The organism is Streptomyces sp. NPDC039480 (genome assembly GCF_055597165.1).
The window spans coordinates 1-226,910 of sequence record NZ_JBVITX010000001.1 but is presented as its reverse complement, the minus strand read 5'-3'; the positions used below and the strand labels follow the sequence as shown (position 1 = coordinate 226,910).

At 71.6% G+C, this 226,910-nt stretch carries 195 protein-coding genes, 3 tRNA genes and 2 pseudogenes (1 of these 200 running past the window's edge); 96 read left to right on the top strand and 104 right to left on the bottom strand.

What is annotated here, in order from left to right:
* The 4 genes from ACZ56E_RS01000 to ACZ56E_RS00985 form a co-directional block, all read right to left on the bottom strand.
* Positions 1-1,213, bottom strand: the 5' portion of a protein-coding gene (locus ACZ56E_RS01000; protein WP_471209429.1) for an acetyl-CoA C-acetyltransferase. The gene continues 2 nt to the left of window position 1, outside the view; only the first 1,213 of its 1,215 coding nucleotides appear in the window; its start codon is at positions 1,211-1,213; the stop codon is cut by the window's left edge — 1 of its three bases falls inside, at position 1.
* 66 nt (positions 1,214-1,279) lie between these two features.
* Complete coding sequence (locus tag ACZ56E_RS00995) at positions 1,280-2,422, bottom strand: acyl-CoA dehydrogenase family protein (RefSeq protein WP_471209426.1); 1,143 nt, start codon at positions 2,420-2,422, stop codon at positions 1,280-1,282.
* Positions 2,423-2,432: 10 nt separating this feature from the next.
* On the bottom strand, positions 2,433-3,458 hold the full coding sequence (locus ACZ56E_RS00990) for an LLM class F420-dependent oxidoreductase (RefSeq protein ID WP_471209424.1): 1,026 nt from the start codon (positions 3,456-3,458) through the stop codon (positions 2,433-2,435).
* Positions 3,458-4,627: a CaiB/BaiF CoA transferase family protein gene (locus ACZ56E_RS00985; protein ID WP_471209421.1), complete on the bottom strand. Its 1,170-nt coding sequence runs from the start codon at positions 4,625-4,627 to the stop codon at positions 3,458-3,460. Before ACZ56E_RS00985 ends, ACZ56E_RS00990 begins: the two co-directional genes overlap by 1 nt.
* Before the next feature lie 156 nt (positions 4,628-4,783).
* Between ACZ56E_RS00985 and ACZ56E_RS00980 the strand changes: the two genes are divergently transcribed.
* Complete coding sequence (locus tag ACZ56E_RS00980) at positions 4,784-5,233, top strand: 2-thiouracil desulfurase family protein (RefSeq protein WP_468603714.1); 450 nt, start codon at positions 4,784-4,786, stop codon at positions 5,231-5,233.
* 73 nt (positions 5,234-5,306) lie between these two features.
* The gene (locus tag ACZ56E_RS00975) at positions 5,307-6,530 is read left to right on the top strand and encodes a saccharopine dehydrogenase family protein (protein WP_471209418.1); all 1,224 of its coding nucleotides are present in this window, start codon (positions 5,307-5,309) and stop codon (positions 6,528-6,530) included.
* A 53-nt stretch (positions 6,531-6,583) separates the two neighbouring features.
* Here the strand turns inward: ACZ56E_RS00975 and ACZ56E_RS00970 are convergent, their stop codons facing one another.
* Together ACZ56E_RS00970 and nfi are read right to left on the bottom strand one after the other, a co-directional pair.
* Positions 6,584-8,029, bottom strand: a complete 1,446-nt coding sequence (locus ACZ56E_RS00970; protein ID WP_468603710.1) for a glyceraldehyde-3-phosphate dehydrogenase — start codon at positions 8,027-8,029, stop codon at positions 6,584-6,586.
* A 71-nt stretch (positions 8,030-8,100) separates the two neighbouring features.
* Positions 8,101-8,793, bottom strand: coding sequence for a deoxyribonuclease V (gene nfi / locus ACZ56E_RS00965; protein ID WP_471209415.1), 693 nt, complete (start codon positions 8,791-8,793; stop codon positions 8,101-8,103).
* Between the two features lie 143 nt (positions 8,794-8,936).
* On the opposite strand from nfi, the gene ACZ56E_RS00960 reads away from it, so the two are divergent.
* On the top strand, positions 8,937-9,452 hold the full coding sequence (locus tag ACZ56E_RS00960; protein WP_471209412.1) for a hypothetical protein: 516 nt from the start codon (positions 8,937-8,939) through the stop codon (positions 9,450-9,452).
* Positions 9,453-9,523: 71 nt separating this feature from the next.
* Positions 9,524-10,951 (top strand): flotillin family protein, encoded by a 1,428-nt coding sequence (locus ACZ56E_RS00955; RefSeq protein ID WP_471209409.1) that lies wholly within the window; start codon positions 9,524-9,526, stop codon positions 10,949-10,951.
* 7 nt (positions 10,952-10,958) lie between these two features.
* On the opposite strand, the gene ACZ56E_RS00950 is transcribed toward ACZ56E_RS00955, so the two are convergent.
* From ACZ56E_RS00950 to ACZ56E_RS00925, 6 genes are all read right to left on the bottom strand, one after another.
* Positions 10,959-12,245, bottom strand: a complete 1,287-nt coding sequence (locus ACZ56E_RS00950; RefSeq protein ID WP_471209406.1) for a PP2C family protein-serine/threonine phosphatase — start codon at positions 12,243-12,245, stop codon at positions 10,959-10,961.
* Entirely contained in the window at positions 12,242-13,246 is a 1,005-nt protein-coding gene (locus tag ACZ56E_RS00945) for a SpoIIE family protein phosphatase (RefSeq protein ID WP_471209403.1), read from the bottom strand. Before ACZ56E_RS00945 ends, ACZ56E_RS00950 begins: the two co-directional genes overlap by 4 nt.
* Positions 13,243-13,626 (bottom strand): anti-sigma regulatory factor, encoded by a 384-nt coding sequence (locus ACZ56E_RS00940; RefSeq protein WP_471211461.1) that lies wholly within the window; start codon positions 13,624-13,626, stop codon positions 13,243-13,245. Before ACZ56E_RS00940 ends, ACZ56E_RS00945 begins: the two co-directional genes overlap by 4 nt.
* A gap of 70 nt (positions 13,627-13,696) precedes the next feature.
* Positions 13,697-14,101, bottom strand: a complete 405-nt coding sequence (locus ACZ56E_RS00935; protein ID WP_471209400.1) for an STAS domain-containing protein — start codon at positions 14,099-14,101, stop codon at positions 13,697-13,699.
* Positions 14,098-14,979 carry an STAS domain-containing protein gene (locus tag ACZ56E_RS00930; protein WP_468603698.1) on the bottom strand — a complete coding sequence of 294 codons (882 nt, stop codon included), beginning with the start codon at positions 14,977-14,979 and terminating at the stop codon, positions 14,098-14,100. The genes ACZ56E_RS00935 and ACZ56E_RS00930 overlap by 4 nt, the downstream gene beginning before the upstream one ends.
* A 219-nt stretch (positions 14,980-15,198) precedes the next feature.
* Positions 15,199-15,699, bottom strand: a complete 501-nt coding sequence (locus tag ACZ56E_RS00925; RefSeq protein WP_471209397.1) for a MarR family winged helix-turn-helix transcriptional regulator — start codon at positions 15,697-15,699, stop codon at positions 15,199-15,201.
* A 122-nt stretch (positions 15,700-15,821) separates the two neighbouring features.
* Between ACZ56E_RS00925 and ACZ56E_RS00920 the strand changes: the two genes are divergently transcribed.
* The 4 genes from ACZ56E_RS00920 (at position 15,822) to ACZ56E_RS00905 (ending at position 18,351) form a co-directional block, all read left to right on the top strand.
* Positions 15,822-16,988 (top strand): PP2C family protein-serine/threonine phosphatase, encoded by a 1,167-nt coding sequence (locus ACZ56E_RS00920; RefSeq protein WP_471209394.1) that lies wholly within the window; start codon positions 15,822-15,824, stop codon positions 16,986-16,988.
* Positions 16,989-17,097: 109 nt separating this feature from the next.
* Positions 17,098-17,511 carry an ATP-binding protein gene (locus ACZ56E_RS00915; protein ID WP_468603692.1) on the top strand — a complete coding sequence of 138 codons (414 nt, stop codon included), beginning with the start codon at positions 17,098-17,100 and terminating at the stop codon, positions 17,509-17,511.
* A gap of 47 nt (positions 17,512-17,558) precedes the next feature.
* The gene (locus ACZ56E_RS00910) at positions 17,559-18,020 is read left to right on the top strand and encodes a GNAT family N-acetyltransferase (protein ID WP_471209391.1); all 462 of its coding nucleotides are present in this window, start codon (positions 17,559-17,561) and stop codon (positions 18,018-18,020) included.
* Positions 18,021-18,042: 22 nt separating this feature from the next.
* Positions 18,043-18,351, top strand: a complete 309-nt coding sequence (locus ACZ56E_RS00905; RefSeq protein ID WP_471209388.1) for a YciI family protein — start codon at positions 18,043-18,045, stop codon at positions 18,349-18,351.
* 29 nt (positions 18,352-18,380) lie between these two features.
* Here ACZ56E_RS00905 and ACZ56E_RS00900 read toward each other — a convergent pair whose 3' ends face one another.
* Positions 18,381-19,481 (bottom strand): WD40/YVTN/BNR-like repeat-containing protein, encoded by a 1,101-nt coding sequence (locus tag ACZ56E_RS00900; protein ID WP_471209386.1) that lies wholly within the window; start codon positions 19,479-19,481, stop codon positions 18,381-18,383.
* Positions 19,482-19,703: 222 nt separating this feature from the next.
* On the opposite strand from ACZ56E_RS00900, the gene ssgD reads away from it, so the two are divergent.
* From ssgD to ACZ56E_RS00875, 5 genes are all read left to right on the top strand, one after another.
* The gene (gene ssgD, locus ACZ56E_RS00895) at positions 19,704-20,120 is read left to right on the top strand and encodes a spore wall synthesis regulator SsgD (RefSeq protein WP_468603684.1); all 417 of its coding nucleotides are present in this window, start codon (positions 19,704-19,706) and stop codon (positions 20,118-20,120) included.
* Between the two features lie 307 nt (positions 20,121-20,427).
* Positions 20,428-22,071 carry an ABC-F family ATP-binding cassette domain-containing protein gene (locus ACZ56E_RS00890; protein WP_471209382.1) on the top strand — a complete coding sequence of 548 codons (1,644 nt, stop codon included), beginning with the start codon at positions 20,428-20,430 and terminating at the stop codon, positions 22,069-22,071.
* A 10-nt stretch (positions 22,072-22,081) separates the two neighbouring features.
* A complete protein-coding gene (locus ACZ56E_RS00885; RefSeq protein ID WP_471209379.1) occupies positions 22,082-24,379 on the top strand; it encodes an ATP-binding cassette domain-containing protein in 2,298 nt (765 codons plus the stop codon).
* Between the two features lie 38 nt (positions 24,380-24,417).
* Positions 24,418-25,194 (top strand): dimethylargininase, encoded by a 777-nt coding sequence (gene ddaH / locus ACZ56E_RS00880; protein WP_471209376.1) that lies wholly within the window; start codon positions 24,418-24,420, stop codon positions 25,192-25,194.
* Positions 25,195-25,364: 170 nt separating this feature from the next.
* A complete protein-coding gene (locus tag ACZ56E_RS00875) occupies positions 25,365-26,336 on the top strand; it encodes an acyl-ACP desaturase (RefSeq protein WP_468603676.1) in 972 nt (323 codons plus the stop codon).
* A 25-nt stretch (positions 26,337-26,361) separates the two neighbouring features.
* On the opposite strand, the gene ACZ56E_RS00870 is transcribed toward ACZ56E_RS00875, so the two are convergent.
* The 6 genes from ACZ56E_RS00870 to ACZ56E_RS00845 form a co-directional block, all read right to left on the bottom strand.
* Positions 26,362-26,437: transfer RNA gene (locus ACZ56E_RS00870), tRNA-Trp, on the bottom strand.
* Between the two features lie 72 nt (positions 26,438-26,509).
* Positions 26,510-27,673, bottom strand: coding sequence for a leucine-rich repeat domain-containing protein (locus tag ACZ56E_RS00865; RefSeq protein WP_471209373.1), 1,164 nt, complete (start codon positions 27,671-27,673; stop codon positions 26,510-26,512).
* Between the two features lie 13 nt (positions 27,674-27,686).
* On the bottom strand, positions 27,687-29,027 hold the full coding sequence (locus ACZ56E_RS00860; protein ID WP_471209370.1) for an SDR family oxidoreductase: 1,341 nt from the start codon (positions 29,025-29,027) through the stop codon (positions 27,687-27,689).
* A gap of 29 nt (positions 29,028-29,056) precedes the next feature.
* Positions 29,057-29,128, bottom strand: a tRNA-Ala gene (locus ACZ56E_RS00855).
* A 90-nt stretch (positions 29,129-29,218) separates the two neighbouring features.
* The gene (locus tag ACZ56E_RS00850) at positions 29,219-29,548 is read right to left on the bottom strand and encodes a branched-chain amino acid transporter permease (RefSeq protein WP_471209367.1); all 330 of its coding nucleotides are present in this window, start codon (positions 29,546-29,548) and stop codon (positions 29,219-29,221) included.
* Positions 29,541-30,224 (bottom strand): AzlC family ABC transporter permease, encoded by a 684-nt coding sequence (locus ACZ56E_RS00845; RefSeq protein WP_471211458.1) that lies wholly within the window; start codon positions 30,222-30,224, stop codon positions 29,541-29,543. Before ACZ56E_RS00845 ends, ACZ56E_RS00850 begins: the two co-directional genes overlap by 8 nt.
* 128 nt (positions 30,225-30,352) lie before the next feature.
* On the opposite strand from ACZ56E_RS00845, the gene ACZ56E_RS00840 reads away from it, so the two are divergent.
* Positions 30,353-30,811: an Lrp/AsnC family transcriptional regulator gene (locus ACZ56E_RS00840; RefSeq protein ID WP_468603666.1), complete on the top strand. Its 459-nt coding sequence runs from the start codon at positions 30,353-30,355 to the stop codon at positions 30,809-30,811.
* 101 nt (positions 30,812-30,912) lie between these two features.
* Positions 30,913-33,384 carry a prenyltransferase/squalene oxidase repeat-containing protein gene (locus ACZ56E_RS00835; RefSeq protein WP_471209363.1) on the top strand — a complete coding sequence of 824 codons (2,472 nt, stop codon included), beginning with the start codon at positions 30,913-30,915 and terminating at the stop codon, positions 33,382-33,384.
* A 16-nt stretch (positions 33,385-33,400) separates the two neighbouring features.
* On the opposite strand, the gene ACZ56E_RS00830 is transcribed toward ACZ56E_RS00835, so the two are convergent.
* The gene (locus ACZ56E_RS00830; RefSeq protein ID WP_468603662.1) at positions 33,401-33,649 is read right to left on the bottom strand and encodes a WhiB family transcriptional regulator; all 249 of its coding nucleotides are present in this window, start codon (positions 33,647-33,649) and stop codon (positions 33,401-33,403) included.
* Between the two features lie 264 nt (positions 33,650-33,913).
* The gene (locus tag ACZ56E_RS00825; RefSeq protein ID WP_471209360.1) at positions 33,914-34,660 is read right to left on the bottom strand and encodes a VOC family protein; all 747 of its coding nucleotides are present in this window, start codon (positions 34,658-34,660) and stop codon (positions 33,914-33,916) included.
* 326 nt (positions 34,661-34,986) lie between these two features.
* Between ACZ56E_RS00825 and ACZ56E_RS00820 the strand changes: the two genes are divergently transcribed.
* On the top strand, positions 34,987-36,228 hold the full coding sequence (locus ACZ56E_RS00820; RefSeq protein WP_471209358.1) for a glycoside hydrolase family 64 protein: 1,242 nt from the start codon (positions 34,987-34,989) through the stop codon (positions 36,226-36,228).
* A gap of 48 nt (positions 36,229-36,276) precedes the next feature.
* On the opposite strand, the gene ACZ56E_RS00815 is transcribed toward ACZ56E_RS00820, so the two are convergent.
* Positions 36,277-37,311, bottom strand: coding sequence for a LacI family DNA-binding transcriptional regulator (locus ACZ56E_RS00815; RefSeq protein WP_471209355.1), 1,035 nt, complete (start codon positions 37,309-37,311; stop codon positions 36,277-36,279).
* Positions 37,312-37,432: 121 nt separating this feature from the next.
* A complete protein-coding gene (locus ACZ56E_RS00810; RefSeq protein ID WP_471209352.1) occupies positions 37,433-38,890 on the bottom strand; it encodes a serine hydrolase domain-containing protein in 1,458 nt (485 codons plus the stop codon).
* A 137-nt stretch (positions 38,891-39,027) separates the two neighbouring features.
* On the opposite strand from ACZ56E_RS00810, the gene ACZ56E_RS00805 reads away from it, so the two are divergent.
* Together ACZ56E_RS00805 and ACZ56E_RS00800 are read left to right on the top strand one after the other, a co-directional pair.
* Complete coding sequence (locus tag ACZ56E_RS00805) at positions 39,028-39,750, top strand: TetR/AcrR family transcriptional regulator (RefSeq protein WP_471209349.1); 723 nt, start codon at positions 39,028-39,030, stop codon at positions 39,748-39,750.
* A 19-nt stretch (positions 39,751-39,769) separates the two neighbouring features.
* On the top strand, positions 39,770-41,248 hold the full coding sequence (locus ACZ56E_RS00800; RefSeq protein WP_471209346.1) for a hypothetical protein: 1,479 nt from the start codon (positions 39,770-39,772) through the stop codon (positions 41,246-41,248).
* 34 nt (positions 41,249-41,282) lie between these two features.
* On the opposite strand, the gene ACZ56E_RS00795 is transcribed toward ACZ56E_RS00800, so the two are convergent.
* Complete coding sequence (locus ACZ56E_RS00795; protein ID WP_471209344.1) at positions 41,283-42,386, bottom strand: multicopper oxidase domain-containing protein; 1,104 nt, start codon at positions 42,384-42,386, stop codon at positions 41,283-41,285.
* Between the two features lie 310 nt (positions 42,387-42,696).
* Between ACZ56E_RS00795 and ACZ56E_RS00790 the strand changes: the two genes are divergently transcribed.
* Together ACZ56E_RS00790 and ACZ56E_RS00785 are read left to right on the top strand one after the other, a co-directional pair.
* Positions 42,697-45,111 (top strand): ThuA domain-containing protein, encoded by a 2,415-nt coding sequence (locus ACZ56E_RS00790; protein ID WP_471211457.1) that lies wholly within the window; start codon positions 42,697-42,699, stop codon positions 45,109-45,111.
* Positions 45,111-47,339, top strand: coding sequence for an OmpL47-type beta-barrel domain-containing protein (locus ACZ56E_RS00785; RefSeq protein ID WP_471211456.1), 2,229 nt, complete (start codon positions 45,111-45,113; stop codon positions 47,337-47,339). The genes ACZ56E_RS00790 and ACZ56E_RS00785 overlap by 1 nt, the downstream gene beginning before the upstream one ends.
* Positions 47,340-47,428: 89 nt before the next feature.
* On the opposite strand, the gene ACZ56E_RS00780 is transcribed toward ACZ56E_RS00785, so the two are convergent.
* Positions 47,429-48,337: a DUF6183 family protein gene (locus ACZ56E_RS00780; RefSeq protein WP_471209341.1), complete on the bottom strand. Its 909-nt coding sequence runs from the start codon at positions 48,335-48,337 to the stop codon at positions 47,429-47,431.
* Between the two features lie 40 nt (positions 48,338-48,377).
* The gene (gene ligD, locus ACZ56E_RS00775; protein ID WP_468557809.1) at positions 48,378-49,409 is read right to left on the bottom strand and encodes a non-homologous end-joining DNA ligase; all 1,032 of its coding nucleotides are present in this window, start codon (positions 49,407-49,409) and stop codon (positions 48,378-48,380) included.
* Positions 49,410-49,483: 74 nt separating this feature from the next.
* Between ligD and ACZ56E_RS00770 the strand changes: the two genes are divergently transcribed.
* The 3 genes from ACZ56E_RS00770 (at position 49,484) to ACZ56E_RS00760 (ending at position 53,558) form a co-directional block, all read left to right on the top strand.
* Positions 49,484-50,557, top strand: a complete 1,074-nt coding sequence (locus tag ACZ56E_RS00770; protein ID WP_471209338.1) for an ATP-dependent DNA ligase — start codon at positions 49,484-49,486, stop codon at positions 50,555-50,557.
* A gap of 188 nt (positions 50,558-50,745) precedes the next feature.
* Positions 50,746-52,563, top strand: coding sequence for a hydroxysqualene dehydroxylase (locus tag ACZ56E_RS00765; protein WP_471209335.1), 1,818 nt, complete (start codon positions 50,746-50,748; stop codon positions 52,561-52,563).
* Between the two features lie 38 nt (positions 52,564-52,601).
* Positions 52,602-53,558 (top strand): DUF3048 domain-containing protein, encoded by a 957-nt coding sequence (locus ACZ56E_RS00760; protein ID WP_471209332.1) that lies wholly within the window; start codon positions 52,602-52,604, stop codon positions 53,556-53,558.
* Here ACZ56E_RS00760 and ACZ56E_RS00755 read toward each other — a convergent pair.
* Entirely contained in the window at positions 53,488-54,003 is a 516-nt protein-coding gene (locus ACZ56E_RS00755) for a MarR family winged helix-turn-helix transcriptional regulator (protein WP_471209329.1), read from the bottom strand. The genes ACZ56E_RS00760 and ACZ56E_RS00755 overlap by 71 nt on opposite strands.
* Before the next feature lie 170 nt (positions 54,004-54,173).
* On the opposite strand from ACZ56E_RS00755, the gene ACZ56E_RS00750 reads away from it, so the two are divergent.
* From ACZ56E_RS00750 to ACZ56E_RS00720, 7 genes are all read left to right on the top strand, one after another.
* The gene (locus ACZ56E_RS00750; protein WP_468603638.1) at positions 54,174-54,929 is read left to right on the top strand and encodes a CoA transferase subunit A; all 756 of its coding nucleotides are present in this window, start codon (positions 54,174-54,176) and stop codon (positions 54,927-54,929) included.
* Positions 54,929-55,591 (top strand): CoA transferase subunit B, encoded by a 663-nt coding sequence (locus tag ACZ56E_RS00745; protein ID WP_471209326.1) that lies wholly within the window; start codon positions 54,929-54,931, stop codon positions 55,589-55,591. The genes ACZ56E_RS00750 and ACZ56E_RS00745 overlap by 1 nt, the downstream gene beginning before the upstream one ends.
* Positions 55,588-56,364, top strand: a complete 777-nt coding sequence (gene pcaH / locus ACZ56E_RS00740) for a protocatechuate 3,4-dioxygenase subunit beta (protein WP_471209323.1) — start codon at positions 55,588-55,590, stop codon at positions 56,362-56,364. The genes ACZ56E_RS00745 and pcaH overlap by 4 nt, the downstream gene beginning before the upstream one ends.
* Positions 56,364-56,981 (top strand): protocatechuate 3,4-dioxygenase subunit alpha, encoded by a 618-nt coding sequence (gene pcaG, locus ACZ56E_RS00735; protein ID WP_471209320.1) that lies wholly within the window; start codon positions 56,364-56,366, stop codon positions 56,979-56,981. The genes pcaH and pcaG overlap by 1 nt, the downstream gene beginning before the upstream one ends.
* Positions 56,978-58,327, top strand: coding sequence for a 3-carboxy-cis,cis-muconate cycloisomerase (gene pcaB, locus ACZ56E_RS00730; RefSeq protein ID WP_471209318.1), 1,350 nt, complete (start codon positions 56,978-56,980; stop codon positions 58,325-58,327). Before pcaG ends, pcaB begins: the two co-directional genes overlap by 4 nt.
* Positions 58,324-59,490, top strand: a complete 1,167-nt coding sequence (pcaDC, locus tag ACZ56E_RS00725; RefSeq protein WP_471209315.1) for a bifunctional 3-oxoadipate enol-lactonase/4-carboxymuconolactone decarboxylase PcaDC — start codon at positions 58,324-58,326, stop codon at positions 59,488-59,490. Before pcaB ends, pcaDC begins: the two co-directional genes overlap by 4 nt.
* Positions 59,491-59,741: 251 nt before the next feature.
* Entirely contained in the window at positions 59,742-59,936 is a 195-nt protein-coding gene (locus tag ACZ56E_RS00720; RefSeq protein ID WP_471209312.1) for a hypothetical protein, read from the top strand.
* A gap of 287 nt (positions 59,937-60,223) precedes the next feature.
* On the opposite strand, the gene ACZ56E_RS00715 is transcribed toward ACZ56E_RS00720, so the two are convergent.
* Together ACZ56E_RS00715 and ACZ56E_RS00710 are read right to left on the bottom strand one after the other, a co-directional pair.
* Positions 60,224-61,153, bottom strand: a complete 930-nt coding sequence (locus ACZ56E_RS00715; RefSeq protein WP_471209309.1) for an SDR family oxidoreductase — start codon at positions 61,151-61,153, stop codon at positions 60,224-60,226.
* A 41-nt stretch (positions 61,154-61,194) separates the two neighbouring features.
* Positions 61,195-61,959 (bottom strand): SDR family oxidoreductase, encoded by a 765-nt coding sequence (locus ACZ56E_RS00710; protein WP_471209306.1) that lies wholly within the window; start codon positions 61,957-61,959, stop codon positions 61,195-61,197.
* Positions 61,960-62,028: 69 nt separating this feature from the next.
* On the opposite strand from ACZ56E_RS00710, the gene ACZ56E_RS00705 reads away from it, so the two are divergent.
* Genes ACZ56E_RS00705 through ACZ56E_RS00690 form a run of 4 tightly spaced genes read left to right on the top strand, consistent with a single transcriptional unit; the run spans position 62,029 to position 65,577 of the window.
* Entirely contained in the window at positions 62,029-62,784 is a 756-nt protein-coding gene (locus tag ACZ56E_RS00705) for an enoyl-CoA hydratase family protein (RefSeq protein WP_471209304.1), read from the top strand.
* Positions 62,781-63,680, top strand: coding sequence for a CoA transferase subunit A (locus ACZ56E_RS00700; RefSeq protein WP_471209302.1), 900 nt, complete (start codon positions 62,781-62,783; stop codon positions 63,678-63,680). Before ACZ56E_RS00705 ends, ACZ56E_RS00700 begins: the two co-directional genes overlap by 4 nt.
* On the top strand, positions 63,677-64,471 hold the full coding sequence (locus ACZ56E_RS00695) for a CoA-transferase subunit beta (protein ID WP_471209300.1): 795 nt from the start codon (positions 63,677-63,679) through the stop codon (positions 64,469-64,471). The genes ACZ56E_RS00700 and ACZ56E_RS00695 overlap by 4 nt, the downstream gene beginning before the upstream one ends.
* Positions 64,472-64,500: 29 nt before the next feature.
* A complete protein-coding gene (locus tag ACZ56E_RS00690; protein WP_471211454.1) occupies positions 64,501-65,577 on the top strand; it encodes an NAD(P)H-dependent flavin oxidoreductase in 1,077 nt (358 codons plus the stop codon).
* Here the strand turns inward: ACZ56E_RS00690 and ACZ56E_RS00685 are convergent.
* The 4 genes from ACZ56E_RS00685 to ACZ56E_RS00670 all read right to left on the bottom strand — a co-directional run bounded on the left by ACZ56E_RS00685 (position 65,557) and on the right by ACZ56E_RS00670 (position 71,018).
* Positions 65,557-68,220, bottom strand: coding sequence for an ATP-binding protein (locus ACZ56E_RS00685; RefSeq protein ID WP_471209298.1), 2,664 nt, complete (start codon positions 68,218-68,220; stop codon positions 65,557-65,559). The two genes, ACZ56E_RS00690 and ACZ56E_RS00685, sit on opposite strands and share 21 nt — an antisense overlap.
* A 148-nt stretch (positions 68,221-68,368) precedes the next feature.
* Positions 68,369-69,526: an acetyl-CoA C-acetyltransferase gene (locus ACZ56E_RS00680; protein WP_471209295.1), complete on the bottom strand. Its 1,158-nt coding sequence runs from the start codon at positions 69,524-69,526 to the stop codon at positions 68,369-68,371.
* A 46-nt stretch (positions 69,527-69,572) separates the two neighbouring features.
* Positions 69,573-70,220 carry a TetR/AcrR family transcriptional regulator gene (locus ACZ56E_RS00675; RefSeq protein WP_471209293.1) on the bottom strand — a complete coding sequence of 216 codons (648 nt, stop codon included), beginning with the start codon at positions 70,218-70,220 and terminating at the stop codon, positions 69,573-69,575.
* Between the two features lie 15 nt (positions 70,221-70,235).
* The gene (locus tag ACZ56E_RS00670; protein WP_471209291.1) at positions 70,236-71,018 is read right to left on the bottom strand and encodes an SDR family oxidoreductase; all 783 of its coding nucleotides are present in this window, start codon (positions 71,016-71,018) and stop codon (positions 70,236-70,238) included.
* A 109-nt stretch (positions 71,019-71,127) separates the two neighbouring features.
* Here ACZ56E_RS00670 and ACZ56E_RS00665 point away from each other — a divergent pair, with 109 nt between their 5' ends.
* The 4 genes from ACZ56E_RS00665 (at position 71,128) to ACZ56E_RS00650 (ending at position 75,647) form a co-directional block, all read left to right on the top strand.
* On the top strand, positions 71,128-72,327 hold the full coding sequence (locus tag ACZ56E_RS00665; RefSeq protein WP_471209288.1) for an acyl-CoA dehydrogenase family protein: 1,200 nt from the start codon (positions 71,128-71,130) through the stop codon (positions 72,325-72,327).
* Entirely contained in the window at positions 72,327-73,313 is a 987-nt protein-coding gene (locus tag ACZ56E_RS00660; RefSeq protein WP_471209285.1) for an acyl-CoA dehydrogenase family protein, read from the top strand. Before ACZ56E_RS00665 ends, ACZ56E_RS00660 begins: the two co-directional genes overlap by 1 nt.
* 111 nt (positions 73,314-73,424) lie before the next feature.
* A complete protein-coding gene (locus ACZ56E_RS00655; protein ID WP_471209282.1) occupies positions 73,425-74,609 on the top strand; it encodes an anhydro-N-acetylmuramic acid kinase in 1,185 nt (394 codons plus the stop codon).
* A gap of 84 nt (positions 74,610-74,693) precedes the next feature.
* Positions 74,694-75,647, top strand: a complete 954-nt coding sequence (locus tag ACZ56E_RS00650) for a DUF2510 domain-containing protein (protein WP_471209279.1) — start codon at positions 74,694-74,696, stop codon at positions 75,645-75,647.
* A 151-nt stretch (positions 75,648-75,798) separates the two neighbouring features.
* On the opposite strand, the gene ACZ56E_RS00645 is transcribed toward ACZ56E_RS00650, so the two are convergent.
* The gene (locus ACZ56E_RS00645) at positions 75,799-76,383 is read right to left on the bottom strand and encodes a TetR/AcrR family transcriptional regulator (protein WP_362994993.1); all 585 of its coding nucleotides are present in this window, start codon (positions 76,381-76,383) and stop codon (positions 75,799-75,801) included.
* 159 nt (positions 76,384-76,542) lie between these two features.
* Between ACZ56E_RS00645 and ACZ56E_RS00640 the strand changes: the two genes are divergently transcribed.
* Positions 76,543-77,379 carry a phosphatase PAP2 family protein gene (locus tag ACZ56E_RS00640; protein ID WP_471209275.1) on the top strand — a complete coding sequence of 279 codons (837 nt, stop codon included), beginning with the start codon at positions 76,543-76,545 and terminating at the stop codon, positions 77,377-77,379.
* Positions 77,376-78,287 carry a DMT family transporter gene (locus ACZ56E_RS00635; protein ID WP_471209272.1) on the top strand — a complete coding sequence of 304 codons (912 nt, stop codon included), beginning with the start codon at positions 77,376-77,378 and terminating at the stop codon, positions 78,285-78,287. The genes ACZ56E_RS00640 and ACZ56E_RS00635 overlap by 4 nt, the downstream gene beginning before the upstream one ends.
* Before the next feature lie 327 nt (positions 78,288-78,614).
* On the opposite strand, the gene ACZ56E_RS00630 is transcribed toward ACZ56E_RS00635, so the two are convergent.
* From ACZ56E_RS00630 to ACZ56E_RS00620, 3 genes are all read right to left on the bottom strand, one after another.
* Positions 78,615-79,553 (bottom strand): LURP-one-related family protein, encoded by a 939-nt coding sequence (locus tag ACZ56E_RS00630; protein ID WP_471209269.1) that lies wholly within the window; start codon positions 79,551-79,553, stop codon positions 78,615-78,617.
* 94 nt (positions 79,554-79,647) lie between these two features.
* On the bottom strand, positions 79,648-82,230 hold the full coding sequence (gene valS / locus ACZ56E_RS00625) for a valine--tRNA ligase (RefSeq protein WP_471209266.1): 2,583 nt from the start codon (positions 82,228-82,230) through the stop codon (positions 79,648-79,650).
* Between the two features lie 63 nt (positions 82,231-82,293).
* Positions 82,294-84,351 carry a phosphocholine-specific phospholipase C gene (locus ACZ56E_RS00620; protein ID WP_471209263.1) on the bottom strand — a complete coding sequence of 686 codons (2,058 nt, stop codon included), beginning with the start codon at positions 84,349-84,351 and terminating at the stop codon, positions 82,294-82,296.
* Between the two features lie 238 nt (positions 84,352-84,589).
* Between ACZ56E_RS00620 and ACZ56E_RS00615 the strand changes: the two genes are divergently transcribed.
* The gene (locus tag ACZ56E_RS00615) at positions 84,590-85,870 is read left to right on the top strand and encodes a serine hydrolase domain-containing protein (RefSeq protein ID WP_471209260.1); all 1,281 of its coding nucleotides are present in this window, start codon (positions 84,590-84,592) and stop codon (positions 85,868-85,870) included.
* Between the two features lie 65 nt (positions 85,871-85,935).
* Here the strand turns inward: ACZ56E_RS00615 and ppk2 are convergent, their stop codons facing one another.
* On the bottom strand, positions 85,936-86,895 hold the full coding sequence (gene ppk2 / locus ACZ56E_RS00610; protein ID WP_471209257.1) for a polyphosphate kinase 2: 960 nt from the start codon (positions 86,893-86,895) through the stop codon (positions 85,936-85,938).
* Positions 86,896-87,029: 134 nt separating this feature from the next.
* Here ppk2 and ACZ56E_RS00605 point away from each other — a divergent pair, with 134 nt between their 5' ends.
* Positions 87,030-87,533 carry an FBP domain-containing protein gene (locus ACZ56E_RS00605; RefSeq protein WP_471209254.1) on the top strand — a complete coding sequence of 168 codons (504 nt, stop codon included), beginning with the start codon at positions 87,030-87,032 and terminating at the stop codon, positions 87,531-87,533.
* A gap of 24 nt (positions 87,534-87,557) precedes the next feature.
* Here ACZ56E_RS00605 and ACZ56E_RS00600 read toward each other — a convergent pair whose 3' ends face one another.
* The 5 genes from ACZ56E_RS00600 to ACZ56E_RS00580 are packed head-to-tail and all read right to left on the bottom strand — an operon-like array spanning position 87,558 to position 93,519.
* On the bottom strand, positions 87,558-88,994 hold the full coding sequence (locus ACZ56E_RS00600) for a polysaccharide lyase 6 family protein (protein WP_471209251.1): 1,437 nt from the start codon (positions 88,992-88,994) through the stop codon (positions 87,558-87,560).
* Positions 88,995-89,025: 31 nt separating this feature from the next.
* Positions 89,026-90,315 carry an alpha-L-fucosidase gene (locus ACZ56E_RS00595; RefSeq protein ID WP_471209248.1) on the bottom strand — a complete coding sequence of 430 codons (1,290 nt, stop codon included), beginning with the start codon at positions 90,313-90,315 and terminating at the stop codon, positions 89,026-89,028.
* Positions 90,316-90,359: 44 nt separating this feature from the next.
* Positions 90,360-91,226: a carbohydrate ABC transporter permease gene (locus tag ACZ56E_RS00590; protein ID WP_471209245.1), complete on the bottom strand. Its 867-nt coding sequence runs from the start codon at positions 91,224-91,226 to the stop codon at positions 90,360-90,362.
* The gene (locus ACZ56E_RS00585) at positions 91,223-92,194 is read right to left on the bottom strand and encodes a carbohydrate ABC transporter permease (RefSeq protein ID WP_471209242.1); all 972 of its coding nucleotides are present in this window, start codon (positions 92,192-92,194) and stop codon (positions 91,223-91,225) included. The genes ACZ56E_RS00590 and ACZ56E_RS00585 overlap by 4 nt, the downstream gene beginning before the upstream one ends.
* On the bottom strand, positions 92,191-93,519 hold the full coding sequence (locus tag ACZ56E_RS00580) for an ABC transporter substrate-binding protein (protein ID WP_471209239.1): 1,329 nt from the start codon (positions 93,517-93,519) through the stop codon (positions 92,191-92,193). The genes ACZ56E_RS00585 and ACZ56E_RS00580 overlap by 4 nt, the downstream gene beginning before the upstream one ends.
* 237 nt (positions 93,520-93,756) lie before the next feature.
* On the opposite strand from ACZ56E_RS00580, the gene ACZ56E_RS00575 reads away from it, so the two are divergent.
* Positions 93,757-94,770, top strand: coding sequence for a hydroxyacid dehydrogenase (locus ACZ56E_RS00575; RefSeq protein WP_471209236.1), 1,014 nt, complete (start codon positions 93,757-93,759; stop codon positions 94,768-94,770).
* A gap of 5 nt (positions 94,771-94,775) precedes the next feature.
* On the opposite strand, the gene ACZ56E_RS00570 is transcribed toward ACZ56E_RS00575, so the two are convergent.
* From ACZ56E_RS00570 to ACZ56E_RS00550, 5 genes are all read right to left on the bottom strand, one after another.
* Positions 94,776-95,885 carry a 3-oxoacyl-[acyl-carrier-protein] synthase III C-terminal domain-containing protein gene (locus tag ACZ56E_RS00570; protein ID WP_471209233.1) on the bottom strand — a complete coding sequence of 370 codons (1,110 nt, stop codon included), beginning with the start codon at positions 95,883-95,885 and terminating at the stop codon, positions 94,776-94,778.
* Between the two features lie 18 nt (positions 95,886-95,903).
* Entirely contained in the window at positions 95,904-96,410 is a 507-nt protein-coding gene (locus tag ACZ56E_RS00565) for a PaaI family thioesterase (RefSeq protein ID WP_471209230.1), read from the bottom strand.
* 39 nt (positions 96,411-96,449) lie between these two features.
* A complete protein-coding gene (locus tag ACZ56E_RS00560) occupies positions 96,450-97,307 on the bottom strand; it encodes a 3-hydroxyacyl-CoA dehydrogenase family protein (protein WP_471209227.1) in 858 nt (285 codons plus the stop codon).
* A gap of 189 nt (positions 97,308-97,496) precedes the next feature.
* Positions 97,497-97,886 (bottom strand): (2Fe-2S) ferredoxin domain-containing protein, encoded by a 390-nt coding sequence (locus ACZ56E_RS00555; protein WP_471209224.1) that lies wholly within the window; start codon positions 97,884-97,886, stop codon positions 97,497-97,499.
* Positions 97,887-97,893: 7 nt separating this feature from the next.
* Positions 97,894-99,234 carry a 6-phospho-beta-glucosidase gene (locus tag ACZ56E_RS00550; protein WP_471209221.1) on the bottom strand — a complete coding sequence of 447 codons (1,341 nt, stop codon included), beginning with the start codon at positions 99,232-99,234 and terminating at the stop codon, positions 97,894-97,896.
* 95 nt (positions 99,235-99,329) lie between these two features.
* Between ACZ56E_RS00550 and ACZ56E_RS00545 the strand changes: the two genes are divergently transcribed.
* Complete coding sequence (locus ACZ56E_RS00545; RefSeq protein WP_471209219.1) at positions 99,330-100,190, top strand: hypothetical protein; 861 nt, start codon at positions 99,330-99,332, stop codon at positions 100,188-100,190.
* 56 nt (positions 100,191-100,246) lie between these two features.
* Positions 100,247-101,545: an MFS transporter gene (locus ACZ56E_RS00540; protein WP_471209216.1), complete on the top strand. Its 1,299-nt coding sequence runs from the start codon at positions 100,247-100,249 to the stop codon at positions 101,543-101,545.
* Positions 101,546-101,566: 21 nt separating this feature from the next.
* Here ACZ56E_RS00540 and ACZ56E_RS00535 read toward each other — a convergent pair whose 3' ends face one another.
* From ACZ56E_RS00535 to ACZ56E_RS00520, 4 genes are read right to left on the bottom strand one after another with little or no spacing between them, the layout of a single operon-like run.
* Positions 101,567-102,058 carry a thioesterase family protein gene (locus tag ACZ56E_RS00535; RefSeq protein ID WP_471209213.1) on the bottom strand — a complete coding sequence of 164 codons (492 nt, stop codon included), beginning with the start codon at positions 102,056-102,058 and terminating at the stop codon, positions 101,567-101,569.
* The gene (locus ACZ56E_RS00530) at positions 102,055-103,011 is read right to left on the bottom strand and encodes a 3-hydroxyacyl-CoA dehydrogenase NAD-binding domain-containing protein (RefSeq protein WP_471209210.1); all 957 of its coding nucleotides are present in this window, start codon (positions 103,009-103,011) and stop codon (positions 102,055-102,057) included. The genes ACZ56E_RS00535 and ACZ56E_RS00530 overlap by 4 nt, the downstream gene beginning before the upstream one ends.
* A gap of 38 nt (positions 103,012-103,049) precedes the next feature.
* Positions 103,050-103,943, bottom strand: a complete 894-nt coding sequence (locus tag ACZ56E_RS00525; protein WP_471209207.1) for a beta-keto acid cleavage family enzyme — start codon at positions 103,941-103,943, stop codon at positions 103,050-103,052.
* A gap of 49 nt (positions 103,944-103,992) precedes the next feature.
* Entirely contained in the window at positions 103,993-104,832 is an 840-nt protein-coding gene (locus ACZ56E_RS00520; protein ID WP_471209204.1) for a TetR/AcrR family transcriptional regulator, read from the bottom strand.
* Positions 104,833-105,018: 186 nt separating this feature from the next.
* Between ACZ56E_RS00520 and ACZ56E_RS00515 the strand changes: the two genes are divergently transcribed.
* Together ACZ56E_RS00515 and ACZ56E_RS00510 are read left to right on the top strand one after the other, a co-directional pair.
* Positions 105,019-105,978 carry an ADP-ribosylglycohydrolase family protein gene (locus ACZ56E_RS00515; RefSeq protein ID WP_471209201.1) on the top strand — a complete coding sequence of 320 codons (960 nt, stop codon included), beginning with the start codon at positions 105,019-105,021 and terminating at the stop codon, positions 105,976-105,978.
* A gap of 72 nt (positions 105,979-106,050) precedes the next feature.
* Positions 106,051-107,964 (top strand): potassium channel family protein, encoded by a 1,914-nt coding sequence (locus tag ACZ56E_RS00510; RefSeq protein ID WP_471211452.1) that lies wholly within the window; start codon positions 106,051-106,053, stop codon positions 107,962-107,964.
* Between the two features lie 12 nt (positions 107,965-107,976).
* On the opposite strand, the gene ACZ56E_RS00505 is transcribed toward ACZ56E_RS00510, so the two are convergent.
* A complete protein-coding gene (locus ACZ56E_RS00505) occupies positions 107,977-108,831 on the bottom strand; it encodes a metallophosphoesterase family protein (RefSeq protein ID WP_471209198.1) in 855 nt (284 codons plus the stop codon).
* 519 nt (positions 108,832-109,350) lie between these two features.
* On the opposite strand from ACZ56E_RS00505, the gene ACZ56E_RS00500 reads away from it, so the two are divergent.
* Complete coding sequence (locus ACZ56E_RS00500) at positions 109,351-109,620, top strand: ANTAR domain-containing protein (protein WP_471209195.1); 270 nt, start codon at positions 109,351-109,353, stop codon at positions 109,618-109,620.
* 410 nt (positions 109,621-110,030) lie between these two features.
* On the opposite strand, the gene qcrB is transcribed toward ACZ56E_RS00500, so the two are convergent.
* Positions 110,031-111,677 carry a cytochrome bc1 complex cytochrome b subunit gene (gene qcrB / locus ACZ56E_RS00495; protein WP_471209192.1) on the bottom strand — a complete coding sequence of 549 codons (1,647 nt, stop codon included), beginning with the start codon at positions 111,675-111,677 and terminating at the stop codon, positions 110,031-110,033.
* A gap of 94 nt (positions 111,678-111,771) precedes the next feature.
* Positions 111,772-113,676, bottom strand: coding sequence for a helix-turn-helix domain-containing protein (locus ACZ56E_RS00490; RefSeq protein WP_471209189.1), 1,905 nt, complete (start codon positions 113,674-113,676; stop codon positions 111,772-111,774).
* Positions 113,677-113,923: 247 nt separating this feature from the next.
* On the opposite strand from ACZ56E_RS00490, the gene ACZ56E_RS00485 reads away from it, so the two are divergent.
* Positions 113,924-115,540 (top strand): GMC oxidoreductase, encoded by a 1,617-nt coding sequence (locus tag ACZ56E_RS00485; protein WP_471209186.1) that lies wholly within the window; start codon positions 113,924-113,926, stop codon positions 115,538-115,540.
* A 19-nt stretch (positions 115,541-115,559) separates the two neighbouring features.
* Here ACZ56E_RS00485 and ACZ56E_RS00480 read toward each other — a convergent pair whose 3' ends face one another.
* Entirely contained in the window at positions 115,560-115,985 is a 426-nt protein-coding gene (locus tag ACZ56E_RS00480) for a carboxymuconolactone decarboxylase family protein (protein WP_471211450.1), read from the bottom strand.
* A 69-nt stretch (positions 115,986-116,054) separates the two neighbouring features.
* Complete coding sequence (locus tag ACZ56E_RS00475) at positions 116,055-117,131, bottom strand: NAD(P)H-dependent amine dehydrogenase family protein (RefSeq protein WP_471209183.1); 1,077 nt, start codon at positions 117,129-117,131, stop codon at positions 116,055-116,057.
* Positions 117,132-117,243: 112 nt separating this feature from the next.
* Between ACZ56E_RS00475 and ACZ56E_RS00470 the strand changes: the two genes are divergently transcribed.
* The gene (locus ACZ56E_RS00470) at positions 117,244-120,030 is read left to right on the top strand and encodes a helix-turn-helix transcriptional regulator (RefSeq protein WP_471209180.1); all 2,787 of its coding nucleotides are present in this window, start codon (positions 117,244-117,246) and stop codon (positions 120,028-120,030) included.
* On the opposite strand, the gene ACZ56E_RS00465 is transcribed toward ACZ56E_RS00470, so the two are convergent.
* Together ACZ56E_RS00465 and ACZ56E_RS00460 are read right to left on the bottom strand one after the other, a co-directional pair.
* Positions 120,003-121,034, bottom strand: coding sequence for a diiron oxygenase (locus ACZ56E_RS00465; protein WP_471209177.1), 1,032 nt, complete (start codon positions 121,032-121,034; stop codon positions 120,003-120,005). The two genes, ACZ56E_RS00470 and ACZ56E_RS00465, sit on opposite strands and share 28 nt — an antisense overlap.
* 44 nt (positions 121,035-121,078) lie before the next feature.
* On the bottom strand, positions 121,079-122,437 hold the full coding sequence (locus tag ACZ56E_RS00460; RefSeq protein ID WP_471209174.1) for an ATP-grasp domain-containing protein: 1,359 nt from the start codon (positions 122,435-122,437) through the stop codon (positions 121,079-121,081).
* 682 nt (positions 122,438-123,119) lie between these two features.
* Between ACZ56E_RS00460 and ACZ56E_RS00455 the strand changes: the two genes are divergently transcribed.
* The 6 genes from ACZ56E_RS00455 (at position 123,120) to ACZ56E_RS00430 (ending at position 130,559) form a co-directional block, all read left to right on the top strand.
* Entirely contained in the window at positions 123,120-123,845 is a 726-nt protein-coding gene (locus ACZ56E_RS00455; protein ID WP_471209171.1) for a Clp protease N-terminal domain-containing protein, read from the top strand.
* Positions 123,846-123,976: 131 nt separating this feature from the next.
* Positions 123,977-125,182: a radical SAM protein gene (locus tag ACZ56E_RS00450; RefSeq protein WP_471209168.1), complete on the top strand. Its 1,206-nt coding sequence runs from the start codon at positions 123,977-123,979 to the stop codon at positions 125,180-125,182.
* A 9-nt stretch (positions 125,183-125,191) separates the two neighbouring features.
* Positions 125,192-127,345 (top strand): DegT/DnrJ/EryC1/StrS family aminotransferase, encoded by a 2,154-nt coding sequence (locus tag ACZ56E_RS00445; protein ID WP_471209165.1) that lies wholly within the window; start codon positions 125,192-125,194, stop codon positions 127,343-127,345.
* Positions 127,342-128,526 carry a hypothetical protein gene (locus ACZ56E_RS00440; protein WP_471209162.1) on the top strand — a complete coding sequence of 395 codons (1,185 nt, stop codon included), beginning with the start codon at positions 127,342-127,344 and terminating at the stop codon, positions 128,524-128,526. Before ACZ56E_RS00445 ends, ACZ56E_RS00440 begins: the two co-directional genes overlap by 4 nt.
* On the top strand, positions 128,523-129,650 hold the full coding sequence (locus tag ACZ56E_RS00435; RefSeq protein WP_471209159.1) for a phenylacetate--CoA ligase family protein: 1,128 nt from the start codon (positions 128,523-128,525) through the stop codon (positions 129,648-129,650). The genes ACZ56E_RS00440 and ACZ56E_RS00435 overlap by 4 nt, the downstream gene beginning before the upstream one ends.
* Before the next feature lie 48 nt (positions 129,651-129,698).
* Positions 129,699-130,559 carry a phytanoyl-CoA dioxygenase family protein gene (locus tag ACZ56E_RS00430; protein ID WP_471209156.1) on the top strand — a complete coding sequence of 287 codons (861 nt, stop codon included), beginning with the start codon at positions 129,699-129,701 and terminating at the stop codon, positions 130,557-130,559.
* Between the two features lie 6 nt (positions 130,560-130,565).
* On the opposite strand, the gene ACZ56E_RS00425 is transcribed toward ACZ56E_RS00430, so the two are convergent.
* Positions 130,566-131,510, bottom strand: a complete 945-nt coding sequence (locus tag ACZ56E_RS00425; RefSeq protein WP_471209153.1) for a Gfo/Idh/MocA family protein — start codon at positions 131,508-131,510, stop codon at positions 130,566-130,568.
* Between the two features lie 19 nt (positions 131,511-131,529).
* Complete coding sequence (locus ACZ56E_RS00420; protein WP_471209150.1) at positions 131,530-132,531, bottom strand: zinc-dependent alcohol dehydrogenase; 1,002 nt, start codon at positions 132,529-132,531, stop codon at positions 131,530-131,532.
* Positions 132,532-132,788: 257 nt separating this feature from the next.
* Here ACZ56E_RS00420 and ACZ56E_RS00415 point away from each other — a divergent pair, with 257 nt between their 5' ends.
* Positions 132,789-134,318 (top strand): glycoside hydrolase family 3 protein, encoded by a 1,530-nt coding sequence (locus ACZ56E_RS00415; RefSeq protein WP_471209148.1) that lies wholly within the window; start codon positions 132,789-132,791, stop codon positions 134,316-134,318.
* Positions 134,319-134,350: 32 nt separating this feature from the next.
* Here ACZ56E_RS00415 and ACZ56E_RS00410 read toward each other — a convergent pair whose 3' ends face one another.
* Both ACZ56E_RS00410 and ACZ56E_RS00405 read right to left on the bottom strand, forming a co-directional pair.
* A complete protein-coding gene (locus tag ACZ56E_RS00410) occupies positions 134,351-136,696 on the bottom strand; it encodes a collagenase (protein WP_471209145.1) in 2,346 nt (781 codons plus the stop codon).
* Between the two features lie 167 nt (positions 136,697-136,863).
* Positions 136,864-138,024 carry an MFS transporter gene (locus tag ACZ56E_RS00405; RefSeq protein ID WP_471211448.1) on the bottom strand — a complete coding sequence of 387 codons (1,161 nt, stop codon included), beginning with the start codon at positions 138,022-138,024 and terminating at the stop codon, positions 136,864-136,866.
* Between the two features lie 156 nt (positions 138,025-138,180).
* On the opposite strand from ACZ56E_RS00405, the gene ACZ56E_RS00400 reads away from it, so the two are divergent.
* The 7 genes from ACZ56E_RS00400 (at position 138,181) to ACZ56E_RS00370 (ending at position 144,937) form a co-directional block, all read left to right on the top strand.
* Entirely contained in the window at positions 138,181-138,969 is a 789-nt protein-coding gene (locus ACZ56E_RS00400) for an AraC family transcriptional regulator (protein ID WP_471209142.1), read from the top strand.
* Between the two features lie 86 nt (positions 138,970-139,055).
* Positions 139,056-140,279 carry an NAD(P)/FAD-dependent oxidoreductase gene (locus tag ACZ56E_RS00395; RefSeq protein WP_471209139.1) on the top strand — a complete coding sequence of 408 codons (1,224 nt, stop codon included), beginning with the start codon at positions 139,056-139,058 and terminating at the stop codon, positions 140,277-140,279.
* Positions 140,269-140,592 (top strand): (2Fe-2S)-binding protein, encoded by a 324-nt coding sequence (locus tag ACZ56E_RS00390; RefSeq protein WP_471209137.1) that lies wholly within the window; start codon positions 140,269-140,271, stop codon positions 140,590-140,592. The genes ACZ56E_RS00395 and ACZ56E_RS00390 overlap by 11 nt, the downstream gene beginning before the upstream one ends.
* Complete coding sequence (locus ACZ56E_RS00385) at positions 140,573-142,174, top strand: FAD/NAD(P)-dependent oxidoreductase (protein WP_471209134.1); 1,602 nt, start codon at positions 140,573-140,575, stop codon at positions 142,172-142,174. Before ACZ56E_RS00390 ends, ACZ56E_RS00385 begins: the two co-directional genes overlap by 20 nt.
* A complete protein-coding gene (locus ACZ56E_RS00380) occupies positions 142,171-143,079 on the top strand; it encodes a dihydrodipicolinate synthase family protein (protein ID WP_471209131.1) in 909 nt (302 codons plus the stop codon). The genes ACZ56E_RS00385 and ACZ56E_RS00380 overlap by 4 nt, the downstream gene beginning before the upstream one ends.
* 55 nt (positions 143,080-143,134) lie before the next feature.
* Positions 143,135-144,139 carry a proline racemase family protein gene (locus ACZ56E_RS00375; protein WP_471209128.1) on the top strand — a complete coding sequence of 335 codons (1,005 nt, stop codon included), beginning with the start codon at positions 143,135-143,137 and terminating at the stop codon, positions 144,137-144,139.
* 123 nt (positions 144,140-144,262) lie between these two features.
* Positions 144,263-144,937 carry a GntR family transcriptional regulator gene (locus ACZ56E_RS00370; RefSeq protein WP_471209125.1) on the top strand — a complete coding sequence of 225 codons (675 nt, stop codon included), beginning with the start codon at positions 144,263-144,265 and terminating at the stop codon, positions 144,935-144,937.
* A gap of 41 nt (positions 144,938-144,978) precedes the next feature.
* On the opposite strand, the gene ACZ56E_RS00365 is transcribed toward ACZ56E_RS00370, so the two are convergent.
* Both ACZ56E_RS00365 and ACZ56E_RS00360 read right to left on the bottom strand, forming a co-directional pair.
* Positions 144,979-146,568: a PQQ-dependent sugar dehydrogenase gene (locus tag ACZ56E_RS00365; protein WP_471209122.1), complete on the bottom strand. Its 1,590-nt coding sequence runs from the start codon at positions 146,566-146,568 to the stop codon at positions 144,979-144,981.
* Positions 146,569-146,735: 167 nt separating this feature from the next.
* Positions 146,736-147,407, bottom strand: coding sequence for a lytic polysaccharide monooxygenase auxiliary activity family 9 protein (locus ACZ56E_RS00360; RefSeq protein ID WP_471209119.1), 672 nt, complete (start codon positions 147,405-147,407; stop codon positions 146,736-146,738).
* A gap of 771 nt (positions 147,408-148,178) precedes the next feature.
* Between ACZ56E_RS00360 and ACZ56E_RS00355 the strand changes: the two are divergent.
* The 3 genes and pseudogenes from ACZ56E_RS00355 to ACZ56E_RS00345 all read left to right on the top strand — a co-directional run.
* Positions 148,179-148,981: pseudogene (locus ACZ56E_RS00355) on the top strand (GH12 family glycosyl hydrolase domain-containing protein); the annotation flags it as partial.
* A gap of 133 nt (positions 148,982-149,114) precedes the next feature.
* Positions 149,115-150,584 carry a glycoside hydrolase family 6 protein gene (locus tag ACZ56E_RS00350; RefSeq protein WP_471209116.1) on the top strand — a complete coding sequence of 490 codons (1,470 nt, stop codon included), beginning with the start codon at positions 149,115-149,117 and terminating at the stop codon, positions 150,582-150,584.
* 10 nt (positions 150,585-150,594) lie between these two features.
* Positions 150,595-151,689, top strand: coding sequence for a lytic polysaccharide monooxygenase auxiliary activity family 9 protein (locus tag ACZ56E_RS00345; protein WP_471209113.1), 1,095 nt, complete (start codon positions 150,595-150,597; stop codon positions 151,687-151,689).
* Positions 151,690-151,771: 82 nt separating this feature from the next.
* Here ACZ56E_RS00345 and ACZ56E_RS00340 read toward each other — a convergent pair.
* Positions 151,772-151,859: transfer RNA gene (locus tag ACZ56E_RS00340), tRNA-Leu, on the bottom strand.
* A gap of 141 nt (positions 151,860-152,000) precedes the next feature.
* Between ACZ56E_RS00340 and ACZ56E_RS00335 the strand changes: the two genes are divergently transcribed.
* On the top strand, positions 152,001-153,350 hold the full coding sequence (locus ACZ56E_RS00335; RefSeq protein ID WP_471209109.1) for a DUF2254 domain-containing protein: 1,350 nt from the start codon (positions 152,001-152,003) through the stop codon (positions 153,348-153,350).
* Between the two features lie 114 nt (positions 153,351-153,464).
* Here ACZ56E_RS00335 and ACZ56E_RS00330 read toward each other — a convergent pair whose 3' ends face one another.
* From ACZ56E_RS00330 to ACZ56E_RS00250, 17 genes are all read right to left on the bottom strand, one after another.
* Positions 153,465-154,553: a sugar phosphate isomerase/epimerase family protein gene (locus ACZ56E_RS00330; RefSeq protein WP_471209098.1), complete on the bottom strand. Its 1,089-nt coding sequence runs from the start codon at positions 154,551-154,553 to the stop codon at positions 153,465-153,467.
* A gap of 148 nt (positions 154,554-154,701) precedes the next feature.
* On the bottom strand, positions 154,702-156,078 hold the full coding sequence (locus ACZ56E_RS00325; protein WP_471209096.1) for a nucleotide pyrophosphatase/phosphodiesterase family protein: 1,377 nt from the start codon (positions 156,076-156,078) through the stop codon (positions 154,702-154,704).
* Complete coding sequence (eboE, locus tag ACZ56E_RS00320; RefSeq protein WP_471209093.1) at positions 156,075-157,244, bottom strand: metabolite traffic protein EboE; 1,170 nt, start codon at positions 157,242-157,244, stop codon at positions 156,075-156,077. Before eboE ends, ACZ56E_RS00325 begins: the two co-directional genes overlap by 4 nt.
* A 3-nt stretch (positions 157,245-157,247) precedes the next feature.
* Positions 157,248-158,099 (bottom strand): TatD family hydrolase, encoded by an 852-nt coding sequence (locus tag ACZ56E_RS00315; RefSeq protein WP_468603483.1) that lies wholly within the window; start codon positions 158,097-158,099, stop codon positions 157,248-157,250.
* Positions 158,100-158,107: 8 nt separating this feature from the next.
* A complete protein-coding gene (locus ACZ56E_RS00310) occupies positions 158,108-158,791 on the bottom strand; it encodes an EboA domain-containing protein (protein ID WP_471209090.1) in 684 nt (227 codons plus the stop codon).
* A complete protein-coding gene (locus ACZ56E_RS00305; RefSeq protein WP_471209087.1) occupies positions 158,788-159,768 on the bottom strand; it encodes a sugar phosphate isomerase/epimerase family protein in 981 nt (326 codons plus the stop codon). Before ACZ56E_RS00305 ends, ACZ56E_RS00310 begins: the two co-directional genes overlap by 4 nt.
* On the bottom strand, positions 159,765-160,901 hold the full coding sequence (locus ACZ56E_RS00300) for an SCO3242 family prenyltransferase (RefSeq protein ID WP_471209084.1): 1,137 nt from the start codon (positions 160,899-160,901) through the stop codon (positions 159,765-159,767). The genes ACZ56E_RS00305 and ACZ56E_RS00300 overlap by 4 nt, the downstream gene beginning before the upstream one ends.
* 373 nt (positions 160,902-161,274) lie before the next feature.
* A complete protein-coding gene (locus ACZ56E_RS00295; RefSeq protein ID WP_471211445.1) occupies positions 161,275-162,402 on the bottom strand; it encodes an inositol-3-phosphate synthase in 1,128 nt (375 codons plus the stop codon).
* 211 nt (positions 162,403-162,613) lie between these two features.
* Positions 162,614-164,002, bottom strand: coding sequence for a ThuA domain-containing protein (locus tag ACZ56E_RS00290; RefSeq protein WP_471209081.1), 1,389 nt, complete (start codon positions 164,000-164,002; stop codon positions 162,614-162,616).
* Between the two features lie 15 nt (positions 164,003-164,017).
* Positions 164,018-166,480 carry a PQQ-dependent sugar dehydrogenase gene (locus ACZ56E_RS00285; RefSeq protein WP_471209078.1) on the bottom strand — a complete coding sequence of 821 codons (2,463 nt, stop codon included), beginning with the start codon at positions 166,478-166,480 and terminating at the stop codon, positions 164,018-164,020.
* A 190-nt stretch (positions 166,481-166,670) separates the two neighbouring features.
* Positions 166,671-167,675 carry a sugar phosphate isomerase/epimerase family protein gene (locus ACZ56E_RS00280; RefSeq protein WP_471209075.1) on the bottom strand — a complete coding sequence of 335 codons (1,005 nt, stop codon included), beginning with the start codon at positions 167,673-167,675 and terminating at the stop codon, positions 166,671-166,673.
* Between the two features lie 70 nt (positions 167,676-167,745).
* On the bottom strand, positions 167,746-168,975 hold the full coding sequence (locus ACZ56E_RS00275) for a Gfo/Idh/MocA family protein (RefSeq protein ID WP_471209073.1): 1,230 nt from the start codon (positions 168,973-168,975) through the stop codon (positions 167,746-167,748).
* Between the two features lie 48 nt (positions 168,976-169,023).
* Complete coding sequence (locus ACZ56E_RS00270; RefSeq protein ID WP_468603467.1) at positions 169,024-170,064, bottom strand: substrate-binding domain-containing protein; 1,041 nt, start codon at positions 170,062-170,064, stop codon at positions 169,024-169,026.
* A 65-nt stretch (positions 170,065-170,129) separates the two neighbouring features.
* Positions 170,130-171,149, bottom strand: coding sequence for an ABC transporter permease (locus ACZ56E_RS00265; protein WP_468603465.1), 1,020 nt, complete (start codon positions 171,147-171,149; stop codon positions 170,130-170,132).
* Entirely contained in the window at positions 171,146-172,663 is a 1,518-nt protein-coding gene (locus tag ACZ56E_RS00260; protein ID WP_471209070.1) for a sugar ABC transporter ATP-binding protein, read from the bottom strand. Before ACZ56E_RS00260 ends, ACZ56E_RS00265 begins: the two co-directional genes overlap by 4 nt.
* 141 nt (positions 172,664-172,804) lie before the next feature.
* Entirely contained in the window at positions 172,805-173,986 is a 1,182-nt protein-coding gene (locus ACZ56E_RS00255) for an ROK family transcriptional regulator (RefSeq protein WP_468603461.1), read from the bottom strand.
* A 231-nt stretch (positions 173,987-174,217) separates the two neighbouring features.
* Complete coding sequence (locus ACZ56E_RS00250) at positions 174,218-174,811, bottom strand: GNAT family N-acetyltransferase (protein ID WP_471209067.1); 594 nt, start codon at positions 174,809-174,811, stop codon at positions 174,218-174,220.
* A gap of 111 nt (positions 174,812-174,922) precedes the next feature.
* On the opposite strand from ACZ56E_RS00250, the gene ACZ56E_RS00245 reads away from it, so the two are divergent.
* On the top strand, positions 174,923-175,387 hold the full coding sequence (locus ACZ56E_RS00245) for a PaaI family thioesterase (RefSeq protein WP_471209064.1): 465 nt from the start codon (positions 174,923-174,925) through the stop codon (positions 175,385-175,387).
* Between the two features lie 27 nt (positions 175,388-175,414).
* On the opposite strand, the gene ACZ56E_RS00240 is transcribed toward ACZ56E_RS00245, so the two are convergent.
* Positions 175,415-176,362 carry a beta-ketoacyl-ACP synthase III gene (locus ACZ56E_RS00240; protein ID WP_471209062.1) on the bottom strand — a complete coding sequence of 316 codons (948 nt, stop codon included), beginning with the start codon at positions 176,360-176,362 and terminating at the stop codon, positions 175,415-175,417.
* 187 nt (positions 176,363-176,549) lie between these two features.
* Here ACZ56E_RS00240 and ACZ56E_RS00235 point away from each other — a divergent pair.
* From ACZ56E_RS00235 to ACZ56E_RS00220, 4 genes and pseudogenes are all read left to right on the top strand, one after another.
* Positions 176,550-176,714: pseudogene (locus ACZ56E_RS00235) on the top strand (2Fe-2S iron-sulfur cluster-binding protein); the annotation flags it as partial.
* Positions 176,715-176,721: 7 nt separating this feature from the next.
* Positions 176,722-177,570: a formate dehydrogenase accessory sulfurtransferase FdhD gene (gene fdhD / locus ACZ56E_RS00230; RefSeq protein WP_471209059.1), complete on the top strand. Its 849-nt coding sequence runs from the start codon at positions 176,722-176,724 to the stop codon at positions 177,568-177,570.
* Between the two features lie 216 nt (positions 177,571-177,786).
* Complete coding sequence (locus tag ACZ56E_RS00225) at positions 177,787-179,697, top strand: exo-alpha-sialidase (RefSeq protein ID WP_471209056.1); 1,911 nt, start codon at positions 177,787-177,789, stop codon at positions 179,695-179,697.
* Positions 179,698-179,707: 10 nt separating this feature from the next.
* Complete coding sequence (locus tag ACZ56E_RS00220) at positions 179,708-180,961, top strand: DUF4185 domain-containing protein (RefSeq protein ID WP_471209053.1); 1,254 nt, start codon at positions 179,708-179,710, stop codon at positions 180,959-180,961.
* On the opposite strand, the gene ACZ56E_RS00215 is transcribed toward ACZ56E_RS00220, so the two are convergent.
* The gene (locus tag ACZ56E_RS00215) at positions 180,897-181,910 is read right to left on the bottom strand and encodes a bile acid:sodium symporter family protein (protein ID WP_471211444.1); all 1,014 of its coding nucleotides are present in this window, start codon (positions 181,908-181,910) and stop codon (positions 180,897-180,899) included. The genes ACZ56E_RS00220 and ACZ56E_RS00215 overlap by 65 nt on opposite strands.
* Before the next feature lie 173 nt (positions 181,911-182,083).
* Between ACZ56E_RS00215 and ACZ56E_RS00210 the strand changes: the two genes are divergently transcribed.
* Entirely contained in the window at positions 182,084-182,953 is an 870-nt protein-coding gene (locus ACZ56E_RS00210) for a LysR substrate-binding domain-containing protein (protein ID WP_471209050.1), read from the top strand.
* Here ACZ56E_RS00210 and ACZ56E_RS00205 read toward each other — a convergent pair.
* The gene (locus tag ACZ56E_RS00205; RefSeq protein ID WP_471209047.1) at positions 182,950-183,927 is read right to left on the bottom strand and encodes an Lrp/AsnC family transcriptional regulator; all 978 of its coding nucleotides are present in this window, start codon (positions 183,925-183,927) and stop codon (positions 182,950-182,952) included. The two genes, ACZ56E_RS00210 and ACZ56E_RS00205, sit on opposite strands and share 4 nt — an antisense overlap.
* 126 nt (positions 183,928-184,053) lie before the next feature.
* On the opposite strand from ACZ56E_RS00205, the gene ACZ56E_RS00200 reads away from it, so the two are divergent.
* The 5 genes from ACZ56E_RS00200 to ACZ56E_RS00180 all read left to right on the top strand — a co-directional run bounded on the left by ACZ56E_RS00200 (position 184,054) and on the right by ACZ56E_RS00180 (position 192,765).
* On the top strand, positions 184,054-185,541 hold the full coding sequence (locus tag ACZ56E_RS00200) for an MFS transporter (protein WP_471209044.1): 1,488 nt from the start codon (positions 184,054-184,056) through the stop codon (positions 185,539-185,541).
* Between the two features lie 281 nt (positions 185,542-185,822).
* Positions 185,823-187,622, top strand: coding sequence for an AMP-dependent synthetase/ligase (locus tag ACZ56E_RS00195; protein WP_471211442.1), 1,800 nt, complete (start codon positions 185,823-185,825; stop codon positions 187,620-187,622).
* 123 nt (positions 187,623-187,745) lie between these two features.
* A complete protein-coding gene (locus ACZ56E_RS00190; protein WP_471209041.1) occupies positions 187,746-189,002 on the top strand; it encodes an ABC transporter substrate-binding protein in 1,257 nt (418 codons plus the stop codon).
* A 12-nt stretch (positions 189,003-189,014) separates the two neighbouring features.
* Positions 189,015-191,912, top strand: a complete 2,898-nt coding sequence (locus tag ACZ56E_RS00185; RefSeq protein ID WP_471209038.1) for an ABC transporter permease subunit — start codon at positions 189,015-189,017, stop codon at positions 191,910-191,912.
* A 37-nt stretch (positions 191,913-191,949) separates the two neighbouring features.
* A complete protein-coding gene (locus ACZ56E_RS00180) occupies positions 191,950-192,765 on the top strand; it encodes an ABC transporter ATP-binding protein (protein ID WP_471209035.1) in 816 nt (271 codons plus the stop codon).
* Here ACZ56E_RS00180 and ACZ56E_RS00175 read toward each other — a convergent pair.
* Complete coding sequence (locus tag ACZ56E_RS00175) at positions 192,752-193,879, bottom strand: alpha/beta hydrolase family protein (protein WP_471209033.1); 1,128 nt, start codon at positions 193,877-193,879, stop codon at positions 192,752-192,754. The two genes, ACZ56E_RS00180 and ACZ56E_RS00175, sit on opposite strands and share 14 nt — an antisense overlap.
* 114 nt (positions 193,880-193,993) lie before the next feature.
* Here ACZ56E_RS00175 and ACZ56E_RS00170 point away from each other — a divergent pair, with 114 nt between their 5' ends.
* Both ACZ56E_RS00170 and ACZ56E_RS00165 read left to right on the top strand, forming a co-directional pair.
* Positions 193,994-194,623: a GNAT family N-acetyltransferase gene (locus tag ACZ56E_RS00170; protein WP_471209030.1), complete on the top strand. Its 630-nt coding sequence runs from the start codon at positions 193,994-193,996 to the stop codon at positions 194,621-194,623.
* Positions 194,620-195,555 carry a PaaX family transcriptional regulator C-terminal domain-containing protein gene (locus tag ACZ56E_RS00165; protein WP_471209027.1) on the top strand — a complete coding sequence of 312 codons (936 nt, stop codon included), beginning with the start codon at positions 194,620-194,622 and terminating at the stop codon, positions 195,553-195,555. Before ACZ56E_RS00170 ends, ACZ56E_RS00165 begins: the two co-directional genes overlap by 4 nt.
* A 25-nt stretch (positions 195,556-195,580) precedes the next feature.
* On the opposite strand, the gene ACZ56E_RS00160 is transcribed toward ACZ56E_RS00165, so the two are convergent.
* The 6 genes from ACZ56E_RS00160 to pqqA form a co-directional block, all read right to left on the bottom strand.
* Complete coding sequence (locus ACZ56E_RS00160) at positions 195,581-196,693, bottom strand: PQQ-dependent sugar dehydrogenase (RefSeq protein WP_471209024.1); 1,113 nt, start codon at positions 196,691-196,693, stop codon at positions 195,581-195,583.
* Positions 196,694-196,756: 63 nt separating this feature from the next.
* A complete protein-coding gene (gene pqqE, locus ACZ56E_RS00155) occupies positions 196,757-197,926 on the bottom strand; it encodes a pyrroloquinoline quinone biosynthesis protein PqqE (RefSeq protein WP_471209021.1) in 1,170 nt (389 codons plus the stop codon).
* A gap of 20 nt (positions 197,927-197,946) precedes the next feature.
* Entirely contained in the window at positions 197,947-198,225 is a 279-nt protein-coding gene (pqqD, locus tag ACZ56E_RS00150; protein ID WP_471209018.1) for a pyrroloquinoline quinone biosynthesis peptide chaperone PqqD, read from the bottom strand.
* Positions 198,222-198,956, bottom strand: coding sequence for a pyrroloquinoline-quinone synthase PqqC (gene pqqC / locus ACZ56E_RS00145; protein WP_471209015.1), 735 nt, complete (start codon positions 198,954-198,956; stop codon positions 198,222-198,224). Before pqqC ends, pqqD begins: the two co-directional genes overlap by 4 nt.
* Entirely contained in the window at positions 198,953-199,897 is a 945-nt protein-coding gene (gene pqqB, locus ACZ56E_RS00140) for a pyrroloquinoline quinone biosynthesis protein PqqB (RefSeq protein WP_471209012.1), read from the bottom strand. Before pqqB ends, pqqC begins: the two co-directional genes overlap by 4 nt.
* 10 nt (positions 199,898-199,907) lie before the next feature.
* On the bottom strand, positions 199,908-200,048 hold the full coding sequence (gene pqqA / locus ACZ56E_RS00135) for a pyrroloquinoline quinone precursor peptide PqqA (RefSeq protein WP_471209009.1): 141 nt from the start codon (positions 200,046-200,048) through the stop codon (positions 199,908-199,910).
* Between the two features lie 299 nt (positions 200,049-200,347).
* On the opposite strand from pqqA, the gene ACZ56E_RS00130 reads away from it, so the two are divergent.
* A complete protein-coding gene (locus tag ACZ56E_RS00130; protein ID WP_468604115.1) occupies positions 200,348-201,139 on the top strand; it encodes an aldo/keto reductase in 792 nt (263 codons plus the stop codon).
* Positions 201,140-201,196: 57 nt separating this feature from the next.
* Here the strand turns inward: ACZ56E_RS00130 and ACZ56E_RS00125 are convergent, their stop codons facing one another.
* The 4 genes from ACZ56E_RS00125 to ACZ56E_RS00110 form a co-directional block, all read right to left on the bottom strand.
* Positions 201,197-201,586: a CU044_2847 family protein gene (locus ACZ56E_RS00125; protein ID WP_471209006.1), complete on the bottom strand. Its 390-nt coding sequence runs from the start codon at positions 201,584-201,586 to the stop codon at positions 201,197-201,199.
* A 106-nt stretch (positions 201,587-201,692) separates the two neighbouring features.
* Complete coding sequence (locus tag ACZ56E_RS00120; RefSeq protein WP_471209004.1) at positions 201,693-202,595, bottom strand: class I SAM-dependent methyltransferase; 903 nt, start codon at positions 202,593-202,595, stop codon at positions 201,693-201,695.
* Positions 202,596-202,741: 146 nt separating this feature from the next.
* Positions 202,742-203,482, bottom strand: a complete 741-nt coding sequence (locus tag ACZ56E_RS00115) for a class I SAM-dependent methyltransferase (RefSeq protein WP_471209001.1) — start codon at positions 203,480-203,482, stop codon at positions 202,742-202,744.
* Between the two features lie 6 nt (positions 203,483-203,488).
* The gene (locus ACZ56E_RS00110) at positions 203,489-203,794 is read right to left on the bottom strand and encodes a 4a-hydroxytetrahydrobiopterin dehydratase (RefSeq protein WP_471208998.1); all 306 of its coding nucleotides are present in this window, start codon (positions 203,792-203,794) and stop codon (positions 203,489-203,491) included.
* Positions 203,795-203,865: 71 nt separating this feature from the next.
* Between ACZ56E_RS00110 and ACZ56E_RS00105 the strand changes: the two genes are divergently transcribed.
* A complete protein-coding gene (locus ACZ56E_RS00105) occupies positions 203,866-204,744 on the top strand; it encodes a helix-turn-helix domain-containing protein (RefSeq protein WP_471208995.1) in 879 nt (292 codons plus the stop codon).
* A 23-nt stretch (positions 204,745-204,767) separates the two neighbouring features.
* On the opposite strand, the gene ACZ56E_RS00100 is transcribed toward ACZ56E_RS00105, so the two are convergent.
* Positions 204,768-205,190 (bottom strand): hypothetical protein, encoded by a 423-nt coding sequence (locus ACZ56E_RS00100; protein WP_471208992.1) that lies wholly within the window; start codon positions 205,188-205,190, stop codon positions 204,768-204,770.
* Positions 205,191-205,448: 258 nt separating this feature from the next.
* Between ACZ56E_RS00100 and ACZ56E_RS00095 the strand changes: the two genes are divergently transcribed.
* The 4 genes from ACZ56E_RS00095 to narI are packed head-to-tail and all read left to right on the top strand — an operon-like array spanning position 205,449 to position 212,109.
* Complete coding sequence (locus ACZ56E_RS00095; protein WP_471208989.1) at positions 205,449-209,150, top strand: nitrate reductase subunit alpha; 3,702 nt, start codon at positions 205,449-205,451, stop codon at positions 209,148-209,150.
* Between the two features lie 33 nt (positions 209,151-209,183).
* Positions 209,184-210,815 carry a nitrate reductase subunit beta gene (gene narH, locus ACZ56E_RS00090; RefSeq protein ID WP_471208987.1) on the top strand — a complete coding sequence of 544 codons (1,632 nt, stop codon included), beginning with the start codon at positions 209,184-209,186 and terminating at the stop codon, positions 210,813-210,815.
* Positions 210,812-211,390, top strand: a complete 579-nt coding sequence (gene narJ / locus ACZ56E_RS00085; RefSeq protein ID WP_471208984.1) for a nitrate reductase molybdenum cofactor assembly chaperone — start codon at positions 210,812-210,814, stop codon at positions 211,388-211,390. The genes narH and narJ overlap by 4 nt, the downstream gene beginning before the upstream one ends.
* Positions 211,387-212,109: a respiratory nitrate reductase subunit gamma gene (gene narI / locus ACZ56E_RS00080; protein WP_471208981.1), complete on the top strand. Its 723-nt coding sequence runs from the start codon at positions 211,387-211,389 to the stop codon at positions 212,107-212,109. Before narJ ends, narI begins: the two co-directional genes overlap by 4 nt.
* A 45-nt stretch (positions 212,110-212,154) precedes the next feature.
* On the opposite strand, the gene dnaK is transcribed toward narI, so the two are convergent.
* From dnaK to ACZ56E_RS00065, 3 genes are all read right to left on the bottom strand, one after another.
* The gene (gene dnaK, locus ACZ56E_RS00075; RefSeq protein WP_471208978.1) at positions 212,155-214,026 is read right to left on the bottom strand and encodes a molecular chaperone DnaK; all 1,872 of its coding nucleotides are present in this window, start codon (positions 214,024-214,026) and stop codon (positions 212,155-212,157) included.
* A 149-nt stretch (positions 214,027-214,175) separates the two neighbouring features.
* The gene (locus ACZ56E_RS00070) at positions 214,176-214,601 is read right to left on the bottom strand and encodes an OsmC family protein (RefSeq protein ID WP_468603396.1); all 426 of its coding nucleotides are present in this window, start codon (positions 214,599-214,601) and stop codon (positions 214,176-214,178) included.
* Positions 214,602-214,724: 123 nt separating this feature from the next.
* Positions 214,725-215,525, bottom strand: coding sequence for an SAM-dependent methyltransferase (locus ACZ56E_RS00065; protein WP_471208974.1), 801 nt, complete (start codon positions 215,523-215,525; stop codon positions 214,725-214,727).
* A 216-nt stretch (positions 215,526-215,741) separates the two neighbouring features.
* On the opposite strand from ACZ56E_RS00065, the gene ACZ56E_RS00060 reads away from it, so the two are divergent.
* Both ACZ56E_RS00060 and ACZ56E_RS00055 read left to right on the top strand, forming a co-directional pair.
* On the top strand, positions 215,742-216,041 hold the full coding sequence (locus ACZ56E_RS00060) for a DUF7701 domain-containing protein (protein ID WP_471208971.1): 300 nt from the start codon (positions 215,742-215,744) through the stop codon (positions 216,039-216,041).
* Positions 216,042-216,095: 54 nt separating this feature from the next.
* Positions 216,096-217,583, top strand: coding sequence for a hypothetical protein (locus ACZ56E_RS00055; RefSeq protein WP_471208968.1), 1,488 nt, complete (start codon positions 216,096-216,098; stop codon positions 217,581-217,583).
* Between the two features lie 71 nt (positions 217,584-217,654).
* On the opposite strand, the gene ACZ56E_RS00050 is transcribed toward ACZ56E_RS00055, so the two are convergent.
* A complete protein-coding gene (locus ACZ56E_RS00050; protein WP_471208965.1) occupies positions 217,655-218,320 on the bottom strand; it encodes a hypothetical protein in 666 nt (221 codons plus the stop codon).
* 622 nt (positions 218,321-218,942) lie between these two features.
* Between ACZ56E_RS00050 and ACZ56E_RS00045 the strand changes: the two genes are divergently transcribed.
* Positions 218,943-219,242 (top strand): hypothetical protein, encoded by a 300-nt coding sequence (locus tag ACZ56E_RS00045; RefSeq protein ID WP_471208962.1) that lies wholly within the window; start codon positions 218,943-218,945, stop codon positions 219,240-219,242.
* A 138-nt stretch (positions 219,243-219,380) separates the two neighbouring features.
* Complete coding sequence (locus tag ACZ56E_RS00040) at positions 219,381-220,766, top strand: phage terminase large subunit family protein (protein ID WP_471208959.1); 1,386 nt, start codon at positions 219,381-219,383, stop codon at positions 220,764-220,766.
* A gap of 20 nt (positions 220,767-220,786) precedes the next feature.
* Here the strand turns inward: ACZ56E_RS00040 and ACZ56E_RS00035 are convergent, their stop codons facing one another.
* Positions 220,787-221,620: a hypothetical protein gene (locus ACZ56E_RS00035; RefSeq protein WP_471208956.1), complete on the bottom strand. Its 834-nt coding sequence runs from the start codon at positions 221,618-221,620 to the stop codon at positions 220,787-220,789.
* A gap of 271 nt (positions 221,621-221,891) precedes the next feature.
* Between ACZ56E_RS00035 and ACZ56E_RS00030 the strand changes: the two genes are divergently transcribed.
* Both ACZ56E_RS00030 and ACZ56E_RS00025 read left to right on the top strand, forming a co-directional pair.
* Complete coding sequence (locus ACZ56E_RS00030; RefSeq protein ID WP_471208953.1) at positions 221,892-222,302, top strand: hypothetical protein; 411 nt, start codon at positions 221,892-221,894, stop codon at positions 222,300-222,302.
* 35 nt (positions 222,303-222,337) lie between these two features.
* Positions 222,338-223,660, top strand: coding sequence for a hypothetical protein (locus ACZ56E_RS00025; RefSeq protein WP_471208951.1), 1,323 nt, complete (start codon positions 222,338-222,340; stop codon positions 223,658-223,660).
* Here ACZ56E_RS00025 and ACZ56E_RS00020 read toward each other — a convergent pair.
* A complete protein-coding gene (locus ACZ56E_RS00020; RefSeq protein WP_471208948.1) occupies positions 223,635-224,174 on the bottom strand; it encodes a hypothetical protein in 540 nt (179 codons plus the stop codon). The two genes, ACZ56E_RS00025 and ACZ56E_RS00020, sit on opposite strands and share 26 nt — an antisense overlap.
* 108 nt (positions 224,175-224,282) lie before the next feature.
* Between ACZ56E_RS00020 and ACZ56E_RS00015 the strand changes: the two genes are divergently transcribed.
* The 3 genes from ACZ56E_RS00015 (at position 224,283) to ACZ56E_RS00005 (ending at position 226,722) form a co-directional block, all read left to right on the top strand.
* Positions 224,283-224,966 (top strand): hypothetical protein, encoded by a 684-nt coding sequence (locus tag ACZ56E_RS00015; protein WP_471208945.1) that lies wholly within the window; start codon positions 224,283-224,285, stop codon positions 224,964-224,966.
* 108 nt (positions 224,967-225,074) lie between these two features.
* On the top strand, positions 225,075-225,500 hold the full coding sequence (locus ACZ56E_RS00010; protein ID WP_471208942.1) for a head decoration protein: 426 nt from the start codon (positions 225,075-225,077) through the stop codon (positions 225,498-225,500).
* A 4-nt stretch (positions 225,501-225,504) separates the two neighbouring features.
* Positions 225,505-226,722, top strand: a complete 1,218-nt coding sequence (locus ACZ56E_RS00005; protein WP_471208939.1) for a major capsid protein — start codon at positions 225,505-225,507, stop codon at positions 226,720-226,722.
* Positions 226,723-226,910 lie beyond the last annotated feature (188 nt).

The window sequence follows — 226,910 nt, the reverse complement described above, 5'->3', positions numbered from 1 at the left end:
ACAGCCGTTCCACGATCGTGGCGATGCCCATCCCGCCCCCCACGCACAACGTGGCCAACCCGTACCGGAGATCCCTGCGCTCCAGCTCGTCCACCAGCGTCCCGAGGATCATCGCCCCGGTCGCCCCCAGGGGGTGACCGAGCGCGATCGCCCCACCGTTGACGTTCACCTTGTCCAGGGACAGCCCCATGTCCTTCACGAAGCGCAGCACGACCGCCGCGAACGCCTCGTTGATCTCGACAAGGTCGATGTCGTCGATGGTGAGCCCCGCCTTGGCGAGGGCCTTGCGCGTCGCGGGCGCCGGCCCGGTCAGCATGATCAGCGGCTCGGAGCCGGAGACCGCCGCCGAGACGATCCGCGCGCGAGGCGCGAGCCCGTACCGCTCGCCGACCTCCTTCGTGCCGATGGCGACCAGCGAAGCGCCGTCGACGATGCCGGAGGAGTTGCCCGCGTGGTGGACGTGGTCGATCTCCTCCACCCAGTGGTACTTCTGCAGCGCGACCGCGTCGAAGCCGCCCATGTCGCCGATGTCCTTGAAGGACGGCTTCAGCTTGGCCAGGGAGTCGGCGGTGGTACCGGGCCGCATGTGCTCGTCGTGGTCGAGGACGACGAGGCCGTTGCGGTCCTTGACGGGTACGACGGACCTGCCGAAGCGGCCGTCCTTCCAGGCCGCGGCGGCGCGCTCCTGCGAGAGGGCCGCGTACTCGTCGACGTCGCGCCGCGAGAAGCCCTCGATGGTGGCGATGAGGTCTGCGCCGATGCCCTGCGGCGCGAAGCCGGTCTCGTAGTTGGTCATCGGGTCGTTGAACCAGGCACCGCCGTCGGACGCCATCGGCACCCGCGACATCGACTCGACGCCGCCCGCGAGCACCAGGTCCTCCCAGCCCGAACGGACCTTCATCGCGGCGAGGTTGACCGCTTCGAGACCGGAGGCGCAGAAGCGGTTCTCCTGGACGCCCGCGACCGTGTCGGGCAGGCCCGCGGCGATGGCGGCGATCCGCGCGATGTCGGAGCCCTGGTCGCCGACCGGGCCGACCACGCCGAGGACGATGTCGTCGATGGCGGCCGGGTCCAGGTCGGGGAACCGTGCCTGGATCTCGTGGATCAGGCCGACGACGAGGTCGATCGGCTTGGTGCCGTGCAGGGCACCGTTGGCCTTGCCGCGTCCGCGCGGGGTGCGGATCGCGTCGTATACGTACGCTTCGGTGGTCACGCGTGAGCCTTTCGGGGGTGTCCGGGAGGGTCCGGGGTGGCCGGGAGGGTCGAGGGGCCTGAGAGGTCAGCCGAGGAGCGAGCGGCCGATGATCTCCTTCATGATCTCGGTCGTACCGCCGTAGATGGTCTGGATGCGGCCGTCGGTGAAGGCCTTGGCGACGCGGTACTCCGCCATGTAGCCGTATCCGCCGTGCAGTTGCAGACAGCGGTCGGCGACCCGCTTCTGCAGCTCGGTGGCCCACCACTTCGCCATCGACGCGTGCACGGCGTCGAGTTCCCCGTTCGAGTGATCGACGATGCACCGGTCGAGGAACGTGCGGGTGACGGCGCACTCGGTGGCCATCTCCGCGATCTCGAAGCGGATGTGCTGGAGTTTGGCGAGCGGGCGCCCGAAGGCCTCGCGCTCCTTGACGTACGTCGTGGTGATGTCCAGGAGATGCTCGGCGGCGGCGATCCCGGCGACGGCGATGCCCATGCGCTCCTGCGCGAGGTTCGTCATCAGGTGAATGAAGGCGCCGTCGAGCTCGCCGAGCAGGTTCTCCTTGGGGACGCGTACGTCGTTGAAGAAGAGCTCCGCCGTGTCCTGGGCCTTCTGCCCGATCTTGTCGAGGTTGCGGCCCCGCTCGAAGCCCTCCATCCCCCGCTCGACGACGAGGAGCGACAGGCCGTGGGCGCCGCCTTCCGGGGACGTCTTGGCGACGACGATGACGAGGTCGGCGAGGATGCCGTTCGAGATGAACGTCTTGGAGCCGTTGAGCACCCAGTGGTCGCCGTGGTCCTCGGCGCTGGTGCGGATGCCCTGGAGGTCGGAGCCGGCTCCGGGCTCGGTCATCGCGATGGCCGTGATGGTCTCGCCGGTGCAGAAGCCGGGCAGCCAGCGCCGCTTCTGCTCCTCGGTCGCGAGCGAGGTCAGATAGGGGCCGATGATGTCGTTGTGCAGGCCGATCGCGAGCCCGGCCGCGCCCGCGCGCGTGAACTCCTCGGCGAGGACCGCGGAGTAGCGGAAGTCGTCGTTCCCGCCGCCTCCGTACTCCTCGGGGACGGCGAGGCCGAGCAGGCCCTGCTTGCCGGCGGCGAGCCAGGCGTCACGGCTGACGATCCCGTCCTTCTCCCACTGTTCGTAGTGGGGCAGCACCTCCTTGGCGAGGAAGGTGCGGACGGTCTCGCGGAACGCCTCGTGTTCCGCGGAGAAGATCTGTCGCTTCACGTACGGCCTCCTAGAGCCAGCCCTTGACGGTTTCGATCAGTGCGGCCGGCTCGGGGCCGACGGGTATGACGTTGAGCATGGTGACGCCCGCCGCGCGGAAGGCCTCGACGCGTTCGCGGACGTAGCCTTCGGGTCCGCAGAGCGACATGAGCTCGCAGAACTCGTCCGGGACCGCGGCCTCGGCCTCCTTCTTCCTCCCGGCCAGGTAGAGCTCCTGGATGCGGGCGGCCTCTTTCCCGTAGCCGTACGCGACCGCGAGGTCGTTGTAGAAGTTCTTCCCCTTCGCGCCCATGCCGCCTACGTAGAGGGCGATCCGGGGTCGCGCGAGGTCCCGTACGGCCGCCGCGTCGTCGCCGATGGCCAGCAGTCCGCCGGCGACGGTCCGGAGCGGGCCGAGGGCCGGATCGCGCTTCTCCTTGCCGGCGGCGAGCGCGGCGCCCCACACCTCGTGCGCCTTCTCCGGGATGAAGAGGGTGGGCAGCCAGCCGTCGGCGACCTCGGCGGTCATGCGGACGTTGGCGGGGCCCAGGGAGGCGACGTACAGCGGGACTTCGGGGCGCACCGGCTTCGTGAGGATCTTCAGGGGCTTGCCGAGCCTGCCGCCCTTCTCCGGAGGCAGCGGCATGTCCGTGATGCCGTGGTGGTCGATGACCTCGCGGCGCAGGATGCGGCGGGTCAGCTCGATCGTCTCGCGGGTGCGGCCGAGCGGCTTGTCGTACGCCTTGCCGTGCCAGCCCTCGACGACCTGGGGGCCGGAGGCGCCGAGGCCGATGATGGCGCGCCCGCCGGAGACCGCGTCGAGTCCGGCGGCGGTCTGGGCGATGAGGGCGGGGGTGCGGGAGTAGACGTTGAGGATGGCGGCGCCGATCTTCATGCGCTCCGTGCGCGCCGCGAGGTAGCCCATGATCGTGGGCGAGTCGAAGCCGTACGCCTCCGCGACCCATACGGCGTCCAGGCCCGCGGACTCCAGTGCGGCGACGTTGTCGGCCGCCTCGCGGGGGTCGCCGGCGTAGTCGAGGGGGACCGAGATCTCCATCAGTGGTCTTCCTTCGTCGTCGGGGTCCCGGCGTCGGTCGGTTCCCGGACGAGGGCCGGTACGTCCCAGTCGCGGGCCACCTCCGCGGTGTCGGCGCCGGGCTGCGCGGGGCCGGTGCGGACCCGTGTCGGGGTGGCGGAGAAGCGGGGCGCGGGGGCGGGCTGGGTGATGCCGCCGTGGTCGACGAAGGTGCCGCGCGCGGCGAGGTGCGGGTGGACGGGGGCCTCGCGCAGGGACAGCACAGGCGCCACGCACGCGTCGGAGTCCTGGAAGACGACCGTCCACTCGTCGCGCGTACGTTCCCTGAAGCGGGCGGCGACCGCCTCGCGCAGCTCGTCCCAGCGGGCCAGGTCCTTGCGGGCGGGTGCCACGTCGGCGAGGCCGAGCAGGGCTATGAACTCGTCGTAGAACTGCTGCTCCAGAGAGCCGACGGCCATGTGGCCGCCATCCGCGGTCTCGTAGGTTCCGTAGAACGGGCAGCCGCCGTCGAGGAGGTTGGCGCCGCGGCGGTCCTGCCAGCCGCCGGCCGCGAGCATGCCGTGGATCATCGCGGAGAGGTGGGCCGCGCCGTCGACGATCGCGGCGTCCACGACCTGCCCGGCGCCGTGCACGCGCGCGTGGTGGAGCGCCGCGAGGACGCCGACGACGAGGTAGAGCGAGCCGCCGGCGTAGTCCCCGAGGAGGTTCGCGGGGATGGCGGGCGGCTCGTCGGCGTTGCCGATCATGCCGAGGGTGCCGGTGATGGCGATGTACGCGATGTCGTGCCCGGCGCGCTGTGCGAGCGGTCCCTCCTGGCCCCAGCCGGTCATCCGGCCGTAGACGAGCGCGGGGTTGCGGGCGTGGCAGGCCTCGGGGCCGACGCCGAGGCGCTCGGCCACGCCCGGCCGGTAGCCCTCGACGAGGATGTCGGCGCGCTCGACCAGGTCGAGGACGCGGGCCGCGCCGCCGTCGGCCTTCAGGTCGATGACGACGGAACGTTTGTTGCGGTTCGTGACGTCGTAATCGGGATCGATGGCGAGGCCGCCGCCGCGGGGGCGGTCGACGCGCACGACGTCCGCGCCGAGATCGGCCAGCAGCATGGCCGCGAACGGGCCGGGCCCGATGCCCGCCAGCTCCACCACACGCACTCCGGCGAGCGGTCCGTGAACGCTCTTGCCCGGCACTGCCATTGAGCCCCCAGCGCTATGACCCGGCTATGACACAACTGATGTAACACCAGTGATGCTAAGAACGTGTTCCACTCCGCACAACCCCTTGACGAGCAAGCGCTTAGCCAATTCTGGGGCGCCGGCTGCTCCCGACCGTGCGGCGCCTAACCTGCGGGCATGGATTCCGTATTGGTCAGCGCATGTCTGCGGGGAGTTCCATGCCGCTACGACGGCCGGGACAAGACCTCGCCGGAGCTCGACGAGGCGGTGGCGGGCCGCACGGTCGTGTCGTTCTGCCCCGAGGCCGCCGGGGGGCTGCCGACGCCGCGCCGCCCCGCCGAGCTCGTCGGGGGTGACGGGCACGACGTCCTGGACGGCGCCGCGCGGGTGGTCGAGGACACCGGGCGCGATGTGACGGCCGAGTTCGTGGACGGCGCGCGGCGGGCGCTGGCGGCCGCGCGGCACGGCGGGTGCACGGAGGCGCTGCTGATGCCGCGCAGCCCGTCGTGCGGCCGCGGGACGGTGTATGACGGATCGTTCGGCGGGGAGCTGGTGGCGGGCGACGGGGTCACCGCGGCCCTGTTCGAGCGGAACGGCATCGTGGTGCGGTCGGCACCGGGGGTGTAGGACGGACTCCGGTGGCGTGCGCGCTAGCCTCGGCCACTCACGACCGCACGGGGGCGTACAGCGGAGAGGTGTCATGAGCAGTCAGCACGGCGAGAGTGACGGGAACGACGAGAGCGGCGCGAAGGCGGATCGCGCATACGACATCGTGCTCTTCGGAGCGACCGGCTTCGTGGGGGTGCTCACCGCCGAGTACCTCGCCTCGCATGCCCCCGAGGGGCTGCGGTGGGCCATCGCGGGGCGCGACACGGACAAGTTGGAGCGGCTGCGCGAGCGGCTTGCCGCACTCGACCCGGCGTGCGCCGAACTCCCCCTGGTGCGCGCCGATGTGGCGGACCCGGACTCCCTGCGGGAGATGGCCGCCCACGCGCGCGTGGTCGCCACGACCGTCGGCCCCTATCTGACGTACGGGCAGGAACTGGTCGCCGCGTGCGCGGAGGCGGGCACGGACTACGTGGACCTGACGGGCGAGCCGGAGTTCGTCGACCTCATGTACGTGAAGCACGACTCCCGCGCGCGGGAGACCGGCGCGCGCCTCGTGCACGCCTGCGGCTTCGACTCGGTCCCGCACGATCTGGGGGCGTACTTCACCGTGCAGCAGCTACCCGAGGGGGTGCCGCTGCGTGTCGACGGGTTCGTACGGACCAACGGCCAGTTCTCGGGCGGCACGTTCGCCTCCGTGCTCAACCAGTTCGCGCGGGCCCCGCAGATGCTGGCCGCCGCGAAGGAGCGGCGGCGCCACGAGCCCCGGCCGACGGACCGCAAGGCGTACGCCCCGCCGAGCGCGCCCCGGTACGCCGGCGAAGTGGGCGCGTGGGCACTGCCGTTGCCGACGATCGACCCGCAGGTGGTGCAGCGCTCGGCGCGGGCCCTGGAGCGGTACGGGCCCGACTTCCGCTACCGGCACTACGCGGCCGTGAAGACGCTGCCGGTCGCGCTGGGCGCACCGGTGGCCCTCGGCGGTCTGCTGGCGGCCGCTCAACTGCCGCCCGCGCGGCGGTGGTTGTCGGGCCGGGTGAAGCCCGGTGACGGGCCGAGCCAGGAGCGGCGGGCCAAGACGTGGTTCTCGGTGCGGTTCGTCGGCGAGGGCGGCGGCAAGCGGGTCTTCACCGAGGTCTCGGGCGGCGACCCCGGGTACGACGAGACGGCGAAGATCCTCGCCGAGTCGGCGCTCTGCCTCGCCCTTGACACTCTGCCGCCGTCCGCGGGTCAGGTGACCACCGCCGTGGCGATGGGCGACGCGCTGCTGGCACGGCTGCGGGCGGCGGGGATGTCGTTCCGGGTCGCTTCGGTGCGGTAGTACGGCGCGCGAGGATGCCCCGCACGTGGCCGTGCGGGGCATCCATCGGCAGGTCAGACCACCGGCACCGGGTAGGTCGGGTACTCCACTCCGGAGACGTGCTGGACGACCCGGATGACCTGGCACGAGTAGCCGAACTCGTTGTCGTACCACAGGTAGAGGATCGCGTTGTCGCCGTCGACCTTGGTGGCGCCTGCGTCGACGATCGAGGCGTGGCGCGAGCCGATGAAGTCGTTGGAGACCGCGTCGGGGGCGCTGGTGAAGTCGATCTGACGCTTGAGCGGCGAGGTCAGCGATACGTTGCGGAGGTAGTCGAGGACCTCGTCGCGGGTCGCCTCGCGGCCGAGCCGCAGGCTGAGGATGGCGATCGAGACGTCCGGCACCGGCACGCGGATCGAGCTGCCCGTGATGGGCGCCTTGAGGTCCGGCAGCGCCTTGGCGACGGCGGAGGCGGCCCCGGTCTCCGTGATGACCATGTTGAGCGGCGCGGAGCGGCCGCGGCGGTCCGCCTTGTGGTAATTGTCCAGCAGGTTCTGGTCGTTGGTGAACGAGTGGACGGTCTCCACATGGCCGCGCACCACGCCGTACTCGTCCGCCATCGCCTTCAGCGGCGGCACGATCGCGTTGGTGGTGCAGGAGGCGCAGGACAGGATCTGCTCGTCCGGCTTGATCGTGTCGTGGTTGACGCCGTGCACGATGTTCGGGACGTCGCCCTTGCCCGGGGCGGTCAGGACGACCTTGTCGATGCCGGGGCGCAGGTGCTGCGAGAGGCCCTCGCGGTCCCGCCACTTGCCGGTGTTGTCGATGAGGATGGCGTCCTTGATGCCGTACGCCGTGTAGTCGACCTCGGAGGGGTCGTTGGCGTAGATCACCTTGATCTCGTTGCCGTTGGCGACGATGGTGCTGTTCGCCTCGTCGACGGTGATCGTGCCCTGGAACTGGCCGTGGATGGAGTCGCGGCGCAGCAGCGAGGCGCGCTTCACGATGTCCTGCTCCCCGCCCCGGCGGACGACGACCGCGCGCAGTCGCAGGCCGTTGCCGGAGCCCGCCTTCTCGATGAGCAGGCGGGCGACGAGGCGGCCGATGCGGCCGAAGCCGTAGAGGACGACGTCGCGGCCCTCGCGGCACTCGATCTTGTTCTCGCCCGTGGCGCCTGCGACGGCCTCGGCGGTGAACTCCTCGACGCTCAGACCGCGGTCGTCGGTCCGGTACGTCGCGGCGAGCATGCCGATGTCGATCTGCGAAGGGCCGAGGTCGAGGGTGGTGAGCGCCCGCAGGAACGGCAGCGTCTCGGTGACCGAGAGCTCCGCGCCGGCGATCTGCCGGGCGAATCGGTGGGTCTTCAGGATGCTGACCACCGACTTGTTCACCAAGGAGCGGCTGTGCAGCAGGACCGTCACGTCCCGCTCGCGGTGCAGCTTCCCGATGATCGGGATCATCGACTCCGCGATCTCCTCGCGGTGCTTCCAATTGGTGAACGAGTCGTCATTGACAGTCACAGAAGTATCTTTCGAGCTAGGCGGCGCTCATATGCTAACCCGCCCCTCATTTGATCGTTCAACCCGGTGGGTCATGCCCCGGTCGCCTCCCGCAGGGCCGCGCGGCACAGGGCATCCGCGCGCCGCGTGGACTCCGGGAGGCGGTAGCGGGGCGTCAGGCGCAGCACGTGCTCGCAGGCATTGGCCAGGCTCACGCGGTGACCGGCCGAGACGAAGACCGGCTTCACGCCCTCGCGGGTGCGCAGCGCGCGGCCCACCTCCTCTTCGCCGTCCAGCAGCGGTGCCCCGCTCCCCCGCGCGGCGGCCGGGGCGTCGTACGAGAAGGTGAAGGGGTTCTTGGCGACGCCCAGCGTCGGCAGACCGGTCAGGACGCCGAGGTGGCTCGCGAGGCCGAAGCGGCGCGGGTGGGCGATGCCGTAGCCGTCGCAGACGACCAGGCCCGGGTCGGCCCGCAGCCCGGCGAGCGCGGCGCGGACCGCCGGGATCTCGCGGAACGCCAGCAGGCCGGGCACATAGGGGAACGCCACCGTGCCGACCGCCGTCGACTCCTCGACCACGTCGAGCGTCGCGGCGTCCAGAACGACGACGGCCGCGGCGACGATGTCCCGCTCGTCGTCGTAGGCGACGTCCACGCCGGTCACGTGTCCCGTGCCGGGCGGCGGGCCCTCCTCGTCGAGGACGACGCGGGTGCGCAGTTCGTCCTGGACGGCGCGTGCCGTCCGCTCGTCGGTGGGCCAGTCTGGGGGCGGTGTGTGGCTGATCATGGTGCGGGCCAGCCTAGTTGGGCCCGGATGTCCGGCATTAAAGAAGCGTAAAGATTGCCGGAAGCAGGCAATGTCAGACCTTTCGCCGCCGTGCCAGGATCGCCCCGTACCGAGGTGAACGGCATGACGGGGGAAGTGATCCGATGACGGTGTTTCTGGTTCTCGGCATCACGGGGATCGTGCTGCTGGCGCTCTCGCTCGTCCTCGACGGGGTGCTCGACAGCCTCTTCGGCGGGGCGGGCGCGCTGGACGGGCTCTTCGACGGGCTCCTCTCACTGCCGGTCGTCGCCGGGTTCGTGTCCATGCTCGGCTTCGGCGGAGCGCTCGTGCTCGGCACCACCGGCCTCGGCGCGGGCCCCGCCACCGTCGCGGGAGCCTGCGCCGGGGCCGGCGCGGGCTGGGTGACGTGGCAGTTCACCCGCGCCCTGATGCGCGACCAGACCGCCCGCACCCCGCGCGGCGACGACCTCGTGGGCACCCCGGGGTCCGTGGTCACCGCGATCCCGGCCGACGGCTACGGCGAAGTGCTGCTGCACCTCGCGGGCCAGCGCGTGAAGTTCGCGGCCCGCAGCTCCGTCGCCGTGGCGCGGGGCACCGAGATCTGGGTCGACGCGACGCTCTCGCCGACCTCGGTGACCGTGCGGCCCGTGGAGCGCTGACCCGGCGCACGCCCCGCACCCGACCATCACGAAACCGATCTGCCGTCCCGGGCGGCAGAGGGGAACGCACCATGAGCCCAGTCCTGATCTCCGTCGTCGGAGTCGTCGTACTCCTCGTCCTGTTGGCGCTCGTCGTCATCACGCGCTACAAGGTCGCCGGGCCCAGCGAGGCCTTCATCGTGACCGGCCGGCGCGGCAAGAAGTCCACCGACCCGGACACCGGCCGGGTCATGACCGACAACAGCGGCCAGAAGGTCGTGGTCGGCGGCGGCGTCTTCGTCGTGCCGTTCGTGCAGCAGAAGTTCACCCTCGACCTGTCCTCGCGGCACATTCCGATCGCCGTGCGCGGCGCGGTCACGCTGCGCGGTGTGAAGGCGAACCTCGAAGGCGTCGCCATCGTGAAGGTCGGCGGCACCGAGGACTCGATACGGGCCGCGGCCCAGCGGTTCCTGGTGCAGCAGGACGGCATCGTCGGCTTCACCCAGGAGGTGCTGTCCGGCGCGCTGCGCTCCATCGTGGGCCGCATGTCGGTCGAGGACATCATCCGGGACCGTGCCGCGTTCGCCGGGCAGGTCGCCGAGGAGGCCGAGGCCAGCCTGTCCGGGCAGGGCCTGGTCCTGGACGCCTTCCAGATCCAGGACATCACCACGGAGGGCTCCTACCTGGAGGACCTGGGGCGGCCCGAGGCGGCCCGCGCCAAGCAGGAGGCGGACATCGCAGAGGCGGTGGCGCGCCGCGCCGCCGAGCAGGCGCGGCTGAAGGCCGAGGAGGAGATCGCGGTCGCCCAGCGGACGTTCGCGCTCAAGCAGGCCGAGATCAAGGCCGAGACGGACGAGGCCGCGGCCCGCGCCGCCGCCGCGGGGCCGCTCGCCGAGGCGGCCCGGCGGCAGGACGTCCTGTCCGAGCAGGAGAAGGTGGCCCAGCGCCAGGCCGCGCTGACCGACCGCGAGCTGGACACCCAGGTCCGCAAGCCCGCCGACGCCGCTCGCTACCAGGCCGAGCAGGAGGCGGAGGCCCGCCGGATCGGCCTGGTCAAGCAGGCCGAGGCCGACGCGGAGCGGGCCCGGCTCACCGGTGAGGGCGAGAAGGCGCACCGCGCCGCGCTCGCCGACGCCGTGCGCCTGGAGGGTGAGGCGGAGGCCGCCGCCATCGGCGCGAAGGGGTCCGCGGAGGCGGAGGCGATGCACAAGAAGGCCGACGCGTTCACGCGGTACGGCGACGCCGCCGTCCTGCAGATGCTCGTCGAGGTCCTGCCGAGTGTCGTCGCCAAGGCGTCCGAGCCGCTGAGCGCGGTGGACAAGATGACGGTGATCTCCACGGACGGGGCGAGCCGGCTCTCGCGCACGGTGGCCGACAACGTCGCCCAGGGCGTCGAGCTGCTCAACTCCACCACGGGGGTCGACCTCGCGGAGCTCCTGAAGAACCTCACCGGAGACAAGCAGCCGACACCGGCCCCGGCACCGGCCCCCGTCAACGGCCGGATCGAGGTGACCGACTAGCCGCCGGTCACGCCCCCGTACGCCGCAGCACGATCGCCAGTGTGTCGTCCTGGTGGAGCACGTCGGCGAGCAGGTCTCCGGCCAGTAGGCCGGGGATCTGCTCGGTCGGTCGTGCGCGGTGCCGGCACAGGGCCTCCTTGAGGCGGGCCTCGCCCGCGATGGGGTCCCTGCGGCTCTCGGTGAGGCCGTCCGTGTAGAGGAGCAGCACGTCGTCGTGGCCCAGGGTGGTGGTCAGGACGCGGTCGCTGCCGGGCAGAGGAAAACCGATTCCGCGCCCGCGCACCTCGAGGTAGGTCGCGCTGCCGTCCCCGTGGGCGAGGAGGGCCGGGGGGTGGCTGCCGTTGGCCAGGGACAGGCTGCCGTCGACCGGGTCGAGGCGGGCGAGGAGCAGGGTCGCCATGACGTTCTGGTCGAAGGGCGCCAGGATGGTGTCGGTCCGCGCCACGATGCTCTCCAGCGGGTGGCCTTCGAGGGCGAGGGTGCGCACCGCGTGGGTGACGGTCAGCGCGGTGCGGGTGCTGGTGATCCCGTGCCCGATCGCGTCGACGACGGTGATGTGGACGGTGCCGTCCGGGAGGGTGAACCAGTCGTACAGGTCTCCGCCGGTAGGGGCGTCGTCGCTGGCCGGGGCGTAGTGCACGGCCAGTTCGAGGCCCTGGACGTGCAGCGGTCTCGGGCGCAGCGCGTCCTCCAGGGCGCGCAGGGTGCGGCCGTGCGCCGTGCGCAGCTGTTCGTCGCGCTCTTCGAGCTGTACGTAGAGGGCGAGGACCCCGCTGTTCGTCTCGGCCAGCTCGTGCTTGAGCCGCTGGTGCTCGTCGGCCAGGGAGTCCGCGCGCGCCAGCGCCGCCCGGAGCTCCTCCTCCAGCAGCGCGACGTCGGTCTCGCCGTGCTGCGCGGCCGCGGCGGGGGTGACCGGGGACCGGCTCGGCTGCCACCCGCCGACGTAGGGCGTGCCGGGGCCGTGCGAGCCGGCGGGCGGCAGGGGCAGGTTCCATACGAACGTGCCGTCCGGCTCGGTCATCGCGCGCAGCGGCAGGCGGTCCGTCGCCACCTGCGCGCCGGTGCTCTGGGGCGGCAGGCGCAGGGCGAGGGTCAGCCGGTGGGCGCCGTCCTCGCCCGTCTCGCGTCCGCTCAGCAGGGTGACGGGACGGCCGCGGCCGAGGGCGGAGGCGGCCACCTCGCTCAGCGACAGGACGAGGCGCGCCCGGTCGTCGGCGGGCAGCCGGTGTCCCAGGGCGATGCTTCGAACGGTGTGCCGGAGCGCCTTGAGCGTACGGACGGTTTCGCGGGTCATCTCATTCCCAGGTGCGGGCCGAGGGCCAGGATGGTGGCGTCGTCACGACGGCGGCGGTGGGTGTGGGCCAGGGAGGCCGCAAGCAGCACCGGGGGCAGCGTGAGGCGCGCGTCGGTGGGGGTGTGGGTCCACCGGTGGTCGATGCCGTCGGTGTACAGGACCACGGTGGTGTGCTCGGGGAGGTCCACGAACCGGCTCCTGGGCTTGGGGAGGTTGTAACCGACGATGCCGGCGTGGCCGGTGAACTGGTGATGGATGCCTCGGGGGGACAGGGTCGTGGCGCGGACATTGCCGATGCCGCAGAATTCGACCCGGTCGCCGGTGGTGCGCAGCACGGCGACGGCGGCGCCGCGGGTGTGCCGCAGCGCCTTGTGCAGTGCCGTGAGGATGTCCACCAGGGGAGCGGTGGGGTTCGCCAGGAAGGTGCGCTCGGCGCGCTGGGCGGCCGTGGCGGCCTCGGGGCCGTGACCGAGCCCGTCGATCATCAGCGCGGTCCAGGCGCCGTCATGCTCGGCGACGGCGTATCCGTCGCCGCTTTCGTGCTCCCCGTCAGCCGGGAGGCACAGGCTTCCCAGGGCGGCCGGGGCGCGGGGCTCGTCCGGCTCGGCGAGGCGGGCGTGGGCGAGCGTGCCGAGTCCGGCGTCCGAGCGGATGGCGAAGTCGGTGGCGATGCGGCGCGCGGCGCCGAGACCCGCCCCGATCGTCTTGGTGGTGCTGTAGCCGTCCCTGAGGCTCAGGGCGACGTCGGGCATGCCGGGGCCACTGTCGACGGCGACGATGTCCATGCCGCCGCGCAGCGGGGAGCGCTGGACGAACAAGGCGCCGTTCCTGGCATGCTTGACGATGTTGCTGGCCAGCTCGCTCGCGAGCACGGCCGCTTGGTCGGGCAGCGCTCCCGGCATGCCGCGCGCGGCCGACCGGGCCTGATCGGCCGCGGCCTGCACCGCGCTGGGATGGTCTATGGCGATGTGCAGGGTGCGTGCCGCTGCGTCGGTGTTCACCGTCGTCCGTTCCACCGCACGGCGGTGATGGTCGTGCCCTCCCCGGGCGCGGTCTCCACCTTGAACTCGTCCATGAGACGGCGCGCGCCGCCAAGCCCGTGGCCGAGCCCTGCACCGGTCGTGTACCCGTCGACGAACGCCTGGTCGAGGTCGGCGATGCCCGGCCCCTGGTCGGTCACCGAGAGGCGCAGCCCGCGTCGGCCGCCCTGCCCGATGATCTCCAGGGTGACGGAGCCTCCGCCGCCGTGGACGTAGGCGTTGCGGGCCAGTTCGCTGGCGGCCGTGACGATGCGCGTCTGGTCCACGAGCCCGAAGCCCGCCCGCAGGGTCGCTTCGCGCACCGCGTGCCGCACCGCGAGGAGGTCCTCCTCCGCCCGGATGGCGTGCTCGCTGCGGAGCTTCTCACCGTCGGCACGGGTCTGGGCGGGGACGGTGCGCGTTTCTTCGAGGTCACCGTAGAGGGACACCACGGCTCCCCTTGAGTGATGGGGCAGGCTGCCAGCCCAGTGCGATCATCCCCTGCTCCGCGTTGAGGGTGGTCTCCACCCCGGACAGCTCCAGCCCCAGTTCCACCAGGGTGATCGCGACCGCGGGCCGCATGCCGGCCACTATCACCCGGGCGCCCAGCAGTCGCGCCGTGGTCGTCAGCTCCATCAGCGTACGGGCCACGAACGAGTCGATGATCTCCAGCCGGGAGATGTCGATGAGGATCGCGCGCGCACGGTCGGCGACGATGCGCTGCGTCAGCTCCTCGGTGAAGGCGATCGCCGCTCTGTCGTCGAGTTCGTTGAGCAGACCGGTGACGAGCACGTCACCGAGCCGCAGGATCGGTACGCCGCTCAAGTCGCCGCTCACCGCGCATCCGCGAACGAGGCCCGCTGCTCCGGCTGGTCGGTGAGCAGCGGGATGGCGGCGGCGAGGGCGTCGGCCAGCGTCGCACGGGTCAGGATGGCGGACAGGTCGATGCCGAGCTGCGCGATGATCTGGGCGATCGGCGGGCGGATGCCGCTGATCACACAGTCGGCGCCCATCAGCCGCACCGCGTTGACGGTCTGCATGAGGTGGTGCGCGACCGCGGTGTCCACCGTGGGGACACCGGTGATGTCGATGATGGCGACCTGTGCCTCGTCCCGCTCGATGGCCTCCAGGAGGTTCTCCATCACGACCTGGGTGCGGGTCGTGTCGAGCGTCCCGATCAGCGGGACGGCGAGGACCCGGTCCCAGATGCGCACCACGGGCGTGGACACTTCCAGGAGCTGGCGGCTCTGTCGCCGGATGATCTCCTCGCGGCCCTCGACGAAGGTCTCGAAGGAGATGGCGCCGGCGTTGTCGAGCAGGCGGTTGATGAACAGGGCGGCTTGATAGAGGGCGGTGACGTCCCGCGTGTCCTGCTGCACCGCTTCCAGCAGCGCTTCCTTCAGCGCCAGCACGGCCATGTAGATGGACGTGGGGTTCGCGCCTCCTCTGGCGCGGCGCAGCGAGAGGTCCGTGATGGCCTGCCGCAGACTGCGGTGCGAGACCACGACTTCCTGCACGGGACAGTCCGTCTCCAGGCCGGCGAGCAGCGTCTCGACCAAGGAGTCGGCTTCCTCGTTCAGCTCGTCCTCGGTGATGCCTGTCTCCAGGACCGCCTGTTCCGACTGAAGCTGCACCCAGCGATCGGCCACCTTCTCCCCCTGCTCACGCAGGGCGGCAATGACGCGCAACCGGGCCTCGGGCTCACTGGTGTTCATTCCATCCACCTTAGCAATTGTTGTCGCACGGCAAATGTTAACCGAGGTCGACGATCTTCGTCAGGCAGAGGCTACGACGCGTCAACTACGCGCACCAGCAGCACCGTTGTCACCGTGATGGGGCCACGACCGTCTGCGAGTACCTGGATACGCCGGAAGTAAACCCACGCATTCAGGGGAACGGCCACCGGCGGGTCGGCGCCGCGGCCCCCGCAGCGGTCAGGCGGACTCCACCGCGCGGTCGTCCGCCGTGCCGGGCCTGGGCGCCGCGCACTCCACCGACCTGTGGAACCCGCTCAATCCCTCGACCAGGGCGGAGCGCTCCGCGGGCCGCATCTCCGAGATGGCTTCGAGCAGCGCACTCTCCCGGCGGGCCCGCAGTTCGTTGAGGTAATTTTCTCCCCGGCTCGACAAGCGAAGTTCGAGCTCGCGGCGACTGGCTGAACTGAGGGACCGCTCGATGAAGCCCAGGGCATGGAGGCGGTCACACATTCGACTCACCGAGGACGGTGCCGACCCCAGGTACTCGCCGAGGGTGCGGAGGTTGATTCCCTGCGCACCGTCCAAGGCGTAGAGCACACGCAGCTGCGACGACGACACGGGTGCCGTCGTGGTGATGTCCCTGCCCCTGCTCCACAGCACCTCGAGCAGTTCGATGACTTCCCGGGCAGCATGCGCGGCCGCATCCTGGCTGCCCCCCGCGGAAGTTTCGGAATCCATGCCCTCAACTGTGACACTTCGCAATGATCCTGTCAGTCGCTGAGACATGGCAGGCCGACAGCTCCTTCGCAAGCTCTTCCCGTATCAGGAACGTCCGAACAGGAACAGGTGGTACCCGAAAAGTGGACAGACACACGGCCGTGGAACGTGCGCTGCGCAGATCCGCACCGCACGCTCTCATCGAAGCAGTGCGGGACGCGCTCGCCGTTCACTACGCAGCCGACTCCGTTGAACTGCTCATGGCCGACTACGCGATGACCATACTCCAACCGGTCAACGCCCTCCCGGAGACCACCACCCCCGTGCCGGTGCACACCGGTGCGCTCGGCCGCGCGTTCGGCTCGCAGGAACCCCGTGTCGAGACGGGCGCCGACGGCGACCTGACCACCGCCCACCTCCCCGTCACCGTGCGCGGCGACCGCATCGGTGTCCTCAGCGTGCGGCTGCCCGCCGAGGCCTGCGATCCCGCCACCGTGCGCGAGCTCGCCGAGGTGGCCGAGGCCCTGGCCCACGAGATCGTCGTGGCGGGGCGCGACACCGACCTCTACCTCCAGGCCCGGCGGGCCGACCGGCTCACCCTCGCCGCCGAGATGCAGTGGCAGTTGCTGCCCGGCTGCTCCAGCTCCCGTGCCGAGTACGACATCGGGGCCCAGCTCGAACCGGCGTACGCCATCCATGGCGACAACTTCGACTGGTCCGCATCGGCCGACCAGCTCACCCTCACCGTCACCAACGGAATGGGCGAAGGCATCCAGGCCGCCCTGCTCACCAATCTCGCGGTCAACGCGCTGCGCAACGCCCGGCGCGCGGGGCTGTCCCTCGCCGACCAGGCCTGCCTGGCCGACCAGGCCGTCTACGGCCACTTCCAGGGCGCGGTCCACCTCTCCGTGCTGCTCCTGCGCTTCGATCTCACCACGGGGGACGTGGAGATCATCGACGCGGGCTCGCCGAAGATGTGGCGGATGCGCGACGGCAAGCCCGAGCCCATCGAACTGGACGCACAGCTTCCGCTCGGTATGGCCGAGGACACCCCTTACAGCACGGAGCACTTCCAGGTCCGGCCGGGCGACCGGCTCCTGTTCGTCAGCGACGGCGTCTACAACACCGCGTCGCCGACGGGCGAGCGCTACAGCGAGCGCGCGCTCACCCGCGCGATGACCAACACCCGCCTCCTGCCGCCCTCACAGGTCCCGCGCGCGGTGCTCAAGGAGCTCTCCGGGTACCGGGGCCCCATCGACACCGACGACGACGCGATGATCGTCTGCCTCGACTGGCGAGGGCGCGACTGAGCGCGCCGCGCACCGGAGAACAAGGGCGTTGAAGCCGCCACTTTTCGGGCAAGAGTTCCTTTCGTACGGCCACGACTCGGGATGGCCGACCCGATGAAGGAGGAGGCTCATGCGGACACAGCACATACCGCTCGACACCGGACCGCCGGCAACCGCCACCTTCGACAAGAGGCCCGCAGCGGTCTCGGACGCGAGGGACCTCACCCGCGGCTACCTCGCGGGGCTCACTCCTGCCGTGGACGACGAGAACGCCGCGAGCATCGAACTCGTCGTCTCCGAGCTCATCACCAATGTGGTGCGCCACGCCCGCGGCACGCTGTGCTCACTGCGGCTGCACGCGCGGCCCGGTGTCATCGCGATCGCGGTCTCCGACGCCGACCCCCGGCCGCCGCGTGAGCGGGCCCCCGACTTCGAGGGCGGCACCGGCGGCTTCGGCTGGCCCATGGTCCAGCAGCTGGCCAGAGCCGTCGGCGTGACCCGCGACCGGAACGGCAAGACGGTCCGGGCGGAGCTGGCGCGGTAACACCCCTCGGCGCCCGGCCGCGCGCCCCGCGCGGTGATACTGCGGTCATGGACTGGGTGCTGCGTGCCGCGCGGACGGCGGACGTCGAGATCATCGCCGAGCTGCGGGCCACGGTGCTGCGAGCGGACCTGGAGCGGCTCGGACGCTTCGATCCGCACCGGGCGCGGCAGCGGCTGCGGGACTCGTTCTCGGCCGCGCACACGTCGGTGATCGAGACGGCGGGCGCCTTCGCGGGCTGCGTCACGCTGCGGCCCGCCGCCGACGGGCGATGGCTCGAGCACTTCTACCTGGCGCCGCGGTGCCAGGGCAGAGGCATCGGCTCGGCCGTCCTCGCCCATCTCCTGGAGCTGACCGACGCCGAGGGCACGACGGTCCGCCTCGACGTGCTGCAGGGCAGCGCCGCGCGGCGGCTGTACGAGCGGCACGGGTTCACCGTCGAGGACGAGGACCCGATTGACGTGTTCATGGTGCGGCATCCAGGGGGGCGGCGGGCCTCGGCCGGCGCTTGAGGTGCCCGGTAGCCTCCCGATCATGTTCATTCTCGAATTGACCTACACCGCGCCGGTCGCCGCCGTCGACGAGCAGCTGGCCGCCCATGTCGACTGGCTCGACCAGCAGTACGAGGCCGGGGTCTTCATCGCCTCCGGCCGCAAGAACCCGCGCGACGGCGGCGTGATCATCGCCGTCGCCGACGACCGCGCGCGGATCGAGGAGATCGTCGCGCAGGACCCGTTCACGACGGCCGGGGTGTGCGAGTACCGGATCACCGAGTTCTACGCGACGAAGACGGCCCCGGCGCTCGCCCCGTACCGCGAGCAGCTCCCCGCCCAGGTGGCCTAGGGGGCCTAGGGGGCTGCTCTCGCACGTCCCTAGCGCCCCAGCAGGCGGGCGATGCGGCCCTTCTCCCCCGCGGCCCAGCAGCCCCGGTCCCGTGCGCAGTCGACGGTGTCGTACGAGCCCGTGTCGACCGTCCGCCAGCTCCGGCCGCCGTCCGTCGTGACGTCGGTGCCCGTCGGGCCGACGGCGAGGGCCGTGGAGCGGCTGTGCGGGAACCAGGTCACGCCCGAGCGGTAGGCGGGCGGCGGGCGGTCCGCGGGGGCCCAGTGGCGGCCGCCGTCCCGGGTGACCGCGGCCGCCTTCGGCGAGGCCTGGCCCGCGCGGTAGTCGCCGCCGACCGCTATGCCGTGCGTGCGGTCGCGGAAGGCGAGGCCGAAGACGCCGCGGGCCGGGTCGCCCGCGGGGATCGGCGCGTCGGTGGCCGTCCAGGTCCGCCCGCGGTCGCCGGAGTGCAGGACACGCGCGCGCGCCGCTCCCCCGGTGGCCAGCCACACGTCACGCGGCCCGGAGCTCACCAGACACTGGCCGCTCGCCGCGAACCCCGCCTCGCCCTCCTGGGCCGCGGGCATCCCCTTGGTCGGCAGGACCCGCCAGGAGCGGCCGCCGTCGACGGTGGACAGGATGCGGAACTTACCGTCGACGGGGTCACTCATCGCCAGTCCGTGGCGGCGGTCGAAGAAGGTCATGCAGTCGTAGAAGGCTCTGGCGTCGGTGTTGCGGAAGGACTCCGTCCAGGTGGCGCCGCCGTCCTCGGTGCGCAGCACCCGGGACGCCTCGCCCTCGCCGATGGCGAGCACCACCGCGCGGCGGCCGTCGAAGGCCTCGATGTCACGGAACTCCAGATCGGCGGCGCCGGGCGGGGAGACTTCACGCCAGCTCTCGCCGCCGTCGGATGTACGCAGCACGGTTCCCCCGGTGCCGGCCGCCCAGGCCGTGTCGCGGCTGACGGCGGCGAGGCCGCGGAAGCGGGCGTCGGTGCCGCTGTCCGTGAGCTGCCAGCGCGGATCCCGCTCCGTGCGGTGCGTGCGCGTGTCCGCTCCGGCGGCGCCGGGCGCCGCGAGGACGCTTCCGGCGAGTGCCGCCCCGCACAGTCCCGCGAGTACCGTCCGCCTCATCGACTTCGACTTCCCCATGCCCCTCATGGCGGGCGAAGCTAGCCGACGCGCCGGGGCTCGTCCAGATGGCCGGAAGGCCGCCCCCAGGAGGTGATCGCCGGGAACCGCGGGCGCCGCCACGGTGTCGCGGTGACAGAGGTCACTCGGTCTCGCGCACTCTTCGTGTGCACGGATCTCGTCATTCCGTCGTCTAGTCAAGTGCCGACCCCAGTCGTCCAGCAGTCAGTGAGGGAGCAGGCGTTGTCCACCGTCATCGAGCAAGCCGTAGAGGCCCGCCTCGTCGCCGCCGCGCCGCGGATGCCGAGCATTCCCGCGACACTCCACTACGACCGGCGAGACCCCTTCGCCGTCCGGATGAGCTTCCCCGCCCCCGCGACCCTCGAGGGCGTCGAGGTGTACTGGACCTTCGCCCGCGAGCTGCTCGTCCAGGGCGTCGAGCGCGCGGTCGGCGACGGTGACGTGCGGGTGCGGCCGTACGGCTTCGACCGCACCGTCGTGGAGTTCCACGCCCCCGAGGGCACCGCGATCGTCCACATCCGCACCGGGGAGCTCCGCGGCTTCCTGAACCGCACGACGGCTCTGGTGCCGGTCGGCCAGGAGTACCGCCACGTCGATCTGGACCAGGACCTGGCCGAGCTGATGCGGGACGCTCTCTGAGGCGTCCCGCCGAGGGCCCCTGACAAAGCCGTTAAGCCGTTAAAGCCGTTGACACGCTCCACGGAGCGCCCTACGGTGTACAGCGGTTCTGTTGCCGTCGATAGGAGTAGGACGTTGCTCGTCTGAGGTCATGAGACACCGCGTCACGCAGCCTTCGCTGCCGTGCACGCCGTGTGCGACCTCGGCATCACGAGCCGTCCCGTCCCCCCGGCACAGGCCTTTTCTCTTTCCCGGCCTCATCTTCGCCGCGGTGTCTCGAACGCGTTGCCCCTGACCGCGCTTCACACCACGCAACCGCGAGGCCCGTATGTCTACTTCCCCCACCTCCATCACCTGTACGTCGCTGTCCTTCGCCTGGGCCGACGGAACCGACGTCTTCGACGACCTCCAGGTGACCTTCGGACCCGGCAGAACCGGACTCATCGGCGTCAACGGCTCGGGGAAATCAACCCTGTTGAAGCTGATCGCCGGTGAACTGACGCCCACCGACGGCGCCGTGCGCGTCGCGGGTGAGGTCGGCTATCTGCCGCAGAACGTCACCCTCGACACCGGCCTGCGCGTCGACGAGGTGCTCGGCATCGCCGCGACCCGCGCCGCGCTGCACGCCATCGAGGCCGGTGACGTGCGCGAGGAGCACTTCACCACGGTCGGCGACGACTGGGACGTCGAGGAGCGCGCCGTCGCCACCCTGGCCGAGCTCGGACTGGGCCACATCGGCCTGGACCGCACCACGGGCGAGGTGTCGGGCGGCGAGTCGGTGCTGCTGCGCCTGGCTGCCCTGCTCCTGCGCCGCCCCGACGTGCTGCTCCTCGACGAACCCACCAACAACCTCGATCTGTACGCCCGTCGGCGCCTGTACGCGGCCGTCGAGGCGTGGTCCGGCGTCCTGGTCGTGGTCAGCCACGACCGTGAACTCCTCGACCTCGTCGACCAGATCGCCGATCTGCGGGACGGGGAGGTCAGTTGGTACGGGGGCAACTTCACCGCGTACGAGGAGGCGCTTGCCGTGGAGCAGGAGGCGGCGGAGCGCATGGTGCGCGTCGCCGAGACCGATCTGCGCAAGCAGAAGCGCGATCTGGCGGACGCCCAGGTCAAGTTGGCCCGCCGCAAGCGGTACGGCCAGAAGATCCAGGACAGCAGGAGCCAGCCGAAGATCCTGATGGGCGCGCGCAAGCGGGCCGCGCAGGAGTCGGCGGGCAAGCACCGCATCCTGCACGAGGAGAAGCTCGCCGAGGCCAAGGAGCGCCTGGACGACGCCGTCGACGCGGTGCGCGAGGACGACGAGATCCGCGTCGACCTGCCGCACACCCTGGTGCACCCCGGGCGCACCGTGCTCACCCTCAGCGGTCTCGAACTGCGCTACGGAGCGCGTGTGCAGGGCGAGTTCGAGCTGCGCGGGCCCGAGCGGATCGCGCTGATCGGGCGCAACGGCGCCGGCAAGACCACGCTCCTGCGCACCATCGCCGGAGAGCTCGACGCGGTCTCCGGCGAGGCGCTGACGCACGTACCGACGCGGTTCCTGCCGCAGCGCCTCGACGTGCTCGACGGCGACCTGACCGTCGCCGAAAACGTGGCGGCGTACGCTCCCGACGCGACCAACAACCGCGTCAGGGCGCGGCTCGCCCGGTTCCTCTTCAAGGGGGCCAAGGCCGACCAGCGGGCGGCGACCCTGTCGGGCGGCGAGCGGTTCCGTGCGGCGCTCGCGGCGCTGCTGCTCGCGGAGCCCGCGCCGCAGTTGCTCATGCTCGACGAGCCGACGAACAACCTCGACATGGCGAGCGTGAAGCAGCTCTCGACGGCCCTGGAGTCGTACGAGGGCGCGCTGATCGTCGCCAGTCACGACCTGCCGTTCCTGGAGTCCATCGGCATCACGCGGTGGCTGCTCCTGGACGGAGAACTCAAGGAGATCACCCAGGAAAAGAAGACAGAAGCTGTCGGGTATTACTCGTAGCTTCGGACGCATGCACCAGGAAACGCACATCGTCATCGACGGAGCCCGTGAGAACAACCTCAAGGAAGTGAGCCTGCGCATCCCGAAGGGCCGGCTCACGGTCTTCACCGGGGTGTCCGGGTCCGGGAAGTCGTCGGTCGTCTTCGACACGATCGCGGTGGAGTCCCAGCGCCAGCTGAACGAGACCTTCACCTGGTTCGTCCGCAACCGGCTGCCGAAGTACGAGCGGCCGCACGCGGACGCCATCGAGGAGCTCTCCCCCGCGATCGTCGTCGACCAGAAGCCGATCGGCGGCCACTCCCGCTCCACCGTGGGCACGATGACGGACATCTACTCCGTGATCCGGGTGCTGTTCTCCCGGCACGGCACACCGAGCGCGGGCCCGGCCACGGCGTACTCGTTCAACGACCCGGCGGGCATGTGCCCCGCGTGCGACGGGCTCGGCCGCACCGTGCGGCCCGACTACGACCGCATCCTGGACCCCGCCAGGTCCCTGGCGGACGGCGCGGTCCTCTTCCCGCCGTTCGCCGCGGGGACCTGGCAGGGCCAGACGTACACCAACACCACCGACCTGGACACGCACAAGCCTGTGGGCGAGTTCACCGACGCCGAGCGGCGGTTCCTGCTGCGCGGCGGCGAGGGAAGGAAGAAGGTCAGCGTCGACAACACGGGCGGCGCGCGGGACATCGACTTCGAGGGGCTCGCCGACCGTTTCGAGCGGCTGTACCTCAACCGCGACTTGTCCGCGCTCGCCCAGAAGACCCGCGACATGGTGCAGGGCTTCCTCATCGAAGGTGCCTGCCCGGCCTGCCGCGGGGCCCGGCTCAACCCGGCGGCGCTCGCCACCCGCATCAACGGTCTGGGCATCGCCGACTGCACCCGCATGGAAGTCACCGACCTCATCCGGGAGTTGGTGCGGATCGACGACGCGGTGGCGGGGCCGATCGCCCGCGCCGCCGTGGCGGCCCTGGAGCGCATCGAGGCGATCGGCCTCGGCTATCTCAGCCTGGACCGGGAGACGTCCACGCTCTCCGGCGGCGAGGGGCAGCGCCTGAAGATGGTGCGCCACCTCGGCTCCAGCCTCACCGGCATGACGTACATCTTCGACGAGCCGAGCGTCGGGCTGCACCCGCGCGACGTGGGGCGCCTCAACGACCTCCTCCGCCGGCTGCGCGACAAGGGCAACACCGTCCTGGTCGTCGAGCACGACCCGGACGTGATCGCGGTCGCCGACCACGTCGTCGACATGGGCCCGGCGGCCGGCACCGGCGGTGGCCTGGTCGTCTTCGAGGGCACGCCGGACGAGCTGCGCGGGGCCGACACCCTCACCGGCCGCCACCTGCGGCGCGTCACCGGCATCAAGGAGCACCCGCGCGAGGCCGTCGGCGGCCACTGGGTCAAGGGCGCGGATCTGCACAACCTCAAGGACGTGAGCGTGCGGGTGCCGACCGGGGTGCTCACGGCGGTCACCGGTGTCGCCGGTTCCGGCAAGAGCACGCTGGTGTCGAAGGCGTTCGTCGAGGCGCATCCGGACGCGGTGGTCGTGGACCAGTCGTCCATCGGCATCTCGGGCCGCTCGACCCCGGCGACGTACCTCGGGATCATGGACACGGTACGCAAGCTGTTCGCACGCGGGACCGGCGCGAAGGCGAGCCTGTTCAGCTTCAACTCCCATGGCGCGTGCGAGCGTTGCCAGGGACGCGGGATCATCTACAGCGACCTGGCGTTCATGGACCCGGTGACCACGACGTGCGAGGCGTGCGAGGGGCGGCGCTTCAAGGACGAGGTGCTGCGGCTGACCGTGGACGGGCGGTCCGTCGCGGATGTACTGGACATGACGGCCGATCAGGCGCTGGAGTTCTTCGAGCGCTTCGACGACACGTCGGTACGCCGCCGCCTGCGGGCGCTGCGGGACGTGGGCCTCACCTATCTCACACTCGGGCAGCCGCTGAGCACGCTCTCGGGCGGCGAGCGCCAACGCATCAAGCTGGCCACGCAGTTGCACCGCACCGGCACCACGTACGTCCTGGACGAGCCGACCACCGGTCTGCACATGGCGGATGTCGACGGGCTGCTCGCCATGCTCGACCGGCTGGTCGACGCGGGCAACACCGTCCTCGTCGTCGAGCACAACCTCGATGTCGTCAAGCACGCGGACTGGGTGATCGACCTGGGTCCCGACGGCGGCAAGCACGGCGGGCGGATCGTCTTCGAGGGGACGCCCGCGGAGCTGCTTCGGGCCGAGGGTTCGTACACGGCGGAGCATCTGCGACGCGCTCTGGGCGAGGGCGGGCCGCGCGCTGCATGATGTGCGGCACTGTGCCGCCCGCGTGAGGAGAGCATGCCGTGTCCAGCAAGAAGGCCCTGATCCGCCGCCCGGGACCGCTCCTCGCCGACGGTCTGGTCACCCACCTGGAGCGCACACCGGTCGACCCGCGGCGCGCGGCGCGGCAGTGGGAGGCCTACGCGGCGGCGCTGGCCGCACACGGGTGGGAGACCTTCGAGGTGGAACCGGCCGACGACTGCCCGGACGCGGTGTTCGTGGAGGACGCGGTGGTGGTCTTCCGCAACGTGGCCCTCATCGCGCGGTCGGGCGCCGAGTCCCGGCGGGGCGAGACACCGGGCGTCGAGGAGGCGGTCGGCAGGCTCGGCTGCTCGGTGAACCGGGTGTGGGAGCCAGCCACGCTCGACGGCGGTGACGTCCTCAAGATCGACGACACGATCTACGTGGGCCGGGGCGGGCGGACCAACGCGGACGGGGTGCGGCAGCTGCGGGCCGTCTTCGAACCGCTCGGGGCGCGGGTCGTCGCCGTCCCCGTGACCAAGGTCCTGCATCTGAAGTCCGCGGTGACGGCACTGCCCGACGGAACGGTGATCGGGTACGAGCCGCTGGTCGACACCGCCGCGCTCTTCCCGCGCTTCCTGCCCGTGCCGGAGGAGGCGGGCGCTCACGTGGTGCTCCTCGGCGGCTCGAAGCTGCTCATGTCGGCGAGTGCGCCGAAGAGCGCGGAGCTCTTCGCCGATCTCGGGTTTGAGCCGGTTCTTGTGGATATCCGGGAATTCGAGAAGCTCGAAGGCTGTGTGACGTGCCTCTCAGTTCGCCTGCGCGATCTGTACGCCTGACCAGTGCTGGGGCCCTTGTTACGGCAGGGGCGGGTGTGGCCCGGGCTCACGGCCTCTTTACGGCGGGCTTAACCTACGGCAACGTAACCTACGAGACCGTAGGTAGTGCACCGCTCGCACCGCCTGCCCGCACTGCTTGTAAGTAGCCCCCGTCCCCCTCTGGAGCCCCCGTGACGATCACCTCTCCCCACCTCGGCAGCACGGACAGCTGGACCGATGCCCGTCTGCTCCACGCGCTGGAGGAAGTGGTCGAGCAGGAACTGAACCGCCACCTCAAGGTGGCCAAGGACTGGATGCCCCACGAGTACGTCCCGTTCTCCGACGCCCGGAACTTCCCCGGCTTCTTCGAAGACGGCGAGGCGTGGGAGAAGGGCCAGTCCCCGGTCACCGACATCGGGCGCATCGCCCTCGTGGTCAACCTGCTCACCGAGGACAACCTCCCCAGCTACCACCACGAGATCGCCTCCCTCTTCGGCCGCGACGGCGCCTGGGGCACCTGGGTGCACCGCTGGACGGCGGAGGAGGGCCGCCACGGCATCGTGATGCGCGACTACCTCCTCGCCTCGCGCGCCGTCGACCCGGACCAGCTGGAGCAGTTCCGGATGGTGCACATGAGTGAGGGCTTCGAGTCGGACAACCGCCACTCGATGCTGCACTCCGTCGCGTACGTCGCGTTCCAGGAGCTGGCCACCCGCATCTCGCACCGGAACACCGGCCACCAGTCGGGCGACCCGGTCTGCGACCGCATGCTGGCGCGCATCGCCACCGACGAGAACCTCCACATGGTCTTCTACCGGAACCTCCTGAAGGCCGCCTTCGAGCTCGCCCCCGACCTCACCATGCAGGCCGTGCGCGACGTGGTGGTCAACTTCCGGATGCCCGGTCACGGCATGCCCGGCTTCGAGCGCGCCGCCGCCCAGATGGCCATCGGCGAGGTCTACAACCTGCGCATCCACCACGACGACGTGATCCAGCCCGTGCTGCGCTTCCTGAAGGTCCTGGAGATCGACGGCCTCGGCCCCGAGGGGCTGCAGGCGCAGGAGGAGCTCGGCCTCTACATGAACGGCCTCGACGCCGAGGCGTCGAAGTTCGACGAGAGGCTGGCGGCGCGCAAGGCGCGGATGGCGGCGCGGGGCGCCTGACCCGCCCGGCCGAATGGCCCGAGGGGGCGGGGCGGCCGGATTCGAACCAGCGTGTTCCGGTTTTGGAGACCGGCGCGACTGCCTCTGCGCTACGACCCCGCCCTTGCGGCAGATCGTACGCCCCGCCCGCTCCGGCCACCGCTCCCACCTCGGGCCACTGCCCCTGCCCCGGGTCAGCGGTGGACGCTGCGGACCGCCGCGACGTCCGGCGCGACCCCGGGCGCCGGAATGTCCGCGCTCAACGCCGCGAGACGGCGCTTGACGCTCGCCGCGATGCCCCGGCCGAGCACGAACCGCGTGGGTGTGCGGGCGAGTTCGGCGGTGTCGAGGAGCCGGTGGGCCTCTCGGCTGCGCAGGCCGGTGTGGGTGAGCACCAGGTGGGCCAGGCGGTGCTCGCCCGCCGCGAGCGAGGCCGCGACGGCCTCGGACGCCTCGTCGTCCAGGTGGTTGTCGGCCGCGCCGAGCACCCCGGCGGCCCGCACCCGGCCCAGGTCGAGCAGCTCCACCCCTGCGGACACCGACGCGGCGACCAGCCGGGCCGCCGCACGCGGCCCGATGCCGTTGCTGGCGACAGACAGCCGGTCGAGCCCGCCGTACGGTGCGCGCTCCAGGGCGGCGGCGAGCAGCAGCGCGCCCTCGTCGCCCAACCGCGCCGCCGACACATACAGCTCCCGTACCGCGCCGTGGGCGATCAGCTCCGCCAGCGGTACCGCGCCGTCCCGCCCCAGCGGATTGCCGCCCAGGAAGATCCGCTCGACGTGCCGCCCGGTGTCGGCGGCCGCGAGGAGCGCGTCGACGAGGACGGTGAGTCCGGCCGCGTCGAGGCCGGTCTGGACGAGATCCAGGGTGCGCAACGCCCGTACGGATGCGACCAGTTCGGCCGCCGCACGACCGCCCGGCGCGCCCAGCGGATTGCGCTTGAGCCAGACGCCGGTCACGACCTGCGGCGAGGCGCGCAGTTGGTCGGCGATACGGCAGGCGCCGCCCGCGGTGATGCCGTTGCAGCCGAGGTAAAGGGTCTCGATGCCGCTCGCACCGGCGCTGCCCGTCACCTCCGCGGCTCCCGCGTCGCCGAGGCCGTCCGTGCCGAGCAGCAGGTGGCGTACGGGCGAGGCACCCCCGGTGTCGCGCATCGCTTCGGCGACGAGGGCCGCGCCCCGTGCGCCGATCGCCTGCTTGCACAGGTCGAGCCGTCCGTCGGGCAGTGCCGTACCCGCCGTGAAGTCGAGGCGTTCGCCCGCCGGGCGCCCTGACCGCAACCAGTCGAGCAGGGGCGCCAGTTCGGCCACCGGCCGGGGCGCGACGCGCGGCACTCCGGCGGACAGGTCCTCGGTCACGACCGCACCTCGGTCACCACTGCGCCTCGCGGTAGTCCTTGAGGAACACGCCCGACACGGGTGCGCCCGCCTCGCCGCGCACGATCGGGTCGTAGATCCGGGCGGCGCCGTCCACGACGTCGAGCGGTGTGCGGAAGCCCGCGCCCGCGATGCGGTCCTTCTTCGGCGCGGGGTTCTCGTCGGTGATCCAGCCGGTGTCGACGGCACACATGTGCACGCCCTGCTCGGCGAGTTCGGCGGCGCTGGTGCGGGTGAGCATGTTGAGGGCGGCCTTCGCCATGTTCGTGTGGGGGTGCCCGGCCGTCTTGTTGCGCACGGCGAAGCGGCCCTCGACCGCTGTCACGTTCACGATGTACGTGCGTGGGTGCGGCGACGCGAGCAGCAGGGGCAGCAGCCGGTCGCAGAGCAGGGCCGGGGCGAGCGCGTTGACCAGCTGGGTCTCCAGGACCTCGGCGGGGTCGAGGTCGCCGAGCCGGGCGGACCAGGAGTTCTCCGGGGCGGGGTCGGGGAGCAGCCCGGCCTCGTCGGCGTCGCGCAGGACGAGCGCGAGGGCGCCCTGTCCGGCGGCGCCCGGCACCGCGCGCACCGGCTGGAATCCCGGCGCGCTCCGGGCGAGTGCGGGCAGTTCGGCCGTCTCGCCGGCCGCGAGAGCCGCGTAGGACTCGGGGGGCCGCCGGACCGTCTGCGCGGCGTTGTTGACGAGGATGTCGAGGGGATCGCCCGTCTGCCGCAGCTCCTCGCACAGGCCGAGCACTTGGCGTGGGTCGCGCAGGTCGACGGCGAGGACGGTGAGGCGGTCGAGCCAGGCCGCGCTGCCCGGCGCCGCGCGGAAACGCCGAACGGTGTCGTGCGGGAAGCGGCTGGTGACGAGGAGTTCGGCGCCGTCCCTCAGCATCATCAGGGCCAGCTGGAAGCCGATCTTCACCCGGCCGCCCGTGAGCAGGACCCGGCGCCCGCGAAGATCCGTGGTGAGCCGGCGCCGGGCGCGGTTGTCGGCCGCGCAGTCCGGACAGAGCCGGTGGTAGAAGGAGTCGACCTGTCGATATGACGTCTTGCAGACGTAGCAGGGGCGTGGGCGCCGGAAGACACCGCCGGTGCCGGCGGCGGACAGGGGCGCGTCCTCGCGGCGGTCGTCCGCGCCGGTCGCGGTGGCGGCCATGGCGGCCGCGTCGGCGGCGGACAGCTCGGCGCCGCGCGCCTTGCGTCTGCGCAGCCGTCCGTCGCGGGCGAAGGAGGCGGCGACCTGCTCGGCGCGCAGTCGCGCCGGGTCGTCGACGGGCAGCTCCCGGAGTCTGCCGACCAGGTCGTGGAAGGCCGCGAGGTCCGCCTCGCCGACCCCGCCGCTCTCACCCATGTGTTCCCGCCCCGCGTGTTCCGTGCCCGTGGTCCCGGCCGGATTCGAACCGGCGTACCCGCCATGCCATGGCGGTGAGTCTGCCTCTGCTCTACAGGACCTCCCGCCGCACGCCCGGCGTGCGGCCCCCGGATCTTAACCAGGGGCGCGCGCCGGTGTCGCCCCGGTTTTCCCGGGCGGCGCTCACCGCCTCAGGGGGCGAAGACGGTACTGGCCAGGACCACATGGACAGCGGTGCCGCCGAGAATGCTCAACAGCGCGTTGCGGCGCCAGAGATGAAGGCCCACGGTGACGGCGACGGCCACGACCGGAGCCAGGGCGGACGCGCCCGCGAGGGGGAGGTCGCGCAGGCAGTAGAGGACGAGGACCACCATGACGCCCGCGGGCATGCGGGCGGCGAGGTACTGGACGGTGCCGCTCTCGCGCAGCGGGACGAGGGCGGCGAAGGGCAGGGCGCGCAGGGCCCAGGTGACGGCGGCGGTGACGAGGACCGCGGCGATGGCGTACCTGGCGTCAGGCATGGCGCGGCATCCTCCGGGTGGTCAGGTGACGGGCCAGCAGCCCCGCGGTGAACAGGGCGAAGGCGGCCAGGAGCAGCTCGCCGGGGAAGACGAGGCGGGCGAACAGGGCGCTGAGCACGGCGAGTACGGGCGTGGGCAGATCACCGCGCAGGTCCCGTACGGCATCGACGGCGAGCACGGTGAAGAGGGCGGTCAGCGCGAAGTCCAGGCCCCTGACGCTGTCGGGGATGAGCGAGCCGAGCAGCGCGCCGGCGATCGAGCCTGCCACCCAGTACAGATGCAGGAGGAGCTGTAGCCCGAGGATGCGCCGGCCCGGCCAGGAGCGGGCCTGCTCCCCCGAGGTCAGGGCGAACGCCTCGTCGCTGAGCGCGAAGGTGCCGTACGCCTTGCCGACCCGCCCCTGGACACGGTGCAGCGGGTAGGACAGCGCGTAGAACACGTGCCGGACGTTCACCATGAAGGCGGCCGCGGCGATCGAGGCCAGCGGGGCGACGGCGGCGACCATGCCGATGAGCAGGAATTCGAACGAGCCCGCGTAGACGAGCGCGGCGGACAGGCCCGCCCACCACCAGTCGAGCCCGGAATGGGTGACGAGAGCCCCGAAGGCGAGACCGAGCGGCAGAAACGCGAGCCCTACGGAGGCGGTGTCCCCGAGGGCGGTCCGCAGCCCTGACATGGGGCGCGGAGGGGGGACGGAGGCGGACACAGGGGTGTCGTCGGCGAGGGGTGGTGCTATTCGCATGCCGACATTTTATGAAGATCCACACCTAATTTGGTTGCGGATAGTGGCTCTATGATGGGCCTGTGAGCAATGAAATTCGCCTCGATGCCCTGGACCACGAAATTTTGTTTCACCTGCGCCAGGACGGCCGTCTCACCAACGTCGAGCTGGCCAAACGCGTGGGCCTGACCGCGCCCCCCTGTCTGCGCCGGGTCAAACGTCTGGAGGAGGCGGGCGTCATCGCCGGCTATCACGCCGTGATCGACACGGCGGCGCTCGGGCGCGGCCTCGAAGTCCTCATCGACGTGGAGGTCAGCGCCAACGACCGCGACACCTACCTCGAGTTCGAGGAGGTCGTGGCCTCCTACGAGGAGGTGATAGAGGTGCGGCGCATGTTCGGCCGCCCCGACTACTTCATCCGTGTCGCGGTCGCCGACCACGCCGCCTACGAGGCCTTCCTCACCGGCAAGCTCACCGGCCTCCGCTGTGTCCTGCGGGTCGACTCGCACCTGACGATGAAGACGGTCAAGCCGGGACCTTGACCCGAGGACACGGGGACTCGGGGGTCCTGCCCCGGGAACCCGGGTCACACGATTTACGAACGCCCCTCGCGGTGCAACGGTGGGCACCGGGGGTGGAACCCATGGCGCAGACCCATGAGTGGATGTTCTACGAGGTCATGTGGCGCAGCTGGGCGGCCAGGGGGCGGGTGCCCTGTCCCGTGCCGTGGTGGGCGCAGCAGGCCTTCCGGCACTGGAGCGACGACTTCGACTCCGGGACGTACGAATCGAAGGAGGCCGCCCTGGCCTCCAACGCCCTGTACCGCTACTGGCACATGGTGGGCGTGAAGGACCACCGTCAGGAGTCCCTGATCGGGCAGGCCGGTGAGATCGAGCCGGTCTACGACAAGTACTGCCTGTTCTTCTTCCTGTACGACCCGGCGACGGGCGCCCTGCACCTGCCGCAGCTGCCCGAGGGCGGCACGGTGGCGCAGCGCATGGAGGCCCCGCATCTGCCGGTGGTCCTCACGGACTTCCGCACGCCGGACGGGGTCGCGTTCGTGCAGCGCACCTTCGCGACGCCCGTGGGCCCGCGGCAGCGCGACCTCGTGGTCACGCGGGTGACGGTGGGCTCCGCGACCGGCCAGCCGCGCGAGGGCTGGCTGTGCGCGGCGGTCATGCCCGCGGGCCCGAGCGGCTTCCAGCGGCACGACCGCAACGGCCGGCAGATCACCGACCGGAGGCTGACGTTCCTGCGGCATCTGCCGTTGGAGAACCGGGTGGAGACGAACAGCGGCTGGGGTCCGGTGTTCGACACCGCACCCGAGCAGTACGGGGTGTACGGCAACCCCGACTTCAGCCACGACCCGGATTCGTATCTGACGCGCAGCCCGTTCCACGACCTGGTCACGGGCGGCAAGCTGAACGGCGCGGGGCAGGCGCAGGACCAGGTCGCGGGGTTGTGCAGCGCGGCGTTCGCCTGGCCGTTCCGGGTCATCGACGACGAGATGTTCGAGCTGGATGTGCGGCTGCCCGTCGATCTGTACAGCGGGCCCGACGACCTGGCCGAGATCAGGGCCACCCCGGCCGCCGAACTGGAGGAGGCCAACCGGACGTTCTGGACCTCGAAACTGATAGACCAGGGCCTGCAACCGCAACTGCCACGCCCTGTGGCGCACTTGACGGACCTCTTCCGCGAGTCGCGTGCGCAGCTGCTCGTCCTCTCCGACCACGGGGAGATCCATCCGGGCCCGACGGTCTACGACTCGTTCTGGATCCGGGACTCGTCCGTCGAGGCCACGGCCTGCTCTCTGGTGGGTGACGGCGCGCTCGCCGAGCACCAGCTGGGCACGCACTACCCGCTGAAGTTCAACCGCGGCACGGGCCGCATCGGGCCGTGCGCGGAGTACGGCTTCTACGGCGGTCCGCACGAGCGGGACGACCGCGAGTGGGACAGCAACGGCCAGGCGCTCTGGGCGATCGGCCGCCTCGACCGTACGAAGGGCCGCGCCGCCGCGTTCGGCGCGAAGCTCTACACGCCGTACGTCGTCGACGGCGCCCGCTGGCTGCGCGACAACCGCGACCAGTACGGGCTGCTGCACAGCGGCTGGAGCGCCGAGCACCTGGGCGAGCGCGACAAGCCGCACTACTGGGACGACCTGTGGGCGCTGGCCGGTCTGTACGAGGCGGCCCGGCTCGCGGAACGCATCGGCTCGCCCGACGTGCCCGAACTCTGGGCCGCCTTCGACGACGTGAAGCGCGCGACGGCGGCCTCGGTGCGCTGGGTCCTCGCGGAGCAGCGCAGGCGCGGGGCGTGGGAGACGTACATCCCGACGGGTCCCGGCGACGTCGGGCGGCTCGACTCGACGATGATCGGCACCGCGGCGTTCTTCCACCCGCTGCGGCTGCACATGGGCAGCAAGCTGGGCACGGACATCGACGCGGCGGCGCGCTTCACCCTCGACACGATGTACGCCCACTTCGTGTCGGGCGGCTACCGGCACGAGGCCGCGTGGAACGCCTACGGCCCGTATCTCACGACACAGTTGGCGCACGCGTACCTGCTGGCGGGCGACCCCGGGCGGATGGACGAGCTGCTCGGCTGGATCGTCGGGGCGGCCTTCCCGCGGACGGAGGAGCGGGCGGTGGCGCTCGGCGCGTGGAACGAGCAGCATGCCTTCACCGTCGCGTCGGACTTTCAGGAGGTGCCGTCCCGCCCCTGGTACATGGGCGACATCCCGCACGGCTGGGCCGCCGCCGAGTATCTGCTCCTGATCCGCGACATCCTGCTCTTCGAGGCGGACGAGGACCACGATCCGCATGTGTACATCGCGCCGGGCGTACGGCCCCACTGGGTGCCGGACGGCGACACGGTGGCCGTCGAGTCCGCTCCGACGCTGTTCGGCGAGCCCTTCGGGTACCGGCTCACGCACGACGCGGGCGGGCGGACGGTGACGGTGGAGGTCACCGAGGCCCCGGACGGCGTGCGGTACATCTACCCGTGCCGGTTCGGACAGGTGCGGTCGGTGTCGGCGGACGGCCGGGAGCTGCCCGTCTCCGACGACGACGTCCGGGTCCCCGCGGGGACCCGGCGATTCATCGTCGCGTACGCCTGACTGCCCGTGGGCCGGGTCAGGCGCGGGGTTCGCGTCTGAGGGCGTACCGCTCCTTCTCGGAGAGGCCGCCCCAGACGCCGAACCGCTCGTCGTTGGCCAGTGCGTACTCCAGGCAGGCCGTGCGCATCTCACACATCTGGCAGATGTCCTTCGCCTCACGCACCGAGCTCCCGGGCTCGGGGAAGAAGAAGTCGGCGCCGGTCTGGGCGCACAGGGCCTGCTCCTGCCAGGCGAGTTCCGGCTCGGCTGTCATCTCGATCTGCATGCCACAGATGCTGACCCACAAGGCGAAACAAGCAATCAACGAACGATCAACGCCCGGGCCTGGCAGGTGCCCGACCGTTGATGTCCCGCTGAGGACTGCCCATCGGCGGGGGTGGGGAAACCGTCGGGTTGGGGGAGGGAGGGGGTCCGTCGCGGGGGGGCGAGGGAGACGGACAGCTTGAGGCGGGGGGGTGAGGTGGGGGGCGGGGGTGCTGCCCGGCAGGGTAGGGCCCCCGTCCCGATCAGTGCGGGCGCGCCGGGCGCGCTATGCGTCCTGCTCGGCGGGAGGCGACGGCTGTAGGACGGCGAAACGTGCGCCCGCCGGGTCCGCCAGTTTCGCGAAGCGGCCTACGCCCTCCATCGAGACGGGCTCCATCCGCACTTCGCCGCCGCCCTGCCGGGCCCGGTCGACCGCGCTGTCGCAGTCGTCCACCTGGAAGTACGGCAGCCAATACGCCCTGTCGCCCTCGGAGGGGTCACTGGCCAGCGGCACCACGCCGCCGAACATGTCGTCCGCCGTGCCGTCCGCGGGGTGCACCATCGTGTATGTCCCGCCGGGGAAGGTGGCCTCGGTGGTCTGCCAGCCGAACACGGAGCCGTAGAACCGGAGGGCGGCGGGGACGTCCGTGGTGTACAGCTCGGTCCAGACCAGCCCACCCGGTTCGTTCAGGACATCAAGGCCCTTCAGCTCTCCCTGCTGCCACACGGAGAACGGCACGCCCGCGGAGTCCGCGAGGCCCGCCAGGCGGCCGAGGTCGAGGATGTCCGCGGCCTCGAACACCATGGAGCCACCGGCCTGCTCGGCCGACTTCACCGTGGCGTCCGCGTCCGGCGTCCTGAAATACAGCGTCCAGGACGGCGGGGCCTCGTCCGCCGGCATGGCCATCGCGCCCGCGGCGGTCCGGCCGCCGAGCTGATACTGGCTGTAGCCGCCCACTTCCGCCGGGCCCCGCGCGAGATCCCAGCCGAACAGCTCCCGATAGAAGGCGCTGACGCCGTCGAGATCGGGCACGCACGAATCCACCCAGACAGGGGCTCCCGTAAGAAAACGGTCATTGAGCATGATCGACTCCTTTGTCGCATCTCTCTTCCGCACTCCTGAGTCTGGCACCCCCCCACTGACAATCCGCCTCCCGTCGGACGCCGCCGCCCCCACGAGCTCCCACGCCGCCATTACGTGAAGGAACAACATTTTTGAGAGCGCTCTCAGTCGCAACTCTTGACGCCGCATTCCCGCCTCGGGACAGTGGTGCACCACCCCCGGACCCCACCACCCCCGGCCCCCCTCTCCCTCCCCCACCCCCTCCCCCCCCCACGCAACCGCGCAGGAGACCTTCCGTGATATCGCGTCGAACGTTCCTGACCTCCGCAGCCGGCGCCGCGGGCGCCCTCACCTACCCCGTCTGGGGCAGCGCCCTCAGCCCCGGCGCCCAAGCGGGCGGCACGGCCGCCGCCCCCGCCACCTGCGAACTCGCCCTCGTGAACAAGTCACTCCCCGGCCAGGTCCGCGCCTACGTCACCGGGCACGAACAGGGCACCGGCCGCTGGCTGCTGCTCAAGCCGGACGGCGGCGTCTACCGCCCCGAGTCCCCCTCCGCGCCGCAGACCCCGCTCCCCGTCGACTGCGCCATCCCGCTCGGCGCCGCAGGATCGGCGCCCAGGTTGCTGACGTTGCCTCAGATGTTCGGCGCCCGTGTGTACTTCGTACGCGACAACAGGCTGGACTTCTTCCTCAACCCGGGCCCGGCCCTTGTCGAGCCGGCGTTCGCCACCCGCGCGGACCCCAACTACGGCCGCACCTGGTCGTTCTGCGAGTTCACCTTCAACCCCCAGCAGCTCTACGCCAATATCAGCTACGTCGACCTCGTCACCGCGCTGCCCATCGGCCTGACCCTGGAGGGCGACGGCAGGCACACCGTCGCCCCGCTGCCGGACGGAGCCGTCGGCAGGATCGCGGCGGACCTCGCGGCGCAGGCGGCGAAGGACGGGCAGCCGTGGGACAAGCTGGTCATCCGCGGTGACAACGGTGGCGTGCTGCGGGTGATCTCGCCGCAGAACCTCATGGCGCCGTACTTCGACAGGCCGGACCAGATGCCGTTCCGCGACGTGTGGAACAGCTACATCGACCGGGTGTGGGACAAGTACCGCGGCACCGACCTCAAGATCGACCTCCAGGGCGGCCGCGGCGTGTTCACCGGGCGCGTCAGGGGCGACGTACTGACGTTCAACGGCGGCCACACCTTCGCCAAGCCCACCTCGAAGGACATCTTCACCTGCAACCACGGCCCGTTCGCCAACAACCCGAACGACCCGGACGACAAGAAGGGCCTGCTCGCCCGGCTCGCGGCCGGCTTCAACCGCAGCATCATGCTCACCCACCCCCAGCAGCCGAACGGGACGAGCACGGCCGACTACTACCGGGACGCGGTGACCAACCACTGGTCCCGCGTGGTGCACGCCAACTCCCCCATCGGGTACGCGTTTCCGTACGACGACGTGCGGCCCGACGGGCAGCCGGACGTGTCGGGTGCGGCGCACGACGGGAACCCGCGGCGGTTCACGGTGAGCGTGGGGTCCTGAGAGTCCGCGTCATGACCGCGGCCGGACGAGCGGGCTCCGGCGGATCGGTCAGGCCGAGGCCCTGCGCACCAGGGACGTCGGCAGGACCACACCGGCCGGTCCGGCGGGGGCGGGCTCCGCCCCTCCCCTGCCGCTCAACAGCATCCCGGCCATCAACCGGCCCATCTCCTCTATCTCCTGACGGACCGTCGTCAGCGGCGGGTCGGTCTGCTCGGCCACCGGAAGCATGTCGTCGAACCCCACCACCGCCACGTCGTCCGGCACCCTCCTGCCCCGCTCGCGCAGCACGCGGAGGGCGCCGGACGCGGTCAGGTCGCTGGCGGCGAAGACGGCGTCCAGATCCGGTACGCGGTCGAGGAGTTCACGCATCGCGCGCTCCCCGCCCGCCGGGGTGAAGTCCCCCTCGGCGATGAGCCGCGGATCGACGTCGCCCAGCACGTCGCGGTAGCCGTCGAGCCGGTCGACCGCGGAGGTCTGGTCGAGCGCCCCGGTGATGTGCGCGATGCGGCCGCGGCCGAGGCCGGCCAGGTGGCGCACGGCATCGCGCGCGCCGCCGCGGTTGTCGCAGTCGACGTACGCCGCGCTCGGCTCGCCCGGCCCCTCCTGCGGCCACCCGGGCCGCCCGCCGAACACGGTGGGCACCCCGGCACGCCGGATGATGCCCGGCAACGGGTCGTCCAGGTGCAGCGAGAAGACGAGGGCGCCGTCCACGTGACCGCCCGCGAGATAGCGGCCCACCCGCTCGTGGTCGTCCCGCCCCTCGGTGAGCAGCAGCACGAGCTGGATGTCGTTCGCCGTCAATTCCTTGCTGATGCCCCGCAGTTGCAGCGCGAAGAACGGGTCGGCGAAGACCCGTGTCTCCGGTTCGGCGATCACCACGGCCACCGCGTCGTGGCGCCGGGTGACCAGGCTGCGGGCGGCGCGGTTGGGGACGTAGCCGAGCTCGTCGACCGCGTGCCGCACCTTCTCGGCCAGTACCTCCCGCACCCCTGGGTCGCCGTTGACGACACGTGAGACGGTGGCCCTGGACACCCCGGCACGGGCTGCCACGGCCTCCAGGGTCGGGCGCGGTTCCTCGGTCACCTCGGTCACTCCTCCCTGACGATGTTCAGGAGGCATCTTCCCGTATCGGCTTCCGGGGCCGACCGGCGAGGGCGAAGTCGCCGCCTGCCTCGGACGGTTCGCCGCGTCACCCCCGGCACGGCTACGCGGTCTTGGGGCCGCAGCGCATGCCGATGTACACGCAGCCCGTGCCGTCCCGCAGCGTGGAGAACACCACAGGCATGTAGTCCTCACTGAACGCCGCGCCCACCCCCGTACCGGCGAAGACCGTGTCCGTCACCGGCACCAGGTCGATCTCCAGGGGTTCGGAGAAGTCCTTCATGCCGTCGACGAACTCGTACACCGCGTGTCCCGCGCCGTCCCGCTCGGTCACGGTGATGACCACGCCCTCGCGCCGGTACGTGCCGACGAGTGGCGTGAGGTCGACCGCGGGCGGCTCGGCAGGCGGGGCGAAGGGCTCCGGCATCGTCACTCCGGCCAGCTCGGCGAGGAGTTCGCGGAACAGCGCCGCGTACAGCTCGCGCGCGCCGCCGCCGTTGGTGAGCAGCACGACCGCGACACCGGCCGACGGCACCACGCGCAGATAGCCGTACTGCCCGATGGAGGCGCCGTCGTGGCCGTAGCCCTGGACGCCGTCCCAGTCGTAGAGGGTCCAGCCAAGCCCCCAGCCGTCCGCGCTGACGGTCCACTTGTCCGGCGAGTCGACGACGCGCCGCCGCATCAGCGCGGCGGTCTCCTCGGAGAGCACGCGCGTGCCGTCCCGCGCCACGCCGCCTTCGAGGTGCAGCTGTGCGAGCCGGGCGACGTCCCCTGCCGTGGCGATGACCCTGCCGTACGGGCCCGCGGAGCGCGGCATCAGGTCCCAGGACGGCGCCGGCTCCGGATCCTGCCCGGCCTCGCCCAGGTGCCCCATCGCCGCGCGGAACCGCAGCGCCTCCTCGGGCAGCGTCATCGTGTGCGTGACGCCGAGCGGGGTGAGGAGCAGCTCCCTCAGCGCCTCGTCCCAGACCTTGCCGGTCACGACCTCGATGATCCGGCCGAGCACGTTGTACCCGACGCTGCTGTAGGAGAGTGCGGTGCCGGGCGGGCAGTCGAGTGCCACGTCCTTCGCGGCCTCGACGTACTTGGCGAGGCAGTCGTCGCCCCGGCCGCTGTCATAGGTGAAGTCGCAGGTGAGGCCGCTGGTGTGGCTGAGCAGACGGCGCGTGGTGATCGCCTTGGTCGCGTCGGGGTCGGCGACCGAGAACTCCGGGAGCACGTCGGTGACCGGTGCGTCCAGGTCCAGCCGGCCCGCTTCGGCGAGCCGCATGATCAGGGTGGCCGTGTAGATCTTGGCGATCGATCCCAGCTGGAAGACGGAGTCGGTCGTCGCCTCGACGCCCGTGCCGCGGTGCAGCACTCCGCCGGCGAGCTCGTGGACAGTTCCGTCGACCAGGATCGCCAGCGAAGCGGCCGGGACGTGGTGCTCGGCGCGCAGGGTGTCGAGGCGGGCCTGCCAGTGCGCGAGGTCCAGCTTCCGGCCGCCCGAACTCCGGCTCCCCCACGCGCCGTCGGCGCCCCAGCTGCCCTGCGCGTCCCAGTTCACGGCGGTTCTCGGCATTGTGTCCCCCACTCGATGCGTACGGCGTTCTCCGTTGCGAACACTGTACGCACGACGGAACGCTGTACGCAACTGCGTACGGCGTGCACTAGAGTCTGGGAGGGCAGGCCACGAGAAGAACCGAGAGACGAGGGCGCATGCCGACCGACAAGAAGCCGACCGCATCGGTGTGGACCCGCCCGCGGCCCCGGCAGCGGGAGCAGCTGACCCGCGAGCACATCGTCGCCACGGCGGTCGAACTGCTCGACGTGGAGGGCATCGAGGCGCTCAGCATGCGCAAGCTCGGCACCCGCCTGAACACCGCGGCCACCTCCCTCTACCGGCACGTGGCCAACAAGGACGAGCTGATCCAGCTGGTCGTGGACGACGTCTTCGGGGAGCTGCGGGTACACGCCGCCGACCCCGCAGAGTGGCGCGCGGCGGTCACCCGCACCGCCAACGATCTGCGGGCGCTGGCCCTGCGCCACCCCTGGATCGCCCCCGAGCTCGGCCAGGTCGGCCTCGTCCACATCGGTCCGAACGCCATGCGGATGTCAGCGGGGCTGCTCGCGCAGTTCGAGGCCGCGGGCTTCCCCGCACAGGAGCAGGACCGGGCCGTGGGGACACTCACGGCGTACGTCGTCGGGATCGCGGCCTCCGAGGCGGCGTACCTCTCACTGATCGCGCGCAGCGGCAGGACCGAGCGGGAGTGGGTGGCGGACCTGCGCCCGGCCTTCGACGCGGCGTCGCAGGGGCACCCCGGGCTGCGGGAGGGGAGCTCCGCCCGGCAGGACGTGGACCCGCAGCGGATCCGCGACGACGACTTCGCCTACGGGCTCGACCGGGTCCTCGACGGCCTGACGGCCCGGCTCACCGGCTGAGCGCGCATACCCTGCCCCCATGTTCAAGAAGCGGAGAGAGCGCAGGCAGGCCGAGCTGCACGAGGAGCTGGCCGGAGCGTTGCGGGATCCGGACGTGGCGGTGCGGGCCAAGGCGGCCGTCGACGCGGCGGAGGGGGCCGGCCTGGCGTGGGCGCTCCGGGAGCTGGCGGCGGCCGTGGCGCGCGAGCCGTGGACGGACGACTTCCACGAGACCGTGGTGGACGGCTTCGCGGTCGCGTTGCGCCGCGACACGGCGATACGGGAGCGCACGGAGCGGATCGTCGCGGAGCATCTGGACGACCCGGAGGGCTTCGTGCGGGCCTGGACCGGTCTCGTGGCGGAGCTCGGCGGGCCCCCGGCGCCGCGCGAGATCGGCGCGGACCTCTGCGACGACATGCGGGAGCGTCTCAGGTATCTGCGCGGCGAGGGCTGGACCGCCGAGGGGCTCGACCGTCTCGGCCGGTCCGGCACCTTCATCCGCGATCTGGCGTTCGACATCGCCGTCCTTCTGGCGTCGCTCGTGCTGCGCAGGAACGAGCCGCTGTCCGCCGAGGAGGCGGAGCGGGTGCGGGACGAGACGCGCGCGGTCCTGGACAGCGCCCTGGCCTGGCCCCCCGACAGTGAGGAACGCCTCGTCCGCATCGCCCCGTTGGGCGACGAGCCCGACACCGAGTCGTGGACGGACCGCGCGCGGCACGGCGTACAGGTCGACGAGACGCTGGCGCTCTGCATGAGCGCGGACGACGACCGGGTGGTCCTGGGCGTCGAGACCCTGCACCACCAGATCATGCGGGACGACGTGCTCAGGCGCGGGCGGACCCGCGAGGCCCTGGACCACCTGCTGGCGCGCGAGCAGCCGCCGTTCGTCCTCTACCAGCTCCTCGGTTGTTACATCCAGCTGCACCTGGTCGCGCGGCTGCCGGACCCGCCGGTGGACCTGTTCCTCGCCAGGTTGCGCGACGCCGACGCCGACGTGCGCTCCTGCGCCGCGTCGGGCCTGGGGCTGCTGGCCCCCCGCACCCCCGCGGAGACCCGGGTCGTGGCCGCCCTCGTGGAGCGGCTGGACCACGACTCCGACGTCGGGGTGCGCGGTGCCGCCGCCGGGAGCCTGGCCGGCCTGGCCCGCCCCGAACTGCCCGCCGCCCGGACCGTGGCGGACGCCATGGCACGCCACGCCGGCTCGCCCGAGCCGGGGATCAGGGCCGCGACCCTCCAGTACGCCCTGGAACACGGCGCCCCGGACGCGTACGACCGGCTGCTCACCGAGTTCGACTCGCCCGACGTGCACTGGGAGTTCCTGTCGGCGTTGCAACTGGCGGCCAAGGACGCGCGGTTCAGCCTCCCCGAGGACGTCCGGCCCCGCCTCGCCGAACGGCTGGAGCACTTGGCGGCGACCGGCTGGGTCGACCGCTGGGAGGACCCGGAGGGTTACCCCGACCTGGACGATCTCGACGAGGCGCTGGAGGAACTGCTGGAGCGGGTACGGGACCGCAGCTGACGGAGGGGGCGTCGCCGGTTCGCGGGGGCGGTCGCTAGTGGTGCGCGTGCTCCTCGGCGGCCCCTGCCGACGCCTTCCCGGAGGACGACTTGGACGACTCCTTCGACGGCTTCCCGGACGCCGACCCGGACGGGTCCTTCGACGACGTCCCGGACCGCGCCCCATGGTGCGGCTCATAGTCCGGAATCGTGCCATCCGGCTTCTTCACCAGGAAAAGCCCCGCCATCCCCATGTCCGAGTGGCTCTGCACGTGGCAGTGGTACATCCAGGCCCCGGCCCCCACGCCCTCGCCCGCGATGACCTGGAAGCCGAAGGAGTCGCCCGGGCCCGTGATCTTGTCGTCGAGGACCTGGCTCGGGTCGTCGGGGCCGGTCAGCAGGCCCGTGCGGTTGTCCGCCCAGCGATGACCGTGCACGTGGAACGTGTGGTAGTACTCGCCGTGCGTGATCGAGACGAACTCGACCCGGTCGCCCACCGTGGCCTCGAAAGTGGGGCTGTCGTGGCCGGACTTGTTGTTGATCGTCATGTCGTTGAAGACGATCGTGAAGGTCTTGTCCGGCAGCAAGTCGCCCTTGCGGCGCACGATCAGCGGACCGTAGAGCCCCTTGCGCACGCCGCCGGTGCCGTGATCCGTGCCGACCACGTGGTCGTGGTAGTGCCAGTAGCCCGCGGTGCCGGGGCGCCAAGTGCCGTCCTTGCGGCGGCCCGGAGCGTGCGTGCGCCACGTGTAGGTGCGCTTTCCGCCCGGCTCGACATGGCTCCTGGTGTGCTTGGTGCCGTCGCTGGAGATCTCGTAGTCCATGCCGTGCACATGCAGGCTCGCGGCCACGTCCATCGTGTTCTCGAACTCGATGTGCAGAGTGTCGCCCTCGTTCAGCTCGATGAGCGGCCCCGGAATGGAGGCCTTGCCCTTCTCCAGGCCGTACCCCATCTGCCCGTCGGGGAGCTTCTCCGCGTACATCTTGATGCGCTTGACCTCGCCGCCCGCCGGGGCGGTCCTCGGCGCCTCCGCCGTGCTCGCGTCGGGCGCACCCGCGATCGACAACGATGTCACACCGGCCGCCGCTGCCGCGCCGCCCACCAGCATCCGCCGGTTGAAGCTCCGCCTGTCGAGATCCTGTCGGTTCCGCCGGCCCATGACGAACTCCCCACTGCGGTACGGCAACTGACGGGGCGCAGGAGGCCCCGGGGACGGCCACACGGTATCGGCCGGAACTTCGTTTATCCACACGCAGGACAAAGTTCGTGCTATCGCGGTGATACCTATTGGCGAGTTGCGAAAAGAGGTCTAGCTTCGTCGGCGCTGTTGCTGTGACCGACGAGGGGTGGGTGTACTCATGCGGCGCACACCGCATCAAGAGCCTTTGACCGTACGAGGGTCGATCCGAGCACGACACAGACCGTACCGCTCGCGCCGGGCCTGGACGGCCGCGCTGCTGTCCGGAGCCATGGTCACCGGGGCGCTCTCGGCGCAGGCCGCATCCGCGCGGCCGTACCCGGAACCGCCGTTGACAACGATGTCCCTTCCCTCGCCGCCCGGCGGGGCCAACGTCAAGGTGCTGGTCTTCCACGGTTCGGCGGCGGGCGGCGACGAGTCTCCCGTCGTCAACGCCGGCATCGAGGCGATCGAGAGGATCGGCCAATCGGGCCCGGCGGCCCAGCGGTTCAGGATCGAGGCGACGGACGACCCGGCCGTCTTCACGAATGAGAGAAGGCTCGGCAAGTTCAACGCGGTGGCCTTCCTGACCGGCGGCGGTGACGTCCTCGACCCCGAGCAGGAGGCGGGCCTTGAGGCCTACATGGAGGCCGGTGGCGGCTTCCTCGGCATCCACGACGCGGCCCGCGCCGAGCCGTACTCGAACTGGTTCACCGGCCTGATCGGCGCGCGGCCCGCCGACGCGAGCCCGACGGACGTCCAGCGCGCGACCGTCGAGGTCGGCGACCGCGAGCACCCGGCGACCAAGGAGCTGCCCCTTCAGTGGAAGCGCCCCGACCGGTGGCTGAACTGGGAGAAGAACCCCTCGGGTGAAGTGCATACGGTCGCCCGTGTACGAGAGACGACCTACAAACCCGGCTCCGGGGCGAACGGCTGGGACCACCCGGTGTCCTGGTGCCGCGACTACGACGGCGGACGCTCCTTCTACACCGGCATGGGCGGCACCGCGGCGTCGTACGACGAAGCGGACTTCCGCGGTCATCTGCGGGGCGCCCTGCTGTGGACGACCCGCATCGCGCGCGCCGACTGCAAGGGCACGATCAACGCCAACTACAAGGCGGAGCGCCTCACGCAGGCCAACCAGCCGGGCAGGAACGACCAGATCGGCGAGCCGCACGGCCTGGTCACCGCGCCCGACGGCAAGGTCTTCTACATCGGGCGGGGCGGCGCCGACTCCTCCCAGCCGGTGATCACCGACTGGAACAACCCTGACATCGGCAAGGGCACGGGCGAGATCCACGTCTACGACCCGAAGACCAAGAAGGTGACCCTCGCGGGCGCCCTGACGGTCTTCGGGAACAAGGGCGGCGGCGACGAGCTCATCAAGGTCGAAGAGGGCCTGCTGGGCATCGAGCTCGACCCGAAGTTCGAGCAGAACGGGTGGGTGTACCTGCACTACACACCCCACGCGAAGATCAACCGCGAGACGCACATGGCCGAGCGGTACGTCTCCCGCTTCACGCTCGACCGGGCCACGAACAAGCTGGACATGGGCAGCGAGAAGGTGCTCCTGAAGTGGCCGGTGCAGATCCACAGTTGCTGTCACGCGGGTGGCGGGATGGCCTGGGACTCCAAGGGCAACCTCTACATCGCGACCGGTGACAACAACTCGTCGCGATTCTCCGACGGTTACTCGGGCAACAACCCGCAGCCCAACTTCAAGGGCGTCTCCTTCGCCGACGCCCGCCGCACCGCGGGCAACACCAACAACCTCAACGGCAAGATTCTGCGTATCCACCCGGAGGCCGACGGGACGTACACCCTCCCCGAGGGCAACCTCTTCACCGGCAAGGAGCAGGCCGAGGGCGGCGGCAAGACGCGCGGCGAGATCTATGTGATGGGTGTCAGGAACCCGGCGCGGATCTCCATCGACAAGAAGACCGACACGCTGTACGCGGGCTGGGTCGGCCCGGACGCCGGCGCGCCGTCGACGACGTGGGGTCCGGCGAAGTACGACACGTTCGCCGCGATCACCCATGCCTCCAACCGGGGCTGGCCGTACTGCATGGGCAACAACCAGCCCTACCGCGACCGGAATCTGCCGGACCCGACGAAGCCGCTGGGCTGGTACGACTGCAAGAACCTCAAGAACGAGTCGCCCAACAACGACGGCCTGGTGAACATCCCGCCGGCCGAGCCCAACAACATCTGGTACTCGCCGCAGGGCGGCGGCGTCGACTACCCGCGCGACGCGAACGGCGTGCCGAGCTACAAGACGGAGGAGCAGAAGCTGCTCCTGCCGTGGCTCAAGGGCGGCGGCCAGGCCACGATGAACGGCCCGGTCTACCGCTACGACGCGGCGAGCACGAGCGCCGACAAGTGGCCCTCCTACTGGGACGGGAAGTGGTTCGTCGGCGACTTCTACGACGGTGACCAGCCGCGGCACGCGGTCGTGACCGATCCGAAGACGGTCGGCGGCGGCGGCCTTCCGGTGCACGCCGAATCCCTGAAGAAGATCATTCCGACCGGCAACGACGGCATCAAGAACCTCATGGACTGGAAGTTCGCCCCGGACGGTTCGCTGTACGTCCTCGACTACGGCCGCGGCTTCTTCACCTCGGACGCCAAGTCGGCACTGTGGCGCGTGACGTACAAGGGCGGGGCGGCGACCCCGGCCGCCGACGAGCTGGCAAGGAAGGCGGGATGATGCGATCTCCGACGCAGCGGGCCGCACGGAGGCGGACCGTCCGGAAACGAAGACTGCTCACAGCGCTGTGCGCCGCGCTCCTCATGGTGCTCGGGCTGACGTCGGCGGCGACGGCCCGACCGGACAACACCGGGCTCGCCGCCGCCCAGACCCTGACGTGGACCGCCGACAACGACATCGCCAAGTACAAGTCGGCGCCCACGACGGCGGTGGCGGGGCCGACGACGATCGTCTTCGAGAACAGTGAGGCGACCGGCAACACGACGGGCATGCCCCACACCCTGACGTTCGACGTCTCCGACCCGGAGTACAACAACGACGTCCCGCTGAACATCCTGGCCAACCCCAACGACGACCAGGGCGGCAGGCACACCGCCGAGGTGACGCTCACCCCGGGCCGCTACCGCTACCACTGCACCATCCCCGGCCACGGTTCGATGCAGGGCATCCTGGTCGTGACCGAGGGCGGCGGCGAGGACACCACGGCGCCGGAGGCCTCGGCGAAGGTGGAGGGGCAGACCGACGCCGACGGCGCGTACGTCGGTTCGGCCTCCGTGGCCGTGACGGCGACGGACGAGGGTTCGGGCGTCGACAGGATCGAGTACGCGGTCGGAGCGGACGGGGCGTGGCAGCCGTACACCGCGCCGGTGGTCGTCGACCAGGTGGGCACCCACAAGATCCGCTACCGGGCCGTCGACAAGGCGGGCAACACGTCGGCGGAGGAGGCCGTCGACTTCAAGGTCGTCGCGCCGCCGACGGACGACAAGACGCCTCCGGAGACATCGGCCACGGTGACCGGCGAGAAGAACGACCAGGGGCAGTACGTCGGGATGGCGACGGTCACGGTGACGGCGTCCGACACCGGTTCCGGTGTCAACAAGATCGAGTACGCGATCGGCTCCGGGGCCTGGACCGCGTACACAGCGCCCGTCATGGTCCATGAGACGGGCGCCCACAAGGTCCGCTACCGCGCGTCCGACAAGGCGGGCAACCAGGCGGCCGAGAAGGCCGTCGACTTCACGGTCGTCGCGCCGCCCGTGGAGGACAGGACGCCTCCGGAGACATCGGCTAAGGTCGAGGGCGACAAGGACTCGGACGGGGCCTACCTCGGGAAGGCGAAGGTGACGGTCACCGCCACGGACGCCGGTTCGGGCGTCGACAAGGTCGAGTACTCCTTGGACGGCGGCCCCTACCTCGCGTACGAGGCGCCGGTCGTCGTCGACCGCGCGGGCCGCCACACGGTGGCGTACCGGGCGAGCGACAAGGCGGGCAACGCCGCCGCGGCGAAGACCGTGGCCTTCACGGTGGCCGAGGGCGGCGGTGTGCCGGCCCCCAACTGCCCGGAGTACGACGAGCGGTTGACGGTGTTCGTTGGCACGGTCGACACGGGCATTCCCAACCGCGTCACGAACAACCGCTGCCGGATCGGCGAGCTGATCGAGGACGAGAAGGAGTGGACGTCGCACGCGCTCTTCCTGAAGCACGTCAAGAGCGTGACGGACAAGCTTCTGAGGGCGGGTGAGATCGACCAGCGCGAGTACAACAAGATCAACCGCGCCGCCAAGCAGTCCGGCATCGGCAAGCCCGGCCAGACGGACGGCTACCGCAAGCTCTTCGACGGCACCGAGGAGTCGCTCGCCAAGTGGGAGCAGGTGGGCGGCGGCAGGTTCGGTCTCAACGCCGACGGCACCATCACCAGCTCGACCACGGTCCCGGGCATGGGCATGCTCTGGTTCCCGGAGCGGAAGTACGGCGACTTCTCGCTGAAGCTCCAGTGGCGCGACGACGCGCCGGGCAACGGCAACACCAACTCCGGTGTCTTCGTGCGCTTCCCGCAGGTCCACGACCACCCGGAGGAGTCGCGCCCCGAGTGGGTCGCCATCAAGTACGGGCACGAGGTGCAGGTCCACGACCGGCCCGACGGCGACATGTACAAGACCGGGTCGATCTACGGCTTCGACCGGGTGGGCCTGGCCGGTGCCGGGGTCACCCCCAAGGGCACGTGGAACGACTACGAGATCCGCGTGGTGGACCAGCACTACTCGGTCTACCGCAACGGCGTCCTGATCAACGAGTTCGACAACACCGGCGGCCAGGAGTTCACGCCGCCGCGCGCCGACGACCCGGGCACGGACGGCCGAAGGTACGCGTCCGGCTACGTCGGGCTCCAGGTCCACGGCGTGACGGACGTGGTGTCGTACCGGGACATCCGGATCAAGGAGCTGTAGCCGAGCCCCTTTCCGTTCCGCATCGGCGCCCTCGCCCCCGCACGGGGCGGGGGCGCCGTCGCGATGCGCCGCTGATGAGAGGGCCGGGCCTAGTCGTCGGTGTCCGTGGCCGCAAGGACCGACACCCGGGTGCCGGACGGATCGAGCACCGCGAGGCCCACGTCGGCCGTGTCGTGCCGGAACCACCGCGTGAACGCCATGAAGCGCAGCCACCGGCACCCGGCCGTGTACCGCACGGCGTCCAGGAACGGTGTGTCCGACGGCAGGCCAAGGAGGGCGTACAGCCCCTGCCAGGCGTGGAGCCGGGCGTAGGCGCCGTGGAGGGGGCGGCCGTTGACGCCGCCGACGGCCGCCGCCGAGTACAGCGCGTCGAGCGCGTCGTCCGCCGCCGTGACGCAGGCCGTCAGCCCGCCCGGGCCCACCTCCCCCGCCAGACAGTCGAGCGGCAGCTCCTGGAGGAAGGACATTCCGAAGTCGTCCCCGGCCAGCGGCTGCGGCAGCGTGAAGAACCGGACCTCCGGTTCGCACGCCCAGCCTCCGGCGGTGAACGGCCCGGCGGCCACCCGTGAACGTGCCGCATCCGGTACCTCGCGCGCGGTGCGCCCGGCGGCCGTTCCGCGCTCGGAGGCCGGGACCTCCGGAAAGCGCGCCCGCAGCTGCCCCGCCGACCGCACGGGCCCGACACCGCGCGTCCGCGCCCCGAAGCGGTGCTCGATGTCGAGCCGTGCCTCCGGGAGCCGGGCCAGCGGGTGTCCCTGCTCCCGCAGCCGCGCGGCGTACGCGCCGAGCGCGGGCCGCTCCGGCCACGGCACACCCATGAGCGACAGTTCGCCGAGGACGCAGGCCCGCAGCTCGGCCTCCGGGTCGGTGGCGCTGCGCGGGGGCTCGGCGAAGAGCGGTTCGAGTTGCGTCAGGGGCCGGCTTCTCGCCAGTTCGGTGGCGTGTGCCAGGAGGCGGTCCGGCCGGGTCCCGGGCGGGATGGTGTGGTCATCGCTCACACCGGGAGACTACGAGCCGAGCCCCAGAGCCCCCGACCTCTCACTCCTCGTGCTTCGCGCGGCTCGGCTGGACGCGTTTCGGCTCGCCGGGCATCTTCGGGTACTCCGGGGGGTACGGCAGGTCGCCGAGGCCGTGGTCGTGTTCGTCCTTGGTGGCCAGTTCCAGGAGCGCTTCGAGCGAGTGGGACCGGTCGTCCATGCCCGCGTGGAGGTCTCCGACCTCGGCGAAGCGGCCCGGCATGGTGGCGAGGTCGAAGTCCTCGGGGCGGGCGTCCTCGACCTCGTCCCACCGCAGGGGCGCCGACACGGGGGCGTGCGGGCGGGCGCGCAGCGAGTAGGCGGAGGCGATGGTGCGGTCCCGCGCCGTCTGGTTGTAGTCCACGAAGATCCGCTGCCCCCGCTCCTCCTTCCACCAGGCCGTCGTGACCGCGTCCGGCATCCGCCGTTCCAGTTCCCGGCCGCAGGCGATCGCGGCCCTGCGCACCTGGGTGAAGGTCCAGCGCGGCTCGATGGGCACGAAGACGTGCAGGCCGCGCCCGCCCGACGTCTTGGGCCAGCCGACCAGGCCACCGAACTCGTCGAGGACCGCCCTCAGTTCGTGGGCGGCCCGTACCGCGTCCGTGTAGTCGGTGCCGGGCTGCGGGTCGAGGTCGATGCGGAGCTCGTCGGGGTGGTCGAGGTTGTCGCCGCGTACCGGCCAGGGGTGGAAGGTGAGGGCGTTGTACTGGGCGGCCCAGATGACGGCGGCCACCTCGGTGGGGCACATCTCGTCGGCGGTGCGGCCGCTGGGGAAGGCGATGGTGGCGGTGGGGATCCAGTCGGGGTGGTTCTTCGGGACGCGCTTCTGGTAGAAGAACTCACCGGCCGCCCCTTCCGGGTAGCGCTGGAGGGTCGTGGGGCGGTTCCGGAGCGCGCGGAGGATGCCGGGGCCCACGGCCACGAAGTACTCGGCCACGTCCAGCTTGGTGAACCCACGCTCGGGAAACACCACCCGGTCCGGGCTGGACAGCCGCACCGTCCGCTCCCCCGTGTCGATCTCCACGGCCGCGCTCTTGCCCTTGGCTGCACCCATGCGAGCCACGCTAAGCGTAACGGACATTCCCCGCACACCGGGCGGTAAGCGATATTCCGGAGCAGAATCGGACCATGGATCTGCCGGTGATGCCGCCCGTGAAGCCCATGCTCGCCAAACCCGTGAAGAAGATTCCGCCGGGCATGCAGTACGAGGCCAAGTGGGACGGGTTCCGCTCGATCGTGTTCCGGGACGGTGCCGGGATCGAGCTCGGCAGCCGTACCGGCAAGTCCCTGACCCGCTACTTTCCCGAGCTGGTGACGGCCCTGCGGGAGCGGCTGCCCGAGCGGTGCGTGGTGGACGGCGAGATCGTGATCGCCCGGGACGGCCACCTCGACTTCGACGCGCTCACGGAGCGTATCCACCCCGCCGCCTCGCGCGTGGCGACGCTGGCCGAGCGCACGCCCGCCTCGTTCGTGGCGTTCGACCTCCTCGCCCTGGGGGACGAGGCGCTGCTCGACGCTCCCCTGACCGACCGGCGCGCCCTGCTGGTGAAGGCGCTGGCCGGCGTCACGGCGCCCGTCCATCTGGCGCCCGCGACCACGGACCCCGAGGTGGCCGAGGTGTGGTTCGAGCAGTTCGAGGGCGCGGGCCTCGACGGTGTAATCGCCAAACCGCTCGACCTGCGCTACCGCCAGAACGAACGCCTCATGTTCAAGATCAAGCACGAGCGCACGGCGGACTGCGTGGTCGCGGGCTACCGCTTCCACAAGAGCGGGCCCGTCGTCGGCTCGCTGCTCCTCGGGCTGTACGACGACGGGGGCGCCCTGCAGCACGTGGGCGTGTGTGCGGCCTTCTCGATGAAGCGCAGGGCCGAACTCGTCGAGGAGCTTGAGCCGCTGCGGATGGAGTCCGCCGCCGGGCATCCGTGGGCGTCCTGGACGGACGAGGCCGCGCACGAGACGGCCCGCATGCCCGGTGCCCCGAGCCGCTGGTCGGGCAAGAAGGACCTCTCCTGGATGCCGCTGCGCCCCGAGCTCGTCTGCGAGGTGGCGTACGACCACATGGAGGGCGGGCGGCGCTTCCGCCACACGGCCGCGTTCCGCAGGTGGCGCGCGGACCGGACCCCGGAGAGCTGTACGTACGCGCAACTGGAGGAGCCGGTGCGGTACGACCTCGCGGACGCGCTGGGGACCACCACCGGCTGACCCCACCCGCTGGCGCTTATCGCACCCGTCGGCCACCCCCCTTCACCGCATCCGTTGCCGAGCGCCTCACGAACCACCGCAATCACGCCATTGTTCGGTTCGGCACCCGGGTAGCTTCCGCCCCCTGGGTCGTGACCGTATGCTCCTGCGCCTGACACGTCAGTTACCGACGGTAAGGGGGGCGGGGCATGGGTCACAGCGGTGCCGAGGGAAGCACGCGGCGGGGGTTCGTCGCGGGAGCCGCGGCGGTGGGCGGGGCGGCCGCGCTGGGAGTGGCAGCGGGGGCGTCGCCCGCGGCGGCCGCGCCCGGCGCGACGCCGACAGCGGCCGCGCGGGATGCCGCGCGGGCGGGGCAGTCGGTGGCCGTGCTCGGCGGTGGCGTCGCCGGGCTCACGGCCGCGCACGAGCTGGCCGAGCGCGGCTTCGCCGTCACGGTCTACGAGCGCAGGGAGCTGGGCGGCAAGGCCCGCAGCATGGACGTGCCGGGCAGCGCGAAGGGCAACCGCAAGCCGCTGCCCGGTGAGCACGGTTTCCGGTTCATCCCGGGCATTTACCACAACCTGCCGGACACGATGCGCCGCATCCCGTTCCCCGGGAACGCGAACGGCGTGTGGGACAACCTGATCGCGCCCCGCGAGATGTCGTTCGCGCGCACCGGCCGCGAGGACATCAGGATGCCGATCCCGTGGCCGGGCAGCGAGCCGGAGAAGCTCACCCTGGACGACATCCGGCGGGCGCTCACCGCGCTGCTCGACACCGCGTTCAACCTGCCGGCCCACGAGGCCGCGTACTTCGTGAACCGCGCCCTGGTCTTCTTCACGAGCTGCGACGAACGCCGTGACGACGACTGGGAGTCGACGCCCTGGTGGGACTTCACCCGCGCCGAGCGCATGTCCAAGGACTACCAGCGCATCCTCGTGATCGGCGTGACCCGCAACATCGTGGCGACGAAGGCCGAGGAGGCGAGCACCCGCACCGTCGGCACGCTCGGCGAGGCGTTCGTCCTCAACGCGCTCGGCCAGGGCGCGGACGGCCCGCCCGACCGCATCCTGAACGCGCCGACGAACGAGGCGTGGATCGACCCGTGGGTCACTCATCTCAAGTCGCTGGGCGTGGAGTTCCGCATCGGCTGGACCGTGCGCGAGCTGGCGTTCGGCGGCGGCCGCATCACGAAGACGGTCGTCGAGGACCCCGACGGCGTACGGCGTGACATCACCGCCGACCACTACGTGCAGGCCATGCCCGTGGAGCACGCGCGCCGGACGTGGAGCAGGGAGCTGAAGGCGGCCGACCCGCAGTTGGCGCGCTGCGACAAGCTGGAGACGGACTGGATGACGGGCATCCAGTTCTATCTGACCGAGCGCCCGCCCGTCGTGAAGGGCCACTTCAACCTCATCGACTCGCCCTGGTCGCTGACCGGCATCGCCCAGGCGGGCCACTGGCCCGAGCGCGACTTCCCCGCCGACTACGGAGACGGCGTCGCGGTCGACTGCCTCTCGGTGGACATCTCCGAATGGGACAAGCCCGGAATCCTGTACGGCAAGACGGCCAAGCAGTGCACCCGCGACGAGGTCGCCAAGGAGGTGTGGGCGCAGCTCAAGGGCGCCCTCAACGACACCGGGAAGACGGTCCTCAGCGACAGCAAGCTCCACTCGTGGTTCCTCGACCCTGGCGTCGACGGCCTGGGCACGCCGAACCCCACCAACGAGGACCAGCTCCTCATCCATCCGGTGGGTACGTTCCACAACCGCCCGTCGGCCGCCACGAAGATCCCGAACCTCTTCCTCTCCGGCGACTACGTCTCCGTAGACATCGATTTGGCGACCATGGAGGGCGCCAACGCCTCGGCCCGCCAGGCGGTCAACGCCCTCCTGAAGCAGATCGGTTCGGACCAGAAGCCGTGCACGGTGCGGCCGCTGCACCGCGTCCCGGCGATCGAGGCCCTCAAGCGCCACGACCGCACCCGCTACCGGCTCGGGCTGCCGAACGCCCTCGATCTCGGCTGACGCGCTGCGACCGGGCGCGTTCGGGGTAGGACTCCCGCATGACACGGCGGACGCGGGCAGGGACGCGGGCACGGACACGGAGCAGGGCCGGGGCGGCGGTGGCGATCGCACTCGCCGCCCTGGTGTCCGGTTGCACGATCGAGGGGGCGGACGGAAAGGCCTCCGGGTCGGGCGGTGGCGGCGGCAGCGTGCTCGCCGTGAAGGTCGACAACGTACGCCCTGCGCGGCCGCAGACCGGTCTGGACGCCGCGGACGTCGTGTACGTCGAGCAGGTGGAGGCGGGCCTCACCCGTCTGATGGCGGTGTACGCGTCGCGGCTGCCGCCCGCCGTCGGTCCCGTGCGCAGCGCGCGCGAGACGGATCTCGAACTGCTGCGGCAGTTCGACCGGCCCGCGCTCGCGTACTCCGGAGCGCAGTCCAGGCTCCAGCCGCTGATCGCCGGCGCGCCGGTGCGGGCGCTGTCGCCGGGCAAGGCACCGGACGGCGCGTACTACCGGGGCGGTGCGAAGCCCGCGCCGCACAACCTCTTCGTACGCCCGGACGCCCTGAAGGCGGACCTTCGCGCGGACGCCCTGGCCGACGCGGGGTTCCGGTTCGGGCCACGTCCGCGGGGCGGCACACCGCAGACGCGGCGGACGGTCGGCTTCCCCGCGGCGCGCTTCACCTTCGACTGGGTGGAGTACGAGGGGCGCTGGCGCGTCGCGATGGACGGGGAGCGGGCGCGGACGTCCGGCGGCAAGGAGCTGAGCCCCTCGACGGTCGTCGTGCAGTACGTGAAGGTACGGCCGTCCCGCTTCCACGACCGCTCCGGCAGCGTCTCGCCGTTCACCGAGACGGTCGGCGAGGGCTCCGCGAGCGTGCTGCGGGACGGGCGCGCCTACGAGGCGCGGTGGAAGCGGCCGACGGCCGGGGCCGGCACGGAGTTCACGACGGCCGACGGCCGGCGGCTGCCGTTCGCGAAGGGGCAGGTGTGGGTGGTGTACGCGAAGGCGTGAGCGGGGCCGGGGAGCGCAGCTCCTCCGCCGCGTCCGCGACGCGCTGGATCAGGTCGAGGAAGACGGAGCGCTCTTCGGCGGAGAGCGGGGCGAGCAGGACCTGGTTCATCCGGGCCGCCCGCACGGTCAGTGCGCGGTGCGTGCGCCGGCCCTCGTCGGTGAGGCGCAGCAGGTAACGCCGGGCGTCCTGCGGGTCGCGCACCTTGTCGAGCAGCTCTCGGCGGATCAGCCGGGCGACGACCTCCGCGATCGTGGACCGGTCGAGGCCCACCCGCTCCCCCACGGTGCGCTGGTCGAGGCCGGGTTCGGCGACGAGGGCGTTGAGCACGGCGAACTGCGGTGAGGTGATCTCCTCGGACACCATCGTGTTCCACAGCAGGTGGTGCGCCTGCTGCAGCCGCCGGGCCAGGTGCCCGGGGTGGGTGGCAAGGTCCACCGCGGCCATGGGGTCCTCCGTGTCACGTCATCTCTCCCGACGTATTTCATCGGTGCACTGAACAATACCTGCCTTGCGCTCCGAACAAGCCAGCTCTTGTGCGGCAGTTCGAGTCCCCCTATCCTCGCCGCAATAGTCAGTGCCCTGATTAATTCGGATGGAAGAGAGGGGCCGCGCGGATGGACAAGGTGGTGGCCACGGCTGCCGAGGCCGTGGCGGACGTCCCGGACGGGGCGTCGCTCGCGGTCGGCGGCTTCGGGCTGAGCGGCGTGCCCGCCGAGCTGATACGCGCGCTGCACGCGTCCGGGGTCTCCGGCCTGCGGGTCGTGTCCAACAACTGCGGCGCCATGGACTCGGGCCTCGCGGTACTCCTGGCGGCGGGCCGCATCGCTCGGGTGACCGGGTCCTACATAGGCGCCAACAAGGAGTTCGCCCGGCAGTACCTGGGCGGCGAACTGGAGGTCGAGATGATCCCGCAGGGCACGCTCGCCGAGCGGCTGCGGGCGGGCGGCGCGGGCATCCCCGCGTTCTACACCCCGGCCGGAGTGGGCACGCAGGTCGCCGACGGCGGGCTCCCCTGGCGCTACGACGGCGAGGGCGGGGTCGCGCTCGCGTCCCCGGCCAAGGAGGTGCGGGAGTTCGACGGGACCGCCCATGTCCTCGAACACGGCATCCGCACCGACTTCGCGCTGGTCCGCGCGGCGAAGGGCGACCGGCACGGCAACCTCGTGTTCAGCAGGTCGGCCCGCAATTTCAACCCGCTCGCGGCGATGGCCGGACGCGTGACCGTCGCGGAGGTCGAGGAACTGGTGGAGGTGGGCGGGATCGAACCGGACGCGGTACATCTGCCGGGGATCTTCGTGCAACGGGTGGTGGCGCTCACCCCGGAGCAGGCGGCGGACAAGCGGATCGAGAAGCGGACGGTGGCCGGCTGATGGCCTGGACCCGTGAGGAGATGGCCGCCCGCGCCGCGCGCGAGCTCAGGGACGGCCAGTACGTGAACCTCGGCATCGGACTGCCCACGCTGATCCCCAACCACCTCCCGCCCGGTGTCGAAGTCGTCCTGGAGTCGGAGAACGGCATCCTCGGAGTGGGCCCCTATCCCAACGAGGCGGAGGTCGACCCCGATCTGATCAACGCGGGCAAGGAGACCGTGACCGTGCTGCCCGGCGCCTCCTTCTTCGACTCGGCGCTCTCCTTCGGGATGATCCGCGGCGGTCACATCGACGTGGCCGTGCTGGGCGCGATGCAGGTCTCCGCGCGCGGGGACCTCGCCAACTGGGCGATCCCCGGCAAGCTGATCACGGGCATCGGCGGGGCGATGGACCTCGTGCACGGCGCCCGCACGGTCGTCGTCGTCATGACGCACACCGCCAAGGACGGCTCTCCGAAGATCCTCGACGAGTGCGCGCTGCCGCTCACCGGCAAGCGCTGCGTCGACCGGATCATCACCGACCTCGGCGTACTGGAAGTGACCGCCCACGGTCTCGACCTTGTCGAGACGGCGCCGGGCGTCACCGCCGACGAGATCGCCTCGAAGACCGCGGCGGAGATCCACGTCCCGGACAGCCTGCGCGTACGGAGCCGCCACATATGACTCTCACCACCGGACCGCTGCCGGACGGGCTCAGCCAGGACGCGATGGACGCCGAGGTCGCGCAAGCACAGGTGTCCGCGCCGCCCGGCGCGCACCATCCGCCCCGCGACTACCCGCCGTACCGCAGCACCCATCTGCGGCACCCGAAACAGCCGTTGATCCCGCTGCGCGACCCGGAGGCCGTGGAGCTGAGCGGTCCCGCGTTCGGCGTCACCGACGTCTCCGCGCTGGACAGCGATCTCACGCGACAGCACGCGGGCGAGCCGCTCGGCGAGCGCATCACCGTGAGCGGGCGGGTCCTCGACCGCCGGGGGCGGCCCGTACGCGGCCAGCTGGTCGAGCTGTGGCAGGCCAACGCGTCGGGCCGGTACGCCCACCAACTGGACCGGCACCCCGCGCCCCTCGACCCGAACTTCACGGGCTTCGGCCGCTGTCTGACCGATGACGACGGCGCGTACTCCTTCACGACCGTCAAGCCGGGCGCCTATCCGTGGCGCAACCACACCAACGCCTGGCGTCCGGCGCACCTCCACTTCTCGCTCTTCGGCACGGCGTTCGCCCAGCGCCTGGTGACGCAGATGTACTTCCCCGGCGACCCGCTCCTGCCGTACGACCCGGTGCTGAACTCGGTGACCGACGAATCGGCGCGGCGGCGCCTCGTCTGCGCGTACGACCACGGCCTTTCCGTCCCCGAGTGGTCGCTGGGCCACCGCTGGGACATCGTCCTGGACGGCCCGTCCGCGACGCTCTTCGAGGAGGACGACGACCACTGATGCGTGCACCCACCCCCTCCCAGACCGTGGGCCCCTTCTACGGATACGCGCTGCCGTTCCCGCGCGGCGGCGACGTGGCGCCCTCCGGGGACGCGGAGACCATCACCCTGCACGGGTACGTGTTCGACGGCGCAGGACAGCCCGTCCCCGACGCCCTGATAGAGACCTGGCAGCCCGCGCCGGACGGCTCACGCGCGGGCGTGCCGGGGTCGCTGCGGCACGACCCCGTCACGGGGCGGGTCGTGGGGCGCGACGGTGTCGCGTTCACCGGGTTCGGTCGGGTACCGACCGACGCCGACGGGCACTGGGCCGTGCGGACGCTGCCGCCGGGCGGCGTCTCGTACATCTCGCTCGCCGTCTTCGCACGCGGTCTGCTGCACCATCTGTACACGCGCGCGTACCTGGTGGACGAGCCCGGTGACGCGCTGCTCGGCTCCCTCGCGGCCGAGCGCCGGGGCACGCTGGTCGCCCGGGGCGAGGGCCCGCGCACGTACCGGTTCGACATCCGGCTTCAGGGGCCGGGCGAAACGGTCTTTCTGGAGTTCCCGGCGTGCCCTGAGGACTCGTCAGCCCCGGCAGTCCCGGCAGCCTCGGAAGCCCCGGAGGTGTCCTCGTGACCGGCCTGTTCTCTCCGGGGTGGGTGGGCTGCCCCGCCGCCGACGCGACCTCCGACCGCTCCTTCCTGGAAGCGCTGTTGACCGTCGAGGCGGCCCTGACGCGCGCGCAGGCGGCGGTGGGCCTCGCGCCCCCGGAGGCGGCGACAGCGGTCACGGAAGCGGCCGCGGACGTCGGCCGATTCGACGTGCGGGACCTCGCTCTGCGCGCGCGGGACGGCGGCAACCCGGTGATCCCGCTGGTGGCGGACCTGACGGCGGCGGTGTCCGCGGAGGCGGCGCCCTACGTCCATCGGGGCGCGACGAGCCAGGACATCCTGGACACGGCCCTGATGCTGCTGTCCGCCCGCACGCTTGACCTGATCCTCGCGGACCTGTCCCGCACGGAACAGGCACTGGCCCGCCTCGCCTCCGAACACCGCGACACAGCGATGCCGGCCCGCACGCTCACCCAGCACGCGGTGCCGACGACCTTCGGTCTGAAGGCGGCGGGGTGGCGCTCCCTCACTCTGGACGCCCGGGACCGGGCGGAGGCCGTGCGCGGGAGCCTGCCGGTCCAGCTGGGAGGGGCGGCGGGCACGTTGGCGTCGCTCCGTGCGTACATGACTCAGGCGGACAGGGCCTCGGGGGCGTCGCCGATTCCGGGCCCGGAAACTGTCGTGGCGGCATTCGCCGCAGAACTGAGCCTGTCCGCACCTCTGTTGCCCTGGCACAGTCTCCGTACGCCCGTCGCCGATCTCGCCTCCGTGCTCGCCTTCACCGCGGGTGCCCTCGGCAAGGTGGCGGCCGACGTCCTCAACCTCTCCCGTACCGAGATCGCGGAGGTCTCCGAGGGGGCGGGCGGCGGCTCGTCCGCCATGCCGCACAAGAGCAACCCCGTGCGCGCCACGCTGATCGCCGCCGCCGCGCGGCGCGCGCCCGGTCTCGCCGCGACCCTGTACGGCTCGCTGGCGGCCGAGGACGAGCGGCCCGCGGGGGCCTGGCACGCCGAGTGGGAGACCCTCCGTGATCTGTTGCGGCTGGCCGGCGGCGCGGCCCGGGACGCGGCGGAGCTCGTTGCAGGGCTGCGGGTGCGTCCGGAGGCGATGCGTGACCATCTCGGCCTCACCGGTGGGCTGATCGTCTCCGAGCGGCTGGTCGTCGAGCTCACGCCGTCGCTCGGCGCGGCGCGCGCGAAGGAGGTACTGACCGGGGCGGCGAGGCGCGCCCGCACCGAGGGCAGAACGCTCGCGGAGACCTTGGCCGACGACCCCGCCCTCGCTGACGTCGACCTCACTGAGCTCACCGACCCCACCCACTACACCGGTTCCGCCGGTGACCTCACCGACCGTGCCCTGGAGCGACGTTGACCGACGAACCGCGCGGCAGGAGCAAGCTGCCGCTGCCGCACCACACCGTCGAGGGGGCCGCGACCGCGCCGCCGCTCCTCCTCGGCCCGTCCCTGGGCACCTCCACGGCCCTGTGGGACGCCGTCGCCCCCGAACTCTCCACCACCCACCGGGTCGTACGCTGGGACCTGCCGGGCCACGGCCGGTCGCCCGCCGACCTGATCGGCCCCGGCGCGACGGTCGCCGACCTCGCCGGGCTCGTCCTCGCGCTCGCCGACTCCCTCGACATCGACCGCTTCGCGTACGCCGGGGTCTCGCTGGGCGGCGCCGTGGGGCTCCATCTCGCGGCCCGGCACCCCGAACGGGTGACCGGCCTCGCCGTGATCTGCTCGTCGGCGCATTTCGGCGGCGCCGAACTGTGGCGGGAGCGGGCCGCGCTGGCGCGCCGCGAGGGCCTGGCAGGGCTCGCGGAGTCGGCGCCGGGGCGCTGGTTCACGCCGGGGTTCACGGTGCCGGGCCTCCTGGCGGACCTCAGGGCGGCCGATCCGGGCGCGTACGCTGCGTGCTGCGACGCCCTGGCCACGTACGACATGCGGGACGCGCTGGCGTCGATCGTCGCGCCCACGCTGGTCGTCGCCGGGCGCGCGGACCCGGCGACTCCGCCCGCCCACGCGCGAGAGATCGCCGACGCCGTCCCCGGCGCCTCCCTGACGGAGCTCGCGAACGCCTCCCACCTGGCCCCGGCGGAACGCCCCGAGGCCGTCTCGGCGGCCCTGCGCGCCCACTTCACGGGCCCGCCGCCGAACGGCACGGCGGTGCGGCGCGCCGTACTCGGCGACGCACACGTGGACCGCGCGCAGGCGCGCACGACACCCTTCACGGCACGCTTCCAGGACTTCATCTCCCGCTACGCGTGGGGCGAGATCTGGACCGACCCGACGCTCGCCCGGCGCGAGCGCAGCATGATCACCCTGACCGCACTGGTCGCCCACGGCCACCTCGACGAACTGGCCATGCACGTACGCGCCGCCCGCGGCATCGGCCTGACACCCGAGGAAATCGGCGCGGTCCTGCTGCAGACGGCGGTGTACTGCGGGGTTCCGGCAGCCAACGCGGCCTTCGCGGTGGCCGAACGGGTGCTCGCTGAGGAGGCGGCCGGGGGTCGGGAGGGCGAGGGAGGGTGAGGTGTGCCGCGTGGGGCCGTGGGGCCGGGTGGCGCGACGGCACCGGGGCCCGGGCCGGCCGGGGCGCCGCCGGGTCCGCGAACGCGGCCAACGCTGCCTTCGCGGTCACCGCGCAGGCCCTCGCCGAGGACATCGGGGGCACCCCGCAAGCGCGACGGAGGGTGGCTCCCTGGGGCCGGGCGGGGCGCCGCCCGGTCCGCGGTCGCCGAGCAGGTGCTCGCTGAAACCGGAGGGCGCAAGCACAACGGAGGATGACGGGTGAAGCGGCCGCGGGCGCGGGCGTCGGACGCCGCCCGGGGCCGTGGGGCCGCGCGTGCCACGACGGCACCGGATCCCCCGCCGGCCGGAACGCCGCCACGGCCGTGAACGCGGCCAACTCGGCGTTCGCGATCGCCGAGCGGGTCCTCGCCGAGGAAACCGAGGGGCGAGAGCGCGACGGAGGGTGACGCCGTGGGGCCACGCGCCACGACGTCCTTGGGCCCCATACACCGGCCGGGCACCGCCGGGTCCGAGAGCGGGGCCAACGCGGCGTTCACGGTCGCCGAGCAGGTCCTCGCCGACGTAACCGGAGGGCCCAAGCACGACGGGAGAGTGACGCGCGCCGACCGGCCCCCCCCCCCCCCCTGGGCCCCGCACCACGACTGCACCGGAGCCCGCCCCGGCCGGGGGCGCCACCGCGTCCGCCAACGCGAGGTCCGACGGAGGGGGCTCCGTAGGGTCGGACAGCGCCGCGTCAGCGGGATCCGTGCACCGGGCGGGGTGGTGTAGCGGCCGCGAGTAGCTTCAGTGTTGTCTCGCCTGCCTCCGTCGGGGTCCAGCGGGCGCCCTTGTCCGCGGTGGGGCCCGGGTGCCAGCCCTCCATGACCGTGATGCGGCCCGCCTCGGTTTCGAAGACGCGGCCCGTGACGCCGGCTGAGGCGGGTGAGCCCAGCCAGACGACGAGCGGGGAGACGTTCTCCGGAGCCATCGTGTCGAAGCCGCCGTCCTCGGGGGCCGCCATCGTGTCGGCGAAGGTCTGTTCGGTCATGCGGGTCCGGGCGGCGGGTGCGATGGCGTTCACGCGCACTCCGTAGGAGGCCAGTTCGGCGGCGGCGACCAGGGTGAGGCCGAGGATGCCCGCCTTGGCGGCGCTGTAGTTGCCCTGTCCCACGCTGCCCGACAGGCCCGCTCCGGAGCTGGTGTTGACCACGCACGCGTGCGGAGTCCGGCCGGCCTTCGCCTCGGCTCGCCAGTGCGCGCCCGCGTGCTTCAGCGGCAGGAAGTGCCCCTTGAGGTGCACGCGCAGCACGGCGTCCCAGTCGTCCTCCTCAAGGTTGACCAGCATCCGGTCCCGGAGGAAGCCCGCGTTGTTGACGAGGGTGTCGAGGCGCCCGTACGTGTCGAGGGCGGCCCGCACCAACGAGGCGGCGCCCTTGGACGTCGCGATGTCGCCACCGTGCGCGACTGCCTCGCCGCCCGCCGCGCGGATCTCCTCGACGACGTCGTGGGCGGGCCCGCCGGAAGCCCCGGAGCCGTCGGGGCCCACACCGAGGTCGTTGACCACGACCCGGGCGCCTTCGGCCGCGTACGCGCGTGCGTGCGCCCTGCCGAGGCCCCGGCCCGCACCCGTGACGATCACGACGCGGCCTTCGCAGATCCCGTCGGGCTTGGCAGTTGACGTCATGTCGGGACTCCTCGCTTTGTACGGCCGGTTACGGGGCGCGTTCAGTGGTTGACGGGCGCCGCGTCCAGGAACGCGGGGCGTTCGCCTCCGCCGTGCAGCCGGAGCGCGGCCCCGCTGATGTACCTGGCGCGGTCGGAGGCCAGGAAGACGCAGGCGTCGCCGACGTCGGAGGGGTCCGCGAGGCGGCCCAGCGGGACGGTGCGGGCGACCCGGGCGACGCCCTCGTCGTCTCCGTAGTGCAGTGCGGCGCTCTCGGTGCGGGCGAGGCCCAGGACGACCGTGTTGACGCGGACGGCCGGCGCCCACTCGACGGCCATGGTCCCCGCGAGATTCTCCAGGCCCGCCTTCGCGGCACCGTACGCACCGCTACCGGGCGAGGGCCGGGTCCCGCTGACGCTGCCGATCATCGTGATGCTGCCGCCGGTCTCCTGACCACGCATCACGTCGTACGCGGCGAGCGACGCGTACAGAGGAGCGAGGAGATTCAGCTCGACGATCTTGGCCTGGCGGGCCGGAGCGGTATCGGAAAGCAGTCCGAACGGTGTGCCGCCCGCGTTGTTCACGAGGGCGTCCACCGCCCCGTGGGCCGCGGCGACCTCCGCGAAGAAGGCGGTGGCCGCCGCCGCGTCGCGCAGGTCGAGCGGCCAGAACTCGGCGGTGGCGCCCGCCGCTTCGACGGGCTCCTCCGGCGGCCTGCGGGCACAGACGACGACCCGGGCGTCGGCGGCGAGGAAGCTGCGGGCGATTCCGGCACCGACGCCGCGGGTGCCGCCGGTCACGACGACCACCTGTCGAGTGTCAGTCATCGCTGCTACCTTTCCAACTAACAAATGTTTGGTTGAAGGCGTGTGGGTTGAAAGGTAGCGGATCGTCTGATGTCTGTCTCCACCTCCGCCCCGGACAAGGGCGTCACCGTCGTCACCGTCGACCACCCACCCGTCAACGCCCTTCCGGTGCGCGGTTGGTACGACCTGGCGGACGCCGTGCGCGCCGCCGGCCGCGCCCCCGAGACCCGCTGCGTCGTCCTGACCGCCGAGGGCCGGGGGTTCAACGCGGGCGTGGACATCAAGGAGATGCAGCGCGACCCCGGCCACACCGCACTGATAGGCGCCAACCGCGGCTGCTACGAGGCGTTTTCCGCGGTGTACGAGTGCGAGGTGCCCGTCGTCGCTGCCGTGCACGGCTTCTGCCTGGGAGGCGGCATAGGCCTCGTGGGGAACGCGGACGCGATCGTGGCGAGCGACGACGCCACCTTCGGCCTGCCCGAGCTGGACCGGGGCGCGCTCGGCGCGGCCACGCACCTGGCCCGCCTCGTCCCGCAGCACCTGATGCGCGCCCTGTACTACACCTCACGGACCGCGACGGCAGCCGAGCTGCACGCGCACGGCTCCGTGTGGCAGGTCGTGCCCCGCGCGGACCTGCACGATGCCGCGCTGGAGTTGGCCCGGGAGATCGCCCGCAAGGACGGCACGCTGCTCCGCCTCGCCAAGGCCGCGATCAACGGAATCGACCCCGTGGACGTGCACCGCAGCTACCGCTTCGAGCAGGGCTTCACCTTCGAGGCGAACCTCAGCGGCCTGGCCGACCGCATCCGTGACGACTTCGGCACGCGAGAAGAGGGCAAGTCATGAGCGGCAGGGCCGACAAGACCGACGGGACCCACAGGACCGACAAAAGGATGACGCCCGACGAGATCGTGGGGCGGCTGGCCAGTGGCATGACGCTCGGCATCGGCGGCTGGGGCTCGCGCCGCAAGCCGATGGCACTGGTCCGCGCGCTGCTGCGGTCCGACGTCACGGACCTGACCGTCGTGTCGTACGGCGGCCCGGACATCGGCCTGCTCGCCGCGGCCGGCCGCATCCGCAAGCTCGTCACGGCCTTCACGACACTCGACTCGATCCCCCTGGAGCCGCACTTCCGCGCGGCACGCGAGCGCGCCGCATTCGAACTCACCGAGCTGGACGAGGCGATGTTCATGCAGGGCCTCACCGCGGGCGCCCAGCGACTGCCGTTCCTGCCGATCCGCGCGGGACTCGGCTCGGACGTCCTTCGGGTCAACCCCCAGCTGCGGACGGTCACTTCGCCGTACGAGGACGGGGAGGAGCTCGTCGCCGTGCCCGCCCTGCGGATGGACGCGGCCCTGGTCCACATGAACCGCGCCGACCGCTTCGGCAACGGCCAGTACCTCGGCCCCGACCCCTACTTCGACGACCTCTTCTGCGAGGCCTCCGACACCGCGTACGTCTCGTGCGAGCGGATCGTCGACTCCGCCGAGCTCACCGCGCACGCCGCACCCCAGACGATGCTGGTCTCCCGGCACTCGGTGACGGGCGTGACCGAGACGCCCAAGGGTGCGCACTTCACGTCCTGCGTGCCCGACTACGGCCGCGACGAGCCCTTCCAGAAGGCGTACGCCACCGCGGCGGCCGACCCGGAAGCCTGGCAGGCCTTCCGTAGCCGCTTCCTCACCGGGACCGAGCAGGACTATCAACTGGCCGTCCAGGCCTGGCACAAGGAGCAGCGATGACACGGAAGGGGCCGACCACCACCGGGGCGCCCGGGCGCACCGCCACCCGTGCCGAGTACTGCGTGATCGCCTGCGCCGAGGCCTGGCGGGACGACGGCGAGATCCTCGCCTCCCCCATGGGCACGGTCCCGTCGGTCGCGGCCCGCCTCGCCAGGCTGACCTTCTCCCCCGACCTGCTGCTCACGGACGGCGAGGCCCTGCTCATCGGCGACGTCCCCGCTGTCGGCTCCGCGTCGGCGGTGGCCGAGGGCTGGCTGCCGTACCGCAGGCATCTGACCATGGTGATGGGCGGCCGGCGGCACGTGATGATGGGCGCGAGCCAGCTCGACCGCTTCGGCAACCAGAACATCTCGTGCATCGGCGCCTGGGAGCGCCCGAAGCGCCAGCTCCTGGGCGTGCGCGGCGCACCGGTCAACACGCTGAACAACCCGGTGAGTTACTGGATCCCGCGGCACTCGGCCCGGGTGTTCGTGGAGAGGGTCGACATGATCAGCGGGGTCGGGTACGACAGCGCGGCCGCCGCCGGGACCTCCGCGACCCGCTTCCACGAGCTGCGCCGGGTCGTATCGAATCTCGGCGTCTTCGACTTCCTGACCCCGGATCACCGGATGCGGCTGGTGTCCCTGCACCCGGGCGTGACTTTGGACGAGGTGCGTGAAGCCACCGGGTTCACCCTGGCCGTGCCGGACGACGACGTTCCGTACACCCGCGAGCCGACCGCCGAGGAGCTGCGGCTGATCCGTGACGTCGTGGACCCGGGCGGCCTGCGTGACCGCGAGGTGCGCCCGTGACACCGGAGCCGCCACTCGTGACCCCCAGGCTGACGACACCACTCACCGAGCTGGTCGGCGTCCGGCACCCGATCGTCCAGACCGGTATGGGGTGGGTGGCGGGTCCCCGCTTGGTCTCCGCAACCGCGAACGCCGGGGCGCTCGGCATCCTGGCCTCCGCGACCATGACGGTCGAGCAGCTCCGGGCGGCCGTGCGCGAGGTCAAGTCCCGTACACCCGCGCCCTTCGGGGTGAACCTGCGGGCGGACGCAGGCGACGCCAGGGACCGGGTCCGGATCATCATCGACGAAGGGGTGCGCGTCGCGTCCTTCGCGCTCGCGCCGTCCAGAGAGCTGATCGCCGAGCTCAAGGACGCCGGTGTGGTGGTGATCCCCTCGATCGGCGCGCGACGGCACGCCGAGAAGGTCGCCGCCTGGGGCGCGGACGCGGTGCTCGTGCAGGGCGGCGAGGGCGGTGGGCACACCGGCGAGGTCGCCACCACCGTGCTGCTCCCGCAGGTCGTCGACGCGGTGGACATTCCCGTGGTCGCGGCCGGCGGTTTCTACGACGGCCGCGGCCTGGTGGCCGCCCTTGCCTACGGAGCCGTGGGCGTCGCCATGGGCACCCGCTTCCTGCTCACCTCTGACTCGACGGTGCCGGACGCGGTCAAGGCCCGCTATCTGGCCGCCTCCGTCAAGGACGTCACGGTCACCACGCGCGTGGACGGCCTCCCGCACCGCATGCTGCGCACGGAGCTGGTGGCGGGCCTCGAGCGGTCCGGCCGCCTCGCCTCCCTCGCCCGCGCGGTGCGGCACGCGGCGGCGTTCCGGAAGGTGTCCGGCCTCGGCTGGGCCCGGCTCGCCCGCGACGGCCTCGCGATGAAGCACGGCAAGGACCTCACCTGGAGCCAGGTCCTCCTCGCCGCGAACACGCCCATGATGCTCAGATCGGCGATGGTGGACGGCCGCCCGGAGCTGGGCGTGATGGCTTCGGGCCAGGTGGCGGGCCTGATAGACGACCTGCCCTCGTGCGCGGAGCTGGTGGCACGGCTCATGCGGGAGGCGGACGAGGTGATGGACGCGTTGCGCGGTCGCAGCGGACCGGAATCAGGACCGCCCGGCGACTGAGGACCGGGGACCCAGGTGGTCCAGGGCCCGGTCGGCGAGACCGTCCGCCCCGCAGGTCCGCGCCAGGGTCAGCCCGTGTTCCAGCTCCACCGCGGAGCCCGCCGCGATCCCGTACTCGACGCGGGCGACCGCGTGTTCGTACGCGCAGGGCGAAGCCTCCAGGTAGGTGACAGCCTGGCGGTACAGCGCGACGGAGCGCGGTCCGCTCTCCAGGGCCGCCGCACACCGCAGCGCCTCACCGATCGCGGTGTCCGTTCCGAACCGCTCGGCCTGCATCCGGGCGTCCGAGACGAGGTGCGCCGCCCGCTTGGGGTCCTCGTCGGCCAGGGCGCGAGCGAGGTCGTACGCCCATGGGGCGAGGACGGTGTTGTACTGGCCGCGGGCCGTCAGCGCCTTCGCCGTGGCCTCCAGTTCGTTGAGCCCCTCCTCCGTGCGCCCGAGGGCAAGCAGAAGACGTCCGCGCACGGACGGCGCGTCGGGGACGTAGATCGTGGAGGCGGAGGGCGGCGCGAAGCCGTACCGGCCGGCGATCTCACCGGCCTCGTCGATGTGTCCGCGCGCCAGGAGCGTGTCGATGAGCATGCTGGCGGCCTCCCAGTGCATGGGCAGGCCCTGGCCGACGCGGTCGGCCAGGCGCAGGCTCTCGCGCAGCGAGCGCTCGGCGTCGGTCAGCCGTCCGCGCCTGCGGTACACGTACCCGAGGAAGGCGTGGGCGAGGGCCAGGTGTCCGCCGCTCCAGCCCGCGGTCTCGTAGGCGCGCACGGCCTCGGTGAACAGGCTCTCCGCGCGGTCGAGACGGTCCGAGAAGGCGTACGACCCGCCGAGCATCAGTCGGAGCTCGAAGCTCCACTCCGTGTCGGTCCAGCCGAGTCCGGGCGCGAGGCGGCCGTTGACGAGGGCGCGGTCGCAGAGCTCGACGACCAGTTCCGCGCTCTCGCCGCGGGTCATGGCGTCGAAGGCACGCAGGATCAGCAGGGCGCGCTCGGAGTTGTCGCGGCCGGTGAGAGGGCCGGCGAGGGCGGCGAGCCGTCGCGAGCGTCCGGGCGAGTCCTGCTCGCCCGCGTGGATGCCCTCCCACATGTAGTGCACGGCTTGCAGGCGGAGCCTCGCGGGCCCTTCTTCGAGCCTGGCGGCCTCGTCGGCGATGGCCCGCAGGCCTTCCTCCAGCTGGTCGTTGTGGACGTAGGCCTGGGAGAGACGGCAGACCGCGTCGACGCGCAGCTCCCGGTCGAGGCCGCGCATCGAGAGGGCTTCGCGCAGATGGCGGATGGTGGTGGCGGGCGACGTGAGCATGGTGGCGCAGCCGAGTTCGTAGAGCACGCGCGCGTGGATCTCGGGCAGGGGCGGCTCGCGCAGGGCCCGCTCCAGGCAGCGGCGGGCCGCGTCGGGCGCGCCGACGGCGAGGTGCTCCGCGGCGGCCTCGCGCAGCTGCTCGACGACCTCGGGGTCGTCGTCCGGGTGGACTTCCAGGAGGTGCCGGGACGCGGCGGCCGCGCCACGGCCGGAGAGGGTGACGACGGAGGCGGCCTGGCCGTGCATCGCGGTGCGGGTGGCCGCCGGGATGGAGTGGTAGACCGTGCCGGCGATCAGGGGGTGGACGAACTCCAGGCCGTCGTCGCCGTCGGTCAGGATGCGCGCGGCGCACAGCCGCTCCGCGCAGCGTTCGGCGTTGTCGGGCATCATGCCGGCGAGCTGGGCGGCCAGGTCGAGGGAGATGGCGCTGCCGAGGATGGCGGCGGCCCAGGCGAAGCGGGTGGCGTCGGTGCCGAGTCCTTCGAGGCGGGCGACGAGGCCGCGGCCGCGGGCGGTGCGGTTGAGGGCGCGCAGTTCGTCGGCGGAGCTCTCCACCGGTTCCAGCTCGCTGTCCTGCACCTTGGCGAGGAGTTCGACGGATTCGTACGGATTGCCGCCGGTGACCGCCCAGACCTCGCGGCAGAACGGGGCGTCGGCGTGCTCGCCGAGCGTCGCGCGGGTCAGGCCGGCCGCGGCGTCCGGTGTGAGGGCGCGCAGCGTGCTGAAGGAGCGGGCCTCGGCGGCGACCGTCGCCAGGTGGCGGGCGCTGTCGCCGGTGGCCTCGCCGGGCCTGCGGGCGACCACGACGAGGACGGGCAGTTCGTCCAGGCGCTGGGCGAAGGTGGCCAGCCAGTGCAGTGTTTCCTGGTCGGCCCAGTGCGCGTCGTCGATGAGGAGGACGAGCGGCCAGTGCAGTCGGGAGAGCCGGGAGACCGCTTCGACGAGGCCGTCGCAGACGCCCTGCGGGTCGGCCTGGGGTCCGCCGGGCTCGGCTATGCCGAGGGCGGGTCCCGCGATGTCGTAGCAGTCGCCGAAGTACTCGCGGGCCTCGTCGTCGCTGAGCTGGACGAGCGCGGGCTGCAGCAGTTGCCGTACGACGTTGAAGGGGACGGAGGTGACCGTCTCGCCGCCGCGTGCGGACCAGACCGTGGCGCGGCCCTCGGCCATGCGGCGCACTTCGGCGAGGAGCGCGGTCTTGCCGATGCCGGCCTCTCCGCAGAAGGCGAGCAGGCCGCCCGTGGTCGTCGCGTCGGCGCAGAGCTCCTCGACGGCCTGGGCCACCGCGGCGAGTTCGTCGTCGCGCTCCCACAGCGGGGCCCAGGCGGCTCCTCCGGGCCGTCCCTGCGTCATCGCGCTACCTCCCGGGGTCGCTCAATCGACGTACAGAAGTCGAGACTAGCCGGGTCGGGGCCGCTGTGGAGCGCGGTCGGGGCAGGTACTCCCGCAAGGGGTGAGGATCAGGGCGTCCCGGAGACGGCCGGTGTACACCGGCGGGCCGTCAGAGGCGTTCGATGATGGTCACGTTGGCCTGGCCGCCGCCCTCGCACATCGTCTGGAGGCCGAATCGGCCGCCGGTGCGCTCCAGTTCGTGCAGGAGGGTCGTCATGAGCTTGACGCCGGTCGCGCCGAGGGGGTGGCCGAGTGCGATCGCACCGCCGTTGACGTTGACTTTCTCCGGGTCGGCGCCGGTCTCCTTCAGCCAGGCGAGGACGACGGGCGCGAACGCTTCGTTGATCTCGACGAGGTCGATGCCGGCGATGCCCATGCCGGTCTTCTTGAGGGCGTGTGCGGTGGCGGGGATGGGGGCGGAGAGCATCCGGATGGGGTCCTCGCCGCGCACGGAGAGGTGGTGGACGCGGGCGCGGGGCGTCAACCCGTGTTCCCTTACGGCCCGTTCGCTCGCGATGAGGAGGGCGGCGGCTCCGTCGGACACCTGGGAGGAGCAGGCCGCGGTGATCGTGCCGTCGTCGAGGACGGGCTTGAGGGCGGCCATCTTTTCCAGCGTCGTGTCGCGCCGCGGTCCCTCGTCCGTGGTGACTTCTCCCTGGGCGACGATTTCGCGGTCGAAGCGGCCCTCATCGATGGCGCGGACCGCCCGCCGGTGCGAGCGGAGCGCGAACTCCTCCATGTCGCGGCGGGATATGCCCCATTTCTCGGCGATCAGCTGGGCGCCGTGGAACTGGTTCACGGGCCGGTCTCCGTAGCGAACGCGCCAGCCTTCGCTGCCCGCGTACGGGCCTTCGGTGAGGCCGAGGGGTTCGGCGGCCTGCCGGGAGGCGAAGGCGATGGGGATCATCGACATGTTCTGTGTGCCGCCCGCGACGACGAGGTCCTGGGTGCCGGACAGGACGCCCTGGGCCGCGAAGTGGACGGCCTGCTGGGACGATCCGCACTGCCGGTCGATCGTCACGCCGGGGACCTCTTCGGGGAGTCCGGCCGCCAGCCAGCTGGTGCGGGCGATGTCGCCGGCCTGCGGTCCGACCGTGTCCACGCAGCCGAAGACGACGTCGTCGACGGCGGCGGGGTCGATGCCGGTGCGCTCGACGAGCGCCTTGAGGACGTGGGCGCCCAGGTCGGCGGGGTGGACGCGGGAGAGTCCTCCCTTGCGCCTGCCGACGGGGGTGCGGACCGCTTCGACGATGTAGGCCTCGGCCATGACTGCGTACTCCTCGGTCGGGGGGCGCCGTGCGTCGACGCGCCGCTTACGTACGTACGGAGATGCCGTCCAGGACCATCGACAGGTACTGGCGGGCGATCTCCTCGGGTCTGTGGCCGCCGCCGGGGCGGTACCAGGACGCGGCGACCCAGACGGTGTCGCGCACGAAGCGGTAGGCGAGCCGGATGTCCAGGTCGGCGCGGAAGACGCCTTCCGCGACGCCTCGCTCCAGCGTCGTCAGCCAGGCCTTCTCGAAGCGCTGCTGCGAGTCCGACAGGTACTGGAAGCGCTCCTGGGCGACCAGGTGTCTGGCCTCCTTCTGGTAGATGGCGACGGCGGAGCGGTGCCGGTCGATCTCCCGGAAGGACTCGGTGACGAGGGCTTCGAGTGTCGCTCGGGGGTCGAGCTGGGCCTGGAGGACGGTGTCGTACCCGTCCCACAGCTCGGTGAGGAAGGTGCGGAGGATCTCTTCGAGCATCGACTCCTTGGAGTCGAAGTGATAGTAGAGGCTGCCGGCGAGCATGCCCGCGGAGTCGGCGATCTTGCGGACCGTGGTCGCGTTGTACCCCTGCTCGGCGAAGACGTCGGCGGCGATGCCGAGGAGTTCGCGGCGGCGCTCGGGCGAGGGGCTCACCTGGGGCTTCTTCTTGCCGGTGGCCGGCTGGTCACTGGTGCTCTGCTTCTGTTTCGACACACGGTCATTCTCCGCCTAGGCGTGCCGGCTGCTGACCGAGACGGTCTCCCCCGTCATGTACGAGGAGTAGCCACAGGCCAGGAACACGATGACGTTGGCTATCTCCCAGGGCTCCGCGTGCCTGCCGAACGCCTCGCGTGCGGTGAGCTCTTCCAGGAGCTCGGGCGAGGTGACCTTCGCGAGGTGGGGGTGGAGGGCGAGGCTCGGCGCGACCGCGTTGACCCGGATGCCGTGAGGGGCGGCTTCGAGGGCGGCGCACCGGGTGAGGGCCATGACGCCCGCCTTCGCCGCTGCGTAGTGCGCCTGTCCTGCCTGGGCGCGCCAGCCGAGCACGGACGCGTTGTTCACGAGAACGCCGCCCCGGCCGGCGGCCCGCAGGCGGCGCAGGGCGGCCCGGGTGGAGCGGAAAGTGCCGGTCAAGGTGACGTCGACGACCTTGTCCCACTGCTCGTCGGTCATCTCGGTGAGCTCCGCGGTGCCGCCGAGTCCGGCGTTGTTCACCACGATGTCGAGGTGGTCGTGGCGCCGCTCCGCCAGGTCGAACAGCGCCTGGATCTGCCCTTCGTCGGTGACGTCGCACGGGATGCCGTCGACCCGGTCGGCGCCGAACTCCTCGGCGAGCGACGCCACCGCCTCCTTGGTGCGGCGCGGATGGGCGTCCCCTATGACGATGCGCGCGCCCTCCTCCAGGAAGCGGCGCGCGGTGGCGCCGCCGATGCCGGCTCCGGCGGCCGCCGTGATCACGGCGGTGCGGCCCGCGAGCAGGTCGTGCGCGGGCACATAGGCGGGTGCGTCCATGGGCGGTGGCCCCCCGGTTCCGGATTCAGGCTCTCGACGGTCGGACTGCTCCTAGGCTAATCTACCAAACACTTGTTAGGGAAGAGTGAATCGAAGAGGTGGGCCGCTGATGGACCTCGACTTCACCGCCGGGGAAGAGGAGTTCAGACGGCGGGCGCGCGAGTGGCTGGCCGCGCGCGTGCCCGCCGCGCCCCTGCCGTCGCTGGAGACCGAGGAGGGTTTCGCGGCCCATCGGGAGTGGGAGCGCACGCTCGCCGCCGACCGCTGGTCGGTGGTGTCCTGGCCGGAGGAGTACGGCGGCCAGGGCGTCGACATCGTCAAGTGGCTGGTGTTCGAGGAGGAGTACTACGCGGCGGGTGCGCCGGGCCGCGTCTCGCAGAACGGCATCAGTCTCCTCGCGCCCACCCTCTTCGACTTCGGCACCGAGGAGCAGCGCGCGCGGGTGCTGCCCCCCATGGCGACCGGCGAGGTGATCTGGGCGCAGGCCTGGTCGGAGCCTGAGGCGGGCTCCGACCTGGCGTCGCTGCGCTCCACCGCCCGCCGCACGGAGGGCGGTTGGCTGATCAGCGGGCAGAAGACGTGGTCGTCGCGGGCCGCGTTCGCCGACCGGGCGTTCGGCCTCTTCCGCAGCGGGCCCTCCGAGGGGCGCGAAGGGGGCACGGGGCGCGAAGGGCGCCCGGACAAGCCGCACCGGGGCCTGACGTATCTGATGTTCCCCCTCGACGCGGAGGGGGTGACGGTCCGTCCCGTCGGGCGCCTTGATGGCAAGCCCGCCTTCGCCGAGCTCTTCCTGGACGACGTCTTCGTACCGGACGAGGACGTGATCGGCGAGCCCGGCCAGGGCTGGCGGATCGCCATGTCCACCACGGGCGACGAGCGCGGTCTGACGCTGCGCTCGCCCGGCCGCTTCCTCGCCGCCGCGGACCGGCTGGTCCGGCAGTGGCGGGAGCGCGCGGACCCGGCGGACACGGCGCTGCGCGACCGGGTCGCCGACGCCGCCATCGGGGCGCGCGCCTATGCGTTGTTCACCTGGGCCAACGCGTCCCGGTTCACGGCCGGGGAGACGATCGGCGCCGAGTCCAGTCTCAACAAGGTCTTCTGGTCGGAGTACGACATCGCGCTGCACGAGACGGCGCTGGACCTGCTCGGCCCGGCCGGCGAGCTGGCCGACGGCGTCCCACCGGACGGTTCCGCCTGGTCCGAGGGGTACGTCTTCGCGCTCGCGGGACCCATCTACGCCGGGACGAACGAGATCCAGCGCGACATCATCGCCGAGCGCCTGCTCGGTCTGCCGAAGGGACGCCGCTGATGAGGTTCCTCCTCGACGACGCACAGCGGGAGTTCGCCCGCTCCCTGGACGCGATGCTGACGGCGGCCGACACGGTGGCGGCCACGCGCGCGTGGGGGCTCGGCGACCCGGCGCCGGGGCGGGCGGTGTGGGCGAGGCTCGCGGACGCGGGGGTCTTCGCGCTGCCGGTGCCCGGGGAGTACGAGGGTGTGGGGCCGCTGTCCGTCGAGACGGCCGTCGCGTTCGTGGAGCTGGGGCGGCACGCCGTGCCGGGACCGGCCGTCGAGACAGTGGCGGCGGCCGTACTTTTGGCACACCTCGCCGAGGAGGGTGAGCGGGAACCGGCCAAACGATTCCTGCCCTCCCTGGCCTCGGGAGCGGCGAGCGCGACGCTGACGCTCCCGGACGGCGGTCCGCTCGCCCTGGACGCCGACGCGGCGGACCTGATCCTCGCCGTGGCGGACGGCGAGTTGCGGCTGGCGCCCGGGCACGCGTGCGTGCGCCGCTCCCTGGACCCCGCGCGGCGGCTCGCCGCGCCGCTGCCCGGCGGGGAGCTGCTCGCCTCGGGCCCCGCCGTGGCCGGTGCGGCGCGACGGGCGGGCGAGTGGGCGGCGCTCGCCACGGCGGCGCAGTCCCTCGGCGTCGGCCTCGCGCTGCTCGACAGGACCGTCGCGTATGTGAAGCAGCGCACCCAGTTCGGGGCGCCGGTCGGGACGTTCCAGGCCGTCAAGCACCGGCTCGCGGACGTGCTGGTGCGGCTGGAGTTCGCGCGGCCGCTGGTGTTCGGCGCGGCGACGACCCTGGCGCGGGCCGACATCGCCGCCGCCAAGGTGACGGCGGGCGAGGCCGCGTACGGCGCGGCCCGTACCGCGCTGCAACTGCACGGGGCGATCGGGTACACGGCGGAGTTCGACCTGTCCCTGTGGCTCACGAAGGCGCGTGCGCTGCGGAGCGCCTGGGGGGATCCGGGGGTGTGGCGGGGGCGGGTCCTCGACGCCCGGGGGTGAGGGGAGTCCGCGGCTGCACCGCGTGCCGCTTTCCGGGAACACGAGCCGTGCGCGGCCCCCGGGATGCGATGATCAAGCACATCGGTGAGCCGACCGGGAAGGGGGCCCCACGTGCGCGTGATCGGGCTGATGTCAGGGACCTCGTACGACGCGATCGACGCGGCGGCCGCCGATCTGGCCCTCGACGGTGACCGGCTGACGCTCACCCCCCTCGGGCTGATCAGCCGCGGCTACGACGAAGGGCTGCGCGCCCGGCTCGCGGCCGCGCTGCCGCCCGCCGCCACCACGCTCGCCGAGGTCTGCCGCCTGGACACCGGCATCGGGCGGGCCTTCGCGGCCGCCGCGGTCGAGGCGGACCGTGAGCTGTGCGACGGGCAGGCCGAGTTGGTCGCCTCGCACGGACAGACCGTCTACCACTGGGTGGCGGACGGGCAGGTGCACGGCACGCTGCAGCTCGGGCAGCCCGCGTGGATCGCCGAGGCGACAGGACTGCCGGTGGTCGCCGACTTCCGCCCCCGGGACATCGCCGCGGGCGGCCAAGGGGCGCCCCTGGTCAGCCTGGTGGACCGGATGTGGCTGCGCGGCAGGCCGGGAAGGCCGGCCGCGCTGAACCTCGGCGGCATCGCCAACATCACCGCGGCCGACGGGACCGCCTTCGACACCGGCCCCGCCAACGCCCTGATCGACGCCGCGGTGCGCGAGGCGACGGGCGGCCGTCTCGCCTACGACCTGGACGGTGAACTGGCCGCCCGCGGCACGGTCGACGAAGGGCTCCTCGCACGGCTCCTGGCCGAGCCCTACTACACGCTCCCGGCGCCGAAGACGACGGGCAAGGAGCTCTTCCATCTGCCGTATTTGCGTACGGCGTTGGAGGGGTACGAGAAGCTGTCCGCCGAGGACGTCGTCGCCACGCTCACCCGCCTCACGGCCCGCACGGTCGCCGACGCCGTGCGTTCCGTGGGCGCCTCCGAGGCCGTGGTCTCCGGGGGTGGGACGCGCAATCCGGCGCTGATGGCCGCGCTGCGGGCGGAGTTGGGCGCCGGGATCCCGGTGCGCACCTCCGACGAGCTGGGTCTGCCCTCCGCGGCGAAGGAGGCGTACGCCTTCGCCGTCCTCGGCTTCCTGACCCTGCACGGCCTGCCCGGCACCGTCCCCGCGAGCACGGGGGCACGGCACGCGAGCGTGCTGGGTTCGATCACGCCGGGCCGCCGGGGAGTGCCGTGGCCGCGGACGGCGGAGGGGACCGTGGGGCCCGAGAGGCTCCTGGTCAACGGCCATGGGAGCGCGGGCCGGTAGAAGAAGCGGGGACCGCCGGAAAAGGTGGGGACAAGCGGGGCCCCTCTCATCCGGCTTTCACGCGGTGCTCATACGCTGACCGCCATGACCCAGATGACTCCCCCAGGCTGGTACCCCGACCCCGGCCAGACCGCCGGCGGTCCTCCCACCGAGCGCTGGTGGGACGGGAACGTGTGGACGGACCAGGTGCGGGCCGCCGCGGGCACCGCGGCGTACCCGACTCAACCGGCCTTTCCGGCGCACCCCGGAGAGGCACCCGCCCCGCGCCGCAGACTGCGCGTGGCGATAGCCGCCGGCGTGGTGCTCGTCGTGCTCGCCGGGATAGGCGGCGGCGTGTACGCCCTGACCTCGGACGACGACGGGGACGGCGCCGACACCGTGGGCAAGGAGCCGTCGGCCGACGCCCCGCGGGAGCCGGGGGCGCCGGATCCGACGGAGTCGCCCCGGGCGCCGCGGTCGCCGGGCACGCCCGATGAGCGGCCCCCGGGACAGGACCCGGGCTTCGCGAGCGACGTGGTGAACGGCATCAAGATCCCCGTGCCGGACGGCTGGAAGGGCGGCACCACGCAGTTCGGCGCCGGGGTGCAGACGGACCCGATCCCCTGCCCGGGCAACCCGGACGAGCAGTGCACCCGCGGCAGCGCCTACTCACAATCCGCCGAGGAGCTGAAGCTCGACGCGAAGACGCCCGAGGCGGCCGCCAAGGAGGACATAAAGAAGAACGCGAAGGAAGGGTACGGCGGCAAGACCTACGGCAAGATCACCTCGCACAAGGTGCTGGCCTCCGAGCCCATCACCGTGGCGGGCCAGAAGGGCTACTACGTCCGCTGGAAGGCCGTCACGCAGAAGAGCGACGACGGCTACGTCGAATCGCTCGCCTTCCCGTCCCCCGCCGACAAGTCGAAGCTCGTCATCGTGCGCATGGGCATCGACGTCAACGACAAGGCCCCCTCGCCGTCCGCCATGGACGACATCGCGAAGGGGATCAAGGCGGGTCCGGTCGTCGAGGGCGGCGGCGGGGCCGGCCAGGACGTGTAGCAAATCGAAGAACGGGCCCGGACACGGGACCGGACGGGGTTCCTCGCCGCTCACAAGGAACCCCGTCCGGTCCGGGGGTGCGCGCCGCCCCCGTCCCCACGGTGCGGCGCGGGCGGGCCCGGGTCGTCATCCGACGGACCCGGGCCCACGATCAGGTGAGGCCCAGTGCGGGGAGCACGCAGGCCTCCACGAAACGGGTCACATACTCCTCGTCGGCGTACGCGCCCTCCAGGATCGGCCTGGCCCGCAGCACGCCGAACAGCTGCACGGAGAGGAACTCCACCGCCGGGTGGCCCGCGGCGATCTCGCCGCGCTCGACACCGCGCTCGATGATCGCCGCCATGGCCCTGAGCTCCGGCTCGACCAGCGTCTCGCGCAGCACCCGCTGCAGGTCCTCGTCCTGCAGGACCGCGTGGCTGAGCGCCTGGACCAGCATCGTGTCGCGCCCCGACTGCTCGCCGGCGGCGCGGGCCGCCTCCCGCAGGTCCCCGGCGAGGCTGCCGGTGTCGATGCCGGCGAACCGCACACAGCGATTGGCGCGCAGCGCGGCGGCCACGAACTGGGGCTTGGTCTTCCACTGGCGGTAGAGCGTGGACTTGCTGCACCGGGTGCGGGCGGCCACGCCCTCCATGGTCAGCGCCTCGTAACCGCACTCGCGGAGCTGGTCGAGGACGGCGTCGTAGAACTCCTGCTCACGCTCCGGCGTGATCTTCGAGCGGCTCGACGTCGACGTCATGGCTCTTCTCCTCGGTACGGCGGCCGATCGGCTCGATCGACACCTTTCGATACGTAAGTGTACCGGTACGCCTCCGTATCGGTACACTGGCGTATCGATGAGTGGGGCGATCCTCCGCTCAGACCGCACTACCCAGTCATCACGTAAAGGGGCCGGGGGATGGAATCCCGAACCGAGCCTGCCGAACGGGAGCCGGACATATCCGTCCGGGAGCCGGGCGCCACCGCCGTCCGGAAGCCGGACACATCTGCCCGACCGCCCCTCGTCCGCGAGCTCCTCCTCGTCGTAGGACTTTTCCTCGTCTACAAATTCGGCAGGCAGCTCGCCAACGGTCACACCGGCGAGGCCTTCCAGAACGCGCACCGCGTGTGGGACGCCGAGCGTTCGCTGCGCCTGCCCGGCGAGGGCGCCGTGCAGGACGCCCTCCTCAGCAGCGAGTCGTTGATCCACGTCGCGAACACGTACTACGCGACCGTGCACTTCCCGGCGACGCTGCTGTTCCTGGTCTGGCTGTACTGGCGCCGCCCGCGGCACTACGTATGGACGCGGCGGGTGCTCGCCGCGCTGACCGCTGCCGCGCTCGTGCTGCACCTCGGCTTCCCGCTCGCGCCGCCGCGGATGCTGGACGCCGCGCACCTCGTCGACACGGCGCAGGTGTACGGGCCCTCGGTGTACGCGGCCAAGCCCGCGACCGACACCATGGCGAACCAGTTCGCGGCCATGCCCTCGCTGCACTTCGGCTGGGCGCTGATGCTCGCCGTCGGGCTGATCGTCGCCACGTCGTCGCGGTGGCGCTGGCTGTGGCTCCTTCACCCGCTGCTGACCCTGCTCGTGGTGGTCGGCACCGCCAACCACTACTGGCTCGACGCGCTCGCGGCGACCGCGCTGCTCGGCATCGCCCTCGCGGTGATCCGGCTGCCGCACCCGGGGCGCTCGCGCGTCGTGCGCCGCTCCGTGCCCGCACGGGAACTGATCACCTCGGGGGCCGGCCGATGAACGCCACGCTTCTCGCCGTCGCGCTCTCCCTCGTCTCGGCGGCCGCGTACGCCGCCGCGGCGGTCGCCCAGGAGCGGCTCGCCTCGCGGGTCCGCGAGGGCGAGAGCGGGGCCATGCGCATGCTCGGCAGCGGCATCTGGTGGTCCTCCGTCGGACTCAACGCGTCCGCCGCGCTGCTGCACGTGGCGGCCCTGAAGTACGGCCCGCTCACCCTGGTCCAGCCGCTCGGCGCGCTCACCCTGGTCGCCGCCGTGCCGCTGGGCGCGCGGCTCGCCGGCCGCCGGGTCACGCGCCTGGAGTGGCGCGGCACGGGGCTCACGCTCATCGGGCTCGGCACGCTGCTCCTGACCGCCTCCGGGCCGGCGCCGGACGACACGTTGACCGTGCCGGAGGCGCTGGTCGTGGCCGCCGCGACCATGGCGGTCATCGGGGTGCTCTCCCGGCCCGGCACGCGGCCCGGGCTGCGGCACGCGACCGCGTCCGGCTTCGCCTCCGGGGTCGCCTCGGCGCTCACGCAGACCGTGACGGTCGCTGTGACCGACCGCTCCGGGCCGCTCCTCAGTCCGCAGGTCGTGCTCGTGGCGCTGCTCGTGGCGGCGTTCGCCGCCGGGGGGCTGCTGCTCTCGCAGACCGCGTATCGCGGTGGGCTCGGCGCACCGCTCGCCGTGGTCACGCTCGCCAATCCGCTGGCCGCGTCGGTCATCGGCGTCGCGCTGCTCGGCGAGCGCCTTCAGGGTGGGGTCGGTGGGATTCTTCTCGCCGTGGTGGGGGCGGCGGTGGCTGCGTATGGCGTTGTGGTGCTCACGCGGTCGCCCCGTGAGGCGGTGGGTGGCCCCGTGCCGGAGCCTCTGCCGTCGATCCCGGCTCAGCCGGTGGAGACCGCGGGGCTTCGCCTCTCGCGGTCCTGAGCTCGCTCGCTCCGCATACGACAGCGGCGTCGGCGGCACGCTGCCCCTCCGGGGGTGTGCCGCCGACGCCGTCTGAGGACTGCGGGTGGGATGTGGCTGGGCGCGCAGTTCCCCGCGCCCCTGGGGACGACGGGGCGCGGTCAGCCGTCGCGTGGGCCATCCCCCCGGGGGGGCGGACGATGCCGATCGAGGGCTGCGGGCCGGATGTGGCTGGGCGCGCAGTTCCCCGCGCCCCTGGGGACGGCGGGGCTCGGTCGGCCGTCTCGTGGCCCTGGGGACGACGGGGCTCGGTCAGCCGCCATGCGTCCCCGGGGCGCCGGGGCTCGGTCAGCCGAAGCCGCGGGCGTCCTGCTTGAGGGCTGTGTCGACCGTCAGGGCCGTTGCCACGACCAGGCTCAGGAGGGGGTCCGGGAGCTGGTAGTGGATCTGGAGGACGTAGTTGTCCGCCGTGGTGAACATCGTCTTGGCGAGGCCCTCCCACGTCTTCGTGATCCGGGCGACCTCGTTGTCGGCGTGGTCGACGATCGAGAAGTTCCAGGCACGCCAGTTCTCCGCCTTGATCGCGCCGACCTGCTGGCCGTTCACCATCATCGCGAAGTTGATCTTGCCGATCATGTTCTGCTGGACGATCTCGCCGACCTGCTGGCCGTCCGGGCGCTCGACGATCACCCGCGATTTCATGAACTTGCGGGGGCGGGTCAGCATCATCTGCGGCTGGCCGTACGCGTCGCGGATCTCGAGCTTGTGCGTCATGAACTGGTCGACGCTGGCGACGAAGCGGGCGACCTTCTTCAGCGCGCTCTGGCCGACCTGGACGACCGAGCCGAGCGTGTTGCCCGCCTGGTCCATGACGCTGTACTCGTTCGTCAGCTCGATGAGCTTCGCCTTCTGGTTCACGACCAGGACCGGCTCCGTGAACAGCGTGCCGCCGCCCTGCGCGGACGGCGCGACACCGGCCTGCTTCTGCACCTGACGCTGCACCTTGGCCGGGTCGACCGCCTGCGGAGCCTGCGGGTGCGCCTGCGGCTGACCGAACTGGCCCTGCGGCGCCTGCATCTGCGGCTGGCCGAACTGACCCTGCGCGGGCTGCTGGGCCTGTGCGGCGGGCTGCGCGGGCTGCGCCTGCTGCGGGACCTGCTGTGCCTGGCCCTGCGGGGCCGGGCTGGTGTGGTCCGTCCACTGGGAGCCGTCCCACCAGCGGAGCAGCTGGGACGCGCCGTGAGGGTCCGGGTACCAGCCTGCAGGAGTGTTCGAATGCGTTGTCACCCGGGAGACCCTACCCTCCGTGCACGGGGCGTTCGCCAGTCCCTCAACAGGGGTGTGACATCCGTTACGGAGGGGGCGGTGCGCCCTCCAGACTTCAGAATGCGGCCTCCACCCGCAGCTCCCCCTCGCCCTCCCGCAGTTCGAACATCCCGACCCGGCCCGCCGCCCGCAGATCACCCTGCACCGCCGCGAAACGGTCGAGCGCGGCACGGTCCGCCGTGACCGTCGCCGTCCCGACCTCCGCCCGCATCGACAGCTTCGCCTGCGACTTGGCCCTGCGGATCGCCGCGATGGCCTCCGACGCCGTGCCGAGGACCGCCGCGTCGCCCGCGTGCTCGCGCAGCTCCGGCCCGCTCGGCCAGTGCGCGCGATGGACCGAGCCCTCGCGCCACCACGACCAGATCTCCTCCGTGACGAAGGGGAGGACCGGCGCGACGAGCCGCAGCAGGACGTCGAGCGCCGTGCGCAGCGCCGCCCGGGCCGACGCGGTCGCGGCCGCGTCGCCGTGGTCGCCGTACGCGCGGGCCTTGACGAGCTCGACGTAGTCGTCGCAGAAGCGCCAGAAGAACTGTTCCGTGCGCTCCAGGGCGCGGGCGTAGTCGAAGGCGTCGAAGGCCGCGGTGGCCTCCTCGGCGGCCGCCGCCAGTCCGGCGAGCAGCGCCCGGTCGAGCGGCTCGGTGACGGCGGTCCCCTCCGCAGGGGCGTCGCCGAGGCTCAGGACGAACTTGCCGACGTTCAGCAGCTTCGTGGCGAGGCGGCGGCCGATCTTCATCTGGCCGACGTCGAACGCCGTGTCCGTGCCGGGGCGGCCGCTCGCCGCCCAGTAGCGGACCGCGTCCGCGCCGTGCAGGGCGAGGAGGTGGTCCGGGGTGACCGCGTTGCCCTTGGACTTCGCCATCTTCTTGCGGTCGGGGTCGAGGATCCAGCCGGAGATCGCCGCGTGCCGCCAGGGCAGCGCGTCGTGCTCGGTGTGGGAGCGCACGACCGTGGCGAACAGCCAGGTGCGGATGATCTCGTGGGCCTGTGGGCGCAGGTCCATCGGGAAGACCCGCGCGAACAGGTCCGGGTCCGTCAGCCATTGGCCCGCGACCTGCGGGGTGAGGGAGGACGTCGCCCAGGTGTCCATGACGTCCGGGTCGCCGATGAAGCCGTGCGGTGCGCCGCGCTGTGCCGGCTCGTAGCCGGGCGGGGTCTCGGCGCTCGGGTCGACGGGCAGGGCGGAGCGGTCGGGGACGATCGGGTGGTCGTGGTCGGGCCGACCCGAGCCGTCCAGCGGGTACCAGACGGGGATCGGGACGCCGAAGAACCGCTGCCGGCTGATGAGCCAGTCGCCGTTGAGGCCGCCGACCCAGTTCTCGTAGCGGCTCCGCATGTGCGGCGGGTGCCAGGCCAGTTCGGTGCCGCGGGCCAGCAGCCGGTCGCGCAGGGCGGTGTCGCGGCCGCCGTTGCGGACGTACCACTGGCGGGTCGTGACGATCTCCAGGGGCTTGTCGCCCTTCTCGTAGAACTTCACCGCGTGCGTGACGCGGCGTGGTTCGCCCCTGAGGTCGCCGCTGTCACGCAGCATCTCGACGACGCGTTCGCGCGCCGTGTGCACGGTGGCGCCCGCCAGCTTCGCGTACGCGGCGACGGCGGCCGGTGTCTCGACGCCGCTCGGCGGCTCGGTGCGGAAGCGGCCGTCCCAGCCGATCACCGGGCGCGTGGCGAGGCGCAGTTCGCGCCACCACGTGACGTCGGTGGTGTCCCCGAACGTGCAGACCATCGCGATGCCCGTGCCCTTCCCGGGGGTGGCGAGGCGGTGGGCGACGACGGGGACCTCGACGTCGAAGAGCGGGGTGCGGACGGTCGTGCCGAACAGGTGCCGGTACCGCTCGTCGTCGGGGTGCGCGACGAGGGCGACGCAGGCGGGGAGCAGTTCGGGGCGGGTCGTCTCGATCTCGACGAGGCTGCCGCCGACAAGGCCGCCGTCGACGACGCTGCCGCCTGCGCCGTGGAAGGCGAGCCGGTGGTAGGCGGCGGGCCGCTCACGGTCCTCGAGCTCCGCCTGGGCGACCGCCGTGCGGAACGTGACGTCCCAGAGCGTGGGCGCCTCGGCGACGTACGCCTCCCCGCGCGCGAGGTTGTTGAGGAACGCGAGCTGCGAGGCGGCGCGGGCGTCGGCGCCAATGGTCCGGTACGTGCGGGACCAGTCGACGGAGAGCCCGAGCCGCCGCCACAGGTTCTCGAAGGCCTGCTCGTCCTCGGCGGTGAGCAGCTCGCAGAGTTCGATGAAGTTCCGCCGCGAGAGGGGCAGTTGACGCTTGCCGGGCTGCTCGGGCGGGACGAAGTCCGGGTCGTACGGCAGCGCGGGGTCGCAGCGGACGCCGAAGTGGTTCTGGACGCGCCGCTCGGTCGGCAGGCCGTTGTCGTCCCATCCCATGGGATAGAAGACTTCCTTGCCGCGCATGCGCTGGTAGCGGGCGACGGCGTCGGTGTGGGTGTACGAGAAGACGTGGCCGACGTGCAGCGAGCCGCTGACCGTGGGCGGCGGGGTGTCGATGGAGAAGATCTCGTCCCGCGTCTTCGAGCGGTCGAAGGCGAATACGCCCGACTCGTCCCATCGCCGAGACCACTTCTCTTCGAGCCCGTCGAGGACGGGCTTCTCGGGGACGCCTGCACGGCGACGGGTGAATGCCATGCCTCTGGATGCTATCCAGGCCCGCCGCCCGCAGGCGTCCCCTTTTCCGGCGCTTTCCTGGCGTCAGCCGGTGATGATCGCCGGGTCGCTGACGCCCGCCGCGCCGGTCTCGACATGGCCCGCGAGGCGCCGCAGGAATCCGGCGTCGGTGTCGGACTTCACGGTCAGGTCGTACCAGCGCTTGCTCGCCCGCAGGTCGACGGTGTGCTCCACGGAGGCGCCCGCCTTGACCTTGAAGGTCTGGCCCGCGCCTCCATAGGCGTTGGTCACCGTGAGGTTCACATCGGTGCTGCCCGCGTTCTTCAGGGTCAGCTTGATGTTGCCCGTCGTGCCGTCGTGGCGGGCGACGACCTCGGGGCCCGCCTTCTTGCCGGGACCCTTGAAGGTGCGCAGGAAGCCGTTGGGGCCGAAGACGGAGAGGTCGTAGACGTCCTTGGAGTACTTCGAGTTCCAGGTGTCCGAGACGGTCTTGCCCGCCTCGGTGGTGTACGTCCACGGGCCGTCGGTGCGGTTCGCGGACCGGACGTGGAAGCAGACGCCGGCCTTGGCTCCGCCGCTGAACGTGAGCGTGAACTTCCCGGCCACCGGGTCCGCGGCGCCGTCGACCAGCGGGGCGTACGGCAGCGCGCGGGCGGGCCGGGAGCCGGGCTCCTGCTTGGGCAGCGCCGGGTCGGCGGGCGCCTTGGGCACGTAGTCGGGGTGGCGCTGCTTGTCCGGCGGCTCGTAGGCGGCGGTGTCGGGGAGCCTCGCCGGGTCGGTGTCCTTGCCGCTGAAGTCGAACGCGGAGGTCAGGTCGCCGCAGATCGCGCGGCGCCACGGCGAGATGTTGGGCTCCTTGACGCCGAAGCGCTTCTCCATGAACCGGATGATCGACGTGTGGTCGAAGACCTCGGAGTTCACGAAGCCGCCGGTGCTCCACGGCGAGACGACGATCATCGGGACGCGCTGGCCGAGGCCGTAGTGCCCGGCCGCGTAGGAGCTGTTGCCCGGGAAGTAGTCGAGGGTGGTGTCGACGGTGGACTTGCCCTGGTTGGCGTCCTTCGGCACGTACGGCGGGACGATGTGGTCGAAGTAGCCGTCGTTCTCGTCGTAGGTGATGAACAGCGCCGTCTTCGCCCACACCTCGGGGTTGGAGGTGAGCGCGTCCAGGACCTGCGCGATGTACCAGGCGCCGTAGTTGACGGGCCAGTTGGGGTGCTCGGTGAAGGCCTCCGGGCAGGCGATGTAGGAGACCTGCGGGAGCCTGTCCGCCTTCACGTCGGCCGTGAGGATGTCGAAGTAGCCGTCGCCCGCCTTGGCGTTGGTGCCGGTGCGGGCCTTGTCGTACAGCGGGTCGCCGGGCTTGGCGTTGCGGTACTTGTTGAAGTAGAGGAGCGAGTTGTCGCCGTAGTTGCCGCGGTAGGCGTCGTTGATCCAGCCCCAGTGGCCCGCCGCGTCCAGGCCGTCGCCGATGTCCTGGTAGACCTTCCAGCTGACGCCCGCCTGCTCCAGGCGCTCCGCGTACGTCGTCCAGTCGTAGCCGAGTTCCTGGTTGCCGAGGACCGGGCCGCCGCCCTTGCCGTCGTTGCCGACGTGGCCCGTGAGCATGTAGTAGCGGTTGGGGTCGGTGGCCCCGATGAACGAGCAGTGGTAGTCGTCGCAGACCGTGAACGCGTCGGCCAGCGCGTAGTGGAACGGGATGTCGTTCCGCTCCAGGTAGGCCATCGTCCGCTCGGACTTCGCGGGTATCCACTGGTCGTACGCGCCGTTGTTGAACGCCTTGTGGCCGCCCGCCCAGTCGTGGTCGAGGCCCGCGATGAACTGCATGCCGAGGTTCTCGGCGTCCGGGTGGAAGGGCAGCACCTCCTTGCCGCCGCCCCGCTGGTGCCAGACCGGCTTGCCGCTGGGCAGGGTCACCGGGCGCGGGTCGCCGAAGCCGCGTACGCCCTTCATCGTCCCGAAGTAGTGGTCGAAGGACCGGTTCTCCTGCATCAGTACGACGACGTGCTCGACGTCCTTGATGGTGCCGGTGGCGCGGGCGGCAGGCAGGGACGCGGCGCGGGCGATGCTCTGGTTGAGCATGGCGAACGTCGCGGTGCCGCCGGCCAGCTGCATGAAGCGGCGCCGATTGAGTTCAGGCATGAATGTTCCGACCTCGTGTTTTGTGGGGGACGTGAGCGGGGTGAAGTGTGCCAAGGGGAGCAAGCGATACGGAAGAGCCTGTGACGGCTGTGTGAAGAGAAGTCCAACCTCTGGCGGGCAGGACACAAGGGCCGGTCATCGCGGCGGAAACCCGCACATTCGGCGCAGACATTTCTTCACGCGTCGTGCACACCTTCGCCCTCTTGCGGCGATAGATGCTGTAGGCAACCATGAGGCCATGACTCCGCGTGTGCACGGCACCTGCGCCCCCGGATTCGAGCGCGTGCGCGCGGAATTCGAGCGGAACTTCACCGAGCGCGACGACCTCGGCGCGTCCGTCGCGGCCATGGTCGGCGGCGAGCTCGTCGTCGATCTGTGGGGCGGCGACGCCGACCGCACCGGTACCCGCCCCTGGGAGCGGGACACGCTCGTCAACGTCTACTCCACGACCAAGGGGATGACGGCGCTCTGCGCCCATCTGCTCGTCGACCGCGGCGAGTTGGACCTGGACGCGCCGGTCGCGCGGTACTGGCCGGAGTTCGCGCGGGAGGGCAAGGCCGACATCCCGGTGCGCTGGCTGCTGAGCCACCGCGCCGGCCTCATCGCGCCGAGCGAGCCGATGGCGCCGGGCGTGGTGTACGACTGGGAGAAGGTGACGGACGCGCTGGCGGCGACACGGCCGTGGTGGCGGCCCGGCACCGCCCAGGGCTACCACGCGGTGACATTCGGCTTCCTCGTCGGCGAGGTGGTGCGGCGCGTCACGGGCGTCTCGCTCGGGACGTTCCTGCGCACGGAGGTGACCGGGCCGCTCGGCGCCGACGTCCACGTGGGCACGCCGGAGAGCGAGCACGGGCGGTGCGCGGACATGGCGCCGGCCCTCCGCGCCACCGAGGAGCCGTCGTCGGCTCCTGAGGGGCCCGGTGAGCCACCGGCGTCGGCCCGCACGGACCCCGCCGAGTCACCCGAGCCGGCCCGTACCGTGCTCGGCGAGGCGCCGAAGCCCCCGGTGGGCGGTCTGACGGACCATCCGATGGCGCCGGTCACGCTCGCCCTGCAGTACCTGCCGCTCGGCGACGTGAACTCCGCGGCCTACCGCGGCGCGGAGATCCCCGCGGTCAACGGCCACGCCACCGCGCGCGGACTCGCCGCCGTGTACGCGGAGTTGGCGAGCGGCCGGCTCCTCTCCCCCGGCGCCCTGGAGCGGCTGCGCACCCGGCAGGGCGCGGGCGACGAGCCCGACCTGGTGCTGCGGGCGGGCACCCCGCTCGCCGAGACCTGGTCGTGGGGCCTCGGCTACATGCTCAACCAGTTCGGGCAGGCGGGCCCCAACCCGCGGGCGTTCGGGCACGGCGGCGCGGGCGGGTCGTACGCCTTCGCCGACCCGGAGAACGGCGTCTCGTACGCGTACACCATGAACCGCATGGGCGCCGGTACCTCCGGCGAGGACCTGCGCAGCATCCACCTGGTCGGTGCGCTGTACGAGGGGCTGGCCGAACTGGGACCGACAGCGGGGGCATGACGCCACGGGCCCGGCGCGAGACGCCGGGGATCCGTGGCCGGAGGGACCGGGGTGCGGCCGGAGGCTCAGGTGTCGGGGTGGCGGCCGGGGCCCTTGTCGTTGGGGGCAAGCTTGCTGGGCGACAGGTCCGTGGCGTCCTCCCCGGGTTCCAGCAGGGTGTTGGCGGGGCCGATGATCAGCGGGTCGGCCTTCCCCACGGCCTCCGTGTCCTTCGCCTCGTAGTCGACCCGCAACAGCAGATGGCGCATCGCTTCGAGGCGGCCGCGCCGCTTGTCGTTGGTCTTCACGACGGTCCAGGGGGCGTGCGCCGTGTCCGTGGCCCGGAACATCTCGACCTTCGCGTACGTGTAGGCGTCCCACAGGTCCAGTGAGGCGACGTCGGTGGAGGACAGCTTCCACTGGCGCACCGGGTCGACCTGCCGGATCGCGAAACGGGTCCGCTGCTCGGCCCGTGAGACGGAGAACCAGAACTTGACGAGGATGATGCCGTCATCGGTGATCATCTTTTCGAACAGCGGAGCCTGTTCCAGGAAGTGCCGGTGCTCACCGGGCGTACAGAACCCCATCACCGGCTCGACGCCTGCGCGGTTGTACCAGGACCGGTCGAAGAAGACGATCTCGCCGGCCGTCGGCAGCTGGGCGACGTACCGCTGGAAGTACCACTGGCCCGCCTCGTGCTCGTTCGGCTTGTCGAGGGCCACGGTCCGCGCGCCGCGCGGGTTCAGGCGCTCGGTGAACCGTTTGATCGTGCCGCCCTTGCCCGCCGCGTCACGCCCCTCGCACAGCACCACGATGCGCAGGCCCCGGTCGCGCACCGACTTCTGCAGTTTCAGCAGCTCGATCTGGAGGATCCGCTTGCGCCGCTCGTACGCCCGGCGGCCCAGCTTCTCCGCGTACGGGTAGTTCTCCCGCCACGTCTGGAGGGGCTGCCCCTGCTCGTCGAGGAGCACCGGGCGCTCCGGACGGGCCTCGTCCACCGAAAGGCCCTTGAGCAGATCCTCGCCGTTCTCACCGGTCGGCACCACGCCACCTCTCCCTCGAACATCCCTCGACGCCTCAGTCGACAGCCTGCCCCGAGGACCACGACTCAGCACCCGCGCCCGGTGGCCGGCAGAAAATGGCAGGACGGCCCCGGCGGCCCGTTGATACCTTGCGGATCATGAAGTCCGTAAGTGAGAACGAGATCCGCGCGTCCTTTGTGAACTGTTCGAAGGGCGAGGCCCGCAGACTCACCCTCCCTGCGGACTTCGCCGACACCCCCTGGTCCGACCTGGACTTTCTCGGCTGGCGGGACCCCAAGGCGCCCGAGCGCGGCTATGTCGTGACGTGGCGGGACGACCAGCCGGTGGGCATCGCCCTGCGCGCCTCCACCGGGGCCCGCAGGAGCATGCTCAAGTCCAGCATCTGCTCGGTCTGCGTGACGCCGCAGTCGGGCTCCGGCATCGCGCTGCTCGTGGCCCCGAAGGCGGGCGCTGCGGGCCGCCAGGGCAACTCCGTCGGTCTGTACATCTGCGCGGACCTGGCCTGCTCCCTCTACGTACGGGGGAAGAAGACCACGGCGCAGGCCCGCCGCCGTCTGGAGGAGAGCCTGACGCCGGAGGAGCAGAACGCGCGGACCACGCAGAACCTGAACGGTTTCCTGGACCAGGTCCTCGACGGCTGACCGGAACCCGTCAGGAGCCGCCGCTCAGGGTGCGTGCGGGCCGACGTCCGCCGCCGTGAGGGGGCGGCGCAGCGGTGCCGCCGTCGCGTACTCGTCGGCGCCGATGTCCCGTGTCCCGCCGCGCGGGTCGCCGTCGATGTCGTCGGTCACGGCCGGGCTGCCCAGCGTGGCCCTGCCGATCGCCGGGCTGCCCGCCGAGAGCCGGAACACGCCGTCGGGCCCGCGCCGGAGCTTCGGGTCGGCCCGGGTGAAGCCGCCGGAGGGAATGTTGCCGTGGGCGGCGGCGCCCCACAGGAGGTTGCTCCGCCAAGTGAAGCCGGTGGTCCTCTCCATCGCGACCAGGTCTCCGGAGTCGCCCACCAGAAGGTTGTCGGCGACGACCACCTTCTGGGGTTCGTAGGCGCGGTCCTCCCCGGAGAGGGTCTGGGCGTTGCCGTACAGGGTGTTGTGCACGATCACCGCGCGGTCGCACGCGTCGTTGCCGCGCCGCTCGTCGGCCGTCTCTCCGGAGTGGTGGTCGCGCGTGCTGCCGCTGCCGATGACCAGCGCCCGGCCGGACAGACCGGCCACGTAGTTGTTGACGATCAGGTGGCCGTTGCCGTAGAGACGCAGGCCTTCCTTGCCGTCGAGCAGGTAGTTGCTCTCCACCCGGGTGCGGTTGCCATGGCGCAGGACGATGCCGCCGGCGCTGTCGCGGATCGTGTTGTACCGGACGGTGTTGTCCGACGACTTCACCGAGATCGCCTCGGGGTCTCCGTCGCACCGCTCGAACAGGTTGTACTCGACGACGGCGCGGGCGCCGGACAGGGCGCGGGGGCTGACGCCGAGGCGGATCGGCTCCCCGCCGTTGGCGCCGGCGAAGGTGTGGTCGGAGAAATGGTTGCGGAGGATGTGCACGCGCTGGGCCATGGCGGTGCCGCCCGCTCCCTCGACGCAGAGGAAGACGCCGAGGGTGGTCTTGCCGTGGAAGTGGTTGCGGTCGACCTTGGTATCGTCGGCGCGCACCATCACCCAGTGCAGGCCCTCGATGTCGGCGAGCTGGAAGTCGTTGCGGGTCAGCCGGATGCGCGAGCAGTTCGCCGGTATCTCCAGGGTGGTGCTCTGGCGGAACGCGAAGCCGGTGACGGTGATGTTGCTCGACCCGCTGAAGACGAAGCCGCGCTCGCCGCGCAGGACCGCGCCGCCGCGGGAGGCGGAGGTGATGGTGATGGGGGCGTCCTGCGTGCCGTGCTTGCCCGTCACGTCGATGGAGCCGCCCGGCGGAACGGTGTAGGTGCCGTCCGCCAGGACGATCCGGTCGCCGGGCGCCGCGCTGTCGATGGCTCTCTGCAGGTCGGCCAGGGAGCTGACGGTGGCGGATGCCGTGGGCTCGGCCGCGCCCGCCGTGCGCGGGGTGGCGAGCGGTGCGGCGGCGAGTGCCGCTCCGACGGCGGTGCCGGTGAGGAACGTGCGGCGTTGCATGGTGCCTCCATGGGGGCTCGGGGGGTGGGCTTCAGCCGGTGGGCGTGTCCAGGTACAGCTCGATGACCGGGACGGGCGTGTCCGGGCGCTGCACGGGGAGCTGGAGGGTGAGGGTGCCTGCGGGCTGCCCGCCCAGCTCGGTGTTGAGCGCGGGCTGTCCGGAGGCGATCTCGACGCGGGGGATCTCGGACGCGTCGTTGAGGAGCTGGGCGTAGCGGACCCGGCCCGCGAGTCCGGGCAGGTGCAGATGGCGCAGCGGCCAGGCGAAGAGGTGGAGGTAGAGCCGGTCGCCGCGCCGGGTGTAGCGGCAGTCGGCGGGGGCGGTGTACGGGGCGGGGCCGCAGCCGCGGACCGACCTCTCGTGCAGGTCCATCCAGCGGCCCAGCTCGCCGAGGACGGCGACGGTGTGCGGGTCGAGGTCGCCGCGGCCGGTGGGGCCGACGTTGAGCAGCAGGTTGCCGCCCTTGGAGACGCCGTCGACGAGCATGCGGATCACCAGGTCGGCGCTCTTGTGGTCGAGGTTGTCGCGGTCGTAGCCCCAGCTGCCGTTGAGGGTCTGGCAGGCCTCCCAGACCACGGGTTTCCCGTCCTTCGTCATGGGTCCCGCGGGTTGGTACTGCTCGGGGGTGACGAAGTCGCCGGGCAGGCCGGTCCTGTCGTTGACGAGGACGTGCGGCTGGAGCTCGCGGATCAGCTCCATCAGCGCCGGTGAGTCCCAGTCGTCGGGGCCCTTGCCGCCCCACCAGTGGCGGCCGGCGTAGGAGAAGTCGAAGAAGAGGTGGTCGACGCGGCCGAAGCCGGTCAGCAGCTCGCGTACCTGGCCGTGCAGATAGCGCCGGTAGTCGCGGATGTCGCGGTCGGCGTGGGCGGCCTTGAACTCCTCGTCGTCGCGCTGGGGGTGGGTGCCGTCGACGGGGAACGACGGATGGTGCCAGTCGATCAGCGAGTAGTAGAAGCCGACCTTGAGCCCTTCGGCGCGGCACGCCTCGACGAACGGGGTGAGGAGGTCACGGCCGTACGGGGTCCTGGTGACCTTGTAGTCGGTGAGGGCGCTGTCCCACAGGCAGAAGCCGTCGTGGTGCTTGGTGGTGAGGACGACGTACCGCATGCCGGCGGCCTTCGCGGTCCTCGCCCACCGCACGGGGTCGTAGCGGTCGGGGTCGAAGTGGTCGAAGTACACCTGGTACTGCTCGTCGGACAGCTTCTCCCGGTGCTTGACCCACTCGTGGCGGGCGGCGAGGGAGTACAGGCCCCAGTGGACGAACATCCCGAACCGGTCGGTGGTGAACCAGGTCGTGTCCGGGGCGGCGGTCGGGGTCACGGGGTGGCGCTCCTTGAGGTCGGCGGAGGGGGTGGGTGGGCGGTTCAGCCCTTCAGGGCGCCGGAGGACAGCCCTGACACGAAGGAACGCTGGAAGAAGAGGAAGACGATCACGGAGGGGAGCAGGGCGAGCAGCGAGGCCGCGAGGACCACTCCCGGGGTGACGTCGGGGTCGATGCGCAGGGTGCGCAGCGCGAGCGGGAGCGTGTAGGAGGAGGAATCGGTGGCGACGAGCAGGGGCAGCAGGTACTGGTCCCAGATCATCGTGAAGCCGAAGACCCCGATGACCCCCAGCGCCGGCTTGCACATCGGCAGGATGATCTGGGCGAAGATGCGCAGGTCCCCGGCGCCGTCGATGCGGGCCGCCTCTTCGAGTTCCTTGGGTACGTCCTTCATGAACTCGGTCATGACCAGGATGGAGAAGCCCCAGGCGCCCAGCGGGACGATCATGCCGGCGAGGGTGCCGATGAGGTTGAAGTGGACGACCGGCAGATCGGCGAGGATCAGGGAGAGCGGCAGGGCGAGGATCTCCTCGGGCAGCATCAGCGTGGCCAGGATCGCCACGAGCGCGATGGTCATGCCGGGGAAGACCTTGCGTGCCAGCGCGTACCCGGCGAGGACGGAGACGGCCACTTGGAGCAGCAGGCCGAAGCCGACCACGAAGAACGAGTTCAGGAGATACGTCAGCACGCCCTGGTCGAAGGCGATCCGGAAGTTGTCCAGGGTGGCGCCGGAGGGGACGACGCTCAGCTGGGTCGGGTCCTTGACCTTGCTGAAGGCGCTGACCAGCAGGGCGAGGAGCGGCCCCGCGAAGACGATCAGCACCAGGAGGTAGGTGACCGCCTTCAGGAGGCGGCCGCCCGGGCTCCTGCTCTCGGTGAGGCCGAGCGCGGTCTCGGTCGGCGCGTTCATCTGCTCTCCCTGCGGCGCACGAGGTGGACGACGATCGTGAGGACGAGCGTCGTGAGGAACAGCAGGACGGCTCCCGCCGCTCCGACGCCGAGCCGGTTCTGTTCGAGGCCGAGCTTGTAGATGAGGGTCATCACGACCTCGGTGGAGCCGTCGGGGCCGCCGTTGGTGAGCAGGAAGACCTCGGTGAACACCCGCAGGCCGCGGATCGCGGCGAGGATGAACAGGATCGAGAACACCGACCGCAGGCCGGGCACCGTCACGTGCCACACCCGCTGGAACCGGGAGGCGCCGTCGACCTTCGCGGCCTCGTACAGGCCGCGGTCCACGCTCGCGAGCCCGGCGAGGAAGATCATCATGTCGTAGGGGGCGCCCCGCCAGATGCCGGTGACCATGATGGAGGCGAGCGAGGAGTCGGGGTCGTTGATGAATCCCGACGGGCCGGATCCCACCAGGCCGAGCAGGGAGTTGACCATGCCGTCCCCGGTCGGGTGGTACATGATCCGCCACAGTTCGGCGACGACGGCGATCGGCACGACGACCGGCAGGAACGCCGCGGAGCGCACGAATCCCAGGCGGCGGCCCTGCCCCTCCATCAGCAGCGCGAGCACCAGGCCGAGGAGCATCGAGCCCGCCGTCTGCCCGGCGGCCAGGACGACGGTGTGCCAGGCCGCCTCGCGGAAGCCCGCCGAGCCGAGCACGGTCGCGTAGTTCTCCGTGCCCACCCACTTGTTGCCTAGATAGGGCTGGACCTCCTGGAAGGACATGGTCAGCGCGTTGGCCATGGGGATGAACTTGAAGTACAGGAAGAGGAGCAGCGCCGGGGCCAGGAAGAGCCAGGGCGTCCACCACCGGCCGGTGCGGCGGCTGCGTCTTCGGCGGTCGGCCGCGGCCGCGCCGCCCGTCCGCCCCTTCGGGCCGGCGGGACCACGCCCGGGGTGCGGGGCGTGTTCGACCTGGTCGACGCTCATGACGCGGCGATTCCCTGTTCCTTGAGGATGCCGGCGAGTTTCTTGTCGAGGTCGCGGAGCTCGCCGCGGGTGTCCAGGTCGCAGTCGGCCATCAGCGCGTTGACGGTCTCCGCAGTGGTCTGGCGCACCGCGGTCCAGTTCGGGACGGCGGGGGCGTATCTGCCGGAGGAGCGGTAGATCTCGTCGTACGTCTTCCAGCGCGGGTCGGGGCGGACCTTGGCGACGTCCACCGTTTTGTTGACGGGCAGTTGGACGGTGAAGCCGGTCTCGCCGCGCATTCCGGTGCGCTGTCCCTCGGGGGAGATCGCGAAGTCGGCGAAAGCGTCCTGGCCCGCCCGGTTCTCGGAGCCCGCCATCAGGTAGACGGTGCCGCCCTCGGCGAGGACGGTCGCGTCCTTCGGGCCCTTCGGCATCGGCACGACCTCGTACTTGTCCTTGCCGAGTACCTCGTCGAAGCGGGGCAGCAGGTAGGGGCCGACGGCGAACATGCCGGTCCTGCCCGCCTCGAACGTCTCGTTCGTGGGCGGGGTGTCCATGGTGACCGCGCCGGGCTGGACGGCCTCGGCCGCGCAGCCGAGGTCGCGGAACCACTGCATGGCCCCGACCGACTCCTTCGTGCTCATCGCGGGTTTGTACGTGCCGTCTCCGGTCTCGGTGATGAAGTCGCCGCCCGCGGCCCAGAGGAAGTTGGAGAAGTACCAGGAGGCGTAGCCGCGCTTGGTGGACAGGGGGGCGGCGAGGCCGTAGGTGTTCTTCTTGCCGTCGCCGTCGGGGTCCTTCGTGGTGAAGGCCTCGGCCATGGCGGCGAAGTCGTCCCAGTTCCGGGGGACGCCGAGCTTCAGCTTCTCGCGCCAGTCCTTGCGGATGAGCAGCCCGGTGGCCTGTGCGGAGTACGGCAGGCCGTACTGCTTCCCGTCGACGCTCTTGCCGGAGTCGAGCCCCTGGGCGACGACCTGCCGACTGTGCTTGATCTTGTCCAGGTCGATCTCGCGCAGCAGCCCCTGGCTGTGCATGGCGCCGAGCTGTGTCACGTCGTTCATGACGATGTCGGGGAGGTCCCGCTGCGCGGCCCGCTGCTGCAGTTTGGTCTCGAAGTCGTCGAAGATGGCGGTGACTTCGACGTGGTGTCCTGTGGCCTTCTCGAAGGCTGCGGCGAGTGCCAGCGTGCCCTTCTCGCCCGGTCCGCCGGGTGTCGTCCTGGTCCACAGTTCGAGGGGCGCCTCGGTGTCCTGCTCGACGTCCGCTCCCGCGGGACCTGATGTACAGCTGGTGAGGATCAGTGCCGACGCGAGGAAACCCGCACCGATCCACCGCGATCTCTGCATCGCAACTCCCGTTCCACCGCGTCACAACCGCCTCTAGCAAGCGCTTGCCGGGGGACGCTAACGGGCGCCAAATCCTGGGTCAATACTCCGATGTATACGAGATTTCTTCAGGGGCGGCACGGTGGGCCGGGCCAGTCCACACCGAGTTCGCGTCGTATGGACTCTTGAGTCATCCGATGTATCGTCTCGGAGGAGCGTCATCGACAGGCAGCGTCAGCGACGAGGGGCGTCAGCGACATGGACGAGGCGACACACCGGCCGACGGCTCTGCTGGTCATGGAGGAGGAGCGGAGAGCGGACGTCTATCCACCCGAGGTGCTTGCCGGCGTCGACCGGCTCGTGGACCGCGAAGGCCTCTCCCCCCTCACCCGCCACCAGCTCGACGACCACCCCGACGCCCTGCGCCGCGCCGAGATCCTGCTCACCGGCTGGGGCGCTCCCGTGCTCGACGCGGCCTTTCTGGCGCGCGCGCCCGCGCTGCGGGCCGTCCTCGTCGCCGCGGGCTCCGTACGGCATCTGACCACGCCCGCCTTCTGGGCACGCGGCATACCGATCGTCTCCGCGGCCGCGGCCAACGCCGTGCCGGTGGCGGAGTTCACCCTCGCCCAAGTCCTCCTCGGCCTGAAGCAGACCCATCGCATCAGCCGCGAGGTGACCCGGAACCGCGGCTTCCCCCATGACCCCGAAGTCCCCGGCGCCTACCGGTCACGGGTGGGTCTGCTGGGGCTCGGCCACATCGGCCGTCTCGTCGCGGCGCACCTCGGCCGCTTCGACGTCGAGGTCCTCGCGACGGACCCCCTCGCCTCCGCCGCGTCCGCGCGGGAGGCGGGAGTGCGGCTCGTCGGCGTCGAGGAGCTCTTCGCCACCTGCCATGTCGTGAGTCTCCACGCGCCCCTCCTGCCCGAGACCCGCGGCGTCGTCGGAGCGCGCCTGCTGGCCTCCCTGCTGCCGGGCGCGACGCTGGTCAACACGGCAAGGGGCGCGCTCGTCGACGAGGCGGCGCTGACGGACGTCCTGCGCGCGAGGCCCGACCTCACGGCCGTGCTCGACGTCACCCACCCGGAGCCCCCGGCCCCCGACTCACCCCTCTACGACCTGCCCAACACCGTCCTGACCCCCCACCTCGCCGGCGCACTCGGCACCGAACGCCACCGCCTCGGCCACCTCGTACTCGCCGAACTGGACCGCTTCCTGCGGGGCGAGCCCCTCCAGCACGCCGTCACCCCCGAACGGGCCGCGACCCTGGCGTGAAGGTTCTACAGAACCCCGGAACCGATATCGACCGAGGTGATGAACGCGCCGCGTTCCGGACCCGATCCGACCACGCTGAAGCACACCGAGTCTCCCGCGGAGAGGGATCCTTCCGCGAGGTCTTCCTGGAGCAGCGCCAGCGTCGAGGGCGAGACCATGTTTCCGAACCGTGCCGCGTTCGAAGGGGCCATCTCCTCTCGCATGCCCACCGATTCGGCGAACGCCTCCACGAGGCGCGGGCTCGCCTGGTGCGTGTAGACGCGGGAGACCTGGTCGAGATACCCGGGCCGGTGTTTCTCCAGAGTCTTGTGGTTCTCCGTCATTCCCTGCATGTAGTAGGTGATGATCTCCTCGCTGTTCATCCCGTACGACATGAGGAGTGTGGAGTTCGGCTCCCCCGGCGGATTCTGGGCGCCTCCGCCCGGGTAGTGGATGAGCGGATCCGTGAGTCCCGGGCCGTCCGCGAAGGAGAGCGCGTCGCGGCTGTAGAAAGAGATTCCGTCGCTGTCCGGAGTCCGCGTCAGCACCATGGCGGCCAGGGCATCGGAGAACAGTACGGCGGAAGCCCACAACAACGCCCCGAAAGGGTGTGCCTCATTGCCCTCCCCGTGGGAGTACAGGGCTCCCCGGGAGTCGACGGAATGGCGGCTCGCCACGTTGTAGGCGACGATCAGGGCCCGCTCGCTGTTCATCTTGCGGACGAGTTCCGCCGCGCGGGCCAGCCCCGCGCAGCCGGCTCCGAGCTGGAGCGGAGAGACCGTGTCCGGCACTTCGAGGTCGCGTGCCAGGCCGAGCGCGTCCTGGTCGAGCATCACCTGGAACGGCGTGCAGGACACGAGGATCAGCGTGTCCACGTCCCGCGCCGTGATCGCCGCCGAGTCGAGGGCCGTCCTGGCCACCTCCGTGAGGACACGCGCGTCGGTGAAGCGGTCGGGGGCCCAGGCTTTGCCGGTCACTCCCAGGATCTTCTGCAGGACCTCCCCGGACATGGTCGAGCCGGGATGCTTCTGGTCCGGAACCCGGGCCCTCTCCGCCCAGGTCCGGATGTCGACCTGATCCCCCAGTTCCACGGCCAGTCCGGTGATCGTGTACGGGAATCCGTTCACCGCGAACACAGCAGGTCCTCCCAGCGGTCACACGGACAGGACACGCACGTCGGCAGTCGCCGTGGCCAGTACTTTCCCGTCCGGGTCGACGAGTTCGGCGGCCGCCCGGGAGCGCCCCCGCTCGGGCGCGGGGGCCGACCCCACACAGCGCAGCTCCTGCTCCCCGGGGCTCACCGGGTGCAGGAAACTGACACACAGTTCCGCGGTGACGGCGTACGAACCGGCCGGCAGATGGGTCTGGACGGCGTACCCGCACACGGCGTCCGCCACGGACGCGATCAGTCCGCCGTGCACGTTCCCGCTGTGGGTCCCGTGCCACTCCCTGGGCCGCACACCGACGGTCACCGACCCCCGGTCGACCTCGACGACCCGGTAGTCCAGGGTGGACTCCAGCGGTGCCGCCGTGAGTGAACCGTCCTTCAGCCGACGCATCAACTGGAGCCCGTCCAGGGCCAGGAGGGTCGGGATCTGAGTGGACGGATCGTGGAAGAAGTACGTCCTACGGCTCGGCGCCGTCTCGTCGCACGTGCTCATGAGTCTTTCTGTCCCCTCGGGGCCCGGCGTCCGGCTTGCCTACTTGCTCGGGTATTCGTAGAAGCCCTTGCGGGACTTTCGCCCCAGAAGACCTTGGGAAACCATGCGGGACAGGGTCACCGGCGGCTCGAAGACAGCCTCCCCTGTTCTCTCGTACGCGTATCCGAAGCTCGCGAGCGCCACATCCAGTCCCACGGCGTCGAGCGATTTGAGCGGCCCAGTCGCGTGCCCGAACCCCAGCTCACAGATCGCGTCGATATCGGCCGCACTCACGGCCCCGGATTCATGGAGGCGAATCGCCTCGGCCGCGAGAACACCGAACAGGCGGTTCACGACGGGGCCGGACACGTCGTCCTTGACGATCAGGCAGCGCTTCCCCCACTCCTCGAAACGCACGCGGACGCGGGACACCGTTTCCTCGCTGGTCGCGGTTCCGGTCAGGACTTCGACCAACGGGCGGATCGGCGCCGGGTAGATGAAGTGCGTACCGAGGAAGTCCTGCGGCCTTCGGGTCGCCTCCGCGAGCGCGTCGATCGGGATGGACGACGTATTGGTGGACAGAATCGTGTTCTCGTCGCAGACGCGGTCGAGCTGCGCGAGGACCTCCTTCTTCACGGCGAGGTCTTCGGCCACGCTCTCGATGACCAGGTCGGCCGCGGCCAACTCACGCACATCGGTGACCGGCTGGATCCGCGCGACCGCGTCGTGTGCGGAAGCCTCGTCGATCCAGCCCTTCTCGACGGCTCGGCCCATGTCCTTTCCGCACTTGTCGACGCAGGCTCGGAGTGTCGTCTCCCTCCGACTCCAGACGAGAACGGGGGACCCGGCGAGCGCGGCCGCCAAAGCGATCCCCCCGCCCATCACCCCGGCGCCCGCGACTCCAGTCACATTGCCCATGCCGTCATGCCTCCCCGGCTTTTCCCGGGCCGCGCCTCGGACGGACCGGAATGGCCCGAACGGCGCAACCGCCGGGCGCTCCGAGTACGCCCGCGCGGAGCCGACCAGCAGCGTGCCGGCCGTCGTGCGGAACGGAGCCAGGACTTCCCAGCCCGACGAAGAACCTCGCCCTGGCCCGCCGGACAGGTCCTAGCTCGCGCGAGGGTCCACCATCTGGAGGGTGAGGGTGTCCGAGGGCTCGGCGAGGCCCGGGCCGCCCGCCGCGGCCCAGGTGAGTATTCCGTCGAGCGACGCGTCGTCCGTGACGAAGCCGACCCAGGCGGCCCGGCCGCCGCGCCTGCGCCCCTCGGAGGAAGGCTGGACCACGACGATGTTGGCCTGGCCGCACGGGCCGAGGCAGTCGCTCGTACGCACCGCGAACCGGCCGCGCGAGGCCGCCGCCGCGGAGCGCAGCCGCTCCAGCTGCCAGGCGTGGTCGATGCCGGGGTTCTTGCGTGCGTCGCCGCAGCAGCAGCCCCGGCACACGACGAGCGTGCAGGGGCGGCGGGCGGCGGCACCGATGGAGACGACGGGACTCATGTCGTGATCATCTCAGGTACGCGAGACCGGGGTGCACGCCCCGGTAGCCGTCCACCAGGCGCCGCGCGACGGTCACGGAGTCGACGAGCGGATGCAGCGCGAACGCCTTGGCGGCGGTGGCCGCCGAACCGCTGTCCGCCGCTTCGAGCACCACACGCTCGACGGCCTTGACCGCGCACACCAGGCCGGTGGCGTGGCCGGGCAGCGGGGCCACCGACATGGGGTGGGCGCCGTTGGCGTCGACGGAGCAGGGCACCTCGATCACGGCGTCCGCGTCCAGCGCGGCGAGGGTCGTGCCGTTGCGGACGTTGAGGATCAGCGTCGACCGCTCGTCGCGGGCGATGGCCCGCATCAGCGCGAGGGCGACCTTCTCGTACCCACCGGACTCCAGGTCCTCCTCGGCCCGCTCCCCCACGCCCGCCGCGGCCCTGTTCTCCGCCATGTACGCCGCCTCGCGCTCGGCGAGGGTGTCGGTCCAGGTCTTCAGGGCGGGGGTGCCGGGGCTGCGCATGTCGTCGTAGAAGCGGGCCTGTTGGCGGTGGAGGAAGGCGCCGCGGGTCCGCTCGGCCTGCTGGTAGGCGCGCACGGTGTCGCGGTTGAAGTAGTAGTAGTGCAGGTATTCGTTGGGGATCATGCCGAGCGACTGGAGCCAGTCGGGGCCGAACAGCCTGCCCTGCTCGAAGGAGACGAGGAGTTCGGGCTCGGCGAGCAGCCGCGGCAGTTCGTCGCGGCCCGCGATGTGCAGCCCGCGCAGCCAGCCCAGGTGGTTGAGGCCCACGTAGTCGAAGAACGCCTCGTCGGGATCGGCGCCGAGCACCTGCGCGACCCTGCGCCCGAGGCCCACGGGCGAGTCGCAGATGCCGATGACGCGGTCGCCCAGGTGACGGGCCATGGCTTCGGTGACCAGGCCCGCGGGGTTGGTGAAGTTGATGACCCAGGCGTCGGGGGCGAGCCGGGCGACACGGCGCGCGATGTCCACGGCGACGGGCACCGTGCGCAGCCCGTACGCGATGCCGCCCGCGCCGACCGTCTCCTGCCCGAGCACGCCTTCGGCGAGGGCGACGCGCTCGTCGGCGGCGCGCCCCTCGAGGCCGCCGACGCGGATGGCGGAGAACACGAAGTCGGCGCCGCGCAGCGCCTCGTCGAGGTCGGTGGTGGCGGTCACAGCGGGCGCGTCCGGGACACCGGCGGCCTGGTCGGCGAGGACGCAGGCGATGGCGTCGAGCCGGGCCGCGTCCAGGTCGTGCAGCACGACGTCGGTGACGCGGCCCTCGGCACGGTCGCCGAGCAGAGCCCTGTGGACGAGCGGCACACGGAACCCGCCGCCGCCGAGAATTGCCAGCTTCACGTCTGAACCGCCTTCTGTCGGACCGTTATCACCGGTGCTCACGTTACGTACGATGACGCGGCAGCGTTCCGACCCCCCACGGAGGTAGCGCCCCGATGACCCTTTGGAAGGCATCAACCGCCCTGCTCGGCACCGTCGCCCTGGCGGCGATGACGGGCGGCGCCGCCTCGGCGGCCCCCGCCTCGCCCGGCGGCTGGCAGGAGTCAGGCACCTCGTACGTCAACTCCCTCACCGGCAGCCAGGGCCTGGCGAGCCGCGCCGACGGCACCCTCCTCCATCGCGGCCTCGGCTCGATACCCCTCGGTCTGCGGGCCAAGGGCTGGGGGCACATAGGCGACCCGGACATCGCGAACGGCCACACCTTCGACGCCTACCAGGGCGGCGACAGCGCCCGGTCGAAGATGTTCGCGGTCACGACACCCGCCGGGAAGCGCCACCTGTACGAGCACCCGCTCGACGCGGGCGAGAAGCTCAACAACTCCTTCGCGGCCGTCTCGCCCGACGCGCGGTGGCTGGTCTCCGGCGAGTGGGGCGACCAGCACCGCCTCCAGGTGTTCCCCGCCCCGCTCCTCAACCCCTCGACCCCGCCCACCGGCGGCACGCTCCCCCAGGCCGGACAGATCACGCTCGACAAGCCGGTACGCGACATCCAGGGCTGCGACTTCGCCTCCGCCACGCGCCTGGTCTGCGCCTCCAACGACGCGTCCAAGGAACTGTTCCCCGAGGACCGCCCGGTCCTCCAGGTCGATCTGGAGCGCCCGCTCGACGGACAGCCGGTGACCGGCAGCGTCACGAGCCTCTTCGCGGCGCCGCAGCGCAGCGTCTGCTCCGGCACGTTCGAGACGGAGGGCGTCGACTACGACACCGCGCGCCGCACCCTGCGCGTCGAGGTGGTGCCGCCCGTGCCGTGCCTGGTGACGACGGCGGTGTACGCGTACCGGCCGACGTCGGGCTGAGTCCGCCTGCCGGACAGGACGTGTGGGGCGCCCCGGGGCCGGGGAAGGTCGTGATCATGACACAGCACGACCAGCAGGTGGCCGCCACCGTCCCCGCCCCCGGGCCGCGCCCGACACGGCAGTTGCTCGCCGCGTCGGTCGGCAACGCCGTGGAGTGGTACGACTGGTACGCGTACACCTTCCTCGCCACGTACATCGCCGACCAGGTGTTCCCCAAGGGATCCGACAACTCCCTCGTCCCGCTGCTCTCCACGTTCGCCGTCTTCGCGGTGGGCTTCTTCATGCGGCCCGTCGGCGGGCTGCTGATGGGCGCGGTCGCCGACCGGCAGGGCAGACGGGCGGCGCTGACCGTCACGATCCTGCTGATGGGCGCCAGTAGTCTGCTCGTCGGCCTGACCCCGACCTACGCGGCCGCGGGTGTGCTCTCGCCGGTCGTGCTCGTGCTGGCCCGGCTGCTCCAAGGCCTCTCCGTGGGCGGGGAGTTCGCCGCGTCGACGACGTTCCTCGTCGAGTCGGCGGGCCCAGGCAGGCGCGGCCTCTTCTCCAGTTTCCAGTACGTCTCCACCAGCATCGGCCAGCTCGCGGCGTCCGGCGTCGCGGCCCTGCTCGTCGCCACGCTCTCCGACGGGCAGATGGACGGCTGGGGCTGGCGGCTGCCCTTCTTCGTCGGGGCGGCGCTGAGCCTGGTCGGCTTCTGGATCAGGCAGGGCGCGCACGAGACGCACCGGGCACCCGCCGAGGAGGGCGACCGGCCCGGGCTCTTCGACGCGCTGCGGCACCACCCCCGCCAGTCCCTGCTGATCTGCGGCATCACGGCGGGCGGCACCCTCGCCTACTACACGTGGACGTCGTACCTGCCGACGTACGCCGAGCTGAACACCGACATCAGCAAGAGCCAGGCGCTCCTCGCCGGCACGCTGTCCCTCGCCTTCTTCGCCGTGCTCCAGCCGGTGGGCGGGCTGCTCTCCGACCGGGTCGGGCGCAGGCCGCTGCTGCTCTTCTTCGGCATCGGCTTCGCCGTCCTGAGCGTGCCGCTGCTCAAGTCGCTCTCGGGGTCGTTCGGTTCGCTGCTGCTCGTGCAGTGCGCGGGCATGGTGCTGCTCACCGGCTTCACGTCGATCTCGGCGGCCGTGAACGCCGAGGTGTTCCCCGCGCGGGTGCGGGCCGCCGGAATCGGCTTCCCGTACTCGCTGACCGTCGCGGTGTTCGGCGGCACGGCCCCGTACATGGGGACCCTGTTCAAGGAGATCGGCTCCCCCTGGCTCTTCCCCGTGTACGTGGCCGTGCTGTGCGTCGTGTCCTCGGTGGTCTACTTGCGGCTGCCGGAGACCGCGCACACGACGCTCGACCGGTGAGCGGCCGGGACACCCGGGCGGCTAGGAGACCCGGGGCACCGCTGCGATGGAGCGGCCCGCCCAGTCCGGGGCCTGTTCCGTCAGAGCCGTGAGGCGGTCGCGGATCTCGTCCGGGAACGGGGTCGCCCGGCCCGCGTTCTGGTCGACGTGGAGTGCGAGCAGTTCGGTGGTCGCCACGGGGGCGGCATCGGGGGCGGGTGCCGCGCCCTCGGCCCCGACCACGTACATCTCGTGGGCGAACCGCGCCTTCTTGGCGTCCGCGCCCAACATCCGCGTACGGACGGCGAGATGGGCGCCCTCGGAGACGTCGTCGAGATACCGCACATGGGCCTCGACCGTGTAGAGAGAGCAGCCGGTGGACTCGCGGTAGCCGGCGTGCAGGCCCGTCTCGATCATCATGGCGTCGGTGGCGTAGCCGAAGACGAGGACGTAGAAGGCCTCGCTCATGTGGCCGTTGTAGTCGATCCACTCGGGGCGCACCGTGCGGTGGAACAGGGGCAGGGGCTCGGTCACTTGGTGCCTCCGGGGAGCCGGCCCGTGGCGCGCAGGACATCGATGACGCCCTGGTCCCGCTCGGCGACGAGGTCCGCGATGGTGCGGCCGTTCGCCTCCTCGTCGCAGCCTGCGACCACGGCGTCGTACAGCTTCTTGTCGAGCTCGGGCGCTTCGAGGCGCGTCCACGGCGACTTCAGGGACGGGCCGAAGTGGTCGAGCATGTGAGCCATGCCGCCCTCGCCGCCCGCGAGCGCGAAGGTGAGCATGGGGCCCATGAACGCCCAGCGCAGGCCGGGGCCCTCGGTGATGGAGTCGTCGATCTCCTGGACGGTGGCCTCGCCGTTGGCGACCATGTGCAGCGCCTCGCGCCACAGGGCCTCCTGGAGGCGGTTGGCGATGAAGCCGGGCACCTCGCTCTTCATCGTGATGACGGACTTGCCCGCGACCTCGTAGAACCGGGACGCCCAGGCCACGGCGGCGGCGTCGGTCCGCTCGCCGCCGACGACCTCGACCAGCGGGATCAGGTACGGCGGGTTGAAGGGGTGCCCGACGACGAGGCGGCCCGGGGTGGCGGCCTCGGTCTGCATGTCGGTCATCGCATAGCCGGAGGTGGAGGAGGCGATGACGACGCCGGCCGGGGCGGCGGCGTCCACCTTCGCGAGGAGCTCGCGCTTGAGCTCCAGCTTCTCGGGGGCGCTCTCCTGCACGAACTGGGCGTCGGCGACGGCCTCTTCGAGGGTCGCGGCGACGGTCAGGCGGTCCTGCGAGGCGCCCTCGGCGAGGCCGAGCTGCGTCAGCGCGGGCCAGGCGGCCTCGACGAGGCGGCGCAGCCGCTGCTCCGCGTCGGGCGCGGGGTCCCAGGCGGTGACGTCGTAACCGCGGGCCAGGAAGTGGGCGACCCAGCCGCCGCCGATGACGCCGGCGCCTATGCAGGCGACGCGGCGGACGTTCTCGGGGGTGGTGTTGCTCATGGTGATGATGTCCTCTGCGGGGGGGGCGGGCGTGGGCGTCAGGACCGGGGCTTGAGGCCCAGCTTCTGCCGGGCCTCGTCCGGGGTGGCGACCCGAGAGCCCAGGTTCTCGGTGATCTGCACCGCGCGCTCCACGAGCTGCGCGTTCGTCGCCTTGTTGCCCTTGCCGAGGTAGAGGTTGTCCTCCAGGCCGACGCGGACCTGCCCGCCGAGCAGGATGGACTGGGCGACCCACGGCATCTGCATGCGGCCGAGCGCGAAGCTGGCCCACTGGGCGCCTTCGGGCAGCATGTTGACCATGGACTGGAGGACGCCCGGGTCGGCGGGGGCGCCCCACGGGATGCCCATGCAGAGCTGGAAGACGGTGGGGTCGTCGAGCAGCCCTTCGGCGAGGAGCTGCTTGGCGAACCACAGCTGGCCGGTGTCGAAGATCTCCAGCTCGGGGCGGACGCCGAGCTCCTGGATGCGCTTGGCGCCCTGCCGGAGCATGTCGGGGGTGGAGATGTAGAGGTTGCTGCCGTCGCCGAAGTTGAGGGAGCCGCAGTCCAGGGTGCAGATGTCGGGGAGCAGGTCCTCGACGTGCGGGAGGCGGTCGAGGCCGCTGACGAGGTCGGTGCCGGGGAGGTGCTTGAGGGGCTCGTCGGGGTCGATGACGAGGTCGCCGCCCATGCCCGCCGTCAGGTTGATGACGACGTCGGTGCCGGTCTCCTTGATGCGCTCGACGACCTCGCGGTACAGGCGCGGGTCGCGGGAGGGGGCGCCGCTCTCGGGGTCGCGGACGTGGATGTGCACGACGGCGGCGCCCGCCTCGGCGGCCTCGACCGCGGAGGTGGCTATCTGCTCGGGCGTGACGGGCACGTGCGGGCTCTTGCGCACGGTGTCGCCCGCGCCGGTCAGGGCGCAGGTGATGATGACGTTGTCGTTCACGGGCATGCTGGACTCTCCCTCGGGGTGGGGTGTTGCGTACGGGACGGGCGTGCGGTCAGTGCGCGGTCAGTGTGGCGTCGACGTAGGCGACGAGGGACTCGTGCATGTCGTCCGGGCTCGTGCCGGGGCTGTCGGGCGCCGCGGCGAGGACCTGCGTGGCCAGACCGTCGATCAGCGCGGTCAGGCGCAGCGCCGCGGCCTCGGGGTCGGTGGGGCGGAAGACGCCTTCGGCGGTGCCGCGGCGGATGACGTCGGCGACGGTGGTGCGCCACTGCCGGTAGTAGTCGGCGTGCAGGCGGCCCACGGCGGTGGAGCGGGCGGCCTCCGCCCACAGGTCGAGCCAGACGCTCCACTGCCAGCGCTGCTGGGGGGTGCGGGGGATCTGGAGCTCGATGAGCTGGCGGAGTTCGTCGGCGGTGTCCGCGGCGTCCGCGATCCGGGCCGCCCGGCGCGCGGTGTCCTCGTCCATGCACCAGCGCACGGCGGCTTCGAGGAGGTCGTCGCGGCCGGGGAAGTGGTAGTGGATGGCGGCGGTGCTCGCGTCGCAGGCCGCCGCGATGTCCTGCACGCGCACGGCGTGGAAGCCGCGCTCGGCGATGAGGCGGACGGTCTCGCGGACGATCTGCAGGGGGCGGCCGCCCTCGGGCGGCACGGCGCGCTCGCGGCGGGTGGCGGGCTCCGGCGGCCGGGCGGCGCCGAGCAGCCAGCCCGCGTCGACCCCGCCGGTGTCCGCGATGCGGGCGAGCTCCGCGGCGGTGAAGCGCCGGGTGCCGCCCAGTGAGCGGGAGAGCTTGGAGGGGTCCATGACGATACGGCGGGCGAATTCGCGCTGGGTCACTCCGGCGTCGGCGATCACCTTGCGGACGCGGTCCGCCACCTCGGGGTCGTGCTGCATGGTCGGCGACCCTACCCGCGCGTTGCGGTGAACGCAACGAGTGCGCCGAGCCGCCACGGCACGGAGCACCCCAAATCCGCAGGCACTCAGTGATTGAGGAGATCCTGAGCAGAAATTGCGATGCTGACTGACGCATCAGTCACCAGTTCTCCCGGGTGCGTCACGGAGCCTCGGTAGGCTGCCCCGATGGAACGTCGTCAGCGCGCCGCGGGCGCCATCGTCGGGTCGGCCGTGGGGGACGCGCTGGGCGCGCCCTTCGAGTTCGGGGCGGAGGGCGCGTACTCCGCGCGCTTCCCGGCGGCCGAGGGCGACCGCGCCCGCGAGATGTGCGGGGGCGGCGGCTGGGACCCCGGGGAGGCCACGGACGACACCCAGATGGCCGTGCACGTCGCCGACTCACTGCTGGAGCGGGGCGGGCTGGATCTGCCGGACATCTTCGCCCGCTTCCAGCGGTGGGCGGCCGACGAGCCCAAGGACATCGGGCTGCAGACCGAGGACGTCCTCACGAACGGAATGCCGTGGGACCTCGCCGCGCAGGCCCACTTCCAGGTCAACCTCCGCGCGGCGGGCAACGGTTCCCTGATGCGGGCCACCACCTCCGCCGTGTACTTCGCCTCCGCCGGGCGGGCAGCCACCCTGGACGCGGCCCGCCGCATCGCCGCCCTCACGCACGGCGACCGGGCCGCCTGGGAGGGCACCGCTCTCTTCCACGAACTGCTGCGCGTGGCCCTCGCCGGGGACGACCCGCTCGCCGCGCTCCCCGACACGCTCGCCCTCGTCCACCCGGACCACCGCGACCGCTATGCCGTGGTCCTCTCCCCCACCTGGCACCCGGACGACGCCACCGAGTTCAACGGCGCGGTCTGGCCGTGCCTCGGCTCGGCGCTGTGGGCGCTGCGTACGACGGGGTCGTACGAGGATGCCCTGCGAGCCGCCGTCGACCTGGGCGGCGACACGGACACCGTGGCCGCCGTCACCGGTGGCCTGGCGGGCGCCTGTTACGGTCTCGGCGCGATACCCGACCGGTGGACGGCACCGTTGCATGTACCGCTGCCGGGAGCGGCCGAGCCCGGCCGGGTGCTGCGCCTCGCGGACCTCGTCGGACTCGCCGAGCGGCTCGACGCGGGGAACCGGCCGGCCACTTGAGGCACTCTTCCTTCTGTGTCGCACGCATCTTCGGTTCCCCCACAGCGCCCGCCGCTGCCCGCACCCGGCCACATGGTCGTGTGCGGCGGCGACAACGTCCTGGCCCACCGGCTCGCCGCCGAACTCCGCGGTGTCTACGGCGAACAGGTCGTCCTCGTCGTACCGCCCGCGGGCCGCGGTGAGCCCAACCGGCCGACGGGCCGGGCCCGGACGACGGCACTGATCGGACGTATCACCGCCGCCGTCTCACGCACCACCGGCAACGGGAACGGCTCCGCCCACGCGAACGGCGGCGCCCACGGAGGCGCCAGCGGGTACGGGGAAGGCGGCGGCCCCGCGGAGCTGCCGCGGACGCTGGAGGCCACCGACCTCACCGACGACGTCCTGGCCGACGCGGGCGTCCCGCAGGCCGCCGCGCTCGCACTCATGCACGACGACGACGAGACCAACATCCGCACGGCCCTCGCGGCCCGCAGGCTCAACCCCCGGCTGCGCCTGGTGATCCGGCTGTACAACCGCAAGCTCGGACAGCACGTGGAGGAGCTGCTCGACCAGGCGGCCGCCGTGGCGGGCCTCGCCACCACCGACGCCAGCGTCACCGTCCTGTCCGACGCGGACACCGCGGCCCCGGCCCTCGCGGCCACCGCGATCGCCGGCACCACCAAGGTCGTGCACGCCGACGGGCTGCTCCTGCGCGCGGTGGAGCGGACCCCGCCGGCGCCCGGCGAGGTGGCAGCGCGCGGACTCGCCACCCTCGCGCTGCTCTCGGCCACCGCCAACGACCCGGCCGGAGCGGAGGGTTCCGACGACGCGGGTGTCGGCGCGGGGCCCCGGCTGCTGCCGGACGACGACGCCGTCGCCGCCGCTCCCGGGCGGGGCGCGCTCGTGCTGGAGACCGTCTCCTACTCGGGTTCCACACCACCGCCCGGTTTCCTCGCGGGGCGCGGTGTGCCGCTGCGCGAGCTGTTCTCGCGGCGGCTGCGCTGGTCGGTGGCCGGGTTCGCGGCGGCCGTCGTCGGCATGGCCATCGCGTCGATCGTCACCACCGAGAACACCACCCCGCTGCACGCCACCTATCTGACGCTCCTGGACCTCTTCTCGATCAACGACCCGGCGACCGACGGGCCGATGAGCCGGCAGATCCTCCAGCTCCTCGCCGGCCTGGTCGGGCTGCTGCTCCTGCCGATCCTGTTCGCCGCCGTCCTGGAGGCGCTCGGCACCTTCCGCACCGCGTCGTCGCTGCGCCGCCCGCCGCGCGGCCTCTCCGGTCACATCGTCCTGCTGGGCCTCGGCAAGATCGGCACACGGGTCCTGGCCCGGCTGCGCGAGCTGGACATCCCGGTGGTGTGCGTGGAGGCCGACCCGGAGGCGCGCGGCATCTCCCTGGCCCGGCGGCTGCGCGTGCCGACCGTGATCGGGGACGTGACGGAGGAGGGCGTCCTGGAGGCGGCCAAGGTGCACCGCGCGCACGCCCTGCTCGCGCTGACCAGCGCGGACACCATCAACCTCGAAGCGGCCCTGTACGCACGGTCGGTGAAGCCCGATCTGCGGGTGGCGCTGCGGCTGTACGACGACGAGTTCGCGACCGCCGTCTACCGCACCCTGCGCGCCGCGCACCCCGGCGCCCTCACCCGGAGCCGCAGCGTGTCCGCGCTCGCGGCGCCCGCGTTCGCCGGGGCGATGATGGGCCGGCAGATCCTGGGCGCGCTGCCCGTCGAGCGCTCGGTGCTGCTCTTCGCGGCGCTCGACGTGTCGCTCCAGCCGCAGCTGACGGGCCGCAGGATCGCCGAGGTGTTCCGGCCGGGGGCGTGGCGCGTCGTCGCCTTGAAGCGCGCGTCCGACCAGGGCCCCGGTCTGTCGTCGGGCCTGGAGTGGGAGCTCGACCCGGAGTACGAACTGCGCCCCGAGGACCGCGTCGTACTGGCCGCGACCCGTCAGGGGCTGGCCGAGCTCCTCGCCCGCAGACCGCTGCCCGCACAGCCCTGACGGGCCCGCCCGTCAGTTCTCGGCGGGCGGCACCGGCAGGACCTGCCGCAGATGCGGATCGGGGTGGAAGTCCCTGCGCCACTCGCGCGGATAGCCGACGGACGCCTCGATGTGTGGCACCCCGTCGTGCACGGTGGTGCGCGGGATGTGCAGATGGCCGTAGACGACGGCGGCCGCCTCGTACTTCACGTGCCAGTCGGCGGTGCGCTCGGTGCCGCACCACAGGGCGAACTCGGGGTAGCGCAGGATCCGCAGGGGCTCGCGGATCAGCGGCCAGTGGTTGATGAGGACGGTGGGCATGCCCGCGGGCCGCTCGGCGAGCCGCTCCTCGGTGTGCTTGACGCGCGCGCGGGACCAGTCGTCGCGAGTCGCGTACGGGTCGGGGTGCAGGAAGTACTCGTCGGTGCAGACGACGCCCGCGTCGTGGGCGACCTTCAGCGCCTCTTCCTTGTCGTGGGTGCCCTCGGGCCGGAAGGTGTAGTCGTAGAGCAGGAAGAGCGGGGCGACCAGGACCGGGCCGCCGGGGCCGCGCCAGACGGGGTAGGGGTCCTCGGGGGTGACGATCCCCAACTCGCGGCAGAGCGCGACCAGATGCTGGTACCGCTCCTCGCCGCGGAGCTGGACCGGGTCGTCCTTCGGCGTCCACAGTTCGTGGTTGCCCGGCGACCACACCACCTTGGCGAACCGGCCGGCGAGCGTGCGCAGCGCCCACTCGATGTCGGCCATGCGCTCGGCGACGTCACCGGCGACGATCAGCCAGTCCTCGTCGGTGTGGGGCCGGATGGTCTCGACGTACTTCCTGTTCTCCGCGTACGCCACGTGCAGGTCGCTGATCGCGAGCAGCTTCGGGGTCTTCTCGGATGCCATCACTGTGTGAGGCTAACCGAGCCGCCGGGGTTCCTCGCCGGCCCACCGTCCCTCAGCCACTGTCGTCGATCGCGGCGGGGAGGGGTGGTTGCGGCGGTCCGGCCGACGGAGGAGGGTGGAGGTGCGGCCGACCCGTGGAACGGATCTTGATGAGCTCTCCCGACGGTGACCCGGTCCGTGTCTCCAGCGTGCTCGACCTGCTGCTGGACACCGAGACCCTGGACGACCTCCTGCACGGCCTGGCGGAAGCGGCGATGACCCATGCGCCCGAGGCGCAGGGCTGCGGCATCATGCTGCAACGCGAGGGCCGCCTGCTGACCGTGACCAACGCGGGCACTGGGACAGCTTCCCTGCGCACGCGATGGCCTCGGGGACCCGCTCCTCCCTGTCGTTCCCCATCGCCCCCCCCGCAGCCGCACCGCCGGCGCCCTGAACCTGTACTCGCCCGTCCCGCACGGCTTCGACACCGCCGACCTCGCCGCACTGCGGGCCCTCGCCTCCCAGGCCACCGGGGCCATCGTGCTGGCCCAGCGCATGTCCCGCTCCCGGCAGTTCACCGAGGACGTGCAGCAGGCGCTGCGCCACCGGGGTGTGATCGACCAGGCCGTCGGCATCGTCATGGCCCAGCAACGCTGCCCGAGCCGTGCGGCGTTCGCGATCCTGCGCGCCGCCTCCGAGAGGCGCAACATCAAGCTCCGCACCCTGTGCATCGACCTGATCACGCGGCTCACCGGGCAGCCGCCCCACGATCCGCCCGAACTGCAACCGCCTCCCCTCGACGAGGACTGACCGCACCCCCACCGGTCACGGCATGGCGCGAAAGCGCACGTCAAAGCGGGTTCCGATCAACGGCACGGTCCCGGGATCCTCCCGAGTGGAGTTGGGATGAAGCTCCGTGACCGCACCGGCATCCGCTCCAGCCTGCCCCTGTTTCTCAGCCACAGCGCTGTCCGGATGCCCGGGACCCGCTGGAGCCGCATCGCCGACAACGCGGCTCCAGCCCGGGCCTCCCGGTGGGGAAACCTCCCGCATCCCCCCAGGGAGGCCACGGCGTGAGGAGCTGACGAGGGGGAGCCTCGCTCCCCACGCCGACCACGCTACGCCGCTGCGGCCCGTCCGCCTGCCATCCGGCGGAACAATCACGGCGCACCCGGCGAACCCCCCGCCCCTCGCCGCCGGGGGGGGGCGAGGACGAGCCCTCAGTGGTGCTCGCCTTCCCCTCGCTGAATCGCAAGGTACTCCTCCGGTGTCGCCTTCGGGACCTGCGCCTTGGGGCCGTACATCGCGCGGGCGAGACGGGCGCGGAGGCGTTCGGAGACCCGCACCTTGCGGGGCACTCCGTTGGCGTCGACCACCGGGCCGATCCGGTAGGGCACGGGCTGTTCGTGGGCGGTCAGCCGGAACAGCTCGGCCTGTGTCAGCGGTTCGTGGATCTCGACGTACTCGCCGTGCGGGAGGCGTTTGATGGTGCCGGTCTCCCGGCCGTGCAGCACCTTCTCGTGGTCCCTGCGCTGGAGTCCGAGGCAGATCCGGTGGGTGACGACGAAGGCGAGGACGGGCACGACGAAGGAGCCGATCCGCACGAACCAGGTGAGCGCGTTGATGGAGAGGTGGAAGTGGGTGGCCCAGATGTCGTTGCCGCCGCCGATCATCAGCACGCCGAACAGCGCGAGCCACGCGACGCCGAGACCGGTGCGCACCGGCGCGTTGCGCGGCCGGTCCGCGATGTGGTGCTCCCTCTTGTCGCCCTTGATCCACGCCTCGATGAACGGATAGACGCCGATCGCCAGGAGGATGAGCGGGAAGAGCGAGAAGGGGATGAAGACGCCCAGGTTGAGCGTGTGCCCCCAGGCGTTGATCTCCCAGGCGGGCATCACGCGGATCAGCCCCTCGGAGAAACCGAGGTACCAGTCGGGTTGAGCGCCCGTGGAGACCAGGTCGGGCCGGTAGGGACCGATCGCCCAGACCGGGTTGATCGACGCGACCGCGCCCATGAACGCGAGCACACCGAAGACGAGGAAGAAGAAGCCGCCCGCCTTGGCGATGTAGACGGGCAGGAGCGGCGCTCCGACGACGTTCTTCTCGGTCCTGCCGGGCCCGGAGAACTGGGTGTGCTTGTGGTAGAAGACCAGGATCAGATGGGCGACGACGAGGCCCAGCATGATGCCCGGGAGCAGCAGCACGTGGATCGGGTAGAACCGCGGAATGATCTCCTCCCCCGGGAACTCCCCGCCGAACAGGAAGAAGGAGAGGTACGTCCCCACGACGGGGACGGAGAGGATGGCGCCCTGCATGAAGCGGATGCCGGTGCCGGAGAGCATGTCGTCGGGGAGCGAGTAGCCGGTCAGGCCGGTGAGGATGCCGAGGAACAACAGGGTCCAGCCGAACAGCCAGTTGAGCTCGCGCGGTTTGCGGAACGCCCCGGTGAAGAACACCCGCATCATGTGCACGAGCATCCCGGCGACGAAGACGAGCGCGGCCCAGTGGTGGATCTGCCGGATCAGCAGGCCGCCGCGCACCTCCATGCTGATGTCCACCGTGGATTCGTACGCCCGGGACACCATGATCCCCTTGAGCGGCACGTACGGCCCGTCGTAGGCGACCTCGGACATGCTCGGGTCGAAGAAGAGGGTCAGATAGGTGCCGGTGAGGATCAGGATGATGAAGCTGTAGAGGCAGATCTCCCCGAACATGAACGACCAGTGGTCGGGAAAGATCTTGCGCATCTGGCTCTTGGCCAGGGTGTGGATGCCGAGCCGCCCGTCCGCCCAGTCGGCGACCCGTTCCCCCTTGGTGAGCCGTACAGGTTGTGCATTGGTCCCGGTGCGCTCGATGCGTCCGCTCATGCGACTCCCTTTCAGGCGGTTCCAGGGTAGGTCGCTTGTATGACGGATCCAACAGTCGCGGCTGTGACAAGTCGGCCGGGCGCTCACCCGTCACTCACGCCGGTGGCGTCAACCGGTGCAGTCTCAGAGCCAGTTGGATCTCCAGGGTGCGGGCGGGCGTGTTCCAGTCGTCGCCGAGGAGCCGCGCCACGCGGTCGAGACGCTGCACGACCGTGTTCACGTGGACGTGCAGGGCCGTCCTGGCCCTGGTGAGGTTGCGGTCCTCGCGGAAGTACGCCTCCAGGGTGCGCAGCAACTGCGTACCGCGTTCGGCGTCGTAGTCGAGGACGGGGCCGAGGGTGGCCCGGACGTAGCCGCCGAGGTCGGCCTGTTCGCCGATGAGCAGCCCGACGAAGCCGAGGTCCGCGAGGGCCGCGCCGCGCCCGGTGTGGCCGAGCGCCCGCAGCGCGGAGAGGCAGCGCAGGGCCTCGGCATGGGCGGCGGGCAGCCCGGCGGGTCCGGCGGCGGGACCCGCTGCGCCCACGGTGACGGGGGCGCCCACGGAGTGGCCCAGGGTGGCGGCGAGCGTCGGGGCGTCGGTGTCCCGGGCCTCGGCGGGGGTCACGATGACCACATTGTCGTGGTGCAGTCCGGCCAGGCCGCTGTGGGTGCGGGCGATGCGGTGCGCGGCGGCGAGCAGCCGCAGCCGGGGAGCGCTCTCCGTGTGGGCGACGAACACCGCGTGCGGGCGGTCGAGCCGGACGCCGAGGCGGCGGGCGCGGCTCGCCAGGCCGGCCGGGTCGCCGGTGGGAGCCAGCAGGTCGCCGAGGAGTTCGCCGCGCACCCGGTCCTCGGTCTCGGCGACCGACCGGCGCAGCAGCAGGAGCAGGGCGGTGACGACGCCCGCCCGCTCGAACAGCCGCCGGTCGGCGTCGGCGAGTTCGGGGCGGCCGGTGAGGGCGATGCTGCCGAGGAGTTCGGGGCCCGCGAGGACCGCGCACACCCAGGTGCCGTCCTGCGGGACGGCGCGGCCGCTGGCGCGCGAGGCGGCCACAGCGGGGGCGGGCGGCGGCAGGGGTCCGGTGCCGGTGCGGGCCAGTTCGACGCCGTCGGCGTCGTGGATGAGGACGCCGCCGTCGAGGAGCGCCGCGATGCCGTCGGCCACCTCCTCGGCGCCGCCGCCGCGCAGCACGAGGTCGGTGAGCTGGTCGTGGGCCCGCTCGGCGCGGCGCATGGCCCTGCTGTGGGCGCGGATGGTCTCGGTGGCGGCGTTGAGGTCGACGAGCGCGGCGCGGGTCTCCTCCAGGAGGCGGGCGCCGTCGATGGCGATGGCGGCGTGGTCGGCGAGGGAGGAGAGCAGCACGATCTCCTCCGTGGCGAACTCGCGGGCGGCGCGGTCGGCGGCGTACAGCACTCCGATGACGCGCGCGCCGAGGCGCAGCGGCACACCGAGGATGGCCCGCAGCCCCTCCTGGCGGACGGCGCTGTCGATGGCGTCGGTGTGGTGGAAGCGGGGGTCCTGCTGGTAGTCGCCGGTGACGTAGGGGCGGGCGGTCTGGGCGACGAGGCCGCCGAGCCCCTCGCCCATGCCGAGCCGCAGCTGTTGGAAGGCTGCGGCCACGCTGCCGTCGGTCACCCGCATGTAGGTGTCGCCCGCCGCCTCGTCGTTGAGCGAGAGGTACGTGACGTCCGTGCCGAGGAGCAGTTTGGCGCGGCGCACGATGGCGCGCAGCACGGCGTCCGGGTCGCGGAGCGCGGCCAGGTCGCTCGCGGTGTCGAAGAGCGCGGCGAGCTCGGCCTCGCGGCGGCGGTGCGTGCCCAGGGTGCGGTGGACGCGGAGGGCGACGTCGGTGGCCTCGTCGAGCGCGGCGAGGTGGCCGGGCGCGGCGCCGGTCTCGCGGGCCCGGGCGGCGGGGCGCGCGAACTCCTCGGCGGGCGCGCCCCGGTCGAGGAGGTCGAGCAGGGTGCGCAGGCCCGCCTCGGGTCCGGCGTGGTCCGCGCCCTCGGTGGTGGGGGGCATGGGGCGATGGTCTCCCGCCACCGCGATCCGGACAATGCCGGCCCGGGAACGCTTCCGTACCGGCGAAAGGGAGGAAACCGCAGATCAGTGGCGTATGGGGCGGAGCACCATGGCGGTGCCGCCGGCGGTGTGACCGGCCGACACAAGGGGGCAAGATCGGACAGAAGTTACTTTTAGGTATGGCGTGACTTCCCATGCGGCCCGCAGTAGAACTCGTTTCGATTCGGCCAAGAGTGAGGAAGGTCACATGAGTACTGCATCCAAGCCCAGCAACCCACCTGATGGGGTGTCACGTCGAAGATTTCTCGCAGGAACAGGTTCTATTCTTGGTGCCGTCGCGCTTGCGGGCCACGCCGCGCCGGCCCGCGCGCTCGACGCCGCCCGCGTCCCCGCCCTGGTGATCGGCACCGGGTACGGCGGCTCCGTGGCCGCGCTGCGGCTCGCCGAGGCGGGCGTCGACGTGCACATGGTCGAGATGGGCATGGCCTGGGACACCCCGGGCTCCGACGGCAGGATATTCGCCAACACCACCAGCCCGGACGTCCGCTCCTACTGGCTGCGCACCAGGACCAAGCAGCCCCTCAGCAACTTCCTCGGCTTCCCGCTCGACAAGAACGTGCCGCGCCACACCGGGATCCTGGACGCCGAGGAGTTCGGCGGCATCACCGTCTACCAGGGCCGCGGTGTCGGCGGCGGCTCCCTGGTCAACGGCGGCATGGCGGTCACACCCCGGCGCGAGCACTTCGCCGCCGTCCTGCCCACGGTCGACGCGGGCGAGATGTACGGCACGTACTACCCGCGCGCCAACGCCGCCCTCGGCGTGAGCACCATCGACCCCGACTGGTTCGAGACGGCCGAGTGCTACCAGTACGCCCGGGTCGGCCGCAAGCACGCACAGCGCTCCGGCTTCGGGTTCCTCTTCGTGCCCGACGTCTACGACTGGGACTACATGAAGAAGGAGGCCGCAGGCACCGTCCCCAAGTCGGCGCTCGCGGGCGAGATCCTCTACGGCAACAACCACGGCAAGAAGTCCCTGCAGCAGACCTACCTCGCGCGCGCCAGGGCGACCGGCCGGGTCACCGTCTCACCGCTGCACAAGGTCACCTCGGTCGCCCCGGCGGCCGGCGGCGGCTACACCGTCACCATCGACCGGATCAACACCAGCGGTGACACCACGGCCACCACGTCCGTCACCGCCGACCGGGTCTTCTTCGCCGCCGGCAGCGTCGGCACCAGCAAGCTCCTGGTCAAGCTGAGGGCCACCGGCGCCCTGCCCCGCCTCAACGGCGAGGTCGGCAAGGGCTGGGGCGACAACGGAAACGTGATGTGCGGCCGCGCCAACCACATGTGGGACGCGACCGGCAAGCTCCAGTCGTCGATCCCCACGGCCGGCATCGACAACTGGGCCGCGGGCGGCGCCTTCGCCGAGGTCGCGCCGCTGCCCACCGGCATCGAGACGTACGCCTCGTTCTACCTGTCGATCACCAAGAACCCGCACCGCGCCGAGTTCACCTGGAACACCGCCGCGAACCGGGCCGAGCTGAACTGGCAGACCGCCTGGAAGCAGCCGTCGATCGACGCCGCCAGGACCATCTTCGACAAGATCAACGCCAAGGAGGGGACGATCTACCGCACCGACCTCTTCGGCACGTACAAGATCTGGGGCGACCACCTCACGTACCACCCGCTCGGCGGCGCGGTGCTGGGCAAGGCGACCGACAACTACGGGCGCCTGCACGGCCATCCGGGGCTCTACGTCGTCGACGGCGCCCTGATTCCCGGCAACACCAGCGTCAACCCGTTCGTCACGATCACCGCGCTCGCCGAGCGGAACATCGAGAAGATCATCGAGACCGATCTGTGAGCGGACCGCCCAAGGGTCGTCAGGGCTTGGGCAGCACGCACACCGTGTCGAGGCCGAGCACGTGATTGAGCCGGCCGAAGGCGAGCCACGACCCGATGCTCATGCTCAGCTCCACGATCTCGGCCTGGCTGTAGTGCGCGGTCATCCGCGCCCAGAACGCGTCGTCGAGGTGGTGGTGGTCCAGGGCGTACCGTTCGGCGTACTCCGCGGCCAGCCTCGTGCGGTCGTCGAAGGCGTCGGTGGTGCGCCACTGGGTCACCGCGTCGGCGAAGCCGTCCTCGACCTTCTGTCCGTCGCGCTCGGTGCGCCAGTCCAGGCAGAACACACAGCCGTTGATCTGTGCGATGCGCAGGCGCGCGGCCTCGAACTCCCTCAGCCCCAGGGTGGTGTGGGCGTACACGGCGAGGGAGAAGTTCGACGCGGCCGCCCCGATCCCGGGCACCATGTCGCCCCACACGTAAGGGATCGCGTCCTGGCCCTCGGGGATGTCGATGCGCAGGGGTCCGCTCACGGGTCACTTCCTTCCCAGTCGGCCGGCTGCCGGGCGCAGCGGGACGTCGAGCGCGTCATAGAGACCCGGTTCGGCGTGCACGAGCCAGTCGATGGCGTTCACCAGGCGGCCCACCGCCGTGGCGTTGCCGCCCGCCGAACGGTTCTCGTCCTCGTCGGTGGCCTCGACCGTGACCTCGACGCGCGGCCGGCCCTCGACGATCACACGGTGGGCGCCGTCGCCCCCGTCGGGCGGGGCAGGCCAGTCCGGCGCGCAGGACGGGTGGATGCGGGTGACGTGCTCGATGACGATGCGCGGTTCGCCCGCGACGATGCCCCGCACCTCGAAGCGCACGGCTCCCTGGGTGCCCGCCGCGAACTCCCCCATCGTCCGCGTGCGCACCGTCTCGTCGAGCGGCCGCCGCTCCAACGTCTCGCGTATCCCGTCGAGTTGTACGTCCAGTGCCCTGGCCATCAGCCTGATCTGTCCGCCCCACACCATGGTCGGGACCGAGGGCGCGAGCATCGGCGGCTCGTACTCCATCGGATGTCCCATGCCGATCAGGTGGCGGACCGAGTCCTCCTGGTCGTACGTCGAGTAGTCGAAGATCTCCTGGCAGCGGATCGCGTCGACGGTGGAGCCGAGCCCGCTCACCAGGAGCGGCAGGACGTCGTTGGCCCAGCCGGGATCCACGCCGGAGACGAAGAGCGAACCGCCGCCCTCCGCGACGGCCGCGAGCACCGGATCCCTGAACTCCGCCGGTGCGCCGAGGCGGTCGTAGAGGGCGTACAGCGCGGGCGTGACGACCACGGCACCGGACCGCACCGCCCTGACGACATCGGCGAGCGCCTCGTCGGGACGCAGATCACCGGAGGCCGCGTACACCACGGCGCGCGGCCTGGCGGCGAGGACCGCCCCGACGTCACCCGAGGCCCGCACCCCCAACTCGCTTCCCATACCCGCCAGTTCACCCGCGTCACGGCCTATCTTCGCGGGGTCGTGCACGAGCACCGCCGCGAGCGTCAGCTCAGGGTGGGCCTCGACGGCGCGGACGGCCGCCCGGCCGACATTGCCGGTGCCCCAGACCACCGTGGGAATCATGCGCGGAGGGTAGCGAGGGCCGTCGACGGTTGACAGAGGCGCGGCCCGAGAAGAAAAGAAACGTCCTCTTCCACGCCTCTCCGAAGTCTTGTACCGCCGGTACGCTTTACGCATGCTCCTGGGGCGTTCGGCGGAATGTGCTCGTCTTCTCGCTCTCATCGACAAGGCACGCGGGGGCGAGAGCAGCGCCCTGCTCATCCGCGGGGAAGCCGGCATCGGCAAGACCAGCCTCGTCGGCTATGTCGCCGAGCAGGCCGACGACCTGCTGCGGCTCGGCACCCGCGGCGTCGAGGTCGAGTCCGACCTGCCGTACGTGGGCCTCGCCGACCTGCTCCGGCCCGTCCTGCACTTCCTCGACCGCATACCGGAGCGGCAGGCCGCCGCGCTCACCGGCGCGCTCGCCCTCGGACCCGCCGTCGCCCAGGACCGGTTCGCGGTCGCCGCAGGCACCCTCAGCCTGCTCGGCGCGCTCGCCGAGGACGGCCCGGTCCTGGTCACCGTCGACGACGCGCACTGGCTCGACTCGTACTCCCTGGACGCGCTCGCCTTCGCCACCCGCAGGCTGGGCCGCGAAGGCGTCGTCGTGCTGTTCACCGCGCGCGACGAATCGGAGGAGGCCGTGGCCCGGCTCGCCTCCGTCGAGACGTTCACCCTCACCGGCCTCGACCCCGAGTCCGCGCACCGGCTCATCGCCGAGGAGGGCACCGCCGAACTCACCGAGCAGGAGGCGGCCCGGCTCCTCGCCGAGGCGCGCGGCAACCCTCTCGCCCTCATCGAACTTCCCGCGCTCCTCGCGGGCAGCGGCGCCGGTGACGACGACGGCGAAGGCTCCGGAGCGCCCCTGCCCATCGGCGAGATGCTGGCCCACACCTTCGGCAGCGCCGTGGCCCGGCTGCCCTCGGAGGCACAGGACGCCATGCTGCTGCTCGCCGTCCTCGGCACACGGCCGCTCGCGGGCACCGAGGCGGCGCTGCGGGCACACGGGCTCAGTTACGAATCCCTGGAGGCGGCCGAGGAAGCCGGCCTGGTCGTCGAGGAACGCGACGGCTACGCCTTCCGGCACCCGCTGGTCCGCTCGGCGGTCTACCACGGCGCGACACCCGTGCGCAGGCGCCGCGCCCACCACGCCATCGCCCGCTCCCTGCAAGGAGCGACCGCCCCCGCCCTGGAGCAGTACGCCTGGCACCTGGCCGCGTCGGGCGCCGAGCCGGACGAACACGTGGCGTCCCTCTTGGAGAACGCCGCCTCCGGAGCACCCGAAACCCTCGCGTACCCGCTGGCCTCACGGCTGTATGAGCGGGCCGCGCGCTTCACCCCAGCGGGGCAGCACAAGGCGGAGCGGCTGTTGTGCGCGGCCCGCGCCTCCCAGGCGGCCGGGTCGCTGAACGAAGCGGCCACGATCCTGGACCGCGCCCTGGAGCACGCCGAACAGCTCGGCACCCAGCTCGACATCCGGCAGCTCCGCTGCTACCTCGACGTGCAGCGCGGCCGCCCCACCCGCTCGCGCGAGCTGCTCAGGTCCGCCGCCGCCGAGGCGGAGAAGGTCGACCCGGCGCTCGCCGCGATCATGCTGGGCGGCATCGCGCTCACCGAGCTCGCCGTCGGCGACCTCACCGCGGCCCGCGGGACCTCCGCCGCGGCGATGGCCCTCGCCGACTCCACCCACGAGACGCTGCTGCCCGTGCGTCTCCTGCGCACCCTCGTGCTGCTGCTCGGCGGCGACGCGGAGGCGGGCCGCGCGCTCCTGCGCGAGCTGGCGGAACCCCTCGCCTCACCGGACCCCGTCTTCCCCTACCCGCTCGCCGGGGTGGGCGGCCTCTGCCACCTCGCCGCCGAAGAGCTCGACGAGGCGCACGACATGCTGGACCGGGCCGCGTACACCGCGCGGAGCTCCAGCGGGGTGGGGCTGCTCTCGCACCTGCTGTGCACGCTGTCGGTCGTCGAGTTCTGGCGGGGCCGCTGGACGACGTCGCTCGCCCACGCCGACGAGGCGGTGCGGCTCGCCGAGGCCAGCGGCCAGCTGATCGAGGTGTCGCGCGGGCTCCCCGCCCTGGTCAAGACCGAGGCCGTCCTGAACCGCGAGGAGGACTGCCGGCGGCACGCGGCACAGGCCATGGAGTGGGCCGCGTCGACCGAGCTGCAGATGGACGCGGCACGGGCGCTCGGCGGGCTCGGCCTCCTGGAGCTGGGTCTCGGCCGTTTCGAGGAGGCCGTGCACCACCTGGAGGAGGTGCGGGCCTTCTCGCAGCGGCACGGGCGGGGCGACGGCCTGTATCTGACGTGGGCGGCCGACCTCGCGGACGCGTACGTCCATCTGCACAGGACCGACGAGGCGCGTGACGTCCTCGAGGTCCTGGAGTACGAGGCGGGGCGCGGCCACCGTCCCGTCACCGCGGGGGCGGCGGCCCGCTGCCGCGGACTGCTCGAACCGGGCGATCCGGAGACGGCGTCACGGCACATGAGGCGCTCCCTGGCGCTGCTCTCCGAGCGCCCGGTGCCCTTCGAGCGGGGGCGGACCGAGTTCGCGTGGGGCGAGCAGCTGCGCAGGCAGGGCCGGCGCAGCGAGGCACGACGCCTGCTTGAGCGGGCGCTCGCCACGTTCGAGCGGCTCGGCGCGGCCGGGTGGGCGGCACGGGTGGCGGCCGAGCTGCACGCCGCGGGCGGCACCGAAGTGCGGCCGGAGCGTGCTCCGTTGGAGCGCCTCACGCCGCAGGAGCTGCAGGTCGCGCTGGTCGTCGGACGGGGTCTGACCAACCACGAGGTGGCGGAGCGGCTCTTCCTGAGCGTCAAGACCGTCGAGTTCCACCTGAGCAACATCTACCGCAAGCTCGACGGGGTGCACCGCAGGGCGCAGCTGGTCAGGCTGCTCGCTCAGGCCTCGGAGGTCTCGGGGGTCTGACCGCCGGGTGTCCCCGGCGCGTCGGACGCGCCGGGGAGCAGGCCCGACGCTTCGAACGCCTCGGTGACGCCCGGGAGTTCGAGCACTTCGGCGTCCCGGAAGAGCCGGACGGTGCGGGTCGCGGCGGTCCGGAGCGCGTCCTCGCTCCGCCCGCTGCGGTAGCTGTCCGCGATGACCTGCCGCACGGCGTCGGCACGGAGACCCGCCACGGTCAGCGCGGCGCCCACCGGCCGCAGGTCGGGCGCGACAGCGGTGACGATCAGCTCGGGCAGACAGCGGGCCGCACGCCGCTTGAGCGGCACCGGCAGGTCGCCCCACAGCCGTTCGAAGAAGCGGGAGAAGTACACGTGGTGGTGGTCCTCGTCCCGCGCGTGGTCGCGGACGACGTCGCGCACGACGGGCAGCACCGCACGGTCCCCGGGCACTTCGTTCAGGACCGGTGTGACGAGCGTCTCGAAGACGACGACCTGGAGCAGCTGCGCCAACAGCGGCTCCCCGGGCAGGAGTTCGGAGCCGATTCCGTCGAGCTGGCGCAGGAACGGGTCGAAGGCGTAGGGCAGCGGCGGGATGCCGGTCGCCTCGGCGAGCTGCTCGACGAGGTCGAGACTGAAGAGGGCGTGGTAGCCCTCGTCGCAGTAGATGCGGTACGCGTCCAGTCGCACCGCGGCGGGCAGCGCGAGGCCGGTGCGGCCGTCCGCTATGCGCTCGGTGGCGCGGTTGACCACGCGGGTCTCGAAGTGGGCCGTGAACGTCAGGTACTGGTAGAGGTGCCGGGCCAGGAGTTCGCGGCGGCGCCGGTCGGGGAGGGCGCGGACCAGCGGGTGGCTCCAGTACGGCACCAGGTGGGGCGGGAAGAGCCTGGTGGCGGGGTCCAGGGGTCCCACCACGGTGCGGTGGGGGCCGCTGCGCACACCCGACCGCTGGTACCAGTCGGCGCCGGGTCTGGCCCCTGTGCCGGTGTCGGTCTCCGCTTCGGCATCCGCGCCGGGATCGCTGTTCGTCATCTCTTCTCTGATGTCGGCTCTCTCTCACAGCGCACGGGGGCATCTCAAGAAGCGGCTCGTTCGTCGGACGGCATGGCCAACGGCCGTGCTTTCAGGCGCACTTGGTCGGCCGCTGCGTCCAGACGGGCGGCGCATTCGGCGGGCGTGCCAGCCTCGCACAGGACGTACGCGTACCGCTGGAGATGACCCAAAGGCGGTACCCCGCGTTCGTCGCCGGGCGCCGCCAGGGCCGCGGCCCGCAGCAGCCCCTTGGCCGCGTCGACCTCGGGTACGGTCACGTGTTCCACCCGGCAGTGCTCTTTCGGGTGGAGGAACCGGATGCCGGCGGTGCGGGTCAGGGCGGGCGTGAGGCGGGGCGGGATCCGCAGGGCAACGTCCACGGCCACGAGGCCCGGGTCGATGCCCGTCGCCAGGGAACCGAGGTACGGGACGAGGTCGCCGCCGAGCCGTCCGTTCACCTCGACGACAGTGAACCCGCGTGCGGTCAGGCGCACTTGGGTGTGCGTCATGGCGTCGTTGACGCCGAGCACACGGTGGGTCTTCGCGAGCACCCAGCGCAGCGCAGGGTCGTTCAGGAGCGGATCGTCGGCGCTCACCAGGTGACCGGTCTCCTCGAAGTACGGGGAGAGGGCGCCCTCCTTGCCGGAGAGCCTGCGGGCGAGGAAGAGGGGCGTGTAGCGGCCTTCGTGGACCACGCCGTCGACGCTGATCTCGGACCCGTCCAGGTACTCCTCGACGAGGATGCCCACGCGGTACGTCGGAACACCCGGCCAGTGCGCGGCCCGCGCCTCGGCGAACAGGTCCCGGAGTTCGGCCGCCGAGCGGACCAGTGCGACGCCGCTGCCCGCGCCGAGGCCGCGGGGCTTGACCACCACGGGGTAGCCGATCCACTCGGCCGCGGCGGCCGCCTCCGCGAGGTCGGCGACCACGGCGTGCCGGGGCTGCGGGAGTCCGGCGTCACGCAGCAGGGCGCGGGTGCGGTGCTTGTCGCGGCAGTTGCGCACGGCGGTGAGGGATGGCCCCGGTACGTCGAGGGCCTCGGCGAGCCGGGCCGCGGGCAGGATCAGCGCCTCTTCGTGGCAGAGGACGCCGCGCACCTTTCTGACGTCGGTGACCTCGCGGGCCGCGCGGATCAGGGAGTGCGGGTCGGTGGGGTCGACCTGGGTCGAGCCGGTCAGGTGCGGGGCCTGCCAGGTGGGGGCCGCCGCGTCGAGCAGCCAGAGGTCGGCGCGGAGCGCTGCGGACCGCAGCAGGTATTCGCGGTACTCCTGGATGCCGCTGCCGACGACCAGGACGGTTCCGGCGGCCCGGTCCGCTCCGGTGACCTCGATGATTCCGGTGGCCGGGGCCTCTCCGGCGACCGGGGCCTCTCCGGTGGCCGGGGCCTCTCCGGCGGGCTTCATCGGCCCTCCTCCGCCGGGCACCCGCTTCGCCCGGCGTCTGCGCCCGCGCCCGCGGCCATGCCCGTGACCACACCCGTGCCCCCGACAAGGGCGTAGGCGGTCCGGTCCTCGACCGGGCCGTCGGGGCTGAACCGTACGAGTTCCAGGCCCACTTCACGCTGTCGTCCGGCACCCCGGAGCCGTACCCGCGACAGTGCGGTGCGCCCGACCCTGACGATGTCCCGCACCCGAGCGGGGGTGCCGTCGGGCACCCCCGTCCCCCGCCCTCGCGACGGTCGCTCCCCCGATCCTCGGCGGACCACCCGTGCGTACACCCCCGTAGTACGTCCGGTCACCGGTTCTTCCCCCCGATTCGGTGTTTTCAGGTCCGCCGCGGTTCCGCGACCGTGGGTACACCATGGACCCGTACACGGGCGGGGGCGACCGTGAAAACCCTGGGGTCCGGGGCCGGGGGCCGGGGTGGGCGGCCGGGTCCCGCGGGGCGGGCGGGGCGAGTGGGGCGTACGACCTCGAACGCGGGGCGCGTGAACCGTTGGTTCCGCGGTTCAACCACTTCGGCCGGCGACCGAACCCAGGGTTTTCCTCGGGCTGCCCCGAGGCCTGGGCCCCGCTCTCCGGCCGGACATCACGGGGTGACAACCGTAGGTTGACACCCTCTCAAGTGTCAACCTACGGTTGTCACATGACGCTTCCCGACGGCACCACCCCTCCCCCTCCGGTCCGCCTCGACGACCTCATCGAGGCCATCAAGAAGGTCCACACGGACGCCCTCGACCAGCTCTCCGACGCGGTGATCGCCGCCGATCACCTCGGTGACATCGCCGACCACCTCATCGGCCACTTCGTGGACCAGGCCCGGCGCTCCGGTGCTTCGTGGACCGACATCGGCCGGAGCATGGGCGTCACCCGGCAGGCGGCCCAGAAGCGGTTCGTCCCCAAGAAGCAGGGGGAAGCGTCGGACCTCGACCCCAGCCAGGGCTTCAGCCGCTTCTCCGAGCGCGCCAAGAAGACGCTGATGGCCGCGCACGAGGAGGCCAAGACCGCGGGGCACGCCGAGGTCCGCACCGAGCATCTGCTCCTGGGCCTGCTCAGCGAGCCGGAGGCGGTGGGCGCCCGGGCGATCACCGCACGGGGCGTCTCCCTGGACGACGTGCGCACCGCTGCCGTCGAGGCGCTGCCCGCGCCGGCCGCCGAAGTGCCCGCCCTCGTTCCGTACGACGCCTCGTCGCGCAAGGTCCTGGAGCTGACGTTCCGCGAGGCCCTGCGGCTCGGGCACAACTATGTAGGTACGGAACACCTGTTGCTCGCGCTCCTGGAGCACGAGGACGGCACGGGTCCGCTCTCGGGCCTCGGCCTCGAGAAGGCCGCCGTGACGACCACGATCACCGAGTCGCTAGAGCTTCGCTAGAGACCGGCGTCCCTGGTTCCGCCCTCGACCTGCGGGTTGTCTAGACCCATTGACAGCCTTTGTCCGGCTCCCTAGTGTCCCCAGCACCGCTCGAAGAACCACACCGCACATCGATCATGCGTGGGGGGCTCGTGGACAGCACAGCTGGTACCGGCGACATCGGAATGGCGGCCCCCCAGAATCGAGAAGGCCTGCCGGTCGTCAGTCTCGACCAGGCGCATTCACCACAGAAGGTCCTCGCCCACGGCGAATTGCTGCGCCGCTTCGTCGCGGGCGAGGAGATCAAGCCGGTCCACATGCGGATCGGCATCATGGGCGCCTGCAATATGCGGTGCAATTTCTGCAACTTCCACTCGCCCAACGAAGAGCAGTTCTACGACCTGTTCTCGTTCAAGGATTCGATCGCCACCGACAAGGCGGTCACGCTGCTCCGCGAGTTCGCCGCGAACGACGGGCGTGCCGTGACGTTCTGCGGCAGCGGCGAGTGCACCATCCACCCCGGGTACGCGGAGATCTGCGGGGCCGGCCACGCGGCCGGACTGCGCATCGGGCTGATCACCAACGGCTCGCGCCTCGGCCGGCCGAAGGTCGCCGACTGTGTCGCCGAGACCCACACCTGGGTCCGCATCGGTCTGAACGCCGGCACGGAAGCCACCTTCGACGACATCACGCGGGACCGTGAGCAGACGTTCTCGAAGTTCATCGGCTCGGTCGGCAGGCTCAGGGAGAAAGCCGTCGCCCCGGACTTCCGCATCGGCTTCAACTACGTCATCACCCTGCAGAACTACCGGGAGATCATGGAGGCGGCCCGTATCGCCCGTGAGTCCGGCGCGCATTACGTACGGTTCGAGCCCGAGTTCTACAGCGCACTCGGCCACGAGACCATCGAATCCGTGCTGCCGGAGATCTCCGAATCCCTCCGCCACGCCGCCGCACTCTCCACGGACGCCTTCGAAGTGTCGGTGCCGAAACTGGACCGCGGCCCGATGGACCAGGTGGAAGAGGTGGAGGGCGACTTCGAGCACTGCCACTACAGCCGTTTCGTCACGGCAGTCGGCGCCGACGGAAATCTCTATCCGTGCCCGCAGGTGCACCTCAACAGCCGCTATCTGATCGGCAATGTCGTCGAACAGGGATACTCGGAAGTCCTGGAGGGCGGACCGCGCGCCGAGTGGGAGGCGTCCAACCCGCGCAGGACCGACCTGTGCAAGTCGTGCTTCTACCGCCCGCAGAACGAACTCCTGGAACTCCTCAAACGCGGCCAGATCAAACTCGACGAGGCGCTGGACGCCTACGCGCTGGAAGTGCCGAGCACCCTGCACGGCGACTTCGTCTGAGCCGGCCGCATGCAGCTACGTCACCTCCGCGGGCTCCTCGCCACCGAGCCCGCCCTGCGCCACGCGAAGAGCACCGACGACCACGCGGCCCGGGCCGCCCGGGTGCGGGCCGTCGTCGAGCGGCTGGCCCGCGTCGAGCGCGCCCCGCTCACCACCGCCGAAACGACCGTCTCCATGCGGGACGGGCTGCGTCGCGAGCGGCTCCTGCTCGAATCGCCCGTACGCGGCTCCTTCCACGGCACCCTCCTCGCACCGGCGGACGCCTCGCCGGACACCTCACCGACCGCCCCACCGACCTCCTCGCCCCGGCCCGCCGTCCTCGTCCTCGGCGGCAAGAACGCCCGCCTGGACCAGCTCACCGGCGACGTGCCGCCGGACCACCCCGACCGCAACATCGCCGAGCAGCTGGCGCACGCCGGTTTCGTCACGCTCTCCTTCGACCACGGCATCGGCGGCGACATGGACGCCGGGCGCAGGGCAGGGCGGGACGAAGGGACGCTGCTCGCCCACGCGTTCACGCTCACCGGACGCTCCCTGCTCGGCGCCCTCACCGGTGACGCCCTGGGTGCGCTCGACGTCCTCGCCGCGCATCCGCTCGTCGACCCGCGCCGCGTCGGCCTGTTCGGCCACAGTCTCGGCGCGGCCGTCGCCCTCCACACCGCTCTGCTCGGGGGGCGCGAGGGCATCCCGCTCTGCGCGGCCAGCCACCTCGGCAGCTATCAGGCCTTGTACGAACGGCTGTTGACCGGCCACGAGGGGGCGGTGCTGCCCGGCATCCTGGAGTACGCCGACCTGCCCGACCTGTACGGCGCCCTCGCCCCGGCGCCGCTCCAGCTCCAGTACGGCACGGCCGACTCCTACCTGGAACCCGCCGACGCGCGCGCGGCGGCGGACACGGTCCAGGAGGCGTACGCGGCCGCCGGTGCCGAAGCGGAGGTCCACGGGCTGCCCATGGGGCACGGCACCCACGTCGGTCACGCGGCCGACTTCTTCACCCGCACGCTCGCCGAGTCCGCACCCGACAGTCCCGTCGTACCGGCCCAGCGCATCCGTTTCGAGGTGTCCGAGCGGCGTGCCGTGCTCGACCGCGTCGACGCCGCGCTCGCCTCGGGCATCCTCACGCAGGGTCCGCTGGTGGCCCGCTTCGAGGAGCTCGCCCGCCCCTGGACCGGCGGGGACACGGTGGCGGTCGCATCCGGTTCGGCGGCCCTGGAGATCGCGCTGCGCGTCATCGGTGTGGCGGGCCGCACGGTGCTCGTGCCGGTCAACACGTTCTTCGCGACGGCGGCCGCAGCCGTGCGCGCCGGTGCGGCCGTGCGCTTCGTCGACATCGAGCTCGACGGCCTCGGCATGGACCCGGACGCCCTGCGCGCCGCCCTCGACCGGCACCCCGACACCGCCGCCGTCCTGCCGGTGCACATCGGCGGCATCGTCGCCCCCTCCCTCGACGTGACGCTCGCGGCGTGCGAGCAGCGCGACATCCCCGTCGTGGAGGACGCCGCGCACGCCTTCGGAGCGACGCTCGGCCGGCGCCCGGCCGGTGGCTTCGGCCGGTTCGGTGCCTTCTCCTTCTTCCCCACGAAGGTCGCGATCAGTGGCGAGGGCGGGCTGCTGTCCGCCGCGTCGGCGGCCGACCTGGAGCAGGTGCGGCGCTGGCGCGACCACGGAAAGAGCGCCCAGGGCTCCACGCTGCACGACCGGCCCGGCGGCAACTGGCGGCTGAGCGAACTGCACGCCGCCGTCGGCACGGTGGACCTGGAGCGCTTCTCCCACACCCTCGCCGCACGCCGCGCGCTCGCCGCCCGGTACGACGCGCTGCTCGCCGACGTGCCCGGCGTCCGGCCGCACACCGTGCCCGAGACGGCGGGCAGCAACTACTACAAGTACCTCGCCTACCTGCACCCCGACGCGCCACTGGACCGCCCGCTCCTGAAGAAGCGGCTCCGGGAGCGGCACGGCGTGTCCCTGGCCGGTGAGGTCTACCACCATCTCCTGTGCGACCACCCGCAGTTCGCCCCGCAGCGTCGGCAGGACGCCGAGGACGGCCCCTTCCAACGGGCCCGCTGGTTCGCACGGCGCCACATCGCCCTGCCGTTGTACCCGTCCCTCACAGAGGCCGAGCAGCTACGGGTCGTCGCCGCGCTCCGCAGCGAGCTGCCGTGACCGCCGTGCTCTCCGCGTTCCGCCGGGGCGAGTGGCGCACGTCCCTGGACCGGGCTCCCCTGCCGGGGCCCGGAGGGCGGGAGCTCGCGCTGGTCCCGGAGATCGTCGCCGACGCGGACCGGCGATGGTGGGACAGCACCCTGCCCGGCCCGCCCCTCCTCACCGGCCGCCGCCAACTCCTGCTCGACGCGCTGGAGTTGTTCGACCGCGGCGCCGTCACCGTGGGAGGCGTCGGCGAGCAGAGCGCCGAGGACTTCCGCGCGGCGCTGTGGGAGAGCGCGGGGCTGCCGGGACCGCTGGTCGACCGGTGGTGCGCGATGCTGCGGGACGGCCTTCTGAAGCGCGGTGACCCGCCCGAACCCGATGGGCGGCTGGCCCTCGTCGCGCTGCCGGGCAACACCTTCACCTGCCTGGAGTCGGTCTGCGACCAGGCCGAGCGCTCGGCGGGCGTGTGGCTGCGGCCGAGCCGACGCGAACCGCTCTCCGCCGCCCGGTTCGTCGCCGCGCTGCTCGCGGCGGGCTGGCCCCCGGCCAGCATCGGCCTGTACCCCGCCGAACAGCGCGCCCTGCCGGGCCTTCTGCGGCTCACGGACCGGCACGTCGTCTACGGAGGCGCCGGACTCGCCGCGACACTCCGCGCTTCCCCCGCGCTCACCCTGCACGGCCCCGGCCGGGGCTGCGCGCTCGTGCCGCGGGGTATGCCGGCCGACGAGGCGGTGGCGTGGCTGCTGCCTTTGGTGGCGGCGGACTCGGGGCGGTTCTGCAGCAACGTACGTACTGTCGTGTGCGAGACGCCCGGCGCGGCGGAACAACTGGCCTCCGCGCTGGCCGCCGCCCTCGACGCCCTGCCCCCGGACGGCGCGTGGCCCCTGACCGCCTTCCGCGAACCGGGCGCGGCGGAGCAGGCGGCCCGCACCGTCCACGACCGCCTCCGCCCCGGCGACCGCGTCCTGACCCGCCGACCGCCCGTGCTGACCAGCGCGGCGAACGACGTGTACGCGCTGCCCCAACTCACCTTGCTGGCTGGTCACTTCACCCACAGCACCCTTTCCCATCCCCTGATCGGCCACGAGGTCCCCTTCCCCTCCGCCGCCGTCCTGAGCGCCACCCCCGAGGCCGCGCGGGCCATCACCGCCGCCTCCCTGTTCGTGTACCGCCCGGCGAAGCGAGGCCCCGTATGACCACCGTCCTCGGCACCCTGTCCGACACGCTGCGCGAGCGCGTCCCGGAGCTCGGCGTGGACCTCGACACATGGACGCGCCGCATGATGCGCTGGCACTTCGACCCGGAGACCGGCAGCCCCTTCTGGGTCGCGCGGCGCACCACGCTCGGCTTCGACCCGGTCGAGGACATCGGCGGCTTCGCCGACCTGACGCGCTTCGGCCTCTTCGACAAGGCCGAGCTGCGCGCCGCGCACGCCCGCGACCTGCGGCCCCGCGGCTACCGCGACCGGCCCTTCCGGGTCTTCGAGACCGGGGGCAGCACGGGCGCTCCCTGCCGGATCGTCAACGTCACGCGCCTCGCGTACGACGTGGAGATCTACCGCACAGTTCTCGAAGCGCGCGGTGTGGCCGGCGGTGACGTGCTCGCCATGACGCCGAGCGGGCCGCACGCGTACGGGCACTTCGTGGAGGGCCTGGCCGACAGCTGGCGGGGTGCCGTGCACGCCATCGACTTCGATCCGCGCTGGGTGAAGGCCGCCCTGCGCTCGGGCGGCGAGGCCGGGGCCTACACCGCGCACCTGATCGACCAGACCCTCGCCCTGCTGGCCGCCGAGCGCCCCACGCTGCTCTTCACGACCTCGCGGCTGCTCGTCGAGCTCGCGATGCGGCTGCCCCGCCCCCTGCACACGTACGGCATCCGTGCCGTGTGCACCGGGGGCACCTCGTGCAGTGCCGCCGAGGCCGAGTTCCTGCGCGAGGAGCATCTGCCGGGCGTGCAGTGGATCGACACGTACGGCAACACGCTGGTCGGCCACGCGCTCCAGGCCGACGCGGCGGCGGGCATGGCGGCGGGCACACCGGACGTGCCGGGCGGCACCGGGCACTCGTACCATCTGCCGCCACCCTTCGCCGTGTTGACGGTCGTCGACCCGGCCGACCCGTGGCGCGAGGTCGAGGTCGGGCAGCGGGGCCGCGTGCGCGCCACGACGCTCCTGGAGGACCTGTTCCTGCCCAATCTCCTGGAGCGGGACAGCGCGGTCAGGACCGGGCCGCATCCGTGGTTCCCCTGGGACGGGGTCGCCGCCGTGCGGCCCTTCCGTGAGTCCGGGGCCGCCGAGGAGGCGGTGGAAGGCGTCTACTGACCGGTCCACCGGCCGGTCCACCGACCGATGGATCGAGGGACACGCATCGTGAACCTGTCGTCGAACGGCGTACCCATACCCTGCACGCCGGAGCTCTTCGGCCCGCTGCGGCCCAGCTCCGACCTGCTGGAGCCGAGAGACCCCGGGGCGCTCCGGGAACGGCTGCACGCGGACGGTTATCTGTATCTGCCAGGTCTGCTCGACCGTGCGGAAGTGCTGCGGCTGCGGGGCTCGTACTTCTCCCTCTTCCCGCCGGGCCTGCTGGCGGCGGGCACAGGGGCGGAGGAGGGGGTGTTCTCGGGGCGGGTGCCCGAAGGCGTTCCGGAGTACGGGGTGGCGGGGCACCCGGCGTACGCGTTCGTACGCTCTCCTCACTTCGACCGCTTCGTCACCGACCCCGCCCTCTCCACCCTCGCGGCCCAACTCCTCGACGCCGATGCGGAGATGCTGCCGCGCCGCATCCTGCGCCACTTCCACCGGGGCACGCGGCGCGCCTCCCGCGCGCACGTCGACTATGACTACATGGACAAGGGCTCCCCGCGCGTCGTCACCTTCTGGATTCCCGTCGGCGACTGCCCGCCGCGCACCGGCGCCCTGGTCTACCTGGAGGGCTCCCACCGGCTGCCGCCCGAGGAGTACGCCCCGCTGCGCGACGTCACCGACCGGCCGGGCGACCGTCGCCAGATCTGCCACGACCTGGAACTGACCGCCCGCACGCTGGGGCGCCGCTGGCTGTGCGCCGATTTCGCGGCGGGCGACGTCATGGTGCACCTGCCCCGCATCATCCACGCGTCCCTGGACACGACGACGCACGCCATGCGCCTGTCCGTCGACACCCGTTTCGTACGCTCCGGCGACACTCCTGACCCACGCTGGCTCCGCCCCTGGTCGGCGGACGACGGGGCGTGAGCCCCTTCAGAGTCTGACGGCTCGCCCTCCGGCCGCGTCCGAGCGTTCCGCCGCGACGATCACGTCGTCGACGAGGCGGGCCTCGGCGACCGGGCAGGCCGGGCTGGTGCCGGTCGCCACCGCGGCCGCGAAGTCGGCGAGCAGCGGCTGGTGGGGGTTGGCCGGCGGGGGCAGCAGGAGAGGTGACCCGTCGACGCCTTCGAGGTGGCCCGAGTCGAGCGGGTCGAGCGTCACGGTGCGTCCGCCGCCGCTGAGCCGGACGCGGTCCACGGGCGGCCCTTCGCTCCACTCCACGAGGCAGTGCGCCCGGAGCCCGGACGACCAGCGCAGGACGAGCCGGGCCTGCCGCTCCGCGCCGCGCGGGAAGCGCCGGCCGAGCCGGGCCGTCACCTCGTCCGGATGTCCGAACAGGTGGAGCAGCAGATCGATCCGGTGGCTCCCGGCGTCGGCGAGGACCCCGCCGCCGGACACCGCCGGATCGGTGCGCCAGCCCATCGGGTCGCCGGGCCCCGGCTCGAAGGCGCTGCGGAACCGCACCTCGACCCGCTCGGGCGTCCATCCGCCCAGTTCCTCGCGCAGCCGCCGCACGGCGGGGGCGAGCCTGCGGTAATAGGCGACGCCCGAACACCGCCCCGTCGTGTCGAGTGCTCCTCCGGTGCCGAGGCCGCCCGCGAGCGGCTTCTCGATCAGCACGGGCAGCCCCTCGTCCAACACGGCCCGGGCGACCGGCACATGGAGCACGACGGGGGTGGCGACGTACACGGCGTCGACGCCGGACAGGAGGAGGTCGGGGTCGGCGCCGGACCTCGCGATCCCGTACCGCTCGGCGGTGCGGGCGGCGCGGTGCGGGTCGCGGCCCCAGAGCGCCACCGGTTCCTCGCCGAGCGCGTGCAGGGCGGGCAGCACGCGGCGCGTCACGATGTCGCCGTATCCGGCGATGCCCCACTTCATGCGCTTGCTCGTCGGCCGTTCAGGGGACGATCGCCACCTTCAGGGTCTCGGGCGGCGGCCCGTCGTAGGGGGCCTGTCCGGCGTCGGGGTAGAGGGAGCGGCTGGCGGAGAGCTGCTCCAGGGCCTTGGGGAGTTCGTCCAGGGAGTAGGTGTGCGTGTGGAGGTCGGGCAGGCGCAGCGAGTCGGTGCGCCGGTGGGCGAGCCGTTCGGCGGTGGCGAGCGCCTCGGCGCGCGCGGTGTCCAGCGGCTCCGCGGAGCTGTGCACGCGCAGCCCCTTGCGCTCCCAGGTGACCAGGTCGACGGTGACGTGCGTGTCGACGTGGTGCGTGCCGAGGAGGACGACGAGGCCGTTCTGCCGTACGAGACGTACGCAGGCGTTGAGGGTCGTGGGGGTGCCGACGGCGTCGACGGCCACGTCGAAGTCCGCGCCGACGGATGCCAGTTGTTCCGCGCTGCCGTCCACGCGGCGCACGTCGTCGGCGCCCGCGGCGGCCGACCGTTCGAGCCGCCAGTCGTCGAGGTCGACGGCGACGGCCTCGACGGCCCCGCGCGCCAGCGCGACCCGCAGCGCCAGCTGCCCGACGGGCCCCTGTCCGACGATCGCGACGCGGTCGCCGAGCCGGATGCCGCGGGTGGCGTGCACGGCCAGCGGCAGGAGCTGGAGGATCGCGCCCTGTTCGAAGGGCACGTCGTCGGGCAGCGCGCCCACGGAGATCTCGCGGGCCAGCGCGTAATCGGCGTACCCGGTGGTGAGCGGGGTCCGCACGAAGACCCGCTGCCCGGGTACGACACGGCGGACGCCCGCGCCGGTCGCCTCGACGACTCCGGCGATCTCGTGGCCGAAACACCCCTGGGAGCAGTGCTCGCGCAGGCCGAAGTAGTGGTAGTAGGCGAGGTCGCTGCGGTTGCAGACCGTGCAGGCCCGGACGCGGACGAGGACCTCGGACGGTCCGGGTTCCGGCACCGCGACATCGGTGACCAGCCTGATGTCGCGCCTGCCGACGAGCTCGTACCTGCGCATGGCCCTCTCCCCTCAGCGGATGCGATCTGCGTGAAGCCCCAAGGATTCCCCAACTCTCGCCCCGACATGGTGGATTCGCCCGCCTCGACCTGTTCCGACTCCTTGACAGCCCTGTTTGGTACGAGCCAATATCCACTATCCGATTGGCCTGGACCAATCAGCAGGAGCCCCGCCGCACACCCGCACCCCCCGTGCACCCCGCACACCCTGTGCCCCGTACGTCTCCCGTACGTACCCGCAACTTCGGAGGTCGCGCCATGGCATCGAGCAGTGACCCGGCTCTGGAGCACCTCGCCCACTCCGTGCTGCAGCCCGGCTTCGAGGGCACCACGGCCCCCGACTGGGTGCGCCGCAGGATCTCCGAGGGCCTGGGCTCCGTCGTGCTGTTCGCACGGAACATCGAGACGCCCGAGCAGGTCGCGCGGCTCACCTCGACGCTGCGCGCGGAGAACCCCGACCTGATCGTCGCCATCGACGAGGAGGCGGGCGACGTGACGCGCCTGGAGGCGTGGACCGGCTCGTCCCGCCCCGGGAACCTGGCCCTCGGTGCCGTCGACGACATCGACCTGACCGAGCGTGTCGCCCACGACATCGGCCGTGACCTGCACGCGGCGGGCGTCTCGCTCAACTTCGCGCCCAGCGCCGACGTGAACTCCAATCCGCTCAATCCGGTGATCGGCGTACGCTCCTTCGGCTCCCGCACCGACGTCGTCTCCCGCCACACGGCCGCCTGGATCCGCGGCCTCCAGGAGGCCGGCGTCGCCGCCTGCGCCAAGCACTTCCCCGGCCACGGCGACACGGTCGTCGACTCGCACTACGGGCTGCCCCAGGTGAAGGGCTCGGCCGAGGAGATCGCGCTCACCGCGCTGCCGCCGTTCATCGCGGCGATGGAGGCGGGGGTGCGCGCCGTGATGACCGCGCACCTGCTCGCCCCCGCCTACGACCCGGAGCTGCCCGCGACCCTCAGCCACCGCATCCTGGTGGAGCTGCTCCGCGGTGACCTGCACTTCGACGGCCTCGTGGTCACCGACGGCATCGAGATGGGCGCCGTCACCGACCGCTACGGCATCGACGGCGCGACCGTGAAGGCGGTGGCGGGCGGCGTGGACGCGGTGTGCGTGGGCGGCGAGAGCGCCGACGAGTCCACGTTCGACCTGCTTTCCACGGCTCTGGTGAAGGCCGTGCTCGACGGCACGCTGCCCGAGGACCGCCTCGCCGAGGCGAGCACGCGCGTACGGCAGTTCGCCGCCTGGTCCGGCGAGCGGTCCCGGGCGGTGGGGCGCGCCCCGAAACCCTCCGAAATCGGCGCCATCGGCCTGGTCGCGGCCCGCCGCGCGGTGCGGGTACGCCACCGTGTCGGCACGGCGAACGCCGCGCTGCCCGTCGCCGGCGTCCCGCACGTCGTGGAGCTCTCCCCCACGATGAACCTCGCCGTCGACGGCCACACCCCGTGGGGCGTCGCGGGACCGCTGCGCGACCTGCGCCCCGGCACGACATCCGTACGCCTGACGGAGGCCGAACTCGCGCACTCCGTCGATGTGTTGAACCGCGAGGCGCTGACCCCGGCGCGGGGCCGCGCGCTGGTCGTCGTGGTCCGCGACGCGGCCCGTCACCGCTGGATGACCGACACCCTCAACCGCATCCTGCGCAGCCGCCCCGACGCCCTGGTCGTCGAGATGGGCGTCCCCGCGGGTGACGCGCTCGGCGCCACCCACCTGATCACCCATGGCGCGACGCGCGTCTCGGGTATCGCGGCGGCGGAGCTGCTCGCGGGGGCGGCGGGCTGACCCGCCGCCCCCGCTGTGCGCGATCGCGGCCGCTAGCTCTTCAACGGTCCCTCGCAGCTGAAGTCCGCGCTGCCCGCGCGCCGGTCGGACCAGATGTCCACCTCGCCGAACGAGCAGTTCATGTCGGTGAGGTTGTTGTCACCGGCCAGGGAGCGGTCGAGCAGGAAGTAGTCCACCGTCTCCGACATGTCCTCGAAGACGGCGTCGGGGTCGTCGGCCGCGGTGAGGTTCGCGGTGATCCTGCCCGTGCAGGTGTACCGCGGACGCTCCGGTGCGTCGTTCGAGCGGCAGTCGGGGGTGATGCCCGTCGTCGCGGCGATGGAGGTACGGACCTGGGCGGCGGTGGTGTCGCGGAGCTCGCCGACCGGCACGTACTTCGTGTCGGGCACGAAGAGGTCGTCGACGTGCGCGATCTGCTTGTCCAGGAAGGCGTCGTACCGGCTCTGCAGGCCGCGGTCCTCGCCGAGCCGGTCGCGCCAGGCGTCGAAGGCCGCCGGGTCGTCGGCCCGCAGGTGCCGGTACATCTCCTTGATGAGGGCGGGGCGTTCGGTCCACAGGAACTCGAAGAACGTGCCGGCGTAGTCGTAGAAGCGGAAGCCGTCCCCGTCGTAGGTGGCGTGCAGCAGCTGGTCCACGGTCATCCTGGGGCCGCCGTTCGCCGTGTCGTCGATGATGCCCTGGACCAGTGACCTGCGGACCTTGATGCCGTCGTCACGGGTGGCGCCGTCGAAGAACTCCGCGGTGCCCTCGTCCATGGCGGTGGTCCGGTCGCCCTCGTACCAGGGGCCCTCGCCGAAGAAGCCCGGCACCGCCCAGCGGCCGTTGAGGTAGTGCGTGTACTCGTGGCGGAACAGCTCCTCCAGCGTCAGCGTGGAGTCCTGCGGGACGCGCCGCTGGTAGGTGTAGAAGGTCGCGCCGCGCTCGATGTAGACGCCGCCGTTGTTGGTGTCCATCCCGGTGAGCAGCGGGTGGTAGTTCTCGTAGTCGGCGCGTGAGGCGTAAAGGACCGTCGTCAGTGTGGTGTTGGGGTCGCCCGCGAGCGGCGCCTCGGTGCCGACGACGCGGTGGAACTGTGCCTTGACCTGCTTGCTCGCGTAGTACAACTGGTCGACGGTCCGCCGGTCCAGCGCCGTGCGGACCTTCATGCCGCCCATGTCGTACGTATAGGTCTGCGGGAAGACGCGGCGCTCGATGTCGGCCTTGCACACGTTGTACGGCGCACAGGCGTCGAACTCGTTGAGCCACAGGGCCACCTTCGCCCAAGGGGCGCTGCCTTCACCGAAGTTGCGTACGGTGACGGGCACCAGGCCGCCGAGCCCGGAGACGATCTCGCCGGTGAGCCCGTCGATCTGGCCGAACCTGCCGTACTCGCTCAGCGCGTCCCGCACCACCCAGGCGTTGCCCGTGCCCTTGAGGTGGGTGTGTCCGCCGAAGGCCTTGAAGGCGGCGCGGTAGGACGGATCGGCCTTCACCGCCGCGTGAAAGGCGGCGTCCCTGTTGCCTGGGTACACGCCGAGGTAGCTCAGGGAGAGCCCGGCGAGCGCGGACCCGGCCCAGGCGGGGTCCTTGGCCGTTTCGGGATGCTTGGCATCCATGGTGGCCAGAACCCGTTTGATGAGGGGCAGTTGGTGCTGCCGCAGCCCCGGCGCACTGGCGGCGTAGAGCGCCTCGCGCAGCGAGTCGGCGTTGGTGCGGGTCACGTCGAAGGTGCGGGCGGCCGAGCCGAAGGCGGCGACGGCGCGGCGCATCGCGTCCACGGTCGGCGCGTCGGTGACGTCGATCTCGTCGTGCGAGAAGTCCTGGTAGGCGACGGCGTGCAGATAGGTGAGCAGCTCCAGGAGGTTGCTGCCGTTCCTGCCGTCGTGGGCCGCCGCGAGGCGGGTGACGCGGCCGGAGACCGCCTGGACGTGCGCGTCCGACATGACGGGGGCGAGGCGTGGGTCCCAGGTCCAGACGAGGGTGCGCAGACAGCCTTCGGCGGTGACCGCCGGGTCGGCGAGGAAGTCGGCGAACCGCTCGGGCGACAGGCCTGTGACGCCGTCGAGGGTGCAGGGCGCGACCGCGGCATCCGCCGTGACCTGCTTCTTCTCGGGCTTCGGCGTGCGGGCGCCGGGGATCCGGCCGTCCTTGAGTCCGCCGGGCGCGGGGATCCGGTAGGCGCTCGGCTTGGGGGCTTTCGCCCTGCGGTCGACCACGTCGTGGGGGCTCGGTCCGGCAGGTGCGGACGACGTGGTCGAGGTGGTGGTCGTGCGGGGGTCGGGTTTTGGGGGGGACGGTTCGGCCGCGTTTCCGTACGGGGCGGCCGAGACGCAGAGGGTCGCCGCTATCGCGCCGGCGAGGACGGATCTGCGCAGGGTTCGTAGACGTGGCTGGGACACCGAGGGCTCCTGTGTGGGAGGTGGGGGCGAGAGGTGACGTCACGCTGAACTGGCGCGTGGGCGACCCCAGTTGAGAGCCGCCGCCGCGTCATGTGATGCGTAACGTAGTAATGTGAAATTGCACTGACAACCCCTCAGGAGCACCCGGCCGTAACGGAATTACTGGCTCAGGAGTGGGGCGTCACCTCCGCCCCCGGCTCGCGCAGGCTCCGCAGGAGGAGCCAGCCGAGGGCGGGCAGCGCGATCAGCGGCGCGAGGGCCACCCGCAGGGAGGCGGCGTCCGCGACGGCTCCGATCAGCGGGCTCGCCAGGCCGCCGATGCTCACGGTGAGACCCAGCGTCACACCGCTCGCCGTGCCCATGCGGCGCGGCAGGTAGTCCTGGCCGAGCGTGATGTGCAGGGAGAACGGCACGTACAGGCCGGCCGAGACGAGCGCGACGAAGACGTACAGGAGCGGCCCGGGGACGAGGACGACGCCCGCCACCGCGAGGACCGTCGCCGCGTACGACCACCGGACGACCGGGATACGGCCGTACCGCGCGGCGAGCCGCCCGCCCGCGACGGTGCCGACCGCGCCGCCGAGGTAGAGCACGAACAGCGCGACGGTACCGGCGGCCGCACCGCCGCCGGTGCGCTCCCGCACGTACAGCGCGATGAACGTACTCAGCCCGGTGAAGACGATCGAGCGGCAGACGACGGCACCGGACAGCTTGAGGAAGGACGGCCAGTCGTCCTCGGCGACCGGGGCGGGTGCGCCCTTCGAGCCCCGGGGCGCGCCCTCGTCGGCGGTGGCCTCCCGCGCCCTGACGCTCCGCAGCGCGGCCACGCACAGCACGGCCCCCGCGAGGGCGGGGACGACCAGGAGCGGCGACGCGCGCAGGCCGCCCGTCGCGACGACGGCCGAGACCAGCAGGGGCGCGGCCGCGAAGCCGACGTTGCCGCCGAGCGAGAACCAGCTCATGGCCGTGTGGCTGCCCCGGCTCACCTGCCGCGCCACACGCGCGGCCTCCGGGTGGTACGCGGCGACGCCGATGCCGGACACGGCGACGGCCAGCAGGGTCAGCGGATAGTTCCCGCCGACCCCCGCGAAGGCGACGCCGACACCGCCCACGAGCGTGCTCACCGGCAGCAGCCACGGCATGGCCCACTTGTCGGTGAGCGCGCCGAACAGCGGCTGCACCACGGAGGAGAGCAGCGAGGCGGCGAGCACGATGCCGGACGCGGCGGCGTAGCTGTAGGCACGCTCGGCGACGAAGAACGGGACGAGGGCGGCGACGGCGCCTTGGTAGATGTCCACGCAGGCGTGGCCGAGGGAGAGGAGGGGGATGGGGCCGGGGCGGGCGCGAGGGCCCGTGCGGGACGCCTTTACGCGGGGGGCGCCCAGAGGGCGTGCGTACTGACGTGAGGGTGAGGGCTGGTTCGTCGACACCGCCTCATCCTCGCCACGCCCCCGGCTGGCCTGCTTCCGATAAAGTGCCAACCTGTGCCGAAGATCCGCCAAACCTCTCCGAGCGGCGATGGCACCTTCCCGTCCATCCGCCACACCCCTCAAGCCCCCACCGACACCCGGGAACTCGCCCCCGGAGAGCGCATCGACGCGCACCGCCACGACGACCACCAGATCATCTACGCGGGCTCCGGCGTCGTCGCCGTCACCACCGACGCGGGCACCTGGTTCGCGCCGGGCACCCGGGCCATCTGGGTGCCCGCGGGATGCGTCCACGCGCACCGCGCCCACGGCCACCTCGCACTGCACCTGCTCGGCCTGCCCGCAGGCACGAACCCGCTCGGCCTCGACTCCCCCACCGTCCTCGCCGTCAGCCCGCTCCTGCGCGAACTGATCCTCGCCTGCACCCGCGCCCCGCACGACGAATCCCCGGAGCGCCGCCGGCTGCGCGCCGTTCTCCTCGACCAGTTGCGCGCGTCACCGCAGCAACCCGTGCAGCTGCCCACCCCGGCCGACCCCCGCCTCGCCGCCGTCTGCGACCTGTTGCACGGCGATCCCGCCGACCCGCGCGGCCTGGCCGAACTCGCCGCCGCCGCGGGGGCCGGCGAACGCACCCTGAGCAGGCTTTTCCGCCGGGAGCTCGGGATGACGTTCCCGCAGTGGCGCACCCAACTGCGCCTCTACCACGCGCTGCGCATGCTGGCCGACGGCATGCCGGTCACCACGGTCGCGCACCGCTGCGGCTGGTCGTCCACCAGCGCGTTCATCGACGTGTTCCGCCGAGCCTACGGATACACGCCCGGCGCGCATCAGCGCCGCGCCTGACCTCCCGCCCCCTTCCGGCGAGATCATCAACTCCCTTTAGCTGACGCACTCTTGGCAGCACCAGTGCCATGTGAAATATTACTGCCGTGCTCACGAGACACCCGTCCGGACAGCCGGACCTCATCATCGTGGGGGCGGGCGTCGTCGGCGCCGCGTGCGCCTACTACGCCGCCCGTTCCGGACTCGACGTCACCGTCATCGACCGCGGCCCCGTCGCGGGCGGCACCACCGGAGCGGGCGAGGGCAACCTCCTCGTATCCGACAAAGAGCCGGGCCCTGAGCTCGAACTCGCTCTGCTCTCCGCCCAGTTGTGGCGCGAGCTCGCGGCCGAACTTCCCTCGCGCGTCGAGTACGAGGCGAAGGGCGGCCTGGTCGTCGCCTCGACCGAGCCGGGGCTCGCCGCGCTGCGGGACCTCGCCGCCGCGCAGACACGCGCGGGCGTCGAGGCGGCCGAGGTCCCCGCCGACCGCCTCGCCGACTTCGAACCGCACCTCGCGCCCGGTCTCGCGGGCGGCTTCCACTACCCGCAGGACGCCCAAGTACAGCCCGCCCTCGCCGCCGCGCACCTGCTGCGAGCGGCGGCCGACGCCGGACGCCTGACGTTGCGGCTCGGCGAGGAGGTCACCGCGGTCCTGACCGGCACGAAGGGTGAGGTGCGGGGCGTGCGGACACAGCGGGGCGAGGTGCGGGCGCCGCACGTGCTCAACGCCGGCGGCACATGGGGCGGTGAACTGGCCCGCCTGGCCGGTGTGGAGCTGCCCGTACTCCCCCGCCGAGGCTTCGTCCTCGTCACCGAGCCACTGCCGCGCGTGGTGCGCCACAAGGTGTATTCCGCGGAGTACGTCGCCGATGTCGCCAGTGGTTCGGCGGCGCTGCAGACCTCCGCCGTGGTGGAGGGCACTCCGGCGGGCCCGGTGCTGATCGGGGCGAGCCGGGAGCGGGTGGGTTTCGACCGGACGCTGTCCGTGGAGGTCCTGCGGCGGCTCGCGGCCCAGGCGGTCGGCCTGTTCCCCGCCCTCGCCGCGGTGCGGGCGATCCGGACGTACGCGGGGTTCCGCCCCTACCTCCCTGACCACCTCCCGGCGATCGGTCCGGACCCACGCGTGCCCGGCCTGCTGCACGCGTGCGGTCATGAGGGCGCGGGCATCGGCCTGGCTCCGGCGACCGGGGCGCTGATCGCGGCAATGCTGGTGGGCGCAGAACTTCCGCTGTCGGCAAGCCCGTTCGCACCGGGGCGCTTCGCGAGTGAAGGCCCCGCAGCGGGCCACCCGCCCAAGGCCGTCGAGAGGAGCAACCTCCATGACATATGACGACCGGACCCCCGCCGAACTCGTCGAGGTTCCCCCTGACAGCGCCTTCACCATCACCTTCGACGGGCAGCAACTCACCGCGCTTCCCGGCCAGTCCATCGCCGCCGCGCTCTGGACCGCGGGAATCCTCTCCTGGCGGACCACGCGCGTCGACGGCCGGCCGCGCGGGGCGTTCTGCGGCATCGGCCAGTGTTTCGACTGCCTCGCGACCGTCAACGGCCGGCCCAACAGACGGGCGTGCCTGGTCACCGCCCACCCCGGCGACACGGTCACCACCCAGGAAGGGAACGGTCATGCCGGACTCGACAGCTGAGGCCACCGCGACACCGGAAGACCCGCTGTCGTACGACCTCGTGGTCCTGGGCGCCGGACCCGCGGGTCTCGCCGGCGCGGTGACGGCAGCGGAACTCGGTCTGACTGTCGCCCTGTTGGATGCGGCGCCGCAGCCGGGTGGTCAGTTCTACCGGCACCCCCCTGCGGCCACACGCGCCGCCCGACCCGAAGCCCTGCATCACGACTGGTCCACATTCGCCGACCTGCGCGACCGTCTGGCGGCGAGCGGCGCCACCCGCCTCTTCGGCCATCACGTCTGGACGGTCACGCGTGAGGCAGAAGACCGCTGGACGGTCCACGCCCTCGCGGACGAGGAGGGCGGCGCGGGCGGCGCAGGTGACTCGGTTGACTCGGGTGACTCGGGTGACTCGGGGCAGCGTCCAGTGGTCGTCCGGTCCCGCGCGCTCCTCCTCGCGACCGGCTCGTACGAACGCCATCTCCCCTTCCCCGGCTGGACCTTGCCCGGCGTGGTGGGCGCGGGCGGCGCCCAGGCCATGCTCAAGTCGGGCCTGGCCCTGCCCGGCCGACGTGTGGTCGTCGCAGGCAGCGGCCCCCTGCTGCTCGCGGTGGCGGCGTCGCTCACCTCGGCCGGAGCTGAGGTACCCGAACTGATCGAGGCCTCCGGATACCTCGGTTACGCCCGCCACCCTGCCGTACTCGCCACCCAGCCGCACAAGTTGGCGGAGGCCGCACTGCACGGCACGAGTCTGCTCCGCCGCAAGGTGCGCCTGCGCACCCGCCATGCGGTGACCGAGGCGCACGGCACGGACCGGCTGGAGGCGGTGACCGTCTCCCGTCTCGACCGCGACTGGCGGCCAGTGCCGGGCACGGACCGACGTATCGCCTGCGACGCGCTGGCCGTCGGTCACGGCCTGGTCCCCCAGATAGACCTGGCGACCGCCCTGGGCTGCGCGACCCGCCGCACCACCGACGGCACGCACGCCCTCACGCTGACCCCGCTGCAGGAGACATCGCTGCGCGGCCTGTGGGCGGCGGGCGAGACGTCGGGCATCGGCGGTGCTCAAGCCGCTCTTGTCGAGGGCGAGTTGGCCGCGCTGGCCGTCACGGCCCGGCTCACCGGACGCCGCCCCGCCGCGACCTCGCGCCTGCGCACCCTGCGCCGCCGCCGTGACCGCATGACCGCCTTCGCCGACGTCATGGCCGCGGCGCACGCGCCGGGCCCCGGCTGGACCCGGTGGCTCTCCGACGACACGGACGTATGCCGCTGCGAGGAGATCCCGGCGGGCCGGATCCGCGAGGCCGTCACGGAGTACGGCGCCCGCGACGCACGCACCGTGAAACTCCTGACCCGAGCGGGCATGGGCTGGTGCCAGGGCCGCATGTGCGGCTGGACGACGACCTGCCTCACGTCGTCGCCACCCCCGCCCTCCTCGCCACACCACCCCCACCACCCTCCGACCCTCCTCCCCACATCCACAACCACATCCCCTGACCGCCGCCTGCTCGCGACACCCGTGCCGCTCGGCGTTCTCGCGGCGCTCCCGGAGGAGCCCGACTCCGCCACCTCCCCTCCGCACCCGACAGAAGGACAGCCCTCATGACCACCACCACCTGGACCGCCGACCGCCCCTGGCGCGGCATCATGGTCGCCACCGCGCTCCCCCTGCGCGATGACCTCTCCATCGACTACGACGCCTACGCCGAGCACGTCAGCCACCTCATCGGCAACGGCTGCGACGGCGTCGTCCCCAACGGTTCCCTCGGCGAGTACCAGACCCTCACCGACGACGAGCGCGCCCGCGTCGTCCGTACCGCCGTGGCGGCCGCCGGCGACGGGGCCCGCGTGATGCCCGGCGTCGCCGCCTACGGCAGTGCCGAGTCCCGCCGCTGGGCCGAACAGGCCGCGGCGGCGGGCTGCGGCTCCGTGCTCCTCCTTCCGCCGAACACCTACCGCGCCGACGAACACGCCGTACGCGCCCACTACGCCGAGGTCGCCAAGGCGGGCCTGCCCGTGGTCGCGTACAACAATCCGTTCGACACCAGGGTCGACCTCACCCCGGACCTGCTGGCGGGGCTGCACGGGGACGGCACCGTCGTGGCGGTGAAGGAGTTCACCGGGGACGTCCGCAGGGCGTACGAGATCGCCGAAGTCGCCCCGGAGCTGGAACTGTTGATCGGGGCCGACGACGTCCTGCTCGAACTCGCGCTCGCGGGCGCGGTCGGCTGGATCGCCGGCTACCCGAACGCCTTCCCCGCCACCTGCGTGGAGCTCTACGACGCCGCCTGCGCCGGGGACCTGGACACGGCCCTGCCCCTCTACCGGTCGTTGCACCCGCTTCTGCGCCAGGACTCCAAGACGGAGTTCGTGCAGTCCATCAAGCTGTCGATGGACATCGTGGGCCGTCGCGGCGGCCCGACCCGCCCGCCGCGCTCACCGCTGTCCGGCCCCACGGAGGCGCTGGTGCGCTCGGCGACGGAGAAGGCGATGGCAGCAGGCCACCGCTGACCCCTTCCCCTCCCCCTGTCTGCACCTGCCCCGCTTTGAGAACCGGAAGGGACCCATGCGCACCCGTCACGTCTTCCACGCCGTCGACTCGCACACCGAAGGCATGCCCACGCGCGTGATCACCGGCGGTGTCGGCGTGCTCCCCGGCGCCACCATGGCCGACCGCAGGCTCCACTTCATCGAGCACCTGGACCACCTCCGCACCCTCCTGATGTACGAGCCGCGCGGCCACTCCGCGATGAGCGGCGCGATCCTCCAGCCCCCGACCCGTCCGGACGCCGACTACGGAGTCCTCTACGTCGAGGTGTCCGGGCTCCTTCCCATGTGCGGCCACGGCACCATCGGCGTGGCCACGGTGCTGGTGGAGACCGGCATGGTCCGGGTCACCGAGCCGGTGACGACAGTGCGTCTCGACACCCCGGCGGGCCTCGTCTCCGTGGACGTCCGGGTGAGCGACGGCGCGGCCACGTCGGCGACGCTCACCAACGTTCCGGCGTTCTGTGTCGCCCTGGACCGCAAGGTCGAGGTGCCGGGGCACGGCACGGTGACGTACGACATGGCCTACGGCGGAAACTTCTACGCGTTCGTCCAACTCGACGCGCTGGGCCTGCCGTTCGACCGCGCACGCAAGGACGACCTGCTGGCGGCGGGCCTCGCCGTCATGGAGGCGATCAACGCGTCGCCGGACCGCCCGGCCCACCCCGAGCAGCCGGAGATCGCCGGGGTGAAGCACGTCTATCTGGCCGCGCCCGGCTCGGACGCGCGCCGCTCGCGGCATGCCATGGCGATCCACCCGGGCTGGTTCGACCGCTCGCCGTGCGGCACGGGCACGTCCGCGCGCATGGCACAGCTGCACGCCCGCGGCGAGCTGCCGCTGGACCGCGACTTCGTCAACGAGTCCTTCATCGGGACGAAGTTCACCGGGCGGCTGGTGGCGGAGACGGAGGTGGCGGGCCTGCCCGCGGTCGTCCCCCGGATCACCGGACGGGCCTGGATCACGGGCACCGCCCAGTACTTCCTCGACCCGGACGACCCTTTCCCGGCGGGCTTCCTGCTCTGATCCCCCCGCCTGAGTCCTCTTGAGCCCCCTCAGTCCTCCCGAGCTCCTCCCGGGCCCCAACTTGCCACGTGACATTGTACTTTGGTGATCCGCGCGGGCGCGGGGACCACCGGAGGGGACACCATGGGGCACCTGAAGCAGAAGAACCTCATCACCACCAGGGAGCGGCTGCGCGACCAGGTCGGCCACGCCCTGCGCGCTGCCCTGATCTCCGGCGAACTGCGCCCCGGCGAGATCTACTCCGCGCCCGGCCTCGCCGAGGACTTCGGCATCTCGGCGACGCCGGTGCGCGAGGCCATGCTCGACCTGGCCAGGGAGGGCCTGGTCGAGCCGGTCCGCAACAAGGGCTTCCGGGTCACCGAGGTCAACGAACGCGACCTCGACCAGTACACGGAGATCCGCGGCCTGATCGAGGTCCCCATGATCGGCCGCATCACCCGCACCGCGGCCCGCGCGGACCTGGAGGTGCTGCGCCCGGTCGCCGAGGAGATCGTGCGCGCCGCCCGCGACCACGACCTCATCGCCTATCTGGAGGCCGACCGCCGCTTCCACCTCTCGCTCCTCGCCCTCTCGGGCAACGACCGGCTGGTCGAAACGGTCGGCGACCTCCGCAAGCGCTCCCGTCTCTACGGCCTGACGACCCTCGACGAACGCGACCAGCTGACCCCGTCGGCCGAGGAGCACATCGAACTCCTCGACCTGATGCTGGCGGGCGACGCCGAGGCCGCGGAGCAGTGCATGGCCCGGCACCTCGGCCACGTGCGGTCACTCTGGGCCGAGAACGCCGACCGGCCGTGAGCCGTGAGCCGTGAGCCGTGAGCTGTCACCGTGCCGGCAGGTCACCGCCCCACGGCGCACGCGTCCCCGTTGAGCAGGAAGCGCGGCGGTGGTGTGCTGTCTCCGGTGTGGTCGGCGAGATAGCCGAGAGTGACACGCCCGCCCGGCGGGATGTCGGCGTTGTACGGGGCGTTGGCGGCCGTGACGGTGTTGCTTCCCTGCGTCAGATCGGTGCCCCAGTCGGAGACGACGGTCTGGCCGAGGGCGAGGGGGAACTCCAGCCTCCAGCCCTTCACGGCCGTGGTGCCCGTGTTGGTGATGGTGAGGTCGACCTTCGTGCCCGTTCCCCAGCTCTGCACGGTCCGGTCCACGCGACAGGTGGGCTCCTCCCGCGCGAGCGAGAGGCGGTGCAGACCGCCGGGCAGGTCATTGACCATGTAGAGCTCCCCGTCGACGGTCGCGCCGATCGACGTCACCTGCGTGGGCAGCTCGCCGATCTCCGCCTGCTCGTAGCCGCCGCTGCCGTCGGGACGCAGCGCCCAGACGGTCGAGGAGCAGTAGTCGGTGGCGAGATACGTGCCGTCGGCCAGGTCGGCGTACTTCTTGCCGCGGTAGACATGCCCGCCGATGACCGAACACCCGCCCGTGTACGGGGAGTACGTGAACACCGGCTTGGTGTACCGCTCACCCGGGGTGCAGTCGCCGCCCTCGAACCTTTCCAGCCCTTCGTAGCAGGACCAGCCGAGGTTGAGCCCGCCGCGGCCCGGTGCGATGTGGTCGATCTCCTCCCAGCGGCCCTGGCCGACGTCACCGATCCACAGCGAGCCGTCGGCCCGGTCGAAGGAGAACCGCCACGGGTTGCGCAGCCCGTACAGCCAGATCTCCGGGCGGGCGCCGGGGACGTCGACGAAGGGGTTGTCGTCGGGGACGCAGTAGGCGAGCTCCCCGCACGTGCGGTTCACGTCGACGCGCAGGATCTTGCCGAGGAGCGTGTCCAGTCGCTGCCCGGCGCGCAGGGGGTCCGCCGAACCGCCGCCGTCGCCGATGCTCCAGTAGAGGTGTCCGTCGGGGCCGAAGGCGAGCTGGCCGCCGTTGTGGTTGCTGTACTCGGCGTGCTCCTGGGAGAGCAGAGGTTCCAGCCGCGCGCCGTCGAGCCGGTAGCGGGCGAGGGTGACCGCGCCGTCGGGCAGGGCCGTGTACGCGAGGTACAGCTGCCGGCTGGTGGCGAAGTCGGGCGGGACGGCGATGCCCAGCAGGCCGCGTTCGTTGCCCGACTCGTCCACGGAAGACCTGATGTCGAGGAGCGGGGTGGCAGCCAGACCGGTGTCGGGGTGGTAGACGCGGACGGTGCCGGACTTCTCGGTGACGAAGAGCCGACCGGAGCCGTCGTCGGGGGCGGCGAGGGCGGTGGGCCGTCTCAGCCCGGAGGCGACCTGCGTCGTGGTGGCGTGCAGGGAGGTCAAGGGGACGTCCGCGGCTCTCCCGGCCTGGGGCACGCCGGACGCCGTGTCGCGCGGGGTCGCGGCGGAGGCGGCGGTTGGCGGGGTGACGAGAGTGCTCAGTACAAGGGTGAAGAGGACGAGGGGGAGGAGGGGGCGGAGGGGAAGCAGGCGGACCGGGCGGGTGAGGGCGGTGCGGCGGCTGCGGGGCATGGGGCGGCTCCAGGAGGACGGGGAGCTGGGCAGAGCTGGACAGGGGGAGAGATGAGGGCGGCCGGCGGAGGCGGACAGGTCCCGCCGGGCATGGTGCTGCCCGGCGGGACGGCACTCCGCCGGCGCCCTCAGCCCGGCGGCGCTGTCATCGCCGCGAGCCGGTGCGGTCAGCCGAAGTCGACGTCACTGCACAGGAAGTACGTCTGGTCCATGTGCGACGCCTGCCAGATCGTGTACACCACATGGCGGCCGCTGTAGCCGGAGGTGCTCACGGGGATCGAGTAGTTCTGGCTCGGCGCGTACTTGCCGGTGCGGGCGACCAGTTCGAGATCACTCCAGCGCAGGGGCTGGGTGACGGGGTCGTAGCCCTGCCGGCTGAGGTAGACCTCGAAGTAGTCCGCGCCGTGGCTGGCCTGGTCGTACAGCTTGACGGTGAAGTCGTCGGCGAGTGCGGTGGTCCGCCACGCGCCGGGCGTGTCCAGCGCGTTGTAGCGTCCGCCCTCGGTCCGGCCGCCGCTGCACAGCTGACCGTCCGGGACGACCGCCCGGAAGTTGCCGCCGGAGCCGTTGCGGTACAGGCCGTTCCAGTTCCACATGGCGTTGGGGTCGGCCCGCCACGCCTGCCAGCACATGGGGTCCTGCTGGGCCATCGCCGGGTTGAGGTGATCGCTGCCCCAACGCTGCCAACAGCCGTAATTGCGCGTCGCCGGGTCGACGACGGAACCGTGCGCCACCGCGGTCCCGCTCCAGGGGACCAGGCTGAGCAGCAACGCGACCAGAGCGCTGAAGACGAGCGTCAGGCCGCGTCTCGTGCCGAGGAGATGAGAATGACGATCCATCGGGCTCCTGCTTCCTGTGGGGGGTGCGTCGGATGAGACGTGGGGGGTGACGTGTGGGTGGCGCGTGGGAGCGCTCCCGCGAAACAATCTGCGGGCGCGGAAACGCGGCGGCAACAGCCGAACGCGCCACATCCGTGAAGTAGTTGACGCGGCAAGCGTGGGGGCGCGGGCGGGGGCCCGGAGGGTCGTCCGGCGGCGGTCGCCCCGGCCGGATGCCGGGTGCGCGGGGCGGGGTGCGCATGCCGCAAGAGACGGGGCCAGGGGCCGGTTCGTCGGCCGACGCGTCCTCTCCATTGCACCGCGCGGCACAGTGTTCCCACCGTTCGGCGGGCGCCGGTTCCACCCGTGACGTCGACCCCCGGGGCGGGGTGGGAGTGTGCTCCGCGTCGGCGCGTGCTGCGAGAACCGGTCGACGGGCCCTGGACGTCCGACGCACTCCGCGGCGTCGTACCTGCCCACCTGGGTCGATCGGCCGTCGGTACGCGGCGTCGGCTCATGCTTTCGAAGTCCTTGCGCGGGCCCGCCGGGACGCCGTCGGCCGGGCCCGTCCGCCGGATGGCCACTTTCGCTCGCTGCGGGCAGGGTTACGTTTTTCCGCGGATGCCTGTACAGAGACCCGGATTCCGTTCGACGGATCGGTGCTCACAGGGTTGTCATGACCCCGCCGGACTCTTACAGTCCGGCTGTGAGCGAGTGGGAGCGCTCCCACTTGTAGAGAGACGGAAACGCTCCCGCAGTCGGAAAGATGACCCCTCGGAGAGAGGCTCCTTCATGCGCTCCTCACCGCATCGCCTCCGCACCGTCCGTGCCCTGTCAGGCGCGTTGTTCACCGCTCTCACCACGGTGGCGGCGCTCCTCGTGGTCAGCACCCCGGCCCAGGCCGACACCACGATCTGTGAGCCGTTCGGCACCACCGTGATCCAGGGACGCTACGTCGTCCAGAACAACCGCTGGGGCACCAGCGCCACCCAGTGCGTCACCGCCACCAACACCGGCTTCCGGGTCGCCCGGGCCGACGGTTCGGTACCCACCAACGGCGCCCCCAAGTCGTATCCGTCGATCTTCAACGGCTGTCACTACACCGTCTGTTCACCCGGGACCAAGCTCCCCGCGCAGATCAGCACCGTCTCCAGCGCGCCGAGCAGCATCTCCTACGGCTATGTGTCAGGCGCCGTGTTCAACGCCTCGTACGACATCTGGCTGGACCCGACGCCCCGCACCGACGGCGTGAACCGGACCGAGATCATGATCTGGTTCAACCGGGTCGGCCCGATCCAGCCCATCGGTTCCCGGATCGGCACTGCCACAGTCGGCGGGCGCACCTGGGAGGTCTGGACCGGCAGCAACGGCTCCAACGACGTGATCTCCTTCGTCGCCCCCTCGGCGATCACGAGCTGGAGCTTCGACGTCATGGACTTCGTCGACCAGGCGGTCGCCCGAGGCATGGCGCAGCGCAACTGGTACCTGACCAGCGTGCAGGCCGGCTTCGAGCCGTGGCAGAACGGCGCGGGGCTGTCGGTGAACTCCTTCTCCTCCGCCGTGAACATCGGCGGCTGACACCGGGCGGGCCCGGTGAATTCCTCCTCCTCCGCCGTGAACACCGGCGGCTGACCCCGGGCGGGCCCGGTGACTCCGGCGCCCGGGCGGTGCCGGCGCCCGACCAGGAGTTCCCCTGTCCGCCCCCACCCCCATCCACCAGGAGAGCACATGCCCGACCCGACCAGCCGCACGATCACCCGACCCCACCGCTCCCACCGCCCCCGCAGACCCCACCGCAAGCGATCGGCTGCTCTGGCCGCCGCCTTGAGCACCCTCCTCCTTGGAGCGGCGGTCCAGGTGGCCGCGCCCCCGGCGTCGGCGGCGGCGCCGCACGTCGACAACCCGTTCGCCGACGCGTCGTTCTACGTCAACCCGGACTACGCCCGCCTCGTCGACGGGTCCATCGCCAGGACCACCGACGCGACCCTCAAGTCGAAGATGGCGCAGGTCAAGAACTACCCGACGGCCGTCTGGCTGGACCGGATCGCCGCCATCCACGGCGGTGACGCCAACGCGGGCCGCAAGAGCCTCGCCGACCACCTCGACCTGGCGCTCGCGCAGAAGAAGCCGGGCCGGCCGCTCGTCGCCTCGTTCGTGGTGTACGACCTGCCGGGCCGCGACTGCGCCGCCCTCGCCTCCAACGGTGAACTGCCGCTCACCTACAAGGGTTTGGCACGCTACAAGGCCGAGTACATCGACGAGATCGCCAAGGTCTTCGCCAGACCGAAGTACCGTGACATCCGCATCACCACGGTCATCGAGCCGGACGGCCTTCCGAACCTGGTCACCAACCTCTCCGACCCGGAGTGCGCCCGGGCCAAGAGCAGCGGCATCCAGGTGGCCGCCACCCGGTACGCCCTGAACAAGCTGCACGCCCTCCCCAACGTGTACACGTACATGGACGTCGGCCACTCCGGCTGGCTCGGCTGGGACACCAATCTCTCCCAGACCGCCGATCTGTACACGGACGTCGTCAAGGGCACCAGGGCCGGTCTGCGCAGCGTGGACGGTCTGATCACCAACGTCTCCAACTACACGCCCCTGACCGAGCCGTTCCTCACCGACCCGGACAAGACGGTCGGCGGCAACGTGGTCAAGTCCGGCACGTTCTACGGGTGGAACCCGAACTTCGACGAGTCGGACTACACCAAGGCCCTGCACTCCGCGCTGGTGTCCCGGGGCTGGCCCGCTGCCACCGGTATGGCCATCGACACCTCCCGCAACGGGTGGGGCGGCAGCGACCGGCCGACCGCCGAGGGGACAAGCACCGTACTCGACACCTACGTCAGCCAGTCCAAGGTGGACCGCCGCACCCACCGCGGCCTGTGGTGCAACGTCAACGGCGCGGGGCTCGGCCGCCCCCCGCAGGCCGTGCCCGCCGACTCCCCGGACGCGCACCTCGACGCGTTCCTGTGGGTCAAGCCACCGGGGGAATCGGACGGCGCGAGCAAGGACATCCCGAACGACGAGGGCAAGCGCCCTGACCCGATGTGCGACCCGGACCACACAGCCCCGGGCACGGGCGGCAACCCGACCGGCGCCATGCCCGACGCGCCGCTGGCCGGGCACTGGTTCCACGATCAGTTCTCCATGCTCGTACGCAACGCCCACCCCGCCGTACCCACCGACGGCCCCTAGGAGACGGACGATGAATCGAAGCAAGAGACGACCACTGTCCTTACTCGCGGTGCTGGCCACCCTGCTCAGCGGGCTCGGTCTGGCCCTCGTCGGCCAGAACAGCGCGCAGGCGCACGGCGTGACGATGACGCCCGGATCGCGGACGTACCTCTGCTATCTGGACGCCAAGACCAGCACCGGCGCGCTCGACCCGACGAACCCGGCGTGCAAGGCGGCGCTCGCGGAGAGCGGCGCCAACGCGCTGTACAACTGGTTCGCCGTGCTCGACTCCAACGCGGGCGGACGCGGCCCGGGCTACGTCCCGGACGGCAAGCTGTGCAGCGCCGGCGACCGCTCCCCGTACAACTTCACCGGCTACAACGCCGCCCGCGCCGACTGGCCCCGCACGCACCTCACCTCCGGGGCCTCGATCAAGATCAAGCACAGCAACTGGGCGGCGCACCCGGGTGACTTCCGCGTGTACATTTCCAAGCCCGGCTACTCCCCCACGAAGCCGCTGGGCTGGGGCGACCTGGAACTCGTCCAGACCGTCACCAACCCGCCGCAGTCCGGTTCCGTGGGGAGCGAGTCCGGTCACTACTACTGGGACCTGAAGCTGCCCTCGGGCCGCTCCGGCGACGCGATGATGTTCATCCAGTGGGTGCGGTCGGACAGCCAGGAGAACTTCTTCTCCTGCTCCGACATCGTCTTCGACGGGGGCAACGGCGAGGTGACCGGCATCCGCGACGGCACGGGAGGCCCCTCTCCGACCCCGACCCCCACGCCTACCCCTACCCCTACCCCGAGCGACCCGCACACCGGCTGCATGGCCCTCTACAAGGTGACGAACTCCTGGAACGGCGGCTTCCAGGGCTCCGTCGAGGTGATGAACCACAACACCACCGCGCGCAACGGATGGGCCGTGCGCTGGCAGCCAGGCACCGGCACCAAGATCGACCAAGTCTGGAACGGCACGCTCAGCCCGGGCTCCGACGGCACGGTCACGGTCAAGAACGTCGACCACAACCGCACCATCCCACCGGACGGCACCACCACATTCGGCTTCACCGCCACCTCGACCGGCAACAACCTACCGACCGGTTCGATCACCTGCGTGAATCCGTAGCGACCCGCCTCGCCCCCGCCCTTCGGCGGAAACAACAGATCCCCACGGTTCGCGAAGAACCGTGGGGATCTGATTGATCTTTTGGTGTCCGAGGGGGGACTTGAACCCCCACGCCCGATAAAGGGCACTAGCACCTCAAGCTAGCGCGTCTGCCATTCCGCCACCCGGACTAGGTGTCTGCCGCCCTGCGGGGCGTTCCCCGCGGCGACATGGACAACAATACCAAGGTTTCGGAGTGCCTTTCACCTGCGTATCCGCCCGCCGACCGCGGTATGCACGGTGACCCGCGCCACCCCGCCTAGAGTCTCACCATGAGTGACGGAACGATTACCGGTGGCAGCGGCAGTGGCATGCTCGGCGACATGAAGGTGCACCGCCCCCGGATGCTCTCCCCCTTGCGTGAGCACCTGCGGGACACCATGTGGTTCGCGCCGACCGCCGGGCTCATGGGGGCCATGCTCCTGTGGTGGGGCGCGGCGGAGCTGGACACGGAGATCGTCGCGTCGTTGCGGGACGGGGGTGACTACGACGCGATCAAGGAGCTGATGGGGATCGCCGACGACGCCAAGGCGGTGATCAGCACCATCGGCAGCGCCATGATGACGTTCATCGGTGTCGTCTTCAGCATCTCGCTCGTGGCCGTACAGATGGCCAGCGGGCAGTTCAGCCCGCGGGTGGTGCGGCTGTACGTCCGGTCCCGCATCACCAAGATCACGCTGACCGTGTTCCTGGCGACGTTCCTCTTCTCCCTCCTGACCCTCACCTCCTTCGACAGCGAGCGGGATCCCCGGCTCCTGACGAGCGTGCCGCTGGTGGAGTCGGTGCTCGCGATGGTGATGGTGCTGCTGAGCCTGCTGCTGTTCGTGGCGTACGTGAACGGGACCGTCCGGATGATGCGCATCGGCTTCGTCATCGACCGGATCGCCCGCGAGTCGTTCCGGGTCGCCGTGAAGCAGCCCACGGAGCTCCCGGTGGACACGGAGCAGCTCGGGCCCGAGACCGCCCGGGTCACGCATCACGGCAGGGCGGGCGTCCTGCGGGACGTGAACATCGCACGGGCCGTGCGGGCGGCCCGGCGACAGGGGGTCGTGCTGCGGCTGATCCCCCGGATCGGGGACTTCGTGGTGCCGGGGACGCCGGTGTTCACGGTGCACGGCGGCGCGGCGCCCTCGCGGCGGGCGCTCGGCTACACCGTGTCCGTGGGAGTGGAGCGGACCTTCCACCAGGATCTCGGGTTCGGTCTGCGACAGCTGTCCGACATCGCGCTGCGGGCCCTGTCGCCTGCGGTGAACGATCCGACGACCGCCGTGCAGGCCCTGGACCGCATCGTGCAGTTCCTCGCGTCGGTCGCCCCGCACCCGCTCGGCGCGCTCGGGCACCGCGACCGGCGCGGGGCGCTGCGGCTGGTCCAGTCGGTACCGGACTGGACCGCCCTGGTCGATCTCGGGTTCGCGGAGATCAGGGGCACCGCGGTCGGCAACCCCCAGGTCACCCGACGCATGCTGGCCGGGCTCGACGATCTGCTGCTGCTCGTCCCCGAGGAGCGGCGCGAACCACTGCTGCGGCACCGGGAACTCCTCGCACAGGCCGTGGAGCGCTCGGTGCCGGAGGCGGCGGACCGTGTCTTCGCCCTGCTGCCGGACCGACAGGGCATCGGCTGAACCAGGATCTCCGCGGTGAAGACACGTCGTGACATGACCGCGCATGGAGGGGGTCCTCCCGCCGACAGCGGGAGGACCCCCTCCATGCCTACATGCCTACATGTCGGCGTGCGGTCAGTCGCCGCAGCGGCCGGTGCGCAGTGAGTGCAGGTGCTCGCTGGACTTGCGCGCGAAGGCGTAGGACTCGGCCGGGTTGTCGTGCTCGGTCTGCCAATGGTGGTAGCGCTTTCCGTGGTGCGTACGCCCGGTCACCTTGGACAGGAACTTCTTGTAGTCGATGTCGCCGTCGCCGACGTCCGTCATGCGGTAGCCGTCGCGCGTGCTCTCGTCGCGGATGCCGTCCTTGACGTGGAACAACGGGTATCGGTGGGGCTGCTTGAGTACGTAGTCGAGCGGGTCGAAGGGCGCGGGGGTACCGTCGGGCCGCTTGCCGAACCGGAACTGGGCGCTGTAGGCCCAGTAGATGTCCATCTCCAGGTACACGAAGTCGGGGTCGGTCTCGGCGAGCAGCACATCGTAGAGCCGGACCTTCGGCTTGTCGGTGGCGAAGGAGAACTCCTCGGCGTGGTTGTGCTGGTAGAACTTCATGCCGCGCTTACGGGCCGCTTCGCCGTACGTGTTGAAGTCCTCCGCCGCACGCTTCCAGGCGTCGACGGTGGTGCCGTAGCGGAAGGGCCCCGACGCGGTGCCGATGTGCTTCAGGCCGAGGGCCTCTGCGTCGTCGAGGACCTTGGTGAGGTTCTGCGCGAACGTGTACGCGTTGGGGTTGTTGTCGGCGTAGTAGCCGACGTGGGAGCCGATGGGATGCAGACCGTGGTCCCTTGCCAGCGCCTTGAGCTGGGCGAGTGTGATGGCACCTGCCGAGCCTTGGGTGTAGCCGGCGAATTCGATCTCGTCGTATCCGTACTTCTCCAACTCCGCGAATACGGGAGCGAATCCGAGGGTGGAGACCTTGTCGCGGAGGCTGTAGAGCTGAATGCCGAGCCGACCGGGCGGCAGGACGGGACGCCCGCGGCCCTTCCCCGAGCCGGCCGGAGCGGTGGAGCCGATCGAGCCAGTCGACGCAGCGGCCGTTGGGGTCGCCGCCCCGAGGAGGGCCGCGGCGGACGCACCGGCGGCCACACCGAGCATGCCGCGTCGGCTGAGTCTGCGAGCGAGTTCAGGATCGGGACCGGGATCGGTGGAGGATGGCTTGCGGATCATGCGGTTCTCCTCGGCTGGCTCAGGGTGGCGTCAGGGATGGGTTCGAAGAACGGATCGGGGATCACTGGGGGTCGGACCCTGATGGCAGGGCCCGAGCCTTCTGGTTCAGTGGAGATCAAGCAGATTCAGCGGCGCGGGCAGGCGGTCGTCACCGCAGGCCCGCGAGGTCGAGCAGGAGCGATTTCACATCGGTGGCCGCGACGCGGCCGCTGACAGCGCGGGGGGTGGAGCACAGAATGAGCGGACTTTCGTCCTCGCTCGTGGGGAGGCGGCCATGGCTGCCGCGAATAGGTGACGGGTCCAGGGGCACGACCGCCATGCGATAGCGCATGCCGAGCTTCTTCCGGGCCAGCGCGCCCGCGGCCTTGACGCGGACGTACGGATCCTGGGGGTCCATGAAGAGCTCGACAGGGTCGTAGCCGGGTTTGCGATGGATCTCGACGAGCTGCGCGAAGTCGGGCGCGCGAGCGTCGTCGAGCCAGTAGTAGTACGTGAACCAGGCATCCGGCTCCGCGACGGCGACGAGTTCACCGGAGCGCGGGTGGTCCAGGTGGTGTGCCTTCTTGCCCTCGTCGTCGAGGAGCTGCTCGATGCCGGGGACGTCCTTGAGGGCGGCGCGCGTGGCGTCGAGGTCTTCCGGGCGGCGGACGTAGACGTGGGCGATCTGGTGGTCGGCGACGGCGAAGGCGCGGGACGCCATCGGGTCGAGGTACTCCATGCCGTCCTGGGTGTGCACCTCCAGCAGGCCCGCTCGGCGCAGTGTCCGGTTGATGTCGATGGGCCGGTTCACCCACGTGATGCCGTATTCGGAGAGCGCGACGACGGTGCGGCCCTCCGCTTTCGCGTCGTCCAGAAGCGGGGCGAGGGTCGCGTCCAGGTCGGCGGCCGCCTGGAAGGAGCGCGGGTCGTCGGGGCCGAAGCGTTGCAGGTCGTAGTCGAGATGAGGGAGGTAGCACAGGGCCAGGTCGGGGTGGCGGGTGTCGATGACGTGGCGGGTGGCGTCCACGATCCAGCGGCTGGACACGATGTCCGCGCCGGGCCCCCAGAAGTGGAAGAGGGGGAACGTGCCGAGTTTTTCGGTGAGTTCGTCGTGGAGGTCCGGGGGCCGGGTGTAGCAGTCGGGTTCTTTGCGGCCGTCGGCGTAGTAGACGGGGCGGGGGGTGACGGTGAAGTCGGTGTCGGCGCCCATGGCGTACCACCAGCAGATGTTGGCGACGGTGTAGCCGGGGTGCGCGCGGCGGGCGGCGTCCCACAGTTTGTCCCCGGCGACGAGACCGTTGTGCTGACGCCAGAGGAGTACGTCGCCGAGCTCGCGGAAGTACCAGCCGTTGCCGACGATGCCGTGCTCGGCGGGGGTGGTGCCGGTGAGGAAGGTGGACTGGGCGGCGCAGGTGACGGCGGGCAGGACGGTGCCGAGCGGCGCTCGGGACCCGGACTGGCCGAGCGTCTTGAGGCGGGGCATGTGGTCGAGGAGGCGCGGGGTGAGGCCGACGACGTCAAGAACCAGCAAGGGGGTCGGGGTCATGGGAGTTCCTTGAGGCCGAGGTCGGTCAGGAGGTCGCGGGCGAGGGCGAGTTCGGCGGCGATGCCCTCGGCGAGCTGCGGGCGGCCGCGCGGGCGCAGTGCGGGCGGGAGGGCCTGCCAGGTGTAGGTCTCGACCTCGAGGTGGCGGGTGAGGGGGACGGGTCCGCCGACGAGCCGGGTCAGGACGTCCTGGAGCACGGGGAGCGTGGAGGTGAGCGGCGGCGCGGGAGCGGCGTGCAGGGGGACGTGGAAGTGGGCGCGCCAGGGCGCCGTGTCGGGCAGGACGTCCGTGGTGAGTGCTTCGCCGAGGTCGTCGGTGCCGCGCAGGCCGGTGCGGGTCAGGGTGCGGGTCTGGTGGAGGAAGCGGGGTTCGTCGAAGGCGGCGAGTGCCTCGCGTACGTCGGGAAGGTGGGGGTGTTCGGCATGGAGCGCGGCGGACAGCTGCGACTTGACGACGGGGATGCCCGCGGCGGCGAGAGCATCGAGGGCGTCACCGGGGTCCTCGAAGGAGGTGGCGAGGTGACAGGTGTCGACGCAGACACCGATGCGGTCGTGGCCGACCGCGGTGAGCGGGGTGATGGCGTCGGCGGTGGTCTCGACGGTGCAGCCGGGTTCTGGTTCGAGGCCGATGCGGATGGAGCGGCCGGTCAGTTCGGCGAGGGCGTCGAGGCGTTGCGCGAGCGTGGCGAGGGCTGTGCGGGCGGCCTCGGCACGGAGGTCGTCGAAGGGTGTGCGCCAGGCGAGCGGGAGGGTGGAGATGGTGCCTTCGGTGACGTCGTCGGGCAGCAGGGCGGCGAGCAGCCGGGCCAGTTCGGTGGTGTGGGTGAGGCGCTCCGGGTCGGTCCAGTCCGGCTTGTACACGCGGTACTTGACCTGTTCGGCGCCGAATCCCTCATAGGGGAAGCCGTTGAGCGTGACGACTTCGAGGCCGCGCCGGTCGAGTTCGGTGCGCAGGCCGCGCAGTGCGGCGGGGTCGGTGCCGAGGGCGTGGGCGGCGTCCTTGGCGAGCCACAGTCCGATGCCGATGCGGTCCCTGCCGAGCCGTTTGCGCACGGGCTCGCAGTGGTCGCGGAGCTGGGCGAGCACGCCGTCGAGGGTCTCGGCGGGGTGGACGTTGGTGCAGTAGGCGAGGTGGACGGTGGAGCCGTCGGGATGCCGGAAGCGCATGGCTCACGCCCCGCCGCGCAGGATGGAGTTCCCCTCGTGGGTCGTCGTGTCCGGTTCCCTTACGTCGAGTCGGAGCCGGCCGCTGAGGCCGTAGAAGGCCACGGGGTTGCGCCACAGGACGAGGTCGACGTCGTCCTCGCCGTACCCGGTCGCCAGCATGGCGTCGGCGACCTTGCGGGTCTTGAGGGGGTCGCTCTTTCCCCAGTCGGCGGCGGAGTTGATCAGCACCCGGTCGGGTCCGACGTCGCGCAGGATGGCGACCATCCGTTCCTCGTCCATCTTGGTGTCGGGATAGACGGAGAAGCCCAGCCAGCAGCCGCTGTCCTTGGCCTCCTTGACGGTGGTCTCGTTGAGGTGGTCGATCAGGACGCGGTCCATGGGCAGGGCGGACTCGCGGACGGCATCGATGGTGCGGCGCAGGCCCGCGAGCTTGTCGCGGTGCGGGGTGTGTACGAGAGCGGGCAGCTCGTGGTCGGCGGCGAGCTGCAGCTGGGTGGCGAGCGCGGTGTCCTCGGCCGGCGTCATGGAGTCGTAGCCGATCTCCCCGACGGCGACGACGTTGTCCTTGACGAGATAGCGGGGCAGTTCGTCGAGGACGGGAGTGCAGCGGGGGTCGTTCGCCTCCTTGGGGTTCAGGGCGATCGTGCAGTGGTGGGCGATGCCGTACTGAGCGGCGCGGAAGGGTTCCCAGCCGAGGAGGGAGTCGAAGTAGTCGAAGAAGGAGGCGGGCGAGGTGCGGGGCTGACCGAGCCAGAAGGCGGGCTCCACGACCGCGCGGACACCGGCGGCATACATCGCCTGATAGTCGTCGGTGGTGCGGGACGTCATGTGGATGTGGGGATCGAAGATACGCATCAGGACTCCTACTCCTCGCCGGACGGATGGCCCGCGAGGCCCGTGGGGGCCGAGGGCGGCTCGGGGGACTCTGGGGCGGTCAGACGCAGGGCGCGGTGCAGGTCACCGGGGACGGTACGGCCGGCCGCTGTCCGCTCACTCGCGTAGTCGCCGAGCATGCGGGCGAGTTCGCTGTCCCCGTGGGCGCGCCTGGTCAGGTCGGCGACGCCGTCCACGGGGACCCCGGTGAACAGGCATTTGAGGACGGCGTGGCGCCAGTCGTGCGGGGCGAGGTGAGCGGCGGCGTAGGGGCCGACGGCTGCGGCGACGAGCCTCGTGTCGTTGGTGCGGAGGGCGTCCTCGACCAGGGGCAGCGCTTCGGGGCCGGGCACCAGGTGGGGCAGGGCCAGGAGGACGGCACGGCGTTCGTCGGCGGTGCCGTGGGCGTAGACGCGGGCGAGGGTGGCCGGGGTCGCGTTCGCGGCGTGCAGAAGCAGGATGCGGGCCGCGTCGGCGTGGTCGGCGCCGCAGCGCCTGCCGGCCTCGGCGAACCGCAACTCCCAAGTGGCGAGGGGCCCCCGCTTCTCCTGCTCAGATCGTCCTCCGTGGGCGGCGGCCTCGGCGGTGGCCTGGTCGAGCCAGGCGCGGGCGGCGCCGCCGAGTTCGGCTTCGAGACGGGTTCGGAGGGCGGCGATCCCGGGGGTCTCGGTCACGGGGTACCTCCTTCGACGTGGGCGTGAGCGGGAGGTGCAGCGGGAGCAGAGGCAGTGCCGACGGTGGCAGTGCGAGCGGTGAGGGTCCCCGGGGTGGCGGATGCGGCCCGGCGCAGGAAGTCGATGGAGCGGGTGGCGAGGTCGGGGCCCGCGTGGGAGTGGCGGGGCAGTTCGACGACGGTCAGCCCCCGGTAGCCGACGGCTGCCAGCGCTTCGAGGACGGGCGGGAAGTCGATCTCTCCATCGCCGAAAGGCAGGTGTTCGTGGACTCCGCGGCGCATGTCCTCGATCTGGACGTGTCGCAGCCAGGGTGCGGCGGCGCGCACGCAGTCCGCGGGAGGGAGTGGTTCGAGGCACTGGCAGTGGCCGATGTCGAGGGTGAGGCCGAGCAGCTGGGGGTCGGGGTCGTCGAGCTCGTGGCGCAGGCGGTGGAAGTCGGCGAGGGAGGAGAGGAGGTGTCCTGGTTCGGGCTCGACCGCGAGCGGGACGCCGGCGCCGGACGCGGCGTCGAGCACGGGGCCGAGTGCGTCGGCGAGGCGCTGCCACGCGGTGTCGTCGGAGGTGCCCGCCGGGGTGATGCCGCTGAAGCAGTGCACGGCGTGGGCGCCCAGGTCGGCGGCGACCTGGACGGCGCGGATGAGGAGGCGGACACGTTCGGTGCGCCGTTCCGGATCGGGATCCAGGAGGGAGGGGCCGTGCTTGTGGCGCGGGTCGAGGACATAGCGGGCGCCGGTTTCGACGGTGGCGGTCAGACCGAGGTGGTCGAGTCTGCGGGCCACCTGTCGGGTGCGGGCGGCGAGATCGGGGGCGAGGGGGTCGAGGTGCATGTGGTCGAGGGTCAGGCCGACGCCCGCGTAGCCGAGGTCGGCGAGGAGGCCGAGGGCGTCGTCGAGGCGGAGGTCGGTGAGACCGTTGGTGCCGTAGCCGAAGCGGAGCCCGTCGGCCGGGTGGGGGTGGCTCGGGGCCGTACCCGTCATGTGACGCTCACCTTCCGTGCGAACTTGCGGGAGGCAGGGGCGAAGGCCGCGGTCAGCAGAGCGGTGCCCGCGGCGCCGGCGCGGGCGGCCAGGGCGGCCTGCAGCGGGATCATGGCGCGGATCCCGCCGCCGACGGCCCGCTGGGTGAGGGGAGGTGACGGGTTGAGGGCAGCATGGAAGAAGGGCTTGGCGGCGGTCCCGACGTAGGCGAGGGCGAGCGCGCCACGGAGGGCCTGGCGGCCGGTGGGGAGGGTGGCGCCGACGTTTCGACTGACCAGGAAGCCTCCTTGGCCGGACTGACCGAGGCGGAGACGCCGCCGAGGGCTCGGACCGCTCAGCTCGCTCCGGAGGCCGCTCTCACGGTCGCGTGCATCGCTCCGACCGACGACCCCGGGGGTACCCCACCCACCTCTCCAGTGACCGTCTCGACCACCCCCACCGCAGGACGCAACCTCGCCGCCGGGTCCACCACCACTGCCAGGCCCTCCCCCACTGCCGAAGCCACCGCCCAACAGCCTTGCCAGCGCGGCCGTCACTGCCAGGGCGGCCAAGGGGGCGGCTGAGGAGCCGCCCTGGGCCTCGCGGCGGGAGACGACGGTGACGGCGAGGGTGTGGGCGGCGAGGACTCCGGCGGAAGGGGCGGCGGCCTTGACGCTCGGGCCGTGGCCGGGGCCCGCGGTGGCGGTCGCGCCGAGGAGCAGGTCGAGACCGCGTGCGGCGGCCATGGATGCCGGTCCCGCGGGCGTGTGCTTCAGGCCGAGGTCGTAGGCCCACACCGTGCCGGCCAGGGCGCTCGCCATCGTGAGGGAGGGGCGGCCCGCTCGGGAGGCGAGGGCCAGGCCCGTGACGGTGAGGGCGGTCGCGGCGGCGAGGGCCGCGGGCGGGGCGATGCGGCCGGACGGCAGGGGGCGTTCGGGGCGCTCGACGGCGTCTTCGGCGCGGTCCGCCCAGTCGTTGAGGGCCATGCCGGCCTCGTACAGACAGAGAGAGGAACCAATGGCAAGGAGGGTGCGGTGGTTGGGGCGCAGGCCGGTCGTCGCCGCCCCGGCGAGGGCGTCGCCGGGGACGGTGAACAGGGCGGGCAGCCGGAGGAGTTCGGCCCAGGCGCGGGCGGCGCCGTGTGCGGTGTTCATACGGCCTCATCCACCGGCACGGCACCCGCACCCTCGCAGGGTGGGCCCGCACCCTCGAAAGGTGGACGCGCGCCCTCGAAGGGTGGGCGCTCACCCTCAAAGGGAGGACCCGCACCCTCGAAGGCAGGACCCACCCCCTCGAAGGGTCGGCCCGCACCCTCCAACGTGAGGCGCGCACCCCCGAAGGCGAGGCGGGGACACCCAAGCACCGGACGCCGCCGCCCGGCACGCACCGCGCCCCGGATGCCCCACCCGGGGCTCCCACTCCCACACCCCCCGCTCCGGCGTGGACACCCAAGCACCGGACGCCGCCGCCCGGCGCGCACCGCGCCCCGGATGCCCGACCCGGGGCCCCCGCTCCCGCACCCCCGGCTCATCGTCCCCCCTCCCCCAACCGCTCCGCGAAGCTCAAGAGGGAGGTGAACTGGTCGCCCAGGGCGGCGGGGGCGCCGGGGTCCGGGTCCTTGAAGTAGAAGGCGAGGGCGGGGAGGGGGCCGGAGAGGCCTCGTTCGTGGGCGCGGGATGTGAGGCGGGCGAGGTCCAGGATCAGGGGCGCGGCGAGGGCGGAGTCGCAGCCCTGCCAGGTGGTCTGGAGGACCATGCGGGTGCCGAGGAAACCGTCGAAGGCGATGTGGTCCCAGGCAGTCTTCCAGTCGCCGAGGGAGGGCACGTCGTCGATGTGGACCTCGCCTTCGGGGGTGGTGCCCAGCGTGTCGGCGAGGACGCGTTCCTTGCCCGCGTTCTTCGCGGCGGCGGCCGCCGGGTCGGCCAGGGCGGCGCCGTCCCCGCCGCCCAGGAGGTTCGTGCCCGACCAGGCGCGCACGGCGAGTGCACGCTGCGCGAACATCGGGCCGAGCACGGAGCGGAGGAGGGTCTGGCCGGTCTTGCCGTCCCGGCCGGCGTACGGGAGGCCGGAGGCACGTGCGGCCTCGGTGAGGCGGGGGTGGTGCAGGCCGGTGGAGGGGGTGAAGTTGACGTAGGGGCAGCCGGCCCGGAGGGCGGCTGCCGCGTAGAGGGAGCTGGCGGGGAGGCGTTCGTCGCCGTCCGTGGGGCGAGGTTCGGTGGAGGCGACGTTCACGACGACCGCGCGGGCCAGTCCGCGGCGGCGTACGAAGTCTTGGAGGTCGGTGGTGAAGGCGTCGATGAGTTCCTCGTCGCTGCGGGAGTCGCCGGGCCGGGGGCCGCCGGGGCGGATCTCGGCGTCGGCGGCGGCGAGTTCGGCGCGGACGGCCGAGGGGAGGTCGTGCGGCAGGACGCCGCCCGCGGCGAGTTCCTCGGCGCGTTTGGGCAGGGGGCAGCTCGTGGTGTCGTGGCCGCCGAAGACGAGGGAGGACAACGTTGGCAGTCCGCGGTCCAGGAAGGGCGGGGTTTCGGTCACCATGCCGGTGGGCGCGTGCAGTCCGGCGGCGACCGCCGCGCAGCCGGTGACGGCCGTGGTCGCGACCGAGCCGCGTGCCCCGATCAGCCACACGCCGGTGGGCCCGACGGGCGACGTCCCCAGGGGGGAAGTATTGGGCGTGGATGTAGCGGTCGCTGATGTAGAGGTCGCGGATGTGGACACGGCTGCCTCCTGCCATGGCTCAAGAGCTCGTACCCGAGTTGGACGGACAGAGCGCGGTGCACGGTGTCCGGTGTGTGGTGTGCGGTGCACGGTGTGCGGTGTGTGGTGCAAGACGGCGGGCGGAGGTCCGGCGTCCTCCGCCCGCCGTCGTCTAGCGGCCGGCCCCGGGGCCGGTCGGTGCGGGTGCCTCGGCGTGGCGAGTCGGCAGGTCCTTCAGCCGGATGTTCCGGAAGGAGACCTCGTCGGCGTCACCGTGGTTCTGGATGCCGATGTGCCCTTGGCGCAGGCTTCGCGCCGGGTCGGTGTTGGTGAAGTCGTTGATCTTGATGCCGTTGAGGTAGACGCGAAGGCGTTCGCCCTCGACGCGGATCTCGTAGGTGTTCCACTCCCCTGGCGGGTTCAGCGCCTTGTCGCGCCTCTTCAGGTCGGCGGACTTGAAGCCGTAGACGGAGCCCGTGGTCTTCGCGGGGACATCGGTGGCGTCGATCTGGATCTCGTAGCCGTTGTTCACGGCCGACCAGGGGTCGTCGGAGCGCGGGAAGCCCACGAAGATCCCGGAGTTGTCGTCGCCGCGCATGCGCCAGTCGAGCTTGAGGGAGTACGAGCCGAGTTCCCGCCGGTCGTACCAGAGCATGCCCATGCCGCCGGTGGTCGTCAGCGTCCCGTCGTCCTCCTTCAGTGCGAAGGAGCCCGGGCCCGCCTGCTTCCACCCCTCCAGGGACGCAGCCGTTCCGTCGAAGAGCGGTGTGTAGCCCTTCTCCGGTCGGCAGTCCGCCTGGGCCGCGCCGACGGCCCAGCGGATGCCGCCCAGCAGGTGCTGCCGGAAGGCCGGTTCGGCGTAGGACTCCTTGGTGTGGCCGCCGCCGGTGTAGAAGGAGCGGCCGCCCTGGTAGTCGCTCTGGCACCAGGTGATCGGGTGGTCGCCCGACATCGTGCCGCCCGTGTACGACGTCTCGTCGAGCGAGGCGAGGACGCGGGCCTTGTCCCGGGGATTGGCGCGGTAGTTGTACCACTCGTCGGTGCGGTCCCAGCTCCCGGTGCCCAGGTGGGAGGTGGCCGGGTGCGCGTGGTCCTCGACGTGGACCTTCGCGGGCTGGATCGCCGGGTGCGATTGGAAGTAGGCGCCCGCGAGCCCGCCGTAGAAGGGCCAGTCGTATTCGGTGTCGGCCGCGGCGTGCACGCCGACGTAGGCGCCGCCGCCGCGGATGTACCGCTCGAAGGCCGCCTGTTGTGTGGCGTTCAGGACGTCCCCGGTGGTCGACAGCCAGACCACGGCGTCGTACTTGGCCAGGTTCGCGGCCGTGAAGGCACCCGCGTCCTCCGTCGCGTCGACGGCGAAGCCGTTCGCGGCGCCGAGTTCCTTGACGGCCGCGATGCCGGTGGGGATCGAGTCGTGCCGGAAGCCCGCGGTCTTGGAGAAGACCAGGACCCGTTCTCCCTCACGCTTCGATCCCGGGTCGGACGCCGCGGGGCCCGACACGCACCCGATGAGCAGTGCGGCGGCCGCGGTCGCGGTCATGAGCCGTGCGCGTCTGCGCATGGTCTCGCCCCTTCCTCAGCTGGTGGTGAAGGTGAAGTCGTCCAGGTCGTAGAGCGAGCCCGAGCCCCTGCCCTTGAAGACCAGATAGAGCGTGGTGGTCCTCGTCGGCGGCTTGTTGATGGCCGTGCTCACGTCGACATACGTCTCCCACGAGCCGGTCGGTGTCACCTTCGCGCTGCCCAGCAGCCTGCCGCCCGCGGATCCGCTGCGCACCTCGAGGGTGCCGCCGGACCCGGCCGAGGCGACCCGGGCGGTCAGCTTGGTGGCGTTGCCGAGGATGTACGGCTTGAAGGAGATCCAGTCGCCGTTGTGGATGTCACCGACGGTCTTGCCGCCGTGCGCCGGGGTGTGGTTGACGACGGAGACGCCCTTGGAGCTGTTGAAGTGCTCGCCCTGGCGGTGCTTGGGCTGGACGACGTTCTGGTCGTGGGTGGTCAGCGCGGGCTGGCCGTTGGCGCCCTTGTCGGTGTACTCGGCGTCGAAGACTCCGAAGATGTTGGCGTTCGGGTCGTGCTCGCCGTCCGCCGATGTCTGGATGGTGCCCGAGCAGCCGTTGGCCGAGGTGACGGGGTGGCCGTGGCTGTCATGGCCGAGGATGTGGGTGACCTTGACCTTGGCGCAGTCGACCGGGCCGTCCTCCGGGTCGGTCACCTTCACCTTGAAGGGCACCTTGTCGCCGAAGGTGAACAGCTGGCCGTCGCCCGGCAGTTCCAGGGTGACCTTGGGCGCGGTGTTGCCGACGGTGATGTGCGCGCTCGCCGAGCCGGTGCGGCCGGTGGAGTCCTTGACGGTCACGGTCGCCGTGTAGACGCCGTTCTTCTTGTACGTGTACGTGGGGTTCTGCTGGGTGGACTTGCCGCCGTCGCCGAAGTCCCACGCATAGGTCAGCGTCCCGCCGTCGGCGTCCGTCGCCTTGGCGGTGAACTTCGTGCGCAGCGGTGCCTGGCCGCTGGTCACCGACGCGCTCGCCTCGGCGACCGGGGAGTGGCCGTCCGTGGCGTTCTCGATGCGGTAGAGGCCGGAGTTCTCGTCGCCGCCGAACCAGGCCGTGCCGTAGTCGAGGACGTAGAGGGCGCCGTCGGGTCCGAACTCCATGTCCATCACCTGGGTGCCCGTCCAGGGGAAGGGGTTGATGGACTGTACCGTGCCGTCCGAGCCATGCTCGATGCGCTTGATCCAGCGCCGGCCGAACTCACCGGCGAAGTAGTCGCCGTCGTACGCCTCGGGGAACTTCACCGGGGAGGTGTTCGCCGCGTCGTAGCGGTAGACGGGGCCGCCCATCGGGGATTCGGAGCCGGTGCCGAACTCGGGGACGGATCCGCCGTCGTAGGGGATCCAGGCCTCCTGCGCGGGCGGCAGCTCGGTCAGTCCGGTGTTGTGCCGCGAGTCGTTCTTGGGGGCGGCACAGTCGAAGGTGGCGCCGGAGGTTCCGGTGGCGAAGTCGTAGTCGACGTAGGGCTCGTTCTTGCCGGTGCAGAAGGGCCAGCCGAAGTTGCCCGGCTTGGTGACGCGGGCGAATTCGACCTTCCCCGCGGGGCCGCGCTTGGGGTCGGCCGCGCCGGCGTCGGGCCCGTAGTCACCGACGTACACGATGCCGGTCGGCTTGTCGACGCTCATGCGGAAGGGGTTGCGGAAGCCCATCGCGTAGATCTCGGGGCGGGTCTTCTCAGTGCCCTTGGCGAAGAGGTTGCCGTCGGGGACCGTGTAGCTGCCGTCGGCGGCCACCTTGATGCGCAGGATCTTGCCGCGCAGATCGTTGGTGTTGCCGGCGCTGCGCCGGGCGTCGAAGGCGGGGTTGCGGTCGGCGCGCTCGTCGATGGGGGTGAAGCCGTCGGAGGCGAAGGGGTTGGAGTCGTCGCCCGTCGACAGGTAGAGGTTGCCTTCCTTGTCGAAGTCGATGTCACCGCCGACGTGGCAGCAGGTGCCGCGGCTGGCCGGGACGTCCAGGACCTTCTTCTCGCTGGCGTTGTCCAGGGTGCCGTCGGCCTTGAGGACGAAGCGGGAGAGCCGGTTCACGCCGTCGAACTTCTTGAACTCCTCGGCCGTGCCGTTCTCCGGGGCGTCGCCCGCCGGGGTGTCCAGCGGCGGCGCGTAATAGAGGTAGATCGCGCGGTTCTCGCTGAACTTCGGGTCGATGGCGACGCCTTGCAGACCCTCTTCGTCGTGCGTGTAGACCGGTATCTTCCCGGCGATCCTGGTGTTGCCCGCCGCGTCGGTGAGGCGGAGCGTGCCGTCGCGGGAGGTGTGCAGGACCGAGCGGTCGGGAAGTACGGAGAGCGTCATCGGCTCACCCGTCTCGGGCTCGCCCTTGGCGAGGGTGACCTGCTGGAAGTCCTCGGCGACGGGGGCGGCGGTCGCGGGCGGGTCCGCCGGGGCGGCGCCGGCCTGCGGGACGGCGAAGGTGAGGGTGGCGCCGGTGAGCACGGTGCCGGTGAGCAGGGCGAGTGTGCTGCGGAGTCTCGGGCGTTTCCTGTGCACGGTGTTCCTCCGGAGGGGGACGGTCGTACGGGGTGTGTGCGCCGTGCGCCGGGGTGCGCCGTCACCCCGGACCACTCATGTCCTGTACACCTCAGGGACGGTAGCCACGTTTGTCCCGGGCGGAAAGCCCTTGTGCAGGACGGAAGTTGAACTTTTTCCTGTCAATGGACAAACCCGATTCGGGTCCGGACTAGTCGGAGCCGCCGAACGCCGCGTCGAAGGAGGCGGTCGGCGCCTCGAAGTCGTACGCCTTCAAGCGCGTCAGCGCCTCCGGGGCGCCCTGGAGCCGGTCCATGCCCGCGTCCTCCCACTCCACGGAGATCGGCCCGTCGTACGCGATGGAGCGCAGCATCCGGAAGACGTCCTCCCAGGGCACGTCCCCGTGGCCCGCCGACACGAAGTCCCAGCCGCGGCGCGGGTCGCCCCACGGGAGGTGCGAACCGAGGCGGCCGTTGCGGCCGTCCAGGCGGCGCCGGGCCTCCTTGCAGTCGACGTGGTAGATGCGGTCCCTGAAGTCGTAGAGGAAGCCGACCGGGTCGAGGTCCTGCCACACGAAATGGGACGGGTCGAAGTTCAGACCGAAGGCGGGACGGTGGCCGACGGCCTCCAGTGCCTTGTGCGTGGTCCAGTAGTCGTACGCGATCTCCGACGGATGCACCTCGTGCGCGAACCGCACGCCGTGCTCGTCGAAGACGTCCAGGATCGGGTTCCAGCGCTCGGCGAAGTCCTCGTACCCGCGCTCGATCATCGACTCGGGGGCCGGCGGGAACATCGCAACCAAGTGCCAGATCGACGAGCCCGTGAAGCCGACGACGGTGTCGACGCCGAAGGCGGCGGCCGCCCGCGCCGTGTCCTTGATCTCGGCGGCGGCCCGCTGCCGCACCTCCTCCGGCTCGCCGTCGCCCCAGATGCGGGCGGGCAGGATCGCCTGATGCCGCTCGTCGATGATCGCGTCGCAGACGGCCTGGCCCACGAGGTGGTTGGAGATCGCCCAGCACTTGAGCCCGTACTTGTCGAGCAGTGCGTGCCGTCCGTCCAGGTAGGACGGGTCGGCGAGCGCCTTGTCGACCTCGAAGTGGTCGCCCCAGCAGGCGAGTTCGAGGCCGTCGTAGCCGAAGTCGCGGGCGTATCCGCAGACCTCTTCGAGCGGCAGGTCGGCCCACTGGCCGGTGAAGAGCGTGAACCTACGGGGCATGGCGGAGGCCTCCTCGGAGCGGGAACCGGGCGGGCATCAGGCGCGGATCAGACAGGGATCAGGCCGGACATCAGGCAGGGATCAGCGTGTACACGGAGTTCTTCGCCGCGCTCTCCTCCACCGCGGCGAGCACCCGCTGCACGGACAAGCCGTCGGCGAAGGAGGGTTCGGGCCGCGCGCCGGTGGCGATGGCGTGCAGCAGGTCGCGGGCCTGGTGCACGAAGGTGTGCTCGTAGCCGAGGCCGTGGCCGGGCGGCCACCACGCGTCCAGATACGGGTGTTCGGGCTCGGTCACGAGGATGCGGCGGAAGCCGGACGACGCGGCGGGTTCGGTGTGGTCGTGGAACGAGAGTTCGTTCAGGCGCTCCAGGTCGAACGCCAACGACCCGTCCGAGCCGTTGAGTTCGAGCCGCAGCGCGTTCTTGCGGCCGGCCGCGAAGCGCGTCGCCTCGAAGGAGGCGAGGGCGCCGGACGGGAACCGCCCGGTGAAGACGGCCGCGTCGTCGACCGTGACCGCCCCGAGCCGGCCGCCGCCCGCCGCCGTGAGCCCGCTGGACGGACCGTCCAGGACGGGACGTTCGCGTACGAAGGTCTCGGTGAGCGCCGACACCCCGGCCACCGGCTCCCCCACCAGGTACTGCGCGAGGTCCACGATGTGCGCCCCCAGGTCGCCGAGCGCCCCGGAGCCCGCACGGTCCTTGCGCAGCCGCCAGGTGAGAGGGAAGCCGGCGTCGACCAGCCAGTCCTGAAGGTACGTCAGACGCACATGCCGCAGGGCACCCAGGCGTCCTTCCACAACCATCCGGCGGGCCAGCGCGAGGGCGGGCACCCGGCGGTAGTTGAAGCCGACCATGGCGACCTGCCCCCGTGCGCGGGCCCGTTCGGCGGCCTCGGCCATCGCCTCGGCCTCCTCCACGGTGTTCGCGAGCGGCTTCTCGCACAGCACGTGCTTGCCCGCCTCCAGGGCGGCGACGGCGATCTCCGCATGGCTGTCGCCCGGCGTGCAGATGTCGACGAGATCGACGTCGTCGCGGGCGATCAGGGCGCGCCAGTCGGTCTCGGCGGCGGCCCAGCCGAGCCGGTCGGCGGCGGCACGCACGGCTTCGCCGTCACGGCCGCAGACGGCCGAGAGCACCGGCCGCACCGGCAGGTCGAAGGCTCGCCCCACGGTGCGCCAGCCCTGTGAGTGGGCGGCACCCATGAAGGCGTAGCCGACCATGCCCACTCCCAGTGGCCGCTTACCGGCACCTGCTCCCAGTGGCCGCTCACCGGCCTCGGGAACCGTCTCCGTCTCACGCATGCGGTAATCCTCCTCGTCGACGCTCGGTGGGGGGTGCGGGAGCGCGCATCACTTGAAGCCGGTGGACATGTACTGGCCGACGTTCTCCTTGTCGACGACGGCCGAGTAGCAGGTGACGAAGGACGGGATCTCGAACTCCGCCATGCCGCTGACGCCCTTGCCCTGACCGAGGGCGCGCGCCAGGTCGATCGCGGACGCGGCCATCGTGGGCGGGTAGAGGACGGTGGCCTTCAGGACGCTGTCGTCCGCCTCGATGGCCTGCATCGCGGAGAGCGCGCCCGCGCCGCCCACCATCAGGAAGTCGTCGCGGCCCGCCTGCTTGATGGCGCGCAGGGCGCCCACGCCCTGGTCGTCGTCGTGGTTCCACAGGGCGTCGAAGTTCTTCTGGGCCTGGAGGAGTTGGGACATCTTCGACTGTCCCGACTCGACGGTGAATTCGGCTGCCTGGCGGGCGACCTTCTTGATGTTCGGGTAGTTCTTGAGGGCGTCGTCGAACCCTTTCGTGCGCTGCTTGGTGAGTTCGAGGTTGTCGATGCCCGCCAGCTCGATGACGCGGGCGTTCTTCTTGTCCTTGAGCTTCTCGCCGATGTAGTGGCCGGCGCTGAGGCCCATGCCGTAGTTGTCGCCGCCGATCCAGCAGCGGTAGGCCTGCGGCGAGGCGAAGACGCGGTCGAGGTTGACGACGGGGATGCCCGCCTTCATGGCCTTCAGGCCGACCTGGGTGAGGGCCTTGCCGTCGGCGGGCAGCACGACTAGGACGTCGACCTTCTTGTTGATCAGCGTCTCGACCTGGCCGATCTGGGCCGCGGTGTCGTTCGAGCCCTCGGTGGCCTCCAGCGTGACGTCCGAGTACTTCTCGGCCCGCTTCTTGGCGTTGTCGTTGATGGCGTTGAGCCAGCCGTGGTCGGCCTGGGGGCCCGCGAAGCCGATGGTGACCTTCTTGCCCGGCTTGTCGTCGGCGACCTGCTGCGCCGTGTCCTCGGACCCCTCGTCCTTGGACTCGTTGCTGGTGCACCCCGTGATCAGGGCTCCGGTGGACAGGGCGGCGGCTCCGAAGAGGAGCCCTCTGCGGCTCGTGTGGGATGGCATGGGTGAACCCCTCAGCTCAGGAAGTGGTGGGCCGGATCAGCTCAAGCGGTGGTGGCCGGATCAGCTCAGGTGGTGGTGGCCGTGCGTCGTTGGACGAGCACCGCGGCGACGATGATCGCGCCCTTGGCGATCTGCTGGGTCGCGGTCTCCAGGTTGTTGAGCGCGAAGATGTTGGTGATCGTGGTGAAGATCAGCACGCCGAGCACGGAGCCGGTGATCGTGCCGCGCCCGCCGCTGAGCAGGGTGCCGCCGATGATCACCGCGGCGATGGCGTCGAGTTCGTACAGGTTGCCGTTGGTGTTCTGGCCCGAGCCGGAGAGGATGATCAGCAGGAAGGCCGCGATGCCGCAGCACAGGCCGGAGAGCAGATACAGATAGAGCCGCTGCCTGCGGACGTCGATGCCGGCCAGCCGCGCCGCTTCCGCGTTGCCGCCGACCGCGACCGAGCGCCGCCCGAAGGTCGTGCGGTTCAGCAGCAGCCAGCCGACGGCGGTGACGGCGGCGAAGACCAGGACCAGCGGCGGGATGCCGAGGATGTACGACTCGCGCAGGCCGAGGTCCAACACCCCGTCCACAGTGACCATTTGGGTCTTGCCGTCGGTGATCTGCAGGGCGAGACCGCGGCCCGCGGCCAGCATGGCGAGGGTGGCGATGAACGGCACTATCCCGCCGTACGCGATGAGCAGGCCGTTCACCAGGCCGCACCCCATGCCGACGACCACGGCCGTGAAGAGGATGCCCGCGAAGCCGTACTCCTGGGTGGCGACCGTCGTCGCCCACACCGAGGCGAGCGCGACGATCGCACCGACGGAGAGGTCGATGCCACCGGAAATGATCACGAAGGTCATGCCGACGGTGACGACGCCGATGACGGAGGCCTGGGTGAGGATCAGCTGGACGTTGTCGGTGTCGAGGAACGAGTCGGGCTGGGTAATGCCGCCGATCACGATCAGCGTGGCGAGCACGCCGAGCAGCGAAAGCGTCCGCACGTCGGCGCGGGCCAGAGTGGCGCGCCACGGGCTGCCGCCGTCGGCGGGGGCGCTCTTGCGGGTGGCGGCCTCGGCCGCCGGGGCTGGCTGGGTCATGCCGCCGGGCTCCCTTCGAGGACGAGGTCGAGTACGCGGTGTTCGTCGAGGTCACGGGCGGGTGCGGTGCGGACGACGCGGCCCTCGCGGAGCACCAGGACGCGGTCGGCGAGGCCGAGCACTTCGGGTACTTCGCTGGAGACGAGGAGCACGGCGAGGCCCTCGTCGGCGAGCCTGCGGATCACCGCGTACAGCTCGGCGCGGGCTCCGACGTCGACGCCTCGGGTCGGTTCGTCGAGCAGCAGGACGCGGCAGCCGCGCAGCAGCCAGCGGGCGAGGACGGCCTTCTGCTGGTTGCCGCCGGACAGGGTGCGCACGGGGGCGGTGGGGTCGTCGGGGCGCAGCGACAGCTCGCGCGTCGCGGCGCGCGCGGCCTCGCGTTCGGCACCGCGGTCGAGCCAGCCGCCGCGCGAGAAGCGGGACATGGTCGAGACCGATACGTTGCGGGTGACGGACTCCAGCATCAGGAGGGCCTGCGCCTTGCGTTCCTCGGGGGCGAGTCCGAGCCCCGCGCGGACGGCGGCCCGCACGCTGCCCGGCCGCAACTCCTGCCCGTCCACGACCACTTGGCCGGTGGTGGGTTTGCGGGCGCCGTAGATCGTCTCCAGGATCTCGGAGCGGCCGGAGCCGACGAGTCCGGCGAGGCCCACGATCTCGCCGGGGCGCAGCTCGAGGTCGAGGGGCTCGAACTCGCCACGCCGGGACAGTCCGCGTACGGTCAACACCGGTGGCCCTACGGGCGGTTCGGCGGGGCGGTCCGGAAAGACGTACTCGACGTTGCGGCCCGTCATCAGCGCCACGACGTCCCTGGTCGGGGTGGATTCCGCGGGCAGTCCGCCCGCGACGGCACGGCCGTCCTTGAGGACGGTGACGCGGTCGCCGATGCGGCGGATCTCCTCCAGGCGGTGGGAGATGTAGACGACGGCGACGCCCTCCGCCGTGAGGTCGCCGACGATGCGGAAGAGGTTGTCGACCTCGTCGGGGTCGAGGGCGGCGGACGGCTCGTCCATGACGATGAGGCGCACCTCGTGGGAGAGCGCGCGGGCCATCGAGACGATCTGCTGCTGGGCGGCGGAGAGGTCACCGACGAGACACCCCGGATCGATCTCCGCGTGCCCAAGTCGCTTGAGTAGAGCGGCTGTTGAGGCCCTCGCCTCCCTGCCGCGCACCACGAATCCGGCGGCTGTCGGCTCGTGCCCGAGGTGGACGTTCTCCGCGACGGAGAGGCCTTCCACCAGGTCGAGTTCCTGGTAGATGGTGGCGATGCCGAGCCGCATGGCGGCGATCGGCGAGCGGAGCGTGATGCGCTCGCCGCGCCAGGTGATCTCGCCGCCGTCGGGCTGGTGGGCGCCCGCGAGGACCTTGATGAGGGTGGACTTCCCGGCGCCGTTCTGGCCGAGTAGGCAGTGCACTTCCCCGGCCTGGACCTGGAGGTCGACGCCGTCGAGGGCGCGGACCCCGGGGAACGACTTGGTGATGCCGGACATGGTGAGCAGGGGTGGTTCTGGTGCCATGACGGTTCCCCTCGGCGGCGGCCGGAGCAGGGCAGGACGGATTCAGGGCAGGGTGGAACAGGGCAGGGCGGGGTGGGGCGCTGTGCCGGACGAGGTGGCGCTACGTTCCGTACGGGTCGGGCCGGACCGGTGCGGGGTCGGTCAGGCCGGTGAGAACAGGTGGTCGCTGATGAGCCGGGCGCCGCCGATGACGCCGGCGGTGGGGCCCAACTCCCCCAGGACGATGGGGAGGTTGCCGGTCGCCAGGGGCAGCGACTGGCGGTAGACCTGGGTGCGGATCGCGGCGAGCAGCGTGTGGCCGAGGCCGGTCACGCCGCCGCCGATCACCACGAGGCCGGGGTTGAAGAAGCTGACGAGACTCGCGATGACCTGGCCGGTGCGGTTGCCGCCCTCGCGGATGAGGTCGAGCGCGGCGGCGTCGCCCGCGGCGGCGGCCGCCGCGACGTCGACGGCGCTGAGCCGTCCCGCCTCGTCGAGCCGCGTGGCGAGCTCCGCCGAACGCCCCTCCCTGGCCGCCTCCTCGGCGTCGCGGGCGAGTGCCGCGCCGCTGAAGTAGGCCTCCAGGCAGCCCTTGTTGCCGCAGGCGCAGGGGCGTCCGTCCGGTTCGGACTGGATGTGGCCGATGTCGCCGGCGCTGCCCGTCGTACCGCGGTGGACCTCACCGCCGACGACGATGCCGCAGCCGATGCCCGTGCCGATCTTGACGCAGAGGAAGTCGCCCACGGAGCGTGCGACGCCCGCGTGCTGCTCCCCCATCGCCATGAGGTTCACGTCGTTGTCGACCATGACGGGGCAGCCGAGGTCCTGGCTGAGGGCCTCCCGGACGGGGAAGCCGTCCCACCCCGGCATGATCGGCGGGGCGACCGGCACGCCCTCCGGGAAGCGGACCGGTCCGGGGACGCCGATGCCGGCGCCGTCGAACCCTTCCGCGAGCCCGGAGGCCTTCAGCTTGGCCGCCATGGCGAGGACCTGCTCGAAGACCGCGACCGGGCCCTCGCGCACGTCCATGGGCTGGTTGATGTGGCCGAGGACCTCCAGCTCGGCGTTGGTCACCGCGACGTCGACCGAGGTCGCGCCGATGTCCACGCCGAGGAAGCGGAGGGCCGGGGCCAGGCGGATGTTGTGGGAGCGGCGGCCGCCGCGCGAGGCGGCGAGTCCGTCGGCGACCACGAGTCCGGTCTCCAGGAGCCGGTCGACCTCCACGGCCAGTTTGGACCGTGAGAGGTCGATCTGATCGCCCAGCTGGGCGCGGGAGTTGGGTCCTCCGTCACGCAACAGGCGCAACAGGCGTGCCTGGTGCGTGTTGGCGGGTCGAGCCGTCATACGTCTCACGCGCCCCTCCCCGCCTCATCGGGCTTTCCATGCCGTTGCCCGCCGGCCGGCGTGCCGTGGTGCGGTCGCCGTCGCCGTGGGGCTTCCTTCAGGCTTTCGAGGGGAACGTAGCAGTGCCTGCCGGGGCTGGGAAGAAGTTGAGCGCGAATTACCCATGACTTTCTCCAGTCACAGGACAAAGGGGCGTACGGCCGTGTTCCTGGGCCGGCTTCCGGAGCGTTCCTAGGCCGGCTTCCGGAGCATGCACCAGGTGCGGGGGCCGTGGTCCGGCAGTGGGACGTCGGCCGTGACGGTGAAGCCGAGCCGCTCGTAGAACGCCACGTTCCGCTCGGTCGACGTCTCCAGGAAACAGGGGAAGCCCGCGCGGTCGGCGGCCGCCAGGCCGGGTTCGAGCACCGCGCCGCCGAGGCCCTTGCCCTGCTCGTCCGGGTCGACGCCGACCGTGGCGAGGAACCACGCGGGGTACTGGGGGCGGTGCGGCAGCAGCGCGCGCTCCGCCGACTCGAACCAGGGCGCGCGGTCGCCCGCGAGCTCCCCGATGAGCGGGCCGACCGCGGCGAAGCCCGGCGCCGGATCGCGGTCCGGCGTGGTCCAGACGGCGACGGCACGCCCGGCGTTCGCGACCCAGACGCGCCCGTACACCATCCCGATGCGGGTCAGGAAGAGTTCCTGGAAGCGACGGATCCGCTCCTCGTGGCCGTCGTCGGCGACGACGTGGCGCGTGAAGGGATAGTCGGCGAAGGCGCGCGCGAGGGTGTGCACGGCCACCGGCACGTCCTGCTCGATCAAGGGGCGTATGCGGTGATCCGTACTCATGTGGCTTCTCCCTGTCCCGGTGGTCCGTGCCCTACCTCTGAGGTAATCGACGACTCCGGAACCGCGCCGCACGATGGTGATCCGCCGCGGCCCCGAGTGGAAGGTCACCCCATGTCGGACACCCTGCCTCAGAACGAAGCGCCAGCCCAACTAATTGCGCTTGTCCCTTTCGCCGCGCACCTCGGCATCGCCTTGACGGAGGCAGGACCCGACCGTGTCGAGGGCATCTTGGAGTGGTCGCCGGAGCTGTGCACGGTGGGCGGCATGCTGCACGGCGGGGCGCTGATGACGCTCGCCGACACGGCGGGCGCGGTGTGCGCGTTCCTCAATCTGCCCTCGGGCGCGGCCACGGCGACGGTCGAGTCCAAGACGAACTTCCTGCGGGCCGTACGCTCCGGGACGGCCCGTGCGGTGGCCCGTCCCCTGCACGTCGGCGGCTCCTTCGTCGTCGTACAGACCGAGGTGTACGACGACGGGGGGCGCCTCGCGGGGCAGACGACGCAGACGCAGGCGGTGCTCAGCCCCGGTCGCGCCGGCGGTACGTCTGACGGGTGTGCTCGGTGTGGGCCCGCATGATGTCCGGCGGGGGGCGGTTCTACGACTTCACGGGCAGCGCACGACCTGTCCCGCGTACGAGAGGTTGCCACCGAAGCCGAAGAGCAGGACCGGGTCTCCGGAGCTGACCTCGCCGCGCTCCACCAGCTTGGACAGCGCCATCGGGATGCTCGCCGCCGAGGTGTTCCCGGAGTCGACGACATCGCGCGCGACCACGGCGTTCACGGCGCCGATGCGCTCGGCGAGCGGCTCGATGATCCGGAGGTTGGCCTGGTGCAGGACGACGGCGGCGAGGTCGGCCGGGGTCAGCCCGGCGCGCTCGCAGGCCGCGCGGGCGAGGGGCGGCAGCTGGGTCGTCGCCCAGCGGTAGACGCTCTGGCCCTCCTGGGCGAAGCGCGGCGGCGTGCCCTCGATGCGGACGGCGTTGCCCATCTCGGGCACCGAGCCCCACAGCACGGGACCGATGCCGGGCTCCTCGCCGGGCCCGCACGCCTCGACGACGGCCGCGCCCGCGCCGTCGCCGGTCAGCACGCAGGTGGTGCGGTCCGTCCAGTCGGTGACCTCGGACATCTTGTCCGCGCCGATGACCAGGGCGCGGGTCGCGGCCCCGGCCCGCACGGTGTGGTCGGCGGTGGCGAGCGCGTGCGTGAAGCCCGCGCACACGACGTTGAGGTCCAGGGCGGCGGGGCCGGGGACGCCGAGCCGCGCGGCGACCCGGGCGGCCATGTTCGGCGAGCGGTCGATGGCCGTGGAGGTGGCGACCAGGACCAGGTCGATGGCGTCGGGGGTCAGACCCGCGGCGGCCAGGGCCTTGCCGCCGGCGTGCGCGGCCAGCTCGTCGACCGGCTCCTCCGGGCCCGCGATGTGCCGGGTGCGGATGCCCACCCGGGACCGGATCCACTCGTCGCTGGTGTCGACCCTGCTCGCCAGCTCCTCGTTGGTGAGGATTCTGGCGGGCTGATAGTGGCCTACAGCGGCGATGCGCGAGCCGTGCATGTACGGGTCCCCCTTGTTGCCGAAGATGCGGGACCCTCCAGTTTGGTCAGCGACTCACGAGTAACGGTGCACGTAATGCGACAGGAAAGGAGCGCAGGGTTTGGATGCTTCTCATGATGTGGTCACCCTCTGAAGAGCGGGGTGACCTTGTGTGCGAGTCCGTACAGGTTGTACGCCGTAGGCGCGGACCAACTCGGCGTGCGCGTACTGCGGAGTCGGCTGCAACCCGACCCTGCGCGTGCAGGACAATGAGATCGTCGAGGTCACCTCGCCGCACGACAACCCGGTGACCCACGGCAACCCGCGCATCAAGGGCCGCTTCGGCCACCAGCACGTACAGAACCGGGACTGATCAGGACATGGGACGAGTCACGGAGCGACGCAAGGTGATCCGCGTCAGGGACGGTCACGTCTCGGAGCGGCCCGACACCCTCGTCGCCGAGGAACCCCTGGAGATCCGGCTGAACGGCAGGCCGCTCGCCATCACCATGCGCACCCCGGGCGACGACTTCGCGCTCGCGGCGGGCTTCCTGGTGAGCGAGGGCGTGCTCGGCTCGGCGGACGACCTGCGGTCGATCGTCTACTGCGCCGGTGCGCGGGAGGACGGCTCCAACACGTACAACGTGGTCGACGTGCAGACCGCCGAGGGCGTCGTCCTCCCCGACATCACGCTCGAACGCAACGTCTACACCACCTCGTCGTGCGGCCTGTGCGGCAAGGCGAGCCTGGACGCGGTCCGCACCACGGCGCGCTTCCCCATCGCCGACACGCCTCTGGTCCTGCTCGGCACCGAGCTGCTCGCGAGTCTCCCCGACCGGCTCCGCGCGGCGCAGCGCGTCTTCGACAGGACCGGGGGTCTGCACGCCGCGGCGCTCTTCGACGAGGAGGGCGCGCTCCTCGACATACGCGAGGACGTGGGGCGGCACAACGCCGTCGACAAGCTGGTCGGCCGCGCCCTGCAGAACGGCGACATGCCGCTGTCCCGCGCCGTCCTGCTCGTCTCGGGCCGCGCCTCCTTCGAGCTGGCCCAGAAGGCCGTGATGGCGGGCATCCCGGTGCTCGCCGCGGTCTCCGCGCCGTCGTCGCTCGCCGTCGACCTGGCCGCCGAGACGGGGCTCACGCTGATCGGTTTCCTACGGGGCTCCTCCATGAACGTGTACGCGGGCGAGCACCGCGTCGCCCTCCGGGCCTCGGCCGCCCAGGGCTGACCACGGCCGGGCCCCTGCCTCCGCACGGAGGTCCGTGCCGATCCCCTGACGCACGCTTCTTGTGGGGTGTCGGAGCCCGCAAGTAGCGTCTGTCCGCGTACGTTGGACGTGGGATGTCCGGATGTCCGGTCGCCTGTTCGACCGTTGTGCGGGCATGCCGAACCCCCGCGTCGTCACCGCCATGAGTCGCCGTCGCCATGAAAGGCGGACCGCACCATGTCATCAAGCCCCCCTGCACGCCATGGACGTCACGGACGCCTCAGATCGCTCCGTGCCGTCACCGCCGCCGTGACCGCGGTAGCCGTGGGCGCACTGCTGCCCGCGCCCGCCGCGCGGGCGGCCCGGGCCGCCGCGGAGCCGCCGCCGTTCGAGCAGCAGGTGCTGTTCAAGGCGGACCGGGACCCCGGCTACGCCTGCTTCCGCATCCCGGCCGTGGTGCGGACGACCAAGGGCACGCTGCTCGCCTTCGCGGAGGGCCGGGTCAACGACTGCGGCGACGCGGGCGACATAGACCTGGTGCTCAAGCGGTCGCACGACGGCGGCCGCACCTGGGGCCCGCTCCAGGTCGTCAACGAGGGCGCGGGCGACACCCACGGCAATCCGGCGCCGGTCGTGGACCGCGAGACCGGCCGGATCCTCCTTGCGGAGACGTACAACACGGGGCGTACGGACAACAAGAACTGCGACGTGCCGTGCGACCGCACCCCGCATCTGCAGTACAGCGACGACGACGGCCGCAGCTGGTCGGCGCCGCGTGACCTGAGCGACCAGATCCTGCCGAAGGACTGGAACTCCTGGTACGCGACCGGCCCCGTGCACGGACTCCAGCTGACCCGCGGCCGGCACGCGGGGCGGCTCGTCTTCACCGCCAACACCGAGACGTGGGACGGCAACCGGGTCACCGCCAACCACGCCGCGCTGATCGTCAGCGACGACGGCGGCGACCACTGGAAGATCGGCGCCACGGACTCGTACCCGATACCGGCCGAGGGCACCTTCCGGCAGAAGCCGTCCGAGATGACCATCACCGAACGGCCGGACGGGGCGATCCACGTCAGCGGCCGCGAACAGGACGGCACCGACCTCGGCCACCGCACCCAGACGGTCAGCCGCGACGGCGGCGACTCCTTCGTCGCACCCTTCCGCGCGATCCCCGACCTCTACACTCCCCAAGTGCAGGGCTCCACCCTCCAGTTCGGCAAGCGGATGCTGCTCGCCTGCCCCGCCGACCCCGACCGCCGCCGCACGATGCAGATCCGCTCCTCCTACGACGGCGGCCGCACCTGGGACAGCGTCGACCGCGGCACCACGGTGACCACCGACTGGTCCGGCTACTCCGACATGGTGCGGGCCGACGGGACCCACGTGGGCCTGATGTACGAGGGCGGCGCGGTGGACGCGCGCGACGAGATCCGCTTCGCACGCTTCACCGAGGACTGGCTGAAGCCGCGCCGTGGCCCGGATCCGACCACCCGCGACCACGCGCCGGGCGCCCGGCCCGCCGCCGTGCTCGGCGGAGCGCGAGGCACCCCGGGCCGCTTCGGCGGGGCGATCTCCTTCGACGGCGTGGACGACGCCGTACGGCTGCCGTATCAGCGCCGACTGCCGCTGGGCGCCGAGGACTTCACGGCCTCGCTCTGGTTCCGCTACTCCGCGACGACCGGCGAGCAGCCACTGCTGTGGATGGGCGGCATCGGCACCAACCAGCCGCAGGTGTGGCTGCGCGGCGAGCCCGCGAGCGACCGTGTCACCGGCCTGATCACGACGCGGGACGGCGCCGCGCCGCCGAGGTCCGCGTTCGTGCGCACGACGGGCGCGTACAACGACGGCGAGTGGCACCACGTCGCGCTGCGCCGCGGCGCCGGCCGGCTGACGCTCTTCCTCGACGGCGAGCAGGTCACCGCCGCGGACGTGCCCGGCTCGGTCAGCCGCAACTCCCCGTTCGGCGTGCACGTCGGGCAACGGCTCGACAGCCGGGCGCACTTCACCGGCGCGATCGACGAAGTGAGGGTGTACGACAGGGCGTTGGACGACGCCGACGTGGGGGCCCTGCGCACTGCCGATCCCCCTGTGACACGGGACACCGTCGTGCGACTCCCCATGGACCGGGTGCGCGGCAGCAACTAACGTCCCCGGCGTGTCCGCCCGTCAACGTCCCGCGACGTGGCCGCGCAGCGTCTGGCTCGTCCTGCTGCTCGCCCTGGTCTGCGCGGCCGTACTGCTCATCGCCCTCCCGGACGACGACCGGGAGGGCGATGCGGCATGCAGACCCCGCACCGTCGCCTCCTGGACCGCCGACGACAGGTCCACCGGGGAGTTCGCGCGCTACGGCGACGACATGACGCGCACCGACGACTGGACCGGCGGCGACGGCACCCACTCGGTGCGGCTGCCGGACGGGCGCGTGCTGTGGCTGTTCTCCGACACCTTCCTCGGCCGGGTCCACGCGCCCCCGAACCAGGCGGGCCAGCCGCACACCTGGCGCGACCCGAACACGCCGATGGTCCGCAACTCGGCCGTGGTGATGTCCCGTTCGGGCGCCCTGCAGCGCACTCTCGCCGCGCCGCTCTTCCCCGACCCGGCGCCGCAGGAGTGGCGCTGGCCGGTGGCGGCCCGCGTGGAGCCCCGCTCGTCCGGCTCGGACGAGCGCGTGGTGCGCGTCCTGCTGTGGAACCGCATGGCGAGCCAGGGCCCCTGGATCTACGGCGTCCCCGTCGCCACGGAGGTCGCCACGCTCTCGCTGCCCGACCTGCGCGTCGAAAGCATCACCAAGGTCTCGGACCAGCGGTCGGTCGCCGATCCGGAGAAGCGGGTCCTGTACGGCGCGGCGGCGGTCGACGACGACGGCTGGACGTACGTCTTCGGCGGGACGGACGCGCAGGCGACCTCGCGCCCCTCGTCGGACGCCCATGTGGCGCGTGTCCCGCGCGGCAGCCTCGCCGAGCCCGGCGCCTGGGAGTACTGGGACGGCGAGGCGTGGGGCCACGACGTGACGCCGAAGCCGGTGCTCGGGGACGGGAAGCGGAAGGGGGTGGGCAGCGCGTTCACGGTGGTGCGGGACGACGGGACGTATGTGCTGTTCACCATGGCGGCGGGCACCGAGGGCCTGACCACCGTCACCTCGTACTGGTCCTGCTCCCCCACCGGCCCCTGGCACGGGCCCACCAAGGCCTTCGAGGCCCCCCTGCCCAAGGACAGCGCCGTCCGTCAGGAGACAGCCGCCTACAACCCGCAGGCCCATCCGGCGCTCGGCGGCGACGGCCGCGTCGTGCTCAGCTACGACGTCAACTGGCTGGACGCGACGCCCGCCAACGCGCAGGCGAACGTCACCCGGAACGTGTCGCTGTACCGGCCGCGGTTCGTCTCCCTGCGGCTGACGGGGGCTCGCTGACGAACTCCTGCGGATCGCGCGAGCGGCGCTTGGCGATGACCGCGCAGACCATCAGCTGCATCTGGTGGAAGAGCATCAGGGGCAGCACGGCCAGCGAGGCGTCCGCGCCGAACAGGACGCTCGCCATGGGCAGTCCGGCCGCCAGGGACTTCTTCGACCCGGCGAACTGGATCGCGACGCGGTCGGCCCTGCCGAAACCGAGGCGCTTCGCCCCGTACCAGGTCAGCGTGAGCATGACGGTCAGCAGGACCACCTCGACGCCGAGCAGCGCGAGCAGCCGCAACGGGTGCACCTGGCTCCAGATGCCCTCGACCATGCCCTCGCTGAACGCGGTGTAGACGACGAGCAGGATCGACCCGCGGTCCACGTATCCGAGGATCTTCTTGTGGCGGGCGATGAAGCCGCCCACCCACCGGCGCAGGAACTGCCCGGCGAGGAACGGCACGAGCAGCTGCAGCACGATCTTGAGGAGCGAGTCCGCCGAGAAGCCGCCGCCGCTGTCACCGAGCAGGGCGGCCGCGAGCAGCGGGGTGAGCACGATGCCGGCCAGCGAGGAGAAGGAGCCCGCGCAGATCGCCGCGGGGACGTTGCCGCGGGCCATCGAGGTGAAGGCGATGGACGACTGGATCGTCGAGGGCACCAGCGTGAGGAAGAGGAAGCCGCTGAAGAGGGCGAGCGTCAGGACGTACGGGACGAGTCCCTTCGCCGCGAGTCCGAGCAGCGGGAAGACGACGAACGTGCAGGCGAGGACCGTGACGTGGAGCCGCCAGTGCTTGAGCCCGTCGAGCGCCTCGCGGGTGGAGAGCCGGGCGCCGTAGAGGAAGAAGAGCAGCGCGACGGCCCCGGTGGAGGCGCCGGACGCGACATCGGCGGCGGTGTCGCGGGCGGGCAGCAGGGCCGCGAGGCCCACGGTCGCGAGCAACGCCACGATGTACGGGTCGACCGGCATCCAGGACGGCCACTTCAGGCGTTTCACGGTGCTCCATGCTCTCGGTGCGGGGCGGCCCCCGCTTTCGTACGGACGTGCCCTTCCCATGATCCTCCGGAGCCGGGTGATCGGGAATCCCGTACACCGCTCTGACTGTCATCACGCTCCGCGATAGGCGGGCTAGGCTGGTCGGCGTGTACGACCCCTCACAGCTCCGCACATTCCTCGCGGTCGCCCAGACGCTGAGCTTCACGCGGGCCGCCCGCAGGCTGAATCTGCGCCAGTCCACCGTCAGTCAGCACGTGCGCCGCTTGGAGGACGCCGCCGGGCGTCAGCTGTTCACCCGCGACACCCACAGCGTGGAGCTGACCGAGGACGGCGAGGCCATGCTCGGCTTCGCCCGCCGGATCCTGGCGGCGCACGAACAGGCGGCGGCATTCTTCGCGGGCAAGCGCCTCGGCGGACGGCTGCGATTCGGGGCCTCCGAGGACTTCGTCCTCACGCGGCTCACCGACATCCTGGAGACCTTCCGGCACGACCACCCCGACGTCGACCTGGAGCTGACGGTCGAGCTGTCCGGCACGCTCCACAAGCAGCTGGACGCGGGCAAGCTCGACCTGGTGCTCGCCAAGCGGCGCCCGGAGGACCCGCGCGGCGAGCTGGTGTGGCAGGACGACCTGGTCTGGATCGGTGCCGAGCGGCTCCGCCTCGACCCGGACCGGCCGGTGCCGCTGATCGTCTATCCGCCGCCCGGCATCACCCGCGCCCTCGCCTTCGAGGCGCTGGAGCGGCGGGGCCGCGCCTGGCGTGTGGCCTGCACGAGCGGCAGCCTCAACGGCCTGGTGGCGGCGGCCCGCGCGGGACTGGGCGTGATGGCTCACTCGCGGGGCCTGGTCCCGCCGGGCCTGGTCCGCGTCCCCGACCGCGCGGGCCTGCCGGAGCTCGGCCAGGTCGACTTCGTGCTGCTGCACGGCGAGCGGCGCGCGCCGGCCCAGGACGCGGCGGACGCCCTGGCGGCGGCGATCCTGGCGGGCGGGGACCGGCTGCACCGCGGCGGGCGCTAACGCAGCGGCCGTGGGTACGTGAGTTCCTTGAAGCGGCGCAGATAGGGCGCCGATTCGACGTGCCGCACCCCGTCGAGCGAGCCGAGAGAGCCGCTCAGATAGGCGTAGAGCTCGTCGGTGTCGCGGGTCAGGACGCTCGCCATCAGGTTGGCCGACCCGGTGACGGCGGAGACGTGGGCGACCTCGGGGTGCCCGGCCATCGCACGGCCCACCCGGTCGAGCGCGCCCGGCGCGACGGTGACCCAGAGCATCGCGGCGGTGGTGAAGCCGAAGCGCGCGGTGTCGTACTCGGTGTCGAGGTAGAGGGCTCCCGAACCGAGCAGCGCGGCGACGCGGCGCTTGACCGAGGACTCGGAGCGGCCGGTGAGCCGCTGCAGTTCGGGGTAGGTGACGCGGCCGTCGGCCTTCAGGGCGGCGACCAGGGGCTCGTCGTCGGGAGTGATGCGGGCGGGGCCCGGCACGGTCGGCGGCTCGGCGGGTCCGAGCGCGGCGACCTGCTCGTCGGAGAGCGGGCGGTGCTTGCCGATCCAGCCGGTGCGGCCGCCGTAGAAGCGGTGCATCAGCTGGTGTGCGGTGATCTCGATGAGCTTGCGGGTGCGCAGGAGCTTGCCGAAGAGCAGGTCCTCGTAGGCGGCGGGGGTGCGTGGCAGCGACAGGCAGACCACTTCGGTGCCGGCCGAGGTGAGGTGGACCCATGCCGTGTCGGGGCGGCGGGCCAGGGCCGCCGCGATGGCCTCGGCGCCGTCGGGCGTGCAGCGCAGGCGCAGCATCCACTCGTCGTGGCCGAGCCGCCGCGTGTCACGGACCCCGACGATGCGGAGCCCCGCCTCGGCGCGCAGGCGGCGGAAGCGCCGGGCGACGGTCTGGTCGGAGACGCCGAGGACGCCCGCGATACGGCTGAAGGGCGCCCTGCCGTCGACTTCCAGGGCGTGCAGCAGCTGAAGGTCGAGGTCGTCGAAGACATCGGATTCCATCGCTGCGAAGCCCCTCTATGTCGAATACGTGCGCCAAGCGCCTCCCTGACACCGGCTTCGTTCGCCGTCGGCTCATCGTACGAGGGCGTCCACAGACGTCGGACGAGGAGTCGGAGGAACAAGGAAATGCGTACATGGGGGCCGCTCACAGCGGTGTCTCTGGGAACGTTCATGCTGCTGCTGGACGTGACGATCGTGATCGTGGCGCTGCCCGACATGGCGCGGGCGCTGGACGCCTCGCTGAGCGATCTGCAGTGGGTCATCGACGGCTACGCGCTCGCGCTGGCCGCGCTGCTGCTCGGCGTCGGCGCCGCGGCCGATGTGTTCGGCAGGCGGCGGCTCAACGTCGTCGGCACCGCGCTGTTCGCGGTGGCCTCGCTGGGCTGCGGGCTCGCGTCGGACGCGGACCTGCTGGTGGCCGCGCGTGCCGTGCAGGGGTTGGGCGCCGCCGCGATGCTCGCGACGACGCTGCCGCTGCTCGGCGCCGCCTATCAGGGGCGCGACCGGTCGGCCGCGCTCGGCGTGTGGGGCGCGGTGAGCGGCGCGTCGGCCGCGCTCGGTCCGATCGTGGGCGGTCTGCTCACGGAGGGGCCCGGCTGGCGCTGGATCTTCTTCGTGAACCTGCCGGTCAGCGTGGCGTCGATCTGGCTGACGCTGCGGGTCGTGCCGGAGTCGAAGGGACCCGAGGGGCGGCGGGTCGACTGGGCGGGCACGGCGGCGTTCGCGTGCTTCGCGGGCGCGGGGACGTACGGGGTGCTGCGCGGCGGGGTGGACGGCTGGGCCTCGGCGGCCGCAGGGACGTCCTTCGCGGTCTCGGCGCTGGCGCTGCTCTGCTTCGTCCTGGTCGAGCGGCGCGTCGCGCAGCCGCTCCTCGACCTGCGGCTGCTGCGCAAGCCCGCCTTCACCGGGGTGCTGATCGGTGCGATCGGGTACAACGGAGCCGCCTTCGGCGTCGTCCCGTACGTCTCCATCTGGCTGCAGACCGTGCTCGGCATGAGCCCGGTGCGCGGCAGCCTGGTGCTGCTGCCGCTCGCCGCGACGTCGTTCGTGGTGGCGCTGGTCGCCGGGCGACTGCTGCACGGGGTCGCGCCGCGCGTCGTTATCGGGGTGGGGCTGCTGCTGATCGGCGCGGGCGGGCTGTGCCTGGCGGTGCTCGACGCGGGGTCTTCGTGGGGCGCGCTCGCGCCGGGGCTCACGCTCACGGGCGTCGGCGCGGGGCTGGTCGCGCCGGCCCTCGCGGGGGCGGCGCTCGCCGCGGTGCCGCCCGCGAACGCCGGGATGGCGGGCGGGGCGGTCAACACCTTCCGCCAGCTCGGGTACGCGGTCGGGGTCGCCCTGTTCGGGACGGTGCTCACCGCGCGCATGCAGGACTCGCTCGGCCGGGAGGCGGCGCACACCGTCGCGGGCGGCGGCGCCTCGGCCCTGCACGGCACGGTGCCGGAGCACGCGGTGCGCGCGGCCTTCGCGTCGGGCCTCAACGGGGCGTCGCTGGCGGCGGGGGTGGCTGGTCTGGTCTCCGGTGTCCTGGTGCTCGTGATGGTGCGGGCGGGGGCTCCCGGGGGTGCGGCGGGAACTCCGGAGCGGGAGCCGCGCGTTCTCGAAGAAGCGCGGTGAACCGGCGAGGGGTGAAGCGGGGACGAGGGCCGTGACCGCTGACGAGGGCCGTGACCGCTGCGTACAGATTCGGTGGAGATTACGCCACCGAAACTTACTCCACCGTAAGTAAGTTGTCCCGCCCTTCCCCTTGTGGCCGCATTTCCACCGGCTGACCAGTGCCGATGGACCGTACCGCCCGCGCCGGAACCCCCTCCCGGAGGCGGGCGGCGTGGGGTACGGTCACGGCGCTGTGCGGAGCGCCACAAGGAGCATCATTGCGCGAGTTCACGAATCCTCCGATGGCGTCGGTGCCGCTGGTGGGCGGCCTTGCCGACGCCGTGTTCGACCATGCCGTCGAGGACCCGACGCGCATCGCCTTCGGCCGCAAGACCGACGGGCGCTGGTCCGACGTGACCGCGGCCGAGTTCCGCGACGAGGTGCTCGCCCTGGCCAAGGGGCTCATCGCGCAGGGCGTGCGGTTCGGGGACCACGTGGCCATCATGTCCCGTACGCGGTACGAGTGGACGCTCTTCGACTTCGCGCTGTGGACGATCGGCGCCCAGGTCGTGCCGATCTACCCGACGTCCTCCGCCGACCAGGTCCTGTGGATGCTGCACGACGCGCAGGTGTCGGCCGCGATGGTCGAGCACGAGGACCACGCGATGACGATCGGCTCGGTCGTCGACCGGCTGCCGCAGCTGCGCCGGCTGTGGCAGCTGGACGCCGACGCGGTCGGTGAGCTGACGGGTGCGGGGCGGGAGATCGACGACGACGTGGTGCACCGGCACCGCCGCGCGGTGACGCCCGAGTCGATCGCCACGATCATCTACACGTCCGGCACGACGGGCCGCCCCAAGGGCTGTCTGATCTCGCACGCGAACTTCATGTTCGAGGCGGACGTGATGGTGGGACGCTGGGAGCCGGTGTTCCACTCCAAGCGGGGCGACGAGGCGACGACGCTGCTCTTCCTGCCGCTGGCGCACGTCTTCGGCCGCATGGTGCAGGTGGCGGCGGTGCGCGGCCGGGTCAAGATGGGGCACCAGCCCAACCTGAACGCGGCGGCGCTGCTGCCCGACCTGGCCGCGTTCCGGCCCTCGTTCATCCTCGCCGTGCCGTACATCTTCGAGAAGGTCTTCAACGCGGCGCGGCGCAAGGCGGAGAAGGACGGCAGGGCGGGCCCTTTCGACAAGGCCGTCGAGTGTGCCGTGCGGTACGCCGACGCGCTGGAGGCCAAGGCGTTCGGGACGGGCCCTGGGCCTTCGGCGGGGCTGCGCATGCAGCACCAGCTCTTCGACAAGCTGGTCTACTCCAAGGTGCGGGAGGCGATGGGCGGCCGGGTGCGGCACGCGATGTCCGGCGGCTCCGGGATGGACCGCAGGCTCGGCCTGTTCTTCGCGGGCGCGGGCGTGACGATCTACGAGGGGTACGGCCTGACCGAGTCGACGGCCGCCGCGACGGCCAACCCGCCCGAGCGCACCCGCTACGGCACGGTCGGCCAGGCCATCCCCGGCACGGCGGTGCACATCGCGGAGGACGGCGAGGTGTGGCTGCGCGGCGGCAACGTCTTCCAGGGCTATCTCAACGACCCCAAGGCCACCGACACGACCCTGCGGGACGGCTGGCTGGCCACCGGTGACCTGGGCGCGCTCGACGAGGACGGCTATCTGACGATCACGGGGCGCAAGAAGGAGATCCTGGTGACGTCCGGCGGCAAGAGCGTGTCGCCGGCCCAGCTGGAGGAGCGGGTCCGCGACCATCCGCTGGTCGCCCAGTGCGTCGTCGTCGGCAACGACCGTCCCTACATCGCGGCGCTCGTCACGCTGGACTCCGAGGCCGTGGAGCACTGGCTGACCATGCGCCGCAAACCGATGCTGCCGCCGGGCGAGCTCGTGCGCGACCCGGATCTGGAGACCGAGGTGCGGCGGGCCGTCGTCGCCGCCAACACCCTTGTCTCGCAGGCCGAATCGATCCGTACGTTCCGCATACTGGCGCATCAATTCACCGAGGAGCACGGCCTCCTCACGCCGTCGCTGAAGCTGAAGCGGAAGGCGATCGAGACGGTGTACTCGGCCGAGGTCGAGGCGCTGTACCGCAGCTAGGCGGGTCCCCGGCGGCAGCGGGCTCCGTTTCTGACGGCCCATCATTTAGCGGCGCGGCAGTTATTGACGGTTCGTCAGGTCACGCACAGAATCAGCCCCACTTCGACTTCAGGGGGCTCGACCGTGTCGCGATCGATCCGCACCATCACCGCCGCCGTTGCGGCCCTGCTGCTCGCCACGTCCTGCAACTCCGCCTCCGAGAGCGGCAGTTCCAAGGAGGGGGGCGGCAGCTCCGCGCGGGGCGTGACCGAGGACTCCATCAAGGTCGGCGGCATCGTCTCGATGACGACCGCCAGCGGATACAGCAAGAAGGACACCGATCTGGGTGCGAAGGCCCGCTTCGACCGTGCAAACGCCGAGGGCGGTGTGCACGGCCGGAAGATCGACTACCTGGGCGCGGAGGACGACGGGCAGGACCCGGGCAAGAACCTCGCGGCGGCCCGCAGGCTCGTGCAGCAGGAGAAGGTGTTCGCGATCTCCCCGATGAGCTCGGTCACCTTCTCCGGGGCGGATTTCCTGCAGAAGCAGAAGGTGCCGACGTTCGGCTGGGGCACCATTCCGCCCTTCTGCGGCCCGACCTACATGTACGGCTTCGGCGGCTGCATGGTGCCGATGCCCGGTGGCACCATCACACAGAGCTGGCCCGAGGGCCTCAAGAAGGTGATGGGCGGGGCGAAGGGCAGGTCGGTGGCGATCCTCGCGAACGACAACGACGCGGGTACGTTCGCCATCCGCACCTACAAGCAGAGCTTCGCGGCCGCCGGGTACGAGGTGACGTACGCCAAGTCGACAGTGCCCGCGACCTCGGTGCCGAGCGACTGGTCGGCGTACACGAAGGAGATCCTGCGCTCCGACGGCGGCAAGGCGCCGGACGCCGTCGTCTCCGTCATGCAGACCCCGTACAACATCGGCCTGTTCACGGCCGTCAAGCGCGCCGGTTTCAAGGGCGTCCTCACCGACCCCACCGACTACGACCCGGGCCTGCTGGCGAAGAGCGCGACGCGGAAAGCGCTCGACGGCGTGCACATCCTCCTCTCCTTCCAGCCGTTCGAGCAGGACAGCGCGGACATGCGGCGGTTCAAGGCGGACATCAGGAAGGCGGCGGGCAAGGAGGTGCCGCTCAACATGCACATGATGACCGGCTACATGTCCGCCGACCTCTTCCTCGCCATCGCGGAGAAGGCGGGCAAGGGCCTCACCGTCGACTCCTTCCAGCGGGCCGCGGACGGTTATTCGGACACCGGGACCATGGTCGGCGACCGGCGGCTGCCCGAGGGGCGGAAGGAGGCGTTCGGCTGTGGCGCCCTCGTGCAGCTCAAGGGTGGCAAGTACGCGGTGTCGTCGCCGTTCGAGTGTTACGAACCGATCCCCTTCAAGTAGGGGCGGGCCGCCATGTCGGACCTGCTGGGATTCGTGCTGAGCGGTCTCGTCTCGGGCGCGCTGTACGCCCTCCTCGCCACGGGCCTCGTCCTGTCGTACTCGGCATCGGGCCTCTTCAACTTCGCGCACGGCGCCACCGCCTATCTGTGCGCCCTCGCCTTCCACGAACTGCACTCCGGCTTCGGCTGGCCCGCCGTGCCGACCGCGCTGCTGCTGGTCGTCGTGGTGGCCCCGGCGCTCGGCTGGGCCCTCGACCGGCTGATGTTCCGCAAGCTCGCACGGGTCGGCGAGACCGCGCAGATCGTCGCGACCATCGGCCTGCTCGTCGCGCTGCCCGCGCTCGGCCTGTGGACCGTGGAGCTCCTCGCGGACGCGGGGGCGCCGGTCAAACCGGCCGAGAACCAGTTCGGGCTGCCGGGCGTCGGGCCGAGCCCCGCCACGAGCTGGCAGCTCATGGACGGGGTCGGCGTCGACTCCGACCAGCTGATCACCTGGGTGGCCACGGCGGTGGTCGCGGTCGGCCTGTGGATCCTGATGCGTCACACGCCGCTCGGCCTCCGACTGCGGGCCGCCGTGGACAACCGCTCGCTCGTGGAGCTGCGCGGCATGAGCGCGGACCGGCTCTCCTCGGTGGCGTGGATGCTGTCGTCCGGCCTCGCGGGCCTCGCGGGAGTGCTCGCGACGCCTCTGCTCGGGCTCTCCGCCCACGACTTCACGCTGTTCCTCTTCGTGTCGGCGACGGCCGCCGTGCTCGGCCGCTTCATGTCGATCCCGCTGGCGTTCGCGGGCGGCCTCGCGCTCGGCGTGCTGCAGAACCTCGTCGCGGGGTACGCGGACTTCGCCGAGAAGATCACCGGCTTCCGTACGGCCGTGCCCTTCGTGATCCTGTTCGCCGGGCTGCTCCTGCTCACCCGGCGGCAGCGGACGGCGGGCACGGCGGCGGTGGACGCGCCGCCCGTCGACTATCTCGCCGGCCGGTCGTGGGCACGCAGATGGGGGCCGTGGGCGGTGGCGGCGACGCTCCTCGCCCTCGCGTTCTACACGGTCACGACCCCGTTCTGGAGCGGCATCCTCGCCCAGGGCCTCGCGATCTCCCTGGTGTTCGTCTCCTTCACGGTGGTGACGGGGCTCGGCGCGATGGTGTCGCTGGCGCAGGCCACCTTCGTCACCGGGGCCGCGCTGGTCGCCGGGCTCCTGATGAGCCATGGCTGGCCGTTCTTCGCGGCGGCGCTGGTGGGGACCTGCGCGGCGGCGCTCCTCGGCGCGCTCGTGGCGCTGCCCGCGCTGCGGCTCGGCGGGCGGTCGCTGGCCCTCGCCACGCTGGCGCTCGCCTTCCTCGCCGACCAAGTCCTCTTCCAGATGGGGTGGTTGCGGAACGGCGACACCGGCTGGGAGATCCCCCGCCCGGTCTTCGGCCCCGTCGACCTCTCGGACGACCGCGCCCTGGGCGTCGCCATGGTCGTCCTCGTCACGGCCGCCGTCGCCGCGCTCGGCGCGCTGCGGAACTCGCCGACGGGCCGGGCCATGCTTGCGGTGCGGTCCGCCCCGGCGGCGGCGATGGCGTCCGGCGTCTCCGTGGTGCGCACCAAGCTGCTCCTGTTCACGCTGTCGGCGGGGCTCGCCGGGTTCGGCGGCGTGATGTACGCGTCCTTCAACACCCGCGTCACAGCGACCGACTTCACCGCGATGACCGGTCTGATCTGGCTGGCGGTGGTGGTCGCGGCGGGTGTGCGGCGGCCGCAGTTCGCGGTGGTGGCGGGGCTGGTCTTCGCGATCGTGCCGCATCTGGTGGCGGACTACGTCACGGAGTCCGTGCACCTGCCGGTGATCCTGTTCGGCCTCGCGGGGCTGGCGCTGGCGAATGATCCGGACGGGTACTGCGCGGCGGTGTCGGTCCGGCTGCACCGTCGGCGGATGGCTGCGGCCCCTCCGGCGTTCGGGGAGCGGGGTGCCGGCCGGGGCGCCTCCGTGGCGGAGCCGTCGCGGAACACCTCTATGGCGGAGCCGTGGCGGAGCACCTCCTTGACGGAGCCGTGGCGGAGCACCTCCTTGGCGGAGCCGCCGCGGAACACCTCCTTGACGGAGCCGCCGCGGAACACCTCCTTGGCGGAGCCGTCACCGAGCACCTCCTTGGCGGGGCCGCGCAGGTCACAGCCGAGAAGGGACGGAGCCGGGGCCGGGGCATCCGCCGCCCTCGCCCTCCACCACCTCCACGCCGGATACGACGGCGCTCCCGTCCTCCACGGCGTCGACCTCACCGTCCACCCGGGAGAGATCGTCGCGCTGCTCGGTCCGAACGGCGCGGGGAAGTCCACCACGTGCCTCGCCGCGGCGGGCCTGCTCGCGCCCACGCGGGGCCGCGTGTACGTCGCCGGGCGCGACGCCACCCGTGAGAGCGCCGTCCACCGCTCCCGCGCCGGTGTCGTCCTCGCCCCCGAGGGCCGCGGCATCTTCCCCGCACTCACCATCGACGAGAACCTCGCCCTGTACCTCAAGGGGCGTGACGAACGCGACGCCGTGTACGAGCGGTTCGCGGGGCTCGCGGCGCGGCGCAAGGTCACCGCGGGCTCGCTCTCCGGCGGCGAACAGCAACTCCTCGCCCTCGCCCCGCTGTTGCAGCGCCCCCCGAAGGTCCTGATCGCGGACGAGCCGTCGCTCGGCCTCGCGCCCCGCGTGGTCGACGACGTGTTCCGGCTCCTGATCGAACTCCGGGACGGCGGCGCCGGGTTGCTCCTCGTCGAGGAGAAGGCCGCCGAGATCCTCGGGGTCGCGGACACGGTGGCGTATCTCGCGCAGGGCCGTGTCTCCTGGTGCGGCCCGCGCTCCGAGGTGCGCGCCGACCGGCTGACGGAGGCGTACCTGGGCATGGCCGCGGGCGGGGAGACGGCCGAGGGGGTGGGCGCGTCATGAGGGAGTACGTCCTGAGGGCCGGGAGGGTGGGCGCGTCATGAAGGAGTACGTCCTGGAGGCCGAGGATGTCGACGTCCGCTTCGGCGGCATCCGAGCCCTGGACGGCGTGGGGCTCGCCGTCCGCCGAGGGGAGATCTGCGGGCTCATCGGCCCCAACGGAGCCGGGAAGACCACGCTGTTCGACGTGCTGTCCGGCATGCGCGGGCCGGACCGGGGCCGGGTGCTGCTCGACGGCCGTGACGTCACCCGCCGCTCCCCCGTGTGGCGCGCCCGGCACGGGATGCGCCGCACCTTCCAGCGGCAGCAGCTCTTCGGGCAGCTCACCGTCGCCGACAACCTCGTCGTCGCGCAGGAGTGGCGGGGCGGTGGCGGCGGGTTCGCCGCCGATCTGCTGGCCGCGCCGACCCGGCGCGCGCACGAGACCGCGCGGCGGGAACGGGCCGCTGCGGTGCTGCGCTTGTGCGGGCTCGACCCGCTCGCCGGGCAGTACGCGGGCGCGCTCCCGGTCGGGCGGGCCCGCATGGTGGAGCTGGCGCGTGCGGTCGCGGACCCGCCCAGAGTGCTGCTCCTGGACGAGCCCGCTTCCGGGATGACGGCCGACGAACGGGACCTGCTGTCGGCCGTCGTCCGTCGGCTCGCCGACGAGGAGGGCTGCGCGGTGCTGCTCGTGGAGCACAACGTCGCCTTCGTGATGGAGCTCTGCGCCCGGGTCGTCGTCCTCGACCTGGGCCGGGTCCTCGCGCACGGCACGACGGAGGAGGTGCGCGCGGACCCGCGGGTACGGGACGCCTACCTCGGGACCACGGGCACCGACGGCGAGGGCGGCCCGGCCGGCCCGGTCAGGACGGCGTGAGGTGCCCGACGAAGTGGCGCTGGTCCGCGAGGAACCCGTCGGCGTACAGGCGCCTGGGGGCGAAGACGGCGGTGAGGGTGAGGCGCACCTCGGAGTTCTCGACGGCGTTGTCGACCAGTGAGTGGGTGGCGTCGGGGTAGTGCTCCACCGTCAGGGACGCGGGCGGCAGGATGCGGCGGTAGGCGGCCTCGGTGTCGGCGACGTCCACGTTGAGGTCGTGCCCGGCCAGCACCAGGAGCGTGGGGGTGCCGCGCATAGCGCGCAGGTCCGCGCTCGCGTCGGAGCGGTAGTTCTTGGCGATGAACCGCCAGCGTGCGGCGGTCATGCCGTCGGCGTCGGCGCCACTGTCGCTGTCGCTGTCGGCGTCGGTGCCGCTGCCGCTGCCACTGCCACTGCCACTGCCACTGCCACTGTCGGCGACCGCGGCGCGGTACTGCTCGAAGGTCGCGCCCTGCCGCAGCAGGCGCAGGGTCGTCTCGCGCCGGCGCAGCGCCGCCCGCTTCTCGTCCCGGGTGGCGCCGTCCGCGCGCAGTTCGGCGAGGAGGTTGTAGCGCCCTTGCCGCTGCCAGTCGACGGCCGGTGAGACCGCGATGACGAAGCGGACGGCGCGGTCGCGGGCCGCGACCTTGGGCAGCACCCACCCGGCTTGGCTGGCCCCCCACAGGCCGACGCGCCGCCCGTCGATGTCGGGGCGCTCGCGGGCCCAGCCGATCGCGGCGAGGGTTTCGTCCGCGCGGTCGTCCATGCTCTGGTCGAGCCAGTCCCCCTCGGAGGCGCCGACGCCGGGCTTGCTGAGGGAGAGCGAGGCGTAGCCGGCCTTCGCGAAGGACTCCCAGAGAGGCCGGTAGAAGGTGTCGTGCGTGGCGTCGACGGGGCCGTCGCCATGGACGAAGACGACCAGGCCGAACGGCCCTTCGCCCTGCTGCGGCCGCGCGAGGACGCCGTCCAGCAGCCGCCCTTCGTGGCGCACGGCGATGCGCTCCTCCCGCAGCGCGTAGGTGTTCTGCCAGACCGCGACACCGCCGGCCCCCGCACCCACCAGCAGCACGGCGACCAGGGCCCACGCGAGGACACGCCATCTGCGCCGAGCGAACAGCGCCGGCAGTCGGCTCATTTCTTTCCCCCCACAAAAACTATCGCACTCAAAACGTTCGTATGCAGAATGAGCGTAGTAGAGTCGATAGCGCAAGGGCGGACGCTCCGCCCCTGCCCACGGAAGGGGTGGCCGATGGAGCCGATGGAAGGCCCGGGGATACGGAGGGGCGTACCCGAGGGCAGTGAGACACGTGTGGCCGCGCTGTACTGGGAGGCTTTCGGGCGGAAGCTCGGTGCCGCCCTCAACCCGCCGGACAAGGCACGCGCCTTCCTGGCGGCCCATCTCCACCACGACCGGGGCGTGGTCGCCCTCGTCGACGGCGAGGTGGCGGGGGTGGCCGGCTACCAACTCGACGAACGCGGCCTGACGGGCGGCGGCGCGGGCGACGTCCTGGCCACGTACGGGACCTTGCGCGGGCTGCCCCGCCTGCCCCTGCTCCTCCTGATGGAACGACGGCCCGCCGACGGCGAGCTCGTGATGGACGGCATCGCCGTCGCCGCCGAGCACCGCGGCAAGGGCATCGGCAGCCTCCTGCTGCGCGAGATCGCGGCCGTTGCCGCCGAGCACTCCTGCCGGCGCGTCCGACTCGACGTCATCGACGTCAACCCGCGCGCCCGCGCCCTGTACGAACGGCACGGCTTCGTCGCCGTACGCACCGAGAAGACCCCGTATCTGCGCGGTCTGATGGGCTTCGGCGCCGTCACGACCATGCACCGGCCCGTCACACCGGCCACCTCGACGAACCGCCCGGAGGCTCGATGAACCCCGCCCCGACCAGCCCGGCCGACGGCACGCGGGCCGACACGGACGACACCGCCCCCGCACCCGTCCCCACCCGGCTGCTCGTCCACGCCCTGGTCCGCGAGGACGGCACGGTCGACTCCGGTGAGCTCTACGCGGTCGCCGAACTCCTGGGCATGACCGACCAGCAGGTCCGCCTCTGCATCAAGCGGCTCGTCGCCGAGGGCCGTTTCACCCACGAAGGCCGTGGCCGCAAGGCCCTGTTGAAGGCGGTCGCCGACTACACCGGCTCGATCACCCCCGACGTCGCGTACGTCCGCCACGCCTACCGCCAGGACCACGGCCTTGCCGCCTGGGACGGCGTCTGGCACCTCTTCGCGTTCGCCATCCCCGAGTCGAGCAGGACGTCCCGCGACACCCTTCGGGACACCTTGCGTCACCTCGGCGCCGCCCCGGTCCAGAGCGGCCTCTACGTCACCCCGAACCCCATCGAAGAACTCGTCGAGGCCCAGGCCCGCCATCTCGACATCGCCCACACGGTGACCTGCCTCACCAGCACCGACCTGCGCGTCGGCGGCCTCGACCACCCGCCCGCCCTGGCCGCCGCCCTCTGGCCCCTGGACGACATCGCCGCACGCCACGACCGCCTCGCCGACCTGGCCCAGGTGTACCTCGACCGGCTCACACGGCCGGACGCCCCCACCGGGCCGGAGCGGCTGGCCATGGCCGTCCGGCTCGCCGCGGCCTTCAGCCACGCCATGGAACCGGACCCGCTCCTGCCGCCCGAGCTCCTCCCCCGGCCCTGGCCCGGGGCGCACGCCCGCCGGCTCACGGCCGCCTGCTGGACCGCACTCGCCGAAGCCGACACCCGCGCCCCCACCGGGACCCCGGGCCCGCGCCTGTTCGTCCAGTACGGTGACCTGCTCGCCTCCCTGCCCGAGGGCCTGACCTAAGGCGCAGTTCTACTATCAAGTCCAATCACTGCGCTGCTCCCTGACTGAGCGTCACCTTGAGAATCCTGTCGGAACCGTCGGGCTGACCGCCCATGTTGTCGGCGTTGGTGGTGGACAGCCAGAGCGCGTCGGCGCCGGGCACGGCGGTCACCGCGCGCAGGCGTCCGTACGCGCCGACGTAGTAGGAGGTCGCGGTGCCCACGTCCTCGTTCCCGGCGCTGATCGGTATGCGCCAGAGGCGTTGGCCTCGCAGCGCCGCCATGTAGACGGCGCCGTCGACGACGGCCACGCCGCTCGGCGAGGCCTCGGCGACACCCCAGGTCTTCTTGGGGTTGGTCATACCTGCGACGGAGCAGGCACCTTCACAGGTGGGCCAGCCGTAGTTGCCGCCCGGCTTGATGAGGTTCAGCTCGTCCTTCTTGCTGTCCCCCAACTCGGCCTCCCACAGGCGCCCTTGCGCGTCGAAGGCGATGCCCTGCGGGTTGCGGTGCCCCATGCTGTAGACGTAGTTGCCGAAGGGGTTGCCCGGTGCGGGCTTCCCGTCCCTGGTCAGGCGCAGGATCTTGCCGTTGAGGGAGTTCTTGTCCTGGGCGAGCGGCTTGTCCTGGGCGTCGCCCGTGGTGGCGTAGAGATGGCCGTCGGGCCCGAAGGCCAGCCGGCCGCCGTTGTGGTACTTGTTCTTCTTGATCCCCTTGAGCAGCGGCTTGTAGCCGTTCAGGGTCGTCCCGTCGTACGTCATGCGGGCGATGCGGTTGCCTTCGGACGACGTGTGCATCACGTACACGTAGCGGTTGGTGGCCCAGTCCGGGTCGACGGCCACGCCCATGAGCCCGCCCTCGCCGCCGGTGGTCTGCGACTCGGGGACGGTGCCGAGCGGCTTCTTCTCCCTGCCGTCCTTCGACACCCGCCACACCCGGAAGGCGTCGCGCTCGGTGACCAGGGCGGCCGATCCGTCGGGCAGCCAGGCGGTGCCCCAGGGGATGGTCCAGCCGGTGGATACGGTCGTGACGGTGCCCGGTTCGCCTTGCGGGGCGGCGGGCGAGGCTCCGGCCAGGGCGGCCGGTGTCATCCCTGCGAGCACTGCGCCGGCCGCCAGCGTGGCGGTCCAGCTGCGCGGGGTCGGTATGTGAGACGGCACGGAGGAATCCTCTCTGCGTCCGTTGCGGGTACCAGGTGCTGTACCGGGTGGTGTACGGGGTGGTTAGCGGGATCGGGCCGCCAAGTCGGCGGTGTGGGTGCGGTATTCGTAGCTGGGCGGCGTCTGCGTGTGGGCGCTCGCCGCGTCGACCAGAGTGCGGACCGTCGCGTGGTCCGGTGAGCGGTGGCAGGCCGGGTCGGTCCGTGCGGCGTCACCGGTCAGGGCGTACGCCTGACAGCGGCAGCCGCCGAAGTCGACGGTACGGAGTTCGCAGCCGCGGCATGGATCGCCCATCCAGGCCTCGCCGCGGTAGCGGTTGAACGCGTCCGACTCCCGCCAGATCCACGCGAGTTCACGGTCCCTGACGTTCGGTGCGGCCGGGCCGAGCAGTTCGGCGGCCGCCGGGCAGGGCAGCACCGTGCCGTCGGGGGCGACCGTCAGGGAGAGGGCTCCCCAGCCGCCCATGCAGGGCTTCGCGGTGCCGTCGACGTAGTCGGGGGCGACCCAGACCAGTTCCATGCGGCCGGCGAGCCGCTCCCGCCACCGTTCGACGCGGTCGCGGGCCCGGGCCACCTGGGCGCGGTCCGGCAGCAGGGCGTCGCGGTTGCGCAGCGCCCAGCCGTAGAACTGCGTGTTGGCCAGCTCGACGCGGTCGGCGCCCCACGTCAGGCCGAGTTCCACGAGGGAGTCGAGTGCGTCGAGGTTGGCGCGGTGCAGGACGGCGTTGAGGCCCAGCGGCAGCCCGGCCCGCCCGACGAGCCGCGCCGCACGCTCCTTCGCGGTGAACGCCCGCGCACCGGCGATGCGTCGGGCGGCCGCCGGGTCGGCGTGCTGCACGGACAGCTGGACGCTGCGCAGCCCGGCGTCGACGAGCCGGTCGAGGCGCTCGCGGTGCAGGCCGACGCCGCTGGTCACGAGCTGCGTGTGGACACCGGCGGCGTCCGCCGCGGCCACGATCTCGACGAGGTCCCGGCGCAGCAGTGGCTCCCCACCGGACAGGTGGGTCTGCACCACCCCGAGGCCGGCGGCCTGACGGAACACGGAGGCCCACTCGGCCGTCGTCAACTCGGAGGAGCGGGCGGTGAGTTCGGTGGGGTTGGAGCAGTAGGCGCAGCGCAGGGGGCAGCCGTGGGTGAGTTCGGCGAGGAGCGCCCAGGGTGGGTCGGGGGCGGGCGCCGGGCGGGACGGCGCCGGGCAGACCGAGGGACCGCCGGCGCGGGACGGGGACGACATACGTGCCCCTTCGGGGAGGGTCATCGCAGCCACCCCTCCGCCCGCAACCGCCCCAGGAAATCCGGCACTTCCTCTGCGACGGGGGCGTCCGGGTGGCGCTCCGACAGTTCGGTGACGATGTCCGCGACGTCGCGTTCGCCGTCGCACAGGCCGACGATGCTCCCTGCCGCTCCGCGCAGCACGACGACGCGTTCGGGCAGCACCAGCAGGTCGACGTCGCGCACCCGGTCGTGCCGGAGCAGCACGGAGCGGGCGAGCGCGGGGCGCCAGACCTCACGTACGACATCCTGGGCGGTCACTCGGCACCCCCGGGGCCGCGGTCGACGGCGTCGAGCAGCGACCACAGCACGTCGCACTTGAACGCGAGCGCCGCGACGGCCCGCTCCTGCTCCTCGCGGGTGCGTGCCCAGGCCAGGACGAGGGCGAGCGCCTCCCGGCCGTCGCGGCTGCCCTGCCCGACCCGCGTACGGAAGTAGTCGAGCCCCTCGGTGTCGAGCCACGGGTAGTGCTGCTCGAAGGCGGCGATCCTGGTCCGCATCAGGTCGGGTGCGGAGAGTTCGGTGAGCGAGGCGGCGACGGCGTCGAGTGCGGGCCTGAGCCGGCAGAAGTTGACGTAGCCGTCGACGGCGAGCCGCACGCCCGGCAACACCCGCGACGCGTCCAGGAGTTGTTCCCTTGCGAGGCCGGCGGCCTCGCCGAGCCGCAGCCAGCGTTCGATGCCGCCCTCGCCGTCCCGCTCCCCGTCGTGGTCGCGGATTCGGCGCAGCCAGCCGCGGCGCAGCGCCGGATCGTCGAACTTGGCGAGGATCAGCGCGTCCTTGACGGGGATGTGCCGCTGGTAGTGGAACCGGTTGAGGATCCAGCGGCGCACCTCCTCCGGAGTGAGGTCGCCCTCGTGCATGCGTACGTTGAAGGGGTGCCGGTCGTGGTAGCGCTCGGCGGAGACGGCGCGCAGCCGGTCGGTGAACTCGTCGGGGGTCCACGGCGCGGCGGCCCCGGCCGCGGTGGGCGCGACAGTCGTGGTGCTCACAGCTCGATCACCATCCCGTCGGCGGCGACTTCGATCCCTCGTTCGGCGAGGAATTTGTACTGCTCGGCGTCCGGATCGCCGAGGGGGTTCGTGTTGTTGAGGTGGGTGTAGAGGACACGGCCGGGCAGCCGTGCCAGCCGGTCGGCCGTGCCGGTGGGTCCGGCGATAGGCAGATGCCCCATGGCGGTGGCGGTGCGGCAGGTGAATCCGGCGCGCACCGGTTCGTCGTCGTCCCAGAACGTGCCGTCGACGATGACGCAGTCCGCGGTGCGCGCGGCCTCGTCGAAGGCGTCGCTCCAGACGGCGAGGGAGGGGGCGTAGAGCACGGTGCGGCCGGTGGCGGGTTCGGTGAGGCGCAGCGCGACGGACCAGGTGTCGGGCCCGGGTCCGGTGTCAGTTCCGGGCCCGGCGGCATACCGCGGCCGCTTGGCCGAAATCGGTACGGCACCGACATGGATCCCGGATCCGTCGCCATGGTGGATCTCGGGGCCGCCGTTCAGCGGCACGGCACGCCCCCGCGGCAGCTCCCGCCACCGTACGCGCGTGTAGGGCTCCAGAAGGGTGTCGAGCCGTAGACCTTCGCGGACGGCGTCGCGCACGGGGGCCGTCGCCAGGACCTCGACGCCGTCGCGGGCCTCGCGCAGCCGGGCGAGGCCCAGCGTGTGGTCGAGCTCGGCGTCGGTGAGGACGACCCCTGCGACGGGGGTGTGCCGTGCGTCGCCCACCGCGCCGGGGCGCAGCGCCGGGACGGCCTCGATCTGGTCGCCGATGTCGGGCGTGGCATTGACGAGGTACCAGCGGTCCTCGCCGGCGTGGACGGCGAGCGCGGCGTGCCGGCGGCGGCGTTCCCGGTGGGCGCGTGCCCCGGTGCACCCGGGACACGCGCAGTTCCACTGGGGCAGCCCGCCGCCCGCCGCGGTGCCGAGCACCTGCAGCAGCATGGCGGCTGCGCTACCGGTCGGCGAGGCGGTAGGCGGTGACTTCGAGTGCGGTGTCGACGATCGCGTACTCGGGGGTCTGCCAGCCCTTGACGTCGGCGTCGGTCCCGCGCGCCGGCTCGTGGGCGGGCTTCTCCTGGTCGGTGCTGTGCATGACGCTGCCTTCCTGAAGAGGTGGGGTTTCAGGAACAAACCACAGGGAGGCGGGACAGCCCGTGTGCTTGTAGCGTTCATATAGGTGTCCCGCGTTCAGTGGCGTGCAATAGAGTCGCGGCAGGACGGGACACCGTCAATGGTGCGGACCGATCCGGTACACGTACCGCTTCGAGATCCGGCCACTCAGGAATGCGGCACGGCCGCTGATCGTTGACCATGGGGCACAACACCCGACGACTTAAGGATCGAGAGCTCGTGAGCAAGGTTCCCCCGATCATCCTCAACAACGGCGTCGAGATGCCGCAGCTCGGTTTCGGCGTCTGGCAGGTCCCGGACGACGAGGCCGAGAAGGCCGTCGCGACGGCGCTGGAGGTTGGGTACCGCAGCATCGACACCGCGGCCGTCTACGGCAACGAAGAAGGCACGGGCAAGGCGATCGCCGCTTCCGGCGTGGCCCGTGAGGAACTGTTCGTCACGACGAAGCTCTGGAACGCCGACCAGGGCCACGACGCGACGCTGCGCGCCTTCGACACCTCGCTGGAGAAGCTCGGCCTCGACTACGTGGACCTGTATCTGATCCACTGGCCGGTGCCCTCCAAGGATGCGTACGTCGACACGTACAAGGCCTTCGAGAAGATCCACGCCGACGGCCGCGCCAAGTCCATCGGCGTCTCGAACTTCCTGCCCGAGCACCTGGAGCGGCTGACCGGCGAGACGTCGATCGTCCCGGCCGTCAACCAGATCGAGCTGCACCCGCACCTGCAGCAGCACGCCGCGCGCGAGTTCCACGCCGAGCAGGGCATCGCCACCGAGGCGTGGTCGCCGCTCGGCTCGGGCCGCGGCCTCCTGGAGGTCCCGGCGATCGTCGCCATCGCGCGGAAGCACGGGCGCTCCCCCGCGCAGATCGTGCTGCGCTGGCACATCCAGCTGGGCAACATCGTGATCCCCAAGTCCGTGACGCCGTCGCGGATCCAGGAGAACATCGACGTGTACGACTTCGAGCTCGACCCCGAGGACATGGCGGCTATCTCCGCGCTGAACGAGGACCGGCGGATCGGCCCGGACCCGGCGACGTTCGACGTCGTCTGACGCCACGGCTCGAGTCCGCCCCGCGCGACCGCCGACGGACCGTCTCCGCCTCCCCTGTCAGGGCCGGCGGAGACGGTCCGCCCGCGAGACCTCCTCGGCCCCCTGCGACTCGCCCCCTTCCGGCGATACCGGGCGCGACCAGGTCAGCTTCACCACCAGATGCCCCTCCGCCGCCGTCTTGGCGATGACCGCGCCCGCCGCCGCACTGAGCTTGACGCCGAACTCCAGCTCGATCGTGTCGGGGTCGAGCGCGCGGTCACGGAAGGTCCGCAGCGCGGACATCGCGGCGCCCCGCACATTGCCCAGCGCCGACTCGAACCGCCCCTCGACGTCGTGGATCTCCCCGCTCTCACCGCGCCGCGACACCGACCGGAACCCGGGATCCCGGGAGTCCACCTCCACCACGACGGGCCCGTCGTCGGACTCCCAGCGCATCAGTTCGTCCACGGGCGGCCCCCTCGCTCCCTCGGCCGGGCCCCGACCGCCCGGCGACGCTGCCCCGAACGTACGTCAACCAGCCTGCCGGGACAGGCTGGTTGACAGATGATCACCCCTACGCTTCCTTGACCGCCACGTGCACCGTCTGTGCCGTCAGCAGGAACAGGTCGGGGCGCTTGTGCAGGCTCTGGGGGTCGTCGGCGTCCAGGAGGCGGTCGAAGGTCGCACGGTCGTCCGGGGTGAGACGTTCCGACTGCATCTCGCGGCGGCGGGTGAACTCGTCCACCACGTGGGCGCGGGCGTCCGCCGAGAGGGGGGCGGGCAGGTCGAGGAGGAAGCTGCGCGTGGCCTCGTACCGCAGGCCGGCGGCGGCGAGGAGGGCCGGCCAGTCCTCCGTCGCCCCCTTCGATCCGTCGAGGCTCTCGCGCATCCCTGCGAACCACTCCTCGTCGGCCGCCTCCAGGCGGGAGAGGAGTCCTGGGCGGCCGAAGCCGATGTCGCGGGGCAGGTAGCGGGCGCTCAGGCCGCCCTCCAGGAGGGCGATGGCGCCGCCGGGCGCGAGGCGGCCGGCGAGCGCGGCGAGAGCGGCGCCCTGGTCGCCGACGTGGTGCAGGGACCTGCACAGCCACAGCAGGTCCGCCTCGGGCACGTCGTCGATGGTGTCCGGGAGTGCGGCGCGCACCGTGTCGAAGCGGTCGGTGAGGCCTTCGTCCGCGGCGCGGTCGCGGGCCCGCCGCAGCAGTGCCTCCTCGGGGTCCGCCGCGACGATCCGCGCCTTGGGGAACGCCTCGGCCAGCACGAAGGAGACGGCGCCCGGGCCGCTGCCGACGTCGACGACGACGCCGGGGTCCGGGACCCAGCGGGTGAGCCAGGACGCCGCCTCGCCGTACATCGGCGCGGCGACGCGGGCGTAGCGCTCCAGCATGGCGCCCATGGCCGACCAGTCCATGTCGCCATGCCCGTGTCCGTGTCCGTGGCCATGTCCGTGGCTGTCGCCGTGCCCGTGGTGATGCTCCATCGTCTTGTGCCGCCTTCCGGTTCGCCTGCCCTCGTGTGGGAACAGGACTGTGTGGACAGGACCAGCCTGCTCCCGTATCCCCGCTTTCGGCGAACGATGTTGCCGCTATCGCAAAAAACTCACCGGGAAGGCCCGGGCGGTGTCGATCAGCGTCGTTTCCGGTAGGCGCGCAGCGTGAAGCGCGGGTCGGGGCGTGGGACGTCCTGGTCCGGGAGCTCCGCGAGCCGGGCGGCGAATCGCGCGGCCAGCGGCCCGTCGGGCGGGATCCGGGTGAACCAGCCGCGTCGCAGGTCGTCGACCGTGGAGCGGGGTGTGCGGCCCTGCCCGTGGCCGCGGAACCGCGCCCGCCCGGCGGGCGCCAGACCGTGTTCGGCGGCGTAGGCGTCGACGGCCTCGACCCGGTCGACCGCGAGCCGCACCGGACGCGGCGCGAGCACGGCGTCGATGTCGCTGCGCACGTCGTGCGAGGCGGCCTTGTCCACGGTGGTGACGTAGATCCCGCCGGGCCGCAGCACCCGCGCGCACTCGGCGACGACCGACGACGTCTCGTCGGGCCCGGAGAGGAGGTGCAGCAGCCAAATGGTGGTGACCGCGTCGAACGCCGAGTCGGGGAAGGGGAGTTGGCGGCTGTCGCCGAGCACGACGGCGCCGGGGACGCGGCCCGCGGCCAGCCGGGTCATGCGGTACGCGGCGTCCACCCCGGTCACCCGCAGCCCCGGCCGCTCGGCGAGGCGCCTGGTGACCAGGCCGGTTCCGCAGGCGACATCGAGGAGTGTGCCGGCGTCGGCGGGCAGCAGGCCGAAGACCGCTTCGGCGGCGGCAGCGGCGCGGGGTTCGCCGCCGCGCGAGGCGTCGTACCGGTCGGCCTCCTTGCTGTAGTCCAGCATCGGCCGTCAGCCCGCCCCGTGCGCGGGCGCCAACTCCTGGACCCTGTGGGCGAGTTCGAAGTCGAGCTCGGTGAGCGAGCCGCCCGCGCTGTGCGTGTGCACGGCGAGCGTGACGGTGTTGTAGCCGAGGGTCAGGTCGGAGTGGTGGCCGAGCTCCTCCTGCGTCCGCGCGATGTGGACGACGAGTCCGGTCGCCGCGAAGTGCGAGCCGAGCCGGTAGGAGCGGGTGAGCCTGCCCTCTTCCAGGGACCAGCCGGGCAGTTCGGCGAGGCGGTCCTCGATCTCCTTCTGCGAGAGCGGTTCGGGGGGCATGGGCCACGCTCCTTCCGGGAAGTCGGTCTTCGCCTCACCCTGCCACAAATTGTTTGGATTACCTTCTACGTATGACAACCGCCGCGCCCGCCACGGGGAGCACCAGAGGCAAGGCCAAGAGGCACACAGAGAGCACCAAGAGCACAGAGCACACCATCGCGAGCGCCGCCGGAGTGGGACAGCTGCTGCGCGGCTGGCGCGAGCGGCGCCGGGTGAGCCAGCTGGAGCTCGCCCTGCGCGCCGACTCCTCCGCGAGGCACATCAGCTTCGTCGAGACGGGCAGGTCACGCCCGAGCGAGGAGTTCCTGCTGCGCATCGCCGACCACCTCGACGTGCCGGTGCGGGAGCGCAACACGCTGCTCCTGGCGGCCGGTTACGCTCCCCGGTTCCGGGAGACCCCGCTGGACGACCCCACCATGGGCACGCTGCGCGAGGGTCTCGAACAGCTCCTGGCCGGCTACGAGCCCTATCCGGCCCTGGTCGTCGACGCGGCGTACGAGGTCGTCGCGGCGAACCGCGGCATCGCGCTGATCCTCGACGGCATCCCCGCGCACCTTCTGGCGCCGCCCCTGAACGCGATGCGGCTGACGCTCCACCCGGAGGGCCTGGCGCCCCGGATCCGCAATCTGCGGGAGTGGCGGGAGCATCTGCTGCACCAGATGGAGCGGCAGATCGCGCTGCAGCGCTCGGACGCGCTGCGGGCGGTGTACGAGGAGGTGGCGGCGTATCCGGTGACGGACCCCGGTGTGGACGCCTTCGAGGCGGGCACGGAGGTGCCGTACTTCGCGCTGCCCCTGCGGATCGAGCACGACGGGCACGTGCTGTCCTTCATCTCGTCGATCTCGACGTTCAACACCCCGATGGACGTGACGGTCGCCGAGCTGGCCATCGAGACGCTGCTCCCGGCCGACCCGGCGACGTCGAAGTATCTGCAGACGCACATGTCCTAGACAGCGGCTCGTGGCTGTGACCGTCAGGGCCTGAGCGCCCGCAGCGCCGCGTACTGCAGCGCGGCGAAGCCGCCCACGGTCACGGCCTGGAGCGGAATCCAGACCGCTCCCGCCGTGCCGGGCGAGAGCCAGCCGACGAGGGCGACGACACTGGCCACCGCCCAGACGGCGTTCGCCTCGACGACCGCCTGCACGACGGCCTTCGGCGGGCTCTTGCGCGAGGCGAGATAGCCGACGCCCGCCCCGAACAGGGTGAGGAAGACGCCGAGGCCGAGGAGCAGCCCCGAGTCGACGCCGAGGAAGTCGCCGAGAGGGCCCGAGGCGGCGGCGTACGCGATGCCGTTGCCGGCGGTCACGACGGCGTCCAGGCCGAGGAAGCGGCGCAGCATCGTGGTCGGGTCGGTGGTGCGGGCGAGCGTGGCGAGCGGGTACGTGGACGTGGCCATGGCGGATGCCTCCCGGCGGGGAACGGTTTCGGGTGCCGGGTCCGGTCCGGAGTGCGCCGGACCGGACCCGGTGACATCACTCTGTCGCGCCCGCGCCGACCGGTCGATTACGTCAGGGGTAATGCCACGCGGCCGCCCCGCGCCCCGTCACGGGTAGCGCCACGCGGGCCGCCCGGCAACCCGTACGGCCGTCGTCGACGGGTGCGCCGCCGGTCCCGCCCCTACGTTCGGTGGGAGGCAGACCTAGGGAGCGCCACGGTGACAGAGACGACCGAGCCCGCCGCCGCCCTGCTGCGGGCGGGGAGGTTCTTCCGGCGCGGCACCGCCGCCCCCGACCTGCACAGCGTCCGGCTGACGGGCGGCCGGGACGCGGACGCCTTCTACCGGGACCGCTGGAGCCACGACAAGGTCGTGAACTCCACGCACGGCGTGAACTGCACCGGCTCCTGCCGCTGGAAGGTGTACGTCAAGGACGGCATCATCACCTGGGAGACGCAGGCCACGGACTATCCGAGCGTCGGCCCCGACCGCCCCGAGTACGAACCGCGCGGCTGCCCGCGCGGCGCCGCGTTCTCCTGGTACACGTACTCCCCCACGCGCGTGCGCTACCCGTATCTGCGCGGCGTCCTCGTCGACCTGTACCGGGAGGCGAAGGCGCGCCTGAAGGACCCGGTGCTCGCCTGGGCGGACATCCAGGGCGACCCGGAGCGCCGCCGCAGCTACCAACAGGCGCGCGGGAAGGGCGGGTTGGTGCGGGCGACCTGGGACGAGGCCGTCGAGATCATCGCGGCCGCGCACGTGCACACCATCAAGACGCACGGCCCCGACCGGGTCGCGGGCTTCTCCCCGATTCCCGCGATGTCGATGGTGTCGCACGCGGCCGGCGCCCGCTTCATGAGTCTCATCGGCGCGCCGATGCTCTCCTTCTACGACTGGTACGCGGACCTTCCCGTCGCCTCGCCGCAGGTCTTCGGTGACCAGACCGACGTGCCGGAGTCGGGAGACTGGTGGGACGCCGCGTATCTGATGATGTGGGGCTCCAATGTGCCGGTGACCAGGACACCCGACGCGCACTGGATGGCCGAGGCGCGCTATCGCGGCCAGAAGGTCGTGGTCGTGGCGCCCGACTACGCCGACAACGCGAAGTTCGCCGACGAGTGGCTGCACCCGCATCCGGGCACGGACGGGGCGCTGGCCATCGCGATGGGGCACGTGATCCTGAAGGAGTTCTTCGTCGACCGGCGGACGGAGTTCTTCACCGACTATGTGCGCAGGTTCACCGATCTGCCCTTCCTGGTGACGCTGACGGAGCGCGACGGCGCGTACGTACCGGCGAAGTTCCTGCGCGCCACCGACCTCGGTCAGGACACCGGGGACGGTGAGGGCGGCGACTGGAAGACGGTGGTGCTCGACGAGGCGACCGGTCGGCCGGCCGTGCCGAACGGCTCGCTGGGCTTCCGCTGGACGGACTCCGGCAAGGGCAGGTGGAATCTGGAGCTCGGCGCCATCGAGCCGCTCCTGACCCTTCAGGGTTCGGAGGTCGCGGCGGGCGTCGAAGTGCTGTTGCCACGCTTCGACACCGAGGGCGGCACCCACGGGCAGGGCCGCGGCGAGGTCGTGCGGCGCGGGGTCCCCGCGACCCGGCTCGGCGGGCAGGACGGGCCGCTGGTCACCACGGTCTTCGATCTGCTGCTCGCGCAGTACGGCGTCGGGCGTGAGGGGCTGCCGGGCACGTGGCCCACGTCGTACGAGGACGCCGCCACGCCCGGCACGCCCGGCTGGCAGGAGGTCCACACCTCCGTCCCGGCGGCCAAGTGCGTGCGGATCGCCCGTGAGTTCGCCGCGACGGCCGAGAAGTCGCGCGGCCGCTGCATGATCCTGATGGGGGCGGGGACCAACCACTGGTTCCACTCCGAGACGATCTACCGCGCCTTCCTCGCGCTGCTCCAGCTCACCGGCTGTCAGGGCCGCAACGGCGGCGGCTGGGCGCACTACGTCGGGCAGGAGAAGTGCCGCCCGAACACCGGCTGGGCCACGCTCGCGAGCGCCAACGACTGGAGCAGGCCGCCGCGGCAGATGATCGGCACCGCGTACTGGTTCCTCAACACCGACCAGTGGCGTTACGACAGGTTCGCGGCGGACGTGCTCTCCTCGCCGCTCGGCGAGGGCCGGTTCGCGGGGATGACGGGCGCCGACTGCCTGGCCCTCTCGGCACGGACCGGCTGGATGCCGTCGTACCCGACCTTCGACCGCAACTCCTTGGACCTGGGCGAGACTTCGGGGGCCTCGGGCGATCCGGTCTCCAACGCCGTCGACGAACTCCGTGCGGGAACCCTCAAGTTCGCCTGCGAGGATCCGGACGCCCCCGGGAACTGGCCGCGCGTCCTGACCCTGTGGCGCGCCAACCTCCTCGGCTCCTCCGCCAAGGGCGCCGAGTACTTCACGAAACACCTGCTGGGCACGCACTCGTCGCTGCGGGCGGAGGAGGCGGGCCCGGACGAGCGCCCGTCCACGGTCACGTGGCGCGACGAGGCGCCCGAGGGCAAGCTCGACCTGCTCGTCTCCCTCGACTTCCGCCAGACGTCGTCGACGCTGCTCTCCGACGTCGTGCTGCCCGCCGCCACCTGGTACGAGAAGCACGACCTGTCGACCACGGACATGCACCCCTACGTGCACTCCTTCACCCCGGCCGTCGACCCGCCCTGGCAGGCCCGCACCGACTTCGACACGTTCCGCGCCATCGCCGACCGGCTCAGCGAGCTCGCGGTGGACCACCTGGGCGTGCGCAGGGACCTCGTCGCGACCGCGCTCCAGCACGACACGCCGGGCGAGACCGCGCAGCCCGGCGGGGTCGTCCTCGACTGGCGCAAGGGCGAGTGCGAACCGGTACCGGGCAGGACGATGCCGAACCTGGCGGTCGTGGAGCGCGACTACACCGCCATCGGCGCGAAGTTCGCCTCGCTCGGCCCTCTCGTCGAGACGCTCGGGCTGCCGGTGAAGGGCATCACCTTCCAACCCGGCCAAGAGGTCGAGGAGTTGCGGGAACGCAACGGCGTCGTGCGCGGCGGGCCCGCGGACGGCCGCCCCGCCCTGGACACCGCGGTGAAGGCCGCCAACACCATCCTCGCCCTGTCCGGCACGACGAACGGACGCCTCGCCACCCAGGGCTTCCACACCCTGGAGGCGCGCACCGGACAGGAGATGGCGCACCTGGCCGCCGAGCACGAGGGCAAGCGCATCACGTACGCCGACACGCAGGCCGCGCCCGTGCCGGTGATCACCTCGCCGGAGTGGAGCGGCAGCGAGTCGGGCGGGCGCCGCTACACGGCGTTCACGCTCAACACCGAGCACCTCAAGCCCTGGCACACCCTCACCGGACGCCAGCACTTCTTCATCGACCACGACTGGATGCACGAGCTGGGCGAGGCGATGCCCGTCTACCGGCCGCCACTGGACATGAACCGGCTATTCGGCGAACCGCGGCTCGGCCCGGACGGGGAGCGTGAGGTGACGGTGCGTTACCTGACGCCGCACAACAAGTGGTCGATCCACTCCGAGTACCAGGACAACCTCTTCATGCTGTCCCTCTCGCGCGGCGGCCAGTGCGTCTGGATGGCGCCGCAGGACGCGGACGCGATCGGCGTGAAGGACAACGACTGGATCGAGGCCGTCAACCGGAACGGCGTGGTGGTGGCGCGCGCGATCGTCTCGCACCGCATGCCGGCCGGCACGGTCTACATGCACCACGCGCAGGAGCGCACCGTGAACGTCCCCAAGGCGGAGACCACAGGAAAACGCGGCGGCATCCACAACTCCCTGACCCGCCTCATCCTCAAGCCGTCCCATCTCATCGGCGGCTACGCGCAGTTGTCGTGGGCGTTCAACTACCTGGGCCCGACGGGGAACCAGCGCGACGAGGTGACGGTCATCCGCCGCCGCTCGCAGAAGGTGGAGTACTAGATGCCCCGTGACGCAGGAACTATCGGACGCTGTATGGCTCAGATCGCGATGGTGATGAACCTCGACAAGTGCATCGGGTGCCACACCTGCTCGGTCACCTGCAAGCAGGCGTGGACCAACCGGGACGGCATGGAGTACGTCTGGTTCAACAACGTCGAGACCCGGCCCGGGCAGGGCTATCCGCGCCGCTACGAGGACCAGGAGAAGTGGCGCGGCGGCTGGGAGCTGAACAAGCGCGGCGCCCTGAAGCTGAAGAACGGCGGCCGGATCAAGTCGCTCCTGGAGATCTTCTCCAACCCCAAGCTCCCGGAGATCAAGGACTACTACGAGCCCTGGACGTACGAATACCGGAACCTCACCGACGCCCCGCTCGGCGACGACTACCCGGTGGCCGAACCCCGCTCCCTGATCAGCGGCAAACCCATGAAGATCGAGTGGTCGTCGAACTGGGACGACAACCTCGGCGGCGCCACCGAGCACGGCGACCTCGACCCGATGGTCGCCAAGACCCGCCAACAGGTCGCGGACAAGGTGAAGTTCACCTTCGAGCAGACCTTCATGTTCTATCTGCCCCGCATCTGCGAGCACTGCCTGAACCCGTCGTGCGTGGCGTCCTGCCCGTCCGGCGCGATGTACAAGCGGTCGGAGGACGGCATTGTCCTCGTCGACCAGGACCACTGCCGCGGCTGGCGCAAGTGCGTGACCGGCTGCCCGTACAAGAAGGTCTACTTCAACCACCGCACCGGCAAGGCCGAGAAGTGCACCCTGTGCTATCCGCGCGTCGAGGTCGGCCTGCCGACGGTCTGCTCGGAGACGTGCGTGGGCCGGCTGCGCTACCTCGGGGTGATCCTGTACGACGCGGACAAGGTGACGGCGGCGGCGAGCGAGCCCGACGACCACAAGTTGTACGACGCCCAGTTGGACGTCTTCCTCGATCCCGAGGACCCCGAGGTGCGGCGTGCGGCGGAGCGCGACGGGATCTCGTACGACTGGATCGAGGCGGCGCGCCGCTCCCCCGTGCACGCGCTGATCAGCAAGTACAAGGTGGCGCTCCCGCTGCACCCGGAGTACCGCACCATGCCGATGGTCTGGTACATCCCGCCGCTCTCGCCGGTGGTCGACGCGCTGACGGAGACCGGCCACGACGGCGAGGACCTGGGCAATCTCTTCGGCGCCATCGACACGCTGCGCATCCCCCTCGAATACCTCGCGGAGATCTTCACCGCCGGGGACGTGGGGCCCGTGCGGTCCTCGCTGGAGAAGCTGGCGGCGATGCGGTCCCACATGCGGGCCATCAACCTCGGTGACGAGCCGGACGGTGCGACCGCGGCGGCGGTGGGCATGTCGGGCCCGGAGATCGAGGAGATGTACCGGCTTCTCGCGATCGCGAAGTACGAGGACCGGTACGTCATCCCGACCGCGGCCGTCGCCGACGCGCAGCGGCTGGAGGAGTCGGCGCTGCCCGAGGGCTCGAACTCCTGCAGCCTCGACTACGACGGCGGCCCCGGGATGGGCGGCGACGGGCCGTTCGGCCAGGACTCCGGCCGCCGGCAGCTGCCGCTCGTCACCATCGAGAACTTCCACACGCTGCGGGCCAGGCAGACCGCCGACGAACAGCCCAGCGCGGTCGAGAAGGCCCACGCGCCCAAGGAGGACGAGACGTGACCCGGCACGCGGTGCTGTACCAGGCGGCGGCGCTCTGCCTGACCTATCCGGACGACGAGTTCCACGCGCGGCTGCCGCTGCTGCAAGCAGCCGCGCCCGCGGAGCTGCACGGCTTCCTGGCGTACGCCTCGGCCGCCGAGCCCCGCGAGCTCGCCGCGCACTACGTCCAGGTCTTCGACTTCAAGAACCGCCACAGCCTGTATCTGAGTTGGTGGCGGGAGGGCGACACCCGGCGGCGCGGCATGGCCCTGGTCCGCTTCAAGGAGGCCTACCGCGAGCACGGTCTGGAGTTCACCGGCGAGGAGCTGCCGGACTTCCTGCCCGCGGTCCTGGAGTTCTCCGCGCACGCGGGCCCGGTGCTCCTGGAGGAGCACCGCGGCGGCCTTGAGCAGCTGCGGATCGCGCTCGCCGACTTCGGCACGCCCTACGCGGCGGTCGTCGAGGCGGTGTGCGCGACGCTGCCGGGCCCCTCGCCCAAGGACCGCGCGGAGGCGCTGGCGCTGGCCCGCTCCGGGCCGCCGCGCGAGGACGTCGGGCTCCAGCCCTTCGCGCTCATCGGGGAGGTCCCCTCATGAAGACGCTGCTGTGGGGAGTGCTCCCCTACCTGGCCCTCGTCCTGCTCGTCGCGGGCACGATCTGGCGCTACCGCTACGACAAGTTCGGCTGGACGACCCGCTCCTCCCAGGTCTACGAGTCCAAGCTCCTGAACATCGCCTCGCCGATGTTCCACTACGGCATCCTCTTCGTGCTCGTGGGCCATCTGGTCGGGCTGTTCCTGCCGGAGTCGTGGACCGAGAAGGCGGGCCTCAGCGAACACTCGTACCACCTGTTCTCGCTGTACGGCGGCACGGCGGCCGGAGTGCTCCTCGTCCTCGGCATCCTGCTGCTCCTCTACCGGCGGCGGACCAACACGCCGGTGTTCCGGGCCACGACCGCCAACGACAAGCTGATGTACCTGGTGCTGTTCGCGGCGATCGTGCTCGGCATGGTCGCGAAGCTGATGCATTCGTCCGGCGACGGCTACAACTACCGCGAGTCGATCGCCCCTTGGGCCCGCAGCCTGTTCACGCTCCAGCCGGACATCGACCGGATGACGGGCGTGCCACTGATGTACGAGATCCACGCGGTGGTGGGGATGGTGCTGTTCGCACTGGTCCCCTTCACCCGGCTCGTCCACATGTTCAGCGCCCCGCTCCAGTACCTCTTCCGGCCGTACGTGGTCTACCGCAGCCGGGACCCGAAGCGGCTGGGCGCGCGGCCGGAGCGGCGGGGCTGGGAGCGGACGGGGTCCTGACCCCATCCGCTCCCCTGCCTCTGATCCCCTCCGCTCCCGGGTCGTCTACGGGGTGCCGTCCTTCTTCTGGTCGTCCTCGTCCACGATCTCGGCGTCCACCACGCTGTCCTCCGCGGCGGCCTCCGCGCTGTCCCCCGTGGGTGTCTGCTCCTGGGCGCCCCCGTCGGAAGCCGCGTACATCGCCTGGCCCATCTTCTGGCTGACCGCGGCCAGCTTCTCCGCGCCGGTGCGCAGGGCCGCCGTGTCGTCGGCCCGGTTCTTGAGGAGCTCCTTCAACTCGTCCGAGGCCGCCTCCACTTCGGTCCTCGTGTCCGCCGGCACGCGCTCGCCGTTCTCGCGGAGGAACCGCTCCGTCTGGTAGACGAGCTGCTCCGCCTGGTTGCGGACCTCCGCCGCCTCACGGCGTTTGCGGTCCTCCTCCGCGTGTTCCTCGGCCTCCCGCACCATGCGGTTGATGTCGTCCTTGGGCAGTGCGGAACCGCCGGTCACCGTCATGCGCTGCTCGCGCCCGGTGGCCTGGTCCTTCGCCGAGACGTGCATGATCCCGTCGGCGTCGATGTCGAAGGTGACCTCGATCTTGGGGACGCCGCGCGGCGCGGGCGGCAGGCCTGTCAGGTCGAAGACGCCGAGCTTCTTGTTGTACGCGGCGATCTCCCGCTCGCCCTGGAAGACCTGGATGCCGACCGAGGGCTGGTTGTCCTCGGCGGTGGAGAAGGTCTCCGAACGCCGGGTGGGAATGGTGGTGTTGCGCTCGATGAGCTTCGTCATGATGCCGCCCTTGGTCTCGATGCCGAGGGACAGCGGCGTCACGTCGAGCAGGAGCACGTCCTTGACGTCTCCGCGGAGCACACCGGCCTGGAGGGCCGCGCCGAGCGCCACCACCTCGTCCGGGTTGACGCCCTTGTGCGGGTCCTTGCCGGTGAGCTCCCTGACCAGGTCCGTGACCGCGGGCATCCGTGTGGAGCCGCCCACCAGGATCACGTGGTCCACGGCGGAGAGCTTGACGCCCGCGTCCTTCACCGCCTGGTGGAAGGGTTCCTTGCAGCGGTCGAGCAGGTCGGCGGTCAGTTCCTGGAACTGGGCGCGCGTCAGTTTCTCCGCCAGGTGCAGCGGCCCTTCGGAGGAGGCCGTGATGTAGGGCAGGTTGATGTCCGTCTCGCTCGACGAGGACAGCTCGATCTTCGCCTTCTCGGCGCCCTCGCGCAGGCGTTGGAGCGCCATCTTGTCCTTGCCGAGGTCCACGCCGTGCCCGTTCTTGAACTGCCGCACGAGGTATTCGACGATCCGCTGGTCCCAGTCGTCGCCGCCGAGCTGCGTGTCGCCGTTGGTGGCCTTCACCTCGATGACGCCCTCGCCCATCTCTAGGAGCGACACGTCGAAGGTGCCGCCGCCGAGGTCGAAGACGAGGACGGTCTGGTCGTCGCCCTTGTCGAGGCCGTAGGCGAGGGCGGCCGCCGTCGGTTCGTTGATGATGCGCAGGACGTTGAGCCCCGCGATCTCACCGGCCTCCTTGGTGGCCTGGCGCTGGGTGTCGTCGAAGTACGCGGGGACGGTGACCACCGCGTCCCTGACGTCCTCGCCGAGATAGGCCTCGGCGTCGCGCTTCAGCTTCTGCAGGACGCGCGCGGAGAGCTCCTGCGCGGTGTAGCGGGTGCCGTCCACGGAGCCGCTCTCCGGGAAGTGCCAGCCGCTGTCGCCCATGTGGCGTTTGACGGAGCGCGCGGTGCGCTCCACGTTGGTGACGGCCTGCCGCTTGGCGACCTCGCCCACCAGGACGTCGCCGTTCTTCGCGAAGGCGACGACGGAGGGTGTGGTGCGCGCGCCCTCCGCGTTGGCGACGACGGTGGGCTCACCGCCCTCCAGCACGGCCACCACTGAGTTCGTCGTCCCGAGATCGATCCCGACCGCACGTGCCATGGTCCAGTCCCTTCCGCCGCGAGCTCACGTCCCCCGTTTCCCGGTCTACTCCGTTCTCCATCACAAAACTTGAGCGGGCTGATGTCAATGCCGCACACGACAATGCCGCCACCCCGACAGGGGCGACGGCATGGTCGACTGCGGCTTCGTCAGGCCAGCTTGGCCGAAAGTGTGATGGTCGTACCCGTCAGGGCCTGGCTCACCGGGCAGCCGTCCTTGGCCTTCTCGGCGGCCTCGACGAAGGCGGCCTCGTCGATGCCGGGCACGGTGCCCTCGACGGTGAGGTGGATGCCGGTGATGCCGGTGCCGGGCTGCAGGGTCACGTCGGCGGAGGTGGTGAGCTTGGTGGGCGGGTTGCCCGCGCCGGTCAGGGTGTGCGACAGGGCCATGGAGAAGCAGCTGGAGTGCGCGGCGGCGATGAGCTCCTCCGGGCTGGTCTTGCCGTTCGCCTCCTCGGCGCGCGACGGCCAGGACACCGCCTGCTGCCCGATGCCGGAGGAGTCGAAGGTGACGGTGCCCGAGCCCTCCGTCAGAGAGCCTTCCCAGACGGTGTGCGCGGAACGGGTGGTAGCCACGATGCAGTTCCCTTCAGTGCGGATCCGTGATCGGATTTTCCGTTGCCACCATCCGATCACACTCGGGACGGAAACGGTGCGTCCGGTCGCTTCGTACGGCGTGCGATGGCCGAAGCGGCCGGTTCAGGGCTTCCGGGCCACCGCCCCGTACATCGCGATCGCCCGGTCGTCGATGCCGTCCTGCAAGGGGCCGGGGCGCCACTTGTGCACCTGGGTGACGCCCGGGTCCAGGAGGTCCATGCCCTCGAACAGAGCGGTGGCGGTCGACAGGTCGCGGAGCGCCATGGGCATGCCCTGCTGCTCGTACTCCTCGGCCACCCGGCCGACCTCCTCGGGCGCGAAGTCGGCGGTGCCGATGGTCATGGCCAGGAAGCTGCCCGACGGCAGCGGTTCGAGGAGCCGCCGCACGAGTCGCCGGTCGTCCGGCGGCAGGATGAAGTGCAGGATGCCGATGACCATCAGGCCGACCGGCTCGTCCAGGTCCACCAGGGCGCGGAACTCGGGGCTGTCCAGGATGGCGTCCGGGTCGTGCATGTCGGCGTCGACGTAGGCGGTCGCGCCCTCCGGGGAGCTCTGGAGGAGGGCGCGGGCGTGGGCCAGGACGATCGGGTCGTTGTCGACGTAGACCACGCGGGACTCCGGCGCCACGCCCTGCACGACCTCGTGCAGGTTGGGGGCGGTGGGCAGGCCGGTGCCGATGTCGAGGAACTGCCGGACGCCGTGCTCCTGGGCGAGGAACCGCCCGGCACGGTGCATGAACCGCCGGTTCTCCAGCATGTGCACGGGCAGCGCCGGCCAGTGCCTGCACATGGCGTCGCCCGCCTCGACGTCGACAAGGTAGTGATCCTTGCCGCCCAGGATGTAGTCGTACACCCGCGCCGAATGCGCCGTCGAGGTGTCGATCCGATCCCCTGCGCTGTGCATGGGCAACTCCGCTTCTCACCAATGACATTGAACTGCGAACGGTATGCCGGGCCGGAAGACGACCGGCGCGAAGTCGCCATCCGACGGAAGCCGGCTCGGCTGCTCGGCTGCTCGGCTGCTCGGCGCCAGCCGTGGACGGGGTCGCGTCGCAGCTGATTATCAGCAAGCTGGAGGAAGGTCTCCCTGCCCGGATCTCCTCGTTGGCACACTGACGAGGTGACCTACCTCGACCAGCTCGCCGATCTGATCCGTTCCTGCCTCCCGGCCGGAGCCGAACCTCCCGCGGATTCCGACGATTTGTTCCGCATCTATGCCGTGCTCTTGAGGGCCAAGGGGGAGCAGGTCACCGAAGAGGACATCCACGACGCCTGGTCGGCCTGGATGCAGTCGGTCGACAGCCACCACAAGGCGCTGGTGCCCTTTCAGGAGCTCGACGCGCAGACCCGGGCCTTCGACGCTCCGTACGCGCAGGCCATTCGCACTGCCGCCCGCTGTCTCCAAATGGGTGTCGGCTGAGAAGCCGTATCCCAACCGCCCTCGGTACGGGGGATCTTCCAACACACTGTGTGCATGGATGTGTCGGCTGAGTCGGTACTGCGATTCCTGCTCATCTGGTCCATAGGCATGCTGGCGATGTCCGGGCTGTGCGAACGGAGGTTGCGCCGGCAGCTCGTCGGGATGCTGTGCCGAACGGTGTTTCCGCTACTGCTGTTGGGGCTTCTGCTTGCCGTCCCGTTGCTGGTGCCCGACCGGTTCCCGCAGTGGTGGGACAGGTGGTGGCGGTACGTTCTTCCGCTGTCCACGGTGCTCGGGGGCCTGGTGCTGTGGCTGCCGCAGCAGGGCAAGCGGTTGAGCTGGAGCGGCCGCTGGGAGTTCCGTGACCCCGCCCAGGAAGATCCCGCCCAGGGACCCGCGACCGGCATGGACGGCCCGACCCGGCCTGCGCATACGAGGCTGCGGATCCTCGGCTACGTGATGATGCTGGCCGGCGTCGCCCTCACGACCGTCCCCACGCTGGTGCTGCAGCGGCCTGACATCACCCCGGACTGGGTGGAGCCGAACGGATTCCTCATCGGTGTCACCGGGCTGTTCACCGTCCTTTACGGCGGCAGGACACTGAAGCTCGCCCGCACCCGGCAGGCGCGGGAGCTCCTGTCCCGGCCGATCCGCAGGGACGCGTGGCTCGGATCGCTGCTGTGGGTCGCGGCCTGGGTGTGCTGTCTGGCCGGGCTGGCCCTGACGCTCGGCGGACTGTCCGTGATGATGGAACCCCTCGACCTCGCGTGGTGGCAGACCTTCCTCACGCTGTGGACGATGATCCTCGGCGGTTTCCTGTTCACGCAGGGCCGCAAGACGTTCCTGCGGGCGCGGCGGCACCGGTCCCGCCTCCTTCCGGATCACCGGCACCTCAAGGCCGGTTCCTACGTGCTCTACCTGCGCTCGTTCGAGGAAGATGAGCAGCAGACGGCCCTGCACGAAGTGCCGACACCGGGCCTGGCGGGCGGTGCGGTTGCCGGGTTCCTGGTGTCCGGAGCTTCGGCAGAGGAACACCTCGCCGAAATCTTGCGGCCCCTCGGGCCGTTGGTCGCGGTCGGCGCACCGGGTGAGCGGCTGCCGCACGTGGGCGCGGTGCGCATGTACCTGCCGCGCGAGGGCTGGCATGAGCCGGTGCGCGAGCTGATGCGCAAGTCCCGGCTGACCGCGCTGACCCTGGGCACCAGCGAGGGCACGATGTGGGAGCTGGCCGAGGCGTTCCGGCTGCTGCCTCCGCATCGGCTGGTGTTGTTCGTCCCGGCGCTGAAGAAGGCCGAGTACCAGCGCATCCGTGCCACCGCGCCGCGTCTGCCGAAGTGCCCCCGGTGGCTGGACACGCAGCACCGGACGGTGATCCAAGGCGTCATCCATTTCGCCGCGGACTGGACACCGACCATCGCGCCCGTGGTGGACGACTACGGCAATGTGACGTCGAACCTGTTCACGGCGATGATGCCCGCGCTGCTACCCGCCTTCACCGCGATCGAGGAGTACGAGAAGGAAACAGGCGCGCTGTTCGGCTGACCCAAGGCTGGACGCCCGCCACCCCTGAGGGTTGACGGGCACCAGGACGTCGTGCGCGTGTCGCTGCGGTGTCAGCGGACCGTCACCGCGAAGACGGGCGACAGGGTGGAACCGCTCTGCATGCGCAGCTCGTTCTTGCCCTTGAGGCCGAGCTTGACGCGCAGGGTGTACGCGCCGGACTTGTTGACGGTCGTGGAGGCGGGCAGCGTCTTCCACGTGCCGCGCTGCTTCTGCTGCAGGCCGACCTTGGCGCCCGCCTTGATGCCGGTGGCCTTGCCGCTGACGCGCAGCTCCTGCCAGGCCTTCACGGAGGTCGCCGAGGGCTTGGCGGTCAGCGCGGGCTTCACCGCGGCGGTGGGGCTGTTCTTCTGGGTGCCGAGGCTCTTGCCGGTCTTGACGTCCCAGATGGCGTACGGCGTGCCGCCGCCCTGCGTCTTGCTGTACAGGCGCTTGCCGTCGGCGCTCAGGTGCAGGTAGATGCCGTCGTCGACCGTCTGGCCCGGCTTGAGGGCCTTGCCGTTGTAGTACGGCTTGCCGTCCTTGACCGTGACGGTGACGCCGGCACCGATGTCGATCTTCACGGGCTTGGCGTCGGCGACGCTCCGCACCGCGGTGGGCCGCTCCGCGGTGGGCGCGCTCGCCAGCGCGGCCGCGGCCGGGGCCAGGAGCGCCGTACCGGCGAGGACCGAAACGGTGGCGGTGCGCAGGGCGCCGCGGCGGTGGGTGGTGGTACGCATAGCGTGGTTCCCCTTCACGTTCATGGATCTGTTCGCACGCACGGCACGGCTCCGCTGGTCGGGCGGCGCCGAGCCGGGAGTTGTCCTGGTCACCCTCGCTGTTCGTGCTGTGCGACGAGTACGGAATCAACCTAGTTCAACCGTCATAACGGTTATCCGCAGATCATGTAACGGTGCCCCATAGATCACCACATGGTCTGCTATCGACACGGGATCAGAGGGTTCCGCTCTGGTGCCGCTTCGACGATCTAGGAGTTCGGCGTCGAACACGACTCAAGGCGTTGATTGAAAGGAAACGGCCTGGTAGTGCCCGCGAGGATGAACGGCAGCTTTAATCGGGGATCACGGACAGTAGGCGCGGGGTCCAGGGAGTTGTGTCATGGGCCGCCCCAACCGGGCCGCCCGGGCTGCCATCACTCAGCGCCGCGCCGACGCCATCGACCTCAAGCTCGCTGGAGTCGACTGACTGACGATCGGCCGCAAGCTCGCCGCCGACCCCGCAATTAACACAGACGGTGTCGCGTACCCGCAGGGGTACGGCATCGACAAGTACAAGCGGCAGCAGGAGCCGCCCACCGACAAGCGCCTCATCGAGCTCGCCTTCAAAGACGTCTCCAAGGCGTTGGCCGAGCACACCACTGCCCTGGACGACCGGACCGACGAGTTGCGGCAGCTCATGGTGGAGCGCCTGGAGCGGCTGTTCTTCGGCGTCTACCAGGCCGCAATCCGCAACGGTGACTACCAGGCCGTCGACCGGGCGGTCCGCATCATCGAGCGCAGCAGCCGCCTCCTGGGCCTGGAGCGGCCCGTGCACACGGAGGTGTCCGGCCCGGACGGTGGAGCGGTGCAGGTGGAGACCTCGGGCCTGGATGAGCTGGAGTGCCTGATCAACCTCGCCGGTGGCGAGGGTGGGAAGGGCTGACGAAGCGGCGGTTCTCGACCTCTACCGGACGCTTCCCGCTCAGCGCCGCCGTGAGATAGCCGCCGCCTCCACCCCGAACTGCGCGCCCGGCTCGTGCGTATCGAGCGTGAGCTGGCGATGGACCGCTCGCCAAGGGCGATGGCTGCCGTACTCACCGACGGCCACGAGATGCAGGCCCCGCACCTGGGGTTGATCGACGCCGCCTTTGAGCAGGTCGCCGCGGGCAAGGCGACACGGCGCCTGCTGACGATGCCCCCGCGGCACGGCAAGAGGCGCAGGGCTGCCAGGTGGGCGCCGCTCTGGTACCTGCGGCGCCCTCCCGAGCACCGGATGACGATCGCCAGCTACGCGTCCGACCTAGCCGACGATCACAGCAGGTGGATCAGGGACGCGATCCTCAACTATCAGCCCCAGATCGGCAGCAGCCTGCGGCCCGGCTCGTCCGCCGCCAACCGCTTCGACCTCACCGGAACCGAGGGCGGCGCGGTCATGGCCGGTGTCGGCGGAGGCCTCACCGGCAAGGGCGCCCACCTGGCGGTGGTCGATGACCCGATCAAGGACGCGGCCGAAGCCTCCTCGCTTACGATGCGCAAACGGTTGTGGGAGTGGTGGCAGGCCGTCCTGCTGACCCGCATCGAACCGGGCGGCTCCGTCATCCTGATCCAAACCCGTTGGGACGAAGACGACCTTGCCGGCCGGGTCCTGGCCGATGAGGGCGACCGGTGGACCGTCATCGATCTGCCCGCCGTCGCCCTCTCCGCCGACGACGCCCTTCAGCGGCCCATCGGGGCGCCGCTGTGGCCCGAGCGGTACGACGCCGACGCCCTTGCCGAGATCCGCCGCTCGGTGGGCGAGCGCGTGTGGTGGTCGCTGTACATGCAGCAGCCGCGTCCCCAGGCCGGCGGCGTATGGCAGTGGTCGTGGATCACGAATAACAGGATCTCGGCAGCTCAGTTCCGTGGCATCGACCTCACGCGGATCGTCGTCGCCGTCGACCCCGCGGGCGGTGAGTCCGCGGTGGGGGATGAGACCGGCATCGTGGCCGCAGCCCGCGACCGCGACGGACACCTCTACGTCCTGGACGACCGCTCCGCCAACCGAGGCGCGGACGCCTGGGGCCGCGAAGCGTGCCTGCTCGCCATCGAGCTGCGTGCTGACGCCATCGTCGTCGAGTCCAACTTCGGTGGAGACATGAGCAGCCAGATCCTCCACCAGGCGTGGCAGGAGCTCGCCCGGGAAGAGCGCACCGAGAACATGCTCATGCCCGCGGTGTTGCCCGTGACCGCCAAGAGCGGCAAGCGGCTGCGCGCGGAACCGATCGCCCAGCTCTACGAACAGGGCCGGGTGCACCACGTCGGTGAGTGGCCCACCCTCGAACAGCAGATGGTGACGTGGGTGGCGGGCATGGACAGCCCCGACCGCATGGACGCCGCAGTACACGGCCTCACCCAGCTCGCAGATCCAGTGCACGCCGGAGGCGCGGCGACCGCCTACCAGGACCGACGGGGTCAAGACCGACGCTGAGGAGGACTCTCGTGCGCATCCTAGAATCCCGTCGTCGCCCCGCCGGTTTCGTCCAAGAAGGCGCGCACCGAGCTGACGAACGCGCTGCGGCCCTCCTCATAGCCTGTGCGCGGTCGGAACCAACGGTCTTCCGCGGACAGGAGGCGCCAGGACACAGGGTTACGGGCAACGACCAGGAGCCGCCGCAGGTCATCCTCCGTTTGCACGCCGCCCTCCGCCGGGGCGCCGGCGACCGCGAGGACGCCGCTTTCCCTGACCAGGTACTCCAGGAAGCCGAGGTCGTCAGGGCGGTCCTCGTGGTCCCGGTCGCCCCAGCCTTCGAGCATCTCGTACGCCAGCCAGGCGCAGCTGTGTGCGTCGCTGCCCTCGCATCGTTCCTCGCACCGCTCCGCGTTTCCCGGACACCAGCGTCGCTCCAGGGCCTCCAGTGCGGATCGGACCACGGCTCGCCTGACCGCGTACCGTTCCATGCGCCAACACCGATCCCGTAGCGCCTCCGCATGGCGGACGACCGCGTCGGGGCCGAGAACCTGCAGTCCCGAGCACGCCTCGGTCAGTGCTTCGCTCTTGGTGCGCAGTTCGTCACCCCGCGACAACGGGTCCAGCTCCTTCAGCCGCCATACCGAGTCGGCGAAAACGTCCGAGGTGCGCAGGAACGCCCTCCACGCCGCGCACCGCTCAGTCTCCAGCCGCAGCCGCCGCTCCGCGGCGGCCTGCGTGCTCATCGACTCCAGGGCGAGCCGCCGCCCGAACATGGTCTGCCAGCGCGCCACCATCACAGCGGCAAGAGCAGCCACCCCTGAGAAGACCGCCCCCAGTGTCGTGAAAGCAGTCTGCACATCCTGTCCGTCCATCCGCCCACCGTGCCCTCCAAGTGGTGCACGACCACCGCCAAGACTGCAACGGCGCCCACCTTGTCGCGCGGCAGGCAGGAGCGTGTCGTTCCATGTTCAAGGGTGATCGCGGAGTGCAGAATCGAGCCCCCTGCGCCGCGGCCCCATCGTGCTCCCCAATGCCGCCGCTAATATGCGTCAAAATTGCGGGCTACTGGTGATTCCGTAAATCCGTCGGCCCTCACCGGGTTCTCTATTGCCGCAGACCGGCACCCCTACCCTGGTGTGAGGCGTGGGGCTGACGAATCGGACTGTTTTCGTGGGCCTGCGTACCTTTCTGACCGACGCGTGGTCATGGCTGAACTACAAGCCGGTGATGTCCGGCAGTGACGGGCGCCCGCATCGGGCTCTCACCCCGGCCGTGCAAGCAACGTGGCTTCCCGATGAAGCGGTGCGCCGCCTGGCCGCCTACGGGCTTTTGGCTGCCTACGACAACAACCAGGCAGGGGAACTCGCGAGCCTCGCCGGCAACGACGCGGCGGGCGAGCGGCGCGAGTTCGGGGACGCTTCCGCGTTCGTGGACACCACGCTCGCTCACCTGCTGGGCAAGTCGCAGCAGATCATCGTGCCCGGTGCCGACACGCCAAGGATCAGGACGCCACCTCGGAGACGATCGCCGCTGCCGCCGTCCAGCAACGGCTGAGGGAGTGGGCGGAGGCCGAGCTGCTGCCGCTGCGGATGCAGGCGGCCGAGCGGAAGGCCGTCCTGCTCGGTGACGGCCTGTACCTCCTGGCCTGGGACCCCGACAAGCAGCGGGTAAGACTGAAGACCTACGATCCCGGCTTCTACTTTCCCGTCATCGAGGACGACGCGGACCCGGGAGACTACCCTCGCCGGGTGCACCTGGCGTGGGAGATCCCTGAGGACCCCAAGCGTGGGGTCAAAGCCCGGCTCAGGCGGATCACCTACGAACTCGGCCCACTCGGCCCCATCCGACCCGCGGACGAAGGGGCGGGCGGCATCAGTTCGTCGGAGATCCAGGCCGCCCCCGTTCCTCAAGCCGGAGACAGCTACGACGACGCCCTTGGCCGCCTCCAGCGCACCTATCCGTGGGCGCCTGACCGGCCGTCCCCGACGACCTGCTACCTGACCGACGCGGAATGGGTGATCTCTGATCTCCGTCACGGCCAGGAACTCGATGACCTGCCCCTGGACAAGGCGCGGTTCCGCACCCGCTCGGACGGGGTGGTCCTTGACCGGCTCGATCTGCGGCTGGACTTCATCCCGCTCGTCCACATCAGCAACACCATCGCGGACGGCGAGCACTTCGGCCAATCCACCCTTGCCAAGGTCATGCAGGCCCTCGATGAGCTTGCCGAGACCGACACCGACTCTGCCCGCGCCTCTTCAACGACCGGCACACCGATCATCGGGCTCGCCGGCGCCCGTCCCGAGGTCGACCGGGTATCTGGCAGGCCCAAACCGCTCACGATCGAACCGGGCACGGTGTTCGCCCTCGGCGACGGCGGCCGCATGGACGTCCTGGACACCTCCCACCAGCTCGCCGAATTGCGAGCCCGCGTCGAGGAGATACGCGACCGGGCAGCGGTCAACGCCCTCCTGCCCGCCGTCAGCTTGGGCACCGTCGACCCCTCCGACGTGCCCAGCGGGTACGCACTCCAGCTCTCCCTGGGCCCACTCGACTCGCTCGTCGACGCGATGCGCCTGGCCCGCGCGCACAAGTACGCGCTGCTGCTGAAGATGGTGCAGCGCATTCATCAGGCAGGCCGGGCAGACGGCTGGCCGCAGAGCACGGTTCTTCCCGCTCGTCTGGTGTTCGGGCCGCACACCCCCACGGACCGGTCAGCGATCCTCGAAGAGGTCGTCAAGGGGGTGACTGCCGGGGTGCTGGCGCTGGAGACCGGCATCCGCATGCTGCAAGACGTCGGGTACCCCATCGACGACGCCCGTGAAGAGGTTGTGCGGATCACGGAACGGCGCAAGAGCGGCGTGACTGTGCCCCGCAAGGAGCTCGTCAGCTCAACTCCTCTGGCTCCTTGAACTGCTTCTTCTTGGCCGTCTTGAAGAACTCCCGCTGCTCCTCGGGGGACTTCCGCAACTGCTCCTCAGCCACCTCGCTCTTGTTCCCGCCACCCCATGCGCTGAGATAGGTGCCCTCTCCCCCTGGGATGTTGTCAATGCGGGTGATGAACAGGCAATCGCCTGCGAAGTCTCCGAACTCCGCTCCGAGCCGCTCGCCTTCCTTCGGCGCGCGGCCTGCGGCGAGTTTCTTGCCGTCCTCGTCATAGATCACGGTCTCCTCTTCGGAGGCGGCCGTGCGTACGCAGGTATCTGCCGTGGTCCCTGGGCGAGTGTGCTCCCCGTCGGCCGTCGAGACTTTGTAGCCGGTGAACGGGCTCCGGTCGACCCACGGCGCCCACACCCATACAGCTGCGCCTACCGCAGCGGCGGCCAGGATGCCGCCGCCTATCAGCACCCGACGACGCCCCGTCCGCGCCGAGGAGTCGTGCTCCTCTACTGCGTTTTCCCCACCCGTATTCATGATCCCGATCATGTCAGTCCACTGTTTTGTGCAGGTCGGAGGGCGCCTACCGCAGGGTTTAACGCTCGGTTCCGTAGACTGGGCCGCGGCGCGGGGCCGTCGTGGGAGTAACACCACTTGATGACCCGCAGCATGCCCGCTCCGCGAACCGTGCTCGGCTACCGCCGTGACGGCCGCCCGATCTTCCCGGTCTGCGGCGCCTCCTCGGAAGACCCGTCGAACGACGAGGCCACGGTCAGCGTCAGCCAGAAGCAGCTGAACACGATGATGGCCCGGGAGAAAGACCAGGGCGGCCGTGCAGCGGTCCGCTCCCTGATCGAGAAGCTCGGGTTCTCCAACACGGCGGCGCTGGAGGAGTACCTCGCTGGCGCCCGGCAAGCCGAGCAGGACCGGCTGACCGAGACCGAGCGGCGTGAACAGGCCGTCATCGAACGCGAACAGGCGGCTCTCGCGCGCGAGGCTGCGGCTGTCGCCCGGGAGCGGGAGGCAGCGCGCCGCGCCGTACTGGTCTCCGCCGGCGCGACCGAGCCTGACCTGGACGACGCCGTGTCGCTCCTGCGCCTGCCGGACGATGCGGACACCTCGGCCCTGGACGAGGCGGTTCAGGAGCTGAGCCAGCGCCACCCCGAGCTATTCGGCTCCCTCGCTCGGGACATCCCCCCGGCCCGGGCGGGGCTCCGGCGTCGGTTCCGCCGCCGCGCCCCGGCGGCACAGAACGCCCGCCCGGCGCTGCCGGTCTGGAGGTGGCCCGACGCCGAGGCCTCCTGCCCGACACCCCCTAGACCGGCTGGCCGCTCACGGTGAGCGGCTGGCTGATGTTGGGGACCACGCCCCTTCCTTCTTCTCCTCGTGGACCGCACCCACCGCACCTGGTGAGGGCGTGACCGCACCGCACCACCTGGAGAAGACGGCTTGAGCATCCAGCCGTACACCACCACTGTGACGGTCACCGCCGACCGGGACTGGCTCGCCTCCCGCCACGGCACCGACTCCACCGAGACCATCGCCCTCGACCTGGACAAGCTGACCAAGAACGTCCACTACGTCGAGCCGACCGCAGCCCAGCCACACGACTTCATCCGCTCCGGAGTCCCCGTCGGCCGCATCACCGCCTCCGGCCTGTACGGGGCCTACGACCCTGCAGCCGATGACGGCCGCGCCGTCCTCGCCGGCCTCGTGTACGTGGAGGCCCCGTTCACCCCCGGCATCACGAAGGTGCGGCCGCGGCACTGCTCTGGCACGGCACCGCCCATACCGCCAAGATCCCCGGCGGCCTCGACCCGGCCAAGATCACCCCTCACCCGGCCGGTGCGCAGATCCGCTTCCTCGGGACGGTGAGCGCGTGAGCGTCGCCGACCTCCTGAACAACGTCTCCGTCACCGACCTGACGGTCTACGCACGCACCATCCCCACCCCGGACGACTTCCTACTCACGCAGAAGGTGTTCCCCGAGGCCCGGGTGCAAGACGTGAAGTGGCGCGTGCGGCAGAACAAGCGGCGCGTGAACGCGGCCTCCTACCGCGCCTACGACACCAGTGTGACGTTCGCGAAGCGGCAAGCCACCTCGACGCAGACCGAGGGCACCCTGCCCGCGCTGGGGCAGAAGCTCCTCGTCGGCGAGATGGAGCAGCTGCTCCTGGACGCCGCCCGCGGCGCCGATGAGGACCGGCTCGTGGAACTGCTCTACGACGACGTGGAGCGGCACGTCGAAGCGATCCGCTCCCGCCTGGAACTCGCCGCCGGTGATGTCCTGCTGGACGGCAAGTTCAGCCTGGCCGGGGAGAACGGCCTGGCTGTGGAGGCCGACTACGGCGTGCCGGCCGCGAACATGCCGACCGCGCCGAAGCCATGGTCGGACCCGACCTCGGACCCGATCGCTGATGAGCTGCGGTGGATCGACTACCTCGACTCCATTGGCGCCCCCGCCCCGGAGATGGTGCTCACCTCGCGTAAGGCGTGGTCGCATCTGGCGGGCAACCAGTCCTACCGGGCGGCGTACTACGGCACCCCGGCCGGTGGGCAGACCCCGACGGCCACGCTGAACCCGCAGCAGATCAACTCGGTGCGCGGCGCCTACGGCCTGTCGCCCGTCACGTTCTACAAGGCGCAGGTGTGGCAGGACGAGTGTCCAAGCGCGTGCTGCCGGAAGACCGATGGATCATGCTGCCCCCGGACCGTGCGAAGTGGGGCCAAACCCAGTACGGCACCACCACCGAGTCCCTCGCCCCCTCCCGCGGCACGAACCATGCGATCGAACGGGAAGACGCACCGGGCCTCATCATCACCCGCGATGTCGAGGACGACCCAGTGCAGATCTGGACCAAGGGCGCAGCAGCCGCGATGCCCGTGCTGTACTCCCCGGACTGCCACATCACCGCCACCGTCCTGTGAGCGCCGCCGTGAAGTCCCTCGGTGTGCTCGCCGCGACGGTCCACATCCTCGACCCCACCGAGCGGATTCCGGCCGTACTTGCGGCCGGGACCGAAGTGACAGATCCGGTCGTGGCCGAGCAGATCACCAACCCGAAGTGCTGGCACATCCCGCCCGAACCGGCAGGTGAGTCCGGCAAAACTACCCGGAAGCCGAAGTCCGCCTAACCTAGCGTGGTGGGGGGGCCCGGGTCCCCCCCACGCCCCCTCCCCGGAGGGCAACGGGACCAGTGAGGGTCTGCCCTGGCTCCAAACCCCACCCGGCAGCGAAACCCCGCCCGAAGAAATGGGCCACCGCCCCGAAAGGGTCGGCACCGCC

What these genes read in the sequence shown, in the direction of transcription:
- ACZ56E_RS00990 (WP_471209424.1), bottom strand. Translation starts at nt 3,458, where the DNA reads ATGGAGATCTCGGTCCCCCTCGACTACGCCGGCGACCCCCGCGAGGCG.
- ACZ56E_RS00985 (WP_471209421.1), bottom strand. Translation starts at nt 4,627, where the DNA reads ATGGCAGTGCCGGGCAAGAGCGTTCACGGACCGCTCGCCGGAGTGCGT.
- ACZ56E_RS00980 (WP_468603714.1), top strand. Translation starts at nt 4,784, where the DNA reads ATGGATTCCGTATTGGTCAGCGCATGTCTGCGGGGAGTTCCATGCCGC.
- ACZ56E_RS00975 (WP_471209418.1), top strand. Translation starts at nt 5,307, where the DNA reads ATGAGCAGTCAGCACGGCGAGAGTGACGGGAACGACGAGAGCGGCGCG.
- nfi (WP_471209415.1), bottom strand. Translation starts at nt 8,793, where the DNA reads ATGATCAGCCACACACCGCCCCCAGACTGGCCCACCGACGAGCGGACG.
- ACZ56E_RS00960 (WP_471209412.1), top strand. Translation starts at nt 8,937, where the DNA reads ATGACGGTGTTTCTGGTTCTCGGCATCACGGGGATCGTGCTGCTGGCG.
- ACZ56E_RS00955 (WP_471209409.1), top strand. Translation starts at nt 9,524, where the DNA reads ATGAGCCCAGTCCTGATCTCCGTCGTCGGAGTCGTCGTACTCCTCGTC.
- ACZ56E_RS00950 (WP_471209406.1), bottom strand. Translation starts at nt 12,245, where the DNA reads ATGACCCGCGAAACCGTCCGTACGCTCAAGGCGCTCCGGCACACCGTT.
- ACZ56E_RS00930 (WP_468603698.1), bottom strand. Translation starts at nt 14,979, where the DNA reads ATGAACACCAGTGAGCCCGAGGCCCGGTTGCGCGTCATTGCCGCCCTG.
- ACZ56E_RS00925 (WP_471209397.1), bottom strand. Translation starts at nt 15,699, where the DNA reads ATGGATTCCGAAACTTCCGCGGGGGGCAGCCAGGATGCGGCCGCGCAT.
- ACZ56E_RS00915 (WP_468603692.1), top strand. Translation starts at nt 17,098, where the DNA reads ATGCGGACACAGCACATACCGCTCGACACCGGACCGCCGGCAACCGCC.
- ACZ56E_RS00910 (WP_471209391.1), top strand. Translation starts at nt 17,559, where the DNA reads ATGGACTGGGTGCTGCGTGCCGCGCGGACGGCGGACGTCGAGATCATC.
- ACZ56E_RS00905 (WP_471209388.1), top strand. Translation starts at nt 18,043, where the DNA reads ATGTTCATTCTCGAATTGACCTACACCGCGCCGGTCGCCGCCGTCGAC.
- ACZ56E_RS00900 (WP_471209386.1), bottom strand. Translation starts at nt 19,481, where the DNA reads ATGGGGAAGTCGAAGTCGATGAGGCGGACGGTACTCGCGGGACTGTGC.
- ACZ56E_RS00890 (WP_471209382.1), top strand. Translation starts at nt 20,428, where the DNA reads ATGTCTACTTCCCCCACCTCCATCACCTGTACGTCGCTGTCCTTCGCC.
- ACZ56E_RS00885 (WP_471209379.1), top strand. Translation starts at nt 22,082, where the DNA reads ATGCACCAGGAAACGCACATCGTCATCGACGGAGCCCGTGAGAACAAC.
- ACZ56E_RS00860 (WP_471209370.1), bottom strand. Translation starts at nt 29,027, where the DNA reads ATGGGTGAGAGCGGCGGGGTCGGCGAGGCGGACCTCGCGGCCTTCCAC.
- ACZ56E_RS00850 (WP_471209367.1), bottom strand. Translation starts at nt 29,548, where the DNA reads ATGCCTGACGCCAGGTACGCCATCGCCGCGGTCCTCGTCACCGCCGCC.
- ACZ56E_RS00845 (WP_471211458.1), bottom strand. Translation starts at nt 30,224, where the DNA reads ATGTCAGGGCTGCGGACCGCCCTCGGGGACACCGCCTCCGTAGGGCTC.
- ACZ56E_RS00835 (WP_471209363.1), top strand. Translation starts at nt 30,913, where the DNA reads ATGGCGCAGACCCATGAGTGGATGTTCTACGAGGTCATGTGGCGCAGC.
- ACZ56E_RS00830 (WP_468603662.1), bottom strand. Translation starts at nt 33,649, where the DNA reads ATGCAGATCGAGATGACAGCCGAGCCGGAACTCGCCTGGCAGGAGCAG.
- ACZ56E_RS00810 (WP_471209352.1), bottom strand. Translation starts at nt 38,890, where the DNA reads ATGCCGAGAACCGCCGTGAACTGGGACGCGCAGGGCAGCTGGGGCGCC.
- ACZ56E_RS00805 (WP_471209349.1), top strand. Translation starts at nt 39,028, where the DNA reads ATGCCGACCGACAAGAAGCCGACCGCATCGGTGTGGACCCGCCCGCGG.
- ACZ56E_RS00800 (WP_471209346.1), top strand. Translation starts at nt 39,770, where the DNA reads ATGTTCAAGAAGCGGAGAGAGCGCAGGCAGGCCGAGCTGCACGAGGAG.
- ACZ56E_RS00795 (WP_471209344.1), bottom strand. Translation starts at nt 42,386, where the DNA reads ATGGGCCGGCGGAACCGACAGGATCTCGACAGGCGGAGCTTCAACCGG.
- ACZ56E_RS00790 (WP_471211457.1), top strand. Translation starts at nt 42,697, where the DNA reads ATGGTCACCGGGGCGCTCTCGGCGCAGGCCGCATCCGCGCGGCCGTAC.
- ACZ56E_RS00785 (WP_471211456.1), top strand. Translation starts at nt 45,111, where the DNA reads ATGCGATCTCCGACGCAGCGGGCCGCACGGAGGCGGACCGTCCGGAAA.
- ligD (WP_468557809.1), bottom strand. Translation starts at nt 49,409, where the DNA reads ATGGGTGCAGCCAAGGGCAAGAGCGCGGCCGTGGAGATCGACACGGGG.
- ACZ56E_RS00770 (WP_471209338.1), top strand. Translation starts at nt 49,484, where the DNA reads ATGGATCTGCCGGTGATGCCGCCCGTGAAGCCCATGCTCGCCAAACCC.
- ACZ56E_RS00765 (WP_471209335.1), top strand. Translation starts at nt 50,746, where the DNA reads ATGGGTCACAGCGGTGCCGAGGGAAGCACGCGGCGGGGGTTCGTCGCG.
- ACZ56E_RS00760 (WP_471209332.1), top strand. Translation starts at nt 52,602, where the DNA reads ATGACACGGCGGACGCGGGCAGGGACGCGGGCACGGACACGGAGCAGG.
- ACZ56E_RS00755 (WP_471209329.1), bottom strand. Translation starts at nt 54,003, where the DNA reads ATGGCCGCGGTGGACCTTGCCACCCACCCCGGGCACCTGGCCCGGCGG.
- ACZ56E_RS00750 (WP_468603638.1), top strand. Translation starts at nt 54,174, where the DNA reads ATGGACAAGGTGGTGGCCACGGCTGCCGAGGCCGTGGCGGACGTCCCG.
- ACZ56E_RS00745 (WP_471209326.1), top strand. Translation starts at nt 54,929, where the DNA reads ATGGCCTGGACCCGTGAGGAGATGGCCGCCCGCGCCGCGCGCGAGCTC.
- pcaH (WP_471209323.1), top strand. Translation starts at nt 55,588, where the DNA reads ATGACTCTCACCACCGGACCGCTGCCGGACGGGCTCAGCCAGGACGCG.
- pcaG (WP_471209320.1), top strand. Translation starts at nt 56,364, where the DNA reads ATGCGTGCACCCACCCCCTCCCAGACCGTGGGCCCCTTCTACGGATAC.
- ACZ56E_RS00720 (WP_471209312.1), top strand. Translation starts at nt 59,742, where the DNA reads ATGACGGGTGAAGCGGCCGCGGGCGCGGGCGTCGGACGCCGCCCGGGG.
- ACZ56E_RS00715 (WP_471209309.1), bottom strand. Translation starts at nt 61,153, where the DNA reads ATGACGTCAACTGCCAAGCCCGACGGGATCTGCGAAGGCCGCGTCGTG.
- ACZ56E_RS00710 (WP_471209306.1), bottom strand. Translation starts at nt 61,959, where the DNA reads ATGACTGACACTCGACAGGTGGTCGTCGTGACCGGCGGCACCCGCGGC.
- ACZ56E_RS00705 (WP_471209304.1), top strand. Translation starts at nt 62,029, where the DNA reads ATGTCTGTCTCCACCTCCGCCCCGGACAAGGGCGTCACCGTCGTCACC.
- ACZ56E_RS00700 (WP_471209302.1), top strand. Translation starts at nt 62,781, where the DNA reads ATGAGCGGCAGGGCCGACAAGACCGACGGGACCCACAGGACCGACAAA.
- ACZ56E_RS00695 (WP_471209300.1), top strand. Translation starts at nt 63,677, where the DNA reads ATGACACGGAAGGGGCCGACCACCACCGGGGCGCCCGGGCGCACCGCC.
- ACZ56E_RS00685 (WP_471209298.1), bottom strand. Translation starts at nt 68,220, where the DNA reads ATGACGCAGGGACGGCCCGGAGGAGCCGCCTGGGCCCCGCTGTGGGAG.
- ACZ56E_RS00680 (WP_471209295.1), bottom strand. Translation starts at nt 69,526, where the DNA reads ATGGCCGAGGCCTACATCGTCGAAGCGGTCCGCACCCCCGTCGGCAGG.
- ACZ56E_RS00670 (WP_471209291.1), bottom strand. Translation starts at nt 71,018, where the DNA reads ATGGACGCACCCGCCTATGTGCCCGCGCACGACCTGCTCGCGGGCCGC.
- ACZ56E_RS00665 (WP_471209288.1), top strand. Translation starts at nt 71,128, where the DNA reads ATGGACCTCGACTTCACCGCCGGGGAAGAGGAGTTCAGACGGCGGGCG.
- ACZ56E_RS00660 (WP_471209285.1), top strand. Translation starts at nt 72,327, where the DNA reads ATGAGGTTCCTCCTCGACGACGCACAGCGGGAGTTCGCCCGCTCCCTG.
- ACZ56E_RS00650 (WP_471209279.1), top strand. Translation starts at nt 74,694, where the DNA reads ATGACCCAGATGACTCCCCCAGGCTGGTACCCCGACCCCGGCCAGACC.
- ACZ56E_RS00645 (WP_362994993.1), bottom strand. Translation starts at nt 76,383, where the DNA reads ATGACGTCGACGTCGAGCCGCTCGAAGATCACGCCGGAGCGTGAGCAG.
- ACZ56E_RS00640 (WP_471209275.1), top strand. Translation starts at nt 76,543, where the DNA reads ATGGAATCCCGAACCGAGCCTGCCGAACGGGAGCCGGACATATCCGTC.
- ACZ56E_RS00635 (WP_471209272.1), top strand. Translation starts at nt 77,376, where the DNA reads ATGAACGCCACGCTTCTCGCCGTCGCGCTCTCCCTCGTCTCGGCGGCC.
- valS (WP_471209266.1), bottom strand. Translation starts at nt 82,230, where the DNA reads ATGGCATTCACCCGTCGCCGTGCAGGCGTCCCCGAGAAGCCCGTCCTC.
- ACZ56E_RS00620 (WP_471209263.1), bottom strand. Translation starts at nt 84,351, where the DNA reads ATGCCTGAACTCAATCGGCGCCGCTTCATGCAGCTGGCCGGCGGCACC.
- ACZ56E_RS00615 (WP_471209260.1), top strand. Translation starts at nt 84,590, where the DNA reads ATGACTCCGCGTGTGCACGGCACCTGCGCCCCCGGATTCGAGCGCGTG.
- ACZ56E_RS00605 (WP_471209254.1), top strand. Translation starts at nt 87,030, where the DNA reads ATGAAGTCCGTAAGTGAGAACGAGATCCGCGCGTCCTTTGTGAACTGT.
- ACZ56E_RS00600 (WP_471209251.1), bottom strand. Translation starts at nt 88,994, where the DNA reads ATGCAACGCCGCACGTTCCTCACCGGCACCGCCGTCGGAGCGGCACTC.
- ACZ56E_RS00590 (WP_471209245.1), bottom strand. Translation starts at nt 91,226, where the DNA reads ATGAACGCGCCGACCGAGACCGCGCTCGGCCTCACCGAGAGCAGGAGC.
- ACZ56E_RS00585 (WP_471209242.1), bottom strand. Translation starts at nt 92,194, where the DNA reads ATGAGCGTCGACCAGGTCGAACACGCCCCGCACCCCGGGCGTGGTCCC.
- ACZ56E_RS00580 (WP_471209239.1), bottom strand. Translation starts at nt 93,519, where the DNA reads ATGCAGAGATCGCGGTGGATCGGTGCGGGTTTCCTCGCGTCGGCACTG.
- ACZ56E_RS00575 (WP_471209236.1), top strand. Translation starts at nt 93,757, where the DNA reads ATGGACGAGGCGACACACCGGCCGACGGCTCTGCTGGTCATGGAGGAG.
- ACZ56E_RS00565 (WP_471209230.1), bottom strand. Translation starts at nt 96,410, where the DNA reads ATGAGCACGTGCGACGAGACGGCGCCGAGCCGTAGGACGTACTTCTTC.
- ACZ56E_RS00560 (WP_471209227.1), bottom strand. Translation starts at nt 97,307, where the DNA reads ATGGGCAATGTGACTGGAGTCGCGGGCGCCGGGGTGATGGGCGGGGGG.
- ACZ56E_RS00555 (WP_471209224.1), bottom strand. Translation starts at nt 97,886, where the DNA reads ATGAGTCCCGTCGTCTCCATCGGTGCCGCCGCCCGCCGCCCCTGCACG.
- ACZ56E_RS00545 (WP_471209219.1), top strand. Translation starts at nt 99,330, where the DNA reads ATGACCCTTTGGAAGGCATCAACCGCCCTGCTCGGCACCGTCGCCCTG.
- ACZ56E_RS00540 (WP_471209216.1), top strand. Translation starts at nt 100,247, where the DNA reads ATGACACAGCACGACCAGCAGGTGGCCGCCACCGTCCCCGCCCCCGGG.
- ACZ56E_RS00530 (WP_471209210.1), bottom strand. Translation starts at nt 103,011, where the DNA reads ATGAGCAACACCACCCCCGAGAACGTCCGCCGCGTCGCCTGCATAGGC.
- ACZ56E_RS00525 (WP_471209207.1), bottom strand. Translation starts at nt 103,943, where the DNA reads ATGCCCGTGAACGACAACGTCATCATCACCTGCGCCCTGACCGGCGCG.
- ACZ56E_RS00520 (WP_471209204.1), bottom strand. Translation starts at nt 104,832, where the DNA reads ATGCAGCACGACCCCGAGGTGGCGGACCGCGTCCGCAAGGTGATCGCC.
- ACZ56E_RS00515 (WP_471209201.1), top strand. Translation starts at nt 105,019, where the DNA reads ATGGAACGTCGTCAGCGCGCCGCGGGCGCCATCGTCGGGTCGGCCGTG.
- ACZ56E_RS00510 (WP_471211452.1), top strand. Translation starts at nt 106,051, where the DNA reads ATGGTCGTGTGCGGCGGCGACAACGTCCTGGCCCACCGGCTCGCCGCC.
- ACZ56E_RS00505 (WP_471209198.1), bottom strand. Translation starts at nt 108,831, where the DNA reads ATGGCATCCGAGAAGACCCCGAAGCTGCTCGCGATCAGCGACCTGCAC.
- qcrB (WP_471209192.1), bottom strand. Translation starts at nt 111,677, where the DNA reads ATGAGCGGACGCATCGAGCGCACCGGGACCAATGCACAACCTGTACGG.
- ACZ56E_RS00490 (WP_471209189.1), bottom strand. Translation starts at nt 113,676, where the DNA reads ATGCCCCCCACCACCGAGGGCGCGGACCACGCCGGACCCGAGGCGGGC.
- ACZ56E_RS00485 (WP_471209186.1), top strand. Translation starts at nt 113,924, where the DNA reads ATGAGTACTGCATCCAAGCCCAGCAACCCACCTGATGGGGTGTCACGT.
- ACZ56E_RS00480 (WP_471211450.1), bottom strand. Translation starts at nt 115,985, where the DNA reads ATGGTGCCCGGGATCGGGGCGGCCGCGTCGAACTTCTCCCTCGCCGTG.
- ACZ56E_RS00475 (WP_471209183.1), bottom strand. Translation starts at nt 117,131, where the DNA reads ATGATTCCCACGGTGGTCTGGGGCACCGGCAATGTCGGCCGGGCGGCC.
- ACZ56E_RS00470 (WP_471209180.1), top strand. Translation starts at nt 117,244, where the DNA reads ATGCTCCTGGGGCGTTCGGCGGAATGTGCTCGTCTTCTCGCTCTCATC.
- ACZ56E_RS00465 (WP_471209177.1), bottom strand. Translation starts at nt 121,034, where the DNA reads ATGACGAACAGCGATCCCGGCGCGGATGCCGAAGCGGAGACCGACACC.
- ACZ56E_RS00460 (WP_471209174.1), bottom strand. Translation starts at nt 122,437, where the DNA reads ATGAAGCCCGCCGGAGAGGCCCCGGCCACCGGAGAGGCCCCGGTCGCC.
- ACZ56E_RS00455 (WP_471209171.1), top strand. Translation starts at nt 123,120, where the DNA reads ATGACGCTTCCCGACGGCACCACCCCTCCCCCTCCGGTCCGCCTCGAC.
- ACZ56E_RS00445 (WP_471209165.1), top strand. Translation starts at nt 125,192, where the DNA reads ATGCAGCTACGTCACCTCCGCGGGCTCCTCGCCACCGAGCCCGCCCTG.
- ACZ56E_RS00435 (WP_471209159.1), top strand. Translation starts at nt 128,523, where the DNA reads ATGACCACCGTCCTCGGCACCCTGTCCGACACGCTGCGCGAGCGCGTC.
- ACZ56E_RS00425 (WP_471209153.1), bottom strand. Translation starts at nt 131,510, where the DNA reads ATGAAGTGGGGCATCGCCGGATACGGCGACATCGTGACGCGCCGCGTG.
- ACZ56E_RS00420 (WP_471209150.1), bottom strand. Translation starts at nt 132,531, where the DNA reads ATGCGCAGGTACGAGCTCGTCGGCAGGCGCGACATCAGGCTGGTCACC.
- ACZ56E_RS00415 (WP_471209148.1), top strand. Translation starts at nt 132,789, where the DNA reads ATGGCATCGAGCAGTGACCCGGCTCTGGAGCACCTCGCCCACTCCGTG.
- ACZ56E_RS00390 (WP_471209137.1), top strand. Translation starts at nt 140,269, where the DNA reads ATGACATATGACGACCGGACCCCCGCCGAACTCGTCGAGGTTCCCCCT.
- ACZ56E_RS00385 (WP_471209134.1), top strand. Translation starts at nt 140,573, where the DNA reads ATGCCGGACTCGACAGCTGAGGCCACCGCGACACCGGAAGACCCGCTG.
- ACZ56E_RS00380 (WP_471209131.1), top strand. Translation starts at nt 142,171, where the DNA reads ATGACCACCACCACCTGGACCGCCGACCGCCCCTGGCGCGGCATCATG.
- ACZ56E_RS00375 (WP_471209128.1), top strand. Translation starts at nt 143,135, where the DNA reads ATGCGCACCCGTCACGTCTTCCACGCCGTCGACTCGCACACCGAAGGC.
- ACZ56E_RS00370 (WP_471209125.1), top strand. Translation starts at nt 144,263, where the DNA reads ATGGGGCACCTGAAGCAGAAGAACCTCATCACCACCAGGGAGCGGCTG.
- ACZ56E_RS00365 (WP_471209122.1), bottom strand. Translation starts at nt 146,568, where the DNA reads ATGCCCCGCAGCCGCCGCACCGCCCTCACCCGCCCGGTCCGCCTGCTT.
- ACZ56E_RS00360 (WP_471209119.1), bottom strand. Translation starts at nt 147,407, where the DNA reads ATGGATCGTCATTCTCATCTCCTCGGCACGAGACGCGGCCTGACGCTC.
- ACZ56E_RS00350 (WP_471209116.1), top strand. Translation starts at nt 149,115, where the DNA reads ATGCCCGACCCGACCAGCCGCACGATCACCCGACCCCACCGCTCCCAC.
- ACZ56E_RS00345 (WP_471209113.1), top strand. Translation starts at nt 150,595, where the DNA reads ATGAATCGAAGCAAGAGACGACCACTGTCCTTACTCGCGGTGCTGGCC.
- ACZ56E_RS00335 (WP_471209109.1), top strand. Translation starts at nt 152,001, where the DNA reads ATGAGTGACGGAACGATTACCGGTGGCAGCGGCAGTGGCATGCTCGGC.
- ACZ56E_RS00330 (WP_471209098.1), bottom strand. Translation starts at nt 154,553, where the DNA reads ATGATCCGCAAGCCATCCTCCACCGATCCCGGTCCCGATCCTGAACTC.
- ACZ56E_RS00325 (WP_471209096.1), bottom strand. Translation starts at nt 156,078, where the DNA reads ATGACCCCGACCCCCTTGCTGGTTCTTGACGTCGTCGGCCTCACCCCG.
- eboE (WP_471209093.1), bottom strand. Translation starts at nt 157,244, where the DNA reads ATGCGCTTCCGGCATCCCGACGGCTCCACCGTCCACCTCGCCTACTGC.
- ACZ56E_RS00315 (WP_468603483.1), bottom strand. Translation starts at nt 158,099, where the DNA reads ATGCGTATCTTCGATCCCCACATCCACATGACGTCCCGCACCACCGAC.
- ACZ56E_RS00305 (WP_471209087.1), bottom strand. Translation starts at nt 159,768, where the DNA reads ATGACGGGTACGGCCCCGAGCCACCCCCACCCGGCCGACGGGCTCCGC.
- ACZ56E_RS00300 (WP_471209084.1), bottom strand. Translation starts at nt 160,901, where the DNA reads ATGAACACCGCACACGGCGCCGCCCGCGCCTGGGCCGAACTCCTCCGG.
- ACZ56E_RS00290 (WP_471209081.1), bottom strand. Translation starts at nt 164,002, where the DNA reads ATGCGCAGACGCGCACGGCTCATGACCGCGACCGCGGCCGCCGCACTG.
- ACZ56E_RS00280 (WP_471209075.1), bottom strand. Translation starts at nt 167,675, where the DNA reads ATGCCCCGTAGGTTCACGCTCTTCACCGGCCAGTGGGCCGACCTGCCG.
- ACZ56E_RS00275 (WP_471209073.1), bottom strand. Translation starts at nt 168,975, where the DNA reads ATGCGTGAGACGGAGACGGTTCCCGAGGCCGGTGAGCGGCCACTGGGA.
- ACZ56E_RS00270 (WP_468603467.1), bottom strand. Translation starts at nt 170,064, where the DNA reads ATGCCATCCCACACGAGCCGCAGAGGGCTCCTCTTCGGAGCCGCCGCC.
- ACZ56E_RS00265 (WP_468603465.1), bottom strand. Translation starts at nt 171,149, where the DNA reads ATGACCCAGCCAGCCCCGGCGGCCGAGGCCGCCACCCGCAAGAGCGCC.
- ACZ56E_RS00260 (WP_471209070.1), bottom strand. Translation starts at nt 172,663, where the DNA reads ATGGCACCAGAACCACCCCTGCTCACCATGTCCGGCATCACCAAGTCG.
- ACZ56E_RS00255 (WP_468603461.1), bottom strand. Translation starts at nt 173,986, where the DNA reads ATGACGGCTCGACCCGCCAACACGCACCAGGCACGCCTGTTGCGCCTG.
- ACZ56E_RS00250 (WP_471209067.1), bottom strand. Translation starts at nt 174,811, where the DNA reads ATGAGTACGGATCACCGCATACGCCCCTTGATCGAGCAGGACGTGCCG.
- ACZ56E_RS00245 (WP_471209064.1), top strand. Translation starts at nt 174,923, where the DNA reads ATGTCGGACACCCTGCCTCAGAACGAAGCGCCAGCCCAACTAATTGCG.
- ACZ56E_RS00240 (WP_471209062.1), bottom strand. Translation starts at nt 176,362, where the DNA reads ATGCACGGCTCGCGCATCGCCGCTGTAGGCCACTATCAGCCCGCCAGA.
- fdhD (WP_471209059.1), top strand. Translation starts at nt 176,722, where the DNA reads ATGGGACGAGTCACGGAGCGACGCAAGGTGATCCGCGTCAGGGACGGT.
- ACZ56E_RS00225 (WP_471209056.1), top strand. Translation starts at nt 177,787, where the DNA reads ATGTCATCAAGCCCCCCTGCACGCCATGGACGTCACGGACGCCTCAGA.
- ACZ56E_RS00215 (WP_471211444.1), bottom strand. Translation starts at nt 181,910, where the DNA reads ATGCCGGTCGACCCGTACATCGTGGCGTTGCTCGCGACCGTGGGCCTC.
- ACZ56E_RS00205 (WP_471209047.1), bottom strand. Translation starts at nt 183,927, where the DNA reads ATGGAATCCGATGTCTTCGACGACCTCGACCTTCAGCTGCTGCACGCC.
- ACZ56E_RS00200 (WP_471209044.1), top strand. Translation starts at nt 184,054, where the DNA reads ATGCGTACATGGGGGCCGCTCACAGCGGTGTCTCTGGGAACGTTCATG.
- ACZ56E_RS00195 (WP_471211442.1), top strand. Translation starts at nt 185,823, where the DNA reads ATGGCGTCGGTGCCGCTGGTGGGCGGCCTTGCCGACGCCGTGTTCGAC.
- ACZ56E_RS00185 (WP_471209038.1), top strand. Translation starts at nt 189,015, where the DNA reads ATGTCGGACCTGCTGGGATTCGTGCTGAGCGGTCTCGTCTCGGGCGCG.
- ACZ56E_RS00180 (WP_471209035.1), top strand. Translation starts at nt 191,950, where the DNA reads ATGAAGGAGTACGTCCTGGAGGCCGAGGATGTCGACGTCCGCTTCGGC.
- ACZ56E_RS00175 (WP_471209033.1), bottom strand. Translation starts at nt 193,879, where the DNA reads ATGAGCCGACTGCCGGCGCTGTTCGCTCGGCGCAGATGGCGTGTCCTC.
- ACZ56E_RS00170 (WP_471209030.1), top strand. Translation starts at nt 193,994, where the DNA reads ATGGAGCCGATGGAAGGCCCGGGGATACGGAGGGGCGTACCCGAGGGC.
- ACZ56E_RS00165 (WP_471209027.1), top strand. Translation starts at nt 194,620, where the DNA reads ATGAACCCCGCCCCGACCAGCCCGGCCGACGGCACGCGGGCCGACACG.
- pqqE (WP_471209021.1), bottom strand. Translation starts at nt 197,926, where the DNA reads ATGTCGTCCCCGTCCCGCGCCGGCGGTCCCTCGGTCTGCCCGGCGCCG.
- pqqB (WP_471209012.1), bottom strand. Translation starts at nt 199,897, where the DNA reads ATGCTGCTGCAGGTGCTCGGCACCGCGGCGGGCGGCGGGCTGCCCCAG.
- pqqA (WP_471209009.1), bottom strand. Translation starts at nt 200,048, where the DNA reads ATGCACAGCACCGACCAGGAGAAGCCCGCCCACGAGCCGGCGCGCGGG.
- ACZ56E_RS00130 (WP_468604115.1), top strand. Translation starts at nt 200,348, where the DNA reads ATGCCGCAGCTCGGTTTCGGCGTCTGGCAGGTCCCGGACGACGAGGCC.
- ACZ56E_RS00120 (WP_471209004.1), bottom strand. Translation starts at nt 202,595, where the DNA reads ATGGAGCATCACCACGGGCACGGCGACAGCCACGGACATGGCCACGGA.
- ACZ56E_RS00115 (WP_471209001.1), bottom strand. Translation starts at nt 203,482, where the DNA reads ATGCTGGACTACAGCAAGGAGGCCGACCGGTACGACGCCTCGCGCGGC.
- ACZ56E_RS00110 (WP_471208998.1), bottom strand. Translation starts at nt 203,794, where the DNA reads ATGCCCCCCGAACCGCTCTCGCAGAAGGAGATCGAGGACCGCCTCGCC.
- ACZ56E_RS00105 (WP_471208995.1), top strand. Translation starts at nt 203,866, where the DNA reads ATGACAACCGCCGCGCCCGCCACGGGGAGCACCAGAGGCAAGGCCAAG.
- ACZ56E_RS00100 (WP_471208992.1), bottom strand. Translation starts at nt 205,190, where the DNA reads ATGGCCACGTCCACGTACCCGCTCGCCACGCTCGCCCGCACCACCGAC.
- narH (WP_471208987.1), top strand. Translation starts at nt 209,184, where the DNA reads ATGGCTCAGATCGCGATGGTGATGAACCTCGACAAGTGCATCGGGTGC.
- narI (WP_471208981.1), top strand. Translation starts at nt 211,387, where the DNA reads ATGAAGACGCTGCTGTGGGGAGTGCTCCCCTACCTGGCCCTCGTCCTG.
- dnaK (WP_471208978.1), bottom strand. Translation starts at nt 214,026, where the DNA reads ATGGCACGTGCGGTCGGGATCGATCTCGGGACGACGAACTCAGTGGTG.
- ACZ56E_RS00065 (WP_471208974.1), bottom strand. Translation starts at nt 215,525, where the DNA reads ATGCACAGCGCAGGGGATCGGATCGACACCTCGACGGCGCATTCGGCG.
- ACZ56E_RS00055 (WP_471208968.1), top strand. Translation starts at nt 216,096, where the DNA reads ATGGATGTGTCGGCTGAGTCGGTACTGCGATTCCTGCTCATCTGGTCC.
- ACZ56E_RS00050 (WP_471208965.1), bottom strand. Translation starts at nt 218,320, where the DNA reads ATGCGTACCACCACCCACCGCCGCGGCGCCCTGCGCACCGCCACCGTT.
- ACZ56E_RS00040 (WP_471208959.1), top strand. Translation starts at nt 219,381, where the DNA reads ATGGCTGCCGTACTCACCGACGGCCACGAGATGCAGGCCCCGCACCTG.
- ACZ56E_RS00035 (WP_471208956.1), bottom strand. Translation starts at nt 221,620, where the DNA reads ATGGACGGACAGGATGTGCAGACTGCTTTCACGACACTGGGGGCGGTC.
- ACZ56E_RS00025 (WP_471208951.1), top strand. Translation starts at nt 222,338, where the DNA reads ATGCAGGCGGCCGAGCGGAAGGCCGTCCTGCTCGGTGACGGCCTGTAC.
- ACZ56E_RS00020 (WP_471208948.1), bottom strand. Translation starts at nt 224,174, where the DNA reads ATGATCGGGATCATGAATACGGGTGGGGAAAACGCAGTAGAGGAGCAC.
- ACZ56E_RS00015 (WP_471208945.1), top strand. Translation starts at nt 224,283, where the DNA reads ATGACCCGCAGCATGCCCGCTCCGCGAACCGTGCTCGGCTACCGCCGT.